We start from the raw sequence: 194393 nt of genomic DNA, 5'->3' as shown, positions 1-194393 counted from the left end.
TTTTGTGGGGCCTGGGGTGTGTTGTTTCGGGGGGGGGGCCCCCCCCGCGGGGGGGGGGGGGGGCGGGCCCCCCCCCCCACGACCGTCAACAAAACCCTCACGCAACGGACATCACGGGCGCGGCCCCGACCCGCACCCGCCGTCGCCGCCCGCCGTGCCCCCGCGATCCGCACGGCATGAGGCCGAAAGACCCACCCGAAGCACCGGCACGCCGAAACACCCCCGCCCCGGAGCTTCCCTACACGACCCTGTCCCGTTGTCGCCCACGCCCCGGACCCCGGAAAGGCCGAGATCACCGGGAGGACGGGCACTGGCCTCGGTGCAGCAGGGCCAGGCCCACCGGGGTGGCCGAGTGGAGGGTGTTCTTGCCTTCCCTCCGGCTGGCGATCAGGCCGGCCTCGCGCAGGACCGAGGTGTGCTTGCTGACCGCCGGGGCCGAGACCACGGCGGCGCGGGCGAGGTCGGTGGTGGTCGAGCACCCGCGCCGGGCCACGATCTCGAGGATCCTGGCCCGGGTCGGCCCCAGCAGCGGGGCGAGCCGGTCGGCCGCCGCCCCACGGCCCTCGGCGCCGTCGGCCCAGCCGAGGGGACGCTCCACCGGGTAGGCGACCACCGGCTGCAGCGCCGGGTCGGCGAGCGCCACCGGGACCCGCCAGCAGAAGAACGACGGGACCAGCCACAGTCCCCGCCCGCGGAGGTGGAGGTCCCGGTCGACCGGGTAGGCCATGCGCAGCACCGGCGGGTCCCAGCACATCCGGGGGCGCAGGGAGTGCAGGAGCTCCTGGGCCCCGCCGCGCAGCAGCGCCCGGGTGCGGACCTCCAGATCGGCCGCGACGCACTCCTGGATCGACGGCCAGTACCGCTCCAGCGCCGTCCGGTGGTACCCGCGCAGCGCCTCGCCGAGCCCGCGCAGCACCCTCGGGTCGCCGCGTGCCAGCAGGTCCGCGTCCGGCGGCGGCGCCGAGCGCGACGCCAGGGTGTCCAGGTCCGCGGCGAGCCGCGTGACGGGGGTGTCCAGGACCGCGGCGATCCCGGAGTCCAGGTCCCGGCACACCGTCGCGGGGGTGAGGAAGTCCGGGATGTAGGAGGCGTGCGGCGCCAGAGCGGTGAGGGCCCGCAGCCGGGGCGCCGTCCGGGCGTCGCCAGGGCGGCCCGTGAGGACGTCCCGCCGCCACGCGCCGAACACGAGCCGCCCGTCGCCGTGCTGCAGCAGGTTCAGGCTGTTCACGATCTCCCACATGGGGTCCGGCGCGTCCGCGAGCCGGATGCGCATCAGATCGTCCCTGGTGAAGTGGATCCGGAGTTCCGAGCCGCGCCGAGTCGACATCTGACCTTCTCCCCTGGATCCCCCACGCTGTCACACCACGGAAAACATCCCCATCGTGACTCAGAGTCAACCAGAGTGGCCGGTGCAGGACACCTGCTCCGAGCCGCGCGGCCGACTCCCGCCCGGCGTTCACGAGGGGGACGGGTCGGATGGAACTCCAGATGCTCGGACCGTTGCGGGCCTCGGTCGACGGCCGCCCCGTCGCCCTGGGCGGACGGCGGGCCCGGACCGCCTTGGCGCTGCTGCTGCTGGAGCCCGGCCGCGTCGTCCCGGTACCCCGGTTCGTGGACGCGCTGTGGGAGGAGCGTCCGCCCGCCTCCGCGCGGACGCAGGTCGCCATCGTCGTCTCGGGCCTGCGTCGCGCGTTCCGCGAGGCGGGCGCCGCAGGCGATCCGATCGAGACCGTCGGCTCCGGGTACCTGCTGCGGCCCCGGGAGGCGCGGGTCGACGCGTGCGCGGCGGCCGGGCTGGTGGCGCGGGGCCGCGCCGCGGCCGTCGCGCGGCGGCCCGGCGACGCCGCCGACGCGCTGCGCGCCGCGCTGTCACTGTGGCGCGGCCCGGTGCTGTGCGGCCTGGACTCCGACGCCGTGACCGCGGGCGCCCGGCGGTGGGAGGAGTTGCGGCTGGCGGCGGCCGAGGAGCTCGCCGAGGCCGAGTTCGCCCTGGGACGCCACCGGGAGCACATCGAGGCGCTCTCCTCGCTCGTCGCCGAGGACCCTTTCCAGGAGCGGTTCAGGGCGCTCCTGATGACGGCGCTGGCACGCGCGGGGCGGCGTGCCGACGCGCTGGCCGTCTACGCGGAGGGCCACCGGGTCCTCTCCCGAGAGCTCGGGGTGGTACCCGGCCGGGAGCTGCGGGGGGCGCACGAGGCGATCCTGCGGGATGCTCCCCCCGCCCGGGAGCGCCGCGCCGCCGGGCCCCGCGTTCCGGCGGTGCGGCCCGGGCAGCTTCCGCAGGCCGTCTCGGCGTTCACCGGGCGCGCGGCCGAACTCGCCGCCCTCGACGGACTCCTGGAGCGGGACGAGCGCGACCGGCACCTGCCGGTCTGCGTCATCAGCGGCGGCGCGGGTGTGGGCAAGAGCGGCCTGGCCCTGCACTGGGCGCACCGCGCCGCCGACCGGTTCCCCGACGGCCAGCTCTTCGCCGACCTGCACGGCGGCGGCCCCCGGCCGATGGCGGCCGGAGTGGTGCTCGGGCGGTTCCTGCACGCGCTGGGCGTCCCCCGCGGCGAGGTTCCGACGAGCCTGGAGGAGAGGGCCGCGCTGTACCGCAGCGTGCTGCGCGACCGGCGGGTGCTGGTGCTGCTCGACGACGCGGCGTCCGAACGGCAGGCGCTGCCCCTGCTTCCGGGTTCGCACCGCTGCTGCGTGGTGGTCACCGCCCGGACGTCCCTGTCCGGACTCGCCGCCCGCTCCGGGGCTCTGGTGGTCCGGCTCGCGGCGCTGAACCCGGCCGAGTCCGCCGACCTGCTGCGCCGGGTTGCCGGGACGGCCCGCCTGCCCGTGGAGCCGGCCGCCGTCGCGCGTCTGGGCGAGGCGTGCGGCGGACTGCCGATGGCCCTCCGGTCCGCCGTGGTCCGCCTCCAGGGCGAGCCCCGGCCCGCGGTCCCGGCGCGACCGGAGGCACCGCGCGTTCCCGCGCAGCGCGGCCGCTGACCCCGTCCCGGGCTCGGCGGCCGCCGAGCCCGGGACGCGAGGGGCCCGCGCGCCGAGAGGCCCGTGGGGCTTCAGCCGGCCGTCCGGGCGCGTCCCGCCGCGCGGCGGGACGCGCCCGGACGTCCCCGGCCGCTTCGGCGGCCCCGTCGCCGTGCTCTCCCAGGCGCCTTCCGGGGATCCGGACACCGGGGATAACCAGGCGATAAGGGATCGATAGGGCCGCTCCCTAACGTTTCTCCCAGCCCCCGGGAAAGCCCGGGAGCACGGGAGAAGGGAAGCGACGATGAGCAGGATCCGCACTCTCCTGGCCGGCGCGGCCATCGCGGTCGTCAGCGCCGGGGCCACCGTCACACCCGCCTCGGCCCACGCCCCGTGGTACGGGTCGTGCCCCAAGGGCGACGTGTGCGTGTGGAGCGGCCACAACGGCACCGGCACCCGGTGCGCCTGGACCGGCGACGACCCCGACTGGCGGAGCGGCAGCGTCCAGTGCCGGCCCCACGGGTTCCGGGTCAACTCCATCTGGAACAACGGCCACCCCGGCGCGTACGACGTCGTCCAGTTCTTCAAGCACGCGAACTACCGGACCCCCTACGGCGGGCCGGTCCCGGCGGGCCAACGCGGCAACGTCGACGACCTCGAGATCCGGTCCCACGTCTGGACCAACCCGTAGCCGCGCGCGGCACGAGTGTTCCGGCCCCGCACGGCCGGAGAACGGAGTGAAGATGAGCAAGGTCCGTACCGCCCTGGCGAGCGCGGTGCTCGCGATCGCGGGAGTCGCCGTCGTCGGGGCGCCCGCCTCGGCCGCGGCGCCGGCCGAGGAAGCCGGGGTGTTCCGCCCGGCCGACCCCGCGGAGTGGCGGGGGTCGTGCCCCAAGGGCGACGTGTGCGTGTGGAGCGGCCACAACGGCACCGGCACCCGGTGCGCCTGGACCGGCGACGACCCCGACTGGCGGAGCGGCAGCGTCCAGTGCCGGCCCCACGGGTTCCGGGTCAACTCCATCTGGAACAACGGCCACCCCGGCGCGTACGACATGGTCCAGTTCTTCTCGGGCGCCGGCTACCAGGGGCCGCTCTACGACCCGGTCATGATCACCAACAGGCCGATCAACGCCGACAGCGTGGCGATCAGGTCCCACCGCTGGGTCTGACCCGCTCCGCGGGATCGAACCGCCGAGGACCCCGTACCCGAGGTCCTCGGCGGTTCGCTGACGGAGGAGGCGTCACACCGCCCTGCCGGCCTCCGGTGCGCCGGCGGCCGGCCCGGGGCCACGGGGGTTCGGGCTCGCGGCGCGGTCGCCGCGACCGTCCGTGGGAGTGCTCCCCGACGGCGTCGGGTCGGGGGGCGAGCGGCGAGGACGGCGCCGCTCGACCCCCGATCCGACGCCACACAATCGTGACAATGGTGATTATCTTCTAGGTTTGTCAATACCGGACCCGAGAACCGGTTTCGGTGACGGTCCTGGGCTTTCCGCCCGATTCGGGGCCGGGAAGGGCGGAAAGCCCGTGATCATTCCGAGCGAGGGCGGAACCGGCCCCCGAACCCCCGCGACACGGGCATCCGGCGGGCCCGAAGGCTCAGCGCCAGTCGACGACCTCGTCCATCAGGTAGGGCTCGCGCTCGGCGACCGCCCTGACGTACTCGCTCATGTGCTCGCGCATCAGCCGCTCCGCCTCCTCGGCGTCGCCGTCGATGATCGCGTCGGCGATTTCGGCGTGCGCCCGGCGGACGTGGTCGCCCTCGTGCGCGACGTAGACGGTGGAGGAGCGCTCGGTGAAGATGTCCTTCAACCCGTGCGTGAAGAGGGTGAGCATGCCGTTGCCCGACATCGACAGCACCTTGGTGTGGAAGGCGTCGTCGGCCCGCAGCCACTCGGCGGTGTCTCCCGCGTCGAAGCCCCGCCGCACCACGGCCCGCAGGTCGTCGTCGTCCTCCGGGTCGTGCCGCTCCGCCGCCAGCCGGGCGGTCAGCGGTTCGAGGATCAGCCTGGCCTCGACGAGCTCGGTGAACCGGATGTCGAGCACCTGGAAGAACAGGGTGGCCATCCGGCCGAAGTCGCGGCTGCTCACCTCCGAGACGACCGGCCCCCCGCCCGGCCCCGGCTTCATCCGGATCAGCCCGTGCACCTCCAGGATGCGCAGCGCCTCCCGGAGAGAGCCCCGCGCGATCTGGAAGCGCTGGAGCATCGCGTTCTCGGACTCCAGCGTGGATCCCGGTGGAAGCTGTCGCCTGGCGACGTCACGGACGATCTCGCGGGCGATGATCTCAGAGACCTTCTCGCCACGACGCTCCCACGCAGCACCCGCAGGTGACCCGGATCCACTCATAATGGTCGGCAGTATAGTGACGGAGCGATTCTGACGCGGTGCGCACCGTCGACATCATTTCCCTGATGCCGAAACCTGTGCTATAAGGCGCCTGCGGACCGGACGGCCGCCCTTCCCGCCCCGCGAAGCGGCCCACGGGCAGGGCCGGATCCGGCACCAGCACCCGAGCACGTCACCGCCGGTGACGCCCGCCAGGGCCCGTTCCAGGAAGCGCGGATACGCCACGATGCCGCCCGCGCCGTTGACGTGAGGAGCACACCGCCTCGCGCTCCCCCGACACCGCCGGCGCCGCGTCCCCCGGGAGCGGGGGGCGCCTCGGCCCCGGCCTTCTCCCGCGCCGGGCCGTCGCGCTCCAGCCGGGCGGCGTTGACGGCGGCCACGAGGCCTTTACGAGGTCGGGCCGCCCCACCCCCTCGAAACGGCCGCACCGTGATCGACCGGTTGGGGCCGCGGCCTCCCGGCGGCTCGTACGGCGCCACGTCCACCACGGCGCCGGACCCCGGACGCGGGGACAGGGCCGCGGCCGCGCTCATCGCGGCGGGGAACCCCACAGGAGGTCAGACCACACGTTGACCTGGGCGAACCTCCGACTGGCCCGGCCACGGCGCCGAACCCCGGGCGCTCCCGGCGGGGCCCGAGTTGGCCGAAACCGGACACGCGCGCCAACACGAGGCCCGCCTCCGGCCCCCTGCGCGGCCCCGCGGCGGACCGAACGCCCGCGGGGTACGGCAAAGGCCCCGGCGGTGTCCCGCCGGGGCCGTTCGCGCGCGGGTTCTAGAGGTCGATGCCGAAGATGACTTCCAGGGTCTCCTCGACCATCTCCTCGGCGTCGCCCTCGACCACGGCCTCGGCGAGTTCGCCCAAGTCCTCAGGGTCCATTTTTCCTCCTCCATGGGGGGTTGCGCGCTCATATTACAGAGCAGCCCGCCGTTTTCCATCCCTCAACCGGTCGATATCCCCTTCTTTCCCGAGGCCTTTCCACGCGGCCGGTCCGTTGTCCGACGGCCTTCGACCGCATGGTGTCGAACCCCCGTGGGTTTACATCGTAGATTTCCTCGGAGTTCGAGTCCTGGCTCCCGCTTCTCGCCCGGAGTCGCCGACGTTTACGCTCCGCATGCCGGGTAGAGGGCGTCTCATGTCGACCTCACCTTCTCCGCGAGTGACACGGGCGGACGTCGTCGTCCCCCTGATCGTCGGCGCCGTCCTGGGCCTGACCGTGGGCGCCCTCTCCCTCCTCTTCGGCCAGGAGGTCTCCGTCGCCGTCGCGCTGACACTGACCGGCGCGATGCTCGCCGGCTGGGCGGTCCTGAAGGCCCGGAAGCGGCTCCGGCTGGAGTGAGCCCCGGACGGAGGCCGCGGGTAGCCTGATGACGGGGCGCCCCGGAGACGGGGACGCCGCACCGGCCCGTCCGACCCCGTCGGGACAGGCCGGGCACGCCTGAAGCCGTCCGGGCGTACTCCGCTTCCACCGTCCTCGCCCCGGCCGTCCGCGCGGCGGACCGATCGGGGAGGACACGAGAGGACGTGCGTCGTGAACACACGCGACAGGAACAACGTCGTGCTGCTGGGGCCCGAGGACGGACCTGTCGTGATGCTCGCGCACGGGTTCGGGTGCGACCAGAACCTGTGGCGCCTGGTGGCCCCGCGCCTGGCCGAGGACTTCCGGGTGGTGCTGTTCGACTACGTGGGGTCGGGCCGGTCGGACCTGTCCGCGTGGCGGGAGGAGCGGTACTCGACACTGGACGGCTACACCGAGGACGTGCTGGAGATCTGCCGCGAACTGGACCTGCGGCGGGTGGTGTTCGTGGGCCACTCGGTGAGCGCCATGGTCGGCGTGCTCGCCGCGGCGCGCGAACCCGGGCGGTTCGCCGGGCTGGCGCTGCTCACGCCGTCCCCCCGGTATATCGACGACGGGGACTACCGGGGCGGGTTCAGCGAGGCGGACGTCGACGAGCTGCTGGAGTCCCTGGACAGCAACTACCTGGGCTGGTCCGCGACGATGGCGCCGGTGATCATGGGCAACCCGGACCGCCCCGAGCTGGGCGACGAGCTGGCCAACAGCTTCTGTCGCACCGACCCGGACATCGCGCGCGTCTTCGCCCGCACCACGTTCCTCTCCGACAACCGGGCCGACCTGGCCGGGGTCACGCTCCCGACGCTGGTGGTCGAGTGCGCCCAGGACGCGCTCGCCCCGCCGGAGGTGGGCGCGTTCGTCCACGCCCGGATCCCCGGCAGCCGCCTGGTCACCCTCGACGCCACCGGGCACTGCCCGCAGTTGAGCGCCCCGGAGGCCACCTCCCGGGCCCTGGCCGCCTTCGCGGCGGAGATCCGTTGACGCGTACCGGACCCGGCCCCCGCGGGAACGAGGGCGACGGCGCCCCGGCCTTCTCCGCGCTCCTGGAGGACAGCGCCGAGGACCTCTACGAGAACGCCCCGTGCGGCTACCTGTCCACGCGCCTGGACGGGAGGATCGCCAAGGTCAACACGACCCTGCTGACCTGGCTCGGCTACACCCGCGACCAGCTGGTGGGGCACCGCCGCTTCAGCGACCTGCTCGCCGTCGGCGACCGGATCTACCACGAGACCCACTTCGCCCCCCTGCTGCGCATGCAGGGCGAGGTCGGCGGGGTGGCCCTGGAGCTGCTGACCGCCGGCGGCGGCAGACTGCCGGTCCTGGTCACGTCCATGGTCCGGACCGGCCCCGACGGCGAGCCCCTGCTCATCCGCACCACCCTCTTCGACGCCCGCGACCGGCGCGCCTACGAGCGCGAACTGCTGCGCGCCCGGCGGGAGGCCGACCGGGAGCGCGCGCGCCTGCAGCGCCTGGCCTCCACCCTCCAGCGCACCCTGCTGCCCCCGGCCCTGCCCGAGGTGCCGGGCGTGCGGACCGCCGCGCACTACCACATCGCCTCCCCCGACCAGGTCGGCGGCGACTTCTACGACCTGTTCCCCCTCGCCGGCGGCCGGTGGGGCCTCTTCCTGGGCGACGTGGTCGGCAAGGGCGCCGAGGCCGCGGTCGTGACCTCCCTGGCCCGCTACACCCTGCGCGCCGCCGCCGTCTCCGACCCCGACCCCGTCGCCGTGCTGGCCCGCCTCGACGCCGCCCTGGAACAGGAGTACCGAGGCGACGACCCGCGCTACTGCACCGTCGTCTTCGGCCTGCTCACGCCCTCCCCCGACGGCTGCGACCTCACCCTCGCCAGCGGAGGCCACCCTCCCGCCCTGCTACTGCGCGCCGACGGCACGGCCGAGTACCGGCACACCCCCGGCGGGCAGATCGTCGGCATCCTGCCCGAGGCCCGCTTCGCCTCCTCCGACGTGCGGCTGGAGCCCGGCGACACCCTGATGCTCTACACCGACGGGATCACCGAGGCGCGCACCGACGCCGCGCGGAACCGCTACGGGGAGGAGGCCCTCCTGGACTTCGCCACCGCCCTGGCCCCCACCACCGCGGCCGAGGCCGTCGCCGCGACGACCGGCCTTCTGGCCGGCTTCGGCGACGGCCTCGACGACGACACCGCCGTGATGGCCGTCAGCGTCCCCGCGCCCGGGGGGCGTGACGGCTGACGGGGCGGCCGGCAGGCGCCGCGCGGGCCGACGGTCCCGCCCCCTCACGGCCGGGAGGCCGACAGGCGGTCGGGGCCCTCCATCGGGCTGAGGACCCTGGCGAGGAGGGTGGCGAGCTGGTCGCGCTCGGCCGCGGACAGAGGGGTCAGCGCCGCCGCTTCCACACGCAGCCGTTCGGGCAGCAGGCGGTCGACGAGGCCGCGTCCGGCGTCGGTGAGGCGGACGTCGATCTCGCGGCGGTCGCGGGTGGAGGCGGTCCGGGTGAGCAGTCCGGCGCGTTCCAGGCGGGCCAGGCGCTTGGTGGTGGCGGCCCCCGAGGAGAGCGTCTCGCGGGTGAGCTGGCTGGGGCGCAGTCCCCGGTCGGCCCTGCGCAGCGCGCTCAGGACCTCGAACTCCGGCCGGGTGAGGCCGGTCTCGGCGAGGGTCTCCTCGACGACCTGGCCCATCAGGGCGGCCATCCGGAGAACCCGACCGATCACCTCCATGGTGGAGACGTCCAGGTCGGGGCGCTTCTCCCGCCATTGCGCGGAGATACTCCCCACAGTGTCGCCCACTCGCAACTCCTTCACTTCTAAATTACTTTAAAATAGTTTACTTATGAAGCATCTGCCATCGAAACCGGACGGCCCCTGTCCCGCCTCCTGCGGGTCCTGAGCCCTCGCGACGCCCTCCGGCTGAGCGTGCTCTTCGGCGGTGTCGCCGTTCCGGCGCTGCGCATCGGGGCGAGCGTCGCGATCCCGCTGGTGACGCTCTTCGCGGCGGCCGCGTCGACCTCGTCCCATATGCGGCGCTCGGTTCACTCACTGCACTGTACGGTCGCAACGACCCCTACGCCCGGCGTTCCGCGGTGCTCGCCGTGGCCGGCTCCGGCATGGTGCTGTCCGTCCTCGCGGGAGCGGTCACCGCTCCGCTCACCGACAGCGGGATCGCCAAGGTCCTCGTCGTCACGGCGGTCGCGGCCGTCGCGAAGCTCGCCGCCGACGTCCGCGCGTTCGGCCCGCCCGCCGGACTGATGTTCGTGTCCGCCGTGGGCGCCGCCGCGCGGCTGCGCGCGGCGCTGGACTCCTGCCGGGCCGCGGACGCGGAGCTGCGCCGGGTCCGCGAGAAGTCCCCCGAGGCGCTTCCCGACGCCCGCGACCGGCTCACCCGCACCGTGGTCGCCCTGCGCGAGGCCCACTCGGTCGCCGGCGGCGAGCCGTGGACCAGGGGGTTCTCCCCCGAGGAGGTCACCGCCGCCGAGCAGGCCGCCTACCACTCGCCGGCCGCCGCGCACGCCTCGCGGTGACCCCGCCCCGCGCCCCGGCGGGCGCGCAACCGCGGCCCCCGACCGGTCAGACGTTCCGCCGGTACTGACCGCCCACCTCGAAGAACGCCTCCGTGATCTGCTGCAGCGAGCAGACGCGGGCCGCGTCCATCAGGACCTCGAACACGTTCTCCCCGCTGGTCGCGGTCCGCTTCAACCGCTCGACGGCGTCGGCGGCCTCGTCGCGGTGCTCGTCGTGGAACGCGCGCACGCGCCGCAGCTGGGACTCCTTCTCCGCCTCGGTGGCCCGGGCGAGTTCGACCCCGCCCTCCTCCTCGCCCGCCGAGGCGGGGCGGCGGAAGGTGTTGACGCCGATGACGGGCAGCGTGCCGTCGTGCTTGCGCTGCTCGTACAGCATGGACTCGTCCTGGATCCGGCCGCGCTGGTAGCCGGTCTCCATCGCGCCGAGCACGCCGCCGCGCTCGCTGATCCGGTCGAACTCGGCGAGCACGGCCGCCTCCACGAGGTCGGTGAGCTCGTCGACGACGAACGACCCCTGGAGCGGGTTCTCGTTCATCGCCGGGCCCCACTCGCGGTTGATGATCAGCTGGATCGCCAGCGCCCTCCTCACCGACTCCTCGCCGGGCGTGGTGACGGCCTCGTCGTAGGCGTTGGTGTGCAGGCTGTTGGCGTTGTCGTAGATCGCGATCAGCGCCTGCAGGGTGGTGCGGATGTCGTTGAAGTCCATCTCCTGGGCGTGCAGGGAGCGGCCCGAGGTCTGCACGTGGTACTTGAGCTTCTGGGAGCGCTCGTTCGCGCCGTACCGGTCGCGCATGGCGATCGCCCAGACCCTCCGGGCGACGCGGCCGAGCACCGAGTACTCGGGGTCCATCCCGTTGGAGAAGAAGAAGGACAGGTTGGGCGCGAAGTCGTCGACGTCCATGCCCCGGGCGAGGTACGCCTCGACGTAGGTGAAGCCGTTCGCGAGGGTGAACGCGAGCTGGCTGATCGGGTTCGCCCCGGCCTCGGCGATGTGGTAGCCGGAGATGGACACCGAGTAGAAGTTGCGGACCCGGTTCCGGATGAACCACTCCTGGACGTCGGCCATCATCCGCAGGGAGAACTCGGTGGAGAACAGGCAGGTGTTCTGCCCCTGGTCCTCCTTGAGGATGTCGGCCTGCACCGTGCCGCGCACCGAGGCCAGGGCGCGGGCGCGCGCCTCGGCGGCCTCCGTCGCGTCGGGCTCGCGGCCGTACAGCTCGCGGAGCGCGTCGACCTGCTGGTCGATGACGGTGTTGAGGAAGAACGCCAGCACGGTCGGGGCGGGACCGTTGATCGTCATCGACACGGAGGTCGACGGATCCACCAGGTCGAACCCGTCGTAGAGCGCCTTCATGTCGTCCAGGGTGGCCACCGAGACCCCGGAGGTGCCGACCTTGCCGTAGACGTCGGGGCGCGGGTCGGGGTCGCGGCCGTACAGGGTGACGGAGTCGAACGCCGTGGACAGGCGGGTCGCCTCCCCGTCGGCGGACAGCAGCTTGAAGCGGCGGTTGGTGCGGAACGGGTCGCCCTCCCCCGCGAACATCCGGGCCGGGTCCTCCCCGTCGCGCTTGAACGGGAAGACGCCCGCGGTGAAGGGGAAGAAGCCGGGCAGGTTCTCCCGGCGCCAGTACGACACGAGTTCGCCGTGGTCGGTGAAGCGGGGAAGCGCCACGCGCGGGATCCTGCTCCCCGAGAGGGACTCGCGGGTCAGAGGCGTGCGGATCTCCCGGTCGCGGACCCTCACGACCTGCTCGTCGCCGGAGTAGGACGCCACCACCCCGGGCCAGGACCGGATCTGGCCGGCGACCCCGTGCGGCAGCTCCCCGCGCGCGGCCTCCAGCAGCTCCGCGACACCGGAGCCGTCGTGGCCCGCTTCGGCCAGCTCCCGCCCGACCTCCTCCAGCCGCTGGACCCGGCGCGCGGCCTCGACGAGCCTCCCGGTCTCGGCGTGGTAGCCGCGCACGGCCTCGGCGATCTCGGCGAGGTAGCGGACCCGGTTCGCGGGGACGACCCGCGCGGTGCCGCTGGAGTACCGCACGTCCGCACGGGGCAGGGCGCCCTCGTCCGCCTTCAGGCCGTGCTCGCGCAGCGCGTCGCGCAGGTGCTGGTACAGCGCTGTCACGCCGTCGTCGTTGAAGGACGCCGCCGAGGTCCCGAACACCGGCATGTCCTCGGGCCGGGACCCGAACGCCTCGCGGTTGCGCACCATCTGCCGGCCCACGTCGCGCAGGGCGTCGTGGGCGCCCCGGCGCTCGAACTTGTTGATGGCCACCACGTCCGCGAAGTCGAGCATGTCGATCTTCTCCAGCTGGGAGGCCGCGCCGAACTCCGGCGTCATCACGTACATCGAGGCGTCCACGAACGGCACGATCGCCGCGTCGCCCTGCCCGATGCCCGGGGTCTCCACGACGACCAGGTCGAAGCCCCCGGCCTTGACCACGTCGATCACGTCGGCGAGGTTGTCGGGGAGCTCCCGGCTGCCCCGGGTGGCCAGGGAGCGGAAGAAGACCCGGTCGCCGTCGAGGGAGTTCATCCGGATCCGGTCCCCCAGCAGCGCGCCGCCGCCGCGGCGGCGGGTGGGGTCGATCGCGACCACCGCGATGCGCAGCTTGTCCTGCTGGTCCACCCGGAACCGGCGCACGATCTCGTCGGTCAGCGACGACTTGCCCGAGCCGCCGGTGCCGGTGATGCCCAGGACGGGGACGCGGCGGGCCGACGAGCGCAGCCGCTCCAGGAAGCCCTCGGGGAGGGAGCCCCGCTCGGCGCCCGTGACGGCGCGGGCCAGCGCGGGCCGCTCCCCCGCCAGCACGGCCGCGGCGTCGGCCCGCCGGTGCGCCCACAGGTCGGTGTCGCAGGCGCGCACGATCGTGTTGACCATCCCGGCCAGCCCCATGCGCTGGCCGTCCTCGGGGGAGAAGATCGTCACCCCGGCCGCGCGCAGCCGCGCGATCTCCTCGCCGACGATGACGCCGCCCCCGCCGCCGTACACCTTGACGTGGCCCGCGCCCCGCTCGCGCAGCGACTCCACCAGGTACTCGAAGTACTCCACGTGCCCGCCCTGGTACGAGCTGACGGCCACCCCCTGGACGTCCTCCTCGACCGCGGCGTCGACCACCTCCCGGACCGACCGGTTGTGTCCCAGGTGGACGACCTCGGCGCCCTGCGACTGCAGGATGCGCCGCATGATGTTGATCGAGGCGTCGTGCCCGTCGAAGAGGCTGGAGGCGGTGACGAGGCGCACGGGGTGCTCGGGCCGGTGCAGCGGGGCGGGGGCGCTCAGGTCACTCATGGTTCCCTCCGGGTGGCGGACGGCAAATATTAGGACATCCAAGTAAATAGTAGACGCCCCTTCCCGCCTCCGGGGATACCCCTACCCCGGTTTCCGGTGCCCCCGTCGGTCCGGACGCCGGCAGGCGCCCGGACCGACGACCCCGCCCGGTCAGCCGAGGTTCTTCCGCCGGACCTCCCAGTCGCTGCCGCACAGGCCGCAGTCGGGACCGGTGAACTCCCGCGCGGCGTCGGCGTCGTCCTTCAGCCGCCACTTGAGCCAGGCGACGCCGACCCGGCCGAACTCGCCGCCGTTGGGCTCGCCGTAGGTCCCGTAGTGGCCGACGTCGAGGTTGCCCATGAAGGCGGGCAGGCCGGCGGGCAGCCGGTCCCAGTCGTCCATGGCGTTGGGGTAGGCGATGTCGCCCGGGCCGCCGACGAAGTAGGCGATCGGCGCGTGCAGCCTGGCCAGCTGGTAGTTGTCGGAGTCGGACAGGAGGCCGCTGTTCCACAGGACCGTGGTGGTGACGCGCGGGTCGTCGGCGACCTCGTAGGCCTCCAGTCCGCCGCAGGACTGCCCCATCACCGCGATCCGGGTGGTGTCGATCCGGCCCCGGTACTCGCTGAAGTAGCGGTCGTCCTCTTCGACCGCCCAGTCGACCGCCTCGATGAGCTGGTCGGCGTCGCTGCGGCCGGTCCCGCCCGGCCGGCCGTTGGCGATGACCAGGAAACCGTGCGAGGCGAACTCGGTGAGGATCTCCTCGAACATGGTCCCGTCCGCCCGGCAGGCGCCGTTGCCCCAGACCACGATCGGCAGCTCGACACCGTTCGGGAGCGTGTCCGGCCGGTAGATCGTGTGGTCGCGCAGCCGCAGCGTGGTCTCGTACCCGGCCGGGTAGGGCCCGCTGCCGTCCGCGGCGGCCGCCGCGGACGCGGTCACCGGGGCGAGCCCGCAGGCCACCGCCAGAGCCGCGCCCACGGCCGCCATCCGTCTGGTCCTTCTTCTCATCCGCACGTTTTTCCTCCCGGTGGAAAGCGCCCTCGGGCGGAGACCGGACCGAAGACGGAAGAACACTGTCAGGCACCGAACTGTTACACCGGGGGAAATGGCCGTCAATGACGGAAGCCGATGACTGGTGGTTCCACCGATCCGCCCCTGCGGCGCGGCGGGCCGGTGGGAATCCCTGTCGGATTCCGTCGCGGAACAGCGGGAAACCGAAGGCCGCCCGCCTTTCCCCGGTCCGGGAATTCGGTTCCGGGGCCGCGGCCCGGCGCGGCCCGCGCCGGGCCGTCGGGCCGGGCGCCCCCACGGACCGGGAAAGCGGTACCCACCTCGCGCCCTCCCCACTCCCACCTGGGGGGTTCCTAAAATGCACCATCCAGGACAGTCAAAGAACCGTAACCCTACGTGGTAGTTATGTAGCTGTGGGTTCGCTCTGGAATCAGGTCAAGTTCATCTCGAAGCTGGTCAGCGCTCTGTTGACGTTCGTCGCGGGCGTCGCCCTCGCCGGGCACCAGGCCGGCCTGTGGACGTTCTCCTCCGGTTGGCGCTTCAACGCCGCGGCGGTCGGCGTCACCCTGGTCTTCCTGGCGTCGGTGGCGTCGGCCGTCAGGCAGTGGCGGGCCGAGGCCGCCGAGCGGACCCTGAGGTACGTCCGCCAGGGCACCGGCCACGCCCTGAACGCGCTGCTGTTCCGGGTCCAGGACGAGACCGGCATCGACATGCGGGACCTGGGCGCCACCGCCTACGTGGTCACCCGCACGGGTGTGTGGCCCCGGCGGCGCGAGCGGCTCGAACCGGTGGCGCGGGTGCGCTTCCGGTCGGTCAACGCCTGCTGCGTGGACTGGCGCCCCGGGGTCGGCGTGGTCGGCCGCTGCGTGGCCCTCGCCCGGCTCCTGGTCGTCGACGTCGGGGACCTCGACCGGCAATTGGAGGGAGTGACCGCCACCGAGTGGGAAGAACTGAAGCAGATGGAAAAGGAGGACGGCCAGGAACACGAACTGACCCAGGGGATGAGCCACGACGAGTGGCGGCAGGCCAGAGGCAAGTTCAGCGTTGTCCTTGCCACGCCGCTGGTCAGGCGGTCCCGGACCGGGACGACGGTGGAGGGTTGCGTCTCCGTCGACGTCATGGCCCCGGACCCCTTTCCGGACACCTACGACCTCCTGTGCGGCGAAGCCGTACGGCACGCCGCCGCGGCGGCGGCGCGCGAGATCGGCAGCGTCCTGGCCGCGGCGTCCGGCTGAGCCCCTCTTGCCACGCACCCATCGCGCAGAGACGAGAGCCCGTGAGCAACGGTAGACACATCAAGGCCCGCAGCCTCAGCACCGAACCGATCGCGACGGACGAGGCGCGCAAACTCCTCACCGAGGAGATGGAGCGGCTCGGCGCGCGCTCGGCCGTCGACGCCGCCCGGCGATCCGCCCCCCGAGACACCGAGCACCGGAGCGCGTCCTCCGCGCGCCGCCGGTCCCCCGACCGCCACCGCTGAGAAACCCCCGCGGAGTCGGACACCACCACACCTCGTCCGGTCCCCCCATGCCCGGCCCCGGCCGGGCATGGGGTTCCGCCAGCTCTCGGGAACCCGGCGCGACCGCCCGAACACCGTGGGTATGGCCATGATCCACAGGAAACGCGGCATCCGACCGGTGTAGCTTCTCGTCCAGCACCTTCCCCGTGACGACAGGCCCGCCCATGAACGACACCCCTCCGCGTGTTCCGGACATCGACCTGACCGCCCCCGCGGCCGCCCGGGTGTACGACGCCCTCCTGGACGGCAAGGACAACTTCGAGGTCGACCGCCGGGTCGCCGAGATGATGATGAACGCGGTCCCCGGCCTCAAGGGGATGGCGCGGTCCACCCGGGCCTGGCTCGGCAGGGTCGTCACCTTCCTCGCGGGCGAGGCGGGCGTCTCCCAGTTCCTGGACATCGGCTCGGGCCTGCCCACCAACCGCAACGTCCACCAGGTCGCCCAGGAGACGACCCCCGGGGCGCGGGTGGTCTACGTCGACAGGGACCCCATAGTGCTCGCGCACGGCCGCGCCCTCCTCGCCGAGAACCAGTACACCGCCGTCGTGCACGGCGACCTGCGCGACCCCGCCGCGATCCTGGCCCATCCCGGGGTCCGGCGGCTGGTCGACTTCGACGAGCCGGTGGCCGTCCTGCTCTCCGGCGTCCTGCACTTCCTGCTCGACGAGGACGACCCCCACGCACTCGTGGGCGTCCTGCGCGACGCCCTGCCCACCGGGTCCTACCTGGCCATCTCGCACATGGAGAACCAGACCGACCCCCGGAGCGCCGAGAAGATGTCGCGGATGGCCTCCAGCATCCCCAACCAGCTCCGCTCCCGCGCCGAGGTCCTCCGCTTCTTCGGCGGCCTGCCCCTCGTCGAACCGGGCCTGGTCCCCGTCACCGCCTGGCGCCCCGACGCCGAGGCCCTGGCCGCCGACCCGGCGTGGCTGTTCGGCGGAGTCGCCCGCGTCTGACACCGGCGGGCCGCGGCGGTCCGGGTGAACGGCGCCCGCCGTCCACGGCCCGCCGGTTCCCCGCCGGCACCACGGGACCTTCGCGACCTCGCCGGGACTTTCCCAAAAGCTTCTCCGGCGCGCCGCGAAGCGGGTGGAGTGGCGCTAGCATCATGCGTGTGACAATGCCGAAAGTGTCGGACCCCGACGCGGAATTGCGTTCGGAACTGGTGGACCTGGGCGGCGTCGAGCTGTCCGAACTCGCCATTCTGGGTGATTCCGCCTTCTCCCACGCGCTGCGCAGGGTGAGGGAGGAGGCCGATAATCCACCGCATTCGGTCGCCGGTTTCGAAGCGGTCATCTGACCGGGAACCCGCCGTCCGGAATTTCCGACTACAGAATCCCATTCCGGGCACGATCCGTTTCCCCGTCCGCTTCGGCCGGCGGACTCTGATTGGAGCCGGCGACCCGATCCATGGACGCACCCGCTGTGACACCCCACCCGCACAGGACCGAATGGCCGGACACGGTCGACGTCGACGCCCTGCTGTCAACGGGCTGGAGACCGCTGCCGTTCCGTGAGTACGTGCTCAAGCTGCACAGCCGCTGCAATCTCGCGTGCTCGTACTGCTACGTGTACCGGATGGCCGACCAGAGCTGGCGGTCCGCGCCCCGGGTGATCGAGCGCGCGACGGTGGACCGGGTGGCACGGCGGATCGCCGACCACGCGCGGTGGCACGGCCTCGACGGGGTCCGGGTGGTGCTGCACGGCGGCGAACCCCTGCTGGCGGGGGCCGACCTCATCGACCACACCGCCGCCCGGCTGCGCGCCGAACTGGGGCCGGTCCGCCTGGACCTGCGGATGCAGACCAACGGCGTCCTCCTCGACGACGCCATGATCGACCTGCTGGACCGACACCGGATCCGCGTCGGGGTCAGCCTGGACGGCGGCCGTGCCGACAACGACCGGCGCCGCGTCCACGCGGACGGCCGCGGCAGCCACGACCTGGTGGCCGACGCGCTGCGCCGCCTTCGCGCGCCCCGGACGCGGCGGCTGTTCAGCGGCCTGCTCTGCACGATCGACCTGGAGTCGGACCCCGAGGAGGTGTACGACGGCCTGCTGGAGTTCGACCCCCCGCGCGTCGACTTCCTCCTCCCGCACGGCAACTGGACCGACCGCCCTCCGCGGCGCACCGCCGACCCGTCGCGCACGCCCTACGCCGACTGGCTGCTGGCGGTGTTCGACCGCTGGTACGGCAGGACCCCGCGGGCGACGGAGGTCCGGTTCTTCCAGGAGATCATGAACCTGCTGCTGGGCGGCGCGAGCCGCAGCGAGACCGTGGGGGTCAGCCCGGTGGCGCTGCTGGTCGTCAACACCGACGGCGCCCTGGAGCAGGTGGACACGCTCAGGTCCGCGTACCCGGGCGCCCCCGCCACCGGCCTGAACGTGCACACCAGCGACCTGGACGCCGCGCTGCGGCACCCCGCGGTCGCGGTCCGCCAGCTCGGCCTCGACTCGCTGGGCGGCGAGTGCCGGGCCTGCTCGCTCCGGTCGGTCTGCGGCGGCGGCTACTACCCGCACCGCTACCGCGCGGGCACCGGGTTCGCCAACCCCTCCGTCTACTGCCCCGACCTCATGGCGGTGATCCGGCACATCAGGGACCGCGTGCGCGCGGACGTGGAGTTGCTGAAGGGGCGCGGCCGGTGAGCCGCGGCGCGGCGGTGGCGCTGGCCCCGCACACCCTCTCCGACGCGCGGTTCGCCGCCCTCGCCCGCGGGCTCGGCGACGGGTCCACCGTGGCGCTGCTGCGCGCCGCCCAGCTCAGCAAACGCCTGGTGCGCCTGCGCGCGCTCCACGACGCGGCGCGGGACTCCGGGCTGGCCGTGTGGTTCCTGCCCGGTTACGCCCTCCTGGCGCGGGTGCAGCGGACGGCTCCCGACGCCGTCCGCGAGGTGCTGACGCTGCCCCAGGTGGGCGCCTGGGCGGCGCACACCCTGCGCCGGCTGCGCGGCAGCGTCCGCCTCGACGAGCCGCTGTGGGCGGACGTGGCCCACATCGGCGCGGTGGCCGCCGCGGCCGCGGTCCGCGCCGGTGTGGACTTCTCGGTCGAGGTCCCGGTCCGGGAGGGCGCGGCCGCGCTCCCGGGGCTGGGGCTGGCCCGGATCGGCGGGACCGCCGCGACGGCCCTCGTCCGGGGCTCGGGAGGGCGCGCCACCGTGTACGGCGACGGCCGCGCCCGCGTACCGCTGCCGGAGGAGCCGGGGGTGGAGTCCCCCGACTGGCTTCCGGTGCGCCGCGTGGCGGTCGAGCAGGACGGCCTGCGCCTCTCGGTCGCCCTCGAGGACCTGGACCCGTACCGCGACCCGCACGGGCTCGGCGCCGCGCCCCGCCTGTCGGCCGACGACGCGGCGCGCTGGCGGCGCGTCGTCGGCGGCGCGTGGCGGCTGCTCGTGCGCGACCACCCCGAGTACGCGGCCGGCGTCGCCTCCGGGCTGGGCGAACTCGTCCCGCTGCGCGGCCGGGACGGCGGGAAGGGCAGGAACGCCACCTCGGCCGACTCCTTCGGCTCCGCCTCGGTCTCCGAACCGGCCGACGAGGTCTCCCTCGCGGTGGGCCTGCTGCACGAGTTCCAGCACGCCAAGCTCGGCGCGCTGATGGACCTGATCCCCCTGCACGGCGCCTGCGGGGACCGGGTCTTCTACGCGCCGTGGCGCGACGACCCGCGCCCGCTGCCCGGCCTCCTGCACGGGGTGTACGCCCACATGGGGGTCGCCGACTTCTGGCGGGCCCGCCGGGACCCGGCCGACGGCCCGGACGCGGAGTTCGCGCGCTTCGAGTTCACCCGCTGGCACGCCCAGACGCGCGGCGCGGCCGACACCGTGGCCCGCAGCGGCCTGCTCACCCCCGCCGGCCGGCGCTTCCTGGACGGCCTGCGCGCCCGTCTGGCCGAGACCGCCCCGGAGGCCGCGGCGGAGCCGCCGTCGCCCCGTCCGGCGCTGGACGCGTCGGCCGACCACGCGCTGCTGTGGCGGCTGCGCAACCTGCGGCCCGACCCCGCGGCCCTGGCCGAACTGGCGCGGGCCTGGACCGCCGGGGAGCGGCCCCGCCCCCTGCGGGTGCCGCTGGAGGTCACCGCCGGTTCCGGCGCCCCGGCCGCCAACAGGCGCCTGGACCTGCTGGTGCTGCTGCTGCGCGCGCCCGACCGGTGCGCGGCGCCGCGCGCCGGGACGGCGGGCGCCTCGGAGGCCGACGTCGCCCTCCTGGAGGGGCGCGCCGACGACGCGCGGGCCGGGTACCGGGCGCTGATCCGCCGGGACCGCGAACGGATCGACGCCTGGGCCGGGCTGGCGCTGGCCCGTTCCCTCTCCGCTCCCCCGGCCGGGAACGGGCGGGGCGACCCGCTGCGCGAGCGCCCCGAGGTCGTCCTCGGCCTGCACCGCGTCCTCCACGGGCACGGCGCCGACGCCGACCCCGAGTCGCTGGCGTCCTGGCTCCCGGACCTGGGCCCCGACCCCGCCCCCGACGGGGTGCGGGCCTAGGGAAGCTCCGGCGCGGGGGTGATTCGGCGTGCCGGTGCTTCGGGTGGGTCGTTCGGCCTCATGCCGTGCGGATCGCGGGGTCACGGCGGGCGGCGACGGCGGATGCGGGTCGGGGCCGCGCCCGTGATATCCGTCGCGTGAGGGTTCCGTTGACGGTCGTGGGCTTTCTGCCCGTTTCGGGGGCCGGAAGGGCGGAAATCCCAAGATCATTCCGGGGCAGAGCGGAACCGGCCCTCGAATGTCCGGTGATCTTGCTGTTTTCCCCACGGAATCCTTGGTTTCAGGGGGAAAACAGCAAGATCGTCGGGCAGGGCGCCTGGGGGACCGCGAACCGGTCCCTCCACGCGGCCCCGACCGGCGCCCGCCGTCGCCGCCCGCTGTCACCAGGCCCCGAGCGAACCCCGACCCGACAGAGCCCGGACCACCCCCGCGCCGGAAACTCCACGGCGCCCCGGGTTCGAGGCCCCCTGCCTCCCCTCACACGACGGGGGGTTCGATGTCGAACTGGATCCGCTCGCCCGCCATCGCCAGGAGGGTCTCGGGGTGGTTGGCCCCGAGCAGGCGTCCGAACCCGGAGATCGCCTGCCGGTCCATCTCCTCGGCCCGTTCGGTCTCCCCCGCGCGGCGCAGGTCCAGCGAGTGGTTGTGGCGGCAGAGCCGGGTCAGCGGGTGCTCCTCGCCGCGGACCTCGATGGAGCTGCGCAGGTTCTCCTCCGACAGCCGCAGCGCGGTCAGGTCGTCGCCGAGGTGGAAGTGGTCGCTGGCCAGGTTCGCGGCGATGCACAGGTAGTAGGGGTGCTCCCTGCCCCGCAGCACCGCCAGCCGCTCCGCGATCGAGGTGTTGAGCTCCAGCGACTCCTCGTGGTGGCCCCGCGCGGTGACCAGGATCGAGTGGTTGTTCTGGTAGACCACGGTGAGGATGTTGTCCGCGCCGAACCTCCGCAGCGAGGTGTCGGCCGCCGTCCCGCTCAGCCGGAAGGCGGTGTCCGTGTCGCCCATCAGCCGCAGCACGTCGGCCAGGACCCAGGTGGCGGCGATCGTGTCGCCGTGGTCGGGGCCGAAGTGGCGGGTGAAGGACCGCAGGCACGCCTCGGCGTGCTCGCGCGCCTCGACGAGCCGCCCGACCCAGCGCAGCGTGCGCGCGTACCCCAGCCTGGCGTCGGTGACGTCGGTGTGGTCGGGGCCGAGCTGCTCCTCGTACTTGTGGAGGATGCCCTCCATCAGTTCGAGCGCCTCGTGGTACTCGCCGGTGCCGCGCAGGTCCCGGGCGAGCTGGTTGGTCGAGGCGAGGGTGCGCTCGTGGTCGGGGCCGAAGATGTGCTGGCGCATGCGCAGCGTCCGGCGGTCCAGGTCGCGGGCGCGCGCGAACTCCCCCTGGAGCCGGTAGTCGACCCCGAGGTTGTTGGCGACCCGGAGCGTGGCCGGGTGGTCCCGGCCGAACCTGCGCTCGTGCTTCTCCAGGTTCTCCTGGTCCAGCCGCAGCGCCTCGTCGAACCTGCCCAGGAGCCGCAGGTCGGCCCCGTAGCTGTTGCTCAGCACCAGCGTGTGCTCGTGGTCCTCGCCCAGGACCCGGCGCATCCGCTCCAGCGTGTCCTCGTTCAGCTCGCGGCACCGGTCGGTCTCGGTGAGCACGCGCAGGGCGGTGGCCAGCATCCGGCAGGCGACCAGGGTCTGCTCGTCGTCCCAGCCGTGGCGTTCGCGCCAGGTGTCGACCGTCAGCTCGCCGAGGCTCCGGCTGCCCTCGTAGTCGGCCCTCATGTACCGGTAGCGGATCAGGTCCAGGACCGTGTCGCGGATCTCGCCGTCGTCGTTGAGGACCAGATCGGTGCCGCGGACGTGGCGGTCGATCTCGGACAGCGCCTCCCAGTTGGCCACGTTGTCGGGGTCCCCCGGGTTGGCCCCGGCCATGATGACCTGGGCCAGCCTCCGGTAGGCCGACCGCTCGTCGCTGTCGAGCCAGTCCCTCAGGATGGTCTGCACCAGGCGGTGGATGCGCAGGCTGTTCTCGCCGTAGTCGAGGCTGGCCATGGCGTAGGTGCGGATGTCGCGGACCGCCCGGTGGAAGCGCAGCGGGTCGCCCAGGGTCTCGCGCAGCTGGAGCGGCTCGGTGATGTCGCGCCCGCCCCGCTGCAGCAGCCGGTAGGTGATCGGCTCGGCGCTGAAGAACGCGCACAGCTGAAGGAGCTGCGCGGCCGCCGGGTTGAGGTCGACGAGCTTGTCGAAGGCGACCTTCCAGGTGGCCACCACCGAGGCCGGGTAGCCGATCGGCACGTTCTGGCCCAGGAGTTCGCCGCTGCGCTCCTCCAGCAGCTCCAGGTGCTCGTCGACCGACATCCCGGTCTCGGCCTGCCAGGCCCCGGCCTGCTCCAGCGCCAGCGGCAGGTCCCCGAGCCACTCGGCGAGCCGGTCGGCGTCCTCGATCGTCAGGTGCGGCGCGCGGGTGCGCAGCAGCCGGACGCTCTCCTGCCGCTGGAAGACGTCGACCGCCATCATCTCGGCGACCTCGCGCCATCCCCGGTTGCGCGAGGTGATCAGGATGTGGCCGGTGGGGTAGGGCAGGTACTCCTGGATCTCGGAGGGCGCGCCGGCGTTGTCGAAGACGAGCAGCCACCGCGGGTGCGGGTCCCCCCTGCGCAGCCGTTCCTGCACCCGCGCGATGACCTCGCCGGCGTCCCCTTCGGTGTTCAGCCGGAGGCGGCCCGCCAGTTCCACCAGTGACGCGCGGATCAGCTCGGGCTGCTCGGCCGAGATCCACCAGACGAGGTCGTAGTCCGCCCGGAACCGGTGCGCGTACTCGACCGCGAGCTGGGTCTTGCCGACGCCGCCCATCCCCTGCAGGGTGCGCGGGACCACGGCCGTGACCTGGCGGTCGAGTCCTCTGCGCAGGTCGAGCAGGAGTTCCTCGCGGCCGGTGAAGTTGGGGTTGCGCAGGGGGATCCTGCCCCAGACGGCGGGTCCCTGCGGCGACGGCGCCGCGGCGGGCGCCTCGCGGTCGGCGTGCTGGCTTCCAGTTGGTTCGGCGTTCACCAGGGCTCCTGGGTCGGTGCGGACGGGACGGGACGCGGCGCCGGCCGTTTCGCCGGGGACCGCCGTGGCTGTCGCTCGGTGGCCCGGGGAGGCCCTCGGCGTCCGCCTCCCCCGGTTCCCCCGGTCCCCCGCCGCGACCCCGGTGAGGGACAGCGCCATCGCGGGCTCGGACGCGCCGGAGGGCTCGCCCAGGCGGCGCGCGACGGCGGCGTACTCGCCGCCGAGCGCGCGCAGAACCCGGTGGGCCACCACCGCGAACGGCCTGCTGAGGTCCGAGCCCCCGCTCCCCGCCGCCCCCGACAGCAGGCCGCGGAAGTCCACCGGGGTGCCGAGCCGCTCGGCGAAGACCTCCGACACCTGGTGGAGCACCTGGTACGCCTCGGCCCGCCGCAGCGCGGTGAGCAGCAGTTCGGCCACGCCGTCGTGGAACTCGTACGCCGTGGCCGTGGGGTCGGGGTCCTCCTCGGCCCCGGCGAACTCCGGGTGCGCGGGCCTGAGCAGCCCGCCGAGGAACACCTCGGCCAGGTGGGCGGGCCGGGAGCGGGGCAGCATCGCCTTCTGCACCAGCCGCATCACCGGCAGGCTCAGCGGCGCGGCCGACAGGTAGCAGGCGAGCCGGAACGCGGTGGGCGAGGCGGCGGCGCGGAACCGGCGCACCCGCTCCCCGGCCGTGGCGGGCTCCCCCGGGCCGTCGGGGCGGGCCTCGTACGCGCGCCCGGTGAACAGCGCGGTCCCCGCCACGACCGGGCGGGCGGGGTCGCCCAGCAGCCGGGCCCACCCGGCCAGCCAGCGCGGTTCCATCTCCAGCACCGGGACGGCGAGCCCCGGGGGGCGGTCGGCCCCGCCGTCGCCGCGCGGCCGCGCGGTCAGCCCGCTGTTCGCCGGCCCCGCGCCGCCCGCCCGGAACCACACCGGGGTGAACGACCGGTCGCAGCGGGCCCACAGCCGCTGCGGCAGCGGCTGCACCAGGGCCACCGCGCCATGCCGGCCCCACGTCTCCAGCAGCCGCTCCGCCCGCCCGTCGCGCCACGCGTCCCCGATGCAGTCGCTGACGACCAGGACCAGCCGCCGCCCTCCGGGGTCGACGAGCTCCCGGGGGGAGCGCCGGTCCCGGCCCGCGACGGTGGCCAGCCAGAGCGGCCGGTCCCCGGGGGCGTCGGTGTCCAGCAGCCAGGTGCGCACGTCGCGGAAGACCCCCTGGCGTTCGAGCAGCGCGGCGAACTCGGCGACGTTGCGCCGCCAGACGGCCATCGAGCGGCTGGTGTCCCAGACGACGGCGAGTTCGAGCACACGGTCGGGGACCGCGCGCAGCCGCGGCAGCCACATCCCCTGCTCGGCCCGCGCGACGGCCGTCGCGACCTCGTCGAGTTCCCTGCGGTGCCGGGAGGGGACCGGCCGGCGCAGGGGACGCAGCGCCCGCGCCATGCGCGGCGCCGAGGGCAGCGCCGGGACCGCGGGCAACCGGGTCCGGACCCGGTGCGGCCCGCCCCCGCCGCCCCCGCTGTCGGGCGCGGGCAGCCGCGCCTCCGCGAGGGGGTCGGGCGCGGCCGACGGGCCCTGCCCGGTCCGGGGGCGGACGGCGTCGGGCGGAGGGGGTGCGGACGGCGCCGGCCGGTCCCTCCCGTCCGGCGCGGACCGCGTACTCCTCGCCCCCGTCCTGGTCCGGGGCAGGTAGGCGGCCAGCCACAGCGCGTCGGCGATCTCCTCGCCGGTGGGCGGGACCGTCATTCCCTCCAGGACGGGGATGAGCCGCTCGATCATGCCGGGTCCGCCGAGCTGATGGGGCGCAGCAGCTCTTCCTGCAGCCTCTGCCGGGCGTCGTCGGGCATCCGGGCGCCGGACATGGCGAAGTGGATCGCGTTCAGCAGCTGGTCGGTGGCGATGTCCGCGTGCTCGCGCCGTTCCAGGAAGCGCCGGATGACGGGGCGCGCCCGCTCCAGGGCGTTCTCGCCGAGGTGGGCCGCGACGATCTCGGCCAGCGCGGCGTGGTCGTGCGGCTGGATGTCCAGTCGGATGCACCGGCGCAGGAAGGCGGGCGGGAACTCGCGCTCCCCGTTGCTGGTGACCACCACGACCGGGAAGGCGCTGCACAGCACCCGGCCGTGTCGGACCGGGACCCGGTCCGCGTGGTCGGCGGTCATCACGGCGACCTCGTCCTGCCCGTCGGGGAGCCGGGCCAGCTCGGCCACGGTGAACTGCCCCTCCTCGAAGACGTTGAGCAGGTCGTTGGGCAGGTCGATGTCGCCCTTGTCGAGCTCGTCGACGAGCAGCACCCGGGGCCGGGCGCGCGGCAGCAGCGCGGTGCCCAGAGGGCCCAGCCGGATGTAGCGGCCGATGTCGGGGGCCGCCGGGGGGCCGCCCGCCGGGCCGGAGGACTCCAGGTTGGCCTCCTGCAGGCGCCCGATGGCGTCGTAGCGGTAGAGCCCGTCCAGCAGCGTGCTCCTGCTGTTGACCGGCCAGTGCAGGACCGGACCCAGGCGCAGCTCGTCGGCGATGCTGTGGGCGAGAGTCGACTTGCCCACCCCGGGCTTGCCGGTGACCAGGAGCGGCCGGCGCAGGTAGAGGGCCGCGTTGACGAGCTCCACGACGTGCGGGTCGGCGCGGTAGTTGCGGGCCCGCCGCTGCTCGTCCGACCGGCGCGCGTCGTCGGCGGGGAGCGGGGTGCTGATCGGCTCCCCCGGGAAGGCCCGCCACGGCGGCGGGGGCGGAAGGCGCTCGTCGATGTCGTCGTGCGGCTCCCCCCTGCCCCGGTAGATGAGCCACTCCCGGTCGTCCGACGGGGAGGGGGCGCTCGCGTCGCGAGGGGCCTCGTCCACGGGTGTTCTCCTTCGTGAGTACGGGGGTCAGGCGGGGGCTCGCAGCGGGCCGGGGCCCTCCACGCGGTCGGCGTCGTCCCACAGCAGGGTCAGGTGGCGGCCCAGGTGGTCGGGGTCCCCCGCCAGTTCGGCCTCGTTGCGCAGCCGGTGGACCTGCTCGGGGAGGTCGAGCAGCCCTCCGGCCCGCAGCAGCCGCTGGACCTGGCCGCGGAAGTCCGCGAAGTCGCGGACGTCCCGGCACCACAGCATGATCGGCACCCCGCTCTGCCAGCCGACGCGCACGAGGTCGCGCGCGGGGTCGGCGTGCACCACGGGCGCGTGCCCCACGACCAGGCAGACCCTGCGCTCGTCGTTGAACAGCCGGGTGAGCAGCGCCTCGGGGGCCTCCTGGCCGGGGCCGGCGACCCAGTGCGTGCTGCGCTCGTCGCGGATGCGGCCGTACCGGCCGACCCACTCCCACTTGCGCAGCCAGGCGTTGCGCAGCGCGGGGTCGCGCAGGCGCTCCTGGCTGCGCACGACCACCGGGTAGGCGATGCAGATGCGGTGCTCCACGTTGCTGGAGCCGATCGTCCACTCGTCGACCGGGTGGTTCAGCAGCTTCCTCGGCAGCACGAACTCGATGACGGGGCGGCCCAGGCGCACGACGTCGGCGGGCGCCTCCTCCAGCCTGGCCTCCAGCCGGCGGGGGATCTCGGTCAGCGGGTGCGGGACGTCGTCGGCCTCGACCACCCGGCTCTGCCCCGTGTCGTGCTGGAGGGTGATCGTCAGCAGGTAGTGGTCGGGGGCCGCGCCGTCCTCGTCCAGCTCGGTCACGTAGTACCACGGCCGGGTCGACGGGCGGGCGTCCCCCCGGTCGGCCTCCGCGACGGCGTTCAGGAGGCTGCCGCGGGAGACCCCCAGGCGCTCGGCCGTGTGCTCGGTCCAGGCCCGGATCCGCGGCCCCGGGGGGTCGACCAGGATCCGGCCGATCCGGGCGGTGAGGAAGAGCAGCGGGGGGATGCCGTCGTAGCGGGCGGCGGTGACCTCCTCCAGCTCCTCGGCCACCGCGATGAGGTCGCCGGGGTCGGCGCGCAGGAACGGGCCGAGCAGCCCCGACGCCTCGTCCGCCAGGCCCCGGGGCAGGATGTCGGGATCCACCCTGCTCAACAGCTCGTACAGGTTGTTCCGCTCCTCGCTGCGCAGCAGGGGGTCGGGGAAGAAGTCCCCGATCAGCCGGTCCAGCGCCCGGAGGTCGGCCTTGCTGTGCCTGGTCCCGAGGATCGCGCGGAGCTCGTGCAGTCCGCCCGGCCGGCTCTGGCAGACGCGCAGCAGGTTGCGCACGTCCACGTGGTCCTCCTCGTGCCGGGGCACGGCGGGCCGTCGCGGGTAGCGCTGCTCGAAGAGCGAGACGTAGAGGTCGCGGCTGCCGCGGTCGCGTACGCCGTCGAGTCCGAACAGCTCCCGGACGAACAGGCGCTCGGCCGGTTCGGACAGCCCGTGGTGCGGCACGACCTGGGAGCGGGACCCCGGGAACCGGTCCGGGCCGGGCGCGGCCGGGCCCAGCCGAAGCCGGGGCCAGTACAGCTGCACCGTCTCCAGGGGGATCATCCACGCCACCTGGCGGTCGGGGTCGAGGTCGCGCCCGACCACGACCCCGATCACCTCGCCGGTCCGCTCGTCGACGACGCCCGCGCCGCTGTACCCGTGGTCGATCTGGTAGTTGCGGCCGTCCCCGTCGAGCTGGACCCACTCCGCGCCCGGTCCCGCGCTGGCGACCGTCCGCGCGTGGGCCCAGCGGCCGTCGGGTTCGCGCGCGGGGTGGCCGAACGCCCGGACCCGGGTGGGCGCCGCGCCGTCCCACCTCCGCAGCGCCGCCGGGCCGGCGCCGTAGGGCGGTTCGGCGAGGAGTTCGAGGACCGCGAGGTCGCCTCGCAGGTCCAGGATGGGGTACCACCCGTCCTCGTGCACCCGGCACTCGACCCGGACGGGGTCCCGGCCGAGGAAGTCCACGCGCAGCACGTCGTGCGGACGCGGGCCGTCCGAGGGCGCGCCCAACGCGTCGGCCACGACGTGCGCGCAGGTCAGGACGCGGTTCTCGTCGATCAGAACCCCTGCTCCGACGGCCTCGCCGACCCTGTTGAGCACGCGGACCCGCCAGGTCTCCGCGGTCGTCGGCAAACGGGTCACCCTATCCCTCCCGCGTCTGCTTCCAGAGCAGCCGCACCTGGAGGTTGGCCTCGCCGCCCGCCTTGGTCATCACCGCGCCGAACTGGCCGGAAAGCCGGACCCCGAACTCGATCTCGATCTCGGAGGGGCTGTCAGCGGTCGAGCGGAGTTCGGTCAGGGTGTCGTCGACCACGCTCCGGACCTGCTTGAGGACATCGGGGAGGGAGGCGACCGCCGCGGTCACGGCGTCGGCGCCGCGCGACACGCGGCCCACCCCGGACGCGGGACTGTCGTCCTCCACCAGGATCGACGCGCCGTTGTTCAGTTGGAAGCGGGCGAGGTGTGGCAATTGTGGTCTCCATACGCCGATTGAGTCGTTTGCGCACTCCTGCGACCTGCGAATACGACGACTTCACCGCTGAATCCGCATTCGCGGGCAATACGACCACATTACCGTTTCCCGGACCGAAATAGGCGGGGAGAGGGGCGGAAGCAGCCAAGATCGTTCCGGTTTCATCCGATATCCCTGCGGGGATATGGTTTTCGAGTGGCCCGCCCGCAAAGAAGATCCCCCGCCGGGTCCGCCCGAATAAGCCTCGTCCGCGCTCCCGTACCCGTGAAAGAGGTGTGCCTCGTTGACGGCCCAGAATCAGCCTCCGCTGCGGACCCGCATCGAAGACCTTCCTGGGACACCTCAATCCGGACCGATCCAGGGGGACGATCCGCGACGATTCCCGCCCGCCCGGGCTGACCGGGGCTGGCCGTCCAGAATCGGGATCACGGCGAACTCCATGGATTACGCCGACGATTTCGCCGGCGACAACACCGGCACCGCGGCGGACGACGAAGACGAGTGCTGACCCCGAATCCCGAAGTTCTCATTCTAACCTCCGGGAATGACGCCCACGCGGACGCGGTCTGCGCGCGACTGCTGGACTCGGGGGTCCCATTCTCCCGGAGGGACACCGCGTCGCTGACGGACGGCGGAACGATTTCCTGGTCGATTTCGGGGAATCCGCAGAACACCGGGCAGGTGTGGAACTGGCTGGACCCCTCGGGGGCCGAACTCGGTTTCGGATCCGTCCGCGCGGTCTGGTACCGCAGGCCCGGATGGCCACATCTGGACAGGGCCGACCCCGTTCCCGGGGGCGGGGCCGACCGTCCCCACGACTGGGGGATGCTGCTCGCCGCGCTGTGGGAGCGGCTCGACGCGTTCTGGCTCCCCGCTCCGCCGCACGTCCTGCGCCGGATCGCCAAACCGCTGCAACTGCTGCGCGCCCGCGACCTCGGCCTGGACATCCCCGACACGCTGGTCTCGACCGACCCCGACGCGGTCCTGGCCTTCTACGAGCGCCACAACGGCAACGTGGTCAGCAAGCGGATCGGCCATCTGCGCCCGGCCCTCTCCGACGACGGCTTCCGCTACGCGGAGCCCTTCACCCGCCGGGACCTGCGCCACGCCGAGGCCGTGCGGGCCGCCCCGGTGATCTTCCAGGAGTACGTGGCCAAGCGGCTGGAGCTGCGGGTCACCGTCGTGGGGGAGGCGGTCTTCACCGCCGCGATCCACTCCCAGGCGGCCAATCGGACCCGGTACGACTGGCGGCACTACGACACCGCGTCCACCCCGCACCGGCCGCACCGCCTGCCCGACGACGTCGCCGCCCGCTGCGTGGAGCTGGTGCGCTCCTTCGGGCTGGCCTTCGGCACGCTCGACCTGGTGCTCACCCCCGAGGGGCGGCACGTCTTCCTGGAGGTCAACCCCAACGGCCAGTACCTGTGGATCGAACACCTCACCGGCCTGCCGATCAGCGCCGCGGTCGCCGGCCTGCTCGGCGCGGAGGCGCGCGCGGCCTCCCGGAGGGCCGCCGGTGGCTGACAGCGGACCGGCCGAGGCCCTGGCGCGCGCCGGGGCGTTCGCGGCGCGCGCCGCCGCCGAGCAGCCCGACCCCGACACCGCGCGGCGCGGCCTCGCCGCGCTGCTCTACGACGTCCCGGGGGTGCGCGGCCGCGTGGTGGCCACCACGGAGCCCTACGACGGCTCGTACCACTACGACCTGCTGCTCACCCACGAGGCGGGCACCCACGTGGTCGGGTTCGCGCCCGCCCGGTCGCTGCCGTGGCCGCTGCGGGGCGCGCGCAGCCCGGCGGAGCAGGACGTGGTCCGGGTGAACGGCACCGTGCTGCGGATGCGGCAGGCGATGGCCGCGCTGGACGGGCTGTGGGAGCGCCCCCGGCTGCTGCGCCACCTCGTCGAGGCGTGCCTGGTCGTGGAGGAGCTGGCCGAGCGGGGCGGCGCGATCGACGACGCGGTCGACGACGCCCTCCTGCAACGCAGGCTGGACGGGTTCCGGCTGCGGCACGGCCTGGCCCGGGCGGCGGACACCCACCGGTGGCTCGCCGACCACGGGATGACGCACCGCGACCTGGAGGACCGCCTCACCGCGGAGCTCCGGCTCGAACTGCTGCAGGAGCAGCTGGTGGGCGACCGGGTCGCCGAGGCGTTCCGCGACGCCCCCGACGCCTTCGACACCCTCCCCGTCGCCGTGGCGGTCCTTCCCTCACCGCGGCTGTGCGCCGCCGCGCACGCCCGCTGCCGCGACGGCCGGACCCCGTTGGAGGTCGCCGTCGGCGAGGCGGCGCGCGGCGGTCCGCGGCCGCCCGACGGACCGGTCTCCGTCTCCTTCGGCACGCAGGCGCGCCACAGCGCCGCGGAGCCGGTCGCCGCGCTCTTCTCGCCCTCCGCCGCCGAGGGCGCGGTGGCGGAGCCGCACCGGGTGGAGGGGGGCCATGCCCTGGTGCAGCGGCTGGGCCCGGTGGCGCCGGGCGTCCTGGACGACCGCGCCCGCGCCGAGCTGCGCGGCGTGCTGTTCGAGCGCTGGCTCGACGCGCGCCTCCGAAGCGCCGACGTGGAGTGGTACTGGGGGAACACGCGGAACGATTCCCGCCGGTCCTGACCTTTCCGGGGTCTCAGCCGGCTCCGAGACCCCGGAAAGGTCAGGACCGGCGGGGAGAGCGCCGACGGGGACGAGCAGCACCGGCGCCCGCAATCGCCGACGGCGCCTCCGGACGTCCTCTCCCGGGCCCGGTCCGGACCACCTGGGCCGAATGGCCCGCCGCTTCGCTCCGGGGCCCGGAGGAAACCGGGCGCACCCCGGCCGGGTAGTCCGCCGCGTCCCCGGGTAGCGGGCCCCACCAGGACCGACACCGTTCCCGGCACGGGGACGACCGCGGCCGCCGCGCGGCCCGCTCGCCCCGGGAAAGGACCCGCCATGGCTTCCACGGTCACCGCGGCCGTGCTCCGTGAGACGCGCGCCCCGTTCGAGCTCCAGGAGGTCGTCCTCGACGACCCGCGACCGGACGAGGTCGTGGTGCGGATGGTGGCCGGCGGCGTGTGCGGCACCGACCTCGGGGTCCAGGCCGGGCACATCCCGTTCCCGCTCCCGGGCGTGCTGGGCCACGAGGGCGCCGGGGTGGTGGAGTCCGTCGGCTCGGCGGTCGCCTCGGTGGAACCCGGCGACCACGTGCTCCTGACGTTCACCAGCTGCGGGGTGTGCCGCAACTGCCGCACCGGCCATCCCGCGTACTGCGTGGACTTCCTGCACCGCAACCTCCTGGGCGGCGAGCGCGCGGACGGCAGCGCCACCCTGCGCCGGGACGGGGACCCGCTGCACGGCCACTTCTTCGCCCAGTCCTCCTTCTCCACCCGCGTCCTGGCCGACGAGCGCGGGGTCTGCAAGGTGGACCCGGACGCGGACCTGTCCCTGCTCGCCCCGCTGGGGTGCGGCATCCAGACCGGCGCGGGCGCGGTCCTCAACGTGCTGCGCCCCGAGCCCGGCAGCGTGCTGGCGGTGTTCGGAGCGGGCGCGGTGGGGCTGGCCGCGGTGATGGCGGCGGCCATGACCGCGGCCACCCGGGTCATCGCCGTCGACCTCGTCGACTCCCGGCTGGAGCTGGCCTCCGCCCTGGGCGCCACCGACGTCGTGAACTCCCGGGGGATCGACCTCGACGAGGCGCTGGGCGAGCTCACCGGCGGCCGGGGGGTGACCCACGCCGTGGACGCCACCGGGCACCCCGGGGTCCTGGGGGCCGCCGTCCGCGCGCTCGCCCCGTACGGCGTCCTGTGCCTCGTCGGCGCGCCCGCCGCCGGGACCGCCATCGACGTGGACGTGAACTTCATGCTCAACGGCCGCCGGATCGTCGGCGTCACCGAGGGGGACTCCAACCCGCAGGTGTTCCTGCCCGCGCTGGTGGAGCTCGTGCGGCAGGGCCGGATGCCGCTGGACAGGCTGGTCACCCCGTACGCGTTCGCCGACATCAACACCGCCGTCGACGACGCCAGGGCCGGCTCGGTGCTCAAACCGGTGCTGAGCTTCGACGACCGGTGACCGGGGCCCCCGGTGGAGCTGGGCGGCCCCGGCGGGCGTCTCCGGTCGGGGCGCGCTACGTGGTCTCCTCCTGGTCGAGGACGGCCTGCACCAGGGCGGCCTCCGACTCGGTGAGGGCGAGGACGCGCCGGCTGTCGGTGATGATGTGGGTCGCCTCCTCCGGGCCGGGGCGGGACCCCCGGGGCAGGAACCTGCCGGAGTCGATGAACGGCCGGCCGTCGACGGTGACCTCCCACCGCCTGCCCCTCCGGGTGATGGTGGCGGTCTGTCCGCCCCGCAGTGTCTTGGTGATCATGGGACCTCCCTCTGGCTCGTGAGGGAGTATGCCGCGTGGAACCGCTTTTTGTCCGGGTTTCGGACAAGGCGGTCGGGGGCGGCCTCCCAGGGCCTCCCCGAGAATACCGGAATCGCGGTTCACCCCACGGCGCGCCGCATCGCGCGGGTGCCCACGAACAGGCCCACCGCGGCCATGGCGACGGCCGCGGCCGCTCCCCCGCCGACGGTCGCCGAGACGAACTCCCCGTTGAACAGGGCGCGCTCCGCGTCCACGACGTAGGACAGCGGGTTGAACCGGGACAGGGCCCGCAGCCAGTCGGGGGCGTCGTCCAGCGGCAGCAGCATCCCCGCGAGCAGCATCAGCGGGAAGATCAGGGTCTGCTGCACGCCCCAGAACATCCACTCGTTGTTCTTGGACGCCAGCGCCAGGGTGTAGGACAGCGCGCCGAGCCCGACGCTGAACACCGCCAGGACCAGCAGGCCGACGACGGCCCCGACGGGGTTCGGGCGGAACCCGAACGGGATGGTGGCGGCGATGATGAGCGCCGTCTGGACGAGCACCGGGACGATCTCCTTGAGCGCCCGCCCGATGATCAGCGCGGGTCTGCGCAGCGGGGAGACGAGCATCCGCTCGTGCGAGCCGGTCTGGATCTCGAACAGCAGGTTCGACCCGGTGGAGGATGTCGCGAACAGGGACGACATCACGATGATGCCGGGGACGAACCACTGCAGCGCGGAGCCCCCGCCCTCGCTGTCGGGGAGCAGCGGCGCGAACAACCCGAGGAAGAACAGCGGCTGCACGATCGAGAAGAGCACGGAGAACGGGTCGCGCAGCACGGGCCGGAGCTCGCGGCTGAAGACGGTGGCGGTGTCGGTGATCAGTGTGGTGCTCATGCCGCGCTCTCCTGCGGGGTCGTGGTGGCGGTCTCGGGGGTGGCGGCGTCGGCCTCGCGGAGGCTGCGGCCGGTCAGGTTGAGGAAGACGTCGTCGAGGGTGGGCCGGACGACCTCGACCCCGACCACGTCGAGGTTCGCCTCGTCCAGGCTCCGCAGCAGCTTGGGCGTGAGCTGGGCCCCGCCCGGGACCTCGATCACGACCCTGGCGCCGGTCCGCTCGGCCCGCGCGCCCGCGGCGATGTCCAGCGCACGGGCCTCCCCACGGCGGGCGTCCGCCTCGTGGTCGAACGTCAGGGTGACGCGGTCTCCCGCGTGGTCGGCCTTGAGCCGCTCGGGGGTCGCGTCGGCGATGACCCGCCCGTGGTCGACCACGATGACCCGCTCCGCCAACTGGTCGGCCTCGTCGAGGTAGTGGGTGGTCAGGACGATCGTGGTGCCGTGCCCGGCGCGCAGTTCGCGGATGTGCTCCTGCAGGTTCGCCCGGTTCTGCGGGTCCAGCCCGGTGGAGGGCTCGTCCAGGAACAGCAGGGCGGGGGCGTGGATCAGGCCCATGGCGATGTCGAGGCGCCGACGCTGGCCGCCCGACAGCGACGACACGACCCGGTCCGCGACGCCCTCCAGGTCGAGCGAGGCGATGAGCTCGGCGGCCCTGGCGCGCGCCGCCGCGACGCTCATCCCGTAGGCCCGGCCCTGGCTGATCAGCTCGTCGCGGCCCCGCTGGCTGTGCCCGGCCCCGTTGCCCTGGCCGATGTAGCCGATCCGGCCGCGCACCTCGCGCTGGTCGGCCACCACGTCGAACCCGGCGACCCGCGCGCTGCCGGAGGTCGGGGGCAGCAGGGTGGTGAGCATACGCAGCGTGGTGGACTTGCCCGCGCCGTTCGGCCCCAGCAGCGCCACCAGCTCACCGGCCTCGACGTGCAGGTCGATGCCGCGCACCGCCTCGACCGTCTTCTTCTTCACAACGAAATGCTTGGTCAGTCCACTTGTGTGGATCATCGTCGCGTTCACGGGGACCACACTAGGATTTCTTGCGGTCAGTTCCTGTCCTGAATGCGGGTGAACCTGGTTCCATGGCGAACACGAGTGCGCGGATGCTGCGGCTGCTGTCCCTGCTGCAGACCCATCGGTACTGGTCCGGCTCCGAGCTGGCCGGGCGGTTGGAGGTGAGCGAGCGGACGCTCCGGCGCGACGTCGACCGGCTGCGCGAACTCGGGTACCCGGTGGACGCCAACCGGGGCGTGGCCGGCGGGTACCAGCTGCGGTCGGGCACGGCGATGCCCCCGCTGCTGCTCGACGACGAGGAGGCGGTGGCCATCGCCGTGGGCCTGCGGACGGCGGCGGGCGGCGCCGTGGACGGCATCGAGGAGACGTCGGTGCGGGCGCTGGCCAAGGTCGTCCAGGTGATGCCACCCCGGCTGCGGCGGCGCGTCGACGCGTTGCGGACCCACACGGTGCCCGCCTTCACGGCCGGGGGGCCGACGGTCGACGCGACGGACCTGACGGTGATCGCGCAGGCGTGCCGGGACGACGAGCGCCTGCGGTTCGGGTACACCGCGCGCGACGACGAGCGGACGCGGCGGCTGGTGGAGCCCTACCGGCTGGTGTCGATGGAGCGACGCTGGTACCTGGTCGCGTGGGACGTGGAGCGCGACGACTGGCGCACCTTCCGGGTCGACCGGATGTCCGCCCCGAAGGCGACCGGCGCGCGCTTCCGCAAGCGCGGGATCCCGGGGGACGACGCGGCCGGGTTCGTACGGGACCGGATCGCGGCGATACCCACCCGGCACCGGGTCGTGCTGGACGTGCGCTCGCCCGCCGCCCGCGTGGCGGAGATCGTGGGGCACTGGGGAACGGTCGAGGCCCTCGGGGAGGAGACGTGCCGGCTGTCGATGAGCGTGGAGACGTTCGAGTGGGTGGTCCTGGCGATCGCGGCGCTCAGAGCCGGTTTCGAGGTCGTCCAGCCGCCCGAACTGCGCGGCTATCTGCGCGAGACGGGCGAACGGCTCCTGCGCGACAGCGCGTGAGCCCGCGCCCGGGCGTACGACGGTCGGCATCGGCATCCTCCCCGCGGGCGCGCGCAACGCCGCGTCCACCGCGATGGAGGCGGCCGCGCCGGCCGCGCACCTGGACGCGGTGCGGCGCCTGCTCGCGGGCGAGGAGGTGACCGTCCAGGGGCGCTACGCGCGCCTGGACGGCGTCCGGCTGGAGTTCCCGCCCGAGCGGGCGCCACCGGTGCCCGCCGGGGTGCGCGGCCCCAGGTCCCGGGGGGTGTCGGGCCGCCACGCCGACGGGACACTGCCGGCCGAGCCGGTCACGCCCGCCTACCTCGCGGCGGCCCGCGCCTCGATCGCGCGCGGGCAGGACGCGGACAGCGTCGTGCTGTCCGCGCCGGGCGACGCGGCGGAGCGGCTGGACCGGGCCGCCGTCCTGAACGGGCCTCCGGGGGGGTGAGCACGGCCTCGGGGCGCCGGGGTCACAGCCGCTTGGCGTACCAGTGGTCGGCGTAGGGGCCGTCGTTGAAGGGCGGGACCTCGGTGTAGCCGCGCCGGGCGTACAGGCTCCTGGCCTCGACGAGGTCGCGGCGCGTGTCCAGGCGTATCGTCGCGGCCCCGAGACCGCGCGCCGCCTGCTCGGCCGCCGCGACGAGGGCGGAGCCGCAGCCGCTCCCCCGCGCCTCGGCGGAGACGAAGAGCCGCCTGAGTTCGGCGGTCCCGGCGTCCACCCGCCGCACCCCGACACACCCGGCGACGCCGTCCCGGCCGCGCGCGAGCAGGAAGAGCCCGTCGGGCGGCGCCAGATCGTCGCTGGGGTCCCCGGCGATCGCGGCGTCGACCTCCTCCTCGGTGGCCGGCCGGCCGTAGTAGCGGCCCGCCACATCGGCGGTGTACCGGCGGAGCACGGCGGCCGCGTCGGGGTGGTCGGGGGGAACGGGGGCGATGGCCCAGTCCGTCGTCGAAGCGCGCACACGGGTATCCTCCCACCCCGGAGCGTGGGAGCGGCCGGCGACGGAAGGCCCCGCAACGGGCCCGCCGCCGGCCCGGTCGCGGGTCCCGGTCGACGTGAAATAACCGCGACGGCGGCGCGGTTGTACCCAGAACGCGTCGCGGCCGACGGCTGTGGCGCCCGTTCTGCTCCCGCACCGAAAGGCCCGCCTTCCATGGCAGTCCCGCTCTCCATTCTTGACCTGGCACACATCGGCGAGGGGGAAACGGCGGCCGACAGCCTGAGCGCCAGCGTGACGCTGGCCCAGCACGCCGAGGAGTGGGGCTACCGGCGGATCTGGTACGCCGAGCACCACAACATGGCCTCCATCGCCTCCTCGGCGACCAGCGTCCTCATCGCCCACGTCGCCGCGCACACCAGGACGATCCGCCTGGGCGCGGGCGGCGTCATGCTTCCCAACCACTCCCCGCTGACCATCGCCGAGCAGTTCGGCACCCTCGAGACGCTGCACCCGGGCCGCGTCGACCTGGGCCTGGGCCGGGCGCCGGGCAGCGACCAGCAGACCATGCGGGCCCTGCGCCGCGACCCCGCGTCCGCCGACTCCTTCCCGCAGGACGTCCTCGAACTACAGGGGTACCTGACGGGCGAGTCCCGGATCCCGGGCGTGGACGCCGTCCCCGGCAAGGGCACCGGCGTGCCGCTGTACATCCTGGGATCCTCGCTGTTCGGGGCCAAGCTCGCCGCCGCGCTCGGGCTCCCCTACGCCTTCGCCTCCCACTTCGCCCCGAACGCGCTGGAGGACGCCGTCGCGGCCTACCGGCGCGAGTTCCAGCCGTCCGCGCACCTGGACCAGCCGTACGTCATCGCCGGAGTCAACGTCATCGCGGCGGACACCACCGAGGAGGCGCAGGAGCACTTCCTGGCCGCCAAGCGCGCCCGCGTGAGCCTGCTGCTCGGCCGGGGACGCACGTTCACGCCGCAGGAGGCGGACGCGGTCCTGGACGCCCCCGCGGGGCGGCAGATCCTGCAGATGACCAAGTACTCGGCCGTGGGGAACCCGGCCGAGGTCCGGGAGTACCTGGACCGCTTCACCCGGCAGGCGCGCGCCGACGAGCTGATCGTCGCCTCCACGGCCGTCGACCGGAAGGCCTGGCTGCGGTCCTTCGAACTGCTCGCCGAGGTCGGAGGGCTCACCCCCGCCTGACCCGTCGGCGGCTCCCGGCCCGCTCGGGCCGGGACGCCCGCTCATCGCGCGGCGCCGGTGAGCCAGTGGTCCAGGTAGGCGTGGAGCCCGTCGAGGCCGGGGCCCGCTCCCCGGTGGGCGATGTGGGTGTCGGGGCGGACGAGGTAGTGGCCGCCCCCGGTGACCCCGAGGTCGTGCAGCAGCCGTCCGCCCTGGTCGTACAGGGCCCCCGGGGCGGGGTCGGCGGTCAGGTGGTGGACGGCGAGGGCTCCGCCGTGGGCGTCGCGCAGCGCGGTCAGGCGCGGCTTCGCCCAGGCTTCGGGCGGGCCGCACAGCAGCAGGTGGAAGGTCGGCGCGGCGAGCGCCTGGTGCAGCCGGACCGGTGCGCCGTCCCTGGTCAGGGACGCGTCGGGAAGCCGGTCGCCCGCTCTCGGCCCGTGCCGCGGCGCGGGGTCCCCCTCGGCCACGGCCTCGCTGTCGCGGTAGCCGACGGCGAGTTGGGAGAGAGCGCGGAACACGGAGGACCGCCCCCACGGCAGGCGCAGCGCGGCGGGCGCCAGACGCGGGGCGATCCGGGTGCGCGCCAGGGTGGGCAGCAGGCCGGTGGAGGTCGCGGCCGAGAAGGCGCGGTCGGTCAGGCGCAGCACGGCCGCGCCGACCGGCCTCCGTTCGCTGTCGTAGGAGTCGAGCAGGACCTCGTCCGCGACGCCCCGGGTGACGAGGGCCAGTTTCCAGCCCAGGTTGCAGGCGTCCCCGATCCCCGTGTTCATGCCCTGGGCACCCGCCGGGCTGTGCACGTGCGCGGCGTCCCCGGCGAGGAACATGCGCCCCCGCCGGTAGCGGACGGCCTGGCGGCAGTTCAGCCGGAACTCGGTCAACCACACCGGGTCGCTCAACCGCACGGCTTCGCCGGTCTCGCCGGTGTACCCGTCGACCAGTTCCTGGAGGTCGGACAGGAGGCCCCCTGACCCCGGCGCGGCCGGGACCGCGTCCGGCGGGCGCGTGCCGAACACCCTCCAGGTGGCGGGGCCGCCCAGCGGGAAGAAGAACAGCAGGCCGCGCTCCCCCATGAAGGCGTGCACCGTGCCGGGTTCCAGGGAGTCGGCCTCGACGTCGCCGAGCAGGAACGTCTGCGGGTAGGCCCGGCCCCCGAACTCGATGTGGGCGGCGCCCCGGACGCTGCTCCGCGGACCGTCGCAGCCGATCAGGTAGCGCGCGCGGATCCGCCGCGTCTTGCCGTTGGGACGCCGCAGCATGCAGGTGACGTGGTCGCGCCCGTCCTCGGCCTCGAAGAGCTCCACGCCCCGCTCGACCAGGACGCCTTCGTCGGCGAGGTGGTCGGCGAGGACCCGCTCGGTCCGGGCCTGGGACAGGAACAGCAGGAACGGGTAGGCGGTGTCGGAGGACCCGATGTCGAACAGCCGCAGCGGCACGGACCGGCCTCCCGCGTGCATCCGCAGCCCGACGGCGCGGTTCCCCCGGGCGAGGAGGGCGTCGGTGACGCCGAGGCCCGCCAAGACCTCCAGTGTCCTGGGCTGCACGACCAGCGCCCGCGACTCGCGCGCCGGGTCGGTCGCGCGGTCCACGATCAGGAACCGAGCCCCGCACGCCGCGAGCTGGGCGGCCAGCGCCAACCCGGTGGGGCCCGCCCCGACCACCAGAACGTCCGTTTCCGACGGTCCGGTCATGCGGACAATACTAGTCGGCCCTCTGTCGGCCGCGCCGTTCCGGCGGAGCGCCCTGGAAGCGGTCCGACGCCCGGACCAGGCGGTTTACCGCCCGGACCAGCGGTTAGCGGCAGGATCGGAACCGGCGCCCCACTCGTCCTGAACCGTTCGGGCCGGCGCCGGGCCGGAGTGAGGAGGCCGTTATGAGTGTTGCCCAGCAGATGCTGGAGAGCTACCCCAAGAGCCTGGGAGGGGTGGACCGGGAGAAGCTGCGGGCCTGCATCGACGCGTGCTACGAGTGCGCCCAGGCGTGCACCGCGTGCGCGGACGCCTGTCTGAGCGAGGACACGGCCGCCGGGCTCGCCAAGTGCGTCCGCACCAACCTGGACTGCGCCGACCAGTGCGACACCACCGGACGGGTGCTGTCCCGGCACACCGGCTACGACGCGAACATGACCCGCGCGATCCTGGAGGCCTGTGCCCAGAGCTGCAAGGCGTGTGCGGACGAGTGCGCCCTGCACGCCGAACAGTACGAGCACTGCCGCGTGTGCGCCGAGGCGTGCCGCCGCTGCGAGATGGTCTGCCGTGAGCTGATCGCCTCGCTGTGACGCGCGGTCCGGCCCTCCGGGGCGGGGCCATGCGCACCTGCGTCTTCGCCCTGGGATCTTATGTGGTCTTGTGGTCTTCCCAGTGTCCGTCGAAGGACTGCCGGGAAAACCACAAGATCACGGTGGGGCCGGAAGGTTCGGCACCGCGCGGACCCCGGCGGCGATCCGCTCGGGGCGACGCGAGTCGGCCCAGGTGAAACGCAGCAGCCTGACCTCGGGGAAGAGCAGCCCGAGGCGGTTCTGCCGTTGCCGGCCGGAGACGAACGGGTCCGCTGCCCCGTCTCCCGACGGATCCGCTGCCCGGCCTCCCAGGGGGCCGGTGCCGGGGAGCGGGTCGTGTGCGGCACGGCCGTCGGCTTCCACCACCAGTTCGGGCGGCCCCTGCGCCGGATCACGGGAGGGGGGAGGGGCCACCCGGTGGACACCGTGGTGACGCCGCCGGAGGGACCCCCGGGCCGCCAGATCCTCCGGCCGCCGGTATGCGCATCCGGCGGGCGAAGGCGCGACGGGCGGGGCAGGGCCCGGGCCGCAGGACGGACCCGGATGCGGGGCCGCAGGACGCGGCGGGCGGGGCGGGGTGCGGGACCGGCGGCGGGGTACGCGGATTCGAGGAGTGCGTGCCTTCACTCTCACCGCTCCTCCCGGCGTGCCCCCTCCCTGGTCTCCTCCCTGTGGACAACCCTGCCCCCTACCACCGTGATCTTGCGATTCTCCTCGCGTTTCTCGGGAGAGCACGAGGGAAATCAGCAGGATCACGGTGGAGAGGGCGGGATCAGGGGGTTCGGGGGTCTTCTTCCTCCCGGATGATGGCGTCGATCAGCGCGGCCGCTCCGGAATTCGGCTCCGCCTGGTCGATGAGGGCGTACGCGGCCTTCCGGAGTGCCTCGTCGTCGAGGTCCTCCCACGCGACCGGGCCGGTCTCGGGGGGCTTGTTCTCGTTCCGGTGCTCTTCGGCCAAAACGCGGTCCTGCTCTCCACTCTCTCGACGCGGGCCCGCGGACGGCCGGGACCATTGGTCCGGTCACGTCACTCTCGCCCGCGCCTAAGCCTGTTTCGGCATGGACGACCCTATAGTCCGGCTCCGACCGAGCAGGCGGCGGCGGACGCGGCCACGCGTCGGCGGCGGGCCGCAGGGAAGACCGACAGTGAACCGGATTCGCCGCCGCGTGGCATCCGGATACGACTCGGTATTTCGGGTGACTTCTTTCATTTCCACCATGGAAAGCATTTTCCGCGAGGGTCTCCGCGACCACTCCCCCTATCCGCCCCACAATCCCCCGCCGTCGACGACCGGGGAAAACGCGCCTCTCACCGCTTACTCCCCCCACCGGAATCACGGCATGGAACCGATCTGTCTGGAAACGTCGTGAAAAGTAGCGGGGAAGCTTCCCGACTCCGCAGACCTCCACCGAGAAACACCGGACGCGTCCAGGTGTATTTTTTTTCATCCAATCTCCGCTCTTCACTGACAGAACGCGCTTGATTGATTACAGTTGCCGTGAAGCAACCCCCTGCTGACAGGAGACACGGTCGTGATCAGGCGCGACGGCGGCAGACCCCAGGGCAACCCCCTGGGCGGGGGCCTGCCGGGCGGCATCGGAACAGCGGCCGCGGCGGGAAGAGACCTGCCTCCGGGGACGGCGTCGGACAGACACCGCCCCGACAGCGCCTGATCCCCCTCGATCACCGGACCGACGGAACCGCTGTTCCACCGGCCCGGTGCCCCGGTCCCCGCCGGACGTGCCGGCGCCGCAGAAACCACGGAGCGGCGTCGGCCCACACGACCGACGGTCCCGCCCGCGCCTGAACCGCGCGGGGTTTGGGACCGTGCGCGGGCGCCGCGCGGGACGCTCGGCCACCCTCTGAGGGGTGGGCGGCCGAGCACGTCCGGGGAGGACGGGAGACCTCGTACCGATCCCCGTACGCGGTCCGGCCCCGCGCGGGGAACGGGGGACCGGTTTCCCGATCCGGAAGTGCTCCGCACGCGCCCCGGCGTGTGCCGCGGAGCCGCTGCCGACCGGATCGGCGAAGGGAATTTCCATGGAGGGGGTGAACTGGAATGTGGGAGTGGGTTTTTCCCTGGGCCCTTCGGGAGGCCCGGTGAGGCCTCCGGAAGCACACCGGACACCGGCGACCGCCGGATGACCGGCACCGCCCCGGCGACGGGCGAGGGGGAGCGCCGCGCCGGAGCCGCGGGCGGCCGGAGAACGGGTTGACGGTGCACGGGGGCGGGGTGTGGCGGGTCTGAGCGGGAGGGGTCCGGCCCGGAACGGCACACCCCCAGCATCCGCGACCCGGAATCCGGCGCGGGGAGCGGGAAGACACTCCCGGCGGTGGACGTTCAACGAACACACGGGGTTTTTCCCGATCCGGAGGACAGGGGGGACAAGGGGGTGCGGCGGGCCGCGTCGCGCACGGGACCGGAGGGGTCCGTGCCGGGGAGCGCGGCCCGCCGCACCCCGGCCCCGCCGGCCGGTGACCGGCCGGCGGGGCACCGGTCGGGCCCCACTCCCACGGAGGGGGCGGGAGTGGGGCCCGACCTGCGGGGGCTTCCCCGCCGATCTCGGCCTTTCCGGGGTCTCGGCCGTCTCCGAGACCCCGGAAAGGCCGAGATCGGCGGGAGCAACGGGCACCGGACGCTAGAAGGGCGACCGGCCCCGGCCCGGGCCGTCGCCGTCGGAATCGGGGCGCGGACCCGTGTCGGGGGACTTGAGGCCGCCAGGGCCGCCGTCCTCGACGCCCCGGTGCTCCACACCGCTGTCCTGGAGCGTCCTGCCGATGTCCCCCGCCTGGTCCCTGAGGTGGTCGAAGGGCCCCGCCTGCGGCCGCTCCTCCTCGCCGAGCAGGTCGTCGACCTCCTGGGACTCGGCGTTGTACCCCTCCCCCTCGACCGCCTGCGGCTCCTCGACCGCCTCCTTCCGCTCCACCTGCCGGTCGGGCTGGTCCGGCTGGTCGTCTCCCGGCCCGTCGATCTCGCTCACCCGTGCTCCTCTCTCTGCCGTCGTGTGCTCAGCGGCGCCCGGCCGCGCCGAGCATCTGCTCGCGGACCCCGTCGAAGTCCCCGCGGTTGGCCAGGAACCTCAGCAGGTAGGGCAGCCTGTCCAGGCCGTACCCCAGGGAGCGGGCGGCCTTCTCGATCGCCCCGGGGCGCTGGACGCCCAGGAGCGCGTCGGCGAGTTCGCCGTCCGCCATGGCGGAGTGGCGCTCCAGGTTCCGGCGCTGGTCGCGGATGGTGCGGCCGGAAACGTACCGCACGCCCCACGACTCCCACAGCGCGGTGTCCGGATGGGGATCGGCGTCGTCCGGCCGGGACCGCAGGGCCTCCCGAACCGCCAGCCACTGGTGCAGGCGGCCGCGCCAGCGCGGATCCGGCCGGCGCGCGTCCGCGCCCGCCAGCACCGCCCGCACCGCGGCGGCGACGGCCTCCGCCAGCTCCTCGGCCGGGTAGGCGCCGAGCGCGCGTCGGCGGGCCTTGACCGCCGACGCGACCAGGGTCCCGACCAGCACGTCCACCGCCAGGTCGTCCCCGTCCGCGCCGCGCAGGGGGCCCACCAGCCCGGCGACCGCGCCCCGCGCGGGGCGCGGCATCGGCTCGTGGGCCAGGTGGCTGACGACCGAGAGCTCGCACAGCAGCACCATGCGCGGGTCCTCCAGGTGCTGGGCCGCCCACGACAGGTGGCGCTGGACCGCGGCCCCGCCGGGCGCCGCCCGGCCGAACCAGGGCGGCAGGTCCTCGACGAGCGGGGCGGGATCGCGCGCCCGCGCGCCGCCCTTCTCGACCACGTGCGGGAAGCGCGCCAGAACGGGCCGGTCGAAGCCTTCGGCGTGCACCCCGAACACTCCAGGCGGCAGTGAGACGACCTCGCGCGACTGCTCCTCGGTCAACCCGACGGAGGCGCCGACGAAGTCGCGGTCGTCCCTGGCCGGGGTGCGCCCCATGCACTTGACCGCGGTGTTCTTCACCGCGTCGGGCGCGATCTTCCGCGGGATCTGCTCGGCGATGACCAGGGCCACGCCCTGGCTGCGCACCTCGGCGAGCAGGTCGGTGAAGCTCTCCACGGCACGGGCCGCGGCGCCCGTGAGACGCTCGGGGTCGCGCAGCAGGCGGTGCGCCTCCTCGACGACGACCACGTTGCGCACCCGGCCGGGCCGCGGGTCGCGGGCGTGGCGGACCCGCACCGCCTGACCGAGCCGGGACAGGAAGAGGCCCATGTACAGCGCGCGGTCGCTGTCGGTGCCCAGGTCCTGCAGTTCGAGGACGACGTTGCGGTCCAGCGCCCTGGCAGGCGACAGCGGGTAGCCGGCGGTGAACGCGGCCCGCTTGGTCCCGGTGGTCAGCGTGCCCAGCCGCATGTCGACGAAGCCGTGCACGTTCCCGGCGACCTCGCGCCCGTACCCCTTGGCGTCGATCACCTCGTGGCAGGCGCGCACCAGGTCCGCGATGTCGGGGTGGGCGGGGGCCGCGCCACCGGTGTAGCGGTCGGCGAGCGCGCGGACGGTCTCGGTCAGTGCCGGGTCCCAGCCCGCCTCGCGGACCGTGCGGTCGACGGCCTGCACCAGGACCTCGGGGAAGGGCGACTCGGCGTCGAAGGAGGCCACGGCCAGGTCGGTGAAGGCGTCCAGGTGCGACTGGTAGGAGAACCCGGGCTCGGGGCGGAGCGGGTTGAGGGCCGCCGGGGTGGCGTCCGGGTCGCCCGGCCGGATGACGTGGACGTCCGCCAGCGCCGGGTCGGGGAGCTCGTCCCGGACGGCGTCCAGCCGCTCCTGCATCCCCGACGCGTACTCGCTCTTGGCGGGTTCGAGCACCACCCACGGGATGCCCAGCCGGGAGAACTCGGTGAGCAGGTGCCGGATCGCCTGGCTCTTGCCCGCGCCCGTCGCGCCGTGCACGAACGTGTGCCGGCCCAGGCCGGCCAGCGGCACCCGCAGCCGTCCCACGGGGGCGCCCGCCTGGTCCAGCACCTCGCCGAAGTCCACCCCGCCGGTGTCGTCCACGGCCGTGTCGAAGGGGTTGGTGGCGCGGGCCTGCACCCCCGGCACCTCCTGGACCGGGGGCCGGCACACCGCGGCCAGGGCGGCGCTGCCCGCGGTGAACGGCGCGGCCGGGGCGAAGGGGCCGGTCGGCGCGAGGGTCGCGGCGAGCGCTGTGCGCAGCGGCCCGGGGGCTCCGACCGGGACCAGGCGGTGCGCGGTCCCGGCCGGCGGCCGGGTGGCGGCGGCCCACAGGGCGGCGACCTGCGCGGCGGTGGCCTCGTCGGGGGCGCCGGCCAGGGCGTGCACCCGCCACAGCCCGGCGGCCGACGCGATCGTGTGATCGGCCAGGCGCGCCTCCAGGCGGGCGCGGGCCAGGTCCGCGGTGCCGCGCTCGATCCGCTGGTCGTCGCGGTGCAGGGCCTCGGCGACGCGGGCGCGCTCGGCTTCGACCTCGGCCGGTTCCACCGGAACGGCGATGGCGAGCAGGCAGAAGGGGGTCGCGGAGAGGAAGGGGGCGTGCTCCTCGATCACGCCGGGGACCGCGTCGGCGGGGGCCGCCGCCGAGTCCAGCACCCCGCCCAGGCGCGCCCAGAAGGGCCGTGCCCGCACCTCTCCGCCGAGGACGGCGGCCGCGTCCCCCTCCGCCGAGGCCGTCGCCCCGGGCGGGAAGAGCAGCCGCCCCGGGCCCGCCCCGGCGTCGGGCTGCCAGACGGGGAAACCGTGGGTGCCGCCGACCCGCACCGTGAAGGGGCCGCCGGGCTCGTGCGTCCACGCGGTGAAGACCTTGGCCCCGAGCTGGTAGGCGGCGACCAGGGGCGCGGTCAGCCGGTCGAGCGCTGCGGCACGCTCCAGCAGCGGCACCGAGGCCACCCGGAAGACGCTCCCCGGGCGTCCTCGGTGTTCGAACAGGCGCGTGATCAGGGCCTGCTCGGCTTCGGCCTCCTTGGCGGCCCACGCGTCGACGGCCATCAGAACCGCTGGCCGCCGGGACCCGGCTGCTGCGGGTACGGACCGGCCTGGTGGGAGCCGGCCTGGTGGGGACCCCCGCCCGGCGGATACGGCTGCGCGGGACCCGGCTGCTGCGGGTACGGACCGGCCTGGTGGGAGCCGGCCTGGTGGGGACCCCCGCCCGGCGGATACGGCTGCGCGGGCCCCGGCTGCTGCGGGTACGGACCGGTCTGCTGGGGGCCGCCGTACGGGACGGCGGGACCGGCCGCCGGCCCCGGGTTCGGGGCGGGCGGGGGCGGCAGGGGCGGCGCGTCACCGGTCAGCTGCGGCGGCATCGGCATGTCCGCCTTGACGTCGATGAAGGCCACGCCGTCCCCGGCCTTGAGGACGGCCGTGAAGGGGGCCAGGCCGCTGATGACGCTCCCCGTCACGCGGCGCTCGTACTCCAGTTGCGTCGTCGCCGAACCGCCCTGCTGGCTCGTGGTTCCCCGCGTGTCGGTCCCGGTCCACGATCCGCCGCTGGTGTCGGAGACGCCGTGGGACCTGGCGGTGGAGCTGCCGTACCCGCTGCTGCGCTGGTCGACCGGACCGCCCTCGCCGCCGCCGCTGGAGCCGTGGGAGGAGAACGTGTTGAACGAGCGCGTGCGTTGCTCGCTCTCGGTCCTGGACCAGGTGCGGCCCGACGCCTCGGCCCGCGACACCGACTCGGCCTCCGACCAGGTCCGCTGGTAGGACTGGAGCCTCGGGATCCAGTCCTTCCCGAACAGGTCGGACAGCTCCTCGGCCGCCGCCGCGCCGTGCCCGCCGAACGCGGCGACGGCGCGGCGGCCGCGGGCCAGGTCCCTGACGGCCGGGGTCAGCTCGTTGAACATCAGCAGCAGCCGGATCCCGGCGGACCCGGCCACCTCGGAGAGCTGGCGCAGCAGTTCGGGGCGCACCCGGTCCACGCCGACGACGGCCAGCGCCGCCGGGGGCGGGACCGTCCCCCAGCGGAGCAGCTCGATGTGGTGCGCCAGGAGCATGGCCGCGCGCAGCTCCCGGTCGAACGAGGCGAGGGTCAGCGGGACGGACGCCCCTGAGAGGTCGGCGTCGGGCGTCCAGGCGCTCCGCGCGGGGCCGTCGTCGTCGGGGAGCAGGCCCGCCAGCTTGACGCGGAGCTCGGTCCAGGCGGCGTGGAAGTGCTCGCGGTCCTGGCGGGTGAACGCGGCGCGGACCCGGGCCGCCGCGTCGGGCGCCAGCCCCGCCACCGGTCCGACCGCCGCGTCGTCGAGCCCGAAGTCGTCGCCCACGGCACGGGAGGGGGCCTCCCCGCCTCCCCCGAGCAGGACCTCCAGCGCGGCGTGCAGGCCCGCGACCGTGATCGCGCCCCGCGTCTCGTGCAGGATGCGGCCGAGGCGGTTCAGCGTGTCGGCGGTGCTGCGCGCCTGCCTGCTCACCCCGCTGTCGGCGTCGTCGGCCAACGCCGACGCGAGCGCCTCGGTGATCTGGTGGCGCCTGCCGCGGGTCGCCGAGAGCGCGTCGAAGGCGGCGACCAGCGCGGCGTCGTCGTCCGCGGAGAGCCACCCGGCGGGCCGGCCGTGCCGCCGCACCTCGCCGAGCAGCCGGTCGCCGGCTCCCCTGCCCTCCAGGTCCAGCACCCAGATCCGGTTTCCCCGGGCGATCGCGGCGACGCCGAAGTGGTGCAGCATGTCGCCGCGCTCCATCGGGCTGCCGCCCACGGCCACGATGTCCTGCTGCTCGGGCGGCGCCACCACCCCGAACGGGGAGGAGCCCGCCAGCTGGGCGTGGAAGCGCCGGTGGCGTTCCCCGAACTCCCGCTCGGCCTCCGCGACCGCCTCGGCCACGCGCCGCTCGAACGAGGCGATCGCCCTGCGGCCCCCGGCCTCCTCCCCGCCGACCCGCCGGTAGAGGGTCCACAGCGTCAGGGGCGCCCTGCCGGTGGTGCCGAAGTCCATGTTGTAGACGGTGGGGCGGGTGAACAGGACCCACAGGCCGACCGCGCCGGGCAGGAGGGAGAAGGACAGCCCGAACGTGAGGAAGGAGGCCGCCAGGGCCGCGAACCACAGTCCCAGGCCCAGGAGGAGGAACAGGCCCCAGCCGACCCGGCTCGCGCCGAGCCGCCTGCGGTGGCGCAGTGCCACGACGGCGAACCAGGGAGCGAAGAACGAGGCCCACCCGGCCACGATGAAGTGCGTCGGGACGGTGGCCGCGGGGGAGTCCGCCGCGGAGACCGCCTCGAACGGGGTCCCCGTGACGGCGAACGTCAGCAGCAGTCCGAGCGTGGTGAGCGCCGAGTAGCCGACCGCCGCGACCGCCGACCAGACGGCCTTCCGGTAGAAGGCCAGGTTGTGCGCCGCGAGCTGCTGCTGCCGGACGACCTCGCCCTGCCGCTGGTGCAGGGCGGCGCGGATGGCGTCGGGGTCGGGGCGCGGTTCGGTCCACTCGGGAAGCGGCAGCGGCTCGACCCCGATCAGGGGCCGCCTCCAGCTGAGCCACCCCAGGGCCCGGTCGGGCAGCGGTGTCAGGATCGTGGCTGGGTGGCCCATGCGGCGTCCCTCATGTCCTTGTTCGTCCCGGGCGGACTTCGACGGCGCCCCCGCGGGGCCGCCCCTCCCATCCCCCGGGACGGTCCGCCACCGGCCGGGAGGCATCGGCAAAGGCCCGGCAAAAGCTCTGCCCGAAACACGCTAGGGAAACGCCCGAACGAAGCACATCACAAAAAGTGGTGAAGGCCCCGGACCACGCCGCGCCGTGCGCGAACGTCCACGGCAGCAGGCCATCGGGACGACGGAGCCGTGTCCGGCGGAAAGCACGATCACCGGGTTGACCTGCGACCACGACCATATCCGAACGGCGTTCGGGCCTCAGGTCCCCAAAACTTCCTCCGCCCTCCCCGCGTCCTACCGAGCAAGCCAAGCAAGGGAGACAGGCCCCATGAACACACCCACCCGAACCGTTCTCATTGCGGGAAGCGCCCTCTGCGCGCTGGTGCTCGGCGCGCCGGTCGCCTCGGCCGACGCGACCGGCTGGACCGACCCGACCGACGAGACCGGCGCGACCGGAGAGACCGGCGAGACCGGCGCGACCGGCGCGACCGGAGAGACCGGCGAGACCTACGGGACCGGCGCGACCGACGTGCGCGACTGCGGCAAGGGCGACATCAAGATCATCGAGGAGGGCCGCGACTCCGCCGCCGGGACCACGGCCGTCACGTTCTCGCTGCTCCGGATCGACGACGGCGCCGGACCGTGCCTGATGCCCGGCCAGCTGGACCTGCTCTGGGTGGACGGACCGGAGGGCGAGCAGGTGGGTTCGTGGGCGTACCAGTGGGAGGAGCCGGGCGAGTCGTTCGTCCTGGAGCCGCTGGACACGGCGACGTTCACCCTCTACCACGCCAACCCGGACAACTACGACCCCGAGGTCTGCCAGCCCGTCAACGCCGCGGGGATCGAGGTCCTCCTGGCGGCCGACGTCGAGGGGACGTATCAGGGCATGGGTACCGACCAGCTCGTCTGCTCCAACCCCGAGATCGAGGGCACCGGCGTGAGCGCGGTGACCCCGGGGTGGACCGATCCGGACGCCGCCTCGTGAGCCCGTCAGCGGTCCCGGCCGGGGCCGCTGACGGGATGAGGCCGAGGGCCTGAGACGCGAGGAGGTGCCCGCTCCCCCGGGGGAGCGGGCACCTCCGTCCGCTACCGGAGGACCGGTCAGCCGGTGTAGCTGGGGTCGCTCTCGATGGGGGCGGCGGGCGCCGGGGTGGGGAGGTCCAAGGGAGCGCCGTCGGGGCCGACGGTCAGGGGGGTGCCGTCGGGGCCGGCGGTCGGGTCGGCCCCGGTGCCGTCGGGGCCGGCGGTCGGGTCGGCCTCGGCGGGCACCGGGGCGGGCGCCTCGTCGGCGAGCGCGGAGCCGGTGAACCCGACGCCGAGCAGGCCGCCGAGCAGCGCGGCCGCCGCTCCGCTGAGGAGAATCGACTTGAACGTCATTGTCAGCCTTTCGATGTCATGTCCTGCTGGTGGGGCGGCGTGCGCCCCCCACCCCGCCCGCCGGTGGCTCCACCGGCCGGGCGTTCCCCGCGCGCTCGCAGGAGGCGCGGAAGTCCGGTGGCGCCGGGTCAGCCGATGATGACGGGCGTCCCCAGCGCGAGGTTCTCGGCGATCCAGGTGATGTCGTCGTTGCTGACGCGCACGCACCCGTGGCTGACCTGGGTGCCCAGGTCGTCGTTCGCGTTGGTGCCGTGCACGGCGAGCTGGCCGGGCCCGCCCGCGAAGGTCTCCAAGGTCGGGGAGAACCCGCTCAGCCCGTAGGCGTAGGCGCCGTAGGGGCTGTCGTCCTCGGCGGGCTCGACGAGCTCGGTGAAGTAGTACGTCCCCGGGGGCGTCGGCGTCTCGTCCCTGCCGGTGCCGATCTCGCCCTCCCGTTCGACCTCGTCGCCCTTGTAGACGGTGAAGACGTGCTCGGCCAGGTCGACCTCCATGCGCCGGTCGGTCCGGGAGAGCTCGACGTCGGACTCCCGCACCCACCCGGTGCTGCCGTTGGGCCGGACCGGCAGGAGCACGTTCAGCCACTCCCCGTCCTTCTCCGCGACCAGGAACGTCCGGTCCGCCCCGTACTCGTTGGGGCTGGCCAGCGTGGTGAGCTTCGCGCCGTCCTTCTCCTCGTACACGTCGACGCCGTCGCCGGTCACCGTGGCGATCACCGCCGTGGCCCCGCTGTCGGCCGTGGCCTCCTCCGCGCCGTCCTGGCCCCCGCCCTGGTCAGCGGCGTCCGAGGAGGGCTCCCCTCCCCCGCACGCCGTCAGCGCGAGGGCCAGGATCACCCCTGCGGCGGTCCGCGCGAGCACCGTGACCGGCGGGAGCGCGGGGGCTTCGAGGCGTGCGAGGGCGTGGCGTGGCATGGGGGTCCAATCCGGGGCGGAGGGTGTGCGGAGGCTCGGCGGCGCACACGGTGGGAACCGGCGCCGGAGGCCGACGCGAAGGAGGAGGCGGGAGGCGCGGACGGTACCGCGCGGCCGCCGTCTCCTTCGGTATGGCAGGGATTGTGCCCGAGAGATGTGAAGAACCCGAGAGCATGCCGTGAGGATGCCGTGTCGCTTTCGCTCCGGAACGTCCGACGCCCCCGGGCGCGCGTACGATCGGTCCCGCGCCCCGCCCCGAGCGGGGCGACCGTGCTACGGAAAGAGTCGGGAACCCCCATGTGCGCACATGTTCTGGTCGCCGAGGACGACGCCATGCAGGCGGAGGTGATCCGGCGCTACCTGGAGCACGAAGGGCACTCGGTGCTCGTCGTGCACGACGGGACGTCCGCCATCACCCGGGCCCGCGACCACCGCCCCGACCTCCTGGTCCTGGACGTGATGATGCCCGGGGCGGACGGCCTGGAGGTGTGCCGGGTCCTGCGCGCCGAGTCCGACGTCGCCGTCCTGATGCTGACCGCGCGCTCGACCGAGTCCGACCTGCTGGCCGGCCTGGACCTGGGCGCCGACGACTACATGACCAAGCCCTACAGCCCCCGGGAGCTGATGGCGCGCGTGCGGACGCTGCTGCGCCGCGTGCGGCGCGTGCAGCGGGCGGACGAGCGGGTGCTGCGGGTCGGCGCGGTCGCCGTCGACCCCGTCAGGCACGTGGTGGAGGTCGGGGGGGACCCCGTGGAGTGCACCCCGGTGGAGTTCCAGCTGCTGGAGGCCATGGCCGCCGAGCCCGGCCGGGCGTTCACCCGCGCCCAGCTGCTCGAACGCGTGCACGGGACCGCCCCCTACACGACCGAACGCAGCATCGACGTGCACGTCAAGAACCTGCGCCGCAAACTCGAGCCCGCCCCGAGGCGGCCGGTGCGCCTGCTCACCGTCTACGGGATCGGCTACAAGCTGGTGGACGCGGGGGACGGCCGTGTCCCGTAGGCGCGGGCACTCCCCGGCCTCGGAGGGCCCGCGGCTGCGCCACCGGCTGTCCGTGCGCGTGCTGACCAGCTACATCCTGGTCACGATCTGCTCGGTGACGGCCACCGCCTGGGTCGCGGTGCAGGGCACCTCCGGGGCGATCCGCACCGAGCAGGGCCAGACCCTGGCCGACGACACCCGCATCTACGACGCGCTGCTCGGATACGCCGCGACCCACCCCGACTGGGAGGGGGTGGACGGCCTCGTCGGCGACCTCGCGGCCGAGACCGGGCGCCGCATCACCCTCACCACGCAGGACCGGGTCCTGGTCGTGGACTCCGACCCCGACGCCCCGGCGCCGCGCGGCCGGGCCTCCTCCGTGGTCGACCCGATGGCGGTGGACGTGACCCTGGTGCCCGACTCCGCCCCCGACCGGATCGACGCCCGCGCGGTGGGGCCCTTCGCGCTGCCCGAGGCCGAGAGGACCGAGCTCCTGGGGCTGGCCCGGACGCAGGCCGAGTGCTTCGGGAACGACGGCTGGGAGATGGAGGTGGACGTCGGCCCCAGCGGCCGCCCCGCGCTGCGGCCCGCCTCCGGCGCCTCGGAGCCCTCCTCGGACCACTACTGCTGGTGGATCGAGGAGGACCCCTACTTCGCCTTCCCGTCCCCCGCCTCGACCGGTGCCCCCGGTCCGGTCCCCCCGGCCGAACCGACGCCCGCCCCCGACTCCGGCTCGGCGTCCCTCCTGAACACGCCGACCGGGACGGAGGAGGCGGCCCTGGCCGAACTCGGCGAGCTCGCGTCGGCATGCGCGCTGGAACGCGACGCCGAGCACCGGCCCCCGGTCCTCGGCGACGTCTTCGCCCTGACCGGGCCGTCCGACAGCGCCATGAGCGATCCGTCCGGCCGCCCCGCGGACGGGGTGTGCGTGGAGGCGGCGCGGCACGAGCTGCTCGCCCCGTACACCGCCTCGGCGGTGCTGCTGTTCATCAGCGACCCCACGGACGGCGCCGCCGAGTCGGGCCTGGCCCTGTCCCGGGAGGGCCTGGTGCGGATCATCGGGCTCGTCGCGGTGGTCCTGGCGCTGGCCGTGGGGGCGAGCGTGCTGCTGTCCACGCGGCTCACCCGCCCACTGCGCACCCTCACCGACGCGGTCCAACGCGTGCGCGCCGGCCAGGACCCCGCCGGGGTCAGGGTGTCGGACCGGGGGGAGATCGGGCGGCTGGCCCAGGCCTTCAACGACATGTCGCGCCATCTGGGCGATCTGGAGCGCCAGCGCAAGGACATGATCAGCGACATCTCCCACGAGTTGCGCACCCCGCTGGCCAACATCCGGTCCTGGCTGGAGGCCGCCCAGGACGGGCTCGCCGACCTCGACCACGAGCGCCGGGCCACCCTCATCGGCGAGGCCCTGCTGCTACAGCGCCTCATCGACGACCTCCAGGACCTGGCCCAGGCCGACGCGGGCGAGCTGCGGCTGCACCCCGAGCCCGTCGACCTGCGCGACATCGTCGCCCAGGTGGTCGAGGGGCACCGCACGGGCGCGGGCGCCGCCGGGATCGACCTCACGGGCCGGGTCGAAGGGGACCTGGTCCTGACGGCCGACCCCGCGCGGCTGCGCCAGGCGGTCGGGAACCTGGTCTCCAACGCGCTGCGGCACACCCCCGAGGGAGGCCGCGTCACCGTGCGCGCGTTCCAGCGGGGCGATCTGGCCGCGATCGAGGTCGAGGACACCGGGGAGGGCATCGCCCCGGAACACCTGCCGCGGCTCTTCGACCGGTTCTGGCGGGCCGACAAGTCCCGCAGCCGCCGCACCGGCGGAAGCGGCCTGGGCCTGGCGATCGTGCGCCACATCGCCGAACTGCACGGCGGGCACGCCTTGGCGGTCAGCACACCGGGCGCCGGCAGCGCCTTCACCATCGTCCTGCCCTCGGCCCCCCAGGACACCTGACCCGGGGCTCCGGACCCGGGACACCAGGGGGTTTCCACCGCAGGCGGTGGTTCGGCTCCGAAACACCCCCGCCCCGGAGCCGCGCTAGGGAGTCTCGGGCGCGGGGGTGGTTCGGCGTGCCGGTGCTTCGGTGGCCTTTCGGCCTCCTGTCACGCGGATCGCGGGGTCACGGCGGGCGGCGACGGTGGGTGGGGGTCGGGGCCGCGCCCACGGTGTCCGTTTCGCGTGGTTTCCGTTAGTGATCTTGCTGTTTCCCCCCGAGAACCTTGACTTCGGGGGGAAACAGCAAGATCACCGGACATTCGAGGGCCGGTCCCGCCCTCGCTCGAAATGATCACGGGCTTTCCGCCCTTCCCGGCCCCGAAACGGGCAGAAAGCCCAAGACCGTCAACGAAACCCTCACGCGACGGACATCATGGGCGCGGCCCTGACCTCCCCCCGCCGTCGCCGCCTGCCGTAACAGGTCCCGAGTAGACCCTGCTCCGACAGAGCCCGAATCACCCCCGCCCCGGAGCCGCGCTAGGGAAGCTCCGGTGCGGGGGTGATTCGGACACCAGTGGTCTTGTTGACGGTCGTGGGGTTTCTGCCCGTTTCGGGGCCGGGAAGGGCGGAAAGCCCACGACCGTCAACGAAACCCTCACGCGACGGACATCATGGGCGCGGCCCCGACCCGCACCCGCCGTCGCCGCCCGCCGTGATCTCGCGATCCACGTGACGTGCGGCCGAAAGATCCACCCGAAGCACCGGCACGCCGAACCACCCCCGCGCCGGCAACTCCCTAGTAGCGCTCCCGGCGGACCACCGCGCGCTTGCCCTTGATGGTGCTGCCCTTGAGGGCGTCGATCACGTCGTCGGCCGCGTTCTCGGGCACCTCGACCAGGGAGAAGCGGTCGGCGATCTCGATCGCGCCGATCTCGCGGCCGCTCAGCGGGGACTCCCCCGCGATCGCGCCGACCAGGTCCTGGGGACGGACCCTGGAGTTGCGCCCGACGCCCACGAACAGGCGGGTCATGCCGCCCGCGGGGCCGCGGCCGCGACGGTCGCCGCGTTCTCCGCGCTCCCCGCGTCCGACGCCGCCCTGGCGTCCGCGGGTGTCCCGGCCGTCCCGCCCGCCTCGCTCGGGGCGCACGGTGATCTCCGGGATCTCCTGCTCCTCGTCCGCCGCCGCGCCGCTGGCCTCGTGCGCCAGCTTCACCGCGGCCAGCGCGATCTCCATGACGTCGTACTCGTCGGTGAGGGGCTCGACCACGGCGCGGAAGCGCTCGAGGTCGTCCTCCACGAGGTTCTCGTACAGGGCCGCGCGCGTCATCTCCAGCCGCCGGGTGCGCAGGTCGGCGACGGTCGGCAGCTTCTCGACCGTGATCTGGCCCTTGGTCTCGCGCCTGATCGTCTTGAGCATCCGGTGCTCGCGCGGCTCCACCAGGGTGATCGCCACGCCCTCGCGACCGGCCCGGCCGACCCGGCCGATCCGGTGCACGTACGACTCCGTCGCCGAGGGCACGTTGTAGTTGACCACGTGGCTGAGCTGCTCCAGGTCGAGGCCGCGCGCCGCCACGTCCGTGGCCACCAGCAGGTCCGCGGTGCCGTTGCGCATCCTCCCCATCACGCGGTCGCGCTGCTCCTGGCTCATGCCGCCGTGCAGCGCCTCGGCCCGGTAGCCGCGCGCGTTCAGGGTCTCCGTCAGCTGGTCGACCTCCTCGCGGGTCCGGCAGAACACCAGCGCGGCGGACGGCGCCTCCACGTCCAGCACCCGGCCCAGCGCGGCGGGCTTGTGCGGCCTCGCGACCACGTACGCGCTCTGGCGCACCTTCGGCGCCTCGCCCGGGGCCGGGGCCTCGCGCGCGATGCGGACCCGGATCGGGTCGCGCAGGTGCCGGCGGGCGATCCCGTTGATCCGGTCGGGCATCGTCGCGGAGAAGAGCACCATCTGGCGCTCCTCGGGGGTCTCCTCGACGATCGCCTCGATGTCCTCGGCGAAGCCCATGTCGAGCATCTCGTCGGCCTCGTCCAGCACGACCATCCGCAGGTCGTCCAGGACGAGCGTGCCGCGCCCCATGTGGTCGAGCGCGCGGCCGGGGGTGGCGACCACGACGTCGACCCCGCGCTCGAGCGCCCGCAGCTGGCGGCCGATGGGCTGGCCGCCGTAGATCGGCAGCACGCGCGCGCCCAGGTCACGGCCGTAGCGGTGCACGGCCTCGGAGACCTGCAGCGCCAGCTCGCGGGTCGGCACGAGCACCAGCGCCGAGGGGTTGACGCCCCCGCGCCCGGAGGGCAGGCCCTGCAGGATCGGGAGCGCGAACGCGGCGGTCTTGCCCGTCCCCGTCGCGGCCATCCCCAGCAGGTCGTTCCCGGCGAGCAGGGGCGGGATCGCCTCGCGCTGGATCGCCGTGGGCTCCTCGTAGCCCAGGGCCGACAGCGCGCGCAGCAGCTCGGGGCGGAGCTCCAGGTCGGCGAAGGTGGTGGTGTCCTCGGCCGTGGTCTCAGGCGTGGTCTCGGCCGTGGCTTCGGGTGTCTCCGGGGCGGTGTTCTCCACTGCGCCCTCGACGGTGTTCTCGGTCATGATTCCGGCTCCTTGCTACTGGACGAACGCGCACGGGACTCACTCCGCCGACAGCGGTCGTCCCTCCCCATAGCGGGCGCGAACCCGCATCCCGTGCGCGGCTACCCGCTCAGCACGGTCGACTCCCCCGGACCGGACACAGGAGACTGAAGCCGGGAGGACGGTTCGCGCCCCTCCCGGCAGGCGCGATAACGACGGCCGCCCAGGAAGCCAATGGATCTACCTTCTCATCTCGCGGGGGGAGCCTTGGCGCTCCCCGCCTCCGGCCCCTCCCCCGCGGACGTCTCGTCAGCCGTTGACGCGGACCGCCTGGAAGACCTCGACGGCCTTGCCGCCGTCATCGACGGTTCCGCCCGTGGCCTCGAAGTCCACCGAGACGTCGTCCCTCAGGTAGCGGTAGCGGTGCCTGGTCTCGGCGACCTCCGCGGAGGCCCCGTCCAGGTCGCGGACGATGTCGAAGACCGAGTCGGCGGGGACACTGAGCCGGATGCGCTTCGTTCCCGGCTGGAGAATCGACAAGGCGCGCCTTTCGTGACGAGTGCGGGCCCGGGCCGGGGCGACCGGTCCGGGGCGGCGGGGCGGATCGGGCCGGCCCTTCCGGGCCGGGGACGGCGATCCACTCTCCCCCAGGGCAAAGTATGACAGGCTGGGGCGGCAAACCGGGGAAGACTCCCGGCGGACACGACGGGGAAGCGACGGCATGGACAAACCTGTCATCGTGACGGTGGACGACGACCCCGGGGTCTCCCGCGGGGTGGCGCGCGACCTTCGACGCCGGTACGGCCACTCGTACCGGATCGTGCGCGCCGAGTCGCCGGCGCAGGGTATCGAGGCGGTCCGCGAGATGCGGCTGCGCGGGGACGACGTGGCGGCGGTCCTCGCCGACTACCGCATGCCGCAGATGAACGGCGTGGAGTTTCTCGAGCAGGCCATGGACCTGTACCCGTACGCGCGGCGGATACTCCTCACCGCCTACGCGGACACCGACGCGGCCATCCGGGCGATCAACGTCATCGACCTCGACCACTACCTGCTCAAGCCGTGGGACCCGCCGGAGGAGAAGTTCTACCCGGTGATCGACGCGCAGCTGGACTCCTGGCAGCGCGCCGAGCGGCTGGAGCGTCCCGAGCTGCGGGTGGTCGGCGCCCGCTGGTCGTCCCCCTCCTACCGGGTACGCGACTTCCTCGCCCGCAACCACGTGCCGTACCGGTGGCTGCTCGACGAGGAGCCCGAGGGCGCGCAGCTGATCGCGGCCCTGGGCGGGCCCGGGCCCGCGCTGCCGCTGGTGGTCACCGCCGACGGCACCACGCTGTCGGCGCCCGGCGACGCCGAGCTCGCCACCGCCGTCGGCCTGTCCACCACCCCCGCGACCGACTTCTACGACCTCGTCGTCATCGGCGGCGGCCCCGGCGGGCTGGGCGCCGCCGTGTACGGCGCCTCCGAGGGGCTGCGCACGGTCCTGGTGGAGCAGCACGCCTCGGGCGGCCAGGCGGGCCAGAGCTCGCGCATCGAGAACTACCTGGGCTTCCCCGACGGGGTCTCCGGCGGCCAGCTCGCCGACCGCGCGCGCAGGCAGGCGCTGAAGTTCGGCGCGGAACTGCTCACCGCCCGGACGGTGACGAGCCTGGAGGCCAGGGGGCAGGGCAGGGTGGTGGGGTTCTCCGACGGCGGGAGCATCGCGGCGCACGCGGTGATCCTGGCGACCGGCGTCACCTACCGGCGGCTCGACGCCCCCGGCCTCGACGAGTTCACCGGCCGCGGCGTCTTCTACGGCGCGGCCCTGACCGAGGCGCCGTCGTGCAAGGGCACCGACGTCTACATCGTCGGCGCGGCCAACTCGGCGGGGCAGGCCGCGGTGCACCTGTCCGGCTACGCCAGCCGGGTGCACCTGCTGGTCAGGGGCGACGACCTGGGCAAGTCCATGTCGCACTACCTGGTCGAGCAGATCGCCGGGATCGCGAACATCGAGGTGCACACGCGGACCCGGGTCACCGCCGGGGAGGGCGGCGACCACCTGGAGCGGCTGACGCTCGAAGGCCCCGAGGGCGCGCGCACGGTCGACGCCGAGTGGCTGTTCGTCTTCATCGGCGCCCAGCCCCGCACCGACTGGCTCGGCGACGCGGTCGAACGCGACGCGAGGGGCTTCGTCGTCACCGGCCCCGACCTGCTGGCCACCGGGGAGCGCCCCCGCGACTGGCCGCTGCGGCGCCAGCCGTACTTCCTGGAGACGAGCGTTCCCGGCGTCTTCGCGGCCGGGGACGTGCGCGCCGAGTCCATCAAGCGGGTCGCCTCCGCCGTCGGCGAGGGGGCGATGGCCGTGTCCCTGGTCCACCGGTACCTGGAGAAGACGTGATCGCAGCGGACGACCTGCGCGGACTGTTCCTCTTCGAGAAGCTCGACGACGACCGGCTGGAGTGGCTGGCCCACCACGGCGAGGAGCTCTCCTTCGGCGCGGACGAGACCGTGGTCCGCCAGGGCGACCCGGCCGAGCGCTTCTACGTGCTCGTCGAGGGCGAGGTCGTGCTGCTGGTCGAGACCACCACCGGAACGGTCTCGATGGAGCCCACCTCCCAGCCGGGCGTCTACGCCGGGGCGATCTCCGCCTACCTGGGCGAACGCGCCCCCGACAGCTACCCCCACTCCCTGCGCGCGGTCCGGCCCTCGACGCTGCTCGCGTTCCCCGCCCGGGAGTTCGGCCGGACCATGGCCGAGTGGTTCCCGATGGCGGTGCACCTGCTGGACGGGCTGCGGATCGGCGGGATCGCGCAGCGCGAGCTGATCGACCGGCGCCAGCGCCTGACCGCGTTCGGCACGATCACCGCCGGGCTCACCCACGAGCTCAACAACCCCGCCGCCGCGGCGGTGCGGGCCGTGGGCGAGCTGCGCGAGCGGGTCGGCTCCTCCGGGCGGCGGCTGGCCGAGCTGGCGGCGGCGGGAATCCCCCCGGACCGGGTGTCGGCCCTGGTGGAGGTCCAGGAGAGCTGCGCGCGGAACACGGGCGGTGCCCCGCACAGGTCCCCGCTGGAGGTCTCCGACGCCGAGGACGAGCTGTCGGACGCGTTGGACGGACTCGGGGTCGGGGAGGGCTGGGAGATCGCGCCGGCCCTGGTGGGCGCCGGGTTCGGGCTCGGCACCCTGGAGACCGTCCGCGCCTCGGTGGGCGACGAGCACCTGGGGGCGGCGCTGCGCTGGTTCGCCGAGGCCACGGAGATCGCGCAGATGCTGGACGAGGTGACCGACGCGACCGAGCGGATCTCCTCGCTGCTGGCCTCCGCCAAGCAGTACTCGCAGATGGACCGGGCCCCGAACCGGAACGTGGACGTGCGGGAGCTGCTGGACAGCACACTCGCCATGCTCCGGGGCAGGATCCCGCCGGACGTCGGCGTGGTCACCGAGTACGACCCGGACCTGCCGCCGCTCCCCGCCTACGGCGGGGAGCTCAACCAGGTGTGGACCAACCTGGTCCACAACGCCCTGGACGCGATGGACGGCTCCGGCACGCTGACCGTGCGCACGGCCCGCGAGCACGACACCGCGCTGGTCGAGATCGGCGACACCGGTCCGGGGGTCCCCGAGGAGCTGCGCGACCGGATCTTCGAGCCGTTCTTCACCACCAAGCAGGTCGGCAGGGGGACCGGCCTGGGACTGGACATCTCCTATCGCATCGTGGCCGGCCGCCACGGCGGCGACCTGCGGGTCGTGTCCGAACCCGGCGACACCCGCTTCCAGGTCCGGCTCCCCCTCACCGCCCCCGCCCCCTGATGACGGTCCGGGGCCGCGCGGCGTCCGCGCGGCCCCGGACCGCCGCCGGCGGGCGGGCCGGGGCGTGGTCGTCCGTCGACGGGGAACCGGCGCCACGGACACCCGCCCCTGTGACGATTGTCACTGGAAACCTGGTCTACCGACCGGTCGGTCTTGTACAGTCGCGGCATCGTCGATCGCAGGGCGTCCGCGTTCCGGCCGCCCCGAGAGAATCGGAGCTGCCGATGAGCGCCAGCGGGTCCCCGACGCCTCCTCCCCCGCTGCGGTCGATGGCCGCGGCCACCGCGCAACTGCTGTACTCGGGGTCCCGGTTCGAAATGGCGCGGATCGAGGTCAACGGCGTTCCGACCCGCGTCTGGGCCGACGCCCGCCCCAGCCTGCGCGCGCTCCTGCTCGGCAGCGCCGAGCGCGGCGACCACCCCGCGATCGTCTTCGGCGACGAGCGGATCTCGCACGCCGACTACTTCCGCCGGACCGCCACCCTGGCCCGCCGTCTGCGCGAGGACTACGGCGTGGCCGAGGGCGACCGGGTCGCCCTCGCCATGCGCAACTACCCCGAATGGGTGATCGCGTTCTTCGCCGTCACCGGCATCGGCGCGATCGCGGTCCCCCTGAACTCCTGGTTCACCGGTCCCGAACTGGAGTTCGTGATCCGCGACAGCGGCGCGGCCGTGCTGGTGGCCGACAGCGAACGACTGGACCGGCTCGACGGCCTCCTGACGGACGTGCGGCCCTCCGTGATCGCGGTGCGGCACACGGGCGCGCTCCCCGAGGGCGCGCGCGCCTGGGACGAGGTGCTGGGCGAGGTCGCGGCGGACGCGGTCCCGCCGGAGGCGGACCCGGCCCCCGACGACCCCGCCACACTCTTCTACACATCCGGCACCACCGGCCTGCCCAAGGGCGCGCTGGGCTCGCACCGCAACCTGATCAGCAACATCACCTCCACGGCGTTCACGAAGGCGCGCACCCTGCTGCGGGTGGGCTTCGACCTCGGGGACTCCCTCGCCCTGACCTTCGACGCGCCGCCCCCGGTGGTGCTGTGCGTGGTCCCGCTGTTCCACGCCACCGGCGCGCAGACCGTGATGCTGCCCGCGCTGGACTCGGGCGGCACCCTGGTCCTGATGCACCGCTGGGACGCCGAGGCCGCCTTGGACCTGATCGAACGCGAGCGTGTCACGGCGGTGACCGGCGTGCCCACGATGCTGTCCCAGATGCTGGCCTCCCCCGGCTTCGCCGAGCGCGACCTGTCCAGCCTGGCCTCCCTGGGCAGCGGGGGCGCTCCCGCCGCCCCGGCCCTGGTGGCGCGGGCGCGCGACGGCCGCAAACTGGACCAGGCGCTTCTGGGCGCGGGCTACGGGCTGACCGAGTGCTCGGCGATCGCGGCCGTCAACTACGGCCCCGACTATCTGAGCCGCCCCGACAGCGTCGGCGTCCCCGTCCCGGTGGTGGACGTCAGGATCGCCGGCCCGGACGGCTCGGAACTGCCGCCCGGCCGGGTCGGCGAGATCTGGATCAGCGGCCCCGGGGTCGTGCACGGCTACTGGAGGCGCCCCGAGGCGACCGCCGCGACCTTCACCGACGGCTGGCTGCGCACCGGAGACCTGGGCCGCCTCGACGAGGAGGGCTTCCTGTACATCGTGGACCGCGTCAAGGACATGATCCTGCGGGGCGGGGAGAACGTGTACTGCGCCGAGGTCGAGGCCGCGGTCCACGAGCACCCCGCTGTCGCCGACGTCGCGGTGGTCGGCGTGGCCCACGAGGTGCTGGGCGAGGAGGTCGGCGCCGTGGTCCGGCCGCTCCCGGGCGCGTCGGTGACGGCGCCCGAGCTGCGCGACTTCCTCTCGGGCCGGCTGGCCTCCTTCAAGATCCCCGCCCGCATCCGGGTCACCGCCGCCGAGCTGCCGCGCAACGCCGCCGGGAAGCTGCTGAAGAAGCGGCTCCGCGACGAGGTCGACTGGACGGCGGCCGGGTAGGCGGCCTCCGGGGCGGGGACGCGGGCGCCACGGCGTGGGGGCCGCGGCGGTCGCCGCGGCCCCTCGTGGTCAGTCGGTCTTCTCGTCGGGAGGCTCCGGTTCCTCGGGGGGCCGCTTGCGCGGGCGGCCCCGCCGGGGAATGGCCCCGGTCCTCTTCGGCATCCGTCCGGCGTCGGCCAGGGCTTTGCGCAGCAGGAACTCGATCTGCGCGTTGGTGCTGCGCAGCTCGTCGCCGGCCCAGTGGGCGAGCGCGTCGTGCACGGCCGGGTCCAGACGGAGCAGGATCTTCTTGCGCTCACTCAAACCGGGGACACCTCAGGAGTAGAGCGATCCCGTGTTGACGACCGGCTGGGTGGCCCGGTCGGCGCACAGGACGACCAGCAGGTTGCTCACCATCGCGGCCTTCCGCTCCTCGTCCAGTTCCACCACGTCCTCCTCCGCCAGCCGGTTCAGCGCCAGGTCCACCATGCCCACCGCGCCCTCGACGATGCGCTGGCGCGCCGCGACGATCGCGCCCGCCTGCTGGCGCTGCAGCATCGCCTGGGCGATCTCCGAGGCGTAGGCCAGGTGGGTCAGCCGCGACTCGATGATCCTGACCCCCGCCGACTCCACGCGGTCGGCGATCTCCGCGGACAGCTTCTCGGTGATCTCGTCGGCGTTGTCGCGCAGCGACAGCCCGCCCTCGGCCTCGTGGTTGTCGTACGGGTAGTTGTTCGCGATGTGCCGCACGGCGGCCTCGGTCTGGATGCTGACGAACTGCACGAAGTCGTCCACCTCGAACACCGCGCGGGCGGTGTCCTGGACCTGCCAGACCACGACGGCGGCGATCTCGATCGGGCTGCCGCCCGCGTCGTTGACCTTCATGACGCTGGTCTCGTGGTTGCGGATGCGGGTGGAGACGGGGCTCCGGGTGCTGATGGGGTTGACCCAGCGCAGGCCGTCGGTGCGGACCGTGCCGGTGTAGCGGCCCAGGAACTGCACCACCCGCGCCTCGTTGGGGGCCACGACCGTCAGCCCGAGGCAGAGGAAGAGCCCCAGCAGGGCGATCAGCCCGCCCGCCACGAGGCCGACCGCGAGCAGCGCCCCCTCACCGGTGGAGATCCCCCACACGGCCAGGGCGACCCCGACCAGCACCAGCACCACTGCCACGCCGAACATCACCAGCCCGGACCGGCCGTCGGCGGTCCTCTCGCGCACCTTGGGGGCGGGCATCTCGACCCCGGTCGCGGTGGCGGTCCTGTCGTTCATCCGTCGTTCCCTTCGCTCTTGAAGTGATGACTCGACACTAGCATTGTGATATCACTTTTTAAAACCCCGAGCGGAAGGCGGAACGATGATCCGAGTACGCGGACTCACCAAGAGCTACGGCGGGACCCTCGCCGTGGACCGGCTCTCCTTCGACGTCGCCCCCGGCGTCGTCACGGGGTTCCTCGGTCCCAACGGCGCGGGCAAGAGCACGACCATGCGCATGATCCTGGGCCTGGACGCCCCCACCTCCGGCACGGCCACGGTGAACGGCCGCCGCTACCGCGACCTGCCCGCGCCGATCCAGGAGATCGGCGCGCTGCTGGACCCCGGGGCCGCGCACCCGGGGCGCACCGCCCGCTCCCACCTGCTCTGGCTCGCGCACGGCGGCGGGGTGCGCCCGCGCCGCGTGGACGAGGTGCTCGACCTGGTCGGCCTCTCCGCCGTCGCGGGCAGGCGGGTGGGCGGCTTCTCGCTCGGCATGCGCCAGCGCCTGGGCATCGCCGCGGCCCTGCTGGGCGACCCGCGGGTGCTGCTCCTGGACGAGCCCGTCAACGGCCTGGACCCCGAGGGCATCCTGTGGATCCGCGGCCTGATGAGGGACCTCGCGGCCCAGGGGCGCACCGTCCTCGTCTCCAGCCACCTGATGAACGAGATGCAGGCCACCGCCGACCACGTGCTCGTCATCGGACGCGGCCGGCTGATCGCGGACGTGGGCATGGCCGAGCTCACCGCGCGCGGCGACTCGGGCGAGGTGCTGGTGGCCTCCCCGCACATCGAGGCCCTGGCCTCGGCGCTGACCGGCGAGCACGCCTCCGTCAGGGCCGCCGAGAACGGGACGCTCCTGGTGGGCGGGCTGGACGCCGCGCGCATCGGCGAGATCGCCCTCGCCCGCCGCATCCCGCTGCGCGAACTCACCCCCCGGCGCACCAGCCTGGAGGCCGCCTTCATGGAGCTGACCTCCGACAGCGTCGAACACCGATCCGGACAGCACGCCACCCAGGGGAGCCCGTCATGACCACCGCCACCGCCACCGCCGCTCCCCGCGAGCGCGCCGCCCGCGCCTCCTCGTCCGCGCCCGGCCTGGGCGCGGCCCTGCGCGCGGAGTGGACCAAGCTCTGGTCACTGCGTTCGACGTACGTCGTGCTCGCGCTGTCGGTCCTGATCGGCGCGGGGATGAGCGCCCTGATCAGCCTGGCCGTGGGCGTGGGAGGCGAGGAGGAGATCCCCGCGGGCGTCGACCCGGCGGCGCAGGCCCTGGCCATGGCCCAGATCGGTCCGGACCTCGCCGTGATCGTGTTCGTCGTGCTCGCCGGGGGCTTCTCCGCCGGAGAGTACGCGACCGGCCTGATCCGCCTCACCCTCGGTGTGGGACCGCGCCGCTGGCGGCCGCTGGCGGCCAAGGCCGCGGTTCTGAGCGGCGTCGTCCTGGCGGCGGGGCTCGTGGTCGTCCTCGCGGCCTTCCTCGCCTCCCAGGCGGTCCTGGACGCGTACGGCATGGCGACGGTGGGCCTGGGCGACGACGGGGTGCTGCGCAAGGTCCTGCTCCAGGCCGCGACCCTGCCGGTCTTCCCGCTGACGGCCCTGGCCCTGGGCTTCCTGCTGCGCGGCACCGCCGCCGCGATCACCACCGCCATCGCGGTGATGTGGCTCCCGGCGATCATCGGCGCGCTGCTCCCGGACTGGGTCCGGGAGAACGTCGTGCGCTACACGCCGGGGACCGCGGTGGGCAACGTCGTGGGGACGACGGCCGCCGCCTCGCCCACGCACATGGACCCCTGGCCCGCCGCCGCGGTGGTCGCCGCCTGGCTCGCGCTGTCCCTCGGCGCCGCCCTGTGGTCCCTGTCCCGCAGAGACGCCTGACCCCGGGAGCGGGGCCCACCCGGTCGCGAGCGGGGACCGACCGGGTGGGCCCCCTCGTCAGGAGACGGCGTCCGCCCAGTTCTCGGCCAGGTACCTGTCGGCGGCGGCGCGCTGCCCGCCGGTCAGCGCGACGGGCTCGCCCTCGGCCTCGGGCAGCGCCGCGAGCGCCTCGGCGTCGATGGTCCCCGCGGCCTCCATCGCGCGGGCGCGGGCCGGGCGGGCGAAGCCGTCGAGGTAGATCCCCTGCCCCTCGTCGGAGAACACGAACTCCTGCCACAGCCGGGCCGCCGCCGGGTGCGGGGCGTCCTTGTCGATCGCCTGATGGCAGTAGGAGCTGACGACCGCGCCCTCGGGGACGACCACCCGCCAGTCGACCTCGCCCTCCAGTTCCGCGGCCTGCCGGGCGTTGGCGTGGTCCCAGTCGATGACAACGGGGGTCTCGCCGGAGGCGATGGTCGCCGGGGTCGGGTCCACGGGCAGGAGGTTCCCGGCGTCGTCGAGCTCGGCGAAGAAGTCCACGCCGGGCTCGACGTCGTCGGCGCCGCCGCCGTTGCCCAGCGCCGCCATCACCACGCCCGAGAAAGCGGCCCCGGCCCGCGTCGGGTCGCCGTTGAGGGCGACCTTGCCCCGGTAGTCCCCGCCGAGCAGGTCCCCGACACCGGTGGGCGCGGGCACCTCGCCGGCGTCGTAGCCGATGGACATGAAGCCGGTGTAGCCGCCGACGTACCTGCCGTCAGGATGCTTGATGTCGTCGGCGATGTCGTCCCAGGTCTCCACCCTGTAGGCGGCGAAGCGCTCGTCGGCGTCGGCCGGCGCGACGGCCTGGCCGAGGTCGAAGACGTCCGGGGCGCGGTCGGCCCCGGCGTCCTGCCCGACGGCGTCGCTCCCCTCCTGACCGGAGTCGTCCGGCGAGGCCGGATTCACCTTGATGTCGTACTTGTCCTCGAAGGCGGAGATCATCTCGCCGTAGTCGACCCGGTCGGGCTGCGGCGTGACGACGTTGAGCTCGCCCTCGGCCTGGGCCGCCTCGATGAGCGCGTCCATGCCGCCCAGGACCTCGGCGGAGGTCGCGGTCGCGGCGTCGCCGCGGTCCGCGTCGACCCCCGGGGGCGCGGGGGGAGCCCCGCACGCGGCGGGCAGGAGGAGGCCGCCGAGCACGGCGGCGAAGGCCGCGCGGCGGCGGTCAGGGTGTTCGGGTCGGTTTCGCACGGCGCTCACCACTCCATCGTTCCGCGCAGCCGGAGACCGCGGCCCCTCCCCGGCCAGAAGTCCACACCGGAACAGAACCACTGACCGCCGCCGGTTTCCCTCACCACCACCGACCATGATCGCGTTTTGGCAACAGCTTGGGGAACCCGGAACGACCGGCGGAACGAAAACGACATCCGACGAGGAAAGCCCCCAAATCGCAGCCGGGAAGTCGCCCGTGTCACACGAAGTAGTGACGCACCTCCCTTTCCGGACTTGCCATATCGGCCCAGGAGCGGTTAGCTCAGGAAACTCAGGCGGACACCAGCCGTTCTGGGAGGACGCACCGGCCGCACCCGCGCGTCCTCCACCCCCATCCCCCCGCGCCTGACACATAGAGCGAGTCCATGACCAAAGAGCAGCGCCACTCCATTCGCGCGCGCCTCCTGGCGCTGGCACTCATCCCGAGCAGCGCCCTGCTCGCCCTGTGGATCGCCATCACCAGCGTGCTGGGGAACGACATCCTGGTCCTGCGCCAGGGCGCCTCCTTCACCGAGGACGTCGGCGTCCCGGTCCTGGAGATCATCTCCGACCTGCAGGCGGAGCGACGCTCCACGATGGAGTACATCGCGGACGACGACGACCCCGCCGCGCGCTCGGAGATGGAGCGGTCCCGCGCCCGGACCGACGTGACGGCCGGGGCGTTCACCGCCCGGTTCGGCGAGGCCGAGCTGTCCGACCTGCCCCGGCAGACGCGCGACCGCGTCGAGCGGTTCACCACGACGCTGGAGATCCTGCCGCTGCACCGCGCCTCGCTGGACTCCGCCATCCCCATCCGCTCCGGCGGGGCGGCCGCCTACGACGAGGCCGTGGAGGCCGGGCTGCGGCTGTGGGACGTGCAGGAGAAGCTGGTCGCCCCCGACCAGGCCCACCAGGCGCGCAGCCTCACCTCCCTGTTCCGGGCGCGCGAGCTCCTGGCGCAGGAGGACGCGCTGCTGGCCTACTCCACGGTCGCGGGCGCCTTCTCCATCACCGACCACATCGACTTCACCCACGCGGTCGGCGCCCAGCGCTACCTCTACGACCAGATCGCGCCCGAGCTCGGCGACGCCGAGCTCGCGGTCTACGAGGAGGCCACCGAGTCCACGTTCTTCCGCACCGTGCGGGCGATGGAGAACGACGTGGTCAGCAGCGGCGCCACCGACACCGGGATCCCCATCGACGGCGACGCGTGGGAGGCCGCCAAGGAGTCCCTGGACCTGGCCTTCCAGGAGGTCGAGGAGAACCGCACCGCCGCGATCCTCGACCAGAGCCGGGCCTCGGTCACCGAACTGAGGCTCGGCGTCACCGCGATCAGCGCCCTCGCGCTGGCCGTGGTGGTGGGCTCCATGGTGTTCACCTCGCGGGTGGTGCGCGGACTCGACCGGCGCCTGGGCGCGCTGCGCGAGGCCACCCTGGACTACGCGCACACCCGGCTGCCGTCGGTCACCGCGCGGCTGCGGGCGGGTGAACGGGTGGACGTCGACACCGCCGCGCCGCCGATCCCGGTGAGCGTGCGCGACGAGATCGGCCAGGTCGCCGAGGCGTTCAACATCGCCCAGCGGGCCGCCGTGGACTCGGCCGCGCAGGAGGCCCGGCTGCGCGAGGGCGTGCGCAACGTCTTCCGCAACATCGCGCGGCGCGCCCAGACCCTCGTGCACCGCCAGCTCAGCCTGCTGGACACCCTGGAGCAGTCCGAGACCGATCCCGCCGCGCTGGAGTCGTTGTTCCGGATCGACCACCTCAGCACGCAGATGCGGCGCAACGCCGAGAACCTGATGCTGCTGACCGACGACCGTCCGGCCCGGCGGGCCGGCGAGCCGCTGACCCTGGCCCACGCGGTCCGCGCGGCCTCCAGCGAGATCGAGGACTACTCCCGCGTCAAGCTGCTGCCGATGCCCGACACGCGGATCACCGGCCAGGCCTCCGGGGACACCGTCCGGCTGCTCGCCGAGCTCCTGGAGAACGCCACCGCCTTCTCGGCGCCCACCACCACGGTGACGGTCCGCGGGGAGGCCCTGGCGCACGGCCACTACTCCCTGGAGATCGAGGACCGGGGCCTGGGCATGCCCGCGGAGAACTACGCCGAGGCCAACGAACTGCTGACGGGCTCCTCACCCCGGTTCAGCCTCGCCGACATGCGCGAGGACTCCCAGCTCGGCCTGATCGTGGTCGCCACCATCGCCCGGCGGCACGGGTTCACGGTGACGCTGCGCCCCTCCCCCTACAACGGGACGCAGGCGATCGTGGTGCTCCCCCCTGAGGCTGTCAGCACCGAACCCGTGCCCGCTGTCGCGCCCGCCCCCGCGGTCCGGGCCGAGCTGGAGGCTCCCGTCCCCGCCGAACCCGCCCCGAGCCACACCGCTCCCGCCGGACCCGCGTCGACCTACAAGGGCCTGCCGCGCCGCAGGCGCTCGCGCGGACAGGGCCGCCCCGAACCGGTGTCCCCCGCGCCGCCCCCGCCGGAACCGGCCGCCTCCGACCGGCCTCTGGAGGAGATCCGGCACATGATGAGCGCCTTCCAGCAGGGCAGCAGACACGGACGAGCCGAAGACAGTAGCGACCACGAGAACACGGAGGCCCGATGACAGAGCCGACGACCACTTCCCAGTCCGCCTCCTCCGAGCTGGACTGGCTGCTGACCGACCTGGTGGCCCGGGTCGCGGGCGCGCGCGAGGCCGTACTGCTGTCCGCGGACGGACTGCTGCTGTCGGCCTCCAAGGGGATGGACCGCGACCGCGCCGAGCGCGTCAGCGCGATCGCCTCGGGCTTCTCCAGCCTGGCCCGCGGCGCGAGCCGCCAACTGGGCGCCTCCCAGGTCCGCCAGACCGTGGTGGAGATGGACAACGTCTTCCTGTTCGTGCTCGCCGCCGGGCACGGCGCCTGCCTGAGTCTGGTGGCCGACGCCACCTGCGACGTCGGCCTGGTGGCCTACGAGATCAACCGGCTGGTCCGCCAGGTGGGCCCGCACCTGTCCGCGCTGCCCCGGCACAGGCGCCCGATGGTGCGCGAGCGGCCCGCCGAAGGCGCCTGATGGCGGTACCCGGTGACGGCCATCCCGACGGCGGCGGCCGCCTCATCCGCCCCTACTCGCTCACCGGCGGCCGCACCCGCCCCTCCCGCTCCGACCTCGCCATGACCTCCCAGGTCGTCGCGGTCCCCATGATGGAGTCCGACAGCGAACTGGAACCCGAGCACCACTCGATCCTGCGCTCGTGCGCGGCCCCGGTGTCGGTCGCGGAACTGGCCTCCCGCACTCGCCTGCCGTTGGGGGTCCTGCGTATCCTGCTGTCCGACCTCCTCGACAACGGGCATGTCATGGTGCACGAATCACTGTGGCAACGGCAGCGGCCGGACGTCCAGACCCTGCGCTCGGTCATCGACCGCATCCGTGCGCTCTGAAAGGAGACCCCTTCATGTCCGACACGGCCGGGACCGTTCCCGACGCGTTGAAGATCCTGGTGGCCGGTGGGTTCGGCGCCGGGAAGACCACGCTGGTGGCGGCGCTGAGCGAGGTGGAGTCGCTGCACACCGAGGAACTGATCACCGCCGAGAGCATCGGAGTGGACGACCTCGACGGGGTCGAGTCCAAGACGACCACCACCGTCGCCCTCGACTTCGGCCGGATCACCCTGGACGCGCGCACCGTCATCTACATGTTCGGCACGCCCGGCCAGCGTCGCTTCTCCTTCATGTGGGACGAACTGGCCGAGGGCGCCCTGGGAGCGATCGTCCTGGCCGACACCCGCAGGCTCGAGGACTGCTTCGAGACCATCGACTTCTTCGAACGCCGCGGGGTTCCCTTCATCGTCGCGGTGAACTGCTTCGACGGGATCCGCTCGCACATGCCCGGTGACGTCCGGATCGCCCTGGACGTGGACTCCGGCGTCCCGGTGATGCTGTGCGACGCCCGCGACCGCGAGTCGGTCAAGCGGGTGATGATCGAGCTGGTCTCCCACGTCCTGGAACTGGAGCTGTCGGGAGCCTAGCGTTTTCCCGCTGATCGTGGCCTTTCCGGGGGCTCGGACGCGTCCGAGCCCCCGGAAAGGCCACGATCAGCGGGAGGAACGGACGCGGGACGCTGGGGAAGCTCCAGCGCGGGGGTGATTCGCGCACCGGTGGTTTTTGACGGTCGTGGGCTTTCTGCCCGTTTCAGGGCCGGTAAGGGCGGAAAGCCCACGATCATCCCGGGTGGGGGCGGTACAAGGACCACCCCCGCTCCGGAGACTCCCTAGTCCGCTCCGGAGACCCCCGTGAAGGGGCCCTCCTCGTAACGCTGGCGGCCGGTGTGGACCAGGGCGGTCTCCACGATCGGATAGATCTCGAAGGTCTGCCCCATGTCGAGCGCGTCGAGGATGCGGGCCGCCGGAGACGAGGGCTCGGCCAGCACCATGTGCCGCCCCTCCCTGGTCAGGATGCGGTAGCACTCCATCAGCGCGCGCACGCCGCTGAGATCGATGAACCCGACCCTGGAGAGGTCCACCACCAGGCAGCCGCACTCGGGGCGGTCGGTGGCCTGCAGGAGCCCCGCGCACAGCCGGGCGGCGTTGGCGATGTCGATCTCACCGCGCACGGCGAAGACCACGGCCTCACGGCACGGGAAGGACTCCCGGCTCTGTCCGGACACGCCGCCACACCTCCCTCTCGACAACGCTCGGATACGCACCGTGCATTCGCGATCGTATCGACCGCGCTCCCGTCATACGGCGAAAAACTGTGAAAACACAGTGTTGTCCACAGGAAATTCCGCCGGGGCCCCGTCGGATGTCCCTTGGCTCAGCGGCCGTACGCCTCCAGCAGCCGCAACCACACCTCACTCACCGTGGGGAAGGCCGGAACCGCGTGCCACAGCCGCTCCAGGGGCACCTCCCCCACAACGGCGACGGTGGCGGCGTGGACCAGCTCGCCCACCCCCGGACCGACCAGGGTGCATCCCACCACCACCCGCCGGTCCTCGTCGACGACCATCTTGGCGCGCCCGGCGTACCCCGGGGCGAACAGGCCCGCGCCCGCGACCCACCCGAGGTCGTACTCGACCGCGCGCACCCGCAGTCCCGCCTCCCGCGCGGCCTCCTCGGTCCGGCCCACCGCCGCGACCTCGGGCTCGGTGAAGACGACCTGCGGCACGGCGTGGTGGTCGGCGGTGGCGGCCCAGCGCGACCACGGCTCGGGGGCGGCCTCCCCGCCCCGCGCCCGCGCCGCGATCGCGTCGCCCACCGCCCGGCCCTGGTACTTGCCCATGTGCGTGACGTTGGCGCGGCCGTTGACGTCGCCGACGGCGTACAGCCAGCCCTCCTCGACCCCGCGCACCCGGCAGCTGTCGTCCACGTCGGCCAGCGCCGCCGCGTCCAGGCCGACGGTCTCCAGCCCCAGCCCGTCGGTGGCGGGGCGCCGACCGGTGGCGACGAGGACCTCCGCGGCGGTGACCCGGTGCTCGCCGGAGCCGTCCCTGAAACGCACGGTGCGCCCGTCCGCCCCGCCCGCGACCTCGACCACGTCGGCGCCGGTGCGCACCTCGACCCCCGCCGCGCGCAGCGCCTCCGCCACCCGCTCCCCCGCGAACGGCTCGTTCCCGGACAGCAGGCGGCCGCCCCGCGCCAGCATGTGCACGCGCGCGCCCAGCGAGTGCCACGCCCAGGCGAGTTCGCAGGCCACGACCCCGCCGCCGATCACGACGAGGCTCTCGGGGACCTCCTTCGCGGCGGTGCCCTCCCGGGAGGTCCAGAACCCGGCCTCCGCCAGGCCCGGTACGCCGGGGACGAACGGCACCGACCCGGTGCACACCGCGACGGCGTGCCGGGCGGTGAGCTCACTCGTTCCCCCGTCGGGCCCCGTCACCTCGACCCCGCGCGGCCCCGCCAGGCGCGCGCGGCCGCGCACCAGGGAGACCCCCGCCCCGCTCAGCCACTCCGCCTGCCCGGCGTCGTCGAAGCCCGACACGACCTCGTCGCGGCGCGCCAGCACCGCGGCCGCGTCGAGCGAGCCGGTCACGGCCTCGGCGGCCCCGGGCACGGCGCGCGCCTGGGCCAGCACCGCGGCCGGACGCAGCAGGGCCTTGCTGGGCATGCACGCCCAGTACGAGCACTCGCCGCCGACCCGTTCGGCCTCCACCAGCGCGACGCTCAGCCCCCCGCTCACCGCCCGGTCCGCCACGTTCTCGCCGGTGGGTCCACCGCCCACGACCACCAGATCGTACTCAGCCATCGTCGCCTCCAGAATCGTCTCCGCCCGCGCCCCGGTCCCCCGACCCTATGCCGCGAAACCGCCCTCCGGCCTGGTTCTCGGGGCCGCGCGGGCCCCTCGGAGGGCCTTCCTCAGAGCCAGCCGCGGCGCCTGAAGATCGTGTACAGCACCACGCTGACCGCGAACATCAGGGCGACCGCCATGGGGTAGCCGTACTTCCAGTGGGTCTCGGGCATGATGTCGAAGTTCATCCCGTAGACGCCGCCGACCACGGTGGGCGCGAACAGGATCGCCGCCCACGAGGAGATCTTCTTGACCTCCTCGCTCTGCGCGTAGCTGGCCTCGGTGAGGAGCCGCATCTCCTCGTTCTGCGCCTGGCTGACCAGGGTGGCGTTGACCGCGAGGATGGAGCCGAGCATCTGGCGGAAGGCGTCGACGCGCTCGGCGACGGTGGTCGCGTGGTCGGCGACGTCGCGCAGGTAGCGCTGGAGCTCCTCGCTGGTGCCGTACTTCTCGAACCCGGCCTCCAGCGCGGCCAGGATGTCCAGCAGCGGCCGGGCCGCCCGCTGGAACTCGATGACCTCCCGGGACAGCTCGTAGATGCGCCTGGACACCTGGGGGTCGCGGTTGAAGACCTGCGTCTCGATCTCGTCGATGTCGTTCTGCAGGCCCCCCACGACCGGGGCGTAGCCGTCCACCACGGCGTCCAGGACCGCGTACAGCACCGCCTCGGGGCCCAGCCGCAGCAGGTCGGGGTCGCCCTCCAGGCGTCGGCGCACACCCCCCAGGTCGGGGGCCTGGCCGTGCCGGACGGTCAGCACGAAGTCCTGGCCCGCGAACAGGTGGATCTCCCCGAAGCGCACCTCCTCGACGTCGTCCAGGTAGCGCGCGGCTCGCAGCACCACGAACAGGGTGTCGTCGTAGCGCTCCAGCTTGGGCCGCTGGTGGGCGACGATGGCGTCCTCCACGGCCAGCTCGTGCAGACCGAACTCGTCGGCGACCGCCAGCAGCTGCGTCTCGGACGGCTGGAACAGCCCGATCCAGGCCATGGCGCCGGGCCGGTCCGGCACGGCGGGGCGCAGCTCGGCGATCCCGGGTCTTCCGGGCTCGCGGCGGCCGTCCACGTAGACGCCCGCGTCGATGACGCTGTCCTCCATCGGCGGCGAGACGTCCTCGTCCGCGCGGGGGTCCATGGAGTACTCGGGCGCGTCGGTGTGCCGGTCGGCGGCGGGGGCGGTGGGGCGGAGGCTAGGCAGCCACGAGCGCATACGGCGGTGCGACATGGGAGCTCCCAGGGCGAGTTCGTTGTTCGTAGGCGGCCCCGCGGAGAACGCGCACGTCCGGCCGCGGCCGTCGGGGGCGCGCTCCGCGGGAGGGCGCGGGGACGCTGGACAGGGGCCTCGGGCGTGTCCGGAGGAGCCGTTCCCGGCCCGCGCCTCCGGGCGGCGCTCGGCTACCCGGGAAGTCCTTCCGCGACGCGCCCTAGGGCGTACTAGGAGGTTGGCCCATGGTCGGCCTCACCTCCCGCGTCCGTGGTCGTCGATCTCGCACTACGGCCCCAACCCTAGTACGGGAAGGGCGTTGTTTGGACGGCCTCGTAATCGGTAGTGGTCCCGACACGCCGAGACGTGAAGGGACCCCCACATGGGTATAGCCGGAAGTCTGCTGTTCATCGCCCTTGGAGCGGTACTGGCGTTCGCCATCCGGATCGAGAGCGTCGGAGCGCTCGACATCCACATGATCGGCTGGATCCTGATGGTGATCGGGCTGGTCGCCCTGGCTCTGCAGTTCGTGTCCTGGCGCCCCCGCCGCCCCACGCTGGCCCCCGACCTCCCGCCCGAGGAGGGCGACCGCGGCCCGCGCTTCCGCGACGCGGGCCCCCCGCCCTGACCCGTCTCCCCGCTGGGTGTGCTCGGGGCCCCGACCGTCGTCGGGGCCCCGAGCACACCCAGCGGGGGGCCGGGCGCGGGCCGCTCAGCGGCGCAGCAGGTCCCGGATGTTCACGACCAGCAGCAGGACCACGATCAGGCCCAGTGGGACCAGGATGGTGATCCGCCAGTTCGCCAGGAACGCCACGATCACCGCGGCCACCACTCCGACCACCACGACGACGACCGCCAGGGCGGTGAGGAAGGGCATCAGCTTGCGCCGGGCGAAGGCGTCGAAGGCCGCGAACACCACCACCATCCCGACCACCGCGGGCAGCGCCAGGCCGCCGCGCAGGGTCAGCAGGATCGCCCCCAGCGCGATGATCAGCAGCGGCGTGCTCAGCGCCGCCCACACGTGCAGGAAGCGGGTGGTGCGCTGCTGCCCCGAGGCGTACGGCAGGTGCGGCGACTTCAGGTGCGCCTGGGGCGCGCGCATCAGCGGCTCCCCGCTCTCCAGCGCGGAGCGGTGGATGTCGCGCTCGTCCACCATGGACGTGCGCTCGCGGTAGAGGGCGGCGAGGTCGTTCTCCGCCTCGGCGATCCTGGCGCGGTAGTCCTTCGCGCGCGCCTCGGTGTGCGCGTGGCGGCTCAGCACGATCTCGGCCGAGGCCATGCGCCGAAGCCTGTCGCGGCCCGCCAGGATCGCGGTGTCGGCCTCGGCGATCCTGGTGTCCAGCTCGTCCAGGTGCGCGAGCAGCTCCCCGCGGGCGGCCGCCGGGTGCGGCGACACCTTGTGCAGCCCCACCCACCACAGGGGGTCCGCCCAGGAGCGGCGGACGGTTCCGTCCCGCTCGTAGCGGGGTCCGCTGGGCGCGCGCTCCCCGTCGAACCAGTCGCGGGTGTCGCGCCCCCACAGCCCGCGGTACCCCCGCAGCCAGGGCGTCTCGTCGTCGATGACGACCGCGTTCCACTCGCGCTCCCCGCCCGGTCCCACGCGCACGCCGTCGCCGCGCGCGTAGTCCACGAACGGGACCCCGATGCCGTGCCGGACCAGGGGGCTGGAGGAGGGGAGCAGCCGGGCGGTGAACCGGTGCCACGCGCGCAGGGCCCCGCGCAGGAAGGCGGGGTCCACCTGGATCAGGTAGTCGCCGGGCAGCATCTGGTGCGAGTGCGACCCGGCCCCGACGAAGACGACCGGGTGGTCGCCGTCGCGGCTCAGGTCGGCGTCGTCCCAGCGGCGGCGCAGGTCGTCGCCCAGGTACTCGTGGGAGGAGGCGCCCACCCAGACCGGGCGGTACCCGCCCTCGGGGGTCTGCACCAGGTAGACGGTGACCTTCTCCCAGTCCGCCTCGTGGTCGTTGACGCCGCCGTAGACCGAGCGCCAGTCGTTCATCGCGTAGAAGAACCAGTACTGCAGGACGGTGTAGCCGCCCTCGCGCACGACCCTGCCGTAGTAGGTGGCGTCGCCGGTGTCCAGGCGGTCGCGGTACCGGGTGGCGGCAGCGGCGGCCAGCCCCCCGGGCACGGCGCCCCGGATCAGCAGCGACAGCTTCATCAGCACGTCCAGGACCCGGCCGAACACCCCGACCGCGGCCAGGCGGCCGCTCTTGGGGATGACCAGGCGGGTGGTGCGGCGGAAGCGGCGCGCCTCCGCGCGCAGTGACGCCTTCTGCACGAACCGCAGGTGCTGGTACTGGCCGGGCCACTCGGCGGAGGCCCCCGCGAGGCGTTCGAGGGTGAGCTCGCCCGCGGGGACGACCTCGCTCTCCCCGCCCCCCGGAAGGTCCAGCCAGAGGCTGCAGCAGCGCAGGTACGCCTCGACATCGGTGGGGAAGAAGAGTTCGCCCTTGGTGTACATCAGAACCGGCTCGAAAGCGCGCAGAAGTTCCAGATCAGTTTTAGCGCCCATGATTGGGCCCGACATTAACGGATAGAACAGACGCTCCGAGACCGGCGCGCCCGCTCCCGCTGTCGTCGGGGCCGGTCTGGGCGTAGATTCTCGGGCATGGAGCCGGAGCGGATCAGCACCCTTGCCGAGGCCGCGGGCGGGGAGTCCCCGCTCGCGGCGCTCGACGCGACCGCGCGGCTGCGCGCCGAGCTGGAGCGCGTGGAGGCGGTGCAGGTGCGGCGCGCCCGCGTACAGGGCGCGACCTGGGCGGAGATCGCCGCGGCGCTGGGCGTCAGCAAGCAGGCGGCGCACAAGAAGTACGGGGGCCGCCGCAGGGAGGACTGACGGCCGCTCCCGGATACGCGGGGAGCGCCGAACCGCCGTATCGTCGGCGTTCGGCGCTCGAAACGGACGCGCCCGCGGCTGTTGTGATGATCACACGGGGACCGCGTCCCGCCGCCACCGCGCCTCCTCCTGGTCCCTCCCCGCCTCGGGGGCCCGCGCGTCGGCGTCGCCGCCCGGCCGGGGCGGGTCGACCCGCCGGCCCGCGGCGTCGCCGCGCGCCGACCCGATCCCCGCGGCGACCACCAGCGCCATGCCCGCCAGCTGGACCGGCGCCGGCGTCTGGGCGATGACGAGCACCCCCATGAGCAGGCTGATCGCCGGTTCCACGCTGGCGAAGGTACTAAAGGCGGTGCGGCTCATCCGCTGCAGGACCACCATCTCCAGCAGCAGCGGCAGCAGCGGGTACAGCAGCGCGATCACCAGGGTGGCGGCCAGGACGGCCGCCAGGGCGCGGCCGTCCCGGGCCGCGACGACGCCCGGCAGGCCGAGCGGCGTGGTGACGACCGCCGCCACCGTCATGGCCAGGGCCAGGCCGTGCACCGCCGTGAAGCTGGAGCCGACCCTCTGGGCGAGCGTGATGTACAGCGTCACGCAGGCGGCCCCGGCCAGCGCGAAGCCCGCCCCGACCAGGTCGGCCTCGCCCGTCCACGGCCGGGTCAGGCACAGCACCCCGGCGACCGCGACGGCGATCCAGGCGAGTTCGCGGCGACGGCGCATGGCCAGTACGGCCACGGCCAGCGGGCCGAGGAACTCGATCGCGGTGGCCGTCCCCAGGTCGATCCGGGCCGCGGCCTCGGAGTAGGCGACCATCATCCCGGCGCTGACCGCGCCCAGCAGCGCCACCGCGCCCAGCTCGCGCCGCCGCGCCGCGCGCACGGCCCGCCACAGGGGGCGGCCGCCCAGGGCGAGCAGGACGAGCGCGGCCCACGACAGGCGCAGCCAGGTGACGCCCCCGGGGCCCACCGAGTCGAACAGCCGGACGGCGAAGGCGCTGCCCGCCTGGAGCACGACCATGCCGAAGAGCAGCAGGACCGGCGCGGGCACCCGCGTTCGGGCACGCTGAAACAGGGAGTGGGGAGAGATGATCACCCGACCAATGTGCGTCCCGCCGTCTGTTGCTGTCCAGGCACTGTTGGCGTACGAAACGTGTAGTTTTGGCGGATGGATTTGACACGCCTTCGGCTGCTGGTCGAGCTGGAGCGCCTGGGGACGATGGGCGCGGTCTCGGAGGCTACCGGGATGGGCACTTCGGCGATCTCCAAACACCTGGCCGTGCTGGAGAGGGAGGCCGGGGTGCGGCTGCTCACCCCCTCGGGGCGCCGGGTGCGGCTGACCCCCGCCGGGCACCGCCTGGCCGAGCACGCGGTGGGCATCCTGGCCAGGGTGGAGGCGGCCCAGGCCGAGATGGCGGGCGAGGGGCCTCCGGCCGGCCGGGTCGACCTGGTGACGTTCATCAGCATGGCCGTCCCCGTCGTGCTGCCCACGCTGACCCGGCTGCGCCGGGAGCATCCGGGCATCGAGGTGCGCCTGATCGAGCACGAACCCGACCAGGCGCTGGAACTACTGCGCGGCGGCGGCGCGGACCTGGGACTGGTCTACGAGTACAGCCTGGTCCCCCGCCAGGTCCCCGAGGACATCACGCTGCACCGGATCGGCTCCGAACCGCTGCTGCTGGTCCAGTCCTCCGAGAACGCCACGGGGCGCCGGACGATGACCCGCGAACGGCTGCGGGGCCTCTCGGACGCCTTCTGGATCGCCAACTCGCGCGGCAGCGACGAGGACGAGCTCGTGCGCCGCATGTGCGCCACGGCGGGGTTCCGGCCGCTCATCCGGCACCGCATCGACAATCTGGAGGCGGTCAGCGCGCTCGCGGCCGCGGGGTGGGGGGTCGGCCTGCTGCCCAAGCTCGCGGCCACGCCCCGGCGGCGCGGCGTGACCCACACCCCGCTGGGCGACCTGGCCGGGGTGCGCCGGATCTACCTGGCCGCCCGGACCGGCGCCTGGGCCTGGCGCCCCCTGCGCACCCTCGCGGACTCCCTGCGCCGCACCGCCCGCGGCGTCCTCGACCCGCCGGACGCCGACGACGCCCTGTGACCCGTGGCATCCCCCGCCGGGCAATGTCCGTTGCGTGAGGGTTCCGTTGACGGTCGTGGGCTTTCTGCCCGTTTCGGGGCCGGGAAGGGCGGAAAGCCCACGATCATTCCGAGCGGGGCGGAACCGGCCCTCGAATGTCCGGTGATCTTGCCGTTTCCCCCCGAAATCAAGGTTCTCGGGGGAAACAGCAAGATCACCAACGGAAACCACGCGAAACGGACGTCGTGGGCGCGGCCCCGACCCGCCCCCGCCGTCGCCGCCCGCCGTGACCCCGCGATCCGCGTGGCGCGAGGCCGAAAGGCCCACCCGAAGCACCGATGCCCGGGACACCCCCGCGCCGGGGCTTCCCTAGACGCCGAGGATCAGGTTCCCGGTCGAGGGGACCGGGACCTTGCTGGCGGCCTGGCGCATGGCGGTGAGCAGCGGTTCGGGGGTGGCGCCGCTGCGGGTGAGCGCGACGATGTGCCTCTGGGGGCCGCCGCGCACCGCGCGCACCACCACGTTGCGCGCGGTCAGCCCGCTCCAGGCCAGCCGCGGCATGAGCGCGATACCCAGGTCCGCCATGACCAGGGAGAAGACCGCGCTGAACTCGTCCACGGTGTGTACGACGCGTGGCTGGAACCCGGCCTGGTTGCAGACCGCCGCGACGCAGTCGAACCAGGCGGTTCCGGGGGCGGACATGATCCAGTCCGCGTCGATGAGGTCGCGCGCCAGGTCGAGTTCGGCCCGCGCGGCGAGCGGGTGCCCGTAGGGCAGCACCGCGTCCAGCGGCTCGACCATGATCGGGTGCATCTGGTAGCCGGGGGTGCCCGTGGGGGGCAGGTGCACCGACGACATGGTCACGGCGATGTCGAGCCCTCCCGTGCGCAGCATCTCCGTGCTCTCCTCGGGCTCGGCCTGCACGATCGAGAAGCGCCAGCCCGGCTGGGTCCGGCGCAGGGCGGCGACCGCCGGGGCGATCAGGTCGGAGATCCCGGTGGCGAAGGAGCCGACCTTGGCTACCCCGATCTCCCCCTGGGAGTACCGGACGAGGTCGGCCTCCGCGCGCTCCATCTCCGCGAAGATCGCCTCGGCGTGGTCCAGCAGCACCCGGGCCGCGCCGGTGAGCAGGAACCTGCGACCGCTCCGCTCGACCAGCGCGACCCCCGTGTCCCTGGCCAGTGCGGCCAACTGCTGGGAGATCGCCGACGGGGTCACCTGCAACGCCTCGGCGGTGGCCGCCACGGTGTGGTGCTCGTCGAGCGCCTGCAACAACTGCAACCGCCGCACATCAATCATGGGATCACCCTAAGTGAGAAAAATGAGTCGCAAGAGCGAAAAAACACGACAAAACGACAACCCCGGCGTGATTCATTGCACTCACCGTGCACCCCGCCCCGAAAACCGGACCGGAGGGCCGGGCCGCGCCACGGTGACACACCCATCCCGCCACATCGGGCGGGTTAAATTCTTCAAAATTTTCTTAATCGGCACGAGCCCCTTCCTTTTCCCCGAATTGCCGCGCAGTCCGCCCGTTTGCGGGAAGTAGGCTCACAGCACAGCTCAGTACCTGTAGTGGTCTGAACCAGTACGACTGGGTGGTACGCGCCATACGGTGGGGAACAGGTGAGAAAAAGATGCAAACTTCGTTGGATACCAAACCTCGCGTCGAGATTTCGGGCGTGCTGCGCTTCCGATACCTGAGCCCTTTCGAGGTGGAGGAACTGGCAGAGCTCTGGGGCGCGCTGCACCGGCATCACACGATGATCGCGTCTCACCTCGACGACCTCATCAGCTCGGTGGGCGTGGACGAGTCGTGGCGGCGGCGTCGGCAGCGGTACCTGGAGTGGATGTCCGACCCGGACACGATCGCCCTGGTCGCCGAGAACGACGGGGAGGACGCCGGATACGCGATGGTGACCGTCCGCGCGGACCACCAGGGGTCGTGGGACCGCGGCGAGCGGGTCGCGGTCGTGCAGACGCTTTCGGTGCACCCGGACTACTCGGTCTCGCAGGTCGGCGGGGGCCTGCTCGACGAGGTCCGCCGCCAGCTCGGCGCGATCGGGGTCCGCGACATGGAGCTGCCCGCGGTGGCGGGCAACGCCGAGGCCATCCGCTTCTACGAGGAGCAGGGCTTCCGCCCGTTCGTGACCACCATGGTGTCGCGCATCGGAGCGGGCCCGCACGACTGACGGACCGAGAGGCGAACGCCGGTGGGCCGGGGACGGATCGTCCCCGGCCCACCGGCGTTCGCGCGGCCGCCGCGCGCCCGCCGGCCACACGGCGGCTCCCCCGCCGGCGGCCTCCTGCTAACATACCCATACATAATACTTTTTGTATCCATACAAAAGGAGCGCCGTGGACGCCGCGCAACCCGTCTCCGACTACCCCCCGACCCCGCGCACGACACCCACCCGCAAGCGCGACCGCGCCCGCTACGACGCCGCGACGGTGCACGCCGTCCTGGACGCGGACTTCATCTGCCATCTGGGCTTCGTCGTCGACGGCGCGCCCGTCGTGCTGCCGACCATCTACGCCCGGGTCGACGACCGCCTCTACCTGCACGGCTCGACCGGCAGCCGACCGATGCGGACCGCGGCGGGCGACGGGCTCCCGGTGTGTCTGACCGTCACCCTGCCCCAGGGCATCGTGCTGGCCCGCTCCGCCCTGCACCACTCGGTGAACTACCGCTCCGTCGTCGCCCACGGCACCGCCAGGCAGGTCACCGACCCCGAGGAGGTCTCCCTCGCGTTCGCCGCGCTGATCGACCACATGCTCCCGGGCCGCGCCGCGGACTGCCGCCCGCCCACCCCCAAGGAGCAGGCCATGACCACCGTGCTGCGGCTGGACCTGCGCGAGGTGTCGGCCAAGATCCGCTCCGGCGGGGTCAACGACGACCCCGAGGACATGGGACTGGCGCACTGGGCCGGGCTGCTCCCGCTGGCGCGGGTCCGCCAGGCCCCCGTGCCCGACCCCGCCATGGCGCCGGGCACCGCGCTCCCCGACTACCTGCGCGCGGCGGCCCCCTGACGCGTCTCTCCCCCTTTGTGAGACGAGCACCACAGGACGCGGGTATTCGCAGCTCCTGACGGATTCCGATAGCCGATTCGACGGTTCTGGGAGCGCCTCCGCGTTCGGCTCGTCCGCGCCGGACGCGGGCGCGGGTAGGTTTGGGTCGGACCGGAAGGGGTCCGCCGTCGTCGACCCGGCGGCGTCGATCCACCGGCTCCGAGCCCACCGCGCGTACCGACCGCTCGCGCGTGGGCGCAGTCGGCACCATGCCCGGCGCGGATCCGACGCGCCGGGCGGTGCCGTCCACCGACCGAGCCGCTACTCTCGTCGGCGTGGCCGACAGCGACTCCAACACCTGCAACTTCCCCGGATGCGCCCGCCCCGTCCCGCGGGACTCCTCCCCCGGAAGGCCGCCGGAGTACTGCGACCTCCCCGAGCACACCCGCTGGCGCGCCTGGCGTGAACGCCAGCGCCTGCAGCAGGAGGCTCTCGCCGCCCAGGAGGAGCGGCGCGCGGCCGAGGCCGCGCCGGCCGACGCCCCCTCCGGCGACCCGGCCCCCGTCACCACCGCGCGCCTCCGCGCCGACGAGCTGCTGACCCGCTTCGCCGTGCAGGCCGAGCAACTCGCCGCCACCCTGGAGGCCGCCACCGCGACCTTCACCACCATGGCCGACCCCGCCACCGCCGAAGCCCAGGTGGAGGCGGCCCGCGTGGCCGCCGCCCGCCGGATCGCGGACGCCGACGCGGCGCGGCTGGCCGCCGACGAGAAGCGGCGCGCCGCCGAACGGGCCCGCGGGGACGCCGAGGCCGAGGCCGCGCGCGCCGCGGAGGCCGCCGCGACGGCGATCTCCGCCGCGGGTTCGGCGGAGCGGATGGCCGACGAGGCGATCACCGCGCGGCAGGAGGCCCTGGCCGAACGGGACGCGGCCTCCGCCCTGGCCGAGGAGCGCGCCGCCGAGCGCGACGCCGCCGCGCTCGAACGCGACACCGCCCTCGCCGAGGCCGCGCGGCGGGTGGAGCAGGCCCGGGCCGAAGCCGCCGCGCAGGTGGAAGACGAGCGCACCCGAGCGCACCGGCTCGTCGAGGAGACCGAGAAGCGGGCGGCCGAGGAGCGGACCCGGCTCACCGGGCAGCTGGACGAGAACCGGACCCGGCTCGCCGGGCTGACCGCCGAACGCGCCGACGCCCGGGGACGCGCCGAACGCGCCGAAGCGGCCGCCGAGCGCGCCGAGGCCCTGGCCGCCGCGGTCCGCGCGGACCTCGACCGCCTGGCCGCGGAGCTGGACCGCACCCGCGAGCGGGCCGCCGCCGACCTGCGGGAGCAGCGCGACGCCTTCGCCACGACCCTGGCCGAGGCCAAGGAGGCCGCCGCCCAGCGCCTGTCCGCCCTGGAGGACGCCCGCGCCCAGACCCTGCACCGCGCCGAGCGCGCCGAAGCCCAACTCGACGAGGCCCTGGCCGAACTCAGGCACCTGCGCGCGGCCGCTCCGGCCCCGAAGGAGTGACCTTCGACCCAGCACGCACACCCCCCGCGCCGGACGCCCCGTACGGGGCGTCCGGCGCGGGGGTGAATCGGGCACCGGTGGTTCCGTTGACGGTCGTGGGCTTTCTGCCCGTTTCGGGGCCGGGAAGGGCGGAAAGCCCGTGATCGTTCCGGGAGGGCGGGCCCGGCCCCGCCCCGGGGACTCCACGGAGAGGTCCTGGTCCGGGAGACCGAAGTGATGCGGTACGGGACTTTCGTCCTACCATTGGGACCGTGCATGATCAGGGGGCGAGCGGCGGCGGGAACGGCTACGAGTGGAGACCGCCCGGGCGGGTGCGGGCCAAGGTCTCGGAGTGGCCCCGGCAGCGGATCGACCCGCACGCCCTCTTCGGGTTGGCCACCGGCCGGTGGGCGTGGACCGCCGGGCTCAGGGCCGCCGTCGCGATGAGCACCTCGTTCGCGCTGGTCTCGTTCCTGTTCGACCCCGCCGCCGGGTCGCTGGCGGCCCTGGGGTCGATGACGGCGCTGTACGAGAAGAACACCCCCTACGCGCACCGCGCCGTCTCGCTCGCGCTGGTCGCCGCCGGGTTCGTCGTCAGTGTCGCGCTCGGCTCGCTCAGCTCGTTCTCCCTGTGGACCGCGGCGGCCGCCATCGGCCTGGTCGCGGGCGTGGCCACCTGGGCGTGCCAGTCGCTGCGGGTGGATCCGCCCGGCCCCTTCTTCTTCGTGCTGGTCTGCGCCATCACCACCATCGTGCCCAGCGGGATCGGCGCGGTCCCCCAGCACGCGGGGGTCGCGGCGATCGGCGCGGGGATCGGCTGGCTGGTGTCCATGTCGGGCGCGCTGTTCCGGGCCCGCAACCCCGAGAACCGCGCGGTCGCCGCGGCGTTCCGCCAGCTCGGCGCGCTGCTGCGGGCCATCGGAACGCCCCGTCTGGACCACGTCCAGCACCAGGCGTCCCTGGCCGTCTCCACCGCCTGGCGGATCATGCTGCAGGCCCAGACCCGCGGCTACCGGGACACCGCCCGCGCCGCCCGGCTGCGCGCGCTGCTGCGCTGGGTCTCCGACATCCACCTGACCGCCACCGAGGTGGCGCTGTCCCGCTCCGAGCCGCTGCCCGGCGCCGCCGCGGACTTCGCCGACGAGCTGGCCCGCGCGGTGGGCCGCCCCGACCTGGCGCCCTCCCCCGACGCGCTCGACGAGGCGCGCAAGGGCCTGCGCCCGCGCTCCTTCGAGTCGCGCCTGTACAGCCACCTCGCACGCGCCGCCCAGAGCGCCCGCAAGCGCGAGCACGAGGAGGAGGGGCGCGGCGCCGGACTGCACGACCGCCGCACCCCACCGGTCCTGGACGCCCTGCGCTCGGGGCTGAGCCGCGAATCGCTGACCCGCCCCACCGCGCTGCGCATGGGCATCACCGTGACCGCGGCGGGGATGCTGGCGATCCTGCTGGGCTTCGACCGGTTCTACTGGGTGTCCATCACCGCCGCCTCGGTCCTGCAGGGCGGCAACGTGGTGCTCACCGCCAACCGGTCCGCCCAGCGCGCGCTGGGCACCGCGATCGGCGTGGTGATCGGCGCCGGGATCCTGACGCTGGACCCCCCGCTCGCCGTGGTGATCGTGGGCGCCTCGCTCCTGCAGGGGCTGGCCCAGATGGTGATCGCCCGCAACTTCTTCTACGCGAGCATCGCGCTGACCCCCATGGCGCTGATGGTCGCCTACACCGCCGCGCCCTACCCGGTGGACCAACTGGTCCAGGCCCGCCTGGTGGACACCGTCGTCGGCTCCTTCGTCGGCGTGCTGGGCGCGCTGCTGCTGTGGCGCAGCGCCTCCGCCGCCCGGCTGCCGCAGACCATCGCGACCGCCCTGGAGACGTCCCGCTCGGTGATGGTGGAGGCGCTGGACCCGGACGTGCGGATCACCCCCGAGCGGCGCTACCGGCTGCGCCGGGACCTGCGCCGCGACCTGGTGAGCCTGCGCGGCGTCTACGACAGCGCCGTGGGGGACGTGCCGCGCGCCGAGCACACCCGGCCGCTGTGGCCGGTGGTCATCGCCACCCAGCGCACCGGCTACCTGGCGCTGTCCGCGCTCGCCCTGGAGGACCCCCCGCCGGCCTCGCACATCACCCTTCAGCGCCTGGACCTGGCGTTCCGCGAGCTGGGCGCGGCCCTGGAGCAGCGCCGCGCCCCCCGCCTGGGAGCACTGCCCCGCCTGGCGGACTACCCGCGCGTCAACCTGGAGCTGCGGGCCCTGGCCACGGCGATGCGCACCGCGATGGCCACCGACGAGCGCGACGCCGCCGCCGAGGAGCAGCGGCGGGTCCAGCGCGAGCAGCGCCGCGCCCGCGAGGAGATCCTGGGAGACCTCTGAGCCCCGCTCCCGTCCCGGTGCCGGGAGCGGCGGGGACCGCTCCTACGGGACGATCGCGAACGCGCGCACCGGCAGGGTGGCCATGCCGCGCACCTTCGCCGGGACCGCGAAGAACTCGAAGCCCTCGGCGGGCAGTTCCCCCAGCAGGCACAGGTGCTCCACCACGGGGATGCCCGCGGCCAGCAGGAGCGAGTGCGCCGGGCGGGCGCCCGCGCTGTACGAGGAGGTGTCGTCGATGTTGACCGAGTCGATACCGACCAGCGCCGCGCCCGCACCGACCAGCAGCCGCGCGCCCTCCTCCGTCAGGAAGGGGTGCCCCGGACCGCCGTAGGCCCCGGTGCGCCAGTGCCGGTCCCAGCCGGTGCGGATCAGCACGGCCCGGCCCGCCACGTCCACGCCCTCGAACGCCTCGGGCCCGGCCTCGCGGCCCGCCACGTCCACGACCACGCCGGGGAGCGCGGCGACCTTCTCCAGGGGCAGGTCCGCCAGGTCCGAGCCGTCGCGGTAGCGGTGCGCGGGGGTGTCCAGGTAGGTGCCGGTGTTGCCGACCATCGAGATGCGCCCGATCGTGAACTCCGTGCCCGGGGCGTAGGTCCCGTGCGACTCGTCGAACGACAGGTGCTCCTCGATGACCGGGGCGGGCAGCCCGGGATAGGTGGTCATACCCGCCACGATCTGGTGGCTGACATCGATCAGACGCCCCATGTTGCCGGCCCTCGTCTCTCGCCCCGAATAGGTCTAGACCAAACTGTAGCGCGGGCCGCCCTTCGGCCGCCTTCTGACCACAGGGTTCCGAGACACCGCTAGAGTTTCGGTTCGGCGTGCGACAGCGGTTCGCGCGGAGGACCGATACGAGGAGATGCGGGCAGTGTCGCTGTACGGGGCCGCGAGGTCGATCATCGGACCGACGACCCGCGCGCTGTGGCCGATCCGGGCCGAGGGCCTGCACCACGTCCCGGCGCGCGGACCGGTGATCCTCGCCTGCAACCACCTGTCCAACATCGACCCGCTGTTCCTCGGCGTGGTGCTCCCCCGGCCGATCGTCTTCATCGCGAAGAAGGAGCTGTTCGCCGAGGCCACCCTGGCCCAGCGCGCCTTCACGCGGGCGCTGCGCGCCATCGACCAGGTCCCGGTGGACCGCAGGCCGGGGCAGAGCGCGCAGGAGTCGATGGACAGCAGCCTCGCCGCGCTCGCCGAGGGGCGGGTGTTCGGGATCTTCCCCGAGGGCTCCCGCTCCCCCGACGGCCGCCTCTACAAGGGGCAGACGGGCCTGGCCTGGCTGGCGCTCAGCTCGGGCGCCCCGGTCGTCCCGGCGGCGCTGTCGGGCACCCGGAAGATCCTGCCCGCCGGGCGCAGGATCCCCGCGCTGCGCAGGATCGGGGTCCGCTTCGGCGCCCCGGTGGACCTGTCCGCGTGGGAGGGGCAGGCCGACCGGGCGCGCGCCCGGCGCGAGGCCACCGAGGCGATCATGGTCGGTATCCAGAGGCTGTCCGGCCAGGAGCGGGTGGCGCGGTTCGCCTCCTCGGTCAAGGCCGAGACCACCTCGCCCCGCCCTCCACACGGGACCGCGGCGTGAGTTAAGCCACACGCGCCCGCGGACTGGAATCGGCTCCGCTCCGCGTTGTCCACCCTGTGAGGGCGGGTTCACGCGCGTGACGTGCGCGAACCGGGTGTGACCGTGATTACGCGCCCCGGGCGGTCGAACGCCCCCAAGGGTTGTCTATCTTTGTAGTCGGTTAAGTGGATAAAATCTTCTTCCGCTATAATTAGGTAAGCCTAGCCTTATTTTATCGTGCCGTGGTCGACCACGGTGCGCGGCACGACTCGCACCGACCGTGCCGCCCGAGTAGACGCGAAGGATGGAGAACCGATGACGCGTCCACTGCGAGTCGGAATCGTAGGGTCGGGACCCGCGGGTATCTACGCCGCAGACCTGCTGACCAAGGACGAGACCCTCGCCGCCGCCGGAACGCCGCTCAGCATCGACATTCTCGACAAGCTGCCCGCGCCGTACGGACTGGTCCGCTACGGGGTCGCGCCCGACCACCCCCGCATCAAGCAGATCCAGGGCGCGCTGCACAAGATCCTGGACAAGCCCCAGATCCGCTTCCTCGGCAACGTCGAGTACGGCGTCGACCTGAAGCTGGAGGACCTGCGCCGGCACTACGACGCCGTCATCTTCGCCACCGGCTCCGACCGCGACCGGCCGCTGGACATCCCCGGCATCGACCTGCCCGGCAGCCACGGCGCCGCGGACTTCGTCTTCTGGTACGACAGCCACCCCGACGTCCCCGACTCCTGGAAGGTCGACGGCACCAGCGTCGCGGTCCTGGGCGCGGGCAACGTCGCGGTGGACGTGGCGCGCATCCTCGCCAAGCACGCCGACGACCTGCTCGAGACCGACATCACCGACAACGTGCACCGCGACCTGCTCGACAAGCGGATCACCGACGTGCACGTGTTCGCCCGCCGCGGCATCGCCCAGGGCAAGTTCACCCCGATGGAGCTGCGCGAACTCGACAAGCAGCCCGGCGTCGAGGTGATCGTCTACCCCGAGGAGTTCGACCTCGACGAGGCCAGCCTCGCCGCGATCGAGGACTCCAACCAGATCAAGACCAACGTCAAGGTCCTGCAGAACTGGGCGATCCGCGACCCCCGGGGCGAGTCGCGCCGCCTGCACCTGCACTTCCTGCAGCGCCCGGTGGAGGTCCTGGGCCCGGACCGCGTCACCGGGCTGCGCACCGAGCGCATGGAGCTGGACGGCACCGGAAACTCCCGCGGCACCGGCGAGTTCCTCGACTACGAGGTGCAGGCCGTCTACCGCGCCATCGGCTACCTCGGCTCCCCCCTGGCCGACCTGCCCTTCGACGAGGACCGCGGCGTCGTCCCCAACGAGGGCGGCCGCGTCCTGGACATCGAGGACAAGCCGATGCCCGGCGTCTACGCCACGGGCTGGATCAAGCGCGGCCCGGTCGGCCTCATCGGCCACACCAAGGGCGACGCGCTGGAGACCGTCGGCAACCTGGTGGCCGACCGCGACGCCTTCTCCCCCGCCGCCGACCCGGACCCCGAGTCCTTCACCCGGCTGCTGCACGAGCGCGGCGTCCCCTTCACCACCTGGGACGGCTGGAAGCGCCTGGAGGCGCACGAGGAGTCCCTGGGCGAGTCCCGCGGCCGCAAGCGCGTCAAGGTGCTCTCGCGCGACGAGATGACCCGCATCTGCCGCGAAGAGGTCTGAGCGGACGACGTCGGACGGGCCCCGGAGGTTCTCTCCGGGGCCCGTTCCCTTTCCCACACCCGCGGCGGGGTTTCCGGGAACATCGGGGCCTCTCGATGGGTTAGAGTCTCTGTTGGCCGGTGTGGTAGCAAGTGTCCCCCGGGCTCTAACCCAAGCCTTCGCGGAATACCGCGTGCGGCCCCCGCTCAGGCGGGGTGCTCCGCACGGTCCCATGGAGCCGCGTTGTGCACCACGCCGAGAGGCGACCGCCACACCGGCCACACATGCTCCTCGCCCCACACCGCGGTCGCGGTGTGGGGCTTTGTTCATATAAGGCCGACCACAAAGGACGCCCCCCTTGAGTGTGGACGACAGACGGACGCCCTCCGACGACCAGTTCCCACCCCCGACCGACGACGGTCGGCAGCCCTCCGGCACTCCGGTCCCACCCCCCGGTGACCGCCCGCCCCGCCGCTCGCGCAGGGGCCTGGTCATCGGGCTCCTGGCCGGGGTGGTGGTCCTGGCCCTGGTCGGCGGCGGCGCGTCCTGGTACGTGATGTCGCGGCCCAGGGCCGAGGCCACCGCGGCCCTCTACACGGCCGCCTGGAACGCGGGCAACTACGCGGGGCTGGACGAGATCACCACCGACGGCGGGGCGGGCGACGCCCACACCGCCGTGGCCGAGAACCTCGGCGTCGAGAGCACCGAGGTGACCGTCGGCGAGGTGGTCGAGGACGGCGACACCGCGACCGCCCCGTTCACCGCCGCCCTCTCCCTCGGCAACGGGGTCGAGTGGGGATACGAGGGCGAGCTTCCGCTGGAGCGCGTCGAAGGCGAGTGGAAGATCGCCTTCACCCCCGCGGTCGTCCACCCCCGGCTCGGCGAGGGGCAGACCCTGGCGCGCGTCAACGCCTGGGGCGAGCGCGGCCGGATCCTGGCCGCCGACGGCACCCGGCTGGACACCGAGGACGCCAGCGGCTCGATCCAGATGCTCACCGGCACGGTCGGCACCGTCACCGCCGAGGACCTCTCGGTCCTGGGCCCGGCCTACGCCGAGGGCGACCCCACCGGCAAGGGCGGCGTCCAGCAGGCCCAGGAGGAGCGCCTGGCCGGCACCCCCACCACCCGGATCCAGGTGGTGGACGAGGGCGAGGAGGCCACCGCCGAGGCGGACGAGTCCGCCGTCGTCGGCAGCATCGAGGGCAGCCCCGGCCAGGACGTCACCCTGTCCATCGACCCGGCCGTGCAGCAGGCCGCCTCCAACGCCATCATCAGCCAGGACAAGCCCACCGCGCTGGTGGCGATCCGCCCCTCCACCGGTGAGATCCTGGCCGCGGCGAACGTGCCCGGCGGCTTCAACCGCGCGGTCGAAGGACAGTACCCGGCCGGCTCCACCTTCAAGATCGTCTCCTACGACGCCCTGCTCCGCTCCGGCATGACCACCGGAGACCCCATGAACTGCCCCAAGACCGCCGACGTCGGCGGCTGGCCGTTCAAGAACGCGGGCGACGCCGAGTACGGCGCCCAGAGCATGACCGAGGCGTTCGCCACCTCCTGCAACACCGCCCTGGTCCAGGAGGTCGCCGACCGGCTGGACGCCGACTCGCTCGTCTCCACGGCCGAGAGCTACGGCTTCAACAGCGACCTGGACATCGGCGTCCCCAGCCTCTCGCCGTCCTTCCCCGCTCCCGACAGCACCACCCTGCTGGCCGCCATGAGCATCGGCCAGGGGCAGATGCTGACCTCCCCGCTGCACATGGCCACCGTCCCCGCGGCCGTCGCCGACGGCTCGTGGCGCTCGCCCGTGCTGGTCACCGACCCCGCCCTGCCCGACCGGCCCGAGCCCACCCCGATCGACAACGCCGAGGCGCTGCGCCCCATGATGCGCGCGGTCGTCACCGAGGGCACCGCCAAGGACGTCGGCTTCGCCGGCGAGGTGTACGGCAAGAGCGGCACCGCCGAGTACGGCACCGCCGAGGAGGGTGAGGACCTGCCCGCCCACGGCTGGTTCGTGGGCTACGAGGGCGACGTGGCCTTCGCCGTGCTCGTCGAGGACGGCAACAGCGGCTCGGGCGCGGCCGCACCGCTGGCCAAGAGGTTCCTGGACGGCATCTGAGTGGGATCCGGCCCGCTCCGCCGGTCGTGGGGACACGGCCGCCGGGGCGGGCCGGCTGCCTGTGGGCCGGCTGCCACCGGACCGCGCCCGCCGCGGTCCGGTGGCTCCCCCGGGAGGCCCCGGGGGAGCCACCGAGTCACGGGGAGAGGGTGACGGGGGCCGGCGGGGGCTGGGTGGCCGCGGGTTCGGGAGCGCCGTCCGGGGTCGCCAGGAACAGCACCACGAGCAGGCCCGCCATCACCAGCGCGATGGCGCCGCACACCAGCCAGGGCCTCCAGCCGCCCCCGGCGCCCCTCTCCGCGGCGAAGGTGGGGTCGTCCTCGCCGAACGAGGTGAGGTGACCGGCGAGTTCGGGGTCGTCCGCGCTGAGACGGTGCTCGATCTCGGCCAGGATCCGTCGCTCGTTCTCTCGCAGAGCCATAGCACCCTCCTTGCACGCGAACGGGGATCTCCGGCACCGGTGCGTGTTCCGGATCCGCCCCGACGTACGGATTCCTATCCGTTTCGCGAGGGGCCATTCACATAGTCGCGCACAACCCCTCCGACCTCAAGGCCGGTCGCCGCTCACCTCTGGTTCACCTGGACGCCGTCTCCCGGCGCGCTCTCGGCGCGGAAGACGTCCAGGGCGGTCACGTAGTACCGCGCGGGCCCGTCGGGCGCGGCCTCGTCCAGATAGGACCGCTCACCGGCGCCCAGCACGGCCACCAGGTTCTCGCCGCCGGCGAGGGCGCACAGGTCGGTGTCCTCCCCCGGCACCCGGTACACCGCGTACATCCGGTCCTCCTCCTCGCCGCCCCAGGTCAGGGCCACGCCGTCGTCCGAGGATTCGGCGGCCAGGCCGATCACCGGCGCGGGCCCGTCCCCGGCGCCGTTGGCCGGCGGCGGCAGTGCGGGACGCGCGTAGTGCTCCTCCGCGACCCGCTCGACGGCGGAGCGGGCCCTGCCGTCGAGGTCCTTCATGGAGAAGAAGACGTCGCCGCCGATCTCGGGGTGGGCGGCGTTGAAGTCCAGCTGGGTCGACAGCGCGCCGTCGCCCTTCCACCCGTCCTCGCCCACCATGTAGGCGGCCTGGCCGATGTACAGGTCGACGTCGGTCCCGGCCACCTCCTCGGCCCACCACGGCGCGAGTTCGGCGTAGTCCGCGGTCCCGAAGCCCTGCGGCCAGTACAGCTGCGGGACGACGTAGTCGATCCAGCCCTCCCGGATCCAGGTGCGGGTGTCGGCGTTGAGGGCGTCGTAGGACTGCAGGCCGCTGCTGGCCGATCCCGACGGGTCGGTCGCCTCGTTGCGCCAGATGCCGAACGGGCTCACCCCGAACCGCACCCACGGCTTGGTCTCCTCGATCCGCTCGTCGATCCCCCTGATGAGCTGGTTGACGTTGTCGCGCCGCCAGTCGCCGCGGTCGTCGAAGCCGCCGCCCCCGGCCTCCCAGCTGGCGTCGTCGTCGAAGGTCTCGCCTTCGGCCGGGTAGGGGTAGAAGTAGTCGTCGAAGTGCACCCCGTCGATGTCGTAGCGCTCGACCACGTCCAGCACGACGTCGGTGACCCACGCGCGGGCGTCGGGGTTGCCCGGGTCGAAGTAGCCCTGGTCGTCGTAGGTGACCAGCCATTCGGGGTTCTGCCTGATCGGGTGGTCATCGACGAGCTCGTCGATGTCCTCCTTCTGCCAGCCCACCCGGTAGGGGTTGAACCAGGCGTGCAGTTCGATACCGCGCCGGTGCGCCTCGGCGGTGGCGAACTCCAGCGGGTCGTACCCCGGGTCCCCGCCCTGCCGACCGGTGAGGTAGCGCGCCCACGGCTCCTTGTCGGAGGCGTAGAGGGCGTCGGCGGTGGGGCGGACGTGGAAGAAGACGGCGTTCAGACCCAGCTCCGCGGCACGGTCCAGCTGCTCGACGAGTTCGGCCTGCTGCTGCTCGGCGCTCAGGCCGGTCGTGGAGGGCCAGTCGATGTTGCGCACGGTGGTGATCCACACGCCGCGCAGCTGCCGCTTGGGGTACTCGGCGCCGACCTCGCAGTCCTCGGGGATCGGCGTGCCGCCGGACGACGGCGCGAGCGGGCCGGCGCCGCCCGCGGCGTCGGGAAGGGGGTCGGACACGTTGGGTGAGGCCCCCTCCGGGACGGTGGCGCACGCCACCACCAGCGGCACCGCCATGAACGCGGCCGCCGAGCGAGTGAACCATCTCATCGCGCATCCCCCGTTGGGCACAATCCGTCACCTATGTCGACGAAAGGTCAGCATAGGGGCCGAAAGCACCGGAGCGCGCCATCGCGGAGTTTCGGGATCCGCCCCGGCGGGGACACGGTCCCCGCTCCAGGGCCGGGACCAGCGTGAGAGGGTCCGCGGCGGCCGCATAGACTGCGGCCTCGTGAGTCCCGCTGCTGCTTCCCGTGAACCCCTGCTCGTACGCACCGTCGAGCTGCCCGACGACCACGCGCTGCTCGACCGCCTGCCCGATTCCGCGCCGCTGGCCTGGAGCCGGCGCGGTGAGGGGCTGGTGGCCTGGGGGCGGGCCGCGCGGCTGGAGCTGCCCGCCGAGGACGAGCGCTCCGGCGGCGGGCGGTTCGCGGCCGCCGCCGAGTGGCTGGGGTCGCTCTTCTCCCGGGTCGAGGCGCACGACGAGGTGGAGCTGCCGGGTACCGGGCCCGTGGTGTTCGGCTCGTTCACCTTCGACGGCCGCGACCCCGGCTCGACGGTGGTCCTGCCGCGCGTCGTGGTGGGCCGGCGCGCCGGGCGGGCCTGGATGACCACGGTGGACGACGCGTCCGCGCCGGTGGGGGCGGGCGGCCCCGCCCGCCCCGTCGGCGGTCTGCGCTGGTCCCCGGGTGCCCTGGGCGCCGGCGAGTGGACGGGGGCCGTGGCGGCGGCGGTGGACCGGATCCGCGCCGGGGACCTGGCCAAGGTGGTGCTGGCCCGCGACGCCGTGGCCGAGGCCCCCGGCCCGATCGACATCCGCACCCCGCTGGCCCGGCTGGCCCGCGACTACCCGGACTGCTACACCTACTCGGTGGCGGGACTCACCGGGGCCACCCCCGAACTGCTGCTGCGGCGCGCCGGGGAGCGGATGGAGTCGCTGGTCCTGGCGGGGACACGGCCCCGGGGCGGCACCCCGGAGGAGGACGCGGCACTGGCCGCGACGCTGCTGGCGTCGGTCAAGGACACCGAGGAGCACGCCTACGCGACCGAGTCGCTGCGGGCCGCGCTGGGCCCGCTGTGCGGGGAGCTGGTGCTGCCCGAGCGGCCCGAACTGCTGCGCCTGGCCAACGTGCAGCACCTGGCCTCCCCGGTCCGGGCCACCCTGCGGCCGGGCGTCTCGACGCTGGACGCCGTGGCGGCGCTGCACCCGACGGCGGCCGTCGGCGGCACCCCCACCCCGCTGGCGATGGACGTCATCGGCGAACTGGAGGGGATGCGGCGCGGGCGCTACGCGGGCCCCGTGGGGTGGATGGACGCGGACGGCAACGGCGAGTGGGGCATCGCGCTGCGGTGCGCCCAGATCGACGGCGCCCGGGCCCGGCTGTTCGCCGGGTGCGGGATCGTCGCCGGCTCCGACCCCGAGGCGGAACTGGCCGAGTCCGAGTCCAAGTTCGGCGCGATGCGCGCGGCGCTGCTGGACTGAGGCGGCCTCCCGCCCTCTCTCCCCGCTGATCTTGACCTTTTCGGGGTCTCGGAGGCGGTCGAGACCCCGAAAAGGTCAAGATCAGCGGGGGGGAGAACGGGGCTCTAGGGCAAGTGGACGACCGCGACGGGGACCGGGGCGTGGTGGAGGACGGCCTGGCTGACCGAGCCCAGCAGGAGCCCGGCGAAGCCGCCGCGGCCGCGCGAGCCCACCACGACGAGGTCCGCGTCGGCCCCCGCCTCCAGCAGGGCGCGGGCGTGGTGGCCCTCGGACGCCTCCACCCGCACGGGCACCTCGCGGGTCTCGGGCGTGCGGGCCCTCTCCACGTCCTCGGACACCCACGCGCGGGTCCTGGCGTCCTGGCGTTCGCGGTCCGCGCCGACGTCAGCTCCGACCACCACGAACGGGTCCACGGGGGCGGGAGGCGCCGTCCAGGCGTGCAGGGCCACCACCTCGGAGCGGGTGTGCGCGGCCTCGGCGAGGGCGAAGCGCAGCGCGGCCGACGCGTGCTCCGAGCCGTCCACGCCCACCACGACGCGGCCCCTCCCCACGGTCGGCGCGCCCTCGCCCGGGGGCACCACCACGACCGGGCATCGGGCGTGGGCGGCGACCCGGAAACTGACCGAGCCGAGGAAGAGCGACCCCACGCCGCCGAGCCCGCGCGAGCCCACGACCACCAGCGAGGCCCCCTCGGCCGCCTTGAGCAGCGCGTGGTGCGCCTCCACCCGGGACACCTCGCTGGTGACCGGCAGGCCGGGCGCCGCCGCGTGCACCCGCTCCAGTGCCTGGGCCAGCATCGCGGCGGCGGCGGCGGAGGTCTCCTGCGAGGGCGCCATCCGGACCGGGCCGCCCAACGGGAGGGTCACCAGCGGCAGGCCCAGCGCGTACACCAGGCGCAGTCCCGTCCCGCGTGCCAGGGCCGCCGTGACCGCCCAGTCGAGGGCCCGCGCACTGCCCGCCGACCCGTCCACGCCCACCACGACCGCACCCGTCCCGTTCCCCGGACCCGACATGCGCGCTCCCCCGTCCCGGCTTCCCCGTGCCCCCTCTTACTACCCCGCTCGCCCGCGCCGAACGGAAGGGACCCGGAGCGCCGGGACGGAGACCCCGGTCAGAGGGCCGCGACCGCGGCCGCGACCTCTTCCTGGAGGCGGCGGCGCAGCAGCGACGAGGCGGTGCGGTCGGTCTGCACCTCCACGATCCGCAGCCCCTCCCCCAGCAGCGCCTTGGGCAGGTCGGTGGCCCACTCCAGCCGGGTGTAGGGAAGGTCCGCGAGGGCGGCGACGCGTTCCATCGAGACACCGTGCGGTGTGCCGAAGACGCGTTCGAAGTCGGGGTGCCCGGCCTGTTCCAGGCCGGAGAAGATCCCGCCGCCGTCGTTGTTGACCACCACGACCGCCAGGTCCGGGCGCGGCTCCCCCGGCCCGATCAGCAGCCCGTTCTGGTCGTGCAGCATCGCCAGGTCCCCCAGCAGGGCGAACCCTCCGCCGCCCCCGTCGGCCTGGTGGGCCAGCGCCGCGCCGACCGCGCTGGAAACGGTGCCGTCGATCCCGCTCGCCCCGCGGTTGCCGATGACGCGGGCGCCGCAGCGGGGCCGCATCACCGCGTCCAGGTCGCGGATGGGCATGCTCGACCCGGCGAACAGCAGCGATCCGACCGGCAGGTGGGAGGCGATGTCGCGGGCCAGGCGCAGCTCGCTCAGGGACTCGTCGGAGTCCAGGAGGCGGTCGGTGGCGTCGCGGGCCGCGGCCTCGGCCGCGGCCCAGGACGCGGCCCAGGCGGTGTCGGGGTCGGCCGTGCGCGCGGCGCGGACCGCGCCGACCAGGTCGGTGGCGGTGCGCACCGGATCGGCGAAGGACGGCGGCTCTCCCACGACCACGTGCCGGGGGGCGCGCCGCAGGTAGCCCAGAAGCTGCCGGGACAGCCCGGGGCGTCCCGCGCTCACCACCAGTTCCGGCTCGTGCGCGGCCGTGAACCCCGGTGCCGCCAGCAGTTGGCGGTAGGCCGAGACCGCGCCGACGCGGCGGGTGTTGGACGTGGGTTCGGCCAGCAGCGGCCACCCGGTCTCGGCGGCCAGCGCCAGGAACGGCACCGGGTCGTAGTCGCCGTCGCCGCACACGATGACGCCGCGCTCCACCGGCGGAAGCTCCACCGGTTCGGGTTCGCCCAGACGGGGGGCGACGCCGATCCAGGGCCGCCCCTCGGCGCGCCCGTCCAGCGGTTCGGGCCACACCGCGCCCCGCCCGTCCTCCTCGGGGACCAGGGGGTCGCGGAAGGCCAGGTTGAGGTGGACCGGCCCGGGGTGGGAGCCGCAGGCCGCCGTCCAGGCCCGGCACGCCAGCGACCGCCAGTAGGCGACCATGCCCGGCACCGGTTCGGGCACCCCCACCTCGGTGAAGGAGCGCACCGCCGACCCGAACAGGCCGATCTGGTCCACCGCCTGGTTGGCGCCCGTGCCGCGCAGCTCCGGCGGCCGGTCCGCGGTCAGGACCAGCAGGCCGATCCCGCTCTGGTCGGCCTCCAGCACGGCGGGGTGGAAGTTCGCCGCGGCAGTGCCCGAGGTGCACACCAGCGCCACCGCCCCGCGCGAGGCGCGGGCCAGACCCAGGGCGAGAAAGGACGCCGAGCGCTCGTCGATGCGGACGTGGACGCGGATCCGCGGATGGGCCACCAGGGCCAGCGCCAGTGGGGTCGAACGGGACCCCGGCGCGATGACGGCCTCGGCCAGCCCCAGCCGGGCCAGCTCGTCGACCAGGACACGCGCCAAGGCGGTAGACGAATTCATGCGCACTTTCTTGTAGCGATACCTACCTGCCTGTTATATCCGCTGGGATCAGGTAGACCGTCCGCTCCAGGGTGTGTGATGGACCTCGGCCGACGTCCCCGCGCCGGGGACCGGTTCGCCCCGATTCGACGGTATCGCGCGCGGGATCCGCCGCGGAAACCGGCCCCGCCTGCGTCGGGACGGCCCGCCCGCCCTCTCCCGGGGCCGCCCCGAAGGTCCGGCCGGACCCGCCCGGACCAGGAAAAGTCACGGGATTCCAACAAAACGCGCGGAGGCCGGGACCCGTCCCGCCGGCAGCCCTCACGGCGGGGGCCGGGACCCGCCGGTGGTCCCGACGCCTACGTCGGGACCACCGGCGGAGACCCCGCGCCCGGCTCCGTCAGGGACGCCCGGTCCGGACCTGCCAGGCCGCGCGCGCCTCGGCCGTGCGGGCGCGCCAGGCGGTGTCGTCCCCGACCTCCACCGCGGCCAGCAGGTCCTCGTCGACATCGGGCCTGCGCACCGGCACGAAGCCGTCCACCGGCAGCAGCGGGTCGGCGCACACGTCCGTCTCCAGCAGCCGCATCGTGGCCAGCCCGCAGGCGTACGGAAGCTCGGGCAGGGCCGCGGCCAGCGCCACCCCCGCGGCGAGGCCGACCGAGGTCTCCACCGCGCTGGACACCACCACGGGCAGTCCGCACGCCTCGGCGACCTCCAGCGCGGCGCGCACCCCGCCCAGCGGCTGGACCTTGAGCACCACGATGTCGGCGGCGTCGGCCGCGCGGACCCGCAGCGGGTCCTCGGCCCTGCGGATCGACTCGTCGGCCGCGATCGGGACCGCCACCCGCCGCCGCACCAGCGCCAACTCGTCCAACGTGGCGCACGGCTGCTCCACGTACTCCAGGTCGAAGCGGTCCAGCGCGCCGATCACGCGCACCGCGGTGTCCACGTCCCAGGCGCCGTTGGCGTCGACCCGCACCCTGCCGCCGGGGCCGATGGCGTCGCGCACCGCTTCGACCCGGGCCAGGTCGTCGGCCTCGACCTGGCCCTTCTCGGCGACCTTGACCTTGGCCGTGCCGCAGCCGGACCCCGCGACGACGCGCGCCGCCTCCTCGGGGCCCACGGCCGGGACCGTGGCGTTGACCGGGACGGCGTCGCGCACCGGCTCCGGCCAGCCGTCCTCGGCCGCCTCACGGCACGCCGCCCACCAGCGGGCGCACTCGGCCGCCCCGTACTCGGGGAACGGGGAGAACTCGCCCCATCCCGCCGCGCCCCGCACCAGCACGCCCTCGCGCACCGTCACCCCGCGGAAGCGCGTGCGCATGGGGATCGCGAACGCCCGCCAGGTCACGGGCGGCGCGGGAACTTGTCGAACTCCGGACGGCGCTTCTCCTTGAAGGCGTCGCGCCCTTCCTGCGCCTCTTCGCTCATGTAGTAGAGCATGGTGGCGTCCCCCGCGAACTGCTGCATCCCGGCCGCGCCGTCGCTGACCGCGTTGAGCGCGCCCTTGACCATGCGCAGCGCCAGCGGCGACTTCTCCAGGAGCTCGCGCGCCCAGGCGACGGTCTCCTCCTCCAGCCGCTCCAGCGGGACCACCGTGTTGACCATGCCCATGTCCAGCGCCTCCTGCGCGCTGTACTGGCGGCACAGGTACCAGATCTCGCGGGCCTTCTTCAGCCCCACGGTCTCGGCGAGCAGCCAGGAGCCGTACCCGCCGTCGAAGGAGCCGACCTTGGGGCCGGTCTGGCCGAACCTGGCGTTGTCCGCGGCGATCGTCAGGTCGCAGCAGACCTGCAGGACGTTGCCGCCGCCGATCGAGTAGCCCGCGACCATGCACACGACCGGCTTGGGCAGGCGCCGGATCTGCACCTGGAGGTCGAGCACGTTGAGCCGCCCGATGCCCTGGCGGGCCACCCGGTCGTCGCCGATGTAGCCGTCGTCGCCGCGGATCTTCTGGTCGCCGCCCGAGCAGAACGCCTGGTCGCCCGCACCGGTGAAGATGATGACGCCGACCTCGGAGTCGTCCCGGGCCTCGTTGAACGCGTGCTGCAGTTCGAACAGGGTCTGCGGCCGGAAGGCGTTGTGCCGCTCCGGGCGGTTGATCGTGATCTTGGCGATTCCCTCAGCGGTCTCGTAGATGATGTCGCTGTAGTCGCCGGACCGCTTCCAGTCCACCACGGTGCTCACGCTCTCGCCTCTCCTCGCACAGCCCTGCAGTTTCGGGGCAACCCTAGCCCTCCCCGCCCTCTCACCGCGCACTACCCTTGGAGTTCATGTCGAACCGACCCTTGCAGGCCGCGGTGGGGCTGGACCCCGAGCACCTCACCGATCTCGTGGCCGACGCCCTCGAAGGGCGCGGTCCGGCGATCCTGCCGATCGCGCCGGACACCCCCGCCCCCCGTACGCGCGCCCTGGTCGAGGCGATGCGCCCGGCCAGCGTGCGCACCCCCGACGGGGTCGAGTCCACCGGCTACGACCAGGGCGCCGCCGAGGACACCGCGCTGACCATCGCCACCTCGGGCTCCACCGGCGCCCCCAAGGGCGTCGAACTGGCCTCCGCGGCACTGGAGCACTCCGCGCGCGCCTCCACCGCCCGGATCGGCGCCGCGGCGGGCCAGGCGTGGCTGTGCGTGCTGCCCACCGCGCACATATCGGGTCTCCAGGTGGTGCTGCGCGCCCTCGTCACGGGTGGCCGCGTCCTGCACCGTCCCTTCGACACCGGGACCGTCATGGCCGCGGCCGCCGAGCACCGCCCGCACGTGTCGCTGGTCCCCACGCAGCTGCGCCGCCTGCTCGCCGCCGGCGCCGACCTCTCGCTGTTCCGCACCGTCCTCCTGGGCGGAGCCGCCGCGGAGGCCGGACTGCTGGACGCGGCCCGCGCCGCCGGGGCGCGCGTGGTCACCACCTACGGCATGAGCGAGACCAGCGGCGGCTGCGTGTACGACGGCGTCCCGCTGGACGGGGTCGACGTCGACGTGGCCGACGACGGCAGGATCCACCTGGCCGGGCCGGTGCTGTTCAGCGGCTACCGGCTGCGTCCCGACCTGACCCGGGAGCAGCTGGCCGCCAGGGGCGGCCGCCCCTGGTTCCGCACCGGCGACCTGGGGACGGTGGACGGCCGCGGGCTCCTGCGGGTGCGCGGGCGGGTCGACGACGTCGTCAACACCGGCGGGCACAAGGTGGTGGCCGGGGAGGTCGCGGCGCTGCTGAACCGGCTGGACTCGGTCGCCGAGGCGGTGGTGGTGGGCCGCGCCGACCCCGAGTGGGGCCAGCGGGTCAGCGCCGTCGTCGTCCCCTCCGACCCGGCCGCGCCCCCGACCCTCGCCGAGCTGCGCGACTGGGTGGGCGCGCACCTGCCGCGCTACGCCGCGCCCCGCGAACTCGACCTGCGCCCCGCGATCCCCATGCTGGCCTCGGGCAAACCCGACCTGCGCGCCCTGGCCTGAGCCACCGCACGGGGTGCGGGAACTTCCCGGCCCACTCGAGCGTCTACCTGTTCGAGCGCTCACACCACACCCCGACGACCCCGGATCGCGCCTGTGCCTCTTTACCCGCTGCGCGAAGCGCCCGGCGCCAAAGAGAACCGTGACCACTGTCACTTCGGCCGATATCCAATCGAGATTCGGGAACATTTGACTCTTCCACACGTTGGACATAATGGCGCGCCAAGACGGCGGTTCACCTTTCCGCCCCGCGCCTGACGTCTTGAAGGGAGGGAGGTGCCCTCATGTCGCGCACTGCCCTAGCCGCCTCTCCCACGACGGCGGAGGTCCAGATCGACAGAGCCGCCTCGACGGCGCTCGACGAGCTGATCACGCGGGGACGCTCCCAGGGACACGTGTCCCTGGCGGAGCTTCGCACCACGTTCTCCGCGGTCGGTATCAGCCCGGCCGAAGGCCGCTCCATCCTGCGGGAGCTCTCCGACGCCGGGGTCAGGCTCGCCAACGGGGAGGACGCCGCGCTGGAATCCGTGGACACCAGCGACGACGACGCCCTGGAAGAGGCGCTCGAGACCGCGCCACCGGTCGTCGAGAAGGCCACCAGCCGCTCACGCAAGGGCAAGACCCCCGCACGGGTCGAGACCGACACCCCCGAAGCCGACCTGGACGACCAGTCCCCGGCGATGGGCGACTCGGTGCACACCTACCTCAAGGCGATCGGACGCCGCCAGCTGCTCACCGCCGAGCAGGAGGTCGACCTGGCCAAGCGGATCGAGGCCGGTCTGTTCGCCGAGTACAAGCTGGGGCTCCTCGACGGCGCTCCCCAGCCGCGCGGACTGAGCGACACCGACCGCGAGGACCTGGAGCGGGTCGCCGAGGACGGCCGCCACGCCAAGTCGCACATGCTGGAGGCCAACCTCCGGCTGGTGGTGTCGGTCGCCAAGAAGTACAGCGACCGCGGCATGTCCCTGCTCGACGTCGTGCAGGAGGGCAACCTCGGACTCATCCGCGCCGTGGAGAAGTTCGACTACGCCAAGGGCTACAAGTTCTCCACCTACGCGATGTGGTGGATCCGCCAGGCCATCCAGCGCGGCTTCGCCGACTCCGCGCGCACCATCCGGCTGCCCGTGCACGTGCTCGAACTGCTGAGCAAGGTCAGCCGTCTTGAGCGCGACATGCACCAGACCCTGGGACGCGAGCCCACCCCCGAGGAACTGGCGCGCGAGCTCGACAAGACCCCCACCCAGATCGAGGAGCTGCTGCGGGTCACCCGGCAGCCCATCAGCCTGGACTCCACCATCGGCGAGGACGGCGAGACCCGCATCGGCGACCTCATCGAGGACGTCGACGCCTCCGAGGCGTCCGAGGTGGTGGACCGCCAGCTCATGGCGGACCAGCTGCGCCACGCCCTGGAGGACCTGGAGCCCCGCGAGGCCACGATCATGTCGTTGCGCTTCGGCCTGATGGACGGGCGTCCGCGCACCCTGGACGAGATCGGCAAGCACCTGGGCCTGACCCGCGAGCGCATCCGCCAGCTGGAGAAGCAGTCGCTGTCCAAGCTCCGGCATCCCAGCCGCGCCAAGCAGCTGCTGGACTTCGCGAGCTGACCGGCGCCCCGCGCCCTCTCCTTCGGCCCCGCCGAACCGCTTCTGCGGCTCGGCGGGGCCGACGTTCGTCCGCGGCGGACATCCGTCTCGGGACGGCTCAGGGTCCCCCTGAGTTATCCCCGAGATCACCGCTCGGGGTATCCGTGAAAGTCCGCACCGGCGGATACTGGGGGCATGTCCGCGCAATCCCCCGATCCCCGGAACGAGATCGCCGCGTCGCTTCAGGCCGGCCGAGAGCTCGGTCCCGAGTACGACGACGCCATCGCGGCGAGCCTCGCCGAACGCCTCGACCAGTCCATCGCCGAACAGGTCCGGAGCCAACTCGACGCCAGGGCCGCGTCGGGCTCGCTGCCCCCCGCGCGACCCGCCAAAGGGGTGAGCGGCAACACCCTGCGCCTGGTCATGGGCATCGTCTCGCTGGGCGTGGCCATACCGCTCTCGGCCATCGCGGGCGGCATGGGCGGCGCTCCGGGGCTGCTGATCGCCTGGATCGGCATCCTCATGGTCTACTTCGTCGTGGCCCGCAGCGCCGACTGACCCCACTCTTCCCGCTGATCTTGACCTTTCCGGGGCCTCGACCGTCTTCGAGGCCCCGGAAAGGTCAAGATCAGCGACTCCGGACGCGGGACACTAGCGGTCCAGTGCGGCCCGGACGATGTCCAGGGCCTCCTCCGGATCGATGCCCAGGCGGGAGACGACGTCGGCGTAGCGGCGCGCGGCCGCGAGCGCCTCCTCGCGCTGACGGTCGCCGCCCGCCGCCACGAAGGTGCCCGAGCGGCCGCGCGTCTCGACCACCCCCGCCTGCTCCAACTCCCGGTAGGCGCGCGCGGCGGTGTTGACCGCCACCGACAGCTCGCCGGCCAGGGCGCGCACCGTGGGCAGCTTGTAGCCGACCGGGAGTTCACCGCTGGCGGCCGCGTGGGCCACGGCAGTGCGGATCTGCTCGTACGGCGGGACCTTCGACGCGGGATCGATGCGTACGAACTCCGTCATGGCGGTCCCCGCCTCAGGCCGCCGCGGGGCTGCGGGGCACCCGCTCGATCCCGTGCAGCCGGTGCCGCTCGCGCATGGTCAGCAGGCGCTCGGCCAGTTCGGTGGCGGCCTTGATCTCGGGCCGGGCCATCCTGCGGCGGCGGTGGATGCGGTCGTCGTAGCCGCGCGCTCCGACGAGTTCGCGCTCGCGGGCGTAGGCCGCGCGCATCGCGTCGGTGAGCGCGGCGTCGTAGGCCACGCCCAACCGGTGCAGTTCGACCACGTCGGCGTCGGTCCGGTGCGCCTCCGCCAGCTCCTGCCCGGCCCGCTGCGCCGCGTCGAGCAGATCGGGTAGCCGCCGCGCCTTCTCCACGTCCTCGGCGTGCCGCGCACGCGCTTCCGCTCCGGCCTTGCGGGCTCCCAGCACCATGCTCGCTCCTCAGCGTCTGGTCGATTGGCACAACTCTAGAGCAACGGGATCCGCGCTTGGCATCCGTCCGTTATCATCCACCGGCTTTACACGGTAAGTCTAGGATGGGGGCGTGAGCCGAAACAACGCCGGACTCAGCGCCGAGCGCATCATCGCCGAAGCCCTCCGCATCATCGACGGCATGGGCCTGCGCAGCCTCACCATGCGCCGCCTGGGCGACGCCCTCCAGGTCGAGGCCATGGCGATCTACCACCACTTCCCGCTCGGCAAGGAGCAGCTGTTCGGCGCGATCGTGGAGTACATCAGCGACCCCGGGCGGGCCGCCGGCGAGGCCGCCCCGCCGGACGGGGAGGACGACGGCGCCGCCGAGGAGCCCGAGGCGGACGCCCGCCCCTGGGACGAGCGGCTGCGCGACTGGGCGCACGACTACCGCGCCGCGCTGCTCCGGCACTCGGGCGCGCTGCCGCTGATGATCCACCGCCGGCCCGACACCGCCACGGCGCTGCGCTCCACCGAACTCCACTACGCGGCGTTCGCCGAAGCCGGACTCGCCCCGGCCTCGGTGCCCGCCGCGGCCGCCGCCCTGGACTCCTACGTGGTCGGCGCGGTCGTGCACCAGGTCCGCTCCGAGGGGCTGCCCAGCCGCGAACCCGCGGCCATCGACCGGCGCTTCCCCACCGTCGCGGCCCTGCGCGGCACCGGCCCCGGTCCCGACCACGCCTTCACCACGGGCCTCGACGCCCTGCTCCGCGGCCTGTGCGGCGGACCGGGCTGAGGACCGCCCCTCCACCGGGACCGGGGATCCTCCCGCCCGCCGCCGCACCCCTGCGGCGGCCACGACCGGGGTGTCAGCGCACGCCCAGTTCCTGGGCGAGGATGGCCGCCTGCACCCGGCTGCGCAGGTCGAGTTTCGCCAGGATGCGGCTGACGTGGGTCTTGGTGGTGGTCTCGGTGATATGCAGGCGGCGCGCGATCTGCTGGTTGGACAGCCCCTCGCCGACGCAGGCGAGCACCTCGCGCTCGCGCGGGGTCAGCGCGTCGATCACCCCGGAGTCCGCCGCCCCCGGGCCCGGCCCGGTCGCGGCGAACTCGTTGATGAGCATGCGGGTGACCGCGGGGGCGATCATGCCCTCCCCCCGGGCGACCGTGCGCACCGCCTCGACCAGCTCCCCGGCCTCGATGTTCTTCAGCAGGAAGCCCGCCGCGCCGGCGCGCAGCGCGCCGAACACGTACTCGTCCAGGTCGAAGGTGGTCAGGATGAGCACGTCCACCCCGGTCCCGGCCAGCTCCCGGGTCGCGGTGATGCCGTCCTTGCGGGGCATGCGCACGTCCATCAGGACGACGTCGGGCAGCAGCCGCCGGGCGTGCGCCACCGCCTCCTGCCCGTCCGCGGCCTCGGCCACCACCTCGATGTCCGACGCGGACTCCAGGATCATCACCAGGCCCGAGCGCACGGCCCCCTGGTCCTCGGCCACCACGACCCTGATCACGCGGTCGTCCCCTCTTCCGTTCGTGAACGTTCCAACGGCAGTTCGGCGCGCACCCGCCAGCGGCCCGCACCGTCGGGGCCCGCGTCGAGCACGCCCCCCAGCAGGCCGACGCGCTCACGCATCCCGGTCAGGCCCCACCCGGCGCCCAGGCCCTCCCCGTCCGCCGCGACGCGCCTCGGCTCGACGGGGTTCTCCACCTCGATGACGAGCGTTCCCGCACCGTCGGCGCCCACCGGCAGGCACCGCGCCGCGATCCGGACCCGCCGGGGTTCGGCGTACCTCAGCGCGTTGGTCAGGCACTCCTGCACGATCCGGTAGGCGGCCGCGTCGACCTGGGCGGGCAGCTCCCCGACCTCGGCCACGCCGTCGGCCGCCACCTCCAGTCCGGCCGCGCGGGCGCCGTCGACCAGCCGCTCCACCTCGCGCAGACGGGGGGTGACCCGCTCCAGCTCGGGGTGGTCGTCGGCGCGCAGCACCCCGATCATCCGGCGCATCTCGGCCAGGCCCTGCACACTGCTGTCGCGCACCACCCGCAGCACGTCCCGGACCCGCTCGGCGTCGAACTCGCGCATGGACAGCGCCGCCGTGGACTGCACCGCCACCGCGCTCAGGTGGTTGGCGATGACGTCGTGCAGCTCGCGGGCCATCCGGCCGCGTTCCTCCGCGACGGCGCTGCCGCGGTCGAGCTCGGCCATCCGGATGATCTGGTGGGCCCGCTCGCGCTCCAGCTCGGCGCGGCTGCGGTGCTCGCGGACGCTCAACCCGGTGGTCATCGGCGTGACGAACACCAGCACGTACAGCCCCGCGAGCTGCATGAGGTTCAGCATCCCCCCGGACAGGGCCCCCGTGTACAGGAGGTAGCCGCCGACCACGCACACCACCACGCCGAGGACGGCGACCAGGGCGAAAACGCCGTACGCGATCCGGCCCCGGCCCCACACGGCCACCGCGTACAGCAGGTCGCCGTAGGTGATGAACGCCGCCGACGTGGGTCCCAGCAGGACCGTGTCCACGGCCAGCCCCAGCGTGCCCACCACCAGCCCGGTGCCCGGGAGGGTCCGCCGCAGCGTCACCCCCGCGCAGACCAGGGCGAGCCCTCCCATCAGCCAGATCGGTTCCACACCGGGCCGGTGGACGTACGCGCCCGCCATCAGCAGCGGCACGCCCAACGCCAGGTGGGCCAACGCCCACAGGAGACTGCCCAGACGGGACCAACCGCCCAGGACCTCCCGGTCCAACGGCTTCAACCACGCTAGTCGCACGGCTCCATCACAGCACGGCCGCGACACGGGTTCGTCCCTCCAAGGAAGTACGACCGGGTCGTCCCTTGCGCCGACGCGCCGCGGCGGGCCCGCGCGACACAGTGGGAGGGTCCGACGACGGGAAGGGGACGAACGATGATCGTGACCGCGATCCTGGCCTGCGAGGTGCTGTTCTGGGTGCTGCTGCTGGGTGGTCTGGCCTCCCGCTACCTGCTGCGCGCCCGGCGTCTGAGCACCCTGCTGCTCCTGCTGGTCCCCGTGCTGGACGTGGCGCTGCTCGCGATCATCGCCCTGCACCTGCGCTCGGGCGGGCACGCCGACCTCGGCCACGGGATCGGCGTGCTGTACCTGGGCTTCACGGTGGCGTACGGGCACAGCCTCGTCCGCTGGGCCGACGCGCGCTTCGCCCACCGGTTCGCGGGCGGCCCCCCTCCGCCCAAGGCCCCCGCCTCGGGCCCGCTGAAGGTCCGGTACGAGGCGGTGGCCTGGCTGCGCGGCGTCCTGGCCGCCGCGATCGGCGCCGCCGTGCTCACCGCGCTGGTCTGGTACGTCGGCGACGCCGAGCGCACCGGGGCGCTGCTGGGCTTCTACCAGCCGCTGGCGGTGTTCACGGTGATCAACACCGTTGTCGCCGTCTGGGGTGTCCTGGAGGCGTCGTCCCCGTCCCGGCGGGCGAAGGACGCCGAGCGCGTGGGAACCTGATCGGGCCGTGCCACCGACCCGATTGGACCCTCATGCCGCACGTCATCGCGGAACTGGCCGCCGAGCGGCTCTGGCCCGACGACCCCGCCGAGGCGCGCGCCCTGCAGGACCGCCTGGCCCCGCGGGTGCGGGTGGAGCCGCTCGACCCCGACGGGGTCCGCCTGGTGGCGGGGCTGGACGTCAGCTACACCGAGTCGGCGGTGGTGGCCGCCGCGGTCGTGCTGGACGCCCGGACGCTGGAGGTCGTGGAGACGGCCACGGAGCGGGCCGAGCCGGCGTTCCCGTACGTTCCCGGGCTGTTCGCGTTCCGGGAGCTGCCCCCGCTGCTGGCGGCGCTGGGCCGGCTCGCCTCCGAACCCGACGTCTACGTCTGCGACGGCTTCGGCCTGGCGCACCCGCGCCGCTTCGGGCTCGCCTGCCACCTGGGCGTGCTGCTGGACCGGCCGGTCCTGGGCGCGGCCAAGACCGCGTTCGTGGGAGAGGCCGCGCCGCCGGCCCCCGAACGGGGGTCCGTCACCGAACTGCGCGCGGACGGCGAGGTCGTCGGCCGCTGCCTGCGCGTGCAGGACGGGGTCAAGCCGGTGTACGTCTCCGTCGGCCACCGGGTGGACCTGGACGCCGCCTGCGAACTGGTGCTGCGCGCCTCCCCCCGGTACCGGATCTGCGAACCGGTGCGCCGCGCGGACCGGCTCTCCCGGGACGTGCTGGGGCGTTGACGCGGTGGTCTCCCCGCCGATCGTGGCCTTTCCGGGGTCTCGGAGGTGGTCGAGACCCCGGAAAGGCCACGATCGGCGGGGAGGATCCGGGGTGTGCTCAGCGCTCCCGGTCGGGCCAGCCCTCGGGCAGCACGTCGGCGCCGCCGCCCGAGGCGCGGCGCAGGCGCTCGCGGAAGTCGTCGTGCAGCGCGCGCCCCCACACGTACTCGCTCGGGGTCAGCAGCGCCTCCTCCACGGCGGCGCGCAGCTCCGCGGCCGAAACGCGCCCGTTCGCGTACGGCACCGCCAGGCGGCCGTGGATCCGGCTGAGCGCCACGAAAAGCTCCCCCGTGAGCATCGGAGCGCTGTCCTGGGCCACCGCCGCCTCCAGGTAGGGATCCCACCACGGCGCCTCCGCGGCCCCGCCGGCCTGCTCCACGGCCTCCGCGTCGGGTTCGAGGAACCCGCGCCGCAACCGGGAGCGGACCCCGGCCGCCACCTCGGCGTCGCGGTGCGCCACCCCGTCGCGCCACACCCGCTCGGCCGCGCCGGGGTCGCCGCGCAGGGCGAGCAGCCGGGCCAGCAGCTCGTGGGCGACCGCGGCCGTGCCCGCGTCGAGCCCGTCCGCCCCGTCGGCGGCCGCGCCGAACTCGGCGATGGCGCTCTCCACGTGGACCGCGCCGAGCAGCACCCGCAGCGCGGGGCTCTCCCGGGCGCGCAGCCCCTGGGCGATGACGTCCGCCGCCTCGGCGGCCGCGCCGCGCGCCAGCAGGCGCTCGGCGTAGTCCCGGGCCGTCTCGGCCACCGCGGCCGGGTCGGCGGCCGCGTCCAGGGCCTGCTGCCAGTGCCCGCGCGCGGCGTCAGGGTCGCCGCGCTCCTCGGCCAGGCGGGCCAGCCCGTGGTGGGCCGCGCCCAGGTAGCGCTCGTTGCCGAAGTCCAGCACCGCGCTCCAGGCGTCGGCGGCGTCGGCCGCCCGCCCCGCGCTCTCGTGCAGGAGCGCCAGGTGGTAGGCGGCGCGCGGCGCGAACTCGGGGTGGCCCGTGGCGACCGCCGTCTCGTCGGCGCGCCGCGCCCCCTCGGCGTCCCCGGCCCGCTCGCGCACCACCGCCAGCCCCAGCGCGGCCCGCGCCCGGTGGCGCGGGGCGGTCCCGGCCACGACGCGTTCGTAGACGGCCGCCGCGCGTTCGAGATGCCCTGCCTCGGCCAGGTCCCTGGCCTGGTCGCACAGGCTCGCGGCCTCCGCGTCACCGGCTGCGGAATCGGATACGGGGGTTCCGGGCGTCGCGGTCATACGCTGCTTTCTGGCCGAGGGGGCGAAGGCTCGTCTCGGAGACTAGCCGCTACCGCTCCTCCCGGGGGGCACGGGGCCGGTCCGTTCCGGGGAGGAGCACGGCCGGGAAGGACCGCTCCCCTTCGCGGGGCCTGGTCAGTACGCGCGGAACCCGGACGTGTCCAGGGTGAAGTCGAACGGCTTGGGGATGGCCAACCCCTCCCCGAAATTGCGGATCACCCGGTCCTTGTAGTCGACGCCCTCAGGGTTGGTGTGCAGGGTGACCCGGTTGAGCAACGGATCGATCAACAGGTAGAACTCAATCCCCGCCCGGGCGTAGATCTCGCGCTTGTCCTCGCGGTCGGCACCGGCGTTGCTCCTGGACGTCACCTCCGCGACCAGCAGCACGTTCTCGGGGCCGATCCAGTGCTTGGGGTGTCCGGTACCTTCTCGGGGGCGACGAAGAGATCGGGGATCACACTGCGCTGCAGACCGTGCATCCGGATCTCAAGGTACGTCTCGTAGTCGCTTCCTCCGGAAGGTGCGGCGCGAGCCGGCGCTCCGGTTCGCGGACGTTGCGGCCGTGGCGTCCGACAGGTGTGGGCGACAAGGTGATGGTTTCCCCGTCCAAGCTCTCGGCCTGCCAGAGTTTGGTCTCGGGCAGACTGTCGAGCCTCGTGAAGAGGCCAGGCGAACCCGAGCCCGTGATGTTCGCCGTCCTGGCGGCTTCGGGTGCGAGCGTCGGCATCTGCGGCTCCTCCGGGTCGGACATCGACCATCACACCCTGTCACATCACGACGACACTTTCCCAACCGCTCTTCTTCCTACCCCGTTCACGGGCACACGCGGCGCCGCCCGTCCGCGAAGGGGCGGCGCCGCCGTGTCCGGCTACTCCCCGAACGCCTCCGGCGGGGGGCAGGCGCAGACCAGGTTGCGGTCGCCGTAGGCCTGGTCGACGCGGCCCACCGGAACCCAGTACTTGGACCGGCGCAGGCTCGGCAGCGGGTACGCCGCCTCGGCCCGGGTGTAGGCGTGCTTCCAGTCGTCGGAGGTGAGCTCCTCCGCGGTGTGCGGGGCGTTCTTGAGCGGGTTGTCCTCGCGGTCGTAGGAGCCCTCGGCGACCCGGTCGATCTCGCCGCGGATGGCGATCATCGCGTCGACGAAGCGGTCCAGCTCGGCGAGGTCCTCGCTCTCGGTCGGCTCGATCATCAGGGTTCCCGGCACCGGGAAGGACATGGTGGGCGCGTGGAAGCCGTAGTCGATGAGCCGCTTGGTGACGTCGTCGTTGGAGATCCCGGTCCGCTTCTGCAGGCCCCGGATGTCGATGATGCACTCGTGCGCCACCAGGCCGTTCGCGCCGGTGTAGAGCACCGGGTAGTACGGCTCCAGCCGCTTCGCCACGTAGTTCGCGGCCAGCACGGCCGTCTCGGTGGCCGCGCGCAGGCCCTCCTCCCCCATCATGCGGATGTAGGCCCAGGAGATGGGCAGGACGCCCGCCGAGCCGAACGGAGCCGCCGCGACCGGGCCCACGCCCGCGTAGGGGCCCGCCTCGGTCTGGTTCGGGTGGTTGGGCAGGTGGCCGGCCAGGTGCGCGCGCACCGCCACCGGGCCCACGCCCGGACCGCCGCCGCCATGCGGGATGCAGAAGGTCTTGTGCAGGTTGAGGTGGCTGACGTCCGCGCCGAACTCGCCGGGCTTGGCCCAGCCCACCAGGGCGTTCAGGTTGGCGCCGTCCACGTACACCTGGCCGCCCGCCTCGTGCGTCAGGCGGCACACCTCGGTGATGGTGTCCTCGTACACGCCGTGCGTGGAGGGGTAGGTCACCATGAGCGCCGCGAGCGCGTCACCGGCCTTCCCGATCTTGGCGCGCAGGTCGGCAAGGTCGATGTTGCCGTTGTCGTCGCAGGCCACGACGGAGACCCGCATGCCCGCCATGACGGCGCTGGCGGCGTTGGTGCCGTGCGCGGAGCTGGGGATCAGGCAGACGTCGCGGCCCTCCTCCCCGCGCGCCCTGTGGTACCCGCGGATGGCCAGCAGCCCCGCGAACTCCCCCTGCGACCCGGCGTTGGGCTGCAGGGACACCGCGTCGTAGCCGGTGACCTCGGCCAGCCACCGCTCCAGGTCGCGCACGACGCGGACCAGCCCGGCCGCCTGGTCCAGCGGCGCGAACGGGTGCAGGCCGGCGAACTCGGGCCAGGTGACGGCCTCCATCTCGGCGGTGGCGTTGAGCTTCATCGTGCACGACCCCAGCGGGATCATGGTCCGGTCCAGTGCCAGGTCCTTGTCCGCCAGGCGCCGCATGTAGCGCAGCAGCGACGTCTCGCTGCGGTGCGTGTTGAAGACCGGGTGCTCCAGGTAGTCCACCTCCCGGACCAGTCCGGCGGGCAGCGCCGCGCCGGACGCCGCCGGGCTCACGGCCCCCTGGGCGCCGAAGGCGCGCAGCACCAGGGCGACGTGCTCGGGCGTGGTGGTCTCGTCGCAGGAGACGCCGACGGTGTCCTGGTCCACGGGGAACAGGTTGACGCCCAGCTCCCGCGCCGCCTCGACCACCGAGGAGGCCCGGCCGGGCACCCGCACCCGCAGGGTGTCGAAGAAGGAGTCGGTGAGCACCTCCGCGTCCAGGGCGCGCAGGCCCTCGGCGAGTGCGGCGGTGCGCTCGTGCACCCGCTCGGCGATCGCGCGCAGCCCCAGCGGCCCGTGGTAGACGGCGTACATCCCGGCCATGACCGCCAGCAGCACCTGCGCGGTGCAGATGTTGCTGGTCGCCTTCTCGCGGCGGATGTGCTGCTCGCGGGTCTGCAGGGCCAGGCGGTAGGCGGGTCTGCCCGCGGAGTCCACCGAGACGCCGACCAGGCGGCCGGGGAGCTGGCGCTGCAGGCCCTGGCGCACCGCCATGTATCCGGCGTGCGGGCCGCCGAAGCTCATGGGGACGCCCAGGCGCTGGGTGGAGCCCACCGCGATGTCCGCGCCCAGTTCGCCGGGGCTGCGCAGCACCGTCAGGGCGAGGATGTCGGCGGCGACCACGGCGAGCGCGCCGCGCTCGTGCGCGGCCTCGATGACCGGGCGCGGGTCGCGCACGGCGCCGCCGGCGGCCGGGTACTGCACGAGCACGCCGAAGACGTCGCCCTCGGGCAGGCCCTGGGACAGGTCGGCGACCACCACGTCGATGCCCAGCGGCTCGGCGCGGGTGCGCAGGACCGCCAGGGTCTGGCCGAACACGTCGGAGTCCACGACGAAGGTGGAGCTCCCGCCCTTGGTGGCGCGCCTGGCCAGGGTCATCGCCTCGGCGGCGGCGGTGGCCTCGTCCAGCAGCGACGCGCCCGACACGGGCAGCCCGGTGAGGTCGGCGACCACGGTCTGGAAGTTCAGCAGCGCCTCCAGGCGCCCCTGGGAGATCTCCGGCTGGTAGGGGGTGTAGGCGGTGTACCAGGCGGGGTTCTCCAGGATGTTGCGCGTGATCACCGGCGGCGTCACCGTGCCGTAGTAGCCCTGGCCGATCATGGAGACCAGCACGCGGTTGCGGTCGGCCAGCGCGCGCAGTTCGGCGAGCGCCTCGGACTCGCCCGCGGCCTCGGGCAGGTCCAGCCGCGCGGGGACGCCGGGGGCGGACAGGATGCTCTCCGGTACGGCCGCCGCCATCAGCTCCGCCGTGGAGGCGTGTCCCACGGTCCGGAGCATCGCGGCGCGGTCGTCCGGCTCGGGACCGATGTGCCGGTCGGCGAACAGCGCGGCGGGGGCGCGGAGCGGACGGACGGGCTGGTCAGGCATTCGGAGACCTCCTGGTCGCTGGGCCGACGAGCGGCTTGCTCCTGGTCTCCCCCTCTGTCACTCACGGCTGCGCCCACGCGCTCCGTCGTGTTCCAGAGTGCCTATCCACACGGTCCTTGGTGCCTGAGAGGTTACTGGGGAGTCTTGCCCCGTCGGCGCCCTGTGCAGCCTCGGCTGCGGGGTCTCTCCCGTGCGGTGTCAAACGGCTGCGGGCCGGGCCCGCAGCCCCATCGTACTGAACTGCGCTTTTCGGTACTCGACGACCTATACGAGACACGGGTCACACGCCGCGCGCTCCGCCCCGTTCACCCGTTCACCCCGTGCGGCGCTGGCGGCGGCGCCGGGCGAGCTCGTCTCCCGGGTGCGGGTCCGCCGAGCGCGCCTCGTCCTCGGACAGGGCCTCGCCGCGCAGTTCACCCAGGCTGCCCTCCAGCTCGCGCCAGACGCGCCCCAACGCGATCCCGAACACTCCTTGGCCGCCCTGCAGCAGGTCCACGACCTCGTCCGGCGAGGTGCACTCGTACACGCTCACGCCGTCGCTCATCAGGGTGATCTGGGCCAGGTCCGCGGTCCCCCGCCGACGCAGGTGGTCGACCGCCGTGCGGATCTGCTGGAGGGAGATACCGGTGTCCAGCAGCCGTTTGACGACCTTGAGGACGAGGATGTCGCGGAAGCTGTACAGGCGCTGCGCGTCGCCCTTCTCCGCGGACACGCCGACGCTCGGTTCGACCAGCTTGGTCCTCGCCCAGTAATCGAGCTGGCGATACGTGATCCCCGCGGCCGCGCAGGCCGCGGGACCTCGGTAACCGACGTCCATCGGCAGCCCCACTACGTCCTCTTCGCACAGCAGGCCCTGCTCACCGGCCAACCGAACGGCTGACCTCCTGTGGTCGGAGGCTTGCTGCTTGCCGCTGATAACCGCCACGCCGAACCTCCGGCTCCTTGGCCTGCGGCGGTTTGACAAGGGGAGATAACGCGTGACACCGCAGGTTGCTTCACCAATGACGGTAAGCCGGTGGCATGGACAGCGTCAACGACAGCCCCCGGCGCGTCGCGCACGGTGTTTGCCGGGTTGGCCCGCCCGCCCGGCTCCGCGCGGCGCGGACGGCCGGCCCGGCGCACGGGATCAGGTCGTCCGGCCGAAGTCCTCAGGGGTGATGTTGTCCAGGAACGCGCGAAAACGCTCCACTTCGTCCTCCTGCTCGTCCGGGATCGGCACCCCGGCCTCCTCGATCACGTCCTCGCGCGCGTAGATGGGCGTGCCGGTGCGCAGCGCCAGGGCGATCGAGTCCGACGGCCGGGCGCTGACCTCCACGCCGTTGGAGAACACCAGCTCGGCGTAGAAGATGCCGTTCTCCAGCGCGGTGATGTTCACCGTGGCCAGGGTGGTGTCCAGGGCCTCCAGCACGTCGCGGAAGAGGTCATGGGTGAGTGGGCGTGCGGGTTTGACGCCCTGCTGCGCCAGAGCGATCGCCGTGGCCTCCACCGCGCCGATCCAGATGGGGAGGTAGCGTTCCCCGTCCGTCTCCTTGAGCAGGACAATTGGTTGGTTGGCGGGCATCTCGACTCGGACGCCGACGACCTCCATGTGCTTCACTGCGGCTCCGTCCCACGACTCGTCGCGTTCGGAGGGGCACACGCCAGAGTGCGCTCTGCTCCGTTCTTCACGGTACACCGCCGGGACTCGCCCACACCTGTCCAGGGCATGACCGCCAGCGGTCCTCCCTAACAAGGCTCTCCGGCTTGGGGACCGCGCAAACCTGGGGCGGGGGCGCTCTCGGACCGGTCCCGGCCCTGCGGCGGTCCCGGCGCCGGCGCCGTCCGAACGGACACGGCACCGGCGCCGGGACCGGCGGGGACGCTCCCCACGGGCCGGGCGCCCCGACGGCGTCGGCGGCGGGGTCAGCCCCGCCGCGGGTTGGTCAGCAGCACCAGGCGGAACTTGCCGATCTGGACCTCGTCGCCGCCGCCGAGCTCGGCCTCGTCTATCCGCTCCCGGTTGACGTAGGTTCCGTTCAGGCTGCCCACGTCGCGGACCCCGAAGGATCCGCCGCGCCGGTAGAACTCCACGTGCCGACGGGAGACCGTCACGTCGTCCAGGAAGATGTCGCTGTTGGGGTGGCGCCCCGCGGTGGTGACGTCCTTGTCAAGCAGGAAGCGGCTGCCCGCGTTGGGGCCGCGCTTGACCACCAGCAGCGCGGTGCCCGCGGGGAGCGCGTCCACGGCGGCCGCGTCAGGGCCCACCTCGTCGGTGCCGTCGGCCTCGGCCTCCAGGGCCTGGATACCGCTGATGGAGATCGTGGACGTCGTCTCGCCGACGTGATCGCGGCGCTCGCGCGGCTGCGGCGCGTCCCCTCCGGACTTGCTGACGGGGGCACCGCAGTTGGAGCAGAAGCGGGCATCATCCGCAACGGCGTGACCGCACTGCGTGCAGTAAACGCTCGACATAGGTCGGCTCGGCCTCCTACCGCACGGGGCGGTCCTTGTTTCGGTTCGGTGAGTCACGGGTCTTTGGAAACTGCGTTGTCCGACCTCCGCGTCAGGTCGGGCACCCTACACCTTCCCATCCCCCGTAATCGCCCCTTTTTCACCATCTCTTACACCAGGAGCACTCGACTCTAAACCATATCCGCACGGCATCCGCACCTACGCCGTGCTGGAAGTCCTCTCCCGTTTCCGTCCGGGATCGGACGCCGCGGACAGCGGGAGCGCGGGTCGGCGCAGCTCCGCCGCCCCGCGCTCCCGCTCAGGTCAGCCCTCCGCCCGTTCGACCACGGCCGCCCACTCCTCGAGCAACCGCTGGGCGGTGTCCCCGTCGGGGCCCTCGGCCCACAGGTGGGTGACCGCCTCGGCGGTGTCGGGCAGCACCAGCGCCCAGGACCCGTCGGGCTCGATCACCCTGACCCCGTCGGTGGTGTCGATCTCGCGGCCCTGTGCGGCCTCGACGACCTCGCGCATGACGCTGCCCTTGACCGCCCAAGGGGTGGGAACCGAACGGCGCAGCAGGTGCGCCTGAGGGATCCTCTGGTCGATCTGGCTGAGCGACAGCTTAGTGCGTGCCACCAGTCCGACCAGGCGTACGAATGCGGCGATTCCGTCGCTGGTGCGGGAGAACTCCGGCAGGATGAACCCGCCCCGGCCGTCGGCGGCGAACACGATGTCGTCCGCCAGCGCGGCCTTGGTGAGCTCGTCCGTGGCCGTGGGCGTCCACTGCACCTGGACGCCGTGGAAGTTGGCGACCTGCTCGGCGACCCGGGTCGTGGTGACCGGCAGCGCCACCCTGCCGCCGCGCCGCTCGGCCGCCACCAGGTCCAGGACCACCAGCAGCGCCCGCTCGTTGTCGACCAGCTCGCCGTTGCCGTCGACCAGCTGCAGCCGCTCGGCCACGGGGTCGAACCGGACCCCGAAGTCGGCCCGGGACGACGCCACCAGCTCGCCCAGGCGCTGCAGGTCGCGCATCTGCCTGGCCAGGGTGTCGGTGGGCGACGCCTCGTCGAGCCGGTTGTTGACGGTGAGCACCTCCGCGCCGATCCGGCCCAGCAGCGACGGCAGGATCAACGATCCGGTGCCGCCCGCGCAGTCCACCACGACCTTGAGACCGGCCTCGTCCACCCCCGAGACGTCGACGCGCCGCAGGATCTCGTGCGCGTAGACCTCGACGTCCCTGGAGGGGAAGGAGAGCTCGGCGATCTCGCCGGGGAAGGCCCTGCGGTACTCCTGCCGGGAGAACACCCGCTCCAGTTTGCGCTGGGCGGCCGGGGACAGGTCCGCTCCGCTGGAGTCGAGGAAGACGATGTCCACCGACTGCGGGTCGCCCGGTGTGGTGCGCAGCGCGATCCCGCCGCTCACCCCCGACTGGGAGGTGTGGAAGCGCGCCATCGGCAGCGGCGCGGCCTCCAGGTCCAGCACGTTGATGGCCCCCGCCGTGAGCGCGCTGATGACCGCGCGCTTGAGCGCCCGCGCGGCCCGGGACACGTCCCGGGAGGTGGTGACCACCGCGCCCTTCTTGAGGGTGGTGGCGTACGCGCTGGCCAGGCGCACGGCGAGTTCGGGGGTGATCTCGACGTTGATCAGCCCGGACACGCCGCGGGGTCCGAACAGCGAGCGCTGCCCCTTGGACTCCCAGATGACGTTGGTGTTGACGACCGCGCCCGCCTCGATCGTCTTGAACGGGTAGACCTTGATCCCGTTGGCGAGGTAGGCCTCGGACTCGATGACGCACTCTTCACCGACGACCGTGCCCTCCTCGACCCGGGCGCCGGTCATGATGTCGGTGTTCTTGCCGATGACGCAGCCGCGCAGGTTGGTGCCGGTGCCCACGTACACGTTGTCGTGCACCACGGCCCGGTGCAGGAACGCCTCGGAGCGCACCACCACGTTGCTGCCCAGCACGGTGTACTCGCGCAGTTCCGCGCCCGCCTCGACCTTGGCGTAGTCGCCGATGTAGAGCGGGCCCTTGAGGACCGCGTCCACGTCGACCTCGGCGCCCTCGGCGATCCAGATCCCCGGGGACACCTCGAAGCCGTCGATCTCCACGTCGACCTTGCCCGAGAGCACGTCGGCCTGGGCGCTCAGGTAGCTCTCGTGGGTGCCCACGTCCTCCCAGTAGCCGTCGGCGATGTAGCCGTACAGAGGCGCGCCCGCCTCCAGGAGCCTGGGGAAGACGTCGCTGGACCAGTCGACGTTCTCGCCCGCGGCGACCTGGTCCAGGACCTCGGGCTCCATGATGTAGATGCCGGTGTTGACGGTGTCGGAGAAGACCTGGCCCCAGGTCGGCTTCTCCAGGAACCGCTGCACGCGGCCGTCGTCGTCGACGATGATGATCCCGAACTCCAGCGGGTTGGCGACCCGCTTGAGCCCGATGGTGACCATCGCGCCGTTCTCCCGGTGGAAACGCACCATGTCCGAGAGGTCGATGTCGGTGAGCGCGTCGCCGGAGATGACGATGAACGGCTCTCCCTTGAGGTGCTCCTCGGCGTTCTTGACGCTTCCGGCGGTGCCGAGCGGCACCTCTTCGGCGACGTAGCGCAGGTTCATCCCGAGCTCCTCGCCGTCCCCGAAGTAGTTCCGGATCAGGGTGGCGAGGAACTGGACGGTGACGACCGTGTCATCGAAGCCGTGCCGTTTCAGCAGGCGGAGCACGTGCTCCATGATCGGCCGGTTGACGACCGGCAGCAGTGGTTTGGGCTGGTTGGCGGTCATAGGGCGAAGACGGGTGCCCTCTCCGCCGGCCATCACGACGGCCTTCATCGCGGCCACCTCCAAGCCCCGGGGGATGTTCGGCGAACCGCCATGGCGCGGGGTCTCATGGTGGGGATGTCGCTCCCTTCATAGTCGCGAGGCGGTGGCCCGGAGTCACCGGCCGCGCGGCGGGCGTGCCCTCACGCCTGTGCACCGCGTTCGATCGCGTCGGGATCACCGACCGGCTCTTCTTCCGTCCGCGCCCCGGGCCGGGTCCCGGCCGCGGGGGCGTGGTCAAGGGTCCGGCTTTCTGCGATCAGCCGGAGCCCCTGGACCGTGTACAGCAATCCGGCCCACCAGTAGATAGCCGTTCCCCAGATCGCGAAAGCCCAACCCACGATTTGCGCCACATAACCGACAGTTCCCGAATAGCCCGCCAGGAACAGCAGCGGAAAGGAGTAGAGCAGGCACAACGTGGCGGCCTTGCCCGCGAAGTTGACCGGGAGTGGTCCGTAACCGTAGTGCCGGAGGATCGGCAGCGCGCCGACGATGAGCGCGTCGCGCAGGACCAGGATCGCCATCAGCCACCACGGGACGACGTCCCGCACGACCAGACCCAGCAGCGCGGCGAAGATGTAGAGCCGGTCCGCCATCGGGTCCAGCAGCGTGCCCAGGCGGCTGGTCTGGTTCCAGGCCCGGGCGATCTTGCCGTCGAGCCAGTCCGACAGCCCGGCCAGGGCGAGTACCGCCAGAGCCCACAGGTCGGCCCGGGGGCCGAGGACCAACCACAGGAACAGCGGTACTCCGAGCAGCCGCACCATGCTGATCACGTTCGGGACCGTCCATACCCGGTCCGCCGCGGAGTCCCCGACGTCCGTCGAGACCGCCATGTTCACCTCCCCGTTTCCCCTGTCCCGAGCCTACCGGGGCAACGATACGGGAGAGGCCGCTGCCTGCCCGGACGCCGTCCCGCGGCTCAGGACCCGGCCCGGGCCACCAGCGTCTCGAACAGGCGGCGGTCGCCGCCCTCCTCGGGCCGCCAGCGCACCCCGACTCCGAAGGGGTGGCCCGCCACCTCCAGCGCCTCCACCGCCTGGGACCCGTCCCAGGCGACCGGCGCCAGTCCGGCGCCGACCCGGTTGACACCGGGGCCGTGCGCGCGGCGCACCGAGGCGTGGTCGCCCAGGACCCGGCCCAGGGCGCTGGTCGCGCTGATCGTCACGTCCGTGTCGGCCAGGCGGGAGGGGGCGCCGTGCTCCTGGTCGGGCAGCAGGGTGCCGCCCGCCGCGATGTTCAGGACCTGGACTCCGCGCTCGATCGCCAGGAACGGCCGTCCCGCGGCCATGGCCGCGCGGACCAGCGCGATCTCGAACCGGTCGCGCCGCGGGTCCGGGTCGGGGTCGCCGGAGGGGGACTCGGGGCCGCCCGCCCCGGCGCCCACGGGCGCGCCGGTGGTGAACACGAACCCGTCGAAGCGCTCGGCGAGGTCGGCGATCCCGCGCGGGTGGACGGGGGCCAGCACGACGGGCAGGCCCCCGGCGCGGTCGACCTCTCGCAGGAACGGGGTTGCCACGATCGAGGCCTCCCTGACCCAGTCCCCCCAGCGCGCCGGTTCGAGGTGACTCGTGATCCCGATGAGCGGACGGGCCATGCGTCCTCCTGAGGCTCCTGAGGTGGGGGTGGTGACGGCGCCAGAATCCTATTGCCGGATCCGTCCCGATTGAACCAATAGCACTGTTGGCACCGGTTTATCGGTTTGCCGCGATCCTACGATCCCGTCCGCGCCCGCGCGGGGGTTTCCGCCGGTTCGCGTCCCGGAGCGGACCCGCCGGCCAGGGGCCGGGGCCCTCCGGCGGCGCGGACCGTACGCGGCTCCGAAACGGTCTACTCTCTGTCTCCAACCCCCCCGAATGCAATCACTTCCAGTAGTGATCGGTGACACGCCGAGTGAGAATATGTTTCAATCACCCGGTTGATCACAGACGCTCCCAGAAGACAGAGGGGGACCAACGTGTCGAGTACCAACCGCACGGTCGAACGGGAAGCGGCGCCGCCACCGCGCTGGACTCCCGCACGCATCGCCGTCTGGGCGGCCGTGGCCGTGGTCGGGGCCGCCGCGTGGGGCGTCGTGGCCCTGTCCAGGGGCGAGGAGATCTCGGCGGCGTGGCTGATCTTCGCCGCGCTCGCCTCGTACGCGATCGGGTACCGCTTCTACGCGCGCTTCATCAGCTACCGCGTCCTGCGCGTGGACGACACCCGGGCCACGCCGGCCGAACGGATCAACAACGGCACCGACTTCCACCCCACCGACCGCCGCGTGCTCTACGGCCACCACTTCGCGGCCATCGCCGGGGCCGGACCGCTCGTGGGCCCGGTGCTGGCCGCCCAGATGGGCTACCTCCCCGGGACCCTGTGGATCATCATCGGCGTGATCTTCGCCGGGGCCGTGCAGGACATGGTGGTGCTGTTCTTCTCCATGCGCCGCAACGGCAGGAGCCTGGGCCAGATGGCGCGCGAGGAGATCGGCCCCGTCGGCGGCGTGGCCGCGCTGGTCGCCGTCCTGGCCATCATGATCATCCTGCTGGCGGTCCTGGCCATGGTGGTGGTCAACGCGCTGGCCGACTCCCCCTGGGGATCGTTCTCCCTGATCATGACGATCCCGATCGCGCTGTTCATGGGTTGCTACCTGCGCTACCTGCGGCCGGGACGGGTCATCGAGACCTCCCTGATCGGCGTGGTCCTGCTGCTCGCCGCCATCGTGGCCGGCGGGTGGGTGGCCGCCGACCCGTTCTGGTCCGAGGTCTTCCTCTTCACCCACAACGAGCTGACCATCGGCCTGGTCGTCTACGGCTTCGTGGCGTCGGTGCTCCCGGTCTGGCTGCTGCTGGCCCCCCGCGACTACCTGTCGACCTTCATGAAGGTCGGGGTGGTGGCGCTCCTGGCGGTATCCATCATCGTGTCGATGCCGGTCCTGCGGCTGCCCGCCTTCACCGACTTCGCCTTCAACGGCGAGGGGCCGGTGTTCGCGGGCGCGCTCTTCCCGTTCGTCTTCATCACGATCGCCTGCGGCGCGCTGTCGGGCTTCCACGCGCTGATCTCCTCGGGCACCACGCCCAAGCTGATCGAGAAGGAGTCCCAGGTCCGGATGATCGGCTACGGCAGCATGCTGACCGAGTCGTTCGTCGCCGTGATGGCGCTGATCACCGCCTGCGTCATCGACCCGGGCGTCTACTTCGCGATGAACATGCCGGCCGGCGCGCTGGGCGACTCCGTGACCAGCGCGGCCGCGGCGGTCAACCAGCTGGGCTTCACCGTGTCCCCCGAGACCCTGCAGTCGACCGCCGACTCCATCGAGGAGAGCAGCGTCCTGGCGCGCACCGGCGGCGCGCCGACCTTCGCTCTCGGCGCCGCGCAGATCTTCTCCTCCCTGTTCGGCGGGCAGGCCATGATGGCCTTCTGGTACCACTTCGCCGTCATGTTCGAGGCCCTGTTCATCCTCACCACGGTGGACGCGGGCACCCGGGTCGGCCGCTTCATGCTCCAGGACACCCTGGGCAACGTCTACAAGCCGATGCGCGACATCACCTGGAAGCCCGGGCTCTACCTCACCAGCGCGCTGGTCGTGGCCGGGTGGGGGTACTTCCTGTGGGCCGGGGTGAACGACCCTCTCGGCGGCATCAACCAGCTCTTCCCGCTGTTCGGGATCGCCAACCAGCTGCTGGCCGCCATCGCCCTGGCCGTGTGCACGACGCTGCTGATCAAGTCGGGGCGGGCCCGGTACGCCTGGATCACGCTCATCCCGCTGGTCTGGGACGCCGTCGTCACCCTGACCGCCAGCTACCAGAAGGTGTTCTCCACCGACCCCGCGATCGGCTTCTTCGCCCAGCGCGCCCGGTACGCCGAGGCCCTCGCCGCGGGCGAGACCTCCCTGGGCACCGCGCAGACGGTGGAGCAGATGGAGAAGGTGGTGGTCAACACCACGGTCGACGGCGTCCTGAGCATACTGTTCGCCCTGCTCATCATCGTGGTCCTGGCGGACGCCTGCCGCGTGTGGGTCAAGGCCCTGCGGGCGGGCGGCTCGCTGCCCACCAGCGAGGAGCCCTACCAGCGCTCGACGCTGTGGGCGCCCTCGGGGCTGATCCCCACGAAGGAGGAGCGCGAGATCGCGGCGGCCCGTTCCGGAGAGGGGGCGGCGGCCTCATGACGGACACGCGGACCGGGCGGGTCCGGCGGGCCCGCGCCACCGTGGCCGCGGCGCTGGCCCAGGCGTGGCACATCGCGCGCGGCGTGGCGGGCGAGCACGCGTACGAGATCTACCTGGAGCACCACGCCCGCACCCATCCGGGGGTCCCCCCGATGGGCGAGCGCGAGTTCTGGCGCCGGCACGTCGACCGGGGCGACACCGAGCCGGGCAGCCGGTGCTGCTGAGCTCTTCGAACGGACGAGGCGCGGGCCCCGGGTGACCCGGGGCCCGCGCCTCGTCCCGCGGTCAGACCTTGCGCCACTTGGGCTCCCAGGCGCCGTCGACGACCTCGTAGTCGCCGAACAGCGCGGGCGCCTCCTTGACCATCACCTCGCCGATCCTGTTGAACAGCAGGCGGATCTCCTCCTCGGCGCCCGGGGCGGTGCGCGCCTCCAGGGTGTGCCGCAGGGTGCGCACGTTCGCCGTCCACACCAGGCCGGTGGCCACGCCCTCGGGCGCGAAGCGGCGCATGAAGGAGGTGCGGTGCTTCTTGACCGCGAAGGGCACGCCTTCCTCGTCGAGGCCGAAGTGGTCGGCCATCCAGTACTGGAACTGCTCCATCTGCTCCAGCAGCTCGGTGGCGCGCCCCATCAGCTCGGGGTCCTCCTGGGCCCACTCGGGGAACCAGAACGGCAGGTCGGTCAGCCGCACGAACCGCAGCGACTCCTGCGAGACCGCCACACCGGGCCGGTGCCGGATCAGCTCGTGGGTGAGGACCCGGGAGACGTTGTGCAGCACGAAGCTGAAGCTGACGTGCTCGAGCACCGAACCGTGCAGGCTCGCCAGGATGTTCGACAGGTAGGCGTCCTGGTCGGTGCGGACCCGGGAGACGTTGGGGTTCAGCCCGGGCTCCCACGAGCGGTAGCACAGCCGCCCCGCGAACTCGGCCAGGTTCTGCGGGTCGTTGAGGGTGTTGTCGAGGTCGCCGCGGTCCAGGCGCTCCAACCAGCTGGTCCCGCCGACGTCGGCGAGGTAGCGGGCGATCTCGTCGTAGTCCAGCTGCGGCCGCGCGACCAGGTGGACCTCGGGCTCGACGCTCTTCACCGGTTCTGTTCTCCCTGCTCGGTCCGATGCTTGCGGCCCCGGCGCGCACGGGGGCGCGCCAGGGCCGTCGTCGAACCTAGCACCCGGCGGGAGCCTCTCGGAGGCGGGGCCGGGGAGCGGGCCGGGGGGTCAGAATCCCACGAAGCTGCTGGGGGCCAGGATGACACCCACGACGATGAGGACGATCCCCCACAGCATCTGCTTGCGGAGCAAGGCCATGACACCGGCCACGATCAGCACGATTCCAAGGATCAGAAGAAGAACGCTCAGTATACTCATGGCCTTGCGACTGCCCTGGAGTCCGGGGGGAAAACGGACCACGTTCGATGTCCTGGGAAACAGCAGGTCAAAAGGGCCGAAAGAACGGGCGCCGGCCATTGACAGGCGCCCGTCCGCCTCCGGCGCGGGTCAGCCGCGCGCCAGGCGCAGCACGGTGGCCACGATCCCCTCTCCCACCGGGGCCGTCAGGATCGACTCGGGGTGGAACTGCACCGCCCAGCGCCTGGCGGAGGGGTCCTCGATCGCCATCACGACCGGTTCGCCCCCGTCCTCCACCACGGCGGTGACCGCGAAGCCCTTCACCCGGTCCGGGGTGGTGTAGGTGGAGTGGTAGCGGGCCGCGGTGAAGACGCCGTCCCGGCCCGCCCCGGCCAGCAGCTCGCCGCCCTCGACACGGACCCGGCCGGGCTTGCCGTGCACGGGCTCGGCCAGGGTGAGCAGTTCGCCGCCCGCGTGCTCGACCATCGCCTGCAGGCCCAGGCACACGCCGAAGACCGGCAGGGAGCGGGCGTCCAGCTCGTCCAGCAGCGCGCTCATCGCGAAGTCCCCGGGCAGGCCGGGGCCGGGCGAGAGCACCACCAGGTCCGGCGCCATCCGGTCCAGCAGGGCCGGGTCGAAGCCGTGGCGCACCGTGGTGACCTCGGCGCCGTGCCTGCGCACGTAGTCGGCCAGGGTGTTGACGAAGGAGTCCTCGTGGTCCACGAGCAGCACCCGCATCCCCGCGCCGACGGGCTCGGGCGCGGCGGCGTCCTCCGCTCCCGCGGCCTCCCCCTCCTCCCCCGTGTCCTCGGCGAGGGTCTCCAGCAGCGCGCGGGCCTTGAGGAAGGTCTCGCGCTCCTCCGCGTCGGGGTCGGAGTCGTACAGCAGGGTCGCGCCCGCGCGCACCGCGGCCACGCCGTCGCGGATGTGCGCGGTGCGCAGGGTCAGACCGGTGTTCATCGAGCCGTCGAAGGAGACGACGCCCACGGCGCCGCCGTACCAGCGCCGGGGGGCGCTCTCGTGCTGCTCGATGAAGCGCATCGCCCAGGTCTTGGGGGCGCCGGTGATGGTGACCGCCCACATGTGGGTGAGGAAGGCGTCGAGCGCGTCGAACTCGGCGCGCAGCGTGCCCTCGATGTGGTCCACGGTGTGGATGAGGCGGCTGTACATCTCGATCTGGCGGCGGCCGATGACCCTGACGCTGCCGGGCTCGCACACCCGCGACTTGTCGTTGCGGTCGACGTCGGTGCACATGGTGAGTTCGGACTCCTCCTTGGGGGAGGACAGCAGCTCCTTGATGTTGTCGGCGTCGCCCACGGCGTCGGTCCCGCGCTTGATGGTCCCGGCGATCGGGCAGGTCTCCACCCGCTGCCCCCGGCCGGGGCGGCCCGAGACGCGCACGAACATCTCGGGGGACGCGCCGACCAGGTACTCGCCCTCGCCGAGGTTGAAGAAGAACTCGTAGGGGGCGGGGTTGCGCTCGCGCAGCCGCTCGTAGAAGCGCGCCGGGGAAGCGCACCTCCCGTAGATCCGGTGGCTGGGCACGACCTCGAACAGGTCGCCTCGGACGAACCTCTTCTTGGCCTCGGCCACCACCTCGGCGTAGGAGCCGGGCTCGGGCGGCGCGGGGACCTCGGCGTCGACCACGGCCGGGGTGGGCGCGGTGGTGCGGGGCAGGCCGCGGGTGGCGGCCTCGTCTCCGCCGGTCAGGGCGGCGGGGACGGTGAAGTCGTAGGAGTAGCGCACGCAGGTCTCGCGCTTGCGGTCGCGCACGATGATCTCGTCGGGCAGCTGGAGGACGAGGTCGCGGTCCTCGGGGTCGCGGTCCAGCACCTGCTCGATCGGCTCGAACTGGAAGGCCAGGTCGTAGCCGAAGGCGCCGTACAGGCCCAGGTGCGGGTCCCCCTCGTGGAAGAACAGCGCGACCAGCGAGCGCAGTGCCGAGAACACGCTGGGGCGGCGGCTGCGCTGCTCCTCGGTGAAGAACTCGTCCTCGGCGGGCTCGGGAACGGCCACCTCGACGAAGCCGTCGCGCTCGGCCACGCGCTCGCCGTGCCCGGCCAGAACCCCGGCCACCAGGTCGAACAGCACCCGCCCCCGGTCGTTGAGCGCGGTGGCGCTGATCCGGCGGCCCCGCGCGGCGACCTCCAGGCACGGGTCGACGTACCCCAGGTGCCAGCGGCTGTACCGGCCCGGGTACTCCATACCCGAGGAGAGGACGCCGCCGCGCCGGTGCTCCACGCTCTTGACGAGTTCGGTGAGCACGTCGGGGTGGCAGGGGGCCGCGGTGCGGTGCACGGTGACACCGCCGCCGGTCGGATAGGAGTATGAGGTCTCGTCCACGGGCCGTCCTTCGGGTGGCTGAGCGGCGCGAACCCCGAACCCGCGGACAAACGCGAACGACCGCCGGTGCGGGCGGTCGCTGGTCAGTTGGGGAATGCGAACCAGAAGCGCCGCCTAGGGGCGGCGCCACCACTGATTCCGGGTCAGGGCAGGTCGCATGAGAAGGAGTGTAGCGCGTGCCTCGCGGGTTCATGGACCTCTGGGAGCACTGTTAGGCTACGACATCCGAGAAAAAGAAACAGGCCATAAAAAGCCTGATAATAGGAGTCTATCAAAGACCATGGAGCTCCGTCAAACTGAGCAGCCCGGGAGTGCCCGGTCCGCCGCTCTGGCCGCCGAGCAGGGCTACGTCTCCACGCTGTACGCGCGGCTGGACGTGGTGCGCGCCGAGGCCGAGCAGGCGCTGCGCGAGGCGCACGGCAGAGGCGGGACGGGGACCCGCCAGGCCCGCATCGAACGCGAGGTGACAGCGGACGAGCAGGCGCGGCGCCTGGCCCGGCTCTCCGGCGTGGAGCGGGGGCTGTGCTTCGGCCGCATCGACCATCGGGGAATCGACGGGGCCGCGGGCGAGACCCTCTACATCGGGCGGATCGGGCTGCGGGACGCCGACTACGAGCCGCTGCTGGTCGACTGGCGCGCCCCCGCGGCCGGGCCGTTCTACGCGGCCACCCCCAACACCCCCGGCCCCCTGGTCCGCCGCAGGCACCTGCACACCCGCGACCGCCGGGTCCTCGACATCGACGACGAGGTGTTCGACCTGGACGGGCTCACCGAGTCCGACCGGCGCACCCTGGTCGGCGAGGCCGCGCTGCTGGCGACGCTGCGGCGGGGCCGGACCGGGCGGATGAGCGACGTGGTGGCCACCATCCAGACCGAGCAGGACCGCGTCATCCGCTCGGGCCTGGCCGGGGTGCTGGTGGTCCAGGGCGGCCCCGGCACCGGCAAGACGGTGGCCGCGCTGCACCGCGCGGCCTACCTGCTCTACACGCACCGCCGCGCCCTGGAGCGCCGCGGCGTGCTGGTGGTCGGCCCCAACCCCACCTTCCTGCGGTACATCGGACAGGTGCTGCCCTCGCTCGGCGAGACCGACGTGGTGCTGTCCACCCTGGGCGGGCTGTTCCCCGGCGTGTCGGCCACAGCGGCCGAGCCGTCGCACCAGACCGCGCGCGTCAAGGGCGACACCCGCATGGCCGAACTGATCCGCGCCGCCGTGCGCGGCCGCCAGCGCGCGCCGCGCCGGGGCGTCCGGGTGGAGACCGACGGCATGGTGCTGCGGGTCGGCGGCGCGGCCTGCCTCAAGGCCCGCGACCGGGGGCGGTCCGGCCGCCGGCCGCACAACCTGGCGCGCCGCGCCGTGGCCAGGGACCTGCTGAACGCCCTGGCCCGGGACCAGGCCCGCCAGCTCTCGCGGCCGCTGGACGACGAGGACCTCGCCTACGCCCGGTCCGCGCTGTGGGAGGAGGACGCGGTCCGCGCGGCGATCGACGAGGTGTGGCCGTTCCTGACCCCGCAGCGGCTGCTGCGCGAGCTGTTCGCCTCCCCCGACGCGCTGCGCTCGGCCGCTTCGGGCAAGGCGGGACTGTCCGAGGCCGAGCAGCGGGCGCTGCTGCGCGACCCGGCCGCCGAGTGGACGGTCGCGGACGTGCCGCTGCTGGACGAGGCCGCCGAACTGCTGGGCGAGGACGACTCCGCGGCGCGGGCGATGGAGCGCGCGGCCGAGCGGGAGCGGCGCGCGGAGGAGCGGTACGCCCAGGGCGTTCTGGAGATCACCGGGCTGTCCGGGCAGGGCTTCGTCGACGCCCGCACCCTCGCCGAGCGCAACCGCGACGCGGGGCCCCTGCTGACCACCGCCGAGCGCGCGGGCGAGGACCGCGCGTGGGCGTACGGGCACGTGATCGTGGACGAGGCCCAGGAGCTGTCGGCGATGGCCTGGCGCATGGTGATGCGCCGGGTGCCCACCCGGTCCATGACGGTGGTCGGCGACGTCGCCCAGACCGGCGACCCGGCGGGCGCTCGCTCGTGGGGGCAGATGCTGGACCCGTACGTCAAGGGCCGCTGGCGCGAGGAGCGGCTGCTGGTCAACTACCGGACCCCGGCGGAGATCATGGAGGTGGCCGCGGACGTCCTGGCGGAGGTCGCCCCGGAACAGGAACCGCCGGAGTCGGTCCGCGACGGCGAGGCGCCGCCGCGCGCGGTGCGGGTGGGCGAGGGCCGCCTGGAGGCGGAGCTGCCCGCGCTGGTGGCGGGCGAACTCGCGGCGGCCGGCGAGGGCCGCCTCGCCGTGATCGCCCCGACCGTCCGCCTGGCCGAGATCCGCCGCGCCCTCCCCGACGCTGCGGTGGGCGCGGGGCCCGGGACCCTGGAGTCGCCCGTGGCGGTGCTGACCACCACCCAGGCCAAGGGGCTGGAGTTCGACGCGGTCGTGGTGGTCGCCCCCTCGGGCGTCATCGCCCAGTCCCCCCAGGGCGGCCACGACCTGTACGTCGCGGTCACGAGGGCGACGCGGCGGCTGACCGTGGTCCACGAGGGCCCGCTCCCCCGAATGCTGGAACGGCTGCGGGCCTAGGGAAACTCCGTCGCGGGGGTGTTCGGCGCTCTCTCCGGTGATCGTGACCTTTCCGGGGTCTCAGAGACGGTTGAGACCCCGGAAAGGTCACGATCACCGGGAGGAACGGACATCGCCGGCGACGGACCGGTTCCGGCGGCCTCAGCCCGCGGCGTCGAGGAGCTCGCGCTGCTCGGCGGTCAGGTCCAGGTCGACCGCGGCCAGCGCCTCGTCGACCTGGGCGACGGCGCTGACCCCGACCAGCGGGATGATCGGCGTCTCCCCGCCCATCAGCCAGGACAGCACCACCTGGTTGGCGGTGGCCCCGGTGGCCGCGGCGACCTCGCGCAGGGCCGCCATCCGGGCCGGGGTCCCCGGGTGGTCGTAGGGCCGGGAGAGCTCGGCCTCGCGGTCCGCGCGCGTGTAGGCGCCGTACAGCAGGGACGTGTAGACCACCAGCGCCAGCGGACGCCCGTCGCGGTTCTCCTGGGCGACGTAGTCCAGGTGCTCGGAGGAGGCGTGCGTGTGGCCCGCCTCGGGGAGCGGGATGTCGAACCGGGGCTGCAGGTAGCTGTACCGGTGCTGGGCCACCTCGTAGCGGGGCCAGCCGCGGGCGTCGCTGAGGGCGCGGGCCCGCTCCAGGCGCCAGGGCCGGTGGTTGCTCGCTCCGAGGAGGCCGACCTCGCCCTCGCGGACGAGCCCGTCCAGGACGCCCAGGGTCTCCTCCAGCGGCACCGACCGGTCCTCGATGTGCGGGTAGACCAGGTCGAGGCGGTCCACGCCGAGCCGCTTGCGGCTGCCCTCGACGGCGGCGCGCACCGCGTCCGCGGACAGGCCCTCGGCGTCCTCCAGCCCCGCGCCGGAGGTGCGCGGCTGGGCGCCGAACTTGGTGGCGACGACGACCTCGTCGGTGATGCCCCGGGCGGCCCGCCAGCGGCCGATCACGGCCTCGCTCTCGCCTCCGTCGAAGCCCTCGACCCAGAACTGGTAGTTGTTGGCGGTGTCGACGAAGTTGGCGCCCAGCTCCACGAAGCGGTCCAGGACGGCGAAGGACTCCGCCTCCCCGACCTGGCTGCCGAGTTTCATCGCGCCCAGGCAGATCGCGCTGACCCGCAGGCTCCGGTCCCCGTCTCCGATGGTGGTGTACCGCATCAGCGTGTCTCCTCCAGTTCGGCCCCGCGCTCGGCGAGGACCCCCTTGTAGTACTCGATCTTGTGCCGGATGGCGTCCTGGCGCCGGCGCAGCTCGCCGATGCGCTCGGTAAGCCGGGCGTCGTGCTCCTCGAGGACGTCGACGCGGGTCGGGACGGTGTGGTCGCCGTCGCGGACGAGTTCGGCGAACTCGCGCAGCCGCGCGATGGGCATGTCGGTGTCGCGCAGGCAGCGCACGAGGTCCAGGAGTTCGACGTCGCCCCCGCGGTAGCGGCGGTGCCCCGAGGGGCCGCGCTCCACTTCGGTGAGCAGCCCCTCGCGCTCGTAGTACCGCAGGGTGTCCAGGCTCATCCCGAACCGCTCGGACACCTCGCCGGGTGTGTAGTAGTCGGCCATGCCCCAAAGGATGGGACCTGGAGTGCGCTCCAGGTCAAGTCCTGCCGGACGAACCGTTCCCCCCGGACGGGCCGGCCTTCCCGGAGATCGCGCCCACGACCGCTCCGGTCAGGTCCCCGACGACGTCCTCGGCCTCGACCTCGGGGTGGTCCAGCCACCACTCCCCCGCGGCCCGGACCATGCCGACGACGGCGTGCGCCACGACCTGGGCGCGCACGGGGTCGGTGACGTGGCCTTCGACGACGAGCATCTCGGCGAGCTCCTCGCAGAGGCGGCGCACCATCATGCCGACGTCGCCCCGGGTGCGCGGGTCCTCGGCGGTGGCGCGGTGCATCAGGAAGCGGTAGAGGTTGAGGTTCCCGCTGATCATCCCGAGGTAGGCGCCCACCGTGGCGCGGGCGCGCGCCCGCAGGCCGGCGCGGCCGTGCAGCTCGGCGCGCACGCGCTCCATGAGCGGGTCGACGTGCCGCTCGGCCAGCGCCCGGTAGAGCCCGCTCTTGTCGCCGAAGTGGCGGTACAGGATCGGCTTGCTGATCCCCGCCCGGGCGGCGATCGCGGTCATGGGGGCGTCGGGGCCGTCGCGCTGGATGACCTCGTCGGCCGCGTCCAGGATGGCGCGGCGGCGCCGGGGGTCGCGCCCGCGGACGGCCCGTCCGCCCGCCGCCGACGGGGAGGGCGGTGCGGGATCAGGGCTCACACCGTCAAACGGTAGCGCGCAGCCCGGGTATCCGGCGCAGGAGCGCGGTGACGGCGAAGCTGACCACCAGGACCGCGAGCGTCTGGCCGAGCACGGTGGCGACCATGGCGACCGGGTGGTCGGGGATTCCCGTGAGCGAGCGCAGTTCGCGCAGGACGATCAGGTGCACGAGGAAGACGCCGAAGCTCAGGTCCGACACCGCCTTGAGGCGGCGGCGGGCCGGGCCGGTGTCCCGGTCCCCGGCGGTGAAGCGCGGCCAGCGCGAGCCGAGCTGCTGGAACAGCAGGAACACCGCGACGGACATGGCCATGACGGTCGGCGAGAGGTAGTCGTAGGTGTAGGCGGCCTGGGTGTTCCACTCCTGGTGGCTGATCGCGACGGCGCCGACCAGGGCGACGGTGGCGGCGGTACTCGCGGCGAAGAGCCCCGCCACGGCCCAGGTGCCGCGCCGGGAGAGGGTGGTCTCGCGCAGCAGGTAGCCCAGGACGTAGTAGCCGACGAACGGCAGGAACCGGGTCACCGCGTTGGGGGAGCCCGCGCCGTCGAAGTCGCTGATCAGCTGGTCGGCCATGCCGAGCGCGGACATGAGGGCGGCGAACCACCACAGGGTCCTGGTGGTGGCGTGCTGGGTGATGACGCGCAGGAACGGCGTGAGGGCGTAGAGCCCGGCGAGCACGAACAGGAAGTACAGGTGCGTGGCGGGACTGCCGGAGAGGACCCGGCTGAGCGCTTCGGGCCAGTCGATGGACCGCTCGTGGAACAGGTCGACGGCGAGGTAGAAGGCGCTCCACGCGAGCAGGGGGAGGCCGATGCGGGAGAAGCGCCGCTGGTAGAAGGAGCGCAGCCCCTCGCGCCGGGGGGCCAGCAGCAGCGCTCCGCTGATCATGATGAAGACCGGCACGCACCAGCGCACCAGCGAGTCCACGACGTTGCCGGTCCACCAGGTCACCGAGCCCAGTTCGGTGTAGTCCCAGGTGACCACGGGGGCTACGGCGTGCAGGAGGACCACGGCCACCATGGCGGCGACCCGGGCGATGTCGAGCCAGACGGTCGCCACCGGTGTGCCAGTGGCCGACCTGGGGGTTTCACTCCGCTGCTCGTAACGGGCGGGGGAGTTCACAGCCATGGGGGGACCCAGTCCAATCGTCGACGACAGGCTCTCTGAGATCTTACCGTTACCGGATTCCCATGTTCTTCCCAGAGAAACGGCGAAGATTCACCCTGTCGCGATCGTGATCCAGACGGCTTCGGCCCGGGCGAGCTCGGTTCCGTCCGCGTCGTAGAGAGTACTGGCCGTGAAGACCTTGCGACCCTGCGCGCCCAGCAGGCGGCCCACCACGACGTACCGGTGGTCGGCCTCGGGCAGCGCGCGCACGGCCGCGGTCATCTGCCCCAGCAGCATCGGGCGGCCGGTGATGTCGCTGGACCAGCCGCCGGGGCAGTCCAGCGCCGCCCACACCGTCTCGGGTCCCGTGTCCCCCGGGGCCGGGGTCCACGAGCACGCCACCGTGGCGCCCGTCGGGTCGGTCGCCACCGGTCCGGCGAACAGCCGCAGCCCGTCGCCGGCGACCCGGTCGGGCCCGCACACGAAGCAGGCCGGGAAGGGGTGCCCGGCGCGGCCGCGGAAACCCGCCTGGGCGCGTTCGGCGAGACCCGGCGCGACCGGTTCGACGCGCTCCCCCGGCCCCGGGGCGGGCCCGGCCTCGGCGACCTGCGTGTCCCCCAGCTCCAGGCGGACGCCGCCGTCGGGCTCCCGGCGCACCGCCATGGGGGTCTCCAGCGGCGGGGGCGTGCGCAGCCGGACGCGGACCGCGGGCGCGCCGACGTACGCGGCGAGCCGCCCGGAGACGTAGCCGCCGTTGGCGGATCCGGGCGGGCCGTTGAACCGGGCGGCGACGGTGAGCGGGGCCAGGGCGTCCTGGGTCAGTTCCTCGGGCATGGGCCCAGGGTAGGACTCGCGCCCCGGCGGCGGGAGTCCCGGGAGGCCCTCAGCGGACCGGCAGGCCGGTGACGCTGCGGCCGATGATGAGGCGCTGGATCTCGCTGGCACCCTCGAAGATGGTGAAGATGGTGGCGTCGCGGTGCCAGCGCTCGACGGGGTAGTCGCGGGTGTAGCCGTTCCCGCCGAGCACCCTGATGGCGTTCTGGGTGACCCAGGTGGCGGTCTCGCTGGCGAACAGCTTGCTCATGGACCCCTCGGCCTGGGCGAAGTCCCTGCCCTGGCGGGCCATCCACGCGGCCCGCCACACCAGCAGGCGGGCCGCGTCGATGCGGGTGGCCATGTCGGCGAGGGTGAACGCGACCGCCTGGTTGTCGCCGATCGGCCTGCCGAACTGCTCGCGCTCGCGGGCGTAGTCGCGGGCGTACTCGAAGGACGCGCGGGCGCAGCCCACCGCCATCGCGCCGACCGCGGGGCGCGACGCCTCGAACGTCTTCATGGCCGCCTGCCCGCCCGAGCTCCGGCCCTCCCGGGCGCGGGCCAGCCGCTCGTCGAGCTTCTCCCGCCCGCCGAGCAGGCAGCGGCCGGGCACCCGCACGTCGTCCAGGACCACCTCGGCGGTGTGCGAGGCGCGGATGCCGTGCTTGCTGAACTTCTGCCCCTGGGACAGGCCCCTGGTCCGGGGCGGGACGACGAAGCTCGCCTGGCCGCGCGAGCCCAGCTCCGGGTCGACCGAGGCCACGACCACGTGCACGTCGGCGATGCCTCCGTTGGTGGCCCAGGTCTTGGTCCCGTTGAGCACCCACTCGTCGGTGGCCCCGTCGTACACCGCGCGGGTGCGGATCGCCCCCACGTCGCTGCCGGCGTCGGGCTCGGAGGAGCAGAACGCGCCCAGGCGCACGTCGTCGGGGGTGCCGAACATCTGCGGGACCCACTCGAACAGCTGCTCCTGGGTGCCGTTGGCGCTGACCGCCACGGCCGCCAGAGTGGTCCCGGTCAGCGCCAGCCCGATCCCGGGGTCGCCCCAGAACAGCTCCTCGTAGACGACGGGGATCGCCACCCCGCTGGGCTCGAACGACTGGTTGGCGAAGAAGTCCAGGGAGTAGAGCCCGATCCTGGCGGCCTCCTCCAGGATCGGCCAGGGCGTCTCCTCGCGCTCGTCCCACTCGGCCGCGGCGGGGCGGACGACGTCGCGGGCGAACCCGTGCACCCAGTCGCGGATCTCGACCAGGTCCTCGCCGAGGTCCAGGCTGAAGGGCGCGGGCGCGGCGGCTTCGGTCATGTCGGTGTGCCCTTCGGAGGGGGGACATCAGGTGCTACCAACGGTAACAGCAGTCCGGGACAACGGACCGGCACCGTTTCACCTCAGCGAAAACGGATGATTGAATCATCTCGTCATGCCGTAACGGCCGGTGTGCTCTACGCGACGGGTCCAACTCGGTCGAGGGGGTACCGGGCCGCCCTGGAGGACGCGGAGCCGGTTGTCCTCGGCGAGGAGCCTCTCGAGGCCGGCACGGCCGTCACCCGCGAACCGGCCGGGCACCGGATGGCGCTGAGCTGTATCCGGACACTGGGCCGGGCCGAGCGCTTCCGCTACGACCTGGGCCTGGTCCACGCCCTCGACTTCATGATGATCGGGCACCACGTCAACAAGGGCGGCGGCGTGCCCCGCTCGTGCGCCGTCCACATCCGGAACGACGCCACCGGCGAGACCGTCTACGAGGGCCCCGACCCCGACAGGGTTCCCGCCCTGCCGGACGAGTTCGCGGCCTGGATCAACGAGGGGGACCCGGACGCGCACGCCTGCGCCCGCGCGGCCACGGCCCACCTGAACCTGGTGAAGATCCACCCCTGGCGCGACGGCAACGGACGTTCCTCCCGCGCGCCGCACACCCTGGTGCTGGCCCGTGGCGGCGTCCTGTCCCCCTACGGCGAGACCAAGGGCCGCTTCTACGCGCCGGGGCCGCTGATGACGGAGATCCGCGCCGACTTCGAGCGCCGCCGCGAGCCCCTGCGCGACCCCTGCCGCTGACCCCCGCCCGGCGGCCGGGCGGGGCGTCCTCGCGGCTCACCGCATCTCATGCCTCTCCAGGAAGGTGTACACGTCGGTCTCGTCCACGCCGGGGAACGGGCCGGCGGGCAGGGCGGCCAGGACGTGGGAGTGCGCGCGGGCCGAGGGCCAGACGTTGCCCTCCCAGCGCGAGGCCAGATCCGAGGGCGGTCGCACGCAGCACTCGCCGCCCGGGCACTGGGACTTGGTGCGGTGCGTGGTCTCGCGCCCGCGGAACCAGCGCGACTCCTTGTAGGGCACGCCCAGGGTGATCGCGAAGTTGCGCTCGCGGCTGGGGTCCACGTGCGCCACGCACCAGTGGGTGCCGTTGGGCTTGTCGGTGTACTGGTAGTAGATGGAGTAGCGGTCCGGCGAGGCGAAGACCTGCCGGCCCGACCAGTAGCGGCACATCCGCTGCCCCTCGATCGCGCCGGTGTCGTCGGTCGGGAAGACCAGGCCGTCGTTCTGGTACGCCTTGTAGATGATGCCGGTCTCGTCGTTGCGGATGAAGTGGCAGACCAGGTCCAGGTGCCGGGTGGCCAGGTTCGTGAAGCGGTGCGCGGCCATCTCGTAGGAGACGGCGTAGACGTCGCGCAGGTCCTCCACCGACAGGTCGCGCGCCTGCTTGGCGTCGGTCAGGAACGGCACCGCGGCGGCCTCGGGGATCAGCACCGCCGCGGCGAAGTAGTTGGCCTCCACCCGCTGGCGGAGGAAGTCGGCGAAGTCGCGGGGCTGGGCGTGGCCGAGCACGAAGTGCCCCAGCGTCTGCAGCAGGATGGTGCGGGGGGTGTGCATGCCCAGGGACTCGCGCTTGAGGTAGAGCCGCCGGTTGCGGGTGTCGGTGAGGGAGCGGACCGACCGGGGCAGGTCCTGGACGTAGCGCAGGGTGAACCCGTAGTGGCTGACCATCGCCAGGATCAGTCCCTGCGACAGCGCTCCCCCCCGGTAGCCCACCGCGTCCAGGGTCTCCTGGGCGGCCTTCTCGATGGCGGGGAAGTAGTTGTCGCGCTCGCGCATCTGGCGACGCAGGTCGGCGTTGGCGCGCCGGGCCTCCTCGGGGGTGGCCGTCGGCTTGACGCTGCGCCGCCTGAGCTCGTCGTAGAGGCCGACGATGTGCTCCAGCACGTCGTTGGGGACCCGCTTGCCCACCTTCAGGTGCGGCAGGTTCAGCGTCTGGTACACCGGGTCGCGCTGGGCCTCCTCGACCGCGATCTCCAGTTGCGCGCGGCGGCTGGGCGGCTGCCGGGACAGGAGCTCCTCGACCGAGACCTCCAGCGCCTTGGCCAGCGAGGTGAGCAGCGAGAGCTTCGGCTCGCGTTTGCCGTTCTCCAGCAGCGACAGCTGCGACGGCGCCCGGCCGACCCGTTCCCCCAGGTCGGAGAGGGTCATACCACGGGATCGGCGCAGGTGCCGGAGCCGCTGCCCGAAGGTGACGAGGTCCAGCTCCCCGGGCAAAGTCGATATTTCTTCAGTTCCGAAGTACGCCATGCGTTGATAATACGGAAAGAATCGCGGTTCTTCGCACGGATTCTGCTCGAAAAAGCTTGGAAGTTTGCGAAGAATCATTGTTACCGGCGGGGAACGAACCTCGGTCCGGGCTAACCGCCCGAGCCGCGGGGGCTCTCCAGCCGGCGCACCTTCCAGGGGACGAGATTTCGAAGGCGGGAACAGACCATGGGCATCACCGGTCGTCAGCAGGAAGCCAGCGCCGCGCTCCAACAGCAGTGGGAGACCGACTCGCGCTGGGCCGGCATCGAGCGCACCTACTCCGCCGAAGACGTGGTCCGGCTGCGCGGATCGGTCACCGAGGAGCACACGCTGGCCCGTCTGGGCGCGGAGCGGCTGTGGAGCCTCCTGCACTCCGAGGACTACGTCAACTCCCTCGGCGCGCTGACCGGCAACCAGGCGGTCCAGCAGGTCCGCGCGGGCCTCAAGGCCATCTACCTGTCGGGCTGGCAGGTCGCCGCCGACGCCAACCAGGCCGGCCAGACCTACCCCGACCAGAGCCTCTACCCGGCCGACTCGGTTCCCCAGGTCGTGCGCCGGATCAACAACGCGCTGCTGCGCGCGGACCAGATCACCTGGTCCGAGGGCGACCAGGACGCCCCCCACTGGCTCGCGCCGATCGTCGCCGACGCCGAGGCAGGGTTCGGCGGCGTCCTCAACGCCTACGAGCTGATGAAGGGCATGATCGCCGCGGGCGCGGCGGGCGTGCACTGGGAGGACCAGCTGGCCTCCGAGAAGAAGTGCGGCCACCTGGGCGGCAAGGTCCTCATCCCGACCGGCCAGCACATCAGGACCCTGAACGCCGCGCGCCTGGCCGCCGACGTCGCGGGCGTCCCGTCCCTGGTCGTCGCGCGCACCGACGCGCAGGCCGCCACCCTCATCACCAGCGACGTCGACGAGCGCGACCGGCCGTTCGTCACCGGCGAGCGCACCGGCGAGGGCTTCTACCGGGTCCGCAACGGCGTCGAGGCGTGCGTGGCGCGCGCCCTGGCCTACGCCCCCTACTCGGACCTGCTGTGGATGGAGACCTCCACGCCGGACCTGGAGGTGGCCCGCGAGTTCGCCGAGGCGGTCAAGGACCGGTACCCCGACCAGATGCTGGCCTACAACTGCTCGCCGTCCTTCAACTGGAAGCGCCACCTGGACGACGCCACGATCGCCAAGTTCCAGCGCGAGCTCGGCCACATGGGCTACAAGTTCCAGTTCATCACGCTGGCGGGCTTCCACTCGCTCAACTACTCGATGTTCAACCTGGCCAAGGGCTACGCCAAGAGCGGCATGAGCGCCTACGTCGAGCTGCAGGAGGCCGAGTTCGGCGCCGAGGCCGACGGGTACACCGCCACCCGCCACCAGCGCGAGGTCGGCACCGGCTACTTCGACCAGATCAGCACCGCGATCACGCCCGACGCGTCCACCACGGCGCTGGCCGGCTCCACCGAAGAGGAGCAGTTCGCCCACTAGGAGCCTCCGGCGCGGGGGTGGTTCGCGCGTTCGTCGACGGTCGTGAGCTTTCTGCCCGTTCCGGGTCCTGGAAGGGCGGAAAGCCCGTGATCCCCCCGAGCGAGGGCGGGACCGGCCCTCGAACCCCCGCGTCACGGACATCCGACCGGGGCGCGGCGGACGGCCGCCCCTTCCGCCGCCCGCCGCGCCCCACCCCCCGACCATCCCGAGAAGACCGGTGTCCGGCGGCTCACCGGACACCGTGGTCTTCACCCCCGGGCGTCCGCCCCGTCCCCGCTTTCGTGGCTGGGGCGCGGGCGGGGCGGACGCCGCCCCGCCGCCGGTCCCGTGGCCCCGTGTCACCCCCGGGACCGGCGGCCTCCCCGCGCGCGGGCCGCTGGCACAATTCCCGGTATGGCCGAATCGACCCTGGACGACGCCGACGGCACGACCCCGTCCGCGTCCCGTCCCCCGCTGTCGCCCGCCCCGTTGACCCCGGGGATGATCCGAGGCGAGATCTGGTGCGTGCTGGCGCTGTCGCTCGGAGCCGCGGCCGTCTCCGCGACGATCTCCTTCACCGGCGCGCTGACCGCGCCCCAGGCCCTGTCGGAGCAGACCGCGAGCCTGGTGGGGTCGGCCGCCGCGGCCGAGCGCCCCTGGCTGGACCTGTCCTGGCAGCTGTACCGGCTGGTGTTCGCGCTGGCCCCGGTGGCGCTGGTGCTGTACCTGCTGCGCCGCTCCCGCGAGTCCGCGCGCACGATCGGCTTCGACCTGGACCGCCCCGTGTTCGACCTGTCGCGGGGGGCGCTGCTGGCCGCGCTCATCGGGATCGGCGGGCTGGGGGTCTACCTGGTCTCGGTGCAGGCGGGGATCAACCGCCCGATCGCGCCGAGCGCGCTGAACGGGCACTGGTGGCAGGCCGCCGTCCTGGTCCTGCAGGCGGTCAAGAACGGCGTGCTCGAAGAGGTCATCGTCGTCGGCTACCTGATGCTGCGGCTGGACCGGCTGGGCTGGTCGCCGGTCCGCGCGGCGCTGGCCTCCTCCGCGCTGCGCGCCCTCTACCACCTCTACCAGGGGGTGGGGATGTTCTTCGGCAACCTTGTGATGGGGCTGGTGTTCTGCTGGTTCTACCGGCGCTACGGCCGGGTGACGCCGCTGGTGGTGGCGCACTCGCTGATCGACATCGTGGCGTTCGTGGGCTCGGTCCACCTCATCGGGCGGCTGGACTGGCTGCCGGGGGCGTGAGCGCCGGAAGGGGTGCCGCGAACGGGCCGGTGGACGGGGTCGCCACCGGTGACGGGGCTACCGGCCCGCCGCGGCCGTCTCAGGGAGGGCGAGGGAGTCCTCCAGGTCCCGGGGGCGGCTCAGCAGCATGCCCACCCCCGCGTTGGCCAGGGCGAGCGCGAACAGCATCAGGACGGGCACCCGCCAGCCGCCGCTGAGATCGTGCAGCAGCCCGAACAGGAACGGCCCGGCGCCCGCCAGCAGGTAGCCGACGCTCTGGGTGGCCGCCGACAGCGCCGCGGTGGCCTGCGCGGTGCGGGTGCGCAGCCCGAAGAAGGTCAGCGCCAGCGGGAAGGTGGCCATGCCGACCCCGATGAGGGTGGCCCACACCCACACGCCCTGGAGCGGGGCCAGCAGCAGCCCGGTGAAGCCGACGAGGTAGCAGGCGGTGAACGCGACGATGAAGGGCCGCTGGTCGCGTGCCCGGGCCATCAGGGCGGGCAGCAGCAGCGAGGTGGGGACGGACAGCGCCGCCAGGTAGGACAGCGCCAGACCCGCCCCCGCGGCGTCCATCCCGCTGTCGCGCATCAGCTGGGCGAACCAGCCGAACATGATGTAGGCGATGGCGGACTGGGTGCCGAAGAAGACGACGCTCTGCCAGCCCAGGCCGGTGCGCAGGACCGCGCGCACGCTCAGCTGCGCCGCGCCCCGGCCGCCCCCCGGCGCGCGGCGCAGCGCCACCGCCCACGGCACGACCGCGGCCAGGCCCAGGAGCGCGTACACGCCCAGGGCGAGGCGCCAGTCGCCGCCCGCGGCCTCGGCGATCGGAACGGTCCCGGCGGCCGCGACGGTGCTGCCCAGCGCCAGCGCGGTGGTGTAGACGGCGGTCATCGGCCCCACGTGCGCGGGGAAGTGCTGCTTGATCAGGGTGGGCAGCAGCACGTTGCCCATCGCGCCGCCGGACAGCGCGAGCGTGCTGAACACCAGGAACAGCCACTGGTCGGACACCAGGACGCGGATCCCCAGCCCCGCGGTGAGGACGACCAGCGCCACGAGCAGGACGCGCTGCTCGCCGAGGCGGCGGATCAGCGCCGGGGTGAGCGCGCCGAACGCCGCGAAGCACAGGACCGGAAGCGTGGTGAGCACCCCGGCGACGGCCGTGGACATGTCCAGGTCCGTGGTGATCTCGCTCAGCAGCGGCCCCACGCTGGTGACCGCGGTGCGCAGGTTGAGCGCGGCCAGGCCGACCCCGGCGACCAGCAGCCACAGTGCCCGGCGCGGCGTTCCCCGACCTGTCGACACGGCCGACTCCAATTCATAGGATGACCCGATGTGGACTTTCGAGAGTAACGCATTCGTCGCCGGGAACCGCTAACCACGGGCGACTTGGTCTAAGCTCCCGGTTTAACGGAACCCCCAGGGCGTGCCCGATGAATGCCTCCGGACCGGCCGACGGCCCCCAGGGCCGCGTGCCGTTCTCCGGCGGTCATCCCGGTCGGCTGTTCGAACTCCGTCGGCGCAGCGGGCGCCGCCCTGGTGGCCGGGAGTCCGGAACGATCCCTCAACCACGCCCCAGGAGGTAGCCCGTGCCCCTCGCCTCGACGCGTCGCACCGGCCTTGTCGATCAGGTCATCACCCAGCTGAAGGCACAGATCGACTCGGGCGAGTGGTCGATCGGCGACCGGATCCCCACCGAGTCCGAACTGTCCGACCAGCTCGAGGTCGGGCGCAACACCGTGCGCGAGGCCGTGCGCGCCCTCGCCCACGCCGGTCTGCTGGAGATCCGCCAGGGCGCCGGGACCTTCGTGCGGGCCTCGAGCGAGCTGGGCGGCGCGCTGCGCCGCCGCCTCAAGCGCTCACGCCTGCGGGAGAACCTCGAGGTCAGACGCGCCCTGGAGCTGGAGGCCGCGCGCCTCGCCGCGCTGCGGCACACCGACGACGACCTCGCCGCCATCGACAACGCGATCGGCGAGCGCCTCGCCGCCTGGCGCGGGCGCGACATGCACGCGTTCGTCGAGGCCGACTTCACCTTCCACAAGACGGTCGTGGCGGCCACCCACAACTCCCTGCTCATCGAGCTGTACGACGACATCTCGCAGGTGGTGTACGAGAGCATCGCGCACACCGTGCACGAGACGCCCGAGAAGAGCGACGACGACCCGACCCTGGACCACCAGCGCCTGGCCGACGCCATCCACGACGGCGACGCCGAGCGCGCCCTGCGCGAGGCCGCCTGCTACCTGGACGAGCTGGTCACCTCCGCCGAGGAGTGACCCGGCAGCAGCAGGCCCGCGCCGACCGACCACATCATGCGCAGCAGCTCCTCCCGGGGCGGCTCGCCCTCGGGCCGGAGCGCCCGGGCCATCAGCTCGCGGAAGGCCCCCAGGATGGCGGCGGCCGCCAGCGGGGCCGACACCCGCCCGCTGAGCTCGCCGGCGCGCTGCCCGCGGGAGATCCCCCGGGCGGCGATGTCCACCTGGCGCGCGAGCCGCTCGGCGTCGACCTGGGCGGCCGCGGGCTCGCGCAGCCTGCGCCCCACGATGACCCGGCCGAGCGGGTCGTCGCACAGGAAGTCGATCTCGCGCCGGACCCGGTCGCGCTCGGTCGCCATCCAGCCCCCGTCCGCGCCGATCCGGGCGGTGAAGACGGCCGCGTCGTAGCGGTCGTAGAACTCGTGCACGACCGCCGCGACGAGGCCGTCCTTGTTCCCGAAGTAGCGGTACAGCAGGCCGGCCGAGAACCCGGTGCGCGCGGAGACCTCGGCGACCTCCAGGCCGCCCGTCCCCGACAGGATCACCTCGCGCGCGGCTCCGAGCAGCCTGCGGCGGGTGGCCTCGCCCCGCGCCGAGAGCGGCCGCGCGGCCTGCGCCGGCCGCCCTGAGCCGCCTCCCATGGTCCCTCCCCGCTCACGCTCCGTCCCGCCCAAGTCTGCCCCCGCCCGGGGCCGCTGTCCGGCGGTTGGCCGGAATGCGCCAGGGCGCCACCCCCTTCCCGAATCCCCCACCCCGCCTCCCGGGGTGTGCTAGCGTCTCTGTCCGCGGCGCCCCGGACCTGCTCCCACAGGGACGTGCCTTTTCCCTGTCCCTTGGCTTTCAAGGAGTTCTGGCACGGTGCGGGTTCTTCTCGCGGTGTTCGCCTGCGGGCTGCGCCGCTATTCCACCTACCGCGTGGCGACACTCTCCAGCATCGTCGTCAACGGCGTCTTCGGCGCCGTCAACGCGATGGTCCTGCTGGCGGTCTTCGACGCGCGCCCCCGGATCAACGGCTACACCGCCGAGGACGCCGTCACCCAGGTGTTCCTCGCCCAGTCCCTCATCGGGATCACCGCGATCTTCGGACCCCCTCTGGACCTGGGCGGGCGCATCCGCGACGGCCAGGTCGCCATGGACCTGCTGCGCCCCGTCGGGTTCGTGCGCTGGTGGCTCGCCCAGGACCTGGGCCGGGCCGCGTTCGCCCTGCTCTCGCGCACCGCCCCGACCTTCGCGGTGGGCCTCGCGCTGTTCGACCTGGCGCTGCCGGCCGACCCGCTGCGCTGGGCCGCGCTGGCGGCGGCGGTCGCCCTGGCCGTGCTGGTCGGCTTCGGCCTGCGGTACCTGTACGCGCTGGCCGGGTTCTGGCTGATGGACACCCGCGGGGTGAACGCGGTCGCGTGGCTGGCCGGACCGTTCTGCTCGGGGATGGTGCTGCCGCTGGTGCTGTTCCCCGACCCCGTGGCCGCGGTGCTGCGGACGCTGCCGTGGGCGGCGCTGGTCCAGGTCCCGGCCGAGATCCTCCTGGGCAGGACCGTGCTGCCGGGCGGCGCGGCGGGCGGCCTGGCCTACCAGGCGGTGTGGGCGGCGCTGCTGCTGGCGCTCGGCGCGGCGCTGACCGCGCGGGCCACCCGCCGGGTGGTGGTCCAGGGTGGTTGAGCGCGCGCTGGTCCCCTACGCGCGGCTGGCCTGGGCGTGGTGCCGCGCGCTCGCGCAGTACCCGGTGTCCCTGGTGCTGCTCACGCTCGCCCAGCTGGGCGCCACGGGCGTGGAACTGCTCGCCCTGCTCTTCGTGTTCGGGCACGTCGACGCGCTCGCCGGGTTCACCCTGCACGAGGCGCTGCTGGTCTACGGGCTCACCGGGACGGCCTTCTGGCTGGCCGACCTGCTCATGGGCTCCGTCGAGCGCCTCGGCGAGCACATCCGCACCGGGAGCTTCGACACCATGCTGGTGCGCCCGGTCTCCCCGCTGGTGCAGCTGGCCACCGACGAGTTCTCCCCCCGCCGCCTGGGCAAGAACGTCCCCAGCGCGGTCGCGCTGGCCACGGCTCTGGGCGCCCTCGACATCGACTGGACGCCGGGGCGCGCGGCCATGCTGGTCGTGCTGGTCGTCTCGGGCACCGCCATCTGCTGCGCGCTGTGGGTGCTGGGCGCGTGCGTGCAGTTCTTCGTCACCGAGGCGCGCGAACTCGCCAACGCGCTGACCTACGGCGGGTCCGCGCTGAGCGAGTACCCGCTGGCCATCTACGGCCACGGCGTGGCGCGCGCGGCGACCTTCCTCGTGCCGCTGGCGTTCATCAGCTACCAGCCCGCGCTGTACCTGCTGGACCGGCCCGACCCCCTGGGCATGTGGCCGCACCTGCGGTACGCCTCCCCGGTCGTGGCCGTGCTGCTGTGCGCCCTGGCCGCCGCGGCCTGGCGCACCGGGCTGCGCCACTACCGATCGACCGGGAGCTGACCCATGACCTCCGTCCCCCTCACGACCCCCGTCATCGACGCGCGCGGCCTCGGCCGGGACTTCACCCGCGTGAGCGGGCCCCTGCTGCGGCGGAGGCGCGAACGGGTGAACGCGGTGCACGACGTGACGTTCTCCGTCGCCCCCGGCGAGATCATCGGATACCTGGGGCCCAACGGCGCGGGCAAGTCCACCACGATGAAGATGCTCACCGGCATCCTGTCGCCCAGCCACGGCCGGGTCCGGGTGTGCGGCCTGGAGCCGTCCCGGCAGCGGACCCTGCTGGCGGGCAGGATCGGGGTGGTCTTCGGCCAGCGCACCACGCTCTGGTGGGACCTGCCGCTGCGCGACAGCCTGGCGCTGACCCGGCACCTGTACCGGGTCCCGGCCGCCGACCACGCGGCGCGGCTGGCCGAGCTCACCGAGCTGCTGGAGCTGGGGCCGTTCCTGGCCACCCCGGTGCGCCAGCTCAGCCTGGGCCAGCGCATGCGCGGCGACCTCACGGCCGCGCTGCTGCACGCCCCCGAACTGCTGGTGCTGGACGAGCCGACCATCGGGCTGGACGTGGTCAGCAAGTCCGCCATCCGGGAGTTCCTGCTGCGGCTGAACACCGAGCAGGGCACCACCATCCTGCTCACCACGCATGACCTCGGCGACGTGGAGCGGCTGTGCCGCCGGGTCGTGGTGATCGACCACGGGAGCCTGGCGTTCGACGGCGACCTGGCCCGGCTGCGCGCCACCGCGCCCACGCCGCGCACCCTGGTCGTGGACCTGGCCGGGCCCGCCGACCCGATCGAGGTGGCGGGGGCGCGCACGGTCCGGGTGGAGGGCCCGCGCCAGTGGCTGGAGCTGTCCGCCAACCCGGCCGAGGTGATCGCGGCCGTCGCGGGCGCGCACTCCGTCGCGGACCTGACCCTGCGCGAACCCGACATCGAGGACGTGGTGGCCCGGCTGTACTCGTCGGGCCGCGCGGCCGCCGGGGCACCCCGGCGGGAGGACCCGGTCAGCGGCTGACGGCCGGGAACGGCGGGCGGGGGCGGGGCGGGTGTGGCGGTCAGGCCCAGGTGAGCGCGGCGGAGGCCGCCGCACCGCCGGGCCACCGGGGTCGTGACCGCGCCCTTCGGCCGACCAGGGGGCCGACCCGCCGGGGACCGGCCGCGGAGAGCGGCGGTGACGGTGAGAGGTCCTGTACTGGTGGAGGGGAACGTTCCGGCGTAGAGCTTCTGCGCCGTCGCCGATCGGGCCGCCTTCGGTGGCGGCGCCATCGGGGTCGGCACCGACTCCTGCCGCCCCTCCCGCGCCCTCACCGCCTGGGCCCGTTCCAACGGACGGCACGCTCCACGAACGCCGGTCATGCCTCAGGCGCTCCACCGACACCGGAATCCGCGGGCAGGCGGCGCCGTCCCTCAGCGGCGCAGCCGGCATCCGTCCCTATGCTCGGGGTATGACGATCCAGCGGATGGACCACGTCGGCGTCGTCGTCGATGACCTTGAGGCCGCTATCGCGTTCTTTGTCGCACTCGGCATGGAGCTGGAGGGCGAGGCACTGCTCGAGGGGCGTTGGGTGGACCGTGTCGTCGGGCTCGACGGCGTCCGAGCCGACATCGCGATGATGCGGACCCCGGACGGCCACGGTCGGCTCGAGCTGACGAAGTTCCACACGCCCGCGGCGGTCGGCGCCGAGCCGGAAAACGCGCCGGCGAACGCGCTGGGCCTGCGTCGCATCATGTTCGCCGTCGAAGACATCGAGGACGTCCTCGCCCGCCTGCGCACCCACGGCGCCGAACTCATCGGCGGGCTGGAGCAGTACGGGGACAGCTACCGGCTCTGTTCCGTCCGCGGCCCCGAAGGCGTCATCGTCGCACTGGCCGAGCAGCTCGACTGAAGGGCGCCGAAGGCGCCGTTCCCGGAGGACCATCCGGTGACTGCCGGGGTTTTCCCGGCGAGGGAGCGGAGTGGTGCGAGCGGGCACGGGGCGAGGCCGCGCCCACGATGTCCGTTCCTCCCGGTGATCTTGACCTTTTCGGGGTCTCAACCGTCTCTGAGACCCCGAAAAGGTCAAGATCACCGGAGAGAGCGCCAGGAAACGGACACCTTCCCGCAGCCGGGATACCGCCCGTCCTGGGCGGCCCCGGACCCCCGCCCCAGCGAGGAGGCGTCCGTCAAGAGCTTCACGGGCGACAACACGGCATCGGAAGACGTGCTCGCCCCGATGGTCACCGCCGTCATCCACCGAGCTCTGCGCAGGCTGTGCGGGCTTTCTCGGCTTTGGACGCCGGTTCTTGGCACCCCGAGGCACGGAAGGCCGACGGTCCGGGGTGGTGCGGGAGCGGCCGCGTGGCCGGTCTGGTCGGGCTCGGGGGTGGTCAGGTGGTGGGCCAGGCGCTGTTTCTCATGTCGTGGTCGAGGCGGAACCACACGTCGCGGAAGCGCGGCCGTCCGCTGTCGCCCCAGGCGGTGGACAACGCGTCGACGAGCGCGAGGCCGCGGCCCTTCTCGGTAGTGGTCTCGGCGGCCGGGTCGGTGGTGAAGGAGCGCGGGGCGAGGTACTCGCCGCTGGGGAAGCCCTGGTAGTCATCGAAACCCCCGTCGTCGCTGCAGGTGAGGGTGACGCCGGTCCTGGTGCGGTGAACGAGCAGGCGCAAGGAGCCGCCCGGCCGGCTGGAGCGGGTGTGCTCGATGGCGTTGGCGGCGAGTTCACCGCCCAGGAGGGTGAACACGAACCGGAAGTCTTCGGGCAGGTCCGCGACGGCGGTGGTCAGGAAGGCGCGGATCAGCGGGGCGAGGGCGGCCTCTCCGGGGAAGGTGAAGGCCCGTTTGGTGAAGCGGCCGGTGGGGTGCCCGCAGAAGTAGTGGGCGCGGGTGGCGGGAACGAACGCGGCCATGGGCACGGTGACCGCCGGAAACCGGGACAGCGGCGAGGCGGCGGGGGCGAAAGGCGGTCGGGGGGTGGTGGACATCGCAGGCTCCTTGAACCGGGTCGGGCGTTGGGAACGGCCGCCGCGCGGCTCCCACTTCGGGGCGGGGGCGGCGCGGGTGTGGCGGTCAGGACCAGGTGAGCGCGGCGAAGCGGGCCTGGCCCCGGCGGCAGCGCGCCACCGAGCGGTCGGCCGGGGGCACGACGTAGCAGCGCAGCGCCCGGTCGAGCAGGGCCAGGTCGCGGGTGGCCACGAAGTCGCCGCTGACGCGGTGCCGGGCGTGGTAGGGGCACTCGTCGCCGTGCGCGTAGGCGACCTCCCAGCGTCCGCCGTGCTCCTGGGAGACCTCGGCGAACCGCGCGTAGTCGGGGATCCGCGCCGAGGCGGAGGGGACCGCGCGCGCCTGCCGCCGGGGCGGAGAGGCGTGCCGGGGCGGAGAGGCGTGCCGGGGCCGCCGCACCACCGGATACGACGGCCCGACCTGACGGGAGGGCGAGAAAACCGCCCGGAGGAGCACCGGCACCAGGATGATCAGGGGCAGGAACAGACGCAGCATGACGTGTCCTTCAGGCAGGGGCGCGACAGGGAAAGCCGCGTGGGAACAGGAACGGCCGGGCCGAGAACGGCCCAGGTGACGCAGTCCCCGTTCGCATACCGGTGGGAGCCGACAGAAGCGAGCAGGGACACCAAGCCGAGCGGATCGACGGCGTCTCGCTCGATCCGAGTGTTGAAAGGACGTGGGCAGCCGCCCCGCTGGTCGGTGACCTCGATGCGGATCGGCTCCGGACCGACGATCCGCACGGTGATCTCACCGCCAGCGGCGCGCACCGCCGAGGCGGCCAGTTCGGATGCCACCAGCAGGGCCTCGTCGTGCCGCCGATGTCCGGTGAGGACGCGCCGGACAACGGCGCGCACCGCCTGGGGTGCGGCCCCGGTGGCCCCCACGGTGATCACCCGGTCCACATCCCCTCCAAAACTGTACGTACAGATTGAGAATCTGTACGTACAGCTTGTTTGGCACGTGCAGGTTTGTCAAGCTGTTCGCGAAAACCCACCGGAACCAGCCCACACCGATTCCCCGGAGACCACTTGAACCGCCCGACATACCAGCGCATCGCCGACGAGCTGCGCCAGCGCATCATCACGGGCGTCTACCGGCCGGGCGACCGACTTCCCTCCCGCGCTGCGATCGCCGAGGAGTTCGAGGTAGGACCGCGCGTCGCCGCCGACGCGGTCGCCCAGCTGGTCTCCGACGGCTACACCGTCACTCGCACCGGCTCCGGCACCTACGTGCGATCACGCCCGCCCGTTCGGCGCCTCACCCGTTCCTGGTACCGCGAAAGCCGAGACGGCAGCCCGTTCCGCGCGGACATGGCCGCCCACCAGGTCCGATCCGGTTGGTCATCTTCCTCGGAGGAGACCGCCGCTCCGACCGAGACCGCCGAACGCCTGGCGATCGTCCCCGGCGCACCGGTGATGCGCACCGAGTACGTGTTCACCGGCGACGACGAACCGGTGATGCTCTCGACCTCCTACGAGCCGCTGGAGATCACGCGCGGCACACCCGTGGTACTGCCCGAGGACGGCGCGCACGCGGGCCGGGGCGTGGTCGAGCGGATGGCCGCGATCGGACAGGAGGTCGTCCAGGCCACCGAGGTCGTGACCGCGCGCCCCTCGACCGACCGGGAGGCCGACACTCTCGGGATCGGACGCGGAGCGGTGGTGATCGTGATCCGTCGGACCTACTCCACCCGAGACCGTCCTGTGGAAACCGCCGACATCGTGGTCCCCCCTGACCGGTACGAACTCGCGTACACGATCCCGGTCGACACCAGCCAGAAGGAATAAGTCGAGGGCGCCCTCACCACGGCTCTCCGCGGCTTCAGGAACTCGCCTCCGACCTCAACGCCATCACCATCCAGGCACTGCCCCTGGACTCGGGCTTCCAGGCGAGCATGTCCAACGGATTCGTCCTGCTGGACTACGAAAACCCCGAACAGGACCCCTCGCTCGTCTCCCTGGAGGGCCGGGGCTCCTCCACCTTCCTCGAAGAGCCCCACCAGGTGGAGGCGTTCCGTGAAGCCTTCGGTTCGATCCAGCGCTCCGCACTGTCGGAGACAGCCGCGATCAGACTGATCGAACAACTACGTGAAGAGACCACGAAGTGAGACACAGATCCAGCGAGAGCAGTCACAGCGGACAAAGCCAGGCCCCCGGGAGTAAACCCCACACCCCTTTCTTCCGGAAAAGCAGTCACAGCGAAACCCACACCGCCTGCGTCGGGGTCGCCGGCCTCCCCACCGGTGCCGACCTTCGCGACTCCAAGGACCCCGACGCCCCGGTCATCCTCGTCTGGGACGACCTCTCCGGACACCGCGGCCACCGGATCCGCCGCGCCACCGCCACCCGCGCGGGACCACGACACGTCCAGCACCGCCCCGCCCTGGTGGACGCCTTCCTCGCCAACACCGGACTCCAGCTCAGAACCCAATAATCAAACCTCAGCCAGTCTCCTAATCCTTTCATTCGACGATGATTTGAATTTTTGAAGCAAAATTAAAATCATTAACAAGCACGGAGATCCTAACAGAATCAGGCGCCCCACGAAATTTCATCCAAACATGCTCACTCGGATCATGAACAACCATCCATCCAGAATTTGGCAAAATTTCTTCTGAGATTAAATTAATCGGCAGCGGCACCGCCGGACGCTTATTCCAAATTTCGCATTCAACCCAGCCTTCCGAACCCGGAAGCACACCAAAAATGACACTACTACCAGACCTGTACCAGTTCTCCGAAGTCGGATCCCACTCCGAAACATCCTCCTCTCCTTGCGCATCACGAACTATAAAACAACCGTGCTCTACTTTTACTCGAAACGAAATTAGCGCATTGTCCATCAAAATCCTTTAGCAACTTCCCGAACGAGCGATCTTCATACGTAATTTGGCAATATCGCGAGGCCACCCGCGCGATCCAATGTGGGTCGGTGTGCGTTCGTCGGCGCGGACGACGGCGAGGGTCGAAATCCATCAAAAACGCATCTAATTTTTTAGAAACACCCTCAATAACTCTACTCGCCGAGCATGTTCCGAAAAAAACTAAAAAATATGATCAGGGACATGGAAAAAGGAATCAAGCCGACGAAAATTCTTCCGAAGACCAGAGACTCAGGACTGATGACAGCCCTCTTCCCATCCCTCCACCAATCCCCTCCCGCGAGAAAGTCGAATATTTTTTCAAAAAGAATCCAAAAGGATAATCCGATCACAGAAAGAAATGCGGCAATGATTATTATCATTCATTCATCCCGACGTGATAGACAGAAGAGCTTCAATTCCAAACATAAATTCTCTTCCCGAATGCAAATTTTTCCCAAATCAACAGAATGGAATTCCGGGAAGGCATAGCTGTGGAGGGAGTTTTGAATCCGCCACTTTCAACCTCTGCCAGTTGGCCAGATCGAATTGATAAAAGTCGACCATGGGGCCAAGTTGCCCCCCAATGCCAAACGTGTAGTGCGCACCGCCACCGACTTCGCCCTCCGGAGTGGACAAAACATTGAAACAATAACCGTGCCCCAGGGCCCCGCAAGCAGTCCCCGAGAGTGTCGACTTGCAGAAGCTTTCTTGGCCAGCAGTCCGGTGGGGTCGATGAAGGTGACGGGGTTGTTGCCCGAGTAGGCGTAGCCGTGGATCTGCTGGGGGTCGGTGAAGTCGATGACCGGGTCCGGAGAGACGAACCGGCCGATCGAGGCGTCCAGAGTCCCGTCCACGAACCCGTCCACCGCCAACTGGCCCGTGGCCTGATGCTCGGAGAACACCCCCAGCTCAGGAACCGAAACGTCCTACGCTGGGTTGCGGTACCACCTGCACCGGGTCGAATAGATCACCCAAGCCGTGCTGGCTTCAACTCCGTGAAACCAATTCAGCACCCCCACAGAGCTTCAGTAGACCCCACTACTTTTCCGAGGCCATCGAGATACACCCTAATAGAATTAAGCAATAAGACTTCTCATCTTTTCCATGAAAGGCAGACCCTCGAATTCAACTCGATTCCAAATCCTATCGAATATCTGAATCTCGTCACTTTCATCGAAACTGGACAGCTCTTCAAGATCACGTACCTGTTGACGATAGTGGCCTCTTGGTCCATTCCAAGAAATCACCTCCACAGAACCTTCTCTCTCAACTTCCTCCTCCGCTTGAATTGAATCAATCTCCAGTGCACTCATCGCCGCATTAAATAGGTCACTCCGAGAATAATTCATGCATCCATTAAGGGCGAACATGGCAGAAGAAATCGATTCCGATGCCAATGATTCCAAAAGACCAAACTCCTCACGATTATTAATTCGATCGAGGTCTGACTCCCCTTCCCTGATCGCAGCTTCAATCCTTGGCCCGAGCTCCGCCCAAGACGCTCCCGACTTACCTCTCAAAACTCTCCAAATTCCCACTGCAGCGGCATGCACCTCGTCACTCCCTCGAACCTCATCGCAAGCCCAGCCATACACATGATAGATAGGAAGAGTTCGATGGGCAGATGCCACGGAGAAGACAAAAACTCTAGCCCAGGAAAGCCTCTCGCAAGCGGATCTGATACGCCCAATTTCTTCTTCTGTCAAAATTTAGCAACCTTCGTGAATTTTGCAATAAGAAGATCTCGAGACGATTGATGACTCATCGCATCTGGCCAACGGGAGCATGGCCGAATCGTCTCCAAATTGAGCCATCACCATACGAGGCGAGATCTAGAAATCGCGCAAATTTTTCCATACAATTCCCCTACAATCAAGAACGGTTACTCCTTCGAGATCATCGAAATCCCACCTGCAGCTAGAGAGAACATCCGCACAAGAGCTCTGCGAACATCAAGATCTCGATCGATTCGCTCCAGCGATTCCAGCATTACCGGATCGAGGTCGACAGTGGCAATTCCGCCAGCATTCTGTTCACCAGCCATCGCGAACAGCAGTAGACATCGGTACGCCTGCACAACCCCTCCGCGTTCCTCCCGCATCAACGGCCGGAGCAAGACGGCGCCTTCCTTGACCTGGCCCCGAAGCGCTTCCACAGAGGACCACCGAGTTGCCCAGCCTCGGCCCTCCGCCTCCGCCTGGATCACCAGCAACGCGTCGAAGCTGATCTCGCACACGCGGAAGTCGGGGTCCGTCGAACGGATGAGTGACATCAGAAACTAATACCCATCGTAGACGTCGATACGGATCTGCGCATCCGGGTCAATACGCCCATCCTCGATCCTTCTGAGGATCTCATCCTTTCGGTGATGACCTCCAAGAATGATGCCATCGCGCGAGACGAGAACTCCATCTCCTTCATCAGCATTGTTGATGCCGTCCAGGAGTTCATCATTACTCAGCCCCTCGTGATACCACTGCGAAGCCGGATCCCGGGCGCTCTCCCCATCGGCGTACTGGCCGAGATCACCAGCATTTTCGTGACGCGCAGATATTCCCGAACCACTCGGCCCACAGCATGGCCACGGTTCCGTGCCACACACGTAGTCCGCGGCCGAGGGTGGGCTCGGCGTGTACCCGCCGCACCCCGTAGACGCCGCCTGTGGCGGCGTGGATCTGGCGGATGGTGTCGGTGAGCGGCACATGCCGGATGGAGCGGGCCGAAGGGGGCGTGGTCGCGCCAGGCGTGGAACCTGGACTCCGACACCCCCAGGACCCGGACGGCGACCTGGACGGGATGTCCCTCGGTGGCCATCACCGCGATCGCCTCGAACCGTCTTTCGGGGACACCACCTTGCCCAGCGGCTCACTGGCGCGGCAGTGGATGGCCGGCTCGGCCTCCAGTTCGGCGATGCGCTTGTTGGCCGCGGCCGGCTCGGTCTTCTCGGTGCCGATGTCCAGATCATGGGCCACGTCCGCGACGCCGCGTCCGGCCTGGACCAGGTCCAGGACCTTGCGACGGAACTCGACGGGGTATCCACGACGTCCCACGATGCCCTCCTTCAAGGGTCACGTGGTCCCAGGATCCAGAAAACCGACTCCGAAAAACGCAGGACACACCACCTCTAAAAAAACCCGGCACGGAACACCGTGCGGGACCTGCTCCACCTCGTCAACCACCCCGACTTCGACCGCGCACAGCAACAGATCGAACACCTCGGCGGCTGCACCGAACCCATCCGCCTGACCGGCCACACCACCACCGCCGACACCACGACCGGCGAGGTACTGCGCTCCTACACCACCTCCGAGGAGCCCACCGGCAGCCTGCTCACCGCGTGCGGCAACCGCCGCGCATCGCGCTGCCCGGCCTGCTCCCGCCTCTACGCCGCCGACACCTACCACCTCGTCCGCGCCGGCCTCTCCGGCGGCAAGACCGTACCTGATACCGCCCGCACCCACCCCCGCGTCTTCGTCACTCTCACTCCACCGTCCTTCGACCCTGTCCACAACCGCCTCATCATCCCCGGTGGCGATGTCCGTCTCTGTCGCTGCCGCAAGCTCCACGGACTTGACGACGCTCTGATCGGGACGCCGCTGAACCCCGCGACGTACGACTACGAGGGCGCGATCCTGTTCAACGCCCATGCCTCCGCGCTGTGGGCCCGCTTCACCACCTACCTGCGCCGCGAGCTCGCCGCCGGGCTCGGCAAGACTCAGAAAGCCGCCCACGCGGTCCTGCGGGTGTCCTTCGCCAAGGTCGCCGAGTACCAGCAGCGTGGTCTGGTCCATTTCCACGCCGTCATCCGGCTCGACGGCCCGGACGGCAGCAGCCAGCCCCCGCCGCCGTACGCCACTGCCGCCGTACGCCACTGCCGCCGTACTCACCAAGGCCGCCCGCGCCGCTGCCGCGCGGGTCCGCGTCACGGTCGCCTCGGATGCGGTCGGGGAACGCGAACTCGGCTGGGGCGAACAGTTCGACGTGCGCGAGATCGCCTCCTTCGACACCGACGCCGAATTCACCGATCAGGCCGTGGCCGCCTACGTGGCGAAGTACGCCACCAAGTCCGCCGACGCCTCCGGCGCCCTCGACCGTGCCCTGTTCTGCCGCCCCTGCGAGGGACGCGGCGCCACCGTGCTGCCCCACGGAACGCCGCTCCCGTGCACCGCGTGCGACGGCACCGGGCAGGCTCTGCCGCTGTCCCGGCTCGCCGTCGCCCGGCACGTGCGGCAGATGATCCGCACCTGCTGGGAGCTGGGAAAGCTGCCGGAGTTCGCCCACCTGAAGCTCTGGAAGTGGGCGCACATGCTCGGCTTCCGGGGCCACTTCTCCACCAAGTCCGCGCCTACTCGACCACCCTGGGCGCGCTGCGCGCCGCCCGCCGCGCCTGGCGCACCGAACAGGCCCGCGTCCACGCCAGCCTGCCCGAGCCCACCCCGGACAGCACCCTCGTCGTCGGCCACTGGGCCTACCAGGGCTCGGGCTACAGCCCCGGCGGCGCGCTCCTCGCCGCCGCTGTCTGGCACCGCAGAGAACTGGAACGGCAGTTCACGGCCGAAGGGGGCTGCTGATGGCCTCGGCCACGCCCACCGTCCTCCACGCGGAGACAAGTCCAGCGCTAGACCTGCTGACGGTCCCCTAGGTCATGGCCCGCCTCCAGCTCGGCCGCCCCGCCGTCTACGACCTGCTCCGCAGCGGCCAGCTCGCCTCAATCACCCTCGGCCGCGCCCGACGCATCCCCCCACGCCCTCACCGACTTCATTCGTGCCCGCCTCGAACAGGAAGCCGCCGCCTGATGACCTCTCCGCGCCCCGCCGCATCCCGCCGCATCCGCTCCCGTGCCAACGGCGACGGAACCGTCTACCAGCGCAAGGACGGCCGCTGGGAGGCTGCCGGATGCGTCCTCGCCCCCGGCAACACGCGCAAGCGCATCCGCGTCTACGGCACCACCCGCAAGGAAGCCCTCGCCAAGCTCACCGCGAAGATCGCCGCCGGCAACCTTGGCCTGCCCGTCGCGGCGGCTGACAGCACCGTCGGCACGTACCTGACGTACTGGCTGAACGGCGTCGCCGTCCACCAGGTGCGAGAGAACACGCACACCCGCTACGCCACCTGTGTCCGCCTCCATCTCATCCCCGGCCTCGGGGCCAAGAAGCTCGCCCGGCTCACCGCCCACGACGTCCGCGCCTTCCTCGACCGCCTCCGCGTCGCCTGCCAGTGCTGCCCCCAGGGAAGGGACACGGCCCGGCGGCAGTGCTGCGCCATCGGCCAGTCCTGTGACAAGCGCCTGTCACCGCTGACCGTGGCCTACGTCCACTCGGTCCTCAAGTCCGCCCTGGAGCACGCCGTCCGCGAAGACGAACTGCCCCGCAACGTCGCCCGGAACATCAAGACCGCAGCGCCCCGCCCCCGGCGCTTCAAGCCCCTCACAGCCGCCGAAGCCCGGCAGTTCCTCCACACCACCAGCAGCGACCGACTCCACGCGCTACACGAACTCGCCCTGCCACGGGCCTCCGCAAGGGTGAGCTCCTCGGGCTGCACTGGGAAGACCTCGATCTCGACGGCGGCACCGCAAGCATCCGCCGCTCACTCCAACGAACCCAGAGCGGCGGCCTGACGGCCCTGCCCACCAAGACCCGCGCATCCGAACGCCGCATCCGCCCTACCGACCGAGTGTGTCCACTCGCTGAAGGGCCAACGGGAACGTCAGGAAGCAGAACGCAAGGTAGCCGGGGTGGGCTGGAAGGACAGCGGGCTCGTCTTCACCACGCCGACCAGCGGACCGATCGACCCGGCCAACATGACCCGGCGCTTCGGCCGACTCCTCGACCGGGTCGGGCTCCGCCGTATCCGCTTCCACGACCTGCGCCACTCGACGGCCACCCTGCTCCTGGAACAAGGCGTCGACCTCGTCGTGATCAAGGAACTTCTGGGGCGCGCCCACATCGGCGTGACGGCCGGCGTCTACGCCCACGTCCGGCTCCGCCTCCAACGCCAAGCCATCGACTGCCTCAACAACGCCCTGAACGGCACCGAGGAACCTCCTGACCATCCACCTGCCGTAGCCGTCGTCCGCTGACGTTGCCGTCAGCGTTGCCGTCAGACGCGCCAGAAGCCCCACCTGATTCTCCGGTGGGGCTTCTGGCTTTCTGCGCCAATCATGCCGAGACGAGGCAGTGGAAAAACCTAGACGGCGTCAGCCTGATGCCCCTTGGGCAACCTCGCTGGCTTCGTTCAGCAGACGTTCCACTTCAGCTTTCCACTCGTCCCCGAGGCCTTCATCGACCCACAGGCCATAAGCCTCGGAATCCTCTTGCAGCACCCTGGAAAGAGCCGAAACAACCAGCGAGAAGAAGGAGGACGGAATCTCGGGGACCGCATCCAAAAGTTCGACCGCTTCGAGGACACTATCTCTTCCCTTGATCTTCGCCAAAGCAACAGCCGAAGCAGCTACCGCCGGCTCGCCCAAGTCGCGATCAAGATAGTCTCCGGGCTCGACTTCAGTAGCGGACGACAACGCCTCACGCAGCGCGTCGATCACCTCGCCCTCATCAAGTCCTCGCAGCTCATCGAGCAGATCCATCGCCGAGTCGTTCTCGAATGGCCCTACACCTGAAGCACTCATACCGTCCACTCACCTCCACTGATCCAGAAAATCACGCGTAGCTTGCAAGTATCCTTGGCGTCGCGGATTGTCGAGACGGATCGCCCTTTGATTAGCCAGGATTGGCGTGTACCAATTCTCGACCATTTCCTCCAGACCTCGCCTCGCAGCCCGATTATCCGTCCGATAGAGGACCACGCCCGTCAGACCAGGATAGTTCCGTCGGTGCGTGGCGAGACGAGACTGCAGATCCGTGGCCATACCCGTTCGCATCACCGTTCCGTTCTCCGAAACCAACGCATAGATGCCGCCCCTAGCATTGGAATCACCGACGGCCTGGTGCGATGGGCTGAGGAGGCCCACCGTCGGACATCCACCGGAATTGTGGACGAGGACCGGTGTCTGCCCGGCCAGCACATGGTACGTGTGCAGGTTTTCAACAGTGAGGTTGTGGGCGGTGGTGGTCTGGGTCCACTTCCGGACCGCGGTGACCTGCACCCAGGTGCCTGCGGAGGTGTGCAGCCAGGTACCGGGGGTCAGGTCCCCGGCGTCGATCCACTGGCCTGCTTCGGGGACCCAGAAGGGGTCAGCATCGCGGATCCCGTTCGAGTTCCAGTCAGAGGGGATGTCGATCAGTCGGCGCACGGTTTCGCGGCACCTGCTCGCACTGGGGCTGAACCACCGGAAATTCATCGACCCGATCGGCGAACCGAACTGGGAGCCGCGGAAGATCACGGCGCGTCGACCGGGGCACATGGTCCACGTCGATGTGAAGAAGGTCAGTCGAATCCCAGACGGCGGTGGCCGGAGAGCCCACGGCTGTGGGAGCGCACAGGCCAAGGCGACCGAGCGTCTGAAGAGGAAGAACAAGCGCGGCGGCTACGTCTACCTCCACTCCGCCATCGACGGCTTCAGCCGGCTCGCCTACACAGAAGCTCTGCCCAAGGAGAAGGTCAGCACCGCCATCGGGTTCATGCACCGGGCGCGCCTGGTTCGCCGCCCACGGCATCACCCGTATCGAGCGGATCGTCACCGACAACGGCGCGCGCTACCGCGCAGACGCGTTCGCCCGAGCACTACTCGGGTCACGTCACCAGCGCATCACGCCCTGCATACCTCGACACAACGGCAAGGTAGAGCGCCACAAACGGATCCTGACCGAAGAGTTCCTCTACGCCCGCGAATGGACCTCCGAAGACGAACGCGTAGCCGCGCTCGGCATGTGGAACGTCCACTACAACTACCATCGCCCTCACGGCACTGCCGACGGCCAACCGCCAGCCTCGCGGCTCCCAACCGGTGTCACCAACGTGATGGCCTCATACAGCTAGTGCGGTGTTCGAAGACGAGGCCGGGACCTCGCTGACCGGCGCGCGGGCACGCATCTGGGCGTCAGTGGGGCAGACCCCAGAATCAGCTTGCACGTGGTAGGTGTGGATGTCCTTAACGGTGAGGTTATGGACGGTGACACTCTGGGTCCACTCCCGGACTGCGGTGATCTGGATCCAGGTGCCTGCGGAGGTGTGCAACCAGGTGCCGGGGTCAGGTTCTCGGCGTCGACCCACTCACCCAATTCGGGAACCCAAAAGGGGTGGCCGTCGGTGGCGGTGATGGTGTCGCCGACCACCACCGGGCCAGGGGCGGGGTCTGTGTCACCGTTTTCGCCAGCGGGTTTCTCGGTAACGGGATCGACGGTGATCTCGACGAGGTTCTTCATTCCCGAGCCGGTGATGGTGGCCTGGACCGTCTTGGCTTCCTGTTCTCCGCTTTCGGGGTCGGTGGCCAGGACCGTGTCGCCGACCTCGATGTCCTCGATAGCCTGGCTGCCGCCGTTGGCCATCAACACTCGGGTGCCCGGAATAAAGCTATTAGACCTACCTGTAAGGCAACTACTAACTGTATTTCTTGCTGACTGCCACCCGGATCTAACAGCGCTTCTGGCTCCGTTCTCGGCGAAGGCGCCCAAGCCCTTCAGACCGCCCAGCTTCAGCGCCGCTTTCCCGCCCAGAACAGCCGCGCGAATCCCGCCGGCACCCCAACTACCGGGAGTGATCATCGAGGCGATGTAGGCGCCGACGTAGCCGCTGGTGTACCAGCCCGAGTCTAGGAGTGCAGCCGGTACAGCAACCGGGGCCTGTGTCCGGGTTTGTAGCAGCACAGGGCGGCCACGCTGCCCCGGCCCCGACCCGCTCCGGTGACGGTGATCACCGGGGTGAGGCCCCGTCTGCCCCAGGTACGCGTGATGAGCGGCCTGCCGCTCTGGCCCGCTCCCGGATGGTCTCGTCGTCGCGTTCGGCGGCGCGTCGCGTGGGGACCTGCACGCTCCCCCCGAGCCGGTGCAGGAGCAGGGACATGCCCGCGAGTGAGTAGGTCACATCGAAGTGCTCGGCTGCCACCGCTCTGATCCGGGCCAGGGTCCAGCGCTGGTCGGCGAAGCCGTGCGCGGCCGGGCCCAGGTCCAAGAGCTGTTGCAGTAGGTCCAGTTCCCCCTCGCTCAGGGGGCGGTGCGAGGCGGCTCCCTTGGTTTCCAAGGCCTGCCTGCCGCCGGTTTCGTAGGCGTGGTGCCATCGCCAGGCCGACATGTGGGTGACCTGGTAGACGCGGGCGACCCGGGTATCGGTGGCTCCGGAGTCGAAGTCGTCCGCGGCGGCCATGCGTACCGCCTCGCGTCGCTGGCGTTCTGCGGCGGTCAGCCCGCCGCCGGTGGAGTACCTCATACCTTCGGCATACTCCGGCGGGATGGCCTGTCAAGAACAGTAACCCCGCAAATTAAAGTTCAGTAGTAATAATTGACTTCAATTCCCTTTTCTTTAAAAATTTTCCCAATTTCACCACAAAATGGATCCCACTGTAGATCATTTGAGTATTTATTAATTTTCCAGTTAAGTTTAAATGGGCGGATTGCGCCAAATCCACCATTCAGGCAGTCATTAAAAGAATCCACTCCTTTCCCGAAATACCCTCCTGGTCCATTGATTGCCTCACCCAATGCACAGTAGAAGCTGAGTTCATCTACGACATGTCTTCCATCAAAATAAAACATAGATCCCGACTCCAGATTTTTTAGTTTTCCAAAATTCTCAACCATTCTGACTCTAGCCACTTCAAGCCAAGCAGTTTTCATTTCACGAGAAAAGTTAATCCAAATATTTCGAGAATCAATTTTTCCCCTTTTGCAAAAATCCCAAATCTTCCATGAATCATTGGTCAGCCGATCAAATAAAATTCCTGAAATTTTCAGATCGAAAAGTATGCCCTTTTTATAAAATCCTTCAATCGTTACATCCCCTAGGAAATAGGAACCAATAATATCTCCATTCATTCCAAGAATATGAATATTTGCATTACCCAAATTTAAACTACCGGTCTTATCTCCATTTTTTCGGGCTGCTAGTTTTTCAAACAAAGACGCCCCCAAACTGCATTCAAGCATCCAAAATATTATCCGACTCGGAAGAGGTTCTTCCCAGTTAGAAACAAGGCCACCAATCTCTCTTGCTTTGGCAATTGAAGCCAAATCCTCTTCCCCTGTCAACGAAAACCAATACTCTCTCACCACAGCCTCCAAGCTCACAGAAACCTAGCACAACAAATCGGGAATTTTCCCTTAAAGTCTTCTGGGGATAGCCCCACCTTCCGGATACCACGGCGCAGGAAAAAGAAAAGGACTACTGTAATCATGGTTTAGAACATACCCCAAATTACCATCAAGACGCTGCAAAATTCGATGACTGGTTCCGGGAACATCCCACTCCAAAGACCCAGACCACTGCGCTCTCTGCCTGCTCAAGAGTTCCCTTCCCTGGTATACCTGTTGCCCTCCGACACCATCAGGCCTGGGGGTCCCACGGCCCGCTCTTATCTCCTCATACTGCTCACGGATCACTCTTGGAATCGGGTTCGGATCAGAAAGCCTAAGGCCACATACCTTATTCCTATTATGAACAAGAACAGAGGAATCATTCAGTCGAATATTATAAGTATTTATGTCATCGACTGTAAGGTTATGGACCGTAGAATTCTGACTCCATATGCGAACCGCAGTGACCTGAACCCAACTATTCGAAATAGTGAGAAGCCACATCCCAGGAGTCAGATCACTTGCATCTACCCATTCATTTTTTTCAGGAACCCAAAATGGATGCCCTCCAGTAGCGACAATTTCATCACCAAATACAACAGGGCCCGGCGCGCCTTCTCCATTACCATCTTCTCCGGCGGGTTTCTCGGTGGTGGTGTCGACGGTGATCTCGACCAGGTGCTTGTTTCCCGAGCCGGTGATGGTGGCCAGCACCGGCTTGGCCTCGGAGTTCCCGGTGTCGGGGTCGGTGGCCAGGACCGTGTCGCCGACCTCGACGTCCTCGATGGCCTTGCTGCCGCCGTTGGCCATCACCACCCGGGTCCCGGGAACGAAGCTGTTTCCCGCACATCCCCGGATGGCGTTTCCGGCCGACTGCCACCCGTTCCTCACCGCGTTGGCCGCGTAGGACCCGGCGCTTCTGGCTCCGTTCGCGGCGAAGGCGCCCAAGCCCTTCAGACCGCCCAGCTTCAGCGCCGCTTTCCCGCCCAGAACGGCCGCGCGAATCCCGCCGGCGCCCCAGCCGCCGGGAGTGATCATCGAGGCGATGTAGGCGCCGACGTAGCCGCTGGTGTACCAGCCCGAGTCCTGGTTGACGCCGAAGAGGCGCAGGCTGTCGGCGAAACCCATCCCGGTCGTGTGCTGGAGCGCGTAGTTGCCGGCCCACCCCATCGGGCTCATCTCCATGAGCGCCACGACGGCACCCGCCTGGGAGTCCCGGTACTGGGAGGCGAACGGAACCCGGTTGAACGCCGCGTTCGCACCCTGGATCCCCTGGTAGACCGCGTTTCCCGCACTGGGCCGATAGGAACCGCCCCCCGAACCACCCCCACCCGAATAGCCGCCACCACCGCCACCGCCCGCGGCGGATTTGGGTCCCCGCCCACGGTTCTTGGTCTTGAACCTTCCGCCCCCCATCTTGGTGGGCCGCCCGCCGAACTTCTTGGTCAGCAGCCCGGTGGGGTCGGTGAAGGTGACGGGGTTGTTGCCCGAGTAGGCGTAGCCGTGGATCTGCTGGGGGTCGGTGAAGTCGACGACTGGGTCCGGAGAGACGAACCGGCCGATCGCCGCGTCGTAGGCCCTGGCCCCCAACTGGGTCAGACCGACCGACGTGTCCAGAGTCCCGCCCACGAACCCCCGCTGGCTCGGCCACTCACCGCTCGAACCCCGGTCGGTACCGAACGCCGTGAAGCGGCGCCGGGTGCTCTCGCCGGTCTCGGAGTCGACGGAGAGCTCCCCGGTGCCGTGGTGGTCGGCGAACAGCCAGCTCAGCTTGTTGTCGTTCTCTCGGACTGCTACCCCTTCACCGCCGTGGTCGTAGAAGCGGGTGGCCTCCAGCGAGAACGCGGCCTTGTCCATCCGCACCTCCATACCGGGCAGGTACAGAGTCGCGTCGGTGGGCGTCTCGCGGACCAGCCGGGAACCGTCCGCGCCGTAGCGGAACTCCGTCTGGGCGTCGCCGTCGGTGACCCGGACCAGCTTTCCCTCGGCGTCCCACTCCAGGGTCTGGTCGTAGGCGGGGGTGACGCGGCTGGTCAGGTTTCCCGCGTCGTCGTAGCCGTACTGCTCCAGCTGGTCGCCGCCGGGACCGGTCTGCTCGACCCGGGTGACGGCGTGCGGCTGGTCCTGGCCCGGCTCGGGCTGGGTGTAGGTGCGGGTGATGTCGCCGCCCGCGGCGTGCTGGACCTCGGTCTCGCGGTTGCCGACCGCGTCGTAGGTGTAGGAATGCCAGTACGGGGCCGCGCCGCCCAGGCCCGCGGTGGTCGGGGCCGCCTCGCACCCGCCGGTCTCGGTGCTCTCCGGTGTCCAGGCGTTGGTGAGGCGGCGCAGGTGGTCGTAGGTGAAGCACTGGGTGTCGGTGGGCAGCTCGAGCCCGGTGGGCTTGTCCGCGATGCGCAGGATGTTGCCCGCGTCGTCGTACTCGTAGCTCTGGGTGAGGAGCGATCCTGATCCGACTTCGGGCACGACGCTAGTCAGCGACATGCGGTTGGTGGCCTCGTCGAAGACACGCGTGATCCAGGTCTCGTCAGCCGTGCTGCCGCGCAGAAAGGTTCGCTGCAGCAGGTTGCCGGTCCTGGAGTAGATGGCCTCGGCGACGTAGGTGTTGATGCCCTTGACCGTGGTGGGCATGCCCAGTTCGTTGTAGCCGAAGGTGACCGGCTCGGCGCTCAGCCCTCCCGCCCGAGGGAAGGCCATGTCCTTGACCGTGCCGTCGGGGTTGTAGGAGCGGATGTAGCGGTAGGTCCCTGCGAGCGGCCCCTCTGACGCGGGAATGGTGACCGTCTCGGCGAGCGGCCGGTACATCTTGTCGTAGCTCAGGACCGCGTTGGTGTAGTCGCCGTCATCGGTGTACCTGGTCGACGAGGTCAGCTGCCCCTTCGCGCGGGTGTCGTACACCCAGCCGGCGCGTTGGGTTCCTTGCGGGGAGTCGTCGTACAGGCCGGTCTTGCGGCCGAGCACATCGTAGGTGTAGGCGACGGTCTCGCCCCGCCCGTCGGTGGAGGTGGCCAGCTGGTCGAGCGCGTCGTAGGTGTAGGTGCTGGTCCCGGCGTCGGGGTCGACGGCCTGGATCTTGCGTCCGCGCAGGTCGTAGGTGGTCTCCCACACGTTGCCCGCGGGGTCGGTGACGGTGGCCAGCTCGCCGTTCTTGGCATAGGTGTAGGTGGTGGCGTCGAAGGCGCCGGTCGGTGTGGGGGCGTGGTGCTGGCGCAGTTCCACCACCCGGTCGCGGGCGTCGGTGATGGTGGTGGTCGCGGTGTCGCCGTCCGGCGGGGTGACGAGGGTCCGGTCGCCCCTGTACTCGGTGGTGGTGCTCCACTGCTCCTCGCCGCGCGAGACGTGGCGCACGACGGTGGGGCGTTCGGCTCCGTCGTAGACGGTCTCGGAGTAGCGGGGAATCTCGTCGTCGTTGTTGACGACGAGAAGGGTGTCGCCGGGCTCGGCGGCGGCGTTGAAGTAGGCCTCGCGGCTCTTGACGGCCAGGCCGCGCGAGTCGTGGAAGGTGTCGGCGACCAGGCGTCCCTCGCCTCCCACGGCCGGAGACTGGATCTGGCGCTCGCGCAGGAACGCGTCGTAGAGGGTGAAGGTGGAGTTGTAACCGCCGTCGTTGCGCACCGCCGAGGCCACGACGGTGGTGGGCGCGTCGTTGCGGACGCGGTACTCGAACTTCAGGCTGGGTGTCGCCGTGCTCTTGTCGCGGTCGGCCAGCCACACCGCGGTGAGCCGGCCCAGAGGGTCGTACTGCAGGTCGGTGCGGTTCTTGTTGGCGTCCACCGTGGCGACGAGCATGGACCGTGCGGGGTCCATGTACTGGGTGGCGGTGTGCCCGAGCGCGTTCTCGTCGGTGACGACCGTGGGCGCGCCGCCGGGGACCGCGGACTCGTAGCCGGTCCTGGTGGTGTGGCCCGCGGCGTTGGTGGAGGAGGTCTCGCGCCCGTAGGCGTCGTAGGCGGTCTGCTCGCTCGTCTCGTAGACGGGGGTGGTTCCGTCGTAGGAGGCCAGCCGCTCGGTCGTGGTGGGCAGGCCCCTGGTCGGAGCCGCGCCGAAGGCTCCCCCGTCGTAGAAGGTCCGGCTGTCGCTGATCACGTCGGCGGGGCGTTCTGGGGCCTGCGCGCAGGAGGCTGCGACGACCTCCTCGCGCGAGGTGGTGTCCAGGATCCACGCGCTCGTGTCGCGCGTGTACGTGGTGCGGGTGCACTCGTCGTCGGTGTCGAGAGCGGCGTCGCCGTAGTCGTGGACCTGTGTGGGAAACCCGTAGTCGTCGAAGGCGGTGTCGACCCGGGTCTGACGCCAGCCGTCGTCGACGGCGGTGTAGGTGCGGCTGGAGGCGGTGTCGATCAGGTAAGCCGAGACCGTTCCCCACGAGTAGTCGCGCTCGGCGGTCTTCTTGCGCCACGGAGTGGTGATGGTCTTCTCGACGACCGCGCCGCCCGGGCCGTTGCGGATGATCTCCTCGCGGGTGGCGCCGTTGAGTTCGTCGTGGTCGGTGTGGATGCCGCCCTCGGAGTCGGTGACGGTGACCGAGCGAGTGCCCGAAGGCTGCTTGTCGCCGTGCATACCGCGGAAGAACAGGTGCTCGGTCTCGGACTGCTGTTCGCCGGGAGCCCCGGATATCACCTTGACGCGTTCGTATCCGCGCCAGTCGGACCAGGTCCGGTACTTGTCCTTGGTGAAGCCGTCGGCCTCCTCGTACCGCCACGCGCCCCCGCCCAGGTACTCGTACGTGGTGACCATGTCGGGCTGGTCGGTGACCAGGTCGATCTCGGCGACCTGTGTGACGACGTACTTGTGGAACCAGTCGGTGAGCTCGGCGTCGCCCTCCGGTGTCCAGCGGACCGGGTAGCAGCGCTTGCCGTTGTCGTGGGGCTTGGGCGTGGAGCCCCGGGCGCAGTCCTCGCCGGAGTAGGTGATGTCGACCTGGCCTCCGGTCTCGGTGTAGACGGAGGTGATCCGGTACTTGAGCATCGGCGCCAGGCCGTCGGAGAGCCCGTCGACCCGGTTCTCCAGCGCCGTTCCCGCGAAGGTCACCTTCGGCGAGGTGGCGGTGCCGCCGACGTGGCCGGTGTGGGTGACGGAGTTCAGCCACAACGACGGGGTGGTGCCGTCACCGGGAGCGGGGTACTTGTGCTCCAGGGCCCAGGAGTCCACGTCGGTGTACGCGGTGCCGTCGTGGACCTGGGTGGTGACCTTGTCGAGTTTCTTACGGGTCCAGAACGTGGGCGAGAAGCGGTTGGTGCACGGGGTTCCGACGGCGCAGTGCTGGTCGAACGGGACGTCGGGCCACTTGGAGGCGTTGGCCTCGGTGAACTTGGACGGCGCGCAGTCGAAGCCGTCGGTGGGGAGGCACCGCTCGCCGACGGTGAACTTCACCCGGGCCGGGGCGGTGGCGTAGACGTCGTCGGAGCGCAGGCCGTAGTCGATGTGGGTGAGGTAACCGCCCCGGACGTACGGGGTGGCCGTGGTCTTGAGGTTGCGGCCGTAGTGGTTCCGCTCCTCGGCGTAGTGGTAGGTGACGACGTTTCCGTGCACGTCGACCACGTAGTCGAGGTTCCACTTGTACGCCTGCTGGCACCAAGAGGCGGCGAACGTCGACTCGTGGCAGGGCTCGCCCGAGTCGTTGCCGTACACCGGCACGGTCCACGCCGAGTCGGTCTCGGGGTCGCCGCTCTCCCAGCCGGGCAGCCGGTTGCGGCCGAAGAAGTACTGGGTGCCGTCGGTGGTGGTGACCTTCCAGTGCTCGCCGTCGTTGTCGCCGTTGTCCGCGCCGGTCAGCCGCTCGATCCTGGTGCCGTCGTCGCTGCGCATCCGCCAGGTGCCGTCCTCGTCGAGGATCAGCTCGCCGCCCTTGCCGTTGAGCGACAGGGTGGCGTTGTGCCGGGACCAGCACTGGTCCCCGGTCTTCTCGCCCTCGGCTTGGCCGTCGTCCGCGCACGGCTTGTAGCTGCGCTCGATGTACCCGGCGGCGTAGCTGAACCCCTCTCCGATCCAGGAGGTCTGGCTGTTGGAGGAGGCGGTGCGCCCGTCGACCGACCCCGAGGAGTAGCTGAGCCCGACGGTCGGCTTGAGGCCGGCCGCGGTCCCCGGGACGTTGATCGGGTAGGCCCAGTTGAAGTCACCGGTCTGCAGTCCCACGTCCCAACTGGACGCGGCGTTGAGCTCGGTCGCCTTGTAGTCGCCGGTCTCGCCCTCGCTGTCGGCCACCGCAGCCAGGAGGGTTCCCTCCCCCGCCGCTGCGGGGGCGACGGCGTTGAGCCTCATCACCTGCGGCTGGTTGTCCGAGGCGAGGTCGATCGCGGGCGCGCACTCGGCGGCGTCGGCATCGAGGACGCAGTCGTCCAGAGCGACGAGTTCGAGGCGGGAGGCGTAGTCGGCGCCGAAAGCGGGGGCGAAGTCGGCGTAGTCGAGGCCGATCTGGACCGGGCCGGTGGTCTGGGCGCCGTCGGTTCGGGTCAGGCGCAGCAGCACACCGGTGACCCCGGCTTGTTCGGCGGTGGCCTGGTCCAGAACCTCCACGCGCGCGCTGCGCACCGGTTCGACCCCGGCCGGCGCGGCCTCGGCGGCCTCCTCCTGCTCCGCCGCCCCGGGTTCGTCCCGGGCCTGCTCCGGTTCCGAGGACGGCTGCGCCTCGGGGGGCGGACCTTCCTGCTGCGAGGGCGACGGTTCCGGGTCCTGGGGCGCGGGGCTCGGCTCGGGGGTGTTCTGGGAGTCTCCGCCCTGGCTCTCCCCGGTGCCGGGGGCATCACCGGGAAGGGGGGACGTCCATCCGTCGAAGACCTCGGTGTTGACCGGGGCGATCGCGACCGTCTCCTCCTCACCGGGGACCGGTGGGGTGTCGGCCTCGGCGGACTCGGGGGCGGCGAGGTCGTCCTCGGTGCTGGCCTCCGTCGGCCACGCGGGGTCGCCCAGGTCGGTGACGGCGGCGTCGTCGATCGTGTCGTCTCGGACGATCCGGGCGTCGGGGGCATCGGTTCCCGGGATCGGCTCGTCGTCCTCGACGTCGGGTCTGGTGTTGTAGGCCATCGCCGAGGCCGGGATGGCAACCAGCAGCCCGGTGAGCATCACCAGGGAGAGAAGGAACGACAGGATGCTGCGCACGGGGGTGCGGGGGTGGGACGGCGAACCGGGCTCGGACATTGGGCTCCTCCAGTCCGGCGTCGTCAATCGCCGGACCGTCGTTTCAGCAGGGGATGGCAGAGGAAGGCGAAGAACCGTGAATCGGTTATCGATTCACTGGTGGTCCGAATCCGTATTTCAGGTAGCCGATGTCGTCCTCGCTGAGGACGCCCTGGTAGACGTGGACGTCGGCGAGGTCGCCGTTCCACAGGCCGGCCGGTGCCCCCTCGAACCGGGCGTCGCCGATGACGACGGGGCCGTCGGCGTGCCAGGGGGTGGCCTGGGTGGCGGTGCCCTGTTCGACGCCGTCGACGTAGAGGGTCATGGTGCCGGTGGTGGCGTCGAAGGTGGCGGCCAGGTGGGTCCAGGCGCCGAGTTCGGGAGGCTGGGCGGACAGGGCCTTGGGCCAGCCCGAGGCTCCGACGGTGTCCGACGGCGGCATCTTGAGCGTCCAGTTGTTCATCCCGTAGGTGCTCTGCCGGCCGAGGTAGAAGCCGCTGTGCTCGGTGCCGCTCTGGCTGAGGGCGGTGGGGTTGTCGGTAGTGGTGGCGTCCAGGCGGACCCACGCGGCGACGCTGAAGCTGGAGTCGGTGCGGATCGCGGGGCCGGTGGTGGCGATGCGCTCGTCGGTGCCGTTCAGGGTGGCGCCGGGGATGTACACGACGTCGTTGAACGCGGTGTTCCACACGGTGGCGGGGTCGCCGGTGAGGGTGCCGGTCAGACCGTGGTCGCTGGAGTCCGCGGCAGTGGTGCCCTCCGTCTCGTCGAGCTTCCACCGTCCTTCCAACGTGACAGGTCGGTTGGCGAGCGTCCACGCCTCCGAGGCGCCGTCGTCCAGCGCGGTGTCGGTGACGAGGCGGTCCCAGATCTTGACGTCGTCGATGCCGCCGGCCCAGTAGTAGTTCTTCACGCCCTGGTACTTGCCGCGTCCCAGGGTGAGGGGGCCGGTGGTGGACCAGGCGCTCTCCTGTGTGGCGGTCCCCTGCTTGACGCCGTCCACGTACAGGGCGACCTCGCCGGTGACGGCGTCGTAGGTGCCCAGCAGGTGGGTCCACACCCCGGTCCGCGCCGGTTCGGCGGACAGCGCGTAGGCCCATCCGGCGGTCCCGTCGGCGGGGGCGTCGGCGGGCGACATCTTGAACACCCAGGCGTCCTGGTCCTTCTGGTAGCCCAGGTGGAAGGGGCTCTGCTGGGCGCCGTCCTGGCCGATCGCGGTGTGGTGGGCGTTCTTGTCGTCCATCTTCACCCAGGCGGCCACGGAGAACGTCTCGCCGGTGTCCACGACGGGGCCCGGGACGGTGATCTCGTCCCAGGCCGGATCGGCGGGAACGTAGCCGTGGGTGTGGACGGCGGTGCCTTCGAGGCGGGGGGCGTTGTCCTCGACCGCGCCGACCCGGCCGCGGATCCAGTCCACCCCGGCCGTGGCCGTGGCCGCGCGCCCGTCCTGGCGGGAGTCGGCGGCGGTCGTGCCGGTGCCCTCGTCGAAGGTGAAGTGCGCGACCGGGTGGCTGGGCGGGGCGACCAGGAACGTGTACGCCAGCGCGCACGCCGAGGAGTTGCCGAAGCCGTCGGTGGTGCGCGCGTAGACCAGGTTCGGTCCGTCGGTGCGGGGGGTGAGGGTGGCGGTGACCGATCCGCCCTGGCTGGCGGGGGTCAGCTCGGTGGCGCAGGTGTCGTCGTTGAGGCCGTAGTGGTAGGCCGTGGCGGTGGTCACGCCGTTGTTGGCGAAGGTGAACTCCCCCGGTTTGCCGACGCTTCCCGAAGCGGCATCGCCTTCGGGGTAGTCGGTCGAGGTCACCTGGGGGCCGGTCTCGGGGTTGGTGGTGTTGACCCGCAGGTGGCACCAGCCGGACCAGGAGCCCCACACGGTCCCGTCGTGGGCGCGGGCCCGGTACCGGATCAGCGTGTCCTCGGGCAGCGCGCTCGCGGTGACCGACCTTTCGCTGCCCGAGGGCCACTTGGCGACGTCGGCCGAGGTCGAGTCCCTGGTCTGGATCGTGGTTCCGTCGGACTGGATCTGGAACTGGGCCTTGGCCTTCTGGGCGGCGTACTTGGAGTCGGTGTCCCTCACCTGGGCGTACAGGCGCGGTGTGGCCGAGTTGACCAGGCGCGGCCTGGCGGGGTCGGTGGCGCAGGCGCCGCCGTGGGAGTCGCGCATGGCGGAGGTGGCCGGGGTCGCGGGGGCGTTGTTGTAGACCACGACCAGGGACGGGTTCTTCTTGAAGCGCCGCCAGTCGTGGTTGGAGCCCGACACGGTCTCGTTGCCGTACAAGCCGAGGATGATGTCGGCCTTGCCGTTGGCGCGGCCCCACTCGTAGGCGGCGGTGGCGTCGAACTCCACGCCCGAGCCCTCGCAGCCGGCGCGGCCCTTGTCCACGGTCTCGGTGTCGAGGCGGGTCAGCTTGTCGGGCTGGTCGCTCCAGGTGGTGGCGGAGCTGATGCCGCCGGTGCGCTAGAGCTCGACGCGCGCGTCGGTGCAGCCGAAGGCGTGGGCGACCTCGGTGCGCAGGGTGGCGGACCGGATCGTGGCGTTGCGGGTTCGCTCGTAGACGCTGAACCGCCAGAACACGCGCTTGGTGTGGCCGTACTGGGGTTCGTATCCCACGCCGCTGTCGGCGTCGGACTTGTTGTAGTAGGCGGTGGTGGGGAAGCGCTTGTCGACGTAGGCCCACGCCTCGCGCTTGACCGAGACCGAGGGGTCGATGAACACCGGGTAGGTGGTGGCCTCGTCGGTGAGCATCTCCTGGTCGGGCCGCAGGCGCAGCGCGCCGTCGACGACCTCGGTGGGCACCTGCTCCATCCGCGCTCCCGTGGCGGGGGCCAGGGCGCGGGCGGCCGCGCCGGTGTCGCCTTGCCCGTCCTGGCCGGAGGAGTCCCACATGGCGGGCGCCGAGGCCACGAACACGCTCTCGCCCTCGGGGGTGACGGCGTCCAGGTTCCCGGTCTCGTCGGCCTCGATCGTCACTCCGGTGCCCTGGACCGGCAGGTCCAGCTGGGCCAGGGCGGGGTTGGCGGCGGCCTCGGCGGTGCGCACCACGAGCACCTGGGTGAACCCGTCGACCCCGGCGCTCACCACCAGGTCCACGTCCGGGAGCACTTCGGGGTAGGTGGCGCGGTCGGCCTCCAGGACCGGTTCGGGGAGCGCTCCCAGCCAGTCCAGCGCGACCGAGCGGCCGCCGAGTGAGACCCGGGCCAGCGCGTCGTCGCCGCCGCCGGAGAAGACCAGGTCCGCGGCCGTGGCCCGGGGCCGCACGGTCCCGTCGTCGGCGCGCACCAGCGTGGTGTCCACGTCCCGCCATCCGCCGCCCGTGCGCACCCGCACCGGGGAGGGGTGGGTCTGGAGCGTGAACGTGCCGTCGGGGTTGGCGAAGACCTGCGACCGCTCGTCGGTGGCCGAGACGATCTCGACCGGCTCGCCCGTCTCCTCGGCCTGGTCGAGGGCCTGCTGCTCCTGGGCCGCGCCGTCGGGCGACTCCCCGTCGTCCGCCGCCGCGGGGGCGGTCCACAGCAGACCCGCCGCGACCGCTCCGGCCAGCACACCAGCACACCAACGCACACCGAACACCACGAGCACCCGATCCAGCAGAAGCCGACAAAGCACACCGGACCGGGCAGACCCGACCGTTCCCCTAAGGACCGGGTAAAAGTAACGAACCCATGATCACCCGTAAAGGAAACCCGAGAACACGTCGCTCACACAAAGTCATAGAGCGATCACGCTCCTTCGCGGACGCTGCGCGGACACCGTGTCCGCGTGTTCCAAACCCGCGCGAAGTGGCCGGATCCGGCCACTCCGCGGAGTCGCCGTTCACCTGAACCGGAACAGGAATTCACCGAAGGAGCCCCTGGAACCACTGCCACGCAAGGACTCTCGCAACGGCCGTGCACTCACTGACGGGATTTCTCTCCGGGCCCCCAACTTCAATACCGAGCCGTTCAGAGTCCGGTGGGGATCGCCGGGGCCGTCCGCCGCCTCGGCGAGGACGGTGACGAGGCGGCGACGGCGGGTGCCGGTCGGGGCCGCGCCCACGACCTCCGTGATGTCCGTTCCTCCCGGTGATCTTGACCTTTTCGGGGCCTCAACCGTCTCTGAGACCCCGAAAAGGTCAAGATCACCGGAGAGAGCGCCGAACACCCCCGTGCCGGGGACTCCCTAGACCGCGCGTTCGGCCGATCCTCCGGGGGCGGCTCCGGCGCCCTGCCAGCCCGCCACGCGGGAGGGGTCCAGGTTGAGCACGTCCAGGGTGCTGCGGCCCGAGCACAGGGCGGCCAGCACCTCCTGGTCCCGCGAGACCGACTCCACCGTGTCGGCGACGATGGCGGCGGCCCGGCCCCGGGGCAGGCAGACGGCGCCGTCGTCGTCGACGACCATCCAGTCGCCGCGTCGCACCGGGAAGGCGTCCGCGCCCAGTCGGACCTCCCGGCCCACCGAGCCGCCCGCGTCGCGGCCGGGGGCGCGCACCGAGACCCCGGCGCTGACGACGGGGAGCCCGCAGCGGGCGATGGCGGCGACGTCGCGCACGCAGCCGTCCACGATGATCCCGGCCAGTCCGCGCACGCTCGCGGCCACGGCGAGGATCTCGTCGACGTACCCGTACTCGGGCTCGCCCGCCACGTCCACGACCAGGGCGCTGCCGGGCGGGGCCTGGGCGACGGCCACGTGCAGAGCGAGGTTGTCGCCGGGGGCGCAGCGCACCGGGAACGCCGAGGCCGCGAAGGCGGCCCCCGGCCACACCGGGAACAGGTGCGATCCCAGCGGCCGCGCGCCGCTCCTGGCGAGTGCCGCGGTTCCCGCCGCCGTCAGAGTGTCCGCAAGCGCCACGTCGTTCCTCCCGTTGCCACCGCGCCGGTGCGGGACGTCCGGGGAAACGGAGGCCCGGCCGGCCCGACATCCCTCATACTCACCGGTAACTTCAACGCGACGCAAGGCATGGCCGCCCGGAATCCAAAAAACTGCTACCGCTGGTTACATCCGGAACGGCGGAGCGGGCGCCGCGGACCCCGGGTCCGCGGCGCCCGCTCCGCCCGGCCTCACCGGACCTCGGCCGTGACGCTTCCCCCGAGGATCTCGCTGAACTCCACGCTCGCCGCCTCGAAGGCCCCCGAGGCCGTGACCGTGCCCGTGGCGCTCTCGCCCGGGGCCAGGGTGTCGGAGGGGATCTTGGTGTCGTCCACGACCATTCCCTCACCCGCGCCGTGCTCGGCGCCGTCGGTGTCGGTAATGGTGAAGTAGAACGGGTTGACGTCGACCGCCTCGTCCCCGTTGTTGACCACCGTGACCAGGACGCTGGTGTAGTCGCCCTCGGTGTACAGCGCGTTCGGGGTGAACTCGGCGGCCTCGGCCGTCAGCTCCACGTCGAGGGGCTCCGCCGGCTCCGGGCTGTACCCCTCCAGGGTCGGGAAGGCCACGACGTCGCCGCCCCCGGGCCGGTCCTCGCCAACGCTCTCGCCGACGCTGCGGAGCGCCCCGAGGACGACGGCCACGACGACCAGCGCCGCCAGGAGGCCGCCGCAGCCGAGGCACCCCCACAGCAGCCAGAGGCCCCTTCCTTGCTTCTGCGGGGGCGCGGGGGGCTGCTGCGGCGGATACATCGGTCTCCTCGTCATCGGAGCGGGGGTGGGGCACGGCGCGTGACGCCGCTCCCCCGTACCGTAGCGGCCCCGTTCCCCCTCGAAACGACAGATCCCGCGCCGTGGCCGTATCCGGCCGTCGGGGGACGGGTCACACCCCGTCGGCGCCCGCCAGCCCCGCCACCGCGTCCAGCGCCCCGCGGGCCGCGGCGGTGTCGTGGACGCGGAAGACGCGCGCGCCCAGCCAGGCCGAGACCGCCAGGGCCGCCAGCGTCCCCGGTCCGCGCTCGGCGACCGGCCGGTCCAGGGTCTCGCCGATGAAGTCCTTGTTGGACACCGCCACCAGCACCGGCCAGCCGGTCGCCGCCAGCTCGCCCAGGCGCCGGGTCAGCTCCAGGGAGTGGTAGGTGTTCTTGCCGAAGTCGTGGGTGGGGTCGATGAGCAGGCGGTCCGGCCGCACGCCCAGGGACACCGCCCTCTCGGCCAGGCCCACCACGGTGGACTCCACGTCGGCGACCACGTCCGCGTAGGACACCCGGTGCGGGTCGGTGCGCGGCCCCAGCCCTCCGCTGTGGCTGCACACCAGCCCCACGTCGTACTCGGCGGCCGCCCGGGCCAGGTCCGGATCGGCCCCGGACCAGGTGTCGTTGATCAGGTCCGCCCCGGCCTCGGCGCACTCGCGCCCCACCCGCGCCCGCCAGGTGTCCACCGAGATGACCAGTCCCGGGTGGCGGCGGCGCAGCTCGGCCACGAACGGCACGGTCCGCCGGATTTCCTCCTCCGTGGACACGTGCTCCCCGTACCCGGCCTTGACCCCGCCCACGTCGACGATGTCGGCCCCCGCCGCCACCGCCGCGTCGGCCGCCGCCAGCGCGGCGTCGAAGGCGAAGGTGGCGCCCTTGTCGTAGAAGGAGTCCGGGGTCCGGTTCAGCACCGCCATGACGGCGTACTGCCCCGGCCCGAACTCCGCGCCGCCCAGGCGCAGCACCCCCGACGGACTGCTCATCCGGCCCCCTTCGGCCGCTGGACCGCCGAGGCCGGCGGCTCGTCGATCTGCTGGCGCTCCTTGGCCACCGACAGATGTTCCCACGTCTCGGCGTAGGTGACGTCGGGGTACCCCCGGATCGTCTCCAGGGCCTCCACGAGCGTGGGCCGGTCCGGGGCGGTGGCCTCGCCGACGACGTCGTAGCGGCCGAAACCGGTGGCGGCGAACGACACCCCCGGAACGGTGACCAGCCGGGCGGCGAGCGCTCCGGCGTCGCCCCGGCACGAAAGGCCGAACCCCAGGTGCTCGGTCGCGCCGACCGCGGACGCCTCGATCAGCGCCGTGACGTGGACCACGCCCGCGTCGATCAGCCGGACCACCCGCGAGCGCGCCGCCGCCTGGGACAGCCCCACCGCGCGGGCGAGCTCGGCGTAGGAGGCCCTGCCGTCGGCCTGGAGGTGCCTCACCAGCCGCCAGTCCAGCGGGTCGACGGACACCTCGCGCAGCGTCCGCACGCTTGAATAGGAGTCCTTGACGATCTCGTCGGCGCGGAAGACCTCGGCCCCCGCGACCCCGGGGATCTTGCGGAGCTGGGTGAGCTCGGCCGCGAGCGCGCCGTCGTCGCGCACCCGCACGTGCGCGACCGCGGGGAAGCGCCCGGCGGTCTGCGCGGCGAACGTCACCGCCTCTCGGCGGGCCAGTTCGTCCATCACCGGCCTTACCGGCCCGAAAACACGAAGTGAAATATGTCCGAATACCTCCATTCCCATGACTCCGGCGTGCAGGACCCCGACGATCCGGATCGCCCCGGTCGCGATGAGGTGCCTGACCCGGGCGCGGACCGCCGTACGCGACAGCCCGACCCCGTCGGCCAGCGCCTGGTAGGTCGCTCTTCCGTCCCCCTGCAGCGCCCTCACGAGCGCCGCGTCGACCGCATCGAGCACGATCAGTGCCTTTCGTTCCCGTGGCAACGCCCCTCTGCCCCCCGGGCATCGCCCCCTCCTGCGGCCAGATCATGGCAGCTGCGGCGGCGGTTAACTACTGATCACGAAAGAAACAAGGCCGACTTCGGCCAGCCAAAACCTGTGAACCGGACATGCGGCGATTCCACCAGACATAACGGACAGCGGGCAAACGGGCCGCCGTCGAACGCCGGTGTGCCAACAACTCCGGCAAAGCGCGACACTGTATACGCATAACGACGCGCCTGAGCGGTAGGTGGCGAGAAGCGGGACCCGTGGCCCGGGTGCCCCGCCCCACCGCCGGGCGTACCCGCTGGGACGGCAGGAGAAGGGAAGCCCGATGGCCGAGAGGCGAACGGAGCAGGCGCACAGCCGTCCGAAGGGCATGGGCCGCGCGCTGTTGTGGACAGCCGGATCACTGGTGGTTCCGGGCATAGCGCACCTGCGTACCGGACACCGCCTGGCAGGCGGCCTCATCCTCGCCTGCTACCTGCTGCTGGTCGGCGGCGCCGTCACGGCCGCCCTCCTGCTCAGCGGCGACCTCCTCCAGGGCGCGCGCATGGCGGTCCAGGGCCGCTGGCTGCTGACCGCGTCGGTCGTCGCCTTCGTCCTGGCGGTGCTGTGGATGACGGTCGTGATCCACTCCTACCTGATCACCCGCCCGCCCGGCTCGCGCGGGTTCCACCGGTTCCTCGCGGGCTCGATGGTCACCGTGCTCTGCCTGGTGGTCGCCACGCCGGCCGCCGCGGTCGTGTACACCTCGTACACCGCCTACGACACGCTCTCGACGGTGTTCGGCGACGCCCTCGCGCAGCCCCACGACGCCTCCGACCCCTGGAACGGCCAGGAGCGGGTGAACGTGCTGCTGCTGGGCGGGGACTCGGGCGACAACCGGTACGGCATGCGCACCGACTCCATGATGGTGGCCAGCATCGACGTCGAACACGGCGACGTCATGCTGATCGGCCTGCCCCGCAACCTGGAGAACGTGCCCTTCCCCGAGGGCACCGCGCTCGCCGAGCGCTACCCCGCGCCCTACGGCTTCGACGACCTGCTCAACGAGGTCTACCAGACGGTCGTCGAGGACGAGACGCTGGCGATCAACCCCGACGTGCAGGACCCCGCCGCCGACACCCTCAAGCAGGTGATCGGCGGGGCCGTCGGCCTGGACATCGAGTACTACATGCTGGTCGACATGCAGGGCTTCGAAGACCTGATCGACGCCATCGGCGGCATCGAGGTGCTGATCGAGGAGCCCCTGGAGTACGGCCAGCGGGGCGAGGTGCTCGAACCCGGCCTGCGGACCCTCAACGGCGAGGAGGCGCTGTGGTACGGGCGCACCCGGGTCAACAGCGACGACTACTCCCGGATGGGCCGCCAGGGCTGCCTGATCAAGTACGTGGCCCAGCAGGCCAACCCCACCACCATCCTGACCAGCTTCCAGGGCCTGGCCGGGGCCACCAAGCGCACCCTGCGCACCGACGTCCCCCAGGCCAAGATCCCGCACTTCGTCGACCTGGCCGAGCTGGTCGCCTCGGGTGACATGGAGACCCTCCAGCTGTCCCCGCCGCAGGTCGACACCGCCTACCCGGACTGGGAGCGGATTCACGAGCTCGTGGACGACGCGGTGCGCGACCAGGAGAACGCCCGGGAGCCCGTGGACGCGCAGGCGACCCCGGGGGCCGCCTCGGGCCCCGAACCGTCCCCCTCCGCCAGCCCGTCCGATCCGGCGGCCGACCCGTCCGACACGACCGAGTGGCAGGACTACACCGGTCTGAACGAGCCGTCGCCGACCTCGCCGGGGCGGCAGGTCGGCGAGGACGCCACCTCGCTCGACGCGCTCTGCCCCTGACGGAGCGCGGGACGGGCCCGGCGCGCCCGGACGGGCCGGGCCGCCCGCCTGGTGAGGGCTTTCGTCGGACGTCCACCTATGATCGGACGGCGGGGAACGCGCGCAATGGGGCGCTCGTGTCCGGCCCCGAACAGCCACAACGGCGCCCCCACCTCCGTCATGCCCTTCGGGCGACCGCGGAGAACGGGGAGCGCCCCGACGCGGAGGCAAACGCATGTCGGCCAACCTTGACGAGAAGATCAGCCCGCTGTACGACGCGATCCTGCGGCGCAACCCCGGCGAGATCGAGTTCCACCAGGCGGTACGCGAGGTCCTGGAGACGCTGGGGCCCGTGGTGGCCAAGCGCCCGGAGTTCGTCCACGCCAAGATCATCGAGCGGCTCTGCGAGCCCGAGCGCCAGCTGATCTTCCGGGTCCCGTGGACCGACGACTCCGGCGAGATCCACGTCAACCGGGGCTTCCGGGTGGAGTTCAGCAGCACGCTGGGCCCCTACAAGGGCGGCCTGCGCTTCCACCCCTCGGTGAACCTGGGCATCGTCAAGTTCCTGGGCTTCGAGCAGATCTTCAAGAACGCGCTCACCGGACTCCCCATCGGCGGCGGCAAGGGCGGCAGCGACTTCGACCCCAAGGGCCGCTCCGACGCCGAGATCATGCGCTTCTGCCAGTCCTTCATGACCGAGCTCTACCGGCACCTCGGCGAGTACACCGACGTTCCCGCCGGCGACATCGGCGTGGGCGGGCGGGAGATCGGCTACCTGTTCGGCCAGTACAAGCGGATCACCAACCGGTACGAGTCCGGCGTGCTGACCGGCAAGGGCCTGAACTGGGGCGGCGCGCAGGTCCGCAAGGAGGCCACCGGGTACGGGAGCGTGCTGTTCACCGCCGAGATGCTCAGGGCGCGGGGCGACTCCCTGGAGGGCCGGCGCGTGGCCGTGTCCGGTTCGGGGAACGTGGCGATCTACTCGATCGAGAAGGCCCAGCAGCTCGGCGCCAACGTCGTGACCTGCTCGGACTCCAGCGGGTACGTGGTCGACGAGAAGGGTGTCGACCTGGAGCTGCTCAAGCAGATCAAGGAGGTCGAGCGCGGACGCGTCTCCGACTACGCCCTGCGGCGCGGCCACGACGCCCGGTTCATCCCCGACTCCAGCGTCTGGGAGGTGCCGTGCGACGTGGCCCTCCCCTCGGCCACGCAGAACGAGCTGACCGGGTCCGACGCCGCCGCCCTGGTGCGCAACGGCGTCAGGGCCGTCGCCGAGGGCGCGAACATGCCGACCACCCCCGAGGGGGTCCGGGTGTTCGCCGAGGCCGGGGTGGCCTTCGCCCCGGGCAAGGCCGCCAACGCGGGCGGGGTGGCCACCAGCGCGCTGGAGATGCAGCAGAACGCCTCCCGCGACTCCTGGACCTTCGCGCACACCGAGGAGCGGCTGGCCGGGATCATGCGGCACATCCACGACACCTGCTACGAGACGGCCGAGCGCTACGGCCGCCCCGGCGACTACGTCGCGGGCGCCAACATCGCCGGTTTCGAGGCGGTCGCCGAGGCGATGACCGCGCAGGGGCTGATCTAGGGAGCCTCGTCGCGGGGGTGGTCCGCGCACCGGTGCTTCGGGCGGGTCGTCCGGCCCCACGCCACGCGGATCGCGGGGTCAGGGCGGGCGGCAATGGCGGCGCCGGGCGGGACCGCGCCCACGATGACCGTGTCGCGTGGTTCCCGTTGGTGATCGTGCTGTCATCCCCTCGAAACCGAGGATCTCGGGGGATGACGGCACGATCACCGGACAGGGGTCCTGGGGATGACCGCGCACCGGTCCCTCCACGCGGCCCGGTCCCCGCGACGGGGGACCACGGCGCCCGTCAGCCCTTGCCGTCGAAGCGGCCGTAGCGGCCGCGGTGGTAGAGCAGCGGATCGGTGCCGCCGTCCACGGCCGCGCCCACCACCCGGCCCACCACCAGCCAGTGGTCTCCGACGGCGAGCAGGTCGTGGCGCTCGCACAGCACGTGCGCCGCGACCCCGTCCAGCAGCGGCAGGCCGTCGGGGCCCTCGGACCACCGGGTGGGCGGGGCGAACCTGTCCACCCCCCGGGTGGCGAAGCGCGCGGCGGTGTCGTGCTGGTGCTCGGCCAGGATGTTCACCGCGAAGCCGCGGGCGTCCCGGATGCCCGGCCAGGTGCCCGAGGCGGCGTTGACGTAGAAGGACACCAGCGGCGGGGCGAGGCTCACGCTGGTGAAGGAGGTCGCCGTCATGCCGACCGGCGGTCCGTCCGGGGAGGGCGCCGTGACGATGACCACCCCGGCGGCGTGCGTGCCGAGCGTGGCACGGAACAGGTCCGCGCTCACCTGAGTCCCGTCAGTGCGCGGACCGCGCTTCCCCATGAACCCCTCCACCGCTCGTGTGCTCTCGACCGATGTTCGCATTCCCGCTCCCCGCTTCGCCACGGCCCTCTCTCCGGCCGTCCCTGGGCACCAGCTCCCATCGGGTGGTCCGGTATTCCGCGCGCGCCGGTGTGACGAATCCCGCTCCCCCTCCGGAGGTGGCCGGTTCCTGCCACGGGCGTTGCCGGAACCGCCGCCGCGTGTGACGATCTGGGCGGCCGCGCCCCCGACGCCCCGGACGGAGCCCCATGACCTCGGGACAGCTGTGGGTCCTGATCGGGCTGGGGGTGTTCCACGGGGTCAACCCCGGGATGGGCTGGCCGTTCGCGGTCTCGCGCGGCCTGCAGGAGCGCAGCCGGGCCGCCGTCGTGGGCGCCCTCCCCGCTCTGGCCCTGGGGCACGCGGCCTCGGTCGCGCTGGTGGCGGTGGCCGTCACGGCGACCGGGACGACGCCGGCCGCGCGCTGGTTCACCGTCGGGGGCGGGCTCGTGGTGTGCGCGGCCGGGGCGTGGCTGCTGCTGCGCCCGACGCACGCGCACCGGCCCCCGGTGCGGGTGCCGCTGCGGCGGCTGGCCGCGTGGTCCTTCGTGATGTCCCTGCTGCACGGCTCGGGGCTGATGCTGCTGCCCGTGCTGGCGGGCCGGGTCGACGGCGGCGCGGCGGCCGCCGGAGGCCACTCGCACGGGGTCGCGGCGGTTCCGGCCCCCTCCCCCTCCCCTGCCCCGGCGGCCCCCGGCCTTCCCGACCTGTTCGACGCGACCCTGCTGGGGCTGGCCGCCGCGGGCGTGCACACACTGGCGATGGTCGCCGCCACGGGGGTCGCGGCGCTGGTGGTGCACGACTTCTTCGCCGTGCACGCGCTTCGGCTGCGCTGGGCCACCATGGACCGCGTCTGGGCCCTCTCCCTCATCGCCGGCGGCGTCTTCGTCCTGTGGAGCGCCCGCCACTGAGCTTCTCGGAGGCCGCGCCGGGCCCGCCCGGGCCGCGCGGGGGCGGCGCGGCGGACCGGCCGGGTGCTCCTCCCGGTCCCGCCGGATTCCGGTTCCCTGTCGGCGGTCCGGTGGTCGGCGGCCCCTCCGGGAGCGGCTATCTTCGGGGCCATGGCGAGGCGGTGGCGGGGCGCGGTGGCGACGGTCGGGGTGCTGGTGCTCCTCGCGGCGGGGGTCCTGGTGGGCGGCCCGTGGCTGCTGGAGCGGGCGGGGCTGGACGGGACGTCGCTGCCGTGGGGGCCCGACTGCGTGGTGTCCGCGGACGGCGGGCCGGTGGAGCTGACCCGGGAGCAGGCGATGGCCGCGACCACCGCGGTCGCGCTGCGCTCGCGCGGCGAGGAGGCCGCCGACCCCGAGGGCGTGCCCACCGAGGCCCTGGAGGCGCTCGCCCGGGGCCCGGCCGACGCGCCCGGGCCGGTGCTGACCTGCCGGTCGGAGCCGGGACCCGCGCTCGAAGCGCAGGAGATGACCGCGACGGGGCTGACCCCGCGCGCCGAGGCGCTGCTGGCCGCGCTGAACGAGGACTTCGGCCCGCTGAGCCTGGGCGGGTTCCAACCGGGCGGAGTCACCGACGGGCACGGCGAGGGCTCCGCGCACTACGACGGCCGCGCCGTCGACGTGTTCTTCCGGCCGGTCGACGAGGGGAACCGGCGCTCCGGCTGGGTCCTGGCGCAGTGGCTGGTGGCGCACGCCGAACGGCTGGAGGTGTCGGTGGTGATCTTCGACGACCGGATCTGGAGCACCCGGTTCGCCGCGGCGGGGTGGCGCGGGTACACGTCCGCGGACACGGGCAACGACATCCTCCAGCACCGGGACCACGTCCACGTGGACGTGCTCCGCGGGGAGGGATGAGCCGGGCGGCGGGCTCCGGGCCGCCGCGCGGCGGCCCCGCCCCGTGCGAGACGGAGCAGACCAGGCCGTTCCTTGGGGAAGCCGCCTGGCAGAAGCGGCTCCGACACGTTACGTTTCCAGACGTGCGTGAAATCGACCACGAATTCCTGTCCCTGCCCCTGCGCGTGCTCGCCGACGCGGCGCTGCAGCGCGCCCGCGACCTCGGCGCGGACCACGCCGACTTCCGCCTCGAACGCGTCCGCGGCCAGCGCCTCGTCCTGGCCGACGGGTCCGTGGAGTCGTCCGGCGAGACCGACACCCTCGGCTTCGCCGTCCGGGTCGTGCACAACGGCACCTGGGGCTTCGCCGCCGGAACGGAGCTGACCACCGACGCGGCCGCCTCGGTGGCGGCCCGGGCCGTCGACGTCGCCAAGGTCGCCTCGGTGCTCAGCAGCGACCACATCGAGCTGGCGCCCGAACCCGCGCACCACGACGCCGTGTGGGTCTCCTCCTACGAGGTGGACCCGTTCGACGTCCCGGTGCGCGACAAGACCGAACTGCTCGCCGACTGGAGCCGCCGCCTGCTGGCCGACCCGCGGGTGAACCACGTGGACGCGAGCCTGCTCCAGGCCAAGGAGCAGAAGTTCTACGCCGACACCGCCGGGACCGTGACCACCCAGCAGCGGGTGCGCCTGGCGCCCGTGGTGGAGGCCGTGTCCACCTCCGACGGCCGGCTGGAGAGCATGCGGACGATCTCCCCCCCGGTCGGCCGGGGGTACGAGTACCTTCCGACGGTGGAGGCCGAACTGGCCGAGCTGCCCGAGCTGCTGGCCGCCAAGGCCGCCGCGCCCAGCGTCGAGCCCGGCGAGTACGACCTGGTCATCGACCCGTCGAACCTGTGGCTGACGATCCACGAGTCCATCGGGCACGCCACCGAGCTGGACCGGGCCCTGGGCTACGAGGCCGCCTACGCGGGCACCTCGTTCGCCACCCCCGACGGGCTCGGATCGCTGCGGTACGGATCGCCGATCATGAACGTCACCGGCGACCGCACCGTCGAGCACGGCCTGTCCACCATCGGCTACGACGACGAGGGCGTGGCCACCTCCTCGTTCGAGCTGGTGACCGACGGCGTGCTCACCGGTTACCAGCGCGACCGGCGGATCTCGCGGCTGACCGGGCACGAGCGCTCCAACGGCTGCGCGTTCGCCGACTCCCCCGCGACCATGCCGATCCAGCGCATGGCCAACGTCTCGCTCGCGCCCGACCCCCGCGGCCCCTCCACCGAGGAGCTGATCCGCCGGGTCGACGACGGGATCTACGTCGTGGGCGACCGCAGCTGGTCGATCGACATGCAGCGCTACAACTTCCAGTTCACCGGGCAGCGCTTCTACCGGATCCGCGGCGGCCGCGTCACCGGGCAGCTGCGCGACGTGGCCTACCAGGCGACCACCACCGACTTCTGGAACTCGATGACCGCGCTGGGCGGCCCGCAGACCTACGTGCTGGGCGGGGCGTTCAACTGCGGCAAGGGACAGCCCGGCCAGGTCGCGCCGGTCAGCCACGGCTGCCCGAGCGCGCTGTTCGAGAAGGTCCGGGTGCTGAACACCGTGCGGGAGGCCGGAGCGTGAGCGGCGTCCACTCCCCCGAATCGAAGAGGTCAACTGTGAGCCAGTCCCTGTCCGCCCAGGCCGTCACCGAGCGCGTGCTGGAGCTGTCCCGCGCCGACGACTGCATGGTGCTGGTGACCGAGAACAGCACGGCCAACCTCCGCTGGGCCGGGAACTCGCTGACCACCAACGGGGTCACGCGGGGGCGCGAGGTCACCGTGGTCTCCCTGGTCGAGGGGCCCGAAGGCACGTCGGTGGGCACGGTCTCGCGCAGCGGGCTGCGCGACGACCAGCTGGAGGACCTGGTGCGCTCGGCCGAGGCCGCCGCGCGCGAGGCGCCCCCGGCCGAGGGGGCGCACCCGCTCCTGGGCCCCGGCACCGGCGCGGCCCAGGGGGTCGGCGGCGACTGGGACGCGCCGCCCGCCGCGACCGACATCGGGGTGTTCTCCACGTTCGCGCCTGACCTGGGCACCGCCTTCGAGCGTTCGGCCAAGGCCGGGGTGAAGCTGTACGGGTACGCCGAGCACTCCCTGAACTCGACGTTCTTCGGCTCCTCCACGGGGGTGCGGCTGCGCCACGACCAGCCGACCGGGACGGTGGACCTCAACGCGAAGTCGGCGGACCCGGGGCACTCCACCTGGGTGGGGCGGGCCACCCGGGACTTCGCCGACATCGACGTCGAGGCGCTGGAGGCCGAGTTGGGCCGCCGGATCGCCTGGGCCCGCACCAGCGTGGAGCTGCCCGCGGGCCGGTACGAGACGCTGCTGCCCCCCGAGGCGGTCGCGGACCTGATGATCGACCTGTACTGGGGCATGGGCGCGCGGGACGCCTTCGAGGGGCGCACCGCCCTCTCGGCCAAGCGCGCGGGCACCCGGGTGGGCGAGCGGCTGTCCCCGCTGCCGCTGCGGCTGCGCTCGAACCCCGCCGAGCCGGGGCTGGAGTGCGCGCCGTTCGTGCTGGCCGACTCCCCGGGGCGGCGTATCAGCGCCTTCGACAACGGGCTGCCGATCCGCGAGTCGGAGTGGATCAGCGACGGGGAGCTGTCCCGGCTGGTGCAGACGCACGACTCGGCGGTGCTGACCGCGCTGCCGGTGACGCCGGACACCGACAACCTGGTCCTGGAGCTGCCCGGCGCCACCGCGTCCCTGGACGACATGGTGGCGGGCACCGAGCGGGGCCTGCTGGTGACCTGCCTGTGGTACATCCGGGTGGTGGACCCGCGCAGCATGCTGCTCACCGGCCTCACCCGGGACGGCGTGTACCTGGTCGAGGACGGCGAGGTGAAGGGCGCGGTGAACAACTTCCGGTTCAACGAGTCGCCGGTGGGACTGCTGGAGCGGGTGAGCGAGGTGGGGCGCACGGTCCCGGCCCTCTCACGCGAGATGGGCGACTACTTCACGCGCACCGCGATGCCGCCCATGCGCGTCCCGGACTTCAACATGTCCACGGTGAGCCGGGCCTCCTAGCTTCCGCGGGCCTTAACCGTCCTAAACCCGCACGCATAACGCGGATAAGGGCAAGATCGACGAAGGGACCGGGGCCGGTCCTCGTCGTCACCGTCGGCGGCCCGCCCCGCCGCGGAGCGCTTCCCTGCGCTCCGTGGCGGGGCCGTCACGACCTCCCGGTTTTCCGTCCGGCTCTTTACGACCCGCTGGTCCGGGCCAGAACGGATCTTTAGCCGAAATTTCTCCGGTTCTGCCCCTCGGAGCCGTCGGATAGTCGGTGTTTCAGAGCTAAAGAACCTGGAAAGCGCGGGACTCTCCCGAGATCACGTCGTAACAGACTCTTGACGTACACGGGGGATCGGCAGTGTAGATTGGGTTTCAGCGCTTCAGTCCCCCGCTGGAGCGCACGGCCGGTGTCCCGAGCCCCCGTCGGAACACCGTGCGCGACGTCGGGTGGCTTGCCCCCGTAGCCACCCGGCGTCGCTTTTTCTTTGCGCGATAACTGATCTTGACCATTCTTTGCCGCTCCACGCGGTTTGCTGCACCTGGGGGTAAAGAATGCACAATGGGCCGAACGGCACGTCTCCGGATTCGGGGCCCGAGTATACGCAGTGTTCACGGAAAGGCTGCCGCGAGAGCGCCGAGTGGGTCCTGGTGTGGAACAATCCCAAGATCCACACGCCCGACCGCCGCAAGACCTGGCTCGCCTGCTCCGAGCACCGCGAATACCTGTCCGGTTTTCTGGACCGCCGCGGCTTTCTGCGTGAGACGGTCGCCCTGGCCGACTTCGACGGCTGAGGCGGGGCCTCAGAACCGGGCGCGGGCACGGGCCAGCGCCTCGGGGGTGTCGCAGTCGACGGCGGCCTCGGCCAGCGGCACCGCGACCGGTTCCAGGGGGGCGAGCAGGCCGCGCAGCGAGCTTCCGGGATATCCGGCCAGGGCCGCGCGCACGGCCGCCGCGCGCCACACCCCGGCCGTCCACTGGGGGTGCCCCCGGTCGTCCGCCAGGACCGCTCCGTCCCCGCGCGCCGCTGCGGCGCGCAGCGCCTCGACGGCCTCCGCGTCCAGGAACGGCATGTCCGCGGCGAGAAGCGCGAACCAGGGTTCACGCACCTCGGCCAGCCCGGTGCGGAGCGCGGGGACCGGCCCCGCGCCGGGCGGGTCCTCGCGGACGTAGCGGGCCGCCGGGACCGGGCGCCGCGGCCCCACCACGATGGTCGACGCCGCGCCCCGCGCGGCCGCCGCCACGCGCTCCAGAAGGGTGCGCCCGCCCACGTCCAGCCCGGGCTTGTCCGCCCCGCCCAGGCGCCGCGCGGCACCGCCCGCCAGGATCACCGCGTCGAAGCCGTCCACGTCCGCCCCTCCCCCGCGCCGGGTCCGCCGGATGCGGTTGAATGACCCGCATGCTGGTTCGCGACGCGCACATCCACGAAATGCCCTCTGTGGGCGATCTCAGGGTAACCACCTACGTGGGCCAGGGCCTGCTCGCCGGGGACTCGGACTACGTCCCCACGCTGCACGCGATCGGTGCCTCGGGGGACGGCACGGTGCTCGTGGCGGTGGACGGGGACGAGATCGTGGGCACGGCCACGCTGATGCCCTTCCGGGAGAGCAGCGAGATCGCCCTCTCGGCGGAGGAGACCGAGATCCGCGCCCTCGCCGTCGCGCCCGCCGCGCAGGGCCGCGGCGTGGGCCGGCTGCTCCTGCGCGCCGTCGTCGACCGCGCGGCCCGGGACGGCGCGAGGCACCTGGTGCTCTCCACCCAGCCCGACATGGTCGCCGCGCAGCGGATGTACGCCTCGGAGGGCTTCGCCCGCCTCCCCGAACGCGACTGGTCCCCGGTGCCCGGGTTGGGACTCCTGTGCTTCGGCCTGCGCCTGTCCTAGTGCCCCGCGTCCCTCCTGCCCGCTGGTCGTGGCCTTTTCGGGGCCTCGGAGGCGGTTGAGACCCCGGGAAGGCCACGACCAGCGGGCAGGACGCGGGCCGTGGTCCCCTCCGACGGTCGGGAGGGCCCCACGGCCCGGTGGGCGGGGCGGGTCATTTCAGGGCGGACATCTGCTCCAGCAGGGAGCGGTACTCGCGCAGGGCGACGCGCAGGCGTTCGGTGTCGTTGCCGTTCCCGCCCTCCTTCTGCCATTCGGCCTCGACCTCGCGCCTGCGTTCGTTGAGCCGGCCGGTGAGCCGTTCGATTCCCTGGCCCACCAGCGCGTCGGCGGCGGCGACGCTGGCGCGCGGGTCGTCCACGAAGCCGCTCTGGATGTCGCGCCAGCGCGCGTCGAACCGGTCGTCGCCTGCCGGGCGCTGCTCCCGCGTCCCGGCGCCGGCCCCGGTCGCGGCCTCGCGCCGGGGGGCGGGCGCCGCCGCGCGGGCCTCGTCGCCCGTCACGGTGCGGACGGTGTGCTCCCGTCCCCGGGTGTGCGCGTCGGTCCGGGGGTCCCTGGTCTCTCTGGTGTGCTCGGTCACGGTCGTCGCCTCCTCGTTCGCCGTGTGGCGGGTCGCGTCAGTAGAGGTCCCGGCGGCCGTAGTCCACGGACGCCCCGCGGTCGGTCTCGGACTCACGGGGGCCGGGTACGGAGTGCCGTCCCCGGGTCCCGTCGGTCAGCGAGTGCCTGCCCTGCCGCCGCGCGCCGGGCTCGGTGTGCTCCAGCAGTTCGGCGAAGAGCGAGCGGTAGCGCACCATGGCGGTGCGCAGCTCCTCGGTGGTCGCCTCGCCGGCGGTGCCGCGTTCGGCGGTCTCGCGGGCGTCCCGGTAGCTGCCGATGGTCCCGGCGTGCTCCACGGACAGGTCCGCGGCCTGCTGCTCGTGGTCTTCGGTGGGGTAGCCGCGCTCGGCCATCACCCGGGTCATGAGGCGGTCGGCGTCGGCCACCGCGGTGTTGGGGTCGTCGACGAAGCGTTCCTGGACCAGCGCCCACTCCTGCTCGTACCAGGCGCGCGCCTCGGGGTCGAGTTCGCGCAGGTGGAGTTCCGAGTGCCGCTTCTCGCGCCGGAGCAGTTCGTGCTCGGCGCCCTTGCGGCCGTGGTCGCCCACCACGCGGTCGTACTCGGGGCCGAACTTCTCCTTCAGGCGCTCGGTGCGCCCCGGCGTCTTCAGCGCGAAGACCGCGGCGACCGCGATCACCGCCAGGCCGAGGAACACCGCGAGGCCGATGATCAGGCCGGTATCCATTTCCCACTGCCTCCCGATCGGTGTCGGACCGGGCGCGTCGCCCGGCGTTGGGAGCTTCGCCATTGCGGCTGCCCTGTCCGCGCACGGCGAAACGCCGGTTCCCAACGGGATCGGGAGACCGCTGGTGGGAGCCGGTGGCGCCCTCGGCCGGGCGGCTCAGCCCTTGACGCAGACGACCTGGCGCAGGCGCGCCACGACCTCGACGAGGTCCGTCTGGGCCTCGATGACCTCGTCGAGGTCCTTGTAGGCGGCGGGGATCTCGTCGACGACCCCGGCGTCCTTGCGGCACTCCACGCCCCTGGTCTGCTCGACCAGGTCGGCCTCGGTGAAGGTCTTCCGGGCCTTGTTGCGGCTCATGCGCCGGCCCGCTCCGTGCGAGGCGGAGTTGAACGAATCGGGGTTGCCCAGCCCCCGCACGATGTAGGTTCCGGTGGCCATGGACCCCGGGATGATGCCGAGGTCGCCGCGCCCGGCCCGGATCGCGCCCTTGCGGGTGACGAGCACGTCCACGCCGTCGTAGGTCTCCTCCGCGACGTAGTTGTGGTGGCAGGAGATCCACTGCTCGAACCGCGCCTGCGGGAACTCGTCGCGCAGCACGCCGCAGGCCAGGCCCATCATGACGTCGCGGTTGCGGCGGGCGTAGTCCTGCGCCCAGAACAGGTCGCGGCGGTAGGCGTCCATCTCGGGCGTGCCCGAGAGGAAGACCGCGAGGTCCCGGTCGGGCAGGTCCTGGTTGTGCGGCAGCGCGCGGGCCGCGCCGATGTGGTGCTCGGCGAGCTCCTTGCCAATGTTGCGCGACCCCGAGTGCAGCACGATCCACACCGCGCCGGAGTCGTCCAGGCAGACCTCCAGGAAGTGGTTGCCGCCGCCGAGGGTGCCGATCTGGCTCGCGGCGCGCTCCCGGCGCGGGCGCACGGCCTCGGCCAGGGAGTCGAAGCGCTCCCAGAAGCCGTCCCAGTCGCCGCTCCTGACGCCGGGGACGCCGCGCGGGTCGACGGGCTCCTTGTGCGCCCGGAAGCCGACGGGGACCGCCTTCTCCAGCGCGGCGCGCAGCCGCCCCAGGTCGTCGGGCAGGTCCTCGGCGCGCAGCGAGGACCTGACCGCGGTCATCCCGCAGCCGATGTCCACGCCCACCGCCGCCGGGGAGACCGCGTCGCGCATCGCGATGACCGAGCCCACGGTGGCGCCCTTGCCGTAGTGCACGTCGGGCATCACGGCCAGGCCGTGCACCCACGGCAGCGTGGTGACGTTGCGGAGCTGGTCCATGGCGGCCTGCTCCACCGCCCGCGGGTCGGCCCACATCCGGATCGGGACCCGCTCCCCCGGGCTCTCGGTGTACGGCATGGCGACCTTCCTTTCGACGGCGCGACGGGGCCGGTGCCCGCCGGGCGCGGCCGGGACGTGCTCCCGGCCACGCCCTATGAGGCCAGAGCGCGCGCCCGCGCGGCAACCGGTTTTCCCGCTCCTCAGCCCCCGATCGCCGACATCGGCCGCGCCGGCTGCAGGAAGCTGGGGTCGTTGATGCCGTGTCCGGGGAGCTTGCCCGCCACGGCGGCGCGCCAGCGTCCGGCGATCTCGGCGTCGTCGGCGCCCGCGCGCAGGAGGGCGCGCAGGTCCGACTCCTCGCGTGCGAACAGGCAGTTGCGGATCTGGCCGTCGGCGGTGAGCCGGACCCGGTCGCAGGCCCCGCAGAAGGGGCGGGTGACCGAGCCGATGACGCCGACCGTCGCGGGGCCGCCGTTGACGAGGAAGGACTCCGCAGGGGCGCTGCCGCGCTCCTGCGCGTCTTCGGGCTCCAGGTCGTAGGCGGCGCCGAGGCGGTCCAGGATCTCGTCGGCGGTGATCATGTCGTCGCGCCGCCAGCCGTGCTGGGCGTCCAGCGGCATCTGCTCGATGAAGCGCAGCCGGTAACCGTGCTCCAGGCAGTAGGCGAGCAGGTCCACCGCCTCGGTGTCGTTGACGCCGCGCATCAGCACCGTGTTGACCTTGACGGGGGTGAGCCCGGCCTCGGCGGCGCCCGCCAGGCCGGCCAGGACGTCGGGCAGCCGCCGCCGGCGGGACAGGCGCTCGAAGACCTCGGGGTCCAGGGTGTCCAGGGAGACGTTGACGCGGTCCAGACCGGCCTCGGCCAGGGCGGGGGCGATGCGGGCCAGCCCGATCCCGTTGGTGGTGAGCGCGGTCCTGGGACGCGGTTCCAGCGCCGTGGTGGCCGCCAGGATGCCGGGCAGGCCCTTGCGCAGCAGCGGCTCTCCGCCGGTGAAGCGCACCTCCTCGATGCCGAGCATGGTCACACCGACGCGGATGAGCCGGTTGAGCTCGTCGTCGGTGAGAAGTTCGGGCTTGGGCAGCCAGTCGAGCCCTTCGGCCGGCATGCAGTAGGTGCACCGCAGATTGCAGCGATCGGTGAGGGAGACCCTCAGGTCGGTGGCCACCCTCCCGTAGGAATCGGACAGCACCGGCGTCACCTCCCAGAACAGTGGCAGTGCCAGGGCGCGGGAGACGTGGGGCCGCTCCCGTCACGCTCCCCACCATAGGAGACGGCGGCGACACGATCCTTCGGGGCGTCCCTCCCCGCGCGCGCGGTCCGCCGGGGCGGGCGCTCCGGGGCCGCGTCCGCCTGGTATTCCTGGGGTGCCGGTCGGATCGCACGAGGAACGGGGAACACCGTGGTCAGTACGCGTGAGTGGAGCCTGCCGGGCGGGCCCCTGGGGTCGGAGCGGCGGCACGTCAGGGCGTGGGCGGCGGTCGAGGGCGAGCCGGACCACCTGGTGGTGCTGGTGCACGGCTACGGCGAGCACATCGGACGGTACGAGCACGTGGCGCGGTGGCTGTGCGGACGCGGCGCGGTCTGCTACGGCCTGGACCACCGGGGGCACGGGCGCTCGTCCGGCGAGCGGGTGCTGGTCGAGGACTTCGCGGGGGTGGTCGAGGACGTGCACCGCGTCGTCACCCAGGCGCGCTCGGCCTACCGCTCGCTCCCCCTGGTGCTCGTGGGGCACTCGCTGGGCGGGCTGATCGCCGCCCGGTACGCCCAGACCCGTCCCGAGGCCGTGGCGGGCCTGGTGCTCAGCGGCCCGGTGCTCGGCCGCTGGGCGGTGGTGGACCGGCTGCTGGCCGCGCCCGGGATCCCCGACGCTCCTATCGACACCGCGACGCTGTCCAGGGACCCGCTGGTGGGCGCGGCCTACGCCGCGGACGAGCTCGTCTGGCACGGCCCGTTCAAGCGACCCACCCTGGAGGCGGTCCGGACCGAGCTGGGGCGCGCCGCCGGGGCGGGCCGCCTGGACGGCGTCCCCCTGCTGTGGCTGCACGGCTCCGACGACGCGCTGGTGCCCCTGGACGGCACGCTGGCCGGGATCACCGCGCTGGCGGGGCCCGACACCGCGGCCCGGGTGTTCCCGGGCGCGCGGCACGAGGTCTTCAACGAGACCAACCGCGAGGAGGTCCTGGCGGAGGTCGCCCGCTTCGCCGCGCGGGTGTCGTCGGCCTGACCGGCGCCCCCTGGGCGCGGAAGGCGCCGCGCCTCCGTCGGCGGCCCCGGTGTCGGTGCCGCCGGCGAAGGCGCGTCCGGGCGGGGTCAGACCCCCGGGCGGGCCTCCGCCTCCCGGTCCGCTTCCGGACCGGTGTCCTCGCGCCGCGCGTCCGGCCCGGCGCCTCCCCCGGCCGCACCGCGCACGGCGAGGCGGACCAGCGGCCACAGCAGCAGGAGCCCGATGACGGCGTACACCCCGATGCTCAGGGGCGACTCGACCAGACCGACGGGGGAGCCGTTGCTGAGCTGCAGCGCCCGCCGCAGCTGGAGCTCGGCCATCGGTCCCAGGATCACCCCGATGACCAGCGGGATAACGGGCAGCCCGAACCTCCGCATCATGAACCCCAGCAGCCCCAGCAACAGCAGCAGCACCAGGTCCAGCGCCGAGGCGTTCACCGCGTACATCCCGACCGCGGCGAAGAACAGGATCCCCGCGTACAGGTACGGGCGCGGGATGCGCAGCAGCCGGGCCCACATCGGGGCCAGCGGCAGGTTGAGCGCGAGCAGCATCGCGTTGCCGATGAACAGGCTCGCGATGAGCCCCCAGACGAGCTCGGGCTCGCGCTCGAACAGCAGCGGCCCCGGCTGCAGGCCGTACTGCTGGAAGGCGGTCAGCATGACGGCGGCGACCGCCGTGGTGGGCAGGCCCAGGGTGAGCATGGGCACCAGCACGCCCGCGGCCGAGGAGTTGTTGGTGGCCTCGGGCCCGGCGACGCCCTCGATGGCGCCCCGGCCGAACTCCCCCGGGTTCCGGGCGAGCCTGCGCTCCAGCATGTACGACAGGAACGTGGGCAGCTCGGAGCCTCCGGCGGGCAGCGCCCCGAACGGGAAGCCCATGAAGCTGCCGCGCAGCCACGGCTTCCAGGACCGCTTCCAGTCGTCGCGGCCCATCCACACCCGGCCCACCGGGATGACCTCGGCGGGGGTCCGGCGCAGCCGGGAGGCCACCCACAGCGCCTCGCCGACGGCGAAGATGCCCACGGCCACGATGACCACGTCCACGCCGTCGGCCAGCTGCGGGACGCCGTAGCTGAGCCGGGACTGCCCCGTGGTGGAGTCCAGGCCCACCAGGCCGATGGCGAGTCCGATCCCGAGCGAGGCGAAGCCCCGGACCCGGGACTTGCCCAGCACCGAGCAGGCCGCGACGAACGCCAGCAGCATGACGGCGAAGTAGTCCCCGGCGCCGAAGGTCAGCGCGAGCGACACCATCACCGGGGCGGTGAACACCATCAGCAGGGTGCCGATCGTGCCCGCGATGAAGGAGCCGATGGCGGCGGTGGCCAGCGCCTGCGCGGCCCGGCCGCGCTTGGCCATCTGGTTGCCCTCCACCGCGGTGATCACCGAGGCGGCCTCCCCGGGGGTGTTGATCAGGATCGCGGTGGTGGACCCGCCGTACATCCCGCCGTAGTAGATCCCGGCGAACATGATGAACGCGCCCGCCGGGTCCAGCCCGTAGGTGACGGGCAGCAGCAGCGCCACCGCCATCGCCGGGCCGATCCCGGGAAGCACGCCGATCGCGGTGCCCAGAGCCACCCCGATCAGGGCGTAGAGCAGGTTCACCGGGGTCAGCGCGGTGGCGAAGCCCATCATCAGGTTGTCGAGCGTCTCCGGCATCAGAGGATCCCCTCGAACGGGCCCGCGGGCAGCCACACGCCCAGCGCGGAGAACATCAGGTAGCTGCCCAGGGACAGGCCCACGGCGAGGAGCGGGTCGCGGACCCAGTGCCTGCTGCCCAGAGCGAAGCTCGCGCCCCAGAACAGCAGCGCGCCCGAGACGATCCACCCGGCCGTGTCGATGACGGCGGCGTTGACCAGGAAGGCCGCGGCCAGCAGGATGACGGTGCGCCAGTCGCTGCGGGCGTCGGGGTCCACGTCCTCGCCGTCCTCCGCGGCGCCGGTGCCGCCGCGCAGCACGTCCACGACCAGCAGCGTGGCGACCACCGCGAGCAGCACGCCGACCAGCACGGGCACCGCGGCCGGGCCGACGGGGCCGCGCTGCTGGGTCAGCCCGCTGTCCAGGGTCGCGGCGTCGGCGAGCACGAGCGCGGCGACGACGTAGAGGAAGACGCAGACGCCGAGTTCGGCCCGCCCCGTCCACCACCGGGTCGCCTCCGGCGCCGGACGGGTGGCCTCGGGCGCCGGCGCGGGGGTCACAGCAGCCCCAGGTCGGTGAGGACGTCGTCCACGCGCCGCGTCTCCGAGTCCATGAACTCGCCGAACTCCGCGCCCGGCAGGTAGGCGTCGGTCCAGCCGTTGGTCTCCAGGATGTCCTTCCACTCCTGGCTGCCGTGGAGCTCCTCGACGGCCTCGCTCAGCGCCTGCTCGTCCTCGGCGTCCAGTCCGGGCGGGGCGACCAGGCCGCGCCAGTTGACGAAGTCCACGTCCAGGCCCTCGTCCTGGAGGGTGGGGACGCCGTCGAGGCCCTGCGCCGGTTCGGCGCTGGTCACGGCCAGCACCCGCAGCTCGCCCGCCTCGATCTGGTCCATGAACTCCGCCGCGCCCGAGACGCCGAAAGCGACCTGCCCGCCCAGCACGGCGGCGAGCAGTTCGCCGCCGCCGTCGTAGGAGATGTAGTTGACGTCGGCGGGGTCGATCCCGGCGGCCTCGGCGGTCAGCATCGGCGCCAGGTGGTCGGGCCCGCCCGGGGACGAGCCCCCGCCCACCGCGACGGCGCCCGGGTCGGCCCGCCAGTCCTCCAGCAGGTCGCCGAGGTCCTGGTAGGGCGAGTCGGCGGCGACCACGATCGCGTCGGCCTCCTGGGTCAGGCGCGCGATCGGGGTGGTCTCGGCGAGGGTCGCCTCCGAGTCGTTGGTGAAGGAGGCGCCGACCACGCCCAGGCCCATGCTCATCAGGAGTTCGCCGTTGCCGGCCTCGCCGACCACGCGGGCCAGGCCCACGGTGCCGCCCGCCCCGGCCAGGTTGAACACCTCGACGTTGCCGGTGATCCCGGCGTCCTCCATGGCGCGGGCGGCGTTGCGCGCGGTCACGTCGTAGCCGCCGCCGGGCGCGTTGGGGACCATGATGCGCAGCCCCGCGAGGGGCGCTCCCTCCTGCTGCGCGCCGGTGCCGCAGGCGGTGAGCGCGGTCGCGGCCAGCAGCGCGGACGCGGCCAGCGCGCCGAGTCGGAGCCCAGCGGGACCGCGGGTGGATCGGGCCGGTGTCGGCATGTCGTCTCCTGGATGGTGTGGTGCGTCCGGCGGACCGGTCGGCGCGCCCCTGGGAAGGGAGGGGGCGCGCCGGAGCGGCGTGGGAGTGGGAGGGATGCCGCGTTCCCGGCCCACCGGACGGTCGGGGTGGAACGTGCCTGATCCTGCCCCACGTCCGTGACCTGGGTCACGGTTGCGGAGGCAATGGTGTTTTCGGTCTTTGTGGTCATAACGACCTTGTTGACGATTGGCCCGCCGACTCGCCAAGCGGACGCGCCGCGTGTGATCGTCGTGATGTGGGCCACAGGGGCCCGCGAGAGGAGGACCCAACGTGCGGTCTTCGCGCAGGCGGTGGACGCTCGCCGGGCAGTTCCTCGCCTTCCAGCTGGGCATCATGCTGGTGGTGCTCGCCGCCGTGGCGGGACTGTCCATGAACCAGTCGATCACCCGCTTCACCAGCGTGGAGGGCGCCCGGCTGCGCTCGGTCGCCGAGAACGTGGCCGCGCTGCCGACGGTGCGCCTGGGCCTGGACCAGGAACTCGCCACCCCGCTGACCAGCACCGCCGCCAACACCCGGGACATCACCGGGATCAGCGCGATCGTCATCGCCGACGAGCGGGGCCTGGTCTTCGCCACCGACGACCCCGACGACCTGGGCGAGACCATGCCCCTGGGCGGGAGCCGGGTCCTGGAGGGGCGGGCGTGGACCGGCGCCACCGAGCCCGACCCCTGGGAGCCCGAGGAGCAC

The 194393-nt window shown here is 72.5% G+C and carries 168 protein-coding genes, 3 pseudogenes and 1 riboswitch (1 of these 172 only partly in view); of the genes and pseudogenes, 79 read left to right on the top strand and 92 right to left on the bottom strand.

From position 1 onward, the window contains the following. Positions 1 to 292 precede the first annotated feature (292 nt). Positions 293 to 1327, bottom strand: a complete 1035-nt coding sequence (locus tag EV190_RS08870; protein ID WP_133740985.1) for an ArsR/SmtB family transcription factor — start codon at positions 1325 to 1327, stop codon at positions 293 to 295. Positions 1328 to 1488: 161 nt separating this feature from the next. On the opposite strand from EV190_RS08870, the gene EV190_RS08865 reads away from it, so the two are divergent. The 3 genes from EV190_RS08865 (at position 1489) to EV190_RS08855 (ending at position 4130) form a co-directional block, all read left to right on the top strand. After that, positions 1489 to 2982: an AfsR/SARP family transcriptional regulator gene (locus EV190_RS08865; RefSeq protein WP_243742447.1), complete on the top strand. Its 1494-nt coding sequence runs from the start codon at positions 1489 to 1491 to the stop codon at positions 2980 to 2982. Between the two features lie 283 nt (positions 2983 to 3265). Continuing rightward, on the top strand, positions 3266 to 3652 hold the full coding sequence (locus EV190_RS08860; RefSeq protein WP_133740983.1) for a peptidase inhibitor family I36 protein: 387 nt from the start codon (positions 3266 to 3268) through the stop codon (positions 3650 to 3652). A gap of 52 nt (positions 3653 to 3704) precedes the next feature. Beyond that, positions 3705 to 4130, top strand: a complete 426-nt coding sequence (locus EV190_RS08855; protein WP_133740982.1) for a peptidase inhibitor family I36 protein — start codon at positions 3705 to 3707, stop codon at positions 4128 to 4130. A gap of 427 nt (positions 4131 to 4557) precedes the next feature. Here EV190_RS08855 and EV190_RS08850 read toward each other — a convergent pair whose 3' ends face one another. Next, the gene (locus tag EV190_RS08850; protein ID WP_243742446.1) at positions 4558 to 5307 is read right to left on the bottom strand and encodes a FadR/GntR family transcriptional regulator; all 750 of its coding nucleotides are present in this window, start codon (positions 5305 to 5307) and stop codon (positions 4558 to 4560) included. A 1159-nt stretch (positions 5308 to 6466) separates the two neighbouring features. On the opposite strand from EV190_RS08850, the gene EV190_RS23350 reads away from it, so the two are divergent. The 3 genes from EV190_RS23350 to EV190_RS08830 all read left to right on the top strand — a co-directional run bounded on the left by EV190_RS23350 (position 6467) and on the right by EV190_RS08830 (position 8874). Further along, positions 6467 to 6646 carry a hypothetical protein gene (locus EV190_RS23350; protein WP_166655419.1) on the top strand — a complete coding sequence of 60 codons (180 nt, stop codon included), beginning with the start codon at positions 6467 to 6469 and terminating at the stop codon, positions 6644 to 6646. Positions 6647 to 6838: 192 nt separating this feature from the next. Then, positions 6839 to 7642: an alpha/beta fold hydrolase gene (locus tag EV190_RS08835; RefSeq protein WP_133740978.1), complete on the top strand. Its 804-nt coding sequence runs from the start codon at positions 6839 to 6841 to the stop codon at positions 7640 to 7642. Beyond that, complete coding sequence (locus EV190_RS08830) at positions 7639 to 8874, top strand: PP2C family protein-serine/threonine phosphatase (RefSeq protein ID WP_133740977.1); 1236 nt, start codon at positions 7639 to 7641, stop codon at positions 8872 to 8874. The genes EV190_RS08835 and EV190_RS08830 overlap by 4 nt, the downstream gene beginning before the upstream one ends. Positions 8875 to 8918: 44 nt before the next feature. Here EV190_RS08830 and EV190_RS08825 read toward each other — a convergent pair whose 3' ends face one another. Continuing rightward, positions 8919 to 9428, bottom strand: coding sequence for a MarR family winged helix-turn-helix transcriptional regulator (locus EV190_RS08825; RefSeq protein WP_243742445.1), 510 nt, complete (start codon positions 9426 to 9428; stop codon positions 8919 to 8921). Positions 9429 to 9721: 293 nt separating this feature from the next. On the opposite strand from EV190_RS08825, the gene EV190_RS08820 reads away from it, so the two are divergent. Further along, positions 9722 to 10159 carry a hypothetical protein gene (locus EV190_RS08820; protein ID WP_166655418.1) on the top strand — a complete coding sequence of 146 codons (438 nt, stop codon included), beginning with the start codon at positions 9722 to 9724 and terminating at the stop codon, positions 10157 to 10159. A gap of 46 nt (positions 10160 to 10205) precedes the next feature. Here EV190_RS08820 and icmF read toward each other — a convergent pair whose 3' ends face one another. Beyond that, positions 10206 to 13448, bottom strand: coding sequence for a fused isobutyryl-CoA mutase/GTPase IcmF (icmF, locus tag EV190_RS08815; protein WP_133740975.1), 3243 nt, complete (start codon positions 13446 to 13448; stop codon positions 10206 to 10208). Between the two features lie 150 nt (positions 13449 to 13598). After that, positions 13599 to 14414, bottom strand: coding sequence for a poly(ethylene terephthalate) hydrolase family protein (locus tag EV190_RS08810; RefSeq protein ID WP_208113113.1), 816 nt, complete (start codon positions 14412 to 14414; stop codon positions 13599 to 13601). Between the two features lie 437 nt (positions 14415 to 14851). On the opposite strand from EV190_RS08810, the gene EV190_RS08805 reads away from it, so the two are divergent. The 6 genes from EV190_RS08805 to EV190_RS08780 all read left to right on the top strand — a co-directional run bounded on the left by EV190_RS08805 (position 14852) and on the right by EV190_RS08780 (position 20432). Further along, positions 14852 to 15673, top strand: a complete 822-nt coding sequence (locus EV190_RS08805) for a hypothetical protein (protein WP_133740973.1) — start codon at positions 14852 to 14854, stop codon at positions 15671 to 15673. Positions 15674 to 15714: 41 nt separating this feature from the next. Further along, the gene (locus EV190_RS08800; RefSeq protein ID WP_133740972.1) at positions 15715 to 15918 is read left to right on the top strand and encodes a hypothetical protein; all 204 of its coding nucleotides are present in this window, start codon (positions 15715 to 15717) and stop codon (positions 15916 to 15918) included. Positions 15919 to 16121: 203 nt separating this feature from the next. Next, complete coding sequence (locus EV190_RS08795) at positions 16122 to 16913, top strand: SAM-dependent methyltransferase (protein ID WP_133740971.1); 792 nt, start codon at positions 16122 to 16124, stop codon at positions 16911 to 16913. A gap of 158 nt (positions 16914 to 17071) precedes the next feature. Next, entirely contained in the window at positions 17072 to 17257 is a 186-nt protein-coding gene (gene fxsA / locus EV190_RS08790) for an FxSxx-COOH cyclophane-containing RiPP peptide (protein WP_133740970.1), read from the top strand. A gap of 125 nt (positions 17258 to 17382) precedes the next feature. After that, entirely contained in the window at positions 17383 to 18600 is a 1218-nt protein-coding gene (locus EV190_RS08785) for an FxsB family cyclophane-forming radical SAM/SPASM peptide maturase (protein WP_243742444.1), read from the top strand. Then, on the top strand, positions 18597 to 20432 hold the full coding sequence (locus EV190_RS08780; protein WP_166655417.1) for an HEXXH motif domain-containing protein: 1836 nt from the start codon (positions 18597 to 18599) through the stop codon (positions 20430 to 20432). Before EV190_RS08785 ends, EV190_RS08780 begins: the two co-directional genes overlap by 4 nt. 477 nt (positions 20433 to 20909) lie before the next feature. Here EV190_RS08780 and fxsT read toward each other — a convergent pair whose 3' ends face one another. Genes fxsT through EV190_RS08760 form a run of 4 tightly spaced genes read right to left on the bottom strand, consistent with a single transcriptional unit; the run spans position 20910 to position 28769 of the window. Further along, positions 20910 to 25220, bottom strand: coding sequence for an FxSxx-COOH system tetratricopeptide repeat protein (gene fxsT, locus EV190_RS08775; protein ID WP_133740967.1), 4311 nt, complete (start codon positions 25218 to 25220; stop codon positions 20910 to 20912). Continuing rightward, positions 25217 to 26275 (bottom strand): AAA family ATPase, encoded by a 1059-nt coding sequence (locus EV190_RS08770; RefSeq protein ID WP_133740966.1) that lies wholly within the window; start codon positions 26273 to 26275, stop codon positions 25217 to 25219. The genes fxsT and EV190_RS08770 overlap by 4 nt, the downstream gene beginning before the upstream one ends. Positions 26276 to 26302: 27 nt before the next feature. Continuing rightward, complete coding sequence (locus EV190_RS08765) at positions 26303 to 28432, bottom strand: VMAP-C domain-containing protein (protein WP_166655416.1); 2130 nt, start codon at positions 28430 to 28432, stop codon at positions 26303 to 26305. 10 nt (positions 28433 to 28442) lie between these two features. Continuing rightward, positions 28443 to 28769, bottom strand: coding sequence for a CU044_2847 family protein (locus tag EV190_RS08760; protein ID WP_133740964.1), 327 nt, complete (start codon positions 28767 to 28769; stop codon positions 28443 to 28445). 286 nt (positions 28770 to 29055) lie between these two features. Here EV190_RS08760 and EV190_RS08755 point away from each other — a divergent pair, with 286 nt between their 5' ends. From EV190_RS08755 to EV190_RS08740, 4 genes are all read left to right on the top strand, one after another. Beyond that, on the top strand, positions 29056 to 29280 hold the full coding sequence (locus tag EV190_RS08755) for a hypothetical protein (protein WP_133740963.1): 225 nt from the start codon (positions 29056 to 29058) through the stop codon (positions 29278 to 29280). A gap of 173 nt (positions 29281 to 29453) precedes the next feature. Then, entirely contained in the window at positions 29454 to 30296 is an 843-nt protein-coding gene (locus EV190_RS08750) for an ATP-dependent carboxylate-amine ligase (protein ID WP_133740962.1), read from the top strand. Beyond that, positions 30289 to 31374, top strand: a complete 1086-nt coding sequence (locus tag EV190_RS08745; RefSeq protein WP_133740961.1) for a TIGR04500 family putative peptide maturation system protein — start codon at positions 30289 to 30291, stop codon at positions 31372 to 31374. The genes EV190_RS08750 and EV190_RS08745 overlap by 8 nt, the downstream gene beginning before the upstream one ends. A 315-nt stretch (positions 31375 to 31689) precedes the next feature. Further along, positions 31690 to 32805, top strand: a complete 1116-nt coding sequence (locus EV190_RS08740; RefSeq protein ID WP_133740960.1) for an NAD(P)-dependent alcohol dehydrogenase — start codon at positions 31690 to 31692, stop codon at positions 32803 to 32805. A 55-nt stretch (positions 32806 to 32860) separates the two neighbouring features. Here the strand turns inward: EV190_RS08740 and EV190_RS08735 are convergent, their stop codons facing one another. The 3 genes from EV190_RS08735 to EV190_RS08725 all read right to left on the bottom strand — a co-directional run bounded on the left by EV190_RS08735 (position 32861) and on the right by EV190_RS08725 (position 34973). After that, on the bottom strand, positions 32861 to 33100 hold the full coding sequence (locus tag EV190_RS08735) for a hypothetical protein (RefSeq protein WP_133740959.1): 240 nt from the start codon (positions 33098 to 33100) through the stop codon (positions 32861 to 32863). A gap of 119 nt (positions 33101 to 33219) precedes the next feature. Continuing rightward, positions 33220 to 33975, bottom strand: coding sequence for an ABC transporter permease (locus EV190_RS08730; protein WP_133740958.1), 756 nt, complete (start codon positions 33973 to 33975; stop codon positions 33220 to 33222). Next, positions 33972 to 34973 carry an ATP-binding cassette domain-containing protein gene (locus EV190_RS08725; protein ID WP_133741013.1) on the bottom strand — a complete coding sequence of 334 codons (1002 nt, stop codon included), beginning with the start codon at positions 34971 to 34973 and terminating at the stop codon, positions 33972 to 33974. Before EV190_RS08725 ends, EV190_RS08730 begins: the two co-directional genes overlap by 4 nt. Positions 34974 to 35047: 74 nt before the next feature. Between EV190_RS08725 and EV190_RS08720 the strand changes: the two genes are divergently transcribed. Both EV190_RS08720 and EV190_RS08715 read left to right on the top strand, forming a co-directional pair. Next, entirely contained in the window at positions 35048 to 36001 is a 954-nt protein-coding gene (locus tag EV190_RS08720; protein ID WP_208113112.1) for a helix-turn-helix transcriptional regulator, read from the top strand. Beyond that, positions 35958 to 36428, top strand: a complete 471-nt coding sequence (locus tag EV190_RS08715) for an LLM class flavin-dependent oxidoreductase (protein ID WP_341770536.1) — start codon at positions 35958 to 35960, stop codon at positions 36426 to 36428. Before EV190_RS08720 ends, EV190_RS08715 begins: the two co-directional genes overlap by 44 nt. A 22-nt stretch (positions 36429 to 36450) precedes the next feature. Here the strand turns inward: EV190_RS08715 and EV190_RS08710 are convergent, their stop codons facing one another. After that, positions 36451 to 36942: a GNAT family N-acetyltransferase gene (locus tag EV190_RS08710; protein WP_133740956.1), complete on the bottom strand. Its 492-nt coding sequence runs from the start codon at positions 36940 to 36942 to the stop codon at positions 36451 to 36453. A gap of 192 nt (positions 36943 to 37134) precedes the next feature. On the opposite strand from EV190_RS08710, the gene EV190_RS08705 reads away from it, so the two are divergent. After that, the gene (locus EV190_RS08705; RefSeq protein ID WP_133740955.1) at positions 37135 to 38124 is read left to right on the top strand and encodes an LLM class flavin-dependent oxidoreductase; all 990 of its coding nucleotides are present in this window, start codon (positions 37135 to 37137) and stop codon (positions 38122 to 38124) included. 41 nt (positions 38125 to 38165) lie between these two features. Here the strand turns inward: EV190_RS08705 and EV190_RS08700 are convergent, their stop codons facing one another. Beyond that, entirely contained in the window at positions 38166 to 39791 is a 1626-nt protein-coding gene (locus EV190_RS08700; RefSeq protein WP_133740954.1) for an FAD-dependent monooxygenase, read from the bottom strand. Between the two features lie 182 nt (positions 39792 to 39973). On the opposite strand from EV190_RS08700, the gene EV190_RS08695 reads away from it, so the two are divergent. Next, a complete protein-coding gene (locus EV190_RS08695) occupies positions 39974 to 40378 on the top strand; it encodes a four-helix bundle copper-binding protein (RefSeq protein WP_133740953.1) in 405 nt (134 codons plus the stop codon). A gap of 117 nt (positions 40379 to 40495) precedes the next feature. Here the strand turns inward: EV190_RS08695 and EV190_RS08690 are convergent, their stop codons facing one another. The 5 genes from EV190_RS08690 to EV190_RS08670 all read right to left on the bottom strand — a co-directional run bounded on the left by EV190_RS08690 (position 40496) and on the right by EV190_RS08670 (position 48846). After that, positions 40496 to 40792: a hypothetical protein gene (locus EV190_RS08690; protein ID WP_133740952.1), complete on the bottom strand. Its 297-nt coding sequence runs from the start codon at positions 40790 to 40792 to the stop codon at positions 40496 to 40498. Between the two features lie 358 nt (positions 40793 to 41150). Continuing rightward, entirely contained in the window at positions 41151 to 41336 is a 186-nt protein-coding gene (locus tag EV190_RS08685; RefSeq protein WP_133740951.1) for a hypothetical protein, read from the bottom strand. Positions 41337 to 43017: 1681 nt separating this feature from the next. After that, positions 43018 to 43359: a hypothetical protein gene (locus EV190_RS08680; protein ID WP_133740950.1), complete on the bottom strand. Its 342-nt coding sequence runs from the start codon at positions 43357 to 43359 to the stop codon at positions 43018 to 43020. A gap of 28 nt (positions 43360 to 43387) precedes the next feature. Further along, positions 43388 to 46321 (bottom strand): ATP-binding protein, encoded by a 2934-nt coding sequence (locus EV190_RS08675; protein ID WP_133740949.1) that lies wholly within the window; start codon positions 46319 to 46321, stop codon positions 43388 to 43390. Continuing rightward, positions 46321 to 48846, bottom strand: coding sequence for a proline-rich domain-containing protein (locus EV190_RS08670; protein ID WP_133740948.1), 2526 nt, complete (start codon positions 48844 to 48846; stop codon positions 46321 to 46323). The genes EV190_RS08675 and EV190_RS08670 overlap by 1 nt, the downstream gene beginning before the upstream one ends. Before the next feature lie 388 nt (positions 48847 to 49234). On the opposite strand from EV190_RS08670, the gene EV190_RS08665 reads away from it, so the two are divergent. Continuing rightward, on the top strand, positions 49235 to 49891 hold the full coding sequence (locus EV190_RS08665) for a hypothetical protein (protein WP_133740947.1): 657 nt from the start codon (positions 49235 to 49237) through the stop codon (positions 49889 to 49891). Positions 49892 to 50007: 116 nt separating this feature from the next. Here EV190_RS08665 and EV190_RS08660 read toward each other — a convergent pair whose 3' ends face one another. Next, positions 50008 to 50283, bottom strand: coding sequence for a hypothetical protein (locus EV190_RS08660; protein ID WP_133740946.1), 276 nt, complete (start codon positions 50281 to 50283; stop codon positions 50008 to 50010). A gap of 128 nt (positions 50284 to 50411) precedes the next feature. Next, positions 50412 to 51194, bottom strand: coding sequence for a L,D-transpeptidase (locus tag EV190_RS08655; RefSeq protein ID WP_133740945.1), 783 nt, complete (start codon positions 51192 to 51194; stop codon positions 50412 to 50414). Between the two features lie 297 nt (positions 51195 to 51491). Here EV190_RS08655 and EV190_RS08650 point away from each other — a divergent pair, with 297 nt between their 5' ends. Continuing rightward, entirely contained in the window at positions 51492 to 52196 is a 705-nt protein-coding gene (locus tag EV190_RS08650) for a response regulator transcription factor (RefSeq protein ID WP_133740944.1), read from the top strand. Then, positions 52186 to 54126: a sensor histidine kinase gene (locus EV190_RS08645; RefSeq protein WP_243742443.1), complete on the top strand. Its 1941-nt coding sequence runs from the start codon at positions 52186 to 52188 to the stop codon at positions 54124 to 54126. The genes EV190_RS08650 and EV190_RS08645 overlap by 11 nt, the downstream gene beginning before the upstream one ends. A gap of 778 nt (positions 54127 to 54904) precedes the next feature. Here the strand turns inward: EV190_RS08645 and EV190_RS08640 are convergent. Then, positions 54905 to 56686, bottom strand: coding sequence for a DEAD/DEAH box helicase (locus EV190_RS08640; protein WP_133740943.1), 1782 nt, complete (start codon positions 56684 to 56686; stop codon positions 54905 to 54907). Positions 56687 to 56974: 288 nt separating this feature from the next. Further along, positions 56975 to 57205, bottom strand: a complete 231-nt coding sequence (locus EV190_RS08635; protein WP_133740942.1) for a hypothetical protein — start codon at positions 57203 to 57205, stop codon at positions 56975 to 56977. A gap of 181 nt (positions 57206 to 57386) precedes the next feature. Between EV190_RS08635 and EV190_RS08630 the strand changes: the two genes are divergently transcribed. From EV190_RS08630 to EV190_RS08620, 3 genes are all read left to right on the top strand, one after another. Beyond that, positions 57387 to 59039, top strand: coding sequence for an FAD-dependent oxidoreductase (locus EV190_RS08630; RefSeq protein ID WP_133740941.1), 1653 nt, complete (start codon positions 57387 to 57389; stop codon positions 59037 to 59039). After that, positions 59036 to 60448: an ATP-binding protein gene (locus EV190_RS08625; protein ID WP_133740940.1), complete on the top strand. Its 1413-nt coding sequence runs from the start codon at positions 59036 to 59038 to the stop codon at positions 60446 to 60448. The genes EV190_RS08630 and EV190_RS08625 overlap by 4 nt, the downstream gene beginning before the upstream one ends. Positions 60449 to 60672: 224 nt before the next feature. Then, positions 60673 to 62421: a class I adenylate-forming enzyme family protein gene (locus EV190_RS08620; RefSeq protein WP_133740939.1), complete on the top strand. Its 1749-nt coding sequence runs from the start codon at positions 60673 to 60675 to the stop codon at positions 62419 to 62421. A gap of 69 nt (positions 62422 to 62490) precedes the next feature. Here the strand turns inward: EV190_RS08620 and EV190_RS08615 are convergent, their stop codons facing one another. Both EV190_RS08615 and EV190_RS08610 read right to left on the bottom strand, forming a co-directional pair. Beyond that, positions 62491 to 62724 carry a hypothetical protein gene (locus EV190_RS08615; protein ID WP_133740938.1) on the bottom strand — a complete coding sequence of 78 codons (234 nt, stop codon included), beginning with the start codon at positions 62722 to 62724 and terminating at the stop codon, positions 62491 to 62493. 12 nt (positions 62725 to 62736) lie between these two features. Next, a complete protein-coding gene (locus tag EV190_RS08610) occupies positions 62737 to 63669 on the bottom strand; it encodes an SPFH domain-containing protein (protein WP_133740937.1) in 933 nt (310 codons plus the stop codon). 85 nt (positions 63670 to 63754) lie between these two features. Between EV190_RS08610 and EV190_RS08605 the strand changes: the two genes are divergently transcribed. Together EV190_RS08605 and EV190_RS08600 are read left to right on the top strand one after the other, a co-directional pair. Next, positions 63755 to 64684, top strand: a complete 930-nt coding sequence (locus EV190_RS08605; protein ID WP_133740936.1) for an ABC transporter ATP-binding protein — start codon at positions 63755 to 63757, stop codon at positions 64682 to 64684. Continuing rightward, positions 64681 to 65529, top strand: a complete 849-nt coding sequence (locus tag EV190_RS08600) for a hypothetical protein (RefSeq protein WP_243742442.1) — start codon at positions 64681 to 64683, stop codon at positions 65527 to 65529. The genes EV190_RS08605 and EV190_RS08600 overlap by 4 nt, the downstream gene beginning before the upstream one ends. A 57-nt stretch (positions 65530 to 65586) precedes the next feature. Here EV190_RS08600 and EV190_RS08595 read toward each other — a convergent pair whose 3' ends face one another. Beyond that, positions 65587 to 66738, bottom strand: a complete 1152-nt coding sequence (locus tag EV190_RS08595; protein WP_208113111.1) for an ABC transporter substrate-binding protein — start codon at positions 66736 to 66738, stop codon at positions 65587 to 65589. 386 nt (positions 66739 to 67124) lie between these two features. Between EV190_RS08595 and EV190_RS08590 the strand changes: the two genes are divergently transcribed. The 4 genes from EV190_RS08590 to EV190_RS08575 are packed head-to-tail and all read left to right on the top strand — an operon-like array spanning position 67125 to position 70745. Then, positions 67125 to 69344 carry a sensor histidine kinase gene (locus EV190_RS08590; protein WP_133740934.1) on the top strand — a complete coding sequence of 740 codons (2220 nt, stop codon included), beginning with the start codon at positions 67125 to 67127 and terminating at the stop codon, positions 69342 to 69344. After that, positions 69341 to 69790, top strand: a complete 450-nt coding sequence (locus tag EV190_RS08585; RefSeq protein ID WP_133740933.1) for a roadblock/LC7 domain-containing protein — start codon at positions 69341 to 69343, stop codon at positions 69788 to 69790. Before EV190_RS08590 ends, EV190_RS08585 begins: the two co-directional genes overlap by 4 nt. Continuing rightward, a complete protein-coding gene (locus EV190_RS08580) occupies positions 69790 to 70158 on the top strand; it encodes a DUF742 domain-containing protein (RefSeq protein WP_133740932.1) in 369 nt (122 codons plus the stop codon). The genes EV190_RS08585 and EV190_RS08580 overlap by 1 nt, the downstream gene beginning before the upstream one ends. 14 nt (positions 70159 to 70172) lie before the next feature. Next, positions 70173 to 70745: a GTP-binding protein gene (locus tag EV190_RS08575; RefSeq protein WP_133740931.1), complete on the top strand. Its 573-nt coding sequence runs from the start codon at positions 70173 to 70175 to the stop codon at positions 70743 to 70745. 242 nt (positions 70746 to 70987) lie between these two features. Here the strand turns inward: EV190_RS08575 and EV190_RS08570 are convergent, their stop codons facing one another. The 3 genes from EV190_RS08570 to EV190_RS08560 form a co-directional block, all read right to left on the bottom strand. Then, positions 70988 to 71383, bottom strand: a complete 396-nt coding sequence (locus tag EV190_RS08570; RefSeq protein WP_133740930.1) for an STAS domain-containing protein — start codon at positions 71381 to 71383, stop codon at positions 70988 to 70990. A 149-nt stretch (positions 71384 to 71532) separates the two neighbouring features. Then, positions 71533 to 72960 carry a dihydrolipoyl dehydrogenase family protein gene (locus EV190_RS08565; RefSeq protein ID WP_133740929.1) on the bottom strand — a complete coding sequence of 476 codons (1428 nt, stop codon included), beginning with the start codon at positions 72958 to 72960 and terminating at the stop codon, positions 71533 to 71535. Between the two features lie 110 nt (positions 72961 to 73070). Continuing rightward, entirely contained in the window at positions 73071 to 74222 is a 1152-nt protein-coding gene (locus tag EV190_RS08560; RefSeq protein WP_243742441.1) for a magnesium and cobalt transport protein CorA, read from the bottom strand. A 361-nt stretch (positions 74223 to 74583) separates the two neighbouring features. Between EV190_RS08560 and EV190_RS08555 the strand changes: the two genes are divergently transcribed. Continuing rightward, positions 74584 to 74829: a DUF6458 family protein gene (locus EV190_RS08555; RefSeq protein ID WP_133740928.1), complete on the top strand. Its 246-nt coding sequence runs from the start codon at positions 74584 to 74586 to the stop codon at positions 74827 to 74829. Positions 74830 to 74913: 84 nt separating this feature from the next. Here the strand turns inward: EV190_RS08555 and EV190_RS08550 are convergent, their stop codons facing one another. Continuing rightward, positions 74914 to 76716, bottom strand: a complete 1803-nt coding sequence (locus tag EV190_RS08550) for a hypothetical protein (protein WP_133741008.1) — start codon at positions 76714 to 76716, stop codon at positions 74914 to 74916. A 96-nt stretch (positions 76717 to 76812) separates the two neighbouring features. Between EV190_RS08550 and EV190_RS08545 the strand changes: the two genes are divergently transcribed. Next, the gene (locus EV190_RS08545) at positions 76813 to 77040 is read left to right on the top strand and encodes a hypothetical protein (RefSeq protein ID WP_133740927.1); all 228 of its coding nucleotides are present in this window, start codon (positions 76813 to 76815) and stop codon (positions 77038 to 77040) included. Positions 77041 to 77130: 90 nt separating this feature from the next. Here EV190_RS08545 and EV190_RS08540 read toward each other — a convergent pair whose 3' ends face one another. Next, entirely contained in the window at positions 77131 to 78129 is a 999-nt protein-coding gene (locus EV190_RS08540; protein WP_394345502.1) for an EamA family transporter, read from the bottom strand. A gap of 72 nt (positions 78130 to 78201) precedes the next feature. On the opposite strand from EV190_RS08540, the gene EV190_RS08535 reads away from it, so the two are divergent. Further along, positions 78202 to 79134: a LysR family transcriptional regulator gene (locus EV190_RS08535; RefSeq protein WP_133740926.1), complete on the top strand. Its 933-nt coding sequence runs from the start codon at positions 78202 to 78204 to the stop codon at positions 79132 to 79134. Positions 79135 to 79482: 348 nt separating this feature from the next. On the opposite strand, the gene EV190_RS08530 is transcribed toward EV190_RS08535, so the two are convergent. After that, positions 79483 to 80412: a LysR family transcriptional regulator gene (locus tag EV190_RS08530; RefSeq protein ID WP_133740925.1), complete on the bottom strand. Its 930-nt coding sequence runs from the start codon at positions 80410 to 80412 to the stop codon at positions 79483 to 79485. A 338-nt stretch (positions 80413 to 80750) separates the two neighbouring features. On the opposite strand from EV190_RS08530, the gene EV190_RS08525 reads away from it, so the two are divergent. The 4 genes from EV190_RS08525 to EV190_RS08510 all read left to right on the top strand — a co-directional run bounded on the left by EV190_RS08525 (position 80751) and on the right by EV190_RS08510 (position 85975). Beyond that, complete coding sequence (locus EV190_RS08525; protein ID WP_133740924.1) at positions 80751 to 81305, top strand: GNAT family N-acetyltransferase; 555 nt, start codon at positions 80751 to 80753, stop codon at positions 81303 to 81305. 166 nt (positions 81306 to 81471) lie between these two features. After that, positions 81472 to 82143 carry a pyridoxamine 5'-phosphate oxidase family protein gene (locus tag EV190_RS08520; protein WP_133740923.1) on the top strand — a complete coding sequence of 224 codons (672 nt, stop codon included), beginning with the start codon at positions 81472 to 81474 and terminating at the stop codon, positions 82141 to 82143. A 314-nt stretch (positions 82144 to 82457) separates the two neighbouring features. Next, on the top strand, positions 82458 to 83630 hold the full coding sequence (locus EV190_RS08515; protein WP_133740922.1) for a hypothetical protein: 1173 nt from the start codon (positions 82458 to 82460) through the stop codon (positions 83628 to 83630). A 251-nt stretch (positions 83631 to 83881) separates the two neighbouring features. Continuing rightward, positions 83882 to 85975 (top strand): FUSC family protein, encoded by a 2094-nt coding sequence (locus EV190_RS08510; protein ID WP_394345501.1) that lies wholly within the window; start codon positions 83882 to 83884, stop codon positions 85973 to 85975. A gap of 42 nt (positions 85976 to 86017) precedes the next feature. On the opposite strand, the gene EV190_RS08505 is transcribed toward EV190_RS08510, so the two are convergent. Then, complete coding sequence (locus EV190_RS08505) at positions 86018 to 86680, bottom strand: cyclase family protein (RefSeq protein WP_133740921.1); 663 nt, start codon at positions 86678 to 86680, stop codon at positions 86018 to 86020. A gap of 163 nt (positions 86681 to 86843) precedes the next feature. Between EV190_RS08505 and EV190_RS08500 the strand changes: the two genes are divergently transcribed. The 3 genes from EV190_RS08500 to EV190_RS08490 all read left to right on the top strand — a co-directional run bounded on the left by EV190_RS08500 (position 86844) and on the right by EV190_RS08490 (position 91308). Continuing rightward, positions 86844 to 87551 carry a lysophospholipid acyltransferase family protein gene (locus EV190_RS08500; protein WP_133740920.1) on the top strand — a complete coding sequence of 236 codons (708 nt, stop codon included), beginning with the start codon at positions 86844 to 86846 and terminating at the stop codon, positions 87549 to 87551. A 294-nt stretch (positions 87552 to 87845) separates the two neighbouring features. Continuing rightward, on the top strand, positions 87846 to 89213 hold the full coding sequence (locus EV190_RS08495; RefSeq protein ID WP_133740919.1) for an FAD-dependent oxidoreductase: 1368 nt from the start codon (positions 87846 to 87848) through the stop codon (positions 89211 to 89213). A gap of 343 nt (positions 89214 to 89556) precedes the next feature. After that, entirely contained in the window at positions 89557 to 91308 is a 1752-nt protein-coding gene (locus EV190_RS08490) for a penicillin-binding transpeptidase domain-containing protein (RefSeq protein WP_243742440.1), read from the top strand. Between the two features lie 136 nt (positions 91309 to 91444). Here the strand turns inward: EV190_RS08490 and EV190_RS08485 are convergent, their stop codons facing one another. Both EV190_RS08485 and EV190_RS08480 read right to left on the bottom strand, forming a co-directional pair. Next, positions 91445 to 91729 carry a DUF3040 domain-containing protein gene (locus EV190_RS08485; protein WP_133740918.1) on the bottom strand — a complete coding sequence of 95 codons (285 nt, stop codon included), beginning with the start codon at positions 91727 to 91729 and terminating at the stop codon, positions 91445 to 91447. Between the two features lie 143 nt (positions 91730 to 91872). After that, positions 91873 to 93492: a glycoside hydrolase family 10 protein gene (locus EV190_RS08480; RefSeq protein ID WP_133740917.1), complete on the bottom strand. Its 1620-nt coding sequence runs from the start codon at positions 93490 to 93492 to the stop codon at positions 91873 to 91875. Between the two features lie 181 nt (positions 93493 to 93673). On the opposite strand from EV190_RS08480, the gene EV190_RS08475 reads away from it, so the two are divergent. Then, positions 93674 to 94924: an isochorismate synthase gene (locus EV190_RS08475; protein WP_243742439.1), complete on the top strand. Its 1251-nt coding sequence runs from the start codon at positions 93674 to 93676 to the stop codon at positions 94922 to 94924. A 104-nt stretch (positions 94925 to 95028) separates the two neighbouring features. On the opposite strand, the gene EV190_RS08470 is transcribed toward EV190_RS08475, so the two are convergent. From EV190_RS08470 to menB, 4 genes are all read right to left on the bottom strand, one after another. Then, a complete protein-coding gene (locus EV190_RS08470; protein ID WP_133740916.1) occupies positions 95029 to 95937 on the bottom strand; it encodes a universal stress protein in 909 nt (302 codons plus the stop codon). A 98-nt stretch (positions 95938 to 96035) separates the two neighbouring features. Further along, positions 96036 to 97709 carry a 2-succinyl-5-enolpyruvyl-6-hydroxy-3-cyclohexene-1-carboxylic-acid synthase gene (menD, locus tag EV190_RS08465; protein ID WP_133740915.1) on the bottom strand — a complete coding sequence of 558 codons (1674 nt, stop codon included), beginning with the start codon at positions 97707 to 97709 and terminating at the stop codon, positions 96036 to 96038. 379 nt (positions 97710 to 98088) lie between these two features. Then, positions 98089 to 99012: an o-succinylbenzoate synthase gene (locus EV190_RS08460; protein WP_243742438.1), complete on the bottom strand. Its 924-nt coding sequence runs from the start codon at positions 99010 to 99012 to the stop codon at positions 98089 to 98091. A 23-nt stretch (positions 99013 to 99035) separates the two neighbouring features. Then, positions 99036 to 99875 (bottom strand): 1,4-dihydroxy-2-naphthoyl-CoA synthase, encoded by an 840-nt coding sequence (gene menB, locus EV190_RS08455; protein WP_133740913.1) that lies wholly within the window; start codon positions 99873 to 99875, stop codon positions 99036 to 99038. Between the two features lie 86 nt (positions 99876 to 99961). Here menB and EV190_RS08450 point away from each other — a divergent pair, with 86 nt between their 5' ends. The 3 genes from EV190_RS08450 (at position 99962) to EV190_RS08440 (ending at position 103272) form a co-directional block, all read left to right on the top strand. Then, entirely contained in the window at positions 99962 to 101134 is a 1173-nt protein-coding gene (locus EV190_RS08450; protein WP_133740912.1) for an AMP-binding protein, read from the top strand. A gap of 281 nt (positions 101135 to 101415) precedes the next feature. Next, positions 101416 to 102735, top strand: coding sequence for an RNA polymerase sigma factor (locus EV190_RS08445; RefSeq protein WP_133740911.1), 1320 nt, complete (start codon positions 101416 to 101418; stop codon positions 102733 to 102735). A 174-nt stretch (positions 102736 to 102909) separates the two neighbouring features. Then, positions 102910 to 103272 (top strand): hypothetical protein, encoded by a 363-nt coding sequence (locus EV190_RS08440; protein ID WP_133740910.1) that lies wholly within the window; start codon positions 102910 to 102912, stop codon positions 103270 to 103272. Positions 103273 to 103365: 93 nt separating this feature from the next. Here EV190_RS08440 and EV190_RS08435 read toward each other — a convergent pair whose 3' ends face one another. Together EV190_RS08435 and EV190_RS08430 are read right to left on the bottom strand one after the other, a co-directional pair. Further along, entirely contained in the window at positions 103366 to 103728 is a 363-nt protein-coding gene (locus EV190_RS08435; protein ID WP_133740909.1) for a GntR family transcriptional regulator, read from the bottom strand. Between the two features lie 13 nt (positions 103729 to 103741). After that, the gene (locus EV190_RS08430; RefSeq protein ID WP_133740908.1) at positions 103742 to 104137 is read right to left on the bottom strand and encodes a hypothetical protein; all 396 of its coding nucleotides are present in this window, start codon (positions 104135 to 104137) and stop codon (positions 103742 to 103744) included. Between the two features lie 112 nt (positions 104138 to 104249). On the opposite strand from EV190_RS08430, the gene EV190_RS08425 reads away from it, so the two are divergent. After that, positions 104250 to 104912 (top strand): TetR/AcrR family transcriptional regulator C-terminal domain-containing protein, encoded by a 663-nt coding sequence (locus EV190_RS08425; RefSeq protein WP_133740907.1) that lies wholly within the window; start codon positions 104250 to 104252, stop codon positions 104910 to 104912. 73 nt (positions 104913 to 104985) lie between these two features. Here the strand turns inward: EV190_RS08425 and EV190_RS08420 are convergent, their stop codons facing one another. Continuing rightward, positions 104986 to 105627, bottom strand: a complete 642-nt coding sequence (locus EV190_RS08420; protein ID WP_133740906.1) for a response regulator — start codon at positions 105625 to 105627, stop codon at positions 104986 to 104988. Next, complete coding sequence (locus tag EV190_RS08415; protein WP_243742437.1) at positions 105624 to 106889, bottom strand: sensor histidine kinase; 1266 nt, start codon at positions 106887 to 106889, stop codon at positions 105624 to 105626. Before EV190_RS08415 ends, EV190_RS08420 begins: the two co-directional genes overlap by 4 nt. Before the next feature lie 135 nt (positions 106890 to 107024). Between EV190_RS08415 and EV190_RS08410 the strand changes: the two genes are divergently transcribed. Together EV190_RS08410 and EV190_RS08405 are read left to right on the top strand one after the other, a co-directional pair. After that, complete coding sequence (locus tag EV190_RS08410) at positions 107025 to 107591, top strand: hypothetical protein (protein WP_133740905.1); 567 nt, start codon at positions 107025 to 107027, stop codon at positions 107589 to 107591. Positions 107592 to 107623: 32 nt separating this feature from the next. Continuing rightward, positions 107624 to 108307, top strand: a complete 684-nt coding sequence (locus EV190_RS08405; RefSeq protein WP_133740904.1) for an endonuclease V — start codon at positions 107624 to 107626, stop codon at positions 108305 to 108307. Between the two features lie 97 nt (positions 108308 to 108404). Here EV190_RS08405 and EV190_RS08400 read toward each other — a convergent pair whose 3' ends face one another. The 9 genes from EV190_RS08400 to EV190_RS08360 form a co-directional block, all read right to left on the bottom strand. Further along, positions 108405 to 109577 (bottom strand): hypothetical protein, encoded by a 1173-nt coding sequence (locus EV190_RS08400; RefSeq protein WP_133740903.1) that lies wholly within the window; start codon positions 109575 to 109577, stop codon positions 108405 to 108407. A 135-nt stretch (positions 109578 to 109712) separates the two neighbouring features. Next, entirely contained in the window at positions 109713 to 109964 is a 252-nt protein-coding gene (locus tag EV190_RS08395) for a Uma2 family endonuclease (RefSeq protein ID WP_166655415.1), read from the bottom strand. A gap of 481 nt (positions 109965 to 110445) precedes the next feature. Further along, positions 110446 to 113325 (bottom strand): aminomethyl-transferring glycine dehydrogenase, encoded by a 2880-nt coding sequence (gcvP, locus tag EV190_RS08390; RefSeq protein ID WP_133740901.1) that lies wholly within the window; start codon positions 113323 to 113325, stop codon positions 110446 to 110448. A 100-nt stretch (positions 113326 to 113425) separates the two neighbouring features. Then, a riboswitch (glycine riboswitch) is annotated at positions 113426 to 113526 on the bottom strand. Positions 113527 to 113638: 112 nt separating this feature from the next. Then, positions 113639 to 114250, bottom strand: a complete 612-nt coding sequence (locus EV190_RS08385) for a MerR family transcriptional regulator (protein ID WP_133740900.1) — start codon at positions 114248 to 114250, stop codon at positions 113639 to 113641. A gap of 201 nt (positions 114251 to 114451) precedes the next feature. Continuing rightward, positions 114452 to 114922 (bottom strand): bifunctional nuclease family protein, encoded by a 471-nt coding sequence (locus EV190_RS08380; RefSeq protein ID WP_133740899.1) that lies wholly within the window; start codon positions 114920 to 114922, stop codon positions 114452 to 114454. Between the two features lie 305 nt (positions 114923 to 115227). Next, a complete protein-coding gene (locus EV190_RS08375; protein WP_133740898.1) occupies positions 115228 to 115773 on the bottom strand; it encodes an FHA domain-containing protein in 546 nt (181 codons plus the stop codon). A gap of 303 nt (positions 115774 to 116076) precedes the next feature. Continuing rightward, on the bottom strand, positions 116077 to 118575 hold the full coding sequence (locus EV190_RS08370; protein WP_133740897.1) for a mannose-1-phosphate guanyltransferase: 2499 nt from the start codon (positions 118573 to 118575) through the stop codon (positions 116077 to 116079). 131 nt (positions 118576 to 118706) lie between these two features. Then, positions 118707 to 119396 (bottom strand): CDP-alcohol phosphatidyltransferase family protein, encoded by a 690-nt coding sequence (locus tag EV190_RS08365; RefSeq protein ID WP_133740896.1) that lies wholly within the window; start codon positions 119394 to 119396, stop codon positions 118707 to 118709. A gap of 86 nt (positions 119397 to 119482) precedes the next feature. Further along, entirely contained in the window at positions 119483 to 120157 is a 675-nt protein-coding gene (locus EV190_RS08360) for a gamma-glutamyl-gamma-aminobutyrate hydrolase family protein (RefSeq protein WP_133740895.1), read from the bottom strand. A gap of 360 nt (positions 120158 to 120517) precedes the next feature. Between EV190_RS08360 and EV190_RS08355 the strand changes: the two genes are divergently transcribed. After that, on the top strand, positions 120518 to 122710 hold the full coding sequence (locus EV190_RS08355; RefSeq protein ID WP_208113110.1) for a carbon starvation CstA family protein: 2193 nt from the start codon (positions 120518 to 120520) through the stop codon (positions 122708 to 122710). Further along, positions 122707 to 122934 (top strand): YbdD/YjiX family protein, encoded by a 228-nt coding sequence (locus tag EV190_RS08350; protein ID WP_133740894.1) that lies wholly within the window; start codon positions 122707 to 122709, stop codon positions 122932 to 122934. Before EV190_RS08355 ends, EV190_RS08350 begins: the two co-directional genes overlap by 4 nt. A gap of 61 nt (positions 122935 to 122995) precedes the next feature. On the opposite strand, the gene thyX is transcribed toward EV190_RS08350, so the two are convergent. The 3 genes from thyX to EV190_RS08340 all read right to left on the bottom strand — a co-directional run bounded on the left by thyX (position 122996) and on the right by EV190_RS08340 (position 126394). Then, positions 122996 to 123793, bottom strand: coding sequence for an FAD-dependent thymidylate synthase (gene thyX / locus EV190_RS08345; protein WP_133740893.1), 798 nt, complete (start codon positions 123791 to 123793; stop codon positions 122996 to 122998). Between the two features lie 129 nt (positions 123794 to 123922). Further along, entirely contained in the window at positions 123923 to 124063 is a 141-nt protein-coding gene (locus EV190_RS23345; protein WP_243742455.1) for a GPGG-motif small membrane protein, read from the bottom strand. Positions 124064 to 124201: 138 nt separating this feature from the next. Continuing rightward, positions 124202 to 126394, bottom strand: a complete 2193-nt coding sequence (locus tag EV190_RS08340) for an anthranilate synthase component I (RefSeq protein ID WP_133740892.1) — start codon at positions 126392 to 126394, stop codon at positions 124202 to 124204. 280 nt (positions 126395 to 126674) lie between these two features. Between EV190_RS08340 and EV190_RS08335 the strand changes: the two genes are divergently transcribed. Then, positions 126675 to 128960: a HelD family protein gene (locus tag EV190_RS08335; protein WP_133740891.1), complete on the top strand. Its 2286-nt coding sequence runs from the start codon at positions 126675 to 126677 to the stop codon at positions 128958 to 128960. 141 nt (positions 128961 to 129101) lie between these two features. On the opposite strand, the gene EV190_RS08330 is transcribed toward EV190_RS08335, so the two are convergent. From EV190_RS08330 to EV190_RS08305, 6 genes are all read right to left on the bottom strand, one after another. Then, complete coding sequence (locus tag EV190_RS08330) at positions 129102 to 130091, bottom strand: aldo/keto reductase (RefSeq protein ID WP_133740890.1); 990 nt, start codon at positions 130089 to 130091, stop codon at positions 129102 to 129104. Continuing rightward, positions 130091 to 130486: a MerR family transcriptional regulator gene (locus tag EV190_RS08325; RefSeq protein WP_133740889.1), complete on the bottom strand. Its 396-nt coding sequence runs from the start codon at positions 130484 to 130486 to the stop codon at positions 130091 to 130093. The genes EV190_RS08330 and EV190_RS08325 overlap by 1 nt, the downstream gene beginning before the upstream one ends. Positions 130487 to 130520: 34 nt before the next feature. Beyond that, positions 130521 to 131183, bottom strand: a complete 663-nt coding sequence (locus tag EV190_RS08320; RefSeq protein ID WP_133740888.1) for a TetR/AcrR family transcriptional regulator — start codon at positions 131181 to 131183, stop codon at positions 130521 to 130523. Positions 131184 to 131187: 4 nt separating this feature from the next. Further along, positions 131188 to 132240 (bottom strand): acyltransferase, encoded by a 1053-nt coding sequence (locus tag EV190_RS08315; RefSeq protein ID WP_243742436.1) that lies wholly within the window; start codon positions 132238 to 132240, stop codon positions 131188 to 131190. Positions 132241 to 132399: 159 nt separating this feature from the next. After that, positions 132400 to 133122: a hypothetical protein gene (locus tag EV190_RS08310; protein WP_133740887.1), complete on the bottom strand. Its 723-nt coding sequence runs from the start codon at positions 133120 to 133122 to the stop codon at positions 132400 to 132402. 49 nt (positions 133123 to 133171) lie between these two features. Beyond that, positions 133172 to 134404: an acyl-CoA dehydrogenase family protein gene (locus EV190_RS08305; RefSeq protein WP_133740886.1), complete on the bottom strand. Its 1233-nt coding sequence runs from the start codon at positions 134402 to 134404 to the stop codon at positions 133172 to 133174. Between the two features lie 132 nt (positions 134405 to 134536). On the opposite strand from EV190_RS08305, the gene EV190_RS08300 reads away from it, so the two are divergent. Next, complete coding sequence (locus EV190_RS08300; RefSeq protein WP_166655414.1) at positions 134537 to 135154, top strand: Fic family protein; 618 nt, start codon at positions 134537 to 134539, stop codon at positions 135152 to 135154. A gap of 36 nt (positions 135155 to 135190) precedes the next feature. On the opposite strand, the gene EV190_RS08295 is transcribed toward EV190_RS08300, so the two are convergent. Further along, positions 135191 to 136627 (bottom strand): helix-turn-helix transcriptional regulator, encoded by a 1437-nt coding sequence (locus EV190_RS08295; RefSeq protein ID WP_133741000.1) that lies wholly within the window; start codon positions 136625 to 136627, stop codon positions 135191 to 135193. 219 nt (positions 136628 to 136846) lie between these two features. Here EV190_RS08295 and aceA point away from each other — a divergent pair, with 219 nt between their 5' ends. After that, on the top strand, positions 136847 to 138139 hold the full coding sequence (gene aceA / locus EV190_RS08290; protein ID WP_133740884.1) for an isocitrate lyase: 1293 nt from the start codon (positions 136847 to 136849) through the stop codon (positions 138137 to 138139). A gap of 393 nt (positions 138140 to 138532) precedes the next feature. Continuing rightward, a complete protein-coding gene (locus EV190_RS08285; RefSeq protein ID WP_133740883.1) occupies positions 138533 to 139363 on the top strand; it encodes a CPBP family intramembrane glutamic endopeptidase in 831 nt (276 codons plus the stop codon). Between the two features lie 57 nt (positions 139364 to 139420). On the opposite strand, the gene EV190_RS08280 is transcribed toward EV190_RS08285, so the two are convergent. Then, positions 139421 to 140644: a CynX/NimT family MFS transporter gene (locus EV190_RS08280; RefSeq protein WP_243742435.1), complete on the bottom strand. Its 1224-nt coding sequence runs from the start codon at positions 140642 to 140644 to the stop codon at positions 139421 to 139423. Positions 140645 to 140928: 284 nt separating this feature from the next. Between EV190_RS08280 and EV190_RS08275 the strand changes: the two genes are divergently transcribed. Next, the gene (locus EV190_RS08275) at positions 140929 to 141615 is read left to right on the top strand and encodes a FadR/GntR family transcriptional regulator (protein ID WP_133740882.1); all 687 of its coding nucleotides are present in this window, start codon (positions 140929 to 140931) and stop codon (positions 141613 to 141615) included. On the opposite strand, the gene EV190_RS08270 is transcribed toward EV190_RS08275, so the two are convergent. Next, positions 141579 to 142235: a TetR/AcrR family transcriptional regulator gene (locus EV190_RS08270; RefSeq protein WP_133740881.1), complete on the bottom strand. Its 657-nt coding sequence runs from the start codon at positions 142233 to 142235 to the stop codon at positions 141579 to 141581. The genes EV190_RS08275 and EV190_RS08270 overlap by 37 nt on opposite strands. A 217-nt stretch (positions 142236 to 142452) precedes the next feature. Between EV190_RS08270 and EV190_RS08265 the strand changes: the two genes are divergently transcribed. From EV190_RS08265 to EV190_RS08250, 4 genes are all read left to right on the top strand, one after another. Continuing rightward, positions 142453 to 143250, top strand: coding sequence for an ABC transporter permease (locus EV190_RS08265; protein ID WP_133740880.1), 798 nt, complete (start codon positions 142453 to 142455; stop codon positions 143248 to 143250). Further along, on the top strand, positions 143243 to 144049 hold the full coding sequence (locus EV190_RS08260) for an ABC transporter permease (protein WP_133740879.1): 807 nt from the start codon (positions 143243 to 143245) through the stop codon (positions 144047 to 144049). The genes EV190_RS08265 and EV190_RS08260 overlap by 8 nt, the downstream gene beginning before the upstream one ends. Before the next feature lie 3 nt (positions 144050 to 144052). Then, entirely contained in the window at positions 144053 to 145060 is a 1008-nt protein-coding gene (locus EV190_RS08255; RefSeq protein WP_133740878.1) for an ABC transporter ATP-binding protein, read from the top strand. 445 nt (positions 145061 to 145505) lie between these two features. Then, positions 145506 to 145931: a VOC family protein gene (locus EV190_RS08250; RefSeq protein ID WP_133740998.1), complete on the top strand. Its 426-nt coding sequence runs from the start codon at positions 145506 to 145508 to the stop codon at positions 145929 to 145931. 481 nt (positions 145932 to 146412) lie between these two features. Here the strand turns inward: EV190_RS08250 and EV190_RS08245 are convergent, their stop codons facing one another. The 3 genes from EV190_RS08245 to EV190_RS08235 form a co-directional block, all read right to left on the bottom strand. Continuing rightward, on the bottom strand, positions 146413 to 147006 hold the full coding sequence (locus EV190_RS08245; RefSeq protein WP_133740877.1) for an ATP-binding protein: 594 nt from the start codon (positions 147004 to 147006) through the stop codon (positions 146413 to 146415). A gap of 85 nt (positions 147007 to 147091) precedes the next feature. Then, positions 147092 to 147520, bottom strand: coding sequence for a hypothetical protein (locus EV190_RS08240; RefSeq protein ID WP_133740876.1), 429 nt, complete (start codon positions 147518 to 147520; stop codon positions 147092 to 147094). Then, positions 147496 to 147927, bottom strand: a complete 432-nt coding sequence (locus EV190_RS08235; protein WP_133740875.1) for a hypothetical protein — start codon at positions 147925 to 147927, stop codon at positions 147496 to 147498. Before EV190_RS08235 ends, EV190_RS08240 begins: the two co-directional genes overlap by 25 nt. 126 nt (positions 147928 to 148053) lie before the next feature. Between EV190_RS08235 and EV190_RS08230 the strand changes: the two genes are divergently transcribed. The 3 genes from EV190_RS08230 to EV190_RS24290 are packed head-to-tail and all read left to right on the top strand — an operon-like array spanning position 148054 to position 149458. After that, positions 148054 to 148812 (top strand): GntR family transcriptional regulator, encoded by a 759-nt coding sequence (locus EV190_RS08230; protein ID WP_133740874.1) that lies wholly within the window; start codon positions 148054 to 148056, stop codon positions 148810 to 148812. Beyond that, positions 148809 to 149132 (top strand): Scr1 family TA system antitoxin-like transcriptional regulator, encoded by a 324-nt coding sequence (locus tag EV190_RS08225; protein WP_279536609.1) that lies wholly within the window; start codon positions 148809 to 148811, stop codon positions 149130 to 149132. The genes EV190_RS08230 and EV190_RS08225 overlap by 4 nt, the downstream gene beginning before the upstream one ends. Then, entirely contained in the window at positions 149129 to 149458 is a 330-nt protein-coding gene (locus EV190_RS24290; protein WP_133740872.1) for a DUF397 domain-containing protein, read from the top strand. The genes EV190_RS08225 and EV190_RS24290 overlap by 4 nt, the downstream gene beginning before the upstream one ends. 28 nt (positions 149459 to 149486) lie before the next feature. Here the strand turns inward: EV190_RS24290 and EV190_RS08215 are convergent, their stop codons facing one another. From EV190_RS08215 to EV190_RS08195, 5 genes are all read right to left on the bottom strand, one after another. Beyond that, on the bottom strand, positions 149487 to 149867 hold the full coding sequence (locus EV190_RS08215; protein WP_133740871.1) for a hypothetical protein: 381 nt from the start codon (positions 149865 to 149867) through the stop codon (positions 149487 to 149489). A gap of 539 nt (positions 149868 to 150406) precedes the next feature. Continuing rightward, positions 150407 to 150742 (bottom strand): RHS repeat-associated core domain-containing protein, encoded by a 336-nt coding sequence (locus EV190_RS24515; RefSeq protein WP_394345504.1) that lies wholly within the window; start codon positions 150740 to 150742, stop codon positions 150407 to 150409. A 222-nt stretch (positions 150743 to 150964) separates the two neighbouring features. Continuing rightward, the gene (locus tag EV190_RS08205) at positions 150965 to 151594 is read right to left on the bottom strand and encodes a hypothetical protein (protein ID WP_133740870.1); all 630 of its coding nucleotides are present in this window, start codon (positions 151592 to 151594) and stop codon (positions 150965 to 150967) included. A gap of 176 nt (positions 151595 to 151770) precedes the next feature. Further along, positions 151771 to 152160 carry a hypothetical protein gene (locus EV190_RS08200; protein ID WP_133740869.1) on the bottom strand — a complete coding sequence of 130 codons (390 nt, stop codon included), beginning with the start codon at positions 152158 to 152160 and terminating at the stop codon, positions 151771 to 151773. A 541-nt stretch (positions 152161 to 152701) separates the two neighbouring features. Beyond that, positions 152702 to 152938, bottom strand: coding sequence for a helix-turn-helix domain-containing protein (locus EV190_RS08195; RefSeq protein ID WP_133740868.1), 237 nt, complete (start codon positions 152936 to 152938; stop codon positions 152702 to 152704). A gap of 99 nt (positions 152939 to 153037) precedes the next feature. Between EV190_RS08195 and EV190_RS24510 the strand changes: the two are divergent. The 4 genes and pseudogenes from EV190_RS24510 to EV190_RS23680 all read left to right on the top strand — a co-directional run. Beyond that, a pseudogene (locus EV190_RS24510) lies at positions 153038 to 153691 on the top strand (replication initiator); the annotation flags it as partial. Beyond that, positions 153666 to 154459 (top strand): annotated as a pseudogene (locus EV190_RS24505) (replication initiator). The pseudogenes EV190_RS24510 and EV190_RS24505, both read left to right, overlap by 26 nt. 224 nt (positions 154460 to 154683) lie before the next feature. Beyond that, positions 154684 to 155505 carry a site-specific integrase gene (locus tag EV190_RS23685; protein WP_208113106.1) on the top strand — a complete coding sequence of 274 codons (822 nt, stop codon included), beginning with the start codon at positions 154684 to 154686 and terminating at the stop codon, positions 155503 to 155505. 117 nt (positions 155506 to 155622) lie between these two features. Next, positions 155623 to 155967: a tyrosine-type recombinase/integrase gene (locus EV190_RS23680; protein ID WP_341770535.1), complete on the top strand. Its 345-nt coding sequence runs from the start codon at positions 155623 to 155625 to the stop codon at positions 155965 to 155967. A 117-nt stretch (positions 155968 to 156084) separates the two neighbouring features. On the opposite strand, the gene EV190_RS08175 is transcribed toward EV190_RS23680, so the two are convergent. Together EV190_RS08175 and EV190_RS08170 are read right to left on the bottom strand one after the other, a co-directional pair. Continuing rightward, positions 156085 to 156513: a DUF4259 domain-containing protein gene (locus tag EV190_RS08175; protein WP_243742452.1), complete on the bottom strand. Its 429-nt coding sequence runs from the start codon at positions 156511 to 156513 to the stop codon at positions 156085 to 156087. A gap of 9 nt (positions 156514 to 156522) precedes the next feature. Beyond that, positions 156523 to 157185: a polymorphic toxin-type HINT domain-containing protein gene (locus EV190_RS08170; RefSeq protein ID WP_133740866.1), complete on the bottom strand. Its 663-nt coding sequence runs from the start codon at positions 157183 to 157185 to the stop codon at positions 156523 to 156525. Between EV190_RS08170 and EV190_RS08165 the strand changes: the two are divergent. Beyond that, a pseudogene (locus tag EV190_RS08165) lies at positions 157070 to 157823 on the top strand (integrase core domain-containing protein); the annotation flags it as partial. The gene EV190_RS08170 and the pseudogene EV190_RS08165 overlap by 116 nt on opposite strands. Positions 157824 to 158696: 873 nt before the next feature. Here the strand turns inward: EV190_RS08165 and EV190_RS08160 are convergent. The 9 genes from EV190_RS08160 to EV190_RS08125 form a co-directional block, all read right to left on the bottom strand. Next, positions 158697 to 159209: a winged helix-turn-helix domain-containing protein gene (locus tag EV190_RS08160; RefSeq protein ID WP_208113103.1), complete on the bottom strand. Its 513-nt coding sequence runs from the start codon at positions 159207 to 159209 to the stop codon at positions 158697 to 158699. A gap of 59 nt (positions 159210 to 159268) precedes the next feature. Then, complete coding sequence (locus EV190_RS24030; RefSeq protein WP_133740865.1) at positions 159269 to 160048, bottom strand: barstar family protein; 780 nt, start codon at positions 160046 to 160048, stop codon at positions 159269 to 159271. A gap of 51 nt (positions 160049 to 160099) precedes the next feature. After that, positions 160100 to 167203 (bottom strand): RHS repeat-associated core domain-containing protein, encoded by a 7104-nt coding sequence (locus EV190_RS08150; RefSeq protein ID WP_133740864.1) that lies wholly within the window; start codon positions 167201 to 167203, stop codon positions 160100 to 160102. Between the two features lie 85 nt (positions 167204 to 167288). Continuing rightward, positions 167289 to 169559: a LamG domain-containing protein gene (locus tag EV190_RS08145; RefSeq protein ID WP_243742434.1), complete on the bottom strand. Its 2271-nt coding sequence runs from the start codon at positions 169557 to 169559 to the stop codon at positions 167289 to 167291. A 75-nt stretch (positions 169560 to 169634) separates the two neighbouring features. Next, the gene (locus EV190_RS24025) at positions 169635 to 170738 is read right to left on the bottom strand and encodes a hypothetical protein (protein WP_243742433.1); all 1104 of its coding nucleotides are present in this window, start codon (positions 170736 to 170738) and stop codon (positions 169635 to 169637) included. Between the two features lie 597 nt (positions 170739 to 171335). Further along, positions 171336 to 172004 (bottom strand): RraA family protein, encoded by a 669-nt coding sequence (locus EV190_RS08140; protein ID WP_243742432.1) that lies wholly within the window; start codon positions 172002 to 172004, stop codon positions 171336 to 171338. Positions 172005 to 172213: 209 nt separating this feature from the next. Beyond that, positions 172214 to 172774 (bottom strand): DUF4352 domain-containing protein, encoded by a 561-nt coding sequence (locus EV190_RS08135; RefSeq protein WP_166655411.1) that lies wholly within the window; start codon positions 172772 to 172774, stop codon positions 172214 to 172216. Between the two features lie 130 nt (positions 172775 to 172904). Next, positions 172905 to 173759 carry a dihydropteroate synthase gene (gene folP, locus EV190_RS08130; RefSeq protein ID WP_208113102.1) on the bottom strand — a complete coding sequence of 285 codons (855 nt, stop codon included), beginning with the start codon at positions 173757 to 173759 and terminating at the stop codon, positions 172905 to 172907. Then, positions 173756 to 174682, bottom strand: a complete 927-nt coding sequence (locus EV190_RS08125) for an Lrp/AsnC family transcriptional regulator (RefSeq protein WP_133740862.1) — start codon at positions 174680 to 174682, stop codon at positions 173756 to 173758. Before EV190_RS08125 ends, folP begins: the two co-directional genes overlap by 4 nt. A 358-nt stretch (positions 174683 to 175040) precedes the next feature. Between EV190_RS08125 and EV190_RS08120 the strand changes: the two genes are divergently transcribed. Then, positions 175041 to 176552, top strand: coding sequence for an LCP family protein (locus EV190_RS08120; RefSeq protein WP_133740861.1), 1512 nt, complete (start codon positions 175041 to 175043; stop codon positions 176550 to 176552). 214 nt (positions 176553 to 176766) lie between these two features. Next, the gene (gene gdhA / locus EV190_RS08115) at positions 176767 to 178119 is read left to right on the top strand and encodes an NADP-specific glutamate dehydrogenase (protein WP_133740860.1); all 1353 of its coding nucleotides are present in this window, start codon (positions 176767 to 176769) and stop codon (positions 178117 to 178119) included. Between the two features lie 286 nt (positions 178120 to 178405). On the opposite strand, the gene EV190_RS08110 is transcribed toward gdhA, so the two are convergent. Continuing rightward, positions 178406 to 178966 (bottom strand): flavin reductase family protein, encoded by a 561-nt coding sequence (locus EV190_RS08110; protein ID WP_243742431.1) that lies wholly within the window; start codon positions 178964 to 178966, stop codon positions 178406 to 178408. Positions 178967 to 179172: 206 nt separating this feature from the next. Between EV190_RS08110 and EV190_RS08105 the strand changes: the two genes are divergently transcribed. The 5 genes from EV190_RS08105 to EV190_RS24500 all read left to right on the top strand — a co-directional run bounded on the left by EV190_RS08105 (position 179173) and on the right by EV190_RS24500 (position 184597). Further along, a complete protein-coding gene (locus EV190_RS08105; RefSeq protein ID WP_133740859.1) occupies positions 179173 to 179874 on the top strand; it encodes a cell wall anchor protein in 702 nt (233 codons plus the stop codon). 150 nt (positions 179875 to 180024) lie between these two features. Next, entirely contained in the window at positions 180025 to 180765 is a 741-nt protein-coding gene (locus EV190_RS08100) for a hypothetical protein (RefSeq protein WP_133740858.1), read from the top strand. Positions 180766 to 180887: 122 nt separating this feature from the next. Then, positions 180888 to 182375, top strand: coding sequence for a TldD/PmbA family protein (locus tag EV190_RS08095; RefSeq protein ID WP_208113101.1), 1488 nt, complete (start codon positions 180888 to 180890; stop codon positions 182373 to 182375). Between the two features lie 35 nt (positions 182376 to 182410). After that, the gene (locus EV190_RS08090) at positions 182411 to 183820 is read left to right on the top strand and encodes a metallopeptidase TldD-related protein (RefSeq protein WP_133740856.1); all 1410 of its coding nucleotides are present in this window, start codon (positions 182411 to 182413) and stop codon (positions 183818 to 183820) included. Positions 183821 to 184453: 633 nt separating this feature from the next. Continuing rightward, positions 184454 to 184597 (top strand): hypothetical protein, encoded by a 144-nt coding sequence (locus EV190_RS24500; protein ID WP_394345500.1) that lies wholly within the window; start codon positions 184454 to 184456, stop codon positions 184595 to 184597. A 9-nt stretch (positions 184598 to 184606) separates the two neighbouring features. Here EV190_RS24500 and mobA read toward each other — a convergent pair whose 3' ends face one another. Next, on the bottom strand, positions 184607 to 185152 hold the full coding sequence (mobA, locus tag EV190_RS08080) for a molybdenum cofactor guanylyltransferase (protein ID WP_133740854.1): 546 nt from the start codon (positions 185150 to 185152) through the stop codon (positions 184607 to 184609). A gap of 50 nt (positions 185153 to 185202) precedes the next feature. Between mobA and EV190_RS08075 the strand changes: the two genes are divergently transcribed. Next, on the top strand, positions 185203 to 185685 hold the full coding sequence (locus EV190_RS08075) for a GNAT family N-acetyltransferase (RefSeq protein ID WP_133740853.1): 483 nt from the start codon (positions 185203 to 185205) through the stop codon (positions 185683 to 185685). Between the two features lie 151 nt (positions 185686 to 185836). Here EV190_RS08075 and EV190_RS08070 read toward each other — a convergent pair whose 3' ends face one another. From EV190_RS08070 to moaA, 4 genes are all read right to left on the bottom strand, one after another. Then, entirely contained in the window at positions 185837 to 186262 is a 426-nt protein-coding gene (locus EV190_RS08070; RefSeq protein WP_133740852.1) for a hypothetical protein, read from the bottom strand. Between the two features lie 37 nt (positions 186263 to 186299). Further along, positions 186300 to 186968, bottom strand: a complete 669-nt coding sequence (locus EV190_RS08065) for a hypothetical protein (protein WP_208113100.1) — start codon at positions 186966 to 186968, stop codon at positions 186300 to 186302. Positions 186969 to 187124: 156 nt separating this feature from the next. Further along, positions 187125 to 188312, bottom strand: coding sequence for an RtcB family protein (locus EV190_RS08060; RefSeq protein WP_133740851.1), 1188 nt, complete (start codon positions 188310 to 188312; stop codon positions 187125 to 187127). A gap of 122 nt (positions 188313 to 188434) precedes the next feature. After that, a complete protein-coding gene (moaA, locus tag EV190_RS08055; protein ID WP_133740850.1) occupies positions 188435 to 189424 on the bottom strand; it encodes a GTP 3',8-cyclase MoaA in 990 nt (329 codons plus the stop codon). Positions 189425 to 189634: 210 nt separating this feature from the next. Between moaA and EV190_RS08050 the strand changes: the two genes are divergently transcribed. Next, on the top strand, positions 189635 to 190459 hold the full coding sequence (locus EV190_RS08050; RefSeq protein WP_133740849.1) for an alpha/beta hydrolase: 825 nt from the start codon (positions 189635 to 189637) through the stop codon (positions 190457 to 190459). Between the two features lie 86 nt (positions 190460 to 190545). Here the strand turns inward: EV190_RS08050 and EV190_RS08045 are convergent, their stop codons facing one another. From EV190_RS08045 to EV190_RS08035, 3 genes are read right to left on the bottom strand one after another with little or no spacing between them, the layout of a single operon-like run. Beyond that, the gene (locus tag EV190_RS08045) at positions 190546 to 192114 is read right to left on the bottom strand and encodes a tripartite tricarboxylate transporter permease (protein ID WP_133740848.1); all 1569 of its coding nucleotides are present in this window, start codon (positions 192112 to 192114) and stop codon (positions 190546 to 190548) included. Beyond that, positions 192114 to 192653, bottom strand: a complete 540-nt coding sequence (locus EV190_RS08040) for a tripartite tricarboxylate transporter TctB family protein (RefSeq protein ID WP_208113099.1) — start codon at positions 192651 to 192653, stop codon at positions 192114 to 192116. The genes EV190_RS08045 and EV190_RS08040 overlap by 1 nt, the downstream gene beginning before the upstream one ends. Beyond that, positions 192650 to 193666, bottom strand: a complete 1017-nt coding sequence (locus EV190_RS08035) for a Bug family tripartite tricarboxylate transporter substrate binding protein (protein WP_133740847.1) — start codon at positions 193664 to 193666, stop codon at positions 192650 to 192652. Before EV190_RS08035 ends, EV190_RS08040 begins: the two co-directional genes overlap by 4 nt. A 310-nt stretch (positions 193667 to 193976) precedes the next feature. Between EV190_RS08035 and EV190_RS08030 the strand changes: the two genes are divergently transcribed. Next, positions 193977 to 194393 carry the beginning of a sensor histidine kinase gene (locus EV190_RS08030; RefSeq protein WP_243742430.1) on the top strand. 1227 nt of this gene lie beyond the right edge of the window, so the window shows 417 of its 1644 coding nt (coding positions 1–417); it begins with the start codon at positions 193977 to 193979; the stop codon falls past the right edge of the window.

The sequence above is a fragment of the Actinorugispora endophytica genome (genome assembly GCF_004363075.1).
GTDB classification, from domain to species: domain Bacteria; phylum Actinomycetota; class Actinomycetes; order Streptosporangiales; family Streptosporangiaceae; genus Actinorugispora; species Actinorugispora endophytica.
The sequence above is the reverse complement of the archived record's forward strand: the minus strand, read 5'-3'. Positions and strand labels throughout refer to the sequence as shown.

Excerpts from the sequence above, each read along its gene's own strand:
- menD (WP_133740915.1), bottom strand. The coding sequence starts at position 97,709 with ATGAATTCGTCTACCGCCTTGGCGCGTGTCCTGGTCGACGAGCTGGCC.
- EV190_RS08270 (WP_133740881.1), bottom strand. The coding sequence starts at position 142,235 with ATGGGAGGCGGCTCAGGGCGGCCGGCGCAGGCCGCGCGGCCGCTCTCG.
- EV190_RS08470 (WP_133740916.1), bottom strand. The coding sequence starts at position 95,937 with ATGTCGGGTCCGGGGAACGGGACGGGTGCGGTCGTGGTGGGCGTGGAC.
- folP (WP_208113102.1), bottom strand. The coding sequence starts at position 173,759 with ATGAGCAGTCCGTCGGGGGTGCTGCGCCTGGGCGGCGCGGAGTTCGGG.
- EV190_RS08160 (WP_208113103.1), bottom strand. The coding sequence starts at position 159,209 with ATGAGGTACTCCACCGGCGGCGGGCTGACCGCCGCAGAACGCCAGCGA.
- EV190_RS08610 (WP_133740937.1), bottom strand. The coding sequence starts at position 63,669 with ATGAACGACAGGACCGCCACCGCGACCGGGGTCGAGATGCCCGCCCCC.
- EV190_RS08435 (WP_133740909.1), bottom strand. The coding sequence starts at position 103,728 with ATGACGGAGTTCGTACGCATCGATCCCGCGTCGAAGGTCCCGCCGTAC.
- EV190_RS08650 (WP_133740944.1), top strand. The coding sequence starts at position 51,492 with ATGTGCGCACATGTTCTGGTCGCCGAGGACGACGCCATGCAGGCGGAG.
- EV190_RS08620 (WP_133740939.1), top strand. The coding sequence starts at position 60,673 with ATGAGCGCCAGCGGGTCCCCGACGCCTCCTCCCCCGCTGCGGTCGATG.
- EV190_RS08250 (WP_133740998.1), top strand. The coding sequence starts at position 145,506 with ATGGACCACGTCGGCGTCGTCGTCGATGACCTTGAGGCCGCTATCGCG.
- EV190_RS08330 (WP_133740890.1), bottom strand. The coding sequence starts at position 130,091 with ATGCGGTACACCACCATCGGAGACGGGGACCGGAGCCTGCGGGTCAGC.
- EV190_RS23685 (WP_208113106.1), top strand. The coding sequence starts at position 154,684 with ATGACCTCTCCGCGCCCCGCCGCATCCCGCCGCATCCGCTCCCGTGCC.
- fxsT (WP_133740967.1), bottom strand. The coding sequence starts at position 25,220 with ATGATCGAGCGGCTCATCCCCGTCCTGGAGGGAATGACGGTCCCGCCC.
- EV190_RS08630 (WP_133740941.1), top strand. The coding sequence starts at position 57,387 with ATGGACAAACCTGTCATCGTGACGGTGGACGACGACCCCGGGGTCTCC.
- EV190_RS08100 (WP_133740858.1), top strand. The coding sequence starts at position 180,025 with ATGGCGAGGCGGTGGCGGGGCGCGGTGGCGACGGTCGGGGTGCTGGTG.
- EV190_RS08240 (WP_133740876.1), bottom strand. The coding sequence starts at position 147,520 with ATGCTGCGTCTGTTCCTGCCCCTGATCATCCTGGTGCCGGTGCTCCTC.
- EV190_RS08810 (WP_208113113.1), bottom strand. The coding sequence starts at position 14,414 with ATGGCGGCCGTGGGCGCGGCTCTGGCGGTGGCCTGCGGGCTCGCCCCG.
- EV190_RS08705 (WP_133740955.1), top strand. The coding sequence starts at position 37,135 with ATGGCAGTCCCGCTCTCCATTCTTGACCTGGCACACATCGGCGAGGGG.
- EV190_RS08370 (WP_133740897.1), bottom strand. The coding sequence starts at position 118,575 with ATGAAGGCCGTCGTGATGGCCGGCGGAGAGGGCACCCGTCTTCGCCCT.
- EV190_RS08565 (WP_133740929.1), bottom strand. The coding sequence starts at position 72,960 with ATGGCTGAGTACGATCTGGTGGTCGTGGGCGGTGGACCCACCGGCGAG.
- EV190_RS08675 (WP_133740949.1), bottom strand. The coding sequence starts at position 46,321 with ATGGCCGTCGACGCGTGGGCCGCCAAGGAGGCCGAAGCCGAGCAGGCC.
- EV190_RS08665 (WP_133740947.1), top strand. The coding sequence starts at position 49,235 with ATGAACACACCCACCCGAACCGTTCTCATTGCGGGAAGCGCCCTCTGC.
- EV190_RS08060 (WP_133740851.1), bottom strand. The coding sequence starts at position 188,312 with ATGCCGTACACCGAGAGCCCGGGGGAGCGGGTCCCGATCCGGATGTGG.
- EV190_RS08335 (WP_133740891.1), top strand. The coding sequence starts at position 126,675 with ATGGAGCTCCGTCAAACTGAGCAGCCCGGGAGTGCCCGGTCCGCCGCT.
- EV190_RS08730 (WP_133740958.1), bottom strand. The coding sequence starts at position 33,975 with ATGAGCACCACACTGATCACCGACACCGCCACCGTCTTCAGCCGCGAG.
- EV190_RS08855 (WP_133740982.1), top strand. The coding sequence starts at position 3,705 with ATGAGCAAGGTCCGTACCGCCCTGGCGAGCGCGGTGCTCGCGATCGCG.
- EV190_RS08045 (WP_133740848.1), bottom strand. The coding sequence starts at position 192,114 with ATGCCGGAGACGCTCGACAACCTGATGATGGGCTTCGCCACCGCGCTG.
- EV190_RS08640 (WP_133740943.1), bottom strand. The coding sequence starts at position 56,686 with ATGACCGAGAACACCGTCGAGGGCGCAGTGGAGAACACCGCCCCGGAG.
- EV190_RS08480 (WP_133740917.1), bottom strand. The coding sequence starts at position 93,492 with ATGAGATGGTTCACTCGCTCGGCGGCCGCGTTCATGGCGGTGCCGCTG.
- EV190_RS08795 (WP_133740971.1), top strand. The coding sequence starts at position 16,122 with ATGAACGACACCCCTCCGCGTGTTCCGGACATCGACCTGACCGCCCCC.
- EV190_RS08575 (WP_133740931.1), top strand. The coding sequence starts at position 70,173 with ATGTCCGACACGGCCGGGACCGTTCCCGACGCGTTGAAGATCCTGGTG.
- EV190_RS08255 (WP_133740878.1), top strand. The coding sequence starts at position 144,053 with ATGACCTCCGTCCCCCTCACGACCCCCGTCATCGACGCGCGCGGCCTC.
- EV190_RS08700 (WP_133740954.1), bottom strand. The coding sequence starts at position 39,791 with ATGACCGGACCGTCGGAAACGGACGTTCTGGTGGTCGGGGCGGGCCCC.
- EV190_RS08135 (WP_166655411.1), bottom strand. The coding sequence starts at position 172,774 with ATGTATCCGCCGCAGCAGCCCCCCGCGCCCCCGCAGAAGCAAGGAAGG.
- icmF (WP_133740975.1), bottom strand. The coding sequence starts at position 13,448 with ATGAGTGACCTGAGCGCCCCCGCCCCGCTGCACCGGCCCGAGCACCCC.
- EV190_RS08545 (WP_133740927.1), top strand. The coding sequence starts at position 76,813 with ATGGAGCCGGAGCGGATCAGCACCCTTGCCGAGGCCGCGGGCGGGGAG.
- gdhA (WP_133740860.1), top strand. The coding sequence starts at position 176,767 with ATGTCGGCCAACCTTGACGAGAAGATCAGCCCGCTGTACGACGCGATC.
- EV190_RS08870 (WP_133740985.1), bottom strand. The coding sequence starts at position 1,327 with ATGTCGACTCGGCGCGGCTCGGAACTCCGGATCCACTTCACCAGGGAC.
- EV190_RS08105 (WP_133740859.1), top strand. The coding sequence starts at position 179,173 with ATGACCTCGGGACAGCTGTGGGTCCTGATCGGGCTGGGGGTGTTCCAC.
- EV190_RS08035 (WP_133740847.1), bottom strand. The coding sequence starts at position 193,666 with ATGCCGACACCGGCCCGATCCACCCGCGGTCCCGCTGGGCTCCGACTC.
- aceA (WP_133740884.1), top strand. The coding sequence starts at position 136,847 with ATGGGCATCACCGGTCGTCAGCAGGAAGCCAGCGCCGCGCTCCAACAG.
- EV190_RS08720 (WP_208113112.1), top strand. The coding sequence starts at position 35,048 with ATGGCGAACACGAGTGCGCGGATGCTGCGGCTGCTGTCCCTGCTGCAG.
- EV190_RS08305 (WP_133740886.1), bottom strand. The coding sequence starts at position 134,404 with ATGACCGAAGCCGCCGCGCCCGCGCCCTTCAGCCTGGACCTCGGCGAG.
- EV190_RS08735 (WP_133740959.1), bottom strand. The coding sequence starts at position 33,100 with ATGATCACCAAGACACTGCGGGGCGGACAGACCGCCACCATCACCCGG.
- EV190_RS08580 (WP_133740932.1), top strand. The coding sequence starts at position 69,790 with ATGGCGGTACCCGGTGACGGCCATCCCGACGGCGGCGGCCGCCTCATC.
- EV190_RS08605 (WP_133740936.1), top strand. The coding sequence starts at position 63,755 with ATGATCCGAGTACGCGGACTCACCAAGAGCTACGGCGGGACCCTCGCC.
- EV190_RS08360 (WP_133740895.1), bottom strand. The coding sequence starts at position 120,157 with ATGGCCCGTCCGCTCATCGGGATCACGAGTCACCTCGAACCGGCGCGC.
- EV190_RS08310 (WP_133740887.1), bottom strand. The coding sequence starts at position 133,122 with ATGCCCGAGGAACTGACCCAGGACGCCCTGGCCCCGCTCACCGTCGCC.
- EV190_RS08075 (WP_133740853.1), top strand. The coding sequence starts at position 185,203 with ATGCTGGTTCGCGACGCGCACATCCACGAAATGCCCTCTGTGGGCGAT.
- EV190_RS08860 (WP_133740983.1), top strand. The coding sequence starts at position 3,266 with ATGAGCAGGATCCGCACTCTCCTGGCCGGCGCGGCCATCGCGGTCGTC.
- EV190_RS08065 (WP_208113100.1), bottom strand. The coding sequence starts at position 186,968 with ATGGATACCGGCCTGATCATCGGCCTCGCGGTGTTCCTCGGCCTGGCG.
- EV190_RS08865 (WP_243742447.1), top strand. The coding sequence starts at position 1,489 with ATGCTCGGACCGTTGCGGGCCTCGGTCGACGGCCGCCCCGTCGCCCTG.
- EV190_RS08285 (WP_133740883.1), top strand. The coding sequence starts at position 138,533 with ATGGCCGAATCGACCCTGGACGACGCCGACGGCACGACCCCGTCCGCG.
- EV190_RS08585 (WP_133740933.1), top strand. The coding sequence starts at position 69,341 with ATGACAGAGCCGACGACCACTTCCCAGTCCGCCTCCTCCGAGCTGGAC.
- EV190_RS08525 (WP_133740924.1), top strand. The coding sequence starts at position 80,751 with ATGCAAACTTCGTTGGATACCAAACCTCGCGTCGAGATTTCGGGCGTG.
- EV190_RS08655 (WP_133740945.1), bottom strand. The coding sequence starts at position 51,194 with ATGCCACGCCACGCCCTCGCACGCCTCGAAGCCCCCGCGCTCCCGCCG.
- EV190_RS08215 (WP_133740871.1), bottom strand. The coding sequence starts at position 149,867 with ATGGACAATGCGCTAATTTCGTTTCGAGTAAAAGTAGAGCACGGTTGT.
- EV190_RS08375 (WP_133740898.1), bottom strand. The coding sequence starts at position 115,773 with ATGTCGAGCGTTTACTGCACGCAGTGCGGTCACGCCGTTGCGGATGAT.
- EV190_RS08365 (WP_133740896.1), bottom strand. The coding sequence starts at position 119,396 with ATGGCGGTCTCGACGGACGTCGGGGACTCCGCGGCGGACCGGGTATGG.
- EV190_RS08495 (WP_133740919.1), top strand. The coding sequence starts at position 87,846 with ATGACGCGTCCACTGCGAGTCGGAATCGTAGGGTCGGGACCCGCGGGT.
- EV190_RS08150 (WP_133740864.1), bottom strand. The coding sequence starts at position 167,203 with ATGTCCGAGCCCGGTTCGCCGTCCCACCCCCGCACCCCCGTGCGCAGC.
- EV190_RS08535 (WP_133740926.1), top strand. The coding sequence starts at position 78,202 with ATGGATTTGACACGCCTTCGGCTGCTGGTCGAGCTGGAGCGCCTGGGG.
- EV190_RS08245 (WP_133740877.1), bottom strand. The coding sequence starts at position 147,006 with ATGTCCACCACCCCCCGACCGCCTTTCGCCCCCGCCGCCTCGCCGCTG.
- EV190_RS08430 (WP_133740908.1), bottom strand. The coding sequence starts at position 104,137 with ATGGTGCTGGGAGCCCGCAAGGCCGGAGCGGAAGCGCGTGCGCGGCAC.
- EV190_RS08530 (WP_133740925.1), bottom strand. The coding sequence starts at position 80,412 with ATGATTGATGTGCGGCGGTTGCAGTTGTTGCAGGCGCTCGACGAGCAC.
- EV190_RS08725 (WP_133741013.1), bottom strand. The coding sequence starts at position 34,973 with ATGATCCACACAAGTGGACTGACCAAGCATTTCGTTGTGAAGAAGAAG.
- EV190_RS08505 (WP_133740921.1), bottom strand. The coding sequence starts at position 86,680 with ATGGGGCGTCTGATCGATGTCAGCCACCAGATCGTGGCGGGTATGACC.
- EV190_RS08410 (WP_133740905.1), top strand. The coding sequence starts at position 107,025 with ATGATCGTGACCGCGATCCTGGCCTGCGAGGTGCTGTTCTGGGTGCTG.
- EV190_RS08660 (WP_133740946.1), bottom strand. The coding sequence starts at position 50,283 with ATGACGTTCAAGTCGATTCTCCTCAGCGGAGCGGCGGCCGCGCTGCTC.
- EV190_RS08740 (WP_133740960.1), top strand. The coding sequence starts at position 31,690 with ATGGCTTCCACGGTCACCGCGGCCGTGCTCCGTGAGACGCGCGCCCCG.
- EV190_RS08120 (WP_133740861.1), top strand. The coding sequence starts at position 175,041 with ATGGCCGAGAGGCGAACGGAGCAGGCGCACAGCCGTCCGAAGGGCATG.
- EV190_RS08170 (WP_133740866.1), bottom strand. The coding sequence starts at position 157,185 with ATGAATTTCCGGTGGTTCAGCCCCAGTGCGAGCAGGTGCCGCGAAACC.
- gcvP (WP_133740901.1), bottom strand. The coding sequence starts at position 113,325 with ATGCCTGACCAGCCCGTCCGTCCGCTCCGCGCCCCCGCCGCGCTGTTC.
- EV190_RS08560 (WP_243742441.1), bottom strand. The coding sequence starts at position 74,222 with ATGTCGCACCGCCGTATGCGCTCGTGGCTGCCTAGCCTCCGCCCCACC.
- EV190_RS08400 (WP_133740903.1), bottom strand. The coding sequence starts at position 109,577 with ATGACCGCGACGCCCGGAACCCCCGTATCCGATTCCGCAGCCGGTGAC.
- EV190_RS08850 (WP_243742446.1), bottom strand. The coding sequence starts at position 5,307 with ATGAGTGGATCCGGGTCACCTGCGGGTGCTGCGTGGGAGCGTCGTGGC.
- EV190_RS08550 (WP_133741008.1), bottom strand. The coding sequence starts at position 76,716 with ATGGGCGCTAAAACTGATCTGGAACTTCTGCGCGCTTTCGAGCCGGTT.
- EV190_RS08175 (WP_243742452.1), bottom strand. The coding sequence starts at position 156,513 with ATGAGTGCTTCAGGTGTAGGGCCATTCGAGAACGACTCGGCGATGGAT.
- EV190_RS08460 (WP_243742438.1), bottom strand. The coding sequence starts at position 99,012 with ATGCGCACGCGCTTCCGCGGGGTGACGGTGCGCGAGGGCGTGCTGGTG.
- EV190_RS08405 (WP_133740904.1), top strand. The coding sequence starts at position 107,624 with ATGCCGCACGTCATCGCGGAACTGGCCGCCGAGCGGCTCTGGCCCGAC.
- EV190_RS08200 (WP_133740869.1), bottom strand. The coding sequence starts at position 152,160 with ATGTCACTCATCCGTTCGACGGACCCCGACTTCCGCGTGTGCGAGATC.
- EV190_RS08695 (WP_133740953.1), top strand. The coding sequence starts at position 39,974 with ATGAGTGTTGCCCAGCAGATGCTGGAGAGCTACCCCAAGAGCCTGGGA.
- EV190_RS08445 (WP_133740911.1), top strand. The coding sequence starts at position 101,416 with ATGTCGCGCACTGCCCTAGCCGCCTCTCCCACGACGGCGGAGGTCCAG.
- EV190_RS08555 (WP_133740928.1), top strand. The coding sequence starts at position 74,584 with ATGGGTATAGCCGGAAGTCTGCTGTTCATCGCCCTTGGAGCGGTACTG.
- EV190_RS08450 (WP_133740912.1), top strand. The coding sequence starts at position 99,962 with ATGTCGAACCGACCCTTGCAGGCCGCGGTGGGGCTGGACCCCGAGCAC.
- EV190_RS08350 (WP_133740894.1), top strand. The coding sequence starts at position 122,707 with ATGACGGACACGCGGACCGGGCGGGTCCGGCGGGCCCGCGCCACCGTG.
- EV190_RS08110 (WP_243742431.1), bottom strand. The coding sequence starts at position 178,966 with ATGCGAACATCGGTCGAGAGCACACGAGCGGTGGAGGGGTTCATGGGG.
- EV190_RS08440 (WP_133740910.1), top strand. The coding sequence starts at position 102,910 with ATGTCCGCGCAATCCCCCGATCCCCGGAACGAGATCGCCGCGTCGCTT.
- EV190_RS08670 (WP_133740948.1), bottom strand. The coding sequence starts at position 48,846 with ATGGGCCACCCAGCCACGATCCTGACACCGCTGCCCGACCGGGCCCTG.
- EV190_RS08485 (WP_133740918.1), bottom strand. The coding sequence starts at position 91,729 with ATGGCTCTGCGAGAGAACGAGCGACGGATCCTGGCCGAGATCGAGCAC.
- EV190_RS08325 (WP_133740889.1), bottom strand. The coding sequence starts at position 130,486 with ATGGCCGACTACTACACACCCGGCGAGGTGTCCGAGCGGTTCGGGATG.
- EV190_RS08590 (WP_133740934.1), top strand. The coding sequence starts at position 67,125 with ATGACCAAAGAGCAGCGCCACTCCATTCGCGCGCGCCTCCTGGCGCTG.
- EV190_RS08600 (WP_243742442.1), top strand. The coding sequence starts at position 64,681 with ATGACCACCGCCACCGCCACCGCCGCTCCCCGCGAGCGCGCCGCCCGC.